This is a genomic window from Brevundimonas sp. TSRC1-1, from assembly GCF_049898245.1.
Lineage (GTDB): Bacteria > Pseudomonadota > Alphaproteobacteria > Caulobacterales > Caulobacteraceae > Brevundimonas > Brevundimonas mediterranea_A.
In genome coordinates this window covers 1-223,157 of sequence record NZ_JAFCXI010000002.1, presented here as the reverse complement: position 1 = coordinate 223,157, position 223,157 = coordinate 1, and the positions used below count along the sequence as shown (strand labels likewise).

General features: G+C 67.9%; 216 protein-coding genes, 1 tRNA gene and 1 riboswitch (1 of these 218 running past the window's edge). Of the genes, 137 read left to right on the top strand and 80 right to left on the bottom strand.

The features are described from left to right. From ACP7CK_RS07135 to ACP7CK_RS07120, 4 genes are all read right to left on the bottom strand, one after another. Nucleotides 1-1,032, bottom strand: partial view of a 3-hydroxyacyl-CoA dehydrogenase NAD-binding domain-containing protein gene (locus ACP7CK_RS07135; RefSeq protein ID WP_426025899.1) — the 5' end (the start) only. The gene continues 1,161 nt to the left of window position 1, outside the view; 1,032 of the gene's 2,193 nt are visible here — the first part of the coding sequence; it begins with the start codon at nt 1,030-1,032; its stop codon lies beyond the left edge, outside the window. 16 nt (nt 1,033-1,048) lie between these two features. Next, the gene (locus ACP7CK_RS07130) at nt 1,049-2,254 is read right to left on the bottom strand and encodes an acetyl-CoA C-acetyltransferase (RefSeq protein ID WP_426025562.1); all 1,206 of its coding nucleotides are present in this window, start codon (nt 2,252-2,254) and stop codon (nt 1,049-1,051) included. Nucleotides 2,255-2,514: 260 nt separating this feature from the next. After that, nucleotides 2,515-2,736: a hypothetical protein gene (locus ACP7CK_RS07125; protein ID WP_292149417.1), complete on the bottom strand. Its 222-nt coding sequence runs from the start codon at nt 2,734-2,736 to the stop codon at nt 2,515-2,517. Between the two features lie 56 nt (nt 2,737-2,792). Next, on the bottom strand, nt 2,793-4,028 hold the full coding sequence (locus ACP7CK_RS07120; protein WP_426025561.1) for a PQQ-dependent sugar dehydrogenase: 1,236 nt from the start codon (nt 4,026-4,028) through the stop codon (nt 2,793-2,795). 221 nt (nt 4,029-4,249) lie between these two features. Here ACP7CK_RS07120 and ACP7CK_RS07115 point away from each other — a divergent pair. Then, nucleotides 4,250-4,326: transfer RNA gene (locus ACP7CK_RS07115), tRNA-Met, on the top strand. 174 nt (nt 4,327-4,500) lie between these two features. Here the strand turns inward: ACP7CK_RS07115 and ACP7CK_RS07110 are convergent. Then, nucleotides 4,501-4,686, bottom strand: a complete 186-nt coding sequence (locus tag ACP7CK_RS07110) for a hypothetical protein (RefSeq protein WP_426025560.1) — start codon at nt 4,684-4,686, stop codon at nt 4,501-4,503. A 312-nt stretch (nt 4,687-4,998) separates the two neighbouring features. On the opposite strand from ACP7CK_RS07110, the gene ACP7CK_RS07105 reads away from it, so the two are divergent. Then, nucleotides 4,999-5,262: a hypothetical protein gene (locus ACP7CK_RS07105; protein WP_426025559.1), complete on the top strand. Its 264-nt coding sequence runs from the start codon at nt 4,999-5,001 to the stop codon at nt 5,260-5,262. Between the two features lie 4 nt (nt 5,263-5,266). Here ACP7CK_RS07105 and ACP7CK_RS07100 read toward each other — a convergent pair whose 3' ends face one another. Continuing rightward, nucleotides 5,267-5,932: a TlpA family protein disulfide reductase gene (locus ACP7CK_RS07100; protein ID WP_426025558.1), complete on the bottom strand. Its 666-nt coding sequence runs from the start codon at nt 5,930-5,932 to the stop codon at nt 5,267-5,269. Between ACP7CK_RS07100 and argH the strand changes: the two genes are divergently transcribed. The 5 genes from argH to ACP7CK_RS07075 all read left to right on the top strand — a co-directional run bounded on the left by argH (nt 5,931) and on the right by ACP7CK_RS07075 (nt 10,643). Beyond that, nucleotides 5,931-7,367: an argininosuccinate lyase gene (gene argH, locus ACP7CK_RS07095; protein ID WP_426025557.1), complete on the top strand. Its 1,437-nt coding sequence runs from the start codon at nt 5,931-5,933 to the stop codon at nt 7,365-7,367. The genes ACP7CK_RS07100 and argH overlap by 2 nt on opposite strands. Then, a complete protein-coding gene (locus ACP7CK_RS07090) occupies nt 7,364-7,594 on the top strand; it encodes a hypothetical protein (protein WP_008262007.1) in 231 nt (76 codons plus the stop codon). Before argH ends, ACP7CK_RS07090 begins: the two co-directional genes overlap by 4 nt. A 6-nt stretch (nt 7,595-7,600) precedes the next feature. Continuing rightward, complete coding sequence (lysA, locus tag ACP7CK_RS07085; protein ID WP_426025556.1) at nt 7,601-8,875, top strand: diaminopimelate decarboxylase; 1,275 nt, start codon at nt 7,601-7,603, stop codon at nt 8,873-8,875. A 49-nt stretch (nt 8,876-8,924) separates the two neighbouring features. Further along, nucleotides 8,925-9,581 (top strand): hypothetical protein, encoded by a 657-nt coding sequence (locus ACP7CK_RS07080; RefSeq protein ID WP_008262528.1) that lies wholly within the window; start codon nt 8,925-8,927, stop codon nt 9,579-9,581. A gap of 78 nt (nt 9,582-9,659) precedes the next feature. Continuing rightward, entirely contained in the window at nt 9,660-10,643 is a 984-nt protein-coding gene (locus tag ACP7CK_RS07075) for a cation diffusion facilitator family transporter (RefSeq protein WP_426025555.1), read from the top strand. A gap of 137 nt (nt 10,644-10,780) precedes the next feature. Here the strand turns inward: ACP7CK_RS07075 and ACP7CK_RS07070 are convergent, their stop codons facing one another. Next, nucleotides 10,781-11,638, bottom strand: coding sequence for a glutamate racemase (locus ACP7CK_RS07070; RefSeq protein WP_008262261.1), 858 nt, complete (start codon nt 11,636-11,638; stop codon nt 10,781-10,783). A 128-nt stretch (nt 11,639-11,766) separates the two neighbouring features. On the opposite strand from ACP7CK_RS07070, the gene ACP7CK_RS07065 reads away from it, so the two are divergent. Together ACP7CK_RS07065 and ACP7CK_RS07060 are read left to right on the top strand one after the other, a co-directional pair. Then, nucleotides 11,767-13,950, top strand: coding sequence for a M3 family metallopeptidase (locus ACP7CK_RS07065; protein ID WP_426025554.1), 2,184 nt, complete (start codon nt 11,767-11,769; stop codon nt 13,948-13,950). Between the two features lie 130 nt (nt 13,951-14,080). After that, nucleotides 14,081-15,046: a magnesium and cobalt transport protein CorA gene (locus ACP7CK_RS07060; RefSeq protein WP_426025553.1), complete on the top strand. Its 966-nt coding sequence runs from the start codon at nt 14,081-14,083 to the stop codon at nt 15,044-15,046. A gap of 48 nt (nt 15,047-15,094) precedes the next feature. Here ACP7CK_RS07060 and ACP7CK_RS07055 read toward each other — a convergent pair whose 3' ends face one another. Continuing rightward, nucleotides 15,095-15,433 carry a UrcA family protein gene (locus tag ACP7CK_RS07055; RefSeq protein ID WP_426025552.1) on the bottom strand — a complete coding sequence of 113 codons (339 nt, stop codon included), beginning with the start codon at nt 15,431-15,433 and terminating at the stop codon, nt 15,095-15,097. 139 nt (nt 15,434-15,572) lie between these two features. Next, a complete protein-coding gene (ppc, locus tag ACP7CK_RS07050; RefSeq protein ID WP_426025551.1) occupies nt 15,573-18,272 on the bottom strand; it encodes a phosphoenolpyruvate carboxylase in 2,700 nt (899 codons plus the stop codon). Between the two features lie 171 nt (nt 18,273-18,443). Between ppc and ACP7CK_RS07045 the strand changes: the two genes are divergently transcribed. Together ACP7CK_RS07045 and ACP7CK_RS07040 are read left to right on the top strand one after the other, a co-directional pair. Further along, nucleotides 18,444-19,634: a divergent polysaccharide deacetylase family protein gene (locus ACP7CK_RS07045; protein WP_292149452.1), complete on the top strand. Its 1,191-nt coding sequence runs from the start codon at nt 18,444-18,446 to the stop codon at nt 19,632-19,634. Between the two features lie 107 nt (nt 19,635-19,741). Next, the gene (locus tag ACP7CK_RS07040; RefSeq protein ID WP_426025550.1) at nt 19,742-20,230 is read left to right on the top strand and encodes an RNA pyrophosphohydrolase; all 489 of its coding nucleotides are present in this window, start codon (nt 19,742-19,744) and stop codon (nt 20,228-20,230) included. A 52-nt stretch (nt 20,231-20,282) separates the two neighbouring features. Here ACP7CK_RS07040 and ACP7CK_RS07035 read toward each other — a convergent pair whose 3' ends face one another. Next, entirely contained in the window at nt 20,283-20,765 is a 483-nt protein-coding gene (locus ACP7CK_RS07035) for an Hsp20 family protein (RefSeq protein WP_426025549.1), read from the bottom strand. 257 nt (nt 20,766-21,022) lie between these two features. Here ACP7CK_RS07035 and ACP7CK_RS07030 point away from each other — a divergent pair, with 257 nt between their 5' ends. The 3 genes from ACP7CK_RS07030 (at nt 21,023) to ACP7CK_RS07020 (ending at nt 23,892) form a co-directional block, all read left to right on the top strand. Beyond that, nucleotides 21,023-21,841, top strand: a complete 819-nt coding sequence (locus tag ACP7CK_RS07030) for a class I SAM-dependent methyltransferase (RefSeq protein ID WP_426025548.1) — start codon at nt 21,023-21,025, stop codon at nt 21,839-21,841. Nucleotides 21,842-21,931: 90 nt separating this feature from the next. Then, on the top strand, nt 21,932-22,843 hold the full coding sequence (locus ACP7CK_RS07025; RefSeq protein WP_426025547.1) for a class I SAM-dependent methyltransferase: 912 nt from the start codon (nt 21,932-21,934) through the stop codon (nt 22,841-22,843). Beyond that, nucleotides 22,840-23,892: an alpha/beta fold hydrolase gene (locus ACP7CK_RS07020; RefSeq protein WP_426025546.1), complete on the top strand. Its 1,053-nt coding sequence runs from the start codon at nt 22,840-22,842 to the stop codon at nt 23,890-23,892. Before ACP7CK_RS07025 ends, ACP7CK_RS07020 begins: the two co-directional genes overlap by 4 nt. A gap of 220 nt (nt 23,893-24,112) precedes the next feature. Here the strand turns inward: ACP7CK_RS07020 and ACP7CK_RS07015 are convergent, their stop codons facing one another. The 3 genes from ACP7CK_RS07015 to ACP7CK_RS07005 all read right to left on the bottom strand — a co-directional run bounded on the left by ACP7CK_RS07015 (nt 24,113) and on the right by ACP7CK_RS07005 (nt 26,096). Beyond that, entirely contained in the window at nt 24,113-24,736 is a 624-nt protein-coding gene (locus ACP7CK_RS07015) for a hypothetical protein (protein WP_426025545.1), read from the bottom strand. A gap of 116 nt (nt 24,737-24,852) precedes the next feature. Continuing rightward, on the bottom strand, nt 24,853-25,638 hold the full coding sequence (hisN, locus tag ACP7CK_RS07010; RefSeq protein ID WP_426025544.1) for a histidinol-phosphatase: 786 nt from the start codon (nt 25,636-25,638) through the stop codon (nt 24,853-24,855). A gap of 65 nt (nt 25,639-25,703) precedes the next feature. Further along, a complete protein-coding gene (locus ACP7CK_RS07005; protein ID WP_035309925.1) occupies nt 25,704-26,096 on the bottom strand; it encodes a helix-turn-helix transcriptional regulator in 393 nt (130 codons plus the stop codon). A 191-nt stretch (nt 26,097-26,287) separates the two neighbouring features. On the opposite strand from ACP7CK_RS07005, the gene ACP7CK_RS07000 reads away from it, so the two are divergent. Further along, nucleotides 26,288-26,530 (top strand): GlsB/YeaQ/YmgE family stress response membrane protein, encoded by a 243-nt coding sequence (locus ACP7CK_RS07000; protein WP_008258823.1) that lies wholly within the window; start codon nt 26,288-26,290, stop codon nt 26,528-26,530. Between the two features lie 72 nt (nt 26,531-26,602). On the opposite strand, the gene ACP7CK_RS06995 is transcribed toward ACP7CK_RS07000, so the two are convergent. Both ACP7CK_RS06995 and ACP7CK_RS06990 read right to left on the bottom strand, forming a co-directional pair. Next, a complete protein-coding gene (locus ACP7CK_RS06995) occupies nt 26,603-26,986 on the bottom strand; it encodes a hypothetical protein (RefSeq protein WP_426025543.1) in 384 nt (127 codons plus the stop codon). 102 nt (nt 26,987-27,088) lie between these two features. Next, on the bottom strand, nt 27,089-27,634 hold the full coding sequence (locus ACP7CK_RS06990) for a hypothetical protein (RefSeq protein WP_426025542.1): 546 nt from the start codon (nt 27,632-27,634) through the stop codon (nt 27,089-27,091). A gap of 155 nt (nt 27,635-27,789) precedes the next feature. Between ACP7CK_RS06990 and ACP7CK_RS06985 the strand changes: the two genes are divergently transcribed. Together ACP7CK_RS06985 and ACP7CK_RS06980 are read left to right on the top strand one after the other, a co-directional pair. Next, entirely contained in the window at nt 27,790-29,448 is a 1,659-nt protein-coding gene (locus ACP7CK_RS06985) for a GNAT family N-acetyltransferase (protein WP_008260454.1), read from the top strand. A gap of 37 nt (nt 29,449-29,485) precedes the next feature. Further along, nucleotides 29,486-30,646, top strand: coding sequence for a class V aminotransferase (locus ACP7CK_RS06980; RefSeq protein WP_292150035.1), 1,161 nt, complete (start codon nt 29,486-29,488; stop codon nt 30,644-30,646). A gap of 14 nt (nt 30,647-30,660) precedes the next feature. Here ACP7CK_RS06980 and ACP7CK_RS06975 read toward each other — a convergent pair whose 3' ends face one another. The 3 genes from ACP7CK_RS06975 to ACP7CK_RS06965 form a co-directional block, all read right to left on the bottom strand. Continuing rightward, nucleotides 30,661-31,566 carry a hypothetical protein gene (locus tag ACP7CK_RS06975; protein ID WP_292150036.1) on the bottom strand — a complete coding sequence of 302 codons (906 nt, stop codon included), beginning with the start codon at nt 31,564-31,566 and terminating at the stop codon, nt 30,661-30,663. A 162-nt stretch (nt 31,567-31,728) separates the two neighbouring features. Further along, nucleotides 31,729-32,775: a GTPase ObgE gene (gene obgE, locus ACP7CK_RS06970; protein WP_426025541.1), complete on the bottom strand. Its 1,047-nt coding sequence runs from the start codon at nt 32,773-32,775 to the stop codon at nt 31,729-31,731. A gap of 50 nt (nt 32,776-32,825) precedes the next feature. Further along, nucleotides 32,826-33,137, bottom strand: coding sequence for an energy transducer TonB (locus tag ACP7CK_RS06965; protein WP_008260429.1), 312 nt, complete (start codon nt 33,135-33,137; stop codon nt 32,826-32,828). 114 nt (nt 33,138-33,251) lie between these two features. Between ACP7CK_RS06965 and ACP7CK_RS06960 the strand changes: the two genes are divergently transcribed. Beyond that, the gene (locus ACP7CK_RS06960; RefSeq protein ID WP_426025540.1) at nt 33,252-34,058 is read left to right on the top strand and encodes a hypothetical protein; all 807 of its coding nucleotides are present in this window, start codon (nt 33,252-33,254) and stop codon (nt 34,056-34,058) included. Between the two features lies 1 nt (nt 34,059). Here the strand turns inward: ACP7CK_RS06960 and ald are convergent, their stop codons facing one another. Beyond that, nucleotides 34,060-35,178 carry an alanine dehydrogenase gene (gene ald / locus ACP7CK_RS06955; protein WP_154726098.1) on the bottom strand — a complete coding sequence of 373 codons (1,119 nt, stop codon included), beginning with the start codon at nt 35,176-35,178 and terminating at the stop codon, nt 34,060-34,062. 148 nt (nt 35,179-35,326) lie between these two features. On the opposite strand from ald, the gene ACP7CK_RS06950 reads away from it, so the two are divergent. From ACP7CK_RS06950 to ACP7CK_RS06940, 3 genes are read left to right on the top strand one after another with little or no spacing between them, the layout of a single operon-like run. Continuing rightward, on the top strand, nt 35,327-35,803 hold the full coding sequence (locus ACP7CK_RS06950) for an Lrp/AsnC family transcriptional regulator (RefSeq protein WP_008258826.1): 477 nt from the start codon (nt 35,327-35,329) through the stop codon (nt 35,801-35,803). Between the two features lie 45 nt (nt 35,804-35,848). Then, on the top strand, nt 35,849-36,343 hold the full coding sequence (locus ACP7CK_RS06945; RefSeq protein ID WP_426025539.1) for a hypothetical protein: 495 nt from the start codon (nt 35,849-35,851) through the stop codon (nt 36,341-36,343). Between the two features lie 36 nt (nt 36,344-36,379). After that, the gene (locus ACP7CK_RS06940) at nt 36,380-36,787 is read left to right on the top strand and encodes a hypothetical protein (protein ID WP_154726096.1); all 408 of its coding nucleotides are present in this window, start codon (nt 36,380-36,382) and stop codon (nt 36,785-36,787) included. Between the two features lie 3 nt (nt 36,788-36,790). Here ACP7CK_RS06940 and ACP7CK_RS06935 read toward each other — a convergent pair whose 3' ends face one another. From ACP7CK_RS06935 to ACP7CK_RS06915, 5 genes are all read right to left on the bottom strand, one after another. Further along, nucleotides 36,791-38,245, bottom strand: a complete 1,455-nt coding sequence (locus tag ACP7CK_RS06935; RefSeq protein ID WP_426025538.1) for an NAD-dependent succinate-semialdehyde dehydrogenase — start codon at nt 38,243-38,245, stop codon at nt 36,791-36,793. Nucleotides 38,246-38,337: 92 nt separating this feature from the next. After that, nucleotides 38,338-38,475: an entericidin A/B family lipoprotein gene (locus tag ACP7CK_RS06930; RefSeq protein WP_008264300.1), complete on the bottom strand. Its 138-nt coding sequence runs from the start codon at nt 38,473-38,475 to the stop codon at nt 38,338-38,340. A gap of 48 nt (nt 38,476-38,523) precedes the next feature. Beyond that, entirely contained in the window at nt 38,524-40,227 is a 1,704-nt protein-coding gene (locus ACP7CK_RS06925) for a sensor histidine kinase (protein ID WP_292150045.1), read from the bottom strand. Nucleotides 40,228-40,338: 111 nt separating this feature from the next. Next, nucleotides 40,339-40,950: a sigma-70 family RNA polymerase sigma factor gene (locus tag ACP7CK_RS06920; protein WP_008259301.1), complete on the bottom strand. Its 612-nt coding sequence runs from the start codon at nt 40,948-40,950 to the stop codon at nt 40,339-40,341. Next, nucleotides 40,947-41,150, bottom strand: a complete 204-nt coding sequence (locus ACP7CK_RS06915) for a NepR family anti-sigma factor (RefSeq protein ID WP_292150044.1) — start codon at nt 41,148-41,150, stop codon at nt 40,947-40,949. Before ACP7CK_RS06915 ends, ACP7CK_RS06920 begins: the two co-directional genes overlap by 4 nt. A 204-nt stretch (nt 41,151-41,354) precedes the next feature. Here ACP7CK_RS06915 and ACP7CK_RS06910 point away from each other — a divergent pair, with 204 nt between their 5' ends. Then, nucleotides 41,355-42,149, top strand: a complete 795-nt coding sequence (locus ACP7CK_RS06910) for a response regulator (RefSeq protein ID WP_008262700.1) — start codon at nt 41,355-41,357, stop codon at nt 42,147-42,149. 66 nt (nt 42,150-42,215) lie between these two features. On the opposite strand, the gene ACP7CK_RS06905 is transcribed toward ACP7CK_RS06910, so the two are convergent. Beyond that, on the bottom strand, nt 42,216-42,566 hold the full coding sequence (locus tag ACP7CK_RS06905) for a hypothetical protein (protein ID WP_372705385.1): 351 nt from the start codon (nt 42,564-42,566) through the stop codon (nt 42,216-42,218). Nucleotides 42,567-42,905: 339 nt separating this feature from the next. Here ACP7CK_RS06905 and ACP7CK_RS06900 point away from each other — a divergent pair, with 339 nt between their 5' ends. Both ACP7CK_RS06900 and ACP7CK_RS06895 read left to right on the top strand, forming a co-directional pair. Then, a complete protein-coding gene (locus ACP7CK_RS06900) occupies nt 42,906-43,934 on the top strand; it encodes an NADP-dependent oxidoreductase (protein ID WP_008263474.1) in 1,029 nt (342 codons plus the stop codon). Nucleotides 43,935-43,942: 8 nt separating this feature from the next. Continuing rightward, on the top strand, nt 43,943-44,350 hold the full coding sequence (locus tag ACP7CK_RS06895) for an acyl dehydratase (protein ID WP_008264307.1): 408 nt from the start codon (nt 43,943-43,945) through the stop codon (nt 44,348-44,350). 60 nt (nt 44,351-44,410) lie between these two features. Here ACP7CK_RS06895 and ACP7CK_RS06890 read toward each other — a convergent pair whose 3' ends face one another. Continuing rightward, complete coding sequence (locus ACP7CK_RS06890; RefSeq protein ID WP_008259888.1) at nt 44,411-45,187, bottom strand: SapC family protein; 777 nt, start codon at nt 45,185-45,187, stop codon at nt 44,411-44,413. A 130-nt stretch (nt 45,188-45,317) separates the two neighbouring features. Between ACP7CK_RS06890 and ACP7CK_RS06885 the strand changes: the two genes are divergently transcribed. The 11 genes from ACP7CK_RS06885 (at nt 45,318) to rimM (ending at nt 54,623) form a co-directional block, all read left to right on the top strand. After that, complete coding sequence (locus ACP7CK_RS06885; RefSeq protein WP_008262920.1) at nt 45,318-45,812, top strand: Fur family transcriptional regulator; 495 nt, start codon at nt 45,318-45,320, stop codon at nt 45,810-45,812. 2 nt (nt 45,813-45,814) lie between these two features. After that, nucleotides 45,815-46,705, top strand: coding sequence for an alpha/beta fold hydrolase (locus ACP7CK_RS06880; protein WP_426025537.1), 891 nt, complete (start codon nt 45,815-45,817; stop codon nt 46,703-46,705). 137 nt (nt 46,706-46,842) lie between these two features. Further along, nucleotides 46,843-47,451 (top strand): nicotinate-nucleotide adenylyltransferase, encoded by a 609-nt coding sequence (locus ACP7CK_RS06875; RefSeq protein WP_231492532.1) that lies wholly within the window; start codon nt 46,843-46,845, stop codon nt 47,449-47,451. Nucleotides 47,452-47,584: 133 nt separating this feature from the next. After that, a complete protein-coding gene (rsfS, locus tag ACP7CK_RS06870) occupies nt 47,585-48,019 on the top strand; it encodes a ribosome silencing factor (RefSeq protein ID WP_008264216.1) in 435 nt (144 codons plus the stop codon). A 4-nt stretch (nt 48,020-48,023) separates the two neighbouring features. After that, nucleotides 48,024-48,488: a 23S rRNA (pseudouridine(1915)-N(3))-methyltransferase RlmH gene (gene rlmH, locus ACP7CK_RS06865; RefSeq protein WP_426025536.1), complete on the top strand. Its 465-nt coding sequence runs from the start codon at nt 48,024-48,026 to the stop codon at nt 48,486-48,488. A 1-nt stretch (nt 48,489) separates the two neighbouring features. Then, the gene (locus ACP7CK_RS06860; protein WP_426025535.1) at nt 48,490-49,569 is read left to right on the top strand and encodes a murein hydrolase activator EnvC family protein; all 1,080 of its coding nucleotides are present in this window, start codon (nt 48,490-48,492) and stop codon (nt 49,567-49,569) included. Nucleotides 49,570-49,773: 204 nt separating this feature from the next. Beyond that, a complete protein-coding gene (locus ACP7CK_RS06855; RefSeq protein ID WP_426025534.1) occupies nt 49,774-51,144 on the top strand; it encodes a S41 family peptidase in 1,371 nt (456 codons plus the stop codon). A 69-nt stretch (nt 51,145-51,213) separates the two neighbouring features. Further along, entirely contained in the window at nt 51,214-51,585 is a 372-nt protein-coding gene (locus tag ACP7CK_RS06850) for a hypothetical protein (RefSeq protein WP_035309158.1), read from the top strand. Nucleotides 51,586-51,896: 311 nt separating this feature from the next. Further along, on the top strand, nt 51,897-53,459 hold the full coding sequence (gene ffh / locus ACP7CK_RS06845; RefSeq protein WP_154726092.1) for a signal recognition particle protein: 1,563 nt from the start codon (nt 51,897-51,899) through the stop codon (nt 53,457-53,459). Between the two features lie 24 nt (nt 53,460-53,483). After that, on the top strand, nt 53,484-54,026 hold the full coding sequence (rpsP, locus tag ACP7CK_RS06840; RefSeq protein WP_008263068.1) for a 30S ribosomal protein S16: 543 nt from the start codon (nt 53,484-53,486) through the stop codon (nt 54,024-54,026). A 69-nt stretch (nt 54,027-54,095) separates the two neighbouring features. Further along, the gene (gene rimM, locus ACP7CK_RS06835; RefSeq protein ID WP_426025533.1) at nt 54,096-54,623 is read left to right on the top strand and encodes a ribosome maturation factor RimM; all 528 of its coding nucleotides are present in this window, start codon (nt 54,096-54,098) and stop codon (nt 54,621-54,623) included. On the opposite strand, the gene ACP7CK_RS06830 is transcribed toward rimM, so the two are convergent. After that, the gene (locus tag ACP7CK_RS06830; RefSeq protein WP_008260025.1) at nt 54,620-54,796 is read right to left on the bottom strand and encodes a YegP family protein; all 177 of its coding nucleotides are present in this window, start codon (nt 54,794-54,796) and stop codon (nt 54,620-54,622) included. The two genes, rimM and ACP7CK_RS06830, sit on opposite strands and share 4 nt — an antisense overlap. Before the next feature lie 163 nt (nt 54,797-54,959). On the opposite strand from ACP7CK_RS06830, the gene ACP7CK_RS06825 reads away from it, so the two are divergent. Continuing rightward, nucleotides 54,960-55,688 carry a glutathione S-transferase N-terminal domain-containing protein gene (locus ACP7CK_RS06825; protein WP_426025898.1) on the top strand — a complete coding sequence of 243 codons (729 nt, stop codon included), beginning with the start codon at nt 54,960-54,962 and terminating at the stop codon, nt 55,686-55,688. A gap of 51 nt (nt 55,689-55,739) precedes the next feature. Beyond that, nucleotides 55,740-56,135, top strand: a complete 396-nt coding sequence (locus ACP7CK_RS06820) for a DUF3597 domain-containing protein (RefSeq protein ID WP_426025532.1) — start codon at nt 55,740-55,742, stop codon at nt 56,133-56,135. 28 nt (nt 56,136-56,163) lie between these two features. Here the strand turns inward: ACP7CK_RS06820 and ACP7CK_RS06815 are convergent, their stop codons facing one another. The 8 genes from ACP7CK_RS06815 to ACP7CK_RS06780 form a co-directional block, all read right to left on the bottom strand. Further along, nucleotides 56,164-57,318 carry a benzoate/H(+) symporter BenE family transporter gene (locus ACP7CK_RS06815; RefSeq protein ID WP_426025897.1) on the bottom strand — a complete coding sequence of 385 codons (1,155 nt, stop codon included), beginning with the start codon at nt 57,316-57,318 and terminating at the stop codon, nt 56,164-56,166. Nucleotides 57,319-57,357: 39 nt separating this feature from the next. Continuing rightward, a complete protein-coding gene (locus tag ACP7CK_RS06810; protein ID WP_372705426.1) occupies nt 57,358-58,152 on the bottom strand; it encodes an enoyl-ACP reductase FabI in 795 nt (264 codons plus the stop codon). Nucleotides 58,153-58,410: 258 nt separating this feature from the next. Further along, complete coding sequence (gene galU / locus ACP7CK_RS06805; protein WP_008259420.1) at nt 58,411-59,289, bottom strand: UTP--glucose-1-phosphate uridylyltransferase GalU; 879 nt, start codon at nt 59,287-59,289, stop codon at nt 58,411-58,413. An 82-nt stretch (nt 59,290-59,371) separates the two neighbouring features. Beyond that, nucleotides 59,372-60,439: a substrate-binding domain-containing protein gene (locus tag ACP7CK_RS06800; protein WP_426025531.1), complete on the bottom strand. Its 1,068-nt coding sequence runs from the start codon at nt 60,437-60,439 to the stop codon at nt 59,372-59,374. 97 nt (nt 60,440-60,536) lie between these two features. Then, nucleotides 60,537-61,427 (bottom strand): phosphonate ABC transporter, permease protein PhnE, encoded by an 891-nt coding sequence (gene phnE / locus ACP7CK_RS06795; protein WP_008258633.1) that lies wholly within the window; start codon nt 61,425-61,427, stop codon nt 60,537-60,539. Further along, nucleotides 61,424-62,452, bottom strand: coding sequence for a phosphate/phosphite/phosphonate ABC transporter substrate-binding protein (gene phnD, locus ACP7CK_RS06790; protein WP_292148744.1), 1,029 nt, complete (start codon nt 62,450-62,452; stop codon nt 61,424-61,426). The genes phnE and phnD overlap by 4 nt, the downstream gene beginning before the upstream one ends. Then, complete coding sequence (gene phnC / locus ACP7CK_RS06785) at nt 62,449-63,258, bottom strand: phosphonate ABC transporter ATP-binding protein (RefSeq protein WP_426025530.1); 810 nt, start codon at nt 63,256-63,258, stop codon at nt 62,449-62,451. Before phnC ends, phnD begins: the two co-directional genes overlap by 4 nt. Before the next feature lie 106 nt (nt 63,259-63,364). Next, complete coding sequence (locus tag ACP7CK_RS06780; RefSeq protein WP_008260503.1) at nt 63,365-64,594, bottom strand: DUF2254 domain-containing protein; 1,230 nt, start codon at nt 64,592-64,594, stop codon at nt 63,365-63,367. A gap of 232 nt (nt 64,595-64,826) precedes the next feature. Here ACP7CK_RS06780 and ACP7CK_RS06775 point away from each other — a divergent pair, with 232 nt between their 5' ends. Genes ACP7CK_RS06775 through ACP7CK_RS06765 form a run of 3 tightly spaced genes read left to right on the top strand, consistent with a single transcriptional unit; the run spans nt 64,827 to nt 67,588 of the window. Continuing rightward, nucleotides 64,827-66,092, top strand: a complete 1,266-nt coding sequence (locus tag ACP7CK_RS06775; protein ID WP_292148748.1) for a type III PLP-dependent enzyme — start codon at nt 64,827-64,829, stop codon at nt 66,090-66,092. A 36-nt stretch (nt 66,093-66,128) separates the two neighbouring features. Beyond that, nucleotides 66,129-66,503 carry a four helix bundle protein gene (locus ACP7CK_RS06770; protein ID WP_426025529.1) on the top strand — a complete coding sequence of 125 codons (375 nt, stop codon included), beginning with the start codon at nt 66,129-66,131 and terminating at the stop codon, nt 66,501-66,503. A 41-nt stretch (nt 66,504-66,544) separates the two neighbouring features. Further along, the gene (locus ACP7CK_RS06765; RefSeq protein WP_008259915.1) at nt 66,545-67,588 is read left to right on the top strand and encodes a 1,9-bis(guanidino)-5-aza-nonane synthase; all 1,044 of its coding nucleotides are present in this window, start codon (nt 66,545-66,547) and stop codon (nt 67,586-67,588) included. Nucleotides 67,589-67,799: 211 nt separating this feature from the next. Here ACP7CK_RS06765 and ACP7CK_RS06760 read toward each other — a convergent pair whose 3' ends face one another. The 6 genes from ACP7CK_RS06760 to ACP7CK_RS06735 all read right to left on the bottom strand — a co-directional run bounded on the left by ACP7CK_RS06760 (nt 67,800) and on the right by ACP7CK_RS06735 (nt 73,689). Then, on the bottom strand, nt 67,800-68,945 hold the full coding sequence (locus tag ACP7CK_RS06760; RefSeq protein ID WP_426025528.1) for a CobW family GTP-binding protein: 1,146 nt from the start codon (nt 68,943-68,945) through the stop codon (nt 67,800-67,802). 42 nt (nt 68,946-68,987) lie between these two features. Then, nucleotides 68,988-69,212, bottom strand: a complete 225-nt coding sequence (locus ACP7CK_RS06755) for an alkylphosphonate utilization protein (RefSeq protein WP_008263608.1) — start codon at nt 69,210-69,212, stop codon at nt 68,988-68,990. 163 nt (nt 69,213-69,375) lie between these two features. Further along, complete coding sequence (locus ACP7CK_RS06750) at nt 69,376-71,421, bottom strand: NAD(+) synthase (RefSeq protein ID WP_426025527.1); 2,046 nt, start codon at nt 71,419-71,421, stop codon at nt 69,376-69,378. Between the two features lie 103 nt (nt 71,422-71,524). Then, the gene (locus tag ACP7CK_RS06745) at nt 71,525-72,577 is read right to left on the bottom strand and encodes a sensor histidine kinase (RefSeq protein ID WP_426025526.1); all 1,053 of its coding nucleotides are present in this window, start codon (nt 72,575-72,577) and stop codon (nt 71,525-71,527) included. 132 nt (nt 72,578-72,709) lie between these two features. Beyond that, nucleotides 72,710-73,480 (bottom strand): type I methionyl aminopeptidase, encoded by a 771-nt coding sequence (gene map, locus ACP7CK_RS06740; protein WP_426025525.1) that lies wholly within the window; start codon nt 73,478-73,480, stop codon nt 72,710-72,712. Continuing rightward, on the bottom strand, nt 73,477-73,689 hold the full coding sequence (locus ACP7CK_RS06735) for a ParD-like family protein (protein WP_426025524.1): 213 nt from the start codon (nt 73,687-73,689) through the stop codon (nt 73,477-73,479). Before ACP7CK_RS06735 ends, map begins: the two co-directional genes overlap by 4 nt. Before the next feature lie 375 nt (nt 73,690-74,064). On the opposite strand from ACP7CK_RS06735, the gene ftsY reads away from it, so the two are divergent. The 4 genes from ftsY (at nt 74,065) to ACP7CK_RS06715 (ending at nt 76,743) form a co-directional block, all read left to right on the top strand. Beyond that, nucleotides 74,065-75,000, top strand: coding sequence for a signal recognition particle-docking protein FtsY (gene ftsY, locus ACP7CK_RS06730; RefSeq protein WP_008262203.1), 936 nt, complete (start codon nt 74,065-74,067; stop codon nt 74,998-75,000). A gap of 1 nt (nt 75,001) precedes the next feature. After that, nucleotides 75,002-75,658, top strand: coding sequence for an inner membrane-spanning protein YciB (locus ACP7CK_RS06725; protein ID WP_008264172.1), 657 nt, complete (start codon nt 75,002-75,004; stop codon nt 75,656-75,658). Between the two features lie 127 nt (nt 75,659-75,785). Continuing rightward, complete coding sequence (locus tag ACP7CK_RS06720; RefSeq protein WP_426025523.1) at nt 75,786-76,400, top strand: MarR family winged helix-turn-helix transcriptional regulator; 615 nt, start codon at nt 75,786-75,788, stop codon at nt 76,398-76,400. Between the two features lie 67 nt (nt 76,401-76,467). Then, nucleotides 76,468-76,743: a YdeI/OmpD-associated family protein gene (locus ACP7CK_RS06715; protein WP_008263047.1), complete on the top strand. Its 276-nt coding sequence runs from the start codon at nt 76,468-76,470 to the stop codon at nt 76,741-76,743. Nucleotides 76,744-76,873: 130 nt separating this feature from the next. Here ACP7CK_RS06715 and ACP7CK_RS06710 read toward each other — a convergent pair whose 3' ends face one another. After that, nucleotides 76,874-77,257, bottom strand: coding sequence for a hypothetical protein (locus ACP7CK_RS06710; RefSeq protein ID WP_426025522.1), 384 nt, complete (start codon nt 77,255-77,257; stop codon nt 76,874-76,876). 243 nt (nt 77,258-77,500) lie between these two features. Between ACP7CK_RS06710 and ACP7CK_RS06705 the strand changes: the two genes are divergently transcribed. The 5 genes from ACP7CK_RS06705 (at nt 77,501) to ACP7CK_RS06685 (ending at nt 81,671) form a co-directional block, all read left to right on the top strand. Beyond that, complete coding sequence (locus tag ACP7CK_RS06705) at nt 77,501-77,827, top strand: hypothetical protein (protein ID WP_008259736.1); 327 nt, start codon at nt 77,501-77,503, stop codon at nt 77,825-77,827. Between the two features lie 2 nt (nt 77,828-77,829). Beyond that, nucleotides 77,830-78,510, top strand: coding sequence for a response regulator transcription factor (locus ACP7CK_RS06700; protein WP_008263586.1), 681 nt, complete (start codon nt 77,830-77,832; stop codon nt 78,508-78,510). A 10-nt stretch (nt 78,511-78,520) separates the two neighbouring features. Further along, complete coding sequence (locus ACP7CK_RS06695) at nt 78,521-79,966, top strand: sensor histidine kinase (protein ID WP_426025521.1); 1,446 nt, start codon at nt 78,521-78,523, stop codon at nt 79,964-79,966. Nucleotides 79,967-80,023: 57 nt separating this feature from the next. Continuing rightward, entirely contained in the window at nt 80,024-80,932 is a 909-nt protein-coding gene (locus tag ACP7CK_RS06690) for a DUF1206 domain-containing protein (RefSeq protein ID WP_426025520.1), read from the top strand. A 67-nt stretch (nt 80,933-80,999) separates the two neighbouring features. Next, on the top strand, nt 81,000-81,671 hold the full coding sequence (locus tag ACP7CK_RS06685; protein WP_426025519.1) for a DsbA family oxidoreductase: 672 nt from the start codon (nt 81,000-81,002) through the stop codon (nt 81,669-81,671). 155 nt (nt 81,672-81,826) lie between these two features. On the opposite strand, the gene ACP7CK_RS06680 is transcribed toward ACP7CK_RS06685, so the two are convergent. The 3 genes from ACP7CK_RS06680 to ACP7CK_RS06670 form a co-directional block, all read right to left on the bottom strand. After that, entirely contained in the window at nt 81,827-82,687 is an 861-nt protein-coding gene (locus ACP7CK_RS06680) for a hypothetical protein (protein WP_426025518.1), read from the bottom strand. Nucleotides 82,688-83,086: 399 nt separating this feature from the next. Continuing rightward, nucleotides 83,087-83,266 (bottom strand): hypothetical protein, encoded by a 180-nt coding sequence (locus ACP7CK_RS06675; RefSeq protein ID WP_154727094.1) that lies wholly within the window; start codon nt 83,264-83,266, stop codon nt 83,087-83,089. Next, entirely contained in the window at nt 83,263-83,769 is a 507-nt protein-coding gene (locus ACP7CK_RS06670) for an AAA family ATPase (protein WP_426025517.1), read from the bottom strand. Before ACP7CK_RS06670 ends, ACP7CK_RS06675 begins: the two co-directional genes overlap by 4 nt. A gap of 347 nt (nt 83,770-84,116) precedes the next feature. Here ACP7CK_RS06670 and ACP7CK_RS06665 point away from each other — a divergent pair, with 347 nt between their 5' ends. Beyond that, nucleotides 84,117-86,237 carry a hypothetical protein gene (locus ACP7CK_RS06665; RefSeq protein WP_426025516.1) on the top strand — a complete coding sequence of 707 codons (2,121 nt, stop codon included), beginning with the start codon at nt 84,117-84,119 and terminating at the stop codon, nt 86,235-86,237. Here the strand turns inward: ACP7CK_RS06665 and thiC are convergent. Beyond that, a complete protein-coding gene (thiC, locus tag ACP7CK_RS06660) occupies nt 86,189-88,051 on the bottom strand; it encodes a phosphomethylpyrimidine synthase ThiC (protein WP_426025896.1) in 1,863 nt (620 codons plus the stop codon). The genes ACP7CK_RS06665 and thiC overlap by 49 nt on opposite strands. 138 nt (nt 88,052-88,189) lie before the next feature. Beyond that, nucleotides 88,190-88,299, bottom strand: a riboswitch (TPP riboswitch). 128 nt (nt 88,300-88,427) lie between these two features. Between thiC and ACP7CK_RS06655 the strand changes: the two genes are divergently transcribed. Both ACP7CK_RS06655 and ACP7CK_RS06650 read left to right on the top strand, forming a co-directional pair. Continuing rightward, complete coding sequence (locus ACP7CK_RS06655) at nt 88,428-89,363, top strand: nucleoside hydrolase (protein ID WP_426025515.1); 936 nt, start codon at nt 88,428-88,430, stop codon at nt 89,361-89,363. Next, nucleotides 89,360-90,211 (top strand): ribokinase, encoded by an 852-nt coding sequence (locus tag ACP7CK_RS06650; RefSeq protein ID WP_426025514.1) that lies wholly within the window; start codon nt 89,360-89,362, stop codon nt 90,209-90,211. The genes ACP7CK_RS06655 and ACP7CK_RS06650 overlap by 4 nt, the downstream gene beginning before the upstream one ends. 30 nt (nt 90,212-90,241) lie before the next feature. Here the strand turns inward: ACP7CK_RS06650 and ACP7CK_RS06645 are convergent, their stop codons facing one another. Continuing rightward, nucleotides 90,242-91,027 carry a hypothetical protein gene (locus ACP7CK_RS06645; RefSeq protein ID WP_426025513.1) on the bottom strand — a complete coding sequence of 262 codons (786 nt, stop codon included), beginning with the start codon at nt 91,025-91,027 and terminating at the stop codon, nt 90,242-90,244. Nucleotides 91,028-91,207: 180 nt separating this feature from the next. Here ACP7CK_RS06645 and ACP7CK_RS06640 point away from each other — a divergent pair, with 180 nt between their 5' ends. The 3 genes from ACP7CK_RS06640 to ACP7CK_RS06630 all read left to right on the top strand — a co-directional run bounded on the left by ACP7CK_RS06640 (nt 91,208) and on the right by ACP7CK_RS06630 (nt 98,629). Next, a complete protein-coding gene (locus ACP7CK_RS06640; protein WP_426025512.1) occupies nt 91,208-92,443 on the top strand; it encodes a hypothetical protein in 1,236 nt (411 codons plus the stop codon). Nucleotides 92,444-92,616: 173 nt separating this feature from the next. Beyond that, the gene (locus ACP7CK_RS06635; protein ID WP_426025511.1) at nt 92,617-95,988 is read left to right on the top strand and encodes an autotransporter domain-containing protein; all 3,372 of its coding nucleotides are present in this window, start codon (nt 92,617-92,619) and stop codon (nt 95,986-95,988) included. A 166-nt stretch (nt 95,989-96,154) separates the two neighbouring features. After that, a complete protein-coding gene (locus tag ACP7CK_RS06630; protein ID WP_426025510.1) occupies nt 96,155-98,629 on the top strand; it encodes a prolyl oligopeptidase family serine peptidase in 2,475 nt (824 codons plus the stop codon). A gap of 15 nt (nt 98,630-98,644) precedes the next feature. Here the strand turns inward: ACP7CK_RS06630 and ACP7CK_RS06625 are convergent, their stop codons facing one another. After that, entirely contained in the window at nt 98,645-99,787 is a 1,143-nt protein-coding gene (locus tag ACP7CK_RS06625; protein WP_426025509.1) for a zinc-dependent alcohol dehydrogenase family protein, read from the bottom strand. 158 nt (nt 99,788-99,945) lie between these two features. Between ACP7CK_RS06625 and ACP7CK_RS06620 the strand changes: the two genes are divergently transcribed. The 4 genes from ACP7CK_RS06620 (at nt 99,946) to ACP7CK_RS06605 (ending at nt 104,052) form a co-directional block, all read left to right on the top strand. Then, on the top strand, nt 99,946-100,380 hold the full coding sequence (locus tag ACP7CK_RS06620; protein ID WP_008258890.1) for an acyl-CoA thioesterase: 435 nt from the start codon (nt 99,946-99,948) through the stop codon (nt 100,378-100,380). Nucleotides 100,381-100,532: 152 nt separating this feature from the next. Next, nucleotides 100,533-101,087: a hypothetical protein gene (locus tag ACP7CK_RS06615; RefSeq protein WP_426025508.1), complete on the top strand. Its 555-nt coding sequence runs from the start codon at nt 100,533-100,535 to the stop codon at nt 101,085-101,087. A 123-nt stretch (nt 101,088-101,210) separates the two neighbouring features. Next, entirely contained in the window at nt 101,211-102,944 is a 1,734-nt protein-coding gene (locus tag ACP7CK_RS06610; RefSeq protein WP_426025507.1) for a cellulase family glycosylhydrolase, read from the top strand. A 100-nt stretch (nt 102,945-103,044) separates the two neighbouring features. After that, nucleotides 103,045-104,052 carry a sulfite exporter TauE/SafE family protein gene (locus ACP7CK_RS06605; protein WP_426025506.1) on the top strand — a complete coding sequence of 336 codons (1,008 nt, stop codon included), beginning with the start codon at nt 103,045-103,047 and terminating at the stop codon, nt 104,050-104,052. Nucleotides 104,053-104,120: 68 nt separating this feature from the next. On the opposite strand, the gene ACP7CK_RS06600 is transcribed toward ACP7CK_RS06605, so the two are convergent. Beyond that, the gene (locus tag ACP7CK_RS06600; protein WP_008260485.1) at nt 104,121-104,318 is read right to left on the bottom strand and encodes a hypothetical protein; all 198 of its coding nucleotides are present in this window, start codon (nt 104,316-104,318) and stop codon (nt 104,121-104,123) included. Between the two features lie 148 nt (nt 104,319-104,466). Between ACP7CK_RS06600 and ACP7CK_RS06595 the strand changes: the two genes are divergently transcribed. The 15 genes from ACP7CK_RS06595 (at nt 104,467) to ACP7CK_RS06525 (ending at nt 115,521) form a co-directional block, all read left to right on the top strand. Beyond that, complete coding sequence (locus tag ACP7CK_RS06595; RefSeq protein ID WP_008262780.1) at nt 104,467-105,240, top strand: YebC/PmpR family DNA-binding transcriptional regulator; 774 nt, start codon at nt 104,467-104,469, stop codon at nt 105,238-105,240. A gap of 154 nt (nt 105,241-105,394) precedes the next feature. After that, nucleotides 105,395-106,729 carry a hypothetical protein gene (locus ACP7CK_RS06590; RefSeq protein WP_426025505.1) on the top strand — a complete coding sequence of 445 codons (1,335 nt, stop codon included), beginning with the start codon at nt 105,395-105,397 and terminating at the stop codon, nt 106,727-106,729. Nucleotides 106,730-106,769: 40 nt separating this feature from the next. Then, a complete protein-coding gene (locus tag ACP7CK_RS06585; RefSeq protein ID WP_008259017.1) occupies nt 106,770-107,465 on the top strand; it encodes an MgtC/SapB family protein in 696 nt (231 codons plus the stop codon). Nucleotides 107,466-107,511: 46 nt separating this feature from the next. Then, nucleotides 107,512-108,030 carry a crossover junction endodeoxyribonuclease RuvC gene (gene ruvC, locus ACP7CK_RS06580; RefSeq protein WP_426025504.1) on the top strand — a complete coding sequence of 173 codons (519 nt, stop codon included), beginning with the start codon at nt 107,512-107,514 and terminating at the stop codon, nt 108,028-108,030. 145 nt (nt 108,031-108,175) lie between these two features. After that, a complete protein-coding gene (gene ruvA, locus ACP7CK_RS06575; protein ID WP_426025503.1) occupies nt 108,176-108,793 on the top strand; it encodes a Holliday junction branch migration protein RuvA in 618 nt (205 codons plus the stop codon). Nucleotides 108,794-108,940: 147 nt separating this feature from the next. Then, nucleotides 108,941-109,972 carry a Holliday junction branch migration DNA helicase RuvB gene (ruvB, locus tag ACP7CK_RS06570; RefSeq protein ID WP_426025502.1) on the top strand — a complete coding sequence of 344 codons (1,032 nt, stop codon included), beginning with the start codon at nt 108,941-108,943 and terminating at the stop codon, nt 109,970-109,972. Further along, the gene (locus tag ACP7CK_RS06565) at nt 109,969-110,244 is read left to right on the top strand and encodes a BrnT family toxin (RefSeq protein WP_035311033.1); all 276 of its coding nucleotides are present in this window, start codon (nt 109,969-109,971) and stop codon (nt 110,242-110,244) included. The genes ruvB and ACP7CK_RS06565 overlap by 4 nt, the downstream gene beginning before the upstream one ends. Further along, nucleotides 110,222-110,473, top strand: coding sequence for a BrnA antitoxin family protein (locus tag ACP7CK_RS06560; RefSeq protein WP_426025501.1), 252 nt, complete (start codon nt 110,222-110,224; stop codon nt 110,471-110,473). The genes ACP7CK_RS06565 and ACP7CK_RS06560 overlap by 23 nt, the downstream gene beginning before the upstream one ends. Before the next feature lie 87 nt (nt 110,474-110,560). Continuing rightward, complete coding sequence (locus ACP7CK_RS06555) at nt 110,561-112,027, top strand: alpha/beta hydrolase (protein WP_426025500.1); 1,467 nt, start codon at nt 110,561-110,563, stop codon at nt 112,025-112,027. Beyond that, nucleotides 112,024-112,395 (top strand): hypothetical protein, encoded by a 372-nt coding sequence (locus tag ACP7CK_RS06550; RefSeq protein ID WP_426025499.1) that lies wholly within the window; start codon nt 112,024-112,026, stop codon nt 112,393-112,395. Before ACP7CK_RS06555 ends, ACP7CK_RS06550 begins: the two co-directional genes overlap by 4 nt. Nucleotides 112,396-112,404: 9 nt before the next feature. Next, complete coding sequence (gene ybgC, locus ACP7CK_RS06545) at nt 112,405-112,863, top strand: tol-pal system-associated acyl-CoA thioesterase (protein WP_292149837.1); 459 nt, start codon at nt 112,405-112,407, stop codon at nt 112,861-112,863. A 26-nt stretch (nt 112,864-112,889) separates the two neighbouring features. Beyond that, the gene (locus tag ACP7CK_RS06540; RefSeq protein WP_372705775.1) at nt 112,890-113,315 is read left to right on the top strand and encodes a hypothetical protein; all 426 of its coding nucleotides are present in this window, start codon (nt 112,890-112,892) and stop codon (nt 113,313-113,315) included. A 141-nt stretch (nt 113,316-113,456) separates the two neighbouring features. Continuing rightward, nucleotides 113,457-114,209 carry a protein TolQ gene (tolQ, locus tag ACP7CK_RS06535; RefSeq protein WP_426025498.1) on the top strand — a complete coding sequence of 251 codons (753 nt, stop codon included), beginning with the start codon at nt 113,457-113,459 and terminating at the stop codon, nt 114,207-114,209. A 3-nt stretch (nt 114,210-114,212) separates the two neighbouring features. After that, entirely contained in the window at nt 114,213-114,665 is a 453-nt protein-coding gene (gene tolR / locus ACP7CK_RS06530) for a protein TolR (RefSeq protein ID WP_008260741.1), read from the top strand. 4 nt (nt 114,666-114,669) lie between these two features. Then, nucleotides 114,670-115,521, top strand: a complete 852-nt coding sequence (locus ACP7CK_RS06525) for a hypothetical protein (protein WP_426025497.1) — start codon at nt 114,670-114,672, stop codon at nt 115,519-115,521. Nucleotides 115,522-115,524: 3 nt separating this feature from the next. Here the strand turns inward: ACP7CK_RS06525 and ACP7CK_RS06520 are convergent, their stop codons facing one another. Together ACP7CK_RS06520 and ACP7CK_RS06515 are read right to left on the bottom strand one after the other, a co-directional pair. Further along, a complete protein-coding gene (locus tag ACP7CK_RS06520) occupies nt 115,525-115,962 on the bottom strand; it encodes a TA system VapC family ribonuclease toxin (RefSeq protein ID WP_154726422.1) in 438 nt (145 codons plus the stop codon). After that, nucleotides 115,959-116,186 carry a CopG family transcriptional regulator gene (locus ACP7CK_RS06515; RefSeq protein WP_154726421.1) on the bottom strand — a complete coding sequence of 76 codons (228 nt, stop codon included), beginning with the start codon at nt 116,184-116,186 and terminating at the stop codon, nt 115,959-115,961. Before ACP7CK_RS06515 ends, ACP7CK_RS06520 begins: the two co-directional genes overlap by 4 nt. Before the next feature lie 142 nt (nt 116,187-116,328). On the opposite strand from ACP7CK_RS06515, the gene tolB reads away from it, so the two are divergent. The 10 genes from tolB to ACP7CK_RS06465 all read left to right on the top strand — a co-directional run bounded on the left by tolB (nt 116,329) and on the right by ACP7CK_RS06465 (nt 126,336). Next, nucleotides 116,329-117,702 carry a Tol-Pal system beta propeller repeat protein TolB gene (gene tolB, locus ACP7CK_RS06510; protein WP_426025496.1) on the top strand — a complete coding sequence of 458 codons (1,374 nt, stop codon included), beginning with the start codon at nt 116,329-116,331 and terminating at the stop codon, nt 117,700-117,702. A 116-nt stretch (nt 117,703-117,818) separates the two neighbouring features. Continuing rightward, nucleotides 117,819-118,373 carry a peptidoglycan-associated lipoprotein Pal gene (gene pal / locus ACP7CK_RS06505; RefSeq protein WP_426025495.1) on the top strand — a complete coding sequence of 185 codons (555 nt, stop codon included), beginning with the start codon at nt 117,819-117,821 and terminating at the stop codon, nt 118,371-118,373. Between the two features lie 109 nt (nt 118,374-118,482). After that, on the top strand, nt 118,483-119,619 hold the full coding sequence (locus ACP7CK_RS06500; RefSeq protein ID WP_426025494.1) for a DUF3667 domain-containing protein: 1,137 nt from the start codon (nt 118,483-118,485) through the stop codon (nt 119,617-119,619). A 43-nt stretch (nt 119,620-119,662) separates the two neighbouring features. Beyond that, nucleotides 119,663-120,511 (top strand): tol-pal system protein, encoded by an 849-nt coding sequence (locus ACP7CK_RS06495; RefSeq protein ID WP_154726418.1) that lies wholly within the window; start codon nt 119,663-119,665, stop codon nt 120,509-120,511. Beyond that, nucleotides 120,502-121,851 carry a tRNA lysidine(34) synthetase TilS gene (gene tilS, locus ACP7CK_RS06490; RefSeq protein WP_426025493.1) on the top strand — a complete coding sequence of 450 codons (1,350 nt, stop codon included), beginning with the start codon at nt 120,502-120,504 and terminating at the stop codon, nt 121,849-121,851. The genes ACP7CK_RS06495 and tilS overlap by 10 nt, the downstream gene beginning before the upstream one ends. Next, nucleotides 121,848-123,812: an ATP-dependent zinc metalloprotease FtsH gene (gene ftsH / locus ACP7CK_RS06485; protein ID WP_035310714.1), complete on the top strand. Its 1,965-nt coding sequence runs from the start codon at nt 121,848-121,850 to the stop codon at nt 123,810-123,812. Before tilS ends, ftsH begins: the two co-directional genes overlap by 4 nt. A gap of 293 nt (nt 123,813-124,105) precedes the next feature. Next, nucleotides 124,106-124,528 (top strand): acyltransferase family protein, encoded by a 423-nt coding sequence (locus tag ACP7CK_RS06480; protein WP_426025492.1) that lies wholly within the window; start codon nt 124,106-124,108, stop codon nt 124,526-124,528. Beyond that, a complete protein-coding gene (locus ACP7CK_RS06475) occupies nt 124,525-125,319 on the top strand; it encodes an acyltransferase family protein (RefSeq protein ID WP_426025491.1) in 795 nt (264 codons plus the stop codon). The genes ACP7CK_RS06480 and ACP7CK_RS06475 overlap by 4 nt, the downstream gene beginning before the upstream one ends. 60 nt (nt 125,320-125,379) lie before the next feature. Continuing rightward, entirely contained in the window at nt 125,380-126,033 is a 654-nt protein-coding gene (locus ACP7CK_RS06470) for a hypothetical protein (protein ID WP_426025490.1), read from the top strand. A gap of 3 nt (nt 126,034-126,036) precedes the next feature. Further along, complete coding sequence (locus ACP7CK_RS06465) at nt 126,037-126,336, top strand: winged helix-turn-helix domain-containing protein (RefSeq protein WP_426025489.1); 300 nt, start codon at nt 126,037-126,039, stop codon at nt 126,334-126,336. Here ACP7CK_RS06465 and ACP7CK_RS06460 read toward each other — a convergent pair. Further along, nucleotides 126,333-126,644, bottom strand: coding sequence for a hypothetical protein (locus tag ACP7CK_RS06460; RefSeq protein WP_426025488.1), 312 nt, complete (start codon nt 126,642-126,644; stop codon nt 126,333-126,335). The genes ACP7CK_RS06465 and ACP7CK_RS06460 overlap by 4 nt on opposite strands. Here ACP7CK_RS06460 and folP point away from each other — a divergent pair. The 5 genes from folP to ACP7CK_RS06435 all read left to right on the top strand — a co-directional run bounded on the left by folP (nt 126,643) and on the right by ACP7CK_RS06435 (nt 129,687). Continuing rightward, entirely contained in the window at nt 126,643-127,431 is a 789-nt protein-coding gene (folP, locus tag ACP7CK_RS06455; protein ID WP_426025895.1) for a dihydropteroate synthase, read from the top strand. The genes ACP7CK_RS06460 and folP overlap by 2 nt on opposite strands. A gap of 65 nt (nt 127,432-127,496) precedes the next feature. Continuing rightward, nucleotides 127,497-127,853, top strand: a complete 357-nt coding sequence (locus ACP7CK_RS06450) for a DMT family protein (RefSeq protein ID WP_008260636.1) — start codon at nt 127,497-127,499, stop codon at nt 127,851-127,853. A 43-nt stretch (nt 127,854-127,896) separates the two neighbouring features. Next, nucleotides 127,897-128,241 (top strand): DMT family transporter, encoded by a 345-nt coding sequence (locus ACP7CK_RS06445; protein WP_154726412.1) that lies wholly within the window; start codon nt 127,897-127,899, stop codon nt 128,239-128,241. Then, entirely contained in the window at nt 128,238-129,038 is an 801-nt protein-coding gene (gene thiD, locus ACP7CK_RS06440; protein WP_426025487.1) for a bifunctional hydroxymethylpyrimidine kinase/phosphomethylpyrimidine kinase, read from the top strand. Before ACP7CK_RS06445 ends, thiD begins: the two co-directional genes overlap by 4 nt. A gap of 67 nt (nt 129,039-129,105) precedes the next feature. Continuing rightward, complete coding sequence (locus ACP7CK_RS06435; protein ID WP_426025486.1) at nt 129,106-129,687, top strand: nucleotidyltransferase family protein; 582 nt, start codon at nt 129,106-129,108, stop codon at nt 129,685-129,687. Nucleotides 129,688-129,690: 3 nt separating this feature from the next. Here the strand turns inward: ACP7CK_RS06435 and ACP7CK_RS06430 are convergent, their stop codons facing one another. Both ACP7CK_RS06430 and ACP7CK_RS06425 read right to left on the bottom strand, forming a co-directional pair. Next, complete coding sequence (locus ACP7CK_RS06430) at nt 129,691-129,993, bottom strand: HigA family addiction module antitoxin (RefSeq protein ID WP_426025485.1); 303 nt, start codon at nt 129,991-129,993, stop codon at nt 129,691-129,693. Nucleotides 129,994-130,126: 133 nt separating this feature from the next. Further along, nucleotides 130,127-130,426, bottom strand: a complete 300-nt coding sequence (locus ACP7CK_RS06425) for a type II toxin-antitoxin system RelE/ParE family toxin (RefSeq protein ID WP_426025484.1) — start codon at nt 130,424-130,426, stop codon at nt 130,127-130,129. A gap of 139 nt (nt 130,427-130,565) precedes the next feature. Here ACP7CK_RS06425 and ACP7CK_RS06420 point away from each other — a divergent pair, with 139 nt between their 5' ends. Further along, nucleotides 130,566-131,378 carry a DUF1295 domain-containing protein gene (locus tag ACP7CK_RS06420; RefSeq protein WP_426025483.1) on the top strand — a complete coding sequence of 271 codons (813 nt, stop codon included), beginning with the start codon at nt 130,566-130,568 and terminating at the stop codon, nt 131,376-131,378. Nucleotides 131,379-131,506: 128 nt separating this feature from the next. On the opposite strand, the gene ACP7CK_RS06415 is transcribed toward ACP7CK_RS06420, so the two are convergent. The 13 genes from ACP7CK_RS06415 to ACP7CK_RS06355 form a co-directional block, all read right to left on the bottom strand. Next, nucleotides 131,507-131,812, bottom strand: a complete 306-nt coding sequence (locus ACP7CK_RS06415; protein ID WP_426025482.1) for a hypothetical protein — start codon at nt 131,810-131,812, stop codon at nt 131,507-131,509. A gap of 81 nt (nt 131,813-131,893) precedes the next feature. Further along, entirely contained in the window at nt 131,894-132,865 is a 972-nt protein-coding gene (gene glk, locus ACP7CK_RS06410; protein ID WP_426025481.1) for a glucokinase, read from the bottom strand. 30 nt (nt 132,866-132,895) lie between these two features. Beyond that, nucleotides 132,896-134,785, bottom strand: a complete 1,890-nt coding sequence (gene edd, locus ACP7CK_RS06405) for a phosphogluconate dehydratase (RefSeq protein WP_426025480.1) — start codon at nt 134,783-134,785, stop codon at nt 132,896-132,898. Nucleotide 134,786: 1 nt separating this feature from the next. Beyond that, on the bottom strand, nt 134,787-135,503 hold the full coding sequence (pgl, locus tag ACP7CK_RS06400) for a 6-phosphogluconolactonase (protein WP_426025479.1): 717 nt from the start codon (nt 135,501-135,503) through the stop codon (nt 134,787-134,789). Further along, nucleotides 135,496-136,953, bottom strand: a complete 1,458-nt coding sequence (gene zwf, locus ACP7CK_RS06395) for a glucose-6-phosphate dehydrogenase (RefSeq protein ID WP_035310040.1) — start codon at nt 136,951-136,953, stop codon at nt 135,496-135,498. Before zwf ends, pgl begins: the two co-directional genes overlap by 8 nt. Before the next feature lie 69 nt (nt 136,954-137,022). Further along, nucleotides 137,023-137,646 (bottom strand): bifunctional phosphoribosyl-AMP cyclohydrolase/phosphoribosyl-ATP diphosphatase HisIE, encoded by a 624-nt coding sequence (hisIE, locus tag ACP7CK_RS06390; RefSeq protein WP_008261513.1) that lies wholly within the window; start codon nt 137,644-137,646, stop codon nt 137,023-137,025. Between the two features lie 184 nt (nt 137,647-137,830). Then, nucleotides 137,831-138,598 carry an imidazole glycerol phosphate synthase subunit HisF gene (gene hisF / locus ACP7CK_RS06385; protein WP_426025478.1) on the bottom strand — a complete coding sequence of 256 codons (768 nt, stop codon included), beginning with the start codon at nt 138,596-138,598 and terminating at the stop codon, nt 137,831-137,833. Nucleotides 138,599-138,629: 31 nt separating this feature from the next. After that, nucleotides 138,630-139,361, bottom strand: a complete 732-nt coding sequence (gene hisA / locus ACP7CK_RS06380) for a 1-(5-phosphoribosyl)-5-[(5-phosphoribosylamino)methylideneamino]imidazole-4-carboxamide isomerase (RefSeq protein ID WP_008261983.1) — start codon at nt 139,359-139,361, stop codon at nt 138,630-138,632. Further along, the gene (hisH, locus tag ACP7CK_RS06375) at nt 139,355-139,969 is read right to left on the bottom strand and encodes an imidazole glycerol phosphate synthase subunit HisH (protein WP_426025477.1); all 615 of its coding nucleotides are present in this window, start codon (nt 139,967-139,969) and stop codon (nt 139,355-139,357) included. The genes hisA and hisH overlap by 7 nt, the downstream gene beginning before the upstream one ends. 148 nt (nt 139,970-140,117) lie before the next feature. After that, entirely contained in the window at nt 140,118-141,542 is a 1,425-nt protein-coding gene (gene hisB / locus ACP7CK_RS06370) for an imidazoleglycerol-phosphate dehydratase HisB (RefSeq protein WP_426025476.1), read from the bottom strand. Between the two features lie 184 nt (nt 141,543-141,726). Next, nucleotides 141,727-143,034 carry a histidinol dehydrogenase gene (gene hisD, locus ACP7CK_RS06365; RefSeq protein ID WP_426025475.1) on the bottom strand — a complete coding sequence of 436 codons (1,308 nt, stop codon included), beginning with the start codon at nt 143,032-143,034 and terminating at the stop codon, nt 141,727-141,729. Further along, nucleotides 143,034-143,915 carry an ATP phosphoribosyltransferase gene (hisG, locus tag ACP7CK_RS06360; protein WP_426025474.1) on the bottom strand — a complete coding sequence of 294 codons (882 nt, stop codon included), beginning with the start codon at nt 143,913-143,915 and terminating at the stop codon, nt 143,034-143,036. Before hisG ends, hisD begins: the two co-directional genes overlap by 1 nt. Before the next feature lie 10 nt (nt 143,916-143,925). Continuing rightward, entirely contained in the window at nt 143,926-144,216 is a 291-nt protein-coding gene (locus ACP7CK_RS06355) for a YerC/YecD family TrpR-related protein (RefSeq protein ID WP_008264321.1), read from the bottom strand. 152 nt (nt 144,217-144,368) lie between these two features. On the opposite strand from ACP7CK_RS06355, the gene ACP7CK_RS06350 reads away from it, so the two are divergent. From ACP7CK_RS06350 to ACP7CK_RS06285, 14 genes are all read left to right on the top strand, one after another. Then, nucleotides 144,369-145,574 (top strand): NAD(P)/FAD-dependent oxidoreductase, encoded by a 1,206-nt coding sequence (locus ACP7CK_RS06350; protein WP_426025473.1) that lies wholly within the window; start codon nt 144,369-144,371, stop codon nt 145,572-145,574. A gap of 267 nt (nt 145,575-145,841) precedes the next feature. Beyond that, complete coding sequence (locus ACP7CK_RS06345) at nt 145,842-147,263, top strand: circularly permuted type 2 ATP-grasp protein (RefSeq protein ID WP_426025472.1); 1,422 nt, start codon at nt 145,842-145,844, stop codon at nt 147,261-147,263. Between the two features lie 136 nt (nt 147,264-147,399). Then, nucleotides 147,400-148,338 (top strand): alpha-E domain-containing protein, encoded by a 939-nt coding sequence (locus ACP7CK_RS06340; RefSeq protein WP_008258825.1) that lies wholly within the window; start codon nt 147,400-147,402, stop codon nt 148,336-148,338. Nucleotides 148,339-148,340: 2 nt separating this feature from the next. Then, nucleotides 148,341-149,180, top strand: coding sequence for a transglutaminase family protein (locus ACP7CK_RS06335; RefSeq protein WP_292150143.1), 840 nt, complete (start codon nt 148,341-148,343; stop codon nt 149,178-149,180). Nucleotides 149,181-149,244: 64 nt separating this feature from the next. Continuing rightward, nucleotides 149,245-150,030, top strand: coding sequence for a peptidase (locus ACP7CK_RS06330; RefSeq protein ID WP_154725632.1), 786 nt, complete (start codon nt 149,245-149,247; stop codon nt 150,028-150,030). Nucleotides 150,031-150,211: 181 nt separating this feature from the next. Further along, on the top strand, nt 150,212-152,512 hold the full coding sequence (locus tag ACP7CK_RS06325; protein ID WP_426025471.1) for a TonB-dependent receptor: 2,301 nt from the start codon (nt 150,212-150,214) through the stop codon (nt 152,510-152,512). Between the two features lie 79 nt (nt 152,513-152,591). Further along, nucleotides 152,592-153,278 carry a Fe2+-dependent dioxygenase gene (locus ACP7CK_RS06320; protein WP_035307772.1) on the top strand — a complete coding sequence of 229 codons (687 nt, stop codon included), beginning with the start codon at nt 152,592-152,594 and terminating at the stop codon, nt 153,276-153,278. A 91-nt stretch (nt 153,279-153,369) separates the two neighbouring features. After that, on the top strand, nt 153,370-155,427 hold the full coding sequence (locus tag ACP7CK_RS06315) for a TonB-dependent receptor (RefSeq protein WP_426025470.1): 2,058 nt from the start codon (nt 153,370-153,372) through the stop codon (nt 155,425-155,427). A gap of 70 nt (nt 155,428-155,497) precedes the next feature. After that, the gene (locus tag ACP7CK_RS06310) at nt 155,498-156,178 is read left to right on the top strand and encodes a PepSY-associated TM helix domain-containing protein (RefSeq protein ID WP_292150137.1); all 681 of its coding nucleotides are present in this window, start codon (nt 155,498-155,500) and stop codon (nt 156,176-156,178) included. 26 nt (nt 156,179-156,204) lie between these two features. After that, on the top strand, nt 156,205-156,714 hold the full coding sequence (locus ACP7CK_RS06305) for a DUF2271 domain-containing protein (RefSeq protein ID WP_008262166.1): 510 nt from the start codon (nt 156,205-156,207) through the stop codon (nt 156,712-156,714). Nucleotides 156,715-156,725: 11 nt separating this feature from the next. Then, nucleotides 156,726-157,526 carry a DUF4198 domain-containing protein gene (locus ACP7CK_RS06300; protein WP_426025469.1) on the top strand — a complete coding sequence of 267 codons (801 nt, stop codon included), beginning with the start codon at nt 156,726-156,728 and terminating at the stop codon, nt 157,524-157,526. Between the two features lie 9 nt (nt 157,527-157,535). Next, a complete protein-coding gene (locus tag ACP7CK_RS06295; RefSeq protein WP_426025468.1) occupies nt 157,536-158,645 on the top strand; it encodes an FAD:protein FMN transferase in 1,110 nt (369 codons plus the stop codon). After that, on the top strand, nt 158,642-160,003 hold the full coding sequence (locus ACP7CK_RS06290; RefSeq protein WP_426025467.1) for a sulfite reductase subunit alpha: 1,362 nt from the start codon (nt 158,642-158,644) through the stop codon (nt 160,001-160,003). The genes ACP7CK_RS06295 and ACP7CK_RS06290 overlap by 4 nt, the downstream gene beginning before the upstream one ends. Before the next feature lie 56 nt (nt 160,004-160,059). Beyond that, on the top strand, nt 160,060-160,866 hold the full coding sequence (locus ACP7CK_RS06285; protein ID WP_426025466.1) for a glycoside hydrolase family 16 protein: 807 nt from the start codon (nt 160,060-160,062) through the stop codon (nt 160,864-160,866). Here ACP7CK_RS06285 and ACP7CK_RS06280 read toward each other — a convergent pair. After that, nucleotides 160,851-162,257 carry a UDP-N-acetylmuramate--L-alanine ligase gene (locus ACP7CK_RS06280; protein WP_426025465.1) on the bottom strand — a complete coding sequence of 469 codons (1,407 nt, stop codon included), beginning with the start codon at nt 162,255-162,257 and terminating at the stop codon, nt 160,851-160,853. The genes ACP7CK_RS06285 and ACP7CK_RS06280 overlap by 16 nt on opposite strands. A gap of 70 nt (nt 162,258-162,327) precedes the next feature. On the opposite strand from ACP7CK_RS06280, the gene ACP7CK_RS06275 reads away from it, so the two are divergent. The 8 genes from ACP7CK_RS06275 to ACP7CK_RS06240 all read left to right on the top strand — a co-directional run bounded on the left by ACP7CK_RS06275 (nt 162,328) and on the right by ACP7CK_RS06240 (nt 169,866). Next, nucleotides 162,328-163,164: an LD-carboxypeptidase gene (locus tag ACP7CK_RS06275; protein WP_426025464.1), complete on the top strand. Its 837-nt coding sequence runs from the start codon at nt 162,328-162,330 to the stop codon at nt 163,162-163,164. A gap of 281 nt (nt 163,165-163,445) precedes the next feature. Then, complete coding sequence (gene dnaG, locus ACP7CK_RS06270) at nt 163,446-165,308, top strand: DNA primase (protein ID WP_426025463.1); 1,863 nt, start codon at nt 163,446-163,448, stop codon at nt 165,306-165,308. A gap of 45 nt (nt 165,309-165,353) precedes the next feature. Further along, nucleotides 165,354-165,599 carry a hypothetical protein gene (locus tag ACP7CK_RS06265; RefSeq protein ID WP_426025462.1) on the top strand — a complete coding sequence of 82 codons (246 nt, stop codon included), beginning with the start codon at nt 165,354-165,356 and terminating at the stop codon, nt 165,597-165,599. Nucleotides 165,600-165,607: 8 nt separating this feature from the next. Further along, a complete protein-coding gene (locus tag ACP7CK_RS06260; protein WP_426025461.1) occupies nt 165,608-166,003 on the top strand; it encodes a type II toxin-antitoxin system VapC family toxin in 396 nt (131 codons plus the stop codon). A gap of 398 nt (nt 166,004-166,401) precedes the next feature. After that, complete coding sequence (gene rpoD, locus ACP7CK_RS06255; protein WP_008262412.1) at nt 166,402-168,348, top strand: RNA polymerase sigma factor RpoD; 1,947 nt, start codon at nt 166,402-166,404, stop codon at nt 168,346-168,348. Next, nucleotides 168,330-168,581: a DUF2256 domain-containing protein gene (locus ACP7CK_RS06250; protein WP_426025894.1), complete on the top strand. Its 252-nt coding sequence runs from the start codon at nt 168,330-168,332 to the stop codon at nt 168,579-168,581. Before rpoD ends, ACP7CK_RS06250 begins: the two co-directional genes overlap by 19 nt. A 55-nt stretch (nt 168,582-168,636) precedes the next feature. Further along, nucleotides 168,637-169,377: an extensin family protein gene (locus ACP7CK_RS06245; protein ID WP_426025460.1), complete on the top strand. Its 741-nt coding sequence runs from the start codon at nt 168,637-168,639 to the stop codon at nt 169,375-169,377. Between the two features lie 42 nt (nt 169,378-169,419). Next, entirely contained in the window at nt 169,420-169,866 is a 447-nt protein-coding gene (locus ACP7CK_RS06240) for a hypothetical protein (RefSeq protein WP_426025459.1), read from the top strand. On the opposite strand, the gene ACP7CK_RS06235 is transcribed toward ACP7CK_RS06240, so the two are convergent. The 4 genes from ACP7CK_RS06235 to ACP7CK_RS06220 form a co-directional block, all read right to left on the bottom strand. After that, the gene (locus ACP7CK_RS06235) at nt 169,867-171,810 is read right to left on the bottom strand and encodes an ATP-binding protein (protein ID WP_426025458.1); all 1,944 of its coding nucleotides are present in this window, start codon (nt 171,808-171,810) and stop codon (nt 169,867-169,869) included. It lies immediately after the preceding gene. Nucleotides 171,811-171,892: 82 nt separating this feature from the next. Further along, on the bottom strand, nt 171,893-172,240 hold the full coding sequence (locus tag ACP7CK_RS06230) for a DUF1428 domain-containing protein (protein ID WP_035307799.1): 348 nt from the start codon (nt 172,238-172,240) through the stop codon (nt 171,893-171,895). A gap of 11 nt (nt 172,241-172,251) precedes the next feature. Continuing rightward, nucleotides 172,252-172,710: an SRPBCC family protein gene (locus ACP7CK_RS06225; RefSeq protein ID WP_426025457.1), complete on the bottom strand. Its 459-nt coding sequence runs from the start codon at nt 172,708-172,710 to the stop codon at nt 172,252-172,254. Nucleotides 172,711-172,723: 13 nt separating this feature from the next. Beyond that, nucleotides 172,724-173,167 carry a VOC family protein gene (locus ACP7CK_RS06220; protein ID WP_426025456.1) on the bottom strand — a complete coding sequence of 148 codons (444 nt, stop codon included), beginning with the start codon at nt 173,165-173,167 and terminating at the stop codon, nt 172,724-172,726. A gap of 58 nt (nt 173,168-173,225) precedes the next feature. Between ACP7CK_RS06220 and ACP7CK_RS06215 the strand changes: the two genes are divergently transcribed. Both ACP7CK_RS06215 and ACP7CK_RS06210 read left to right on the top strand, forming a co-directional pair. Then, nucleotides 173,226-173,933 (top strand): winged helix-turn-helix transcriptional regulator, encoded by a 708-nt coding sequence (locus ACP7CK_RS06215; RefSeq protein ID WP_035307803.1) that lies wholly within the window; start codon nt 173,226-173,228, stop codon nt 173,931-173,933. Between the two features lie 72 nt (nt 173,934-174,005). After that, entirely contained in the window at nt 174,006-175,886 is a 1,881-nt protein-coding gene (locus tag ACP7CK_RS06210) for a methyl-accepting chemotaxis protein (RefSeq protein WP_426025893.1), read from the top strand. A 25-nt stretch (nt 175,887-175,911) separates the two neighbouring features. On the opposite strand, the gene ACP7CK_RS06205 is transcribed toward ACP7CK_RS06210, so the two are convergent. Further along, entirely contained in the window at nt 175,912-176,121 is a 210-nt protein-coding gene (locus ACP7CK_RS06205; protein WP_035306812.1) for a flagellar basal body rod C-terminal domain-containing protein, read from the bottom strand. A 148-nt stretch (nt 176,122-176,269) separates the two neighbouring features. Between ACP7CK_RS06205 and ACP7CK_RS06200 the strand changes: the two genes are divergently transcribed. The 4 genes from ACP7CK_RS06200 (at nt 176,270) to ACP7CK_RS06185 (ending at nt 180,440) form a co-directional block, all read left to right on the top strand. Beyond that, nucleotides 176,270-177,031, top strand: a complete 762-nt coding sequence (locus ACP7CK_RS06200) for an SDR family NAD(P)-dependent oxidoreductase (RefSeq protein WP_372705849.1) — start codon at nt 176,270-176,272, stop codon at nt 177,029-177,031. 162 nt (nt 177,032-177,193) lie between these two features. Beyond that, a complete protein-coding gene (locus tag ACP7CK_RS06195; RefSeq protein WP_426025455.1) occupies nt 177,194-179,098 on the top strand; it encodes a DEAD/DEAH box helicase in 1,905 nt (634 codons plus the stop codon). 38 nt (nt 179,099-179,136) lie between these two features. Then, a complete protein-coding gene (locus tag ACP7CK_RS06190; protein WP_008260771.1) occupies nt 179,137-179,460 on the top strand; it encodes an Mpo1-like protein in 324 nt (107 codons plus the stop codon). Between the two features lie 89 nt (nt 179,461-179,549). Continuing rightward, nucleotides 179,550-180,440, top strand: coding sequence for a hypothetical protein (locus tag ACP7CK_RS06185; RefSeq protein ID WP_426025454.1), 891 nt, complete (start codon nt 179,550-179,552; stop codon nt 180,438-180,440). A 74-nt stretch (nt 180,441-180,514) separates the two neighbouring features. Here ACP7CK_RS06185 and ACP7CK_RS06180 read toward each other — a convergent pair whose 3' ends face one another. From ACP7CK_RS06180 to ACP7CK_RS06170, 3 genes are all read right to left on the bottom strand, one after another. Further along, nucleotides 180,515-181,084, bottom strand: coding sequence for a 3D domain-containing protein (locus ACP7CK_RS06180; protein WP_426025453.1), 570 nt, complete (start codon nt 181,082-181,084; stop codon nt 180,515-180,517). A gap of 155 nt (nt 181,085-181,239) precedes the next feature. Beyond that, entirely contained in the window at nt 181,240-182,256 is a 1,017-nt protein-coding gene (gene dusA, locus ACP7CK_RS06175) for a tRNA dihydrouridine(20/20a) synthase DusA (protein ID WP_426025452.1), read from the bottom strand. 262 nt (nt 182,257-182,518) lie between these two features. Further along, nucleotides 182,519-183,622, bottom strand: a complete 1,104-nt coding sequence (locus ACP7CK_RS06170; protein WP_008263268.1) for a glycoside hydrolase family 5 protein — start codon at nt 183,620-183,622, stop codon at nt 182,519-182,521. A 260-nt stretch (nt 183,623-183,882) separates the two neighbouring features. Here ACP7CK_RS06170 and ACP7CK_RS06165 point away from each other — a divergent pair, with 260 nt between their 5' ends. Both ACP7CK_RS06165 and ACP7CK_RS06160 read left to right on the top strand, forming a co-directional pair. Beyond that, nucleotides 183,883-184,941, top strand: coding sequence for a LacI family DNA-binding transcriptional regulator (locus tag ACP7CK_RS06165; RefSeq protein WP_008259295.1), 1,059 nt, complete (start codon nt 183,883-183,885; stop codon nt 184,939-184,941). Between the two features lie 250 nt (nt 184,942-185,191). Then, nucleotides 185,192-187,699, top strand: coding sequence for a glycoside hydrolase family 3 protein (locus ACP7CK_RS06160; protein WP_426025451.1), 2,508 nt, complete (start codon nt 185,192-185,194; stop codon nt 187,697-187,699). Nucleotide 187,700: 1 nt separating this feature from the next. On the opposite strand, the gene ACP7CK_RS06155 is transcribed toward ACP7CK_RS06160, so the two are convergent. After that, entirely contained in the window at nt 187,701-189,227 is a 1,527-nt protein-coding gene (locus tag ACP7CK_RS06155; protein WP_426025450.1) for a tryptophan halogenase family protein, read from the bottom strand. Between the two features lie 130 nt (nt 189,228-189,357). Between ACP7CK_RS06155 and ACP7CK_RS06150 the strand changes: the two genes are divergently transcribed. Next, complete coding sequence (locus ACP7CK_RS06150) at nt 189,358-192,423, top strand: TonB-dependent receptor (protein WP_426025449.1); 3,066 nt, start codon at nt 189,358-189,360, stop codon at nt 192,421-192,423. A 67-nt stretch (nt 192,424-192,490) separates the two neighbouring features. Here ACP7CK_RS06150 and ACP7CK_RS06145 read toward each other — a convergent pair whose 3' ends face one another. After that, nucleotides 192,491-194,347 (bottom strand): glycoside hydrolase family 9 protein, encoded by a 1,857-nt coding sequence (locus ACP7CK_RS06145; protein WP_426025448.1) that lies wholly within the window; start codon nt 194,345-194,347, stop codon nt 192,491-192,493. A 159-nt stretch (nt 194,348-194,506) separates the two neighbouring features. Here ACP7CK_RS06145 and ACP7CK_RS06140 point away from each other — a divergent pair, with 159 nt between their 5' ends. The 4 genes from ACP7CK_RS06140 (at nt 194,507) to ACP7CK_RS06125 (ending at nt 201,331) form a co-directional block, all read left to right on the top strand. Next, nucleotides 194,507-196,033 carry a tryptophan halogenase family protein gene (locus ACP7CK_RS06140; protein ID WP_426025447.1) on the top strand — a complete coding sequence of 509 codons (1,527 nt, stop codon included), beginning with the start codon at nt 194,507-194,509 and terminating at the stop codon, nt 196,031-196,033. A gap of 163 nt (nt 196,034-196,196) precedes the next feature. Then, on the top strand, nt 196,197-199,427 hold the full coding sequence (locus ACP7CK_RS06135; protein ID WP_426025446.1) for a TonB-dependent receptor domain-containing protein: 3,231 nt from the start codon (nt 196,197-196,199) through the stop codon (nt 199,425-199,427). Between the two features lie 126 nt (nt 199,428-199,553). After that, on the top strand, nt 199,554-200,228 hold the full coding sequence (locus ACP7CK_RS06130; RefSeq protein ID WP_426025445.1) for a response regulator transcription factor: 675 nt from the start codon (nt 199,554-199,556) through the stop codon (nt 200,226-200,228). 86 nt (nt 200,229-200,314) lie between these two features. Then, nucleotides 200,315-201,331, top strand: coding sequence for an AAA family ATPase (locus tag ACP7CK_RS06125; protein ID WP_035306791.1), 1,017 nt, complete (start codon nt 200,315-200,317; stop codon nt 201,329-201,331). An 89-nt stretch (nt 201,332-201,420) separates the two neighbouring features. Here ACP7CK_RS06125 and ACP7CK_RS06120 read toward each other — a convergent pair whose 3' ends face one another. Further along, entirely contained in the window at nt 201,421-204,171 is a 2,751-nt protein-coding gene (locus ACP7CK_RS06120) for a M16 family metallopeptidase (protein ID WP_426025444.1), read from the bottom strand. Between the two features lie 187 nt (nt 204,172-204,358). On the opposite strand from ACP7CK_RS06120, the gene ACP7CK_RS06115 reads away from it, so the two are divergent. The 12 genes from ACP7CK_RS06115 (at nt 204,359) to arsH (ending at nt 222,297) form a co-directional block, all read left to right on the top strand. After that, nucleotides 204,359-205,825 (top strand): hypothetical protein, encoded by a 1,467-nt coding sequence (locus tag ACP7CK_RS06115; RefSeq protein WP_426025443.1) that lies wholly within the window; start codon nt 204,359-204,361, stop codon nt 205,823-205,825. Continuing rightward, a complete protein-coding gene (locus ACP7CK_RS06110) occupies nt 205,822-206,787 on the top strand; it encodes a DUF58 domain-containing protein (protein WP_426025442.1) in 966 nt (321 codons plus the stop codon). Before ACP7CK_RS06115 ends, ACP7CK_RS06110 begins: the two co-directional genes overlap by 4 nt. Then, nucleotides 206,784-208,493 carry a hypothetical protein gene (locus ACP7CK_RS06105; RefSeq protein ID WP_426025441.1) on the top strand — a complete coding sequence of 570 codons (1,710 nt, stop codon included), beginning with the start codon at nt 206,784-206,786 and terminating at the stop codon, nt 208,491-208,493. The genes ACP7CK_RS06110 and ACP7CK_RS06105 overlap by 4 nt, the downstream gene beginning before the upstream one ends. 10 nt (nt 208,494-208,503) lie before the next feature. Next, a complete protein-coding gene (locus ACP7CK_RS06100; protein ID WP_426025440.1) occupies nt 208,504-210,978 on the top strand; it encodes a VWA domain-containing protein in 2,475 nt (824 codons plus the stop codon). 10 nt (nt 210,979-210,988) lie between these two features. Next, nucleotides 210,989-216,505 carry a hypothetical protein gene (locus tag ACP7CK_RS06095; protein ID WP_426025439.1) on the top strand — a complete coding sequence of 1,839 codons (5,517 nt, stop codon included), beginning with the start codon at nt 210,989-210,991 and terminating at the stop codon, nt 216,503-216,505. 123 nt (nt 216,506-216,628) lie between these two features. After that, nucleotides 216,629-218,017 carry a sensor histidine kinase gene (locus tag ACP7CK_RS06090; RefSeq protein ID WP_035310254.1) on the top strand — a complete coding sequence of 463 codons (1,389 nt, stop codon included), beginning with the start codon at nt 216,629-216,631 and terminating at the stop codon, nt 218,015-218,017. Between the two features lie 108 nt (nt 218,018-218,125). Then, nucleotides 218,126-219,058, top strand: coding sequence for an aspartyl protease family protein (locus ACP7CK_RS06085; protein WP_426025438.1), 933 nt, complete (start codon nt 218,126-218,128; stop codon nt 219,056-219,058). Nucleotides 219,059-219,273: 215 nt separating this feature from the next. Then, the gene (locus ACP7CK_RS06080) at nt 219,274-219,609 is read left to right on the top strand and encodes an ArsR/SmtB family transcription factor (protein WP_426025437.1); all 336 of its coding nucleotides are present in this window, start codon (nt 219,274-219,276) and stop codon (nt 219,607-219,609) included. Between the two features lie 7 nt (nt 219,610-219,616). Then, complete coding sequence (gene arsC, locus ACP7CK_RS06075; RefSeq protein WP_426025436.1) at nt 219,617-220,039, top strand: arsenate reductase (glutaredoxin); 423 nt, start codon at nt 219,617-219,619, stop codon at nt 220,037-220,039. Further along, the gene (gene arsB, locus ACP7CK_RS06070; protein WP_426025435.1) at nt 220,039-221,151 is read left to right on the top strand and encodes an ACR3 family arsenite efflux transporter; all 1,113 of its coding nucleotides are present in this window, start codon (nt 220,039-220,041) and stop codon (nt 221,149-221,151) included. Before arsC ends, arsB begins: the two co-directional genes overlap by 1 nt. Then, nucleotides 221,129-221,548: an arsenic resistance N-acetyltransferase ArsN2 gene (gene arsN2, locus ACP7CK_RS06065; RefSeq protein WP_426025434.1), complete on the top strand. Its 420-nt coding sequence runs from the start codon at nt 221,129-221,131 to the stop codon at nt 221,546-221,548. Before arsB ends, arsN2 begins: the two co-directional genes overlap by 23 nt. Next, nucleotides 221,545-222,297, top strand: coding sequence for an arsenical resistance protein ArsH (arsH, locus tag ACP7CK_RS06060; protein ID WP_426025433.1), 753 nt, complete (start codon nt 221,545-221,547; stop codon nt 222,295-222,297). The genes arsN2 and arsH overlap by 4 nt, the downstream gene beginning before the upstream one ends. A gap of 166 nt (nt 222,298-222,463) precedes the next feature. Here the strand turns inward: arsH and ACP7CK_RS06055 are convergent, their stop codons facing one another. Next, complete coding sequence (locus tag ACP7CK_RS06055) at nt 222,464-222,871, bottom strand: response regulator (protein WP_292150677.1); 408 nt, start codon at nt 222,869-222,871, stop codon at nt 222,464-222,466. Between the last annotated feature and the right edge of the window lie 286 nt (nt 222,872-223,157).

The window sequence follows — 223,157 nt, the reverse complement described above, 5'->3', positions numbered from 1 at the left end:
CACCGTCTCGATCCCGGCCATGACCTGCACATAGGCGATGCCCGCGCCCATCATGCCGGCGCCGAGGACCGAGACCTTTTTCGGATCGGACTTGGGCACGTCGGCCGGACGCACGGCGCCCTTGTCCAGTTCCTGCTTGGACAGGAACAGGCTGCGGATCATGGCCTGGGCCTGGGGCGTCATCAGGGTCTTGATGAAATAGCGGGTCTCGATGCGCAGGGCCGCATCCATCGGAACCTGGGTCCCCTCGTAGACGGCCTTCATCAGGTTCACCACGGCGGGATAGTTGCCGTAGGACTGTTTGCGCAGCATGGCGTTGCCGACCATGAAGTTCTGGATGCCGGCCGGGTGATAGGGGCCGCCGCCGGGCAGTTTGAACGACTTGTCGTCCCACGGCTGGATGGCCTTGCCGCCGTTCTTGATCCAGGTCTTGGCGGCCTCGACCGACTGGCCCTTCTCGACCACCTCATGGACGATGCCGGCGCCCTTGGCGTCATTGGGGCGGAAGGACTTGCCTTCGCTCATGGCCATCATGGCGTTCTGAACGCCGACCAGGCGGGTCAGGCGCTGGGTGCCGCCGCCGCCGGGGAAGAGGCCGACCTTGATCTCGGGCAGGCCCAGCTGGATCTTGTTGTCGTTCTCGACCACGCGATAGTGGCAGGCGAGGGTGAACTCCAGCCCGCCGCCCAGGGCCAGGCCGTTGATCGCCGCCGCCACCGGCTTGCCGCAGGTCTCCAGCGCGCGGAAGGCGCCGTTCAGCTTCCAGCCGGCGTCGAACGCCTTCTGCAGGTCGCCGCCGCCCGACAGCACGCCGCCGGCCATGTCGCCCAGGTCCGCGCCGGCGCAGAAGCCCGAGGCCTTGCCCGAGGTGATGACGGCGCCCTTGATGGCCTCGTCGGTCTTGATCCGTTCGACCAGTTCCGGGATCTCGGCCATGACCGCGCTGGTCAGGGTGTTCATCGAACGGCCGGGGACGTCGAAGGCGATGACGGCGATGCCGTCGGCGTCGATGTCGATCTTGAAGTTTTCCATAGTCATTCGCTCCGGATCAGACGCGTTCGATGACGGTGGCGGTGCCCATGCCGCCGCCGATGCACAGGGTGATCAGGGCCGTCGACTTGTTCGAGCGTTCCAGCTCGTCCAGGGCGGCGCCGGTGATCATGGCGCCGGTGGCGCCCAGGGGGTGCCCCATGGCGATGGCGCCCCCGTTCACATTCATTTTCGCGTGGTCGATGTTCAGGGCCTGCATGTAGCGAAGCACGACGGCGGCGAAGGCCTCGTTCAGCTCCCACACGTCGATATCGTCGGGCGTCATGCCCAGCTTGCCCAGCAGTTTGCGGGTCACATATTCCGGGCCGGTCAACATGATCGACGGCTCGGAACCGATCGAGGCGCCGCCCAGGATCTTGGCGCGCGGCTTCAGGCCCAGGGCCTGGCCGGCTTCCAGCGAACCGATCAGCACGCCGGCCGAACCGTCGACGATGCCGGATGAGTTGCCGGGGGTGTGGACGTGGTTGACGCGCTCGACCTCGGGGTAGCGCTGGTTGATCACGCTGTCGAACGCCATTTCCCCCATCATGGTGAAGGAGGGGTTCAGGCCGCCCAGGGTCTGCATGTCCGTGTTCGGACGAATGGTCTCGTCACGATCCAGGATGGTCAGACCCAGCTGGTCCTTGACCGCGAGAACTGACTTCTTGAACCGGCCCTCGGCCCAGGCCTGGGCGGCGCGCTTGTGGCTCTCGACCGAATAGGCGTCCACGTCGTCGCGGCTGAAGCCGTATTTGGTCGCGATCATGTCGGCCGACACGCCCTGCGGCACGAAATAGGTGGGGAAGGCCGACGACGGGTCGGTGGGCCAGGCGCCCATGTCCGAACCCATGGGCACGCGGCTCATGGCCTCGACGCCGCCGCCGACGGCGAAGTCGGCCTCGCCGGACTTCACCTTGGCGGTGGCCATGTTCACGGCTTCCAGGCCCGAGGCGCAGAAGCGGTTGACCTGAACCCCGGCGGTATATTGCGACCAGCCGGCCGAAAGAACCGCCGTGCGGGCGATATCGGCGCCCAGTTCGCCCACGGGGGTGACGCAGCCCAGGATGACGTCATCGACCTTGGAGGTGTCCAGGTCGTTACGGTCGCGCAGGGCCTCCAGAACCTGGGTGGCCAGGCTGAGGCCGGTGATCTCGTGCAGCGAGCCGTCCTTCTTGCCCTTGCCGCGCGGGGTGCGGACGGCGTCGTAGATATAGGCGTCAGCCATGGGCGTGAGTCTCCATTTTTGGCCCCTGCGCGCGGCGCCCGATGAAGATTGGGCGTCGCGCGACGGTCGGGGAAAGGACGGGTCTAAGCTCGAACGCCAAGAACCCTACGTTTACGTCAACGTCAAGTAATAAGCCGCGTGAACGGCCGCGACCGCCATGTCGCCTGGTGCATGTGGGGCGATGACGAGAAGGACGCCAGAGGCAGAAAACGGTGCGTCTGATCCGGAGCGGCCTGAAGACGGGCCGCTCCGGGCGTCGCTCAGTTCGACGGAATACGGCTCGCGACGCCCGTGATCCGACAGGCGTAGTCGGTCTCCGGCCGGCCGCTCTGCAGGCCGGTGGGCGTCAGTATGCCCTGACGTGCGGTGCAGGCCGCCTCAAGGGCGTCCATGTCGGCCTGGTAGCTGTTGACGCCCTTGGTCGTGCCGCAGGCCGCCAGCAGGGGCAGGGCGATCAGGCTCGACAGAATGAGAGTACGCATGGGGAATCTCCATAATGGAACGCCGAGGCGTTCGGACGACCCCGATCGGATGCAGGCTAGCGCGCGACCGCCAGCCTGACCAGCTTGCCGTCGGCTTCATCGGTGATGGCCCAGACCGCGCCGTCCGGCCCCACAGCCACGTCGCGGACGCGTTCGCCCAGGTCGGTGAGCAGCCGCTCCTCGCCGACGACGCGGTCATTTTCGATCACCAGCCGGGCGATGTGCTTCTCCTTCAGACCGGCGACCAGCAGATCTCCGTCCCAGCCGGGGAACATGGCGCCCTGATAGAAGGCCGCCCCGCCCGGCGCGATGACCGGGTCCCAGTAATAGACTGGCTGCTCCGTGCCCGGCGCCTGCGTTTTGCCGCCCGTGATCTGTCCGCCCGCGTATTCCACGCCATAGGCCGCGTCAGGCCAGCCGTAGTTCAGGCCCGATTTGTCCAGGTTGACCTCGTCGCCGCCGCGCGTGCCGTGCTCAATGGTCCAGACTGCGCCCGTGCCGGGCTGGACGGCGATCCCCTGGACGTTGCGATGGCCCAGGCTCCAGATCTCGGGCAGGGCGCCCTCACGGCCGACGAAGGGATTGTCCTGGGGTACGGAGCCGTCGGCGTTGATCCGGATGGTCTTGCCCATGTGCGAGCCCAGATCCTGGGCCTGCGCCCGCATCGGCCTGTCGGAGCGTTCGCCCAGGGTGATGAACAGCGTGCCGTCCGATGCGAACGCCAGGGACGAGCCGAAATGCTTGTCGCCGTCATAGACGGGCAGGGCGCGGAAGATGACCTGGACGTCCTCCACCCGCGCCCCGTCGTCGGACAGGCGACCCCGGGCGACCGAGGTGGCGTTGCCGCCCTCACGAGGCTCCGCATAGCTCCAGTAGATCAGCCGGTCCTGGCCGAATCCGGGGCTTGTGATGACGTCCAGCAGGCCGCCCTGGCCGCGTGCATCGACGCGGGGCAGGCCCTGAACCGGTTCGCCGACCTGGCCCTGGGCCGTGATGATGCGCAGCCGGCCGGGCTTTTCCGTCACCAGCCAGCGCCCGTCGGGCATCAGGGCCAGGCCCCACGGATGCGTCAGGCCCGAGGCGACGACGCTGTGGCTCAAGGCGACGTCGGTCTTCACCCCCGGCGCCCGGGTCTGACCGGGGAAGGCGGGCTGCTGGTCGGGGTTGTTGGCCGGCCGGGTCTCCAGCGCCGCGCCCGCCTGGCTTGAGGCCGGAGCGCTCTCGCCGTTGGCGCCGCAGGCGGCGGCGAGGACGAGCAGGGAGGTCGAGGCGGCGAGGACGATCAGGCGCATGGCGGGGGAAGCTCCGGCGAGGTCTTGAGGGGATCTGGGACGGACTGGGGGCTGACATCGGCAACGACCCCTTCAGCGTTACCGTTCCCGCCGAGGCCTGTCCTGCGCCGCATCGCCGCACGATCTGCGTCGAGACGACTTGAACCGCGCGCCCGACGGCGATATAGGCACGCCTCTTTCGCGCTGGCCCCAGGTCGCGCGGACGCCCGGAGACGGGATGCGACTGGGTAGCTCAGATGGTTAGAGCGGTGGATTCATAACCCACAGGTCGGCGGTTCGATCCCGCCTCCAGTCACCACTTTTCTTGGGTAGAAGGCTGCCTAGTTTTTCGGAGCTTCAAGTGGCGCGGGCGCGTGTTATGGAAGCCTCCTATCCAAAGGCGACGGCCATCGGCTAATGCCGCCGTAGACGAAAGCCCGCCACCATAAAGGTGGCGGGCTCGGCGCTAGTATTCGAATGAGCTAACAGGGCGCTATTTGAACTTCGCGGGATAATTCGGAAGTTCGGCGCAAGCCCCGTAGCCAAACATCCACATGACTGCGCACCCCAATTCATAGCCGGCTTCACCTCGGTTAGAATAGCGCGAGTTTGCCTGCGCGGCGCCCGCTATCGACGCGAGCATGAGGGCCGCACACGTTCCGGCGATCAGCTTCTTCATAGTAATCTCCCTCAGTTACTTACCCATCGTGGGCTGAGCGACGCTACACTGAAAACTCTCGCTGTAGTTGTGACGTTTTGACGCGGTCTTTAGGAGGGCGAGATTGGGTTGTTCACAATCTTATAGACCGGCGGCTCAGCTTGAGTGGGGCATATGCGGCGACAGCGCGTTAACAGCGCGCAGCGCCCGGAACTATTAACGGAATGCCAACTGCAACCTGTCGTCGCCTCTCGCGTTGAGCGGCCAGCACAACCTTGACTGAGAGACGCCATGACAATTCGAACCAGGAGCCTGGCTGCTGTGATTGCGGTGATGGCTCTTGCCGCCGCCTGCACCGAGGCCGAGCAGGAAGACACCGAAGCTCATGCCGGGGCGGCCGCCGACAATACGGCCGAGGCTGCGGCCCGGGCGGGCGAAGTCATCGAATCCGGCGCCATGAAGGCCGCGCGTGCGGTCGAGACCGGCGCCGGCAATGTCGCGGACCAGCTGGAGGAAAACCAGGCCGAGGCCGCCGCCGAGGGCAAACCCGGCGCCGTCAATCCGACCACCGACCAGCGCGTACCGGCCGACAACTGACGCCTCAGGCGCCCGGCGTCGCCCCGACCGGGGGCGCGCCCTCCGCCAGCAGGGCGTCGATCAGGGCGTGAGCCTCGGGGCTGTTCCAGTCGGCTTCGCCCGAGAAGGTCGCGCGGATGCGGCCTTCGCGATCCAGGAAGATGGTCTGGGGCATCTTGCCCTTGCCCGGAAACTCGAACGGCAGCTGGAATTTGAGGTCGCTGTACAGCGGCAGGGGCTCGTGAACGTCGATGAAGCTCTTGGCGTCGGCCAGGGCGTCGGGCGAGGCGTCGACATTGATCGGCAGGACGATCAGATCCTCGTTGCGCTGATAGGACCGGGCCAGCTGGGCCAGGGTCGGCATTTCGGTGCGGCACGGGGCGCACCACATGGCCCACAGATTGACCACCACCACCTTGCCCTCGAAGGTCGAGAACCGCACCGCCGTGTCGTTGCGGTCGCGGAACATGTATTCGGGCGCGGTCTTCAACTCGGACGGCGTCTCCAGCGACGCCAGCGGTCCGACGGCGAACCGGGCCAGATCGCTTTTCGCGACGGGCGTCGTCTGGGGTTGCGCCTTCTGCCGATGATTGGCGTATAGCGACATCGCCAAGCCGCCGGCGCCGGCGAGCGTGCTGAACAGCACGAGCGCGCCGACGACCGCCCAGATCGCCTTTCTCGAGCCACTCATGACAGACGCCGCCTCCGATACCGCCCAAGCCAGTGCTTCTAAGGCCCCGGCCAAGCCCGCAGGTCAAGACATGTGGGGCGGTCGCTTTTCGTCGCGCCCCGCCGAGATCATGCAGGCGATCAACGTCTCTATCGGCGTGGACCAGCGGCTGTGGCGTCAGGATCTGGCCGGATCGCGCGCCCATTGCCGGATGCTGGCCAAACAGGGCGTGATCCAGCCGGCCGACGCCGACGCCATTCTGGGCGGGCTGGACGCCGTCGAGGCCGAGATCCTCGGCGGGACCTTCCCCTTCCGCGACCAGTTCGAGGACATCCACATGAATGTGGAGGCCCGGCTGTCGGAACTGATCGGCGAACCCTCGGGCCGACTGCACACCGCGCGCAGCCGCAACGATCAGGTGGCCGTCGATTTCCGCCTGTGGGTCCGCGACGCCGCCGACCGCACCATCACCCAGCTCAAGGCCTTGCAGGCCGCCCTGCTGGACCGGGCCGAACAGCACGCCGGCGATCTGATGCCCGGCTTCACCCATCTGCAGACCGCCCAACCGGTGACCCTGGGTCACCATCTGATGGCCTATGTCGAGATGTTCGGCCGCGACGCCGGCCGGTTCTCCGACGCCCGGACGCGGATGAACGAAAGCCCGCTGGGCGCAGCGGCGCTCGCCGGTTCGCCCTTCCCGATCGACCGCCACATGACGGCGGCCGAACTGGGCTTCGACCGGCCGATGGCCAATTCGCTGGACGCGGTGTCCGACCGCGATTTCGCGCTGGAAAGCCTGGCCGCGGCCTCGATCACGGCGGGACACCTGTCGCGCCTGGCCGAGGAGATCGTGGTCTGGATGACGCCGATGTTCGGTTTCGCCAGCCTGCCGGACGACCTGACGACCGGGTCGTCGATCATGCCGCAGAAGCGCAATCCAGACGCCGCCGAACTGGTCCGGGCCAAGACCGGCCGGATCCTGGGCTCGCTGGTCGCCCTGTCCACCGTGATGAAGGGTCTGCCGCTCGCCTATTCCAAGGACATGCAGGAAGACAAGCCGCCGGTGTTCGAGGCGTTCGACGCCCTGGACCTGGCCCTGGTCGCCATGACGGCCATGGTCTCGGCCCTGCGGCCCAATACCGAACGGATGGCGGCGGCCGCCGGCGCCGGCTTCTCGACCGCGACTGACCTGGCCGACTGGCTGGTGCGCGAACTGAACCTGCCGTTCCGCAAGGCGCACCATGTGACGGGCGCGGCGGTGAAACAGGCCGAGGCGATGGGCGTGGACCTGTCGCAACTGCCGCTGACGGAAATGCAGAAACTGGAGCCCGGGATCACGGAAGCGGTTTACAAGGTGCTGACCGCCGAGGCTTCGTGCCAAAGCCGTCAGAGCTATGGCGGCACCGCGCCGGAACAGGTCCGCGCGCGCATCGCCGACTGGAGAGCCCGCCTATGAAAAAGACCCTGATCCTCGCGGGCCTGCTCGCCCTGTCGGCCGCCGGCTGCGGCCGCATGGCCGACCTGGAATCGCCGGCGCGCGAGACCGAGCGCGCGCCGCGCAGCAGCCGCGCCCCCGGCCTGCCCGAACCGGCGACCCTGAACCGCCCGTCCAGCAGCGTGCCGATCGACGGCGGTCCCTCCAATCCGATCGGCGCCGGCGCCGCCCAGAACGATCCCCGCTAGGCCGCCTTGCATCATTTCGACCTGAAGGACGGCGCCCTGTACGCCGAAGGCGTCCCGCTCGAGATCATCGCCGACGAGGTGGGGACGCCCGTCTATGTCTATTCCACCGCGACGCTGAAGCGGCACTACGGCCTGTTGCGCGCCGCCGCCGACGCCCATCGCGAGGCCCTGGGCGAGGCCCTGATCGCCTTTGCGGTCAAGGCCAACTCCAACCTGTCGGTGCTGGCGACCCTGGCCAGGCTGGGCTCGGGCGCCGATACGGTGTCCGAGGGCGAGATTCGTCGCGCCCTGGCGGCGGGAATTCCGGCTGACCGGATCATCTTCTCCGGCGTCGGCAAGACCGATGTCGAGATGGTCTTCGCCATCGGCGTCGGCGTGCGCCAGATCAATATCGAATCCGGCGCCGAGCTGGATCGGCTGATCGCGGTCGCCGCCCTGATGCAGGCGTCGCCCGCCGTGGCCGTGCGGGTCAATCCGAATGTGGGGGCGGGCGGCCACGCCAAGATCACCACGGGCGGCAAGGGCGATAAGTTCGGCGTGCCGGTCGAGGAGGCGATGGCCCTCTACGCCCGCGCCTCGGCCTCGCCCTATGTCACGCCCGTCGGCCTGGCCTGTCACATCGGCAGCCAGATCACCGACCTGGCCCCGCTGGAGGCCGCCTTCACCGTGCTGGCCCAGATGACGCGCGACCTGCGGGCCCAGGGGCATGCGGTGACGCGGCTGGACCTGGGCGGCGGCCTGGGCGTGCCCTATTCGGGCGGGGTCGAACCGCCGTCCCCGGCCGACTATGTGGCCATGGCCGCGCGGGTCCTGTCCGGGCTGGACGTCGAGGCGGCGTTCGAGCCCGGCCGGCTGCTGGCCGCAAACGCCGGGGTGCTGCTCAGCCAGGTGATCCAGGTCAACGAACGCTCGGACGGGCGGCGCTTCCTGGTGCTGGACGCGGCGATGAACGACCTGATGCGGCCGGCCCTGTACGACGCCTTCCACGACATCAAGCCGGTCAATCCCCGTCCCGGCGCCGCCCTGTCTCATGACGTGGTGGGGCCGGTCTGCGAGACGGGCGACACCTTTGCGCGCGACCGCAGCCTGCCGCCGCTGGAGGCCGAGGATCTGGTGGTCTTCACCGGGGCCGGCGCCTATGGGGCCGTCATGGCCAGCGAATACAACAGCCGCCCCCTGGTCCCTGAGGTTCTGGTCGACGGCGACCAGTGGGCCGTCATTCGGCCGCGCCCCACCTATGAAGACATGCTGGACCGGGAACCCTTCGCCGACTGGCTGTAAGGTGGAATTGGTCTCGACCGTTATAAAGTAACGGAGTATAGGCCCGCCCATGTCGCCTGTCTCCGAACCGTCCGTGTTGCTGTCCCTGCTCGGGGGCGGCTTCGTCGCGGCCTTCCTGCACGCCGCCCTGCCGACCCACTGGCTGCCCTTCACCCTGGTGGGTCGGGCGCAGGGCTGGCGAGCGTCGCGCGTGCTGCTGGCCGTAACGGCGGCGGGCCTGGCCCATATCGCCTCGACGGCGGTGGTCGGCGGCCTGATCGTGGCGGCGGGCCTGGCGCTGGATCAGTGGGTCGAGGGGCTCCTGCCTCATCTGGCGGCGGTGCTGCTGTTCCTGTTCGGCGCCTTCTATCTGGCGCGCGCCACGGTGTTGCGGCCCGCAACGGCCGGCGGCCCGACGATGGAGGCCGCGCCGCCGGCCGTGTCCGACAAGGCCGCCTTCCTGGGCCTGGTCGCCATGATGGCGGTGTCGCCGGGCGAGGTGCTGCTGCCCATCTATCTGTCTTCGGCCTCCCAGGGCCTGGCGGCCCTGGCTCTGCTGACCCTGGTCTTCGCCGTCGGCACCATCGCCGGCATGGCGGTGTTCACGGGCCTGGCCAGCGCGGGCGCGTCGATCCTGCGGATGGAGCGGTGGGCGCGCTATGAGGGGGCGGTGCTGGGCGTGGCCCTGATCGCCCTGGGGCTGGTGATCGTTCTCCAACCGCATTGATGGATATTACATGATAACATTCAATGCGTTATCAAGTACCAGCTTGGCCGTTGGCGCAAAAGGCGTATAGGCGGAGCCATGAACGTCTCGCTCGAACACGACCATTCCGATCATGGGCACGATCATGATGATCACGGCCATGACTCTTCGCATGGCCATCACCACCATCATCATGGGCATGGGCACGCCCATGGACCGGTGGACACCGGCGACTGGCGCTACGCCGTCGGCCTGGTGGTCAATCTGGCCTTCGTGTTCTGCGAGTTCGGCGCGGGGCTGATCGCGGATTCGACCGCCTTGCTGGCCGACGCCGGGCATAATCTGTCGGATGTCCTGGGCCTGGCCATGGCGGGCGGCGCGGCCTGGCTGGCGCGGCGCGGGGCGCACGGGGCGGCGGGCGGCCGGCGGACCTATGGTTTCGGCAAGGCGACGGTGCTGGCGGCCCTGGGCAACGCCCTGCTGCTGATCTTCGCTTGTGGGGCCATCGCCTTCGAGGCCGTGCGGCGTTTTGCAGAACCCGCGCCGGTCGGCTCGGGCGTGATCATGACGGTGGCGGCCATCGGCTTCTTCATCAATCTGGGCACCGCCCTGCTGTTCATGAAGTCCCAGCACGACCTGAACGCGCGGGGCGCCTATCTGCACATGATGGCCGACGCCGGCGTGTCGCTGGGGGTGGTGGCGGCCGGCGGGCTGATCATGCTGACCGGCTGGTCCCTGGTCGATCCGATCGTCAGCCTGGTCATCGTCGCCGTGATCCTGTGGTCGACCTGGGGCTTGCTGAAGGACTCGGTCAATCTGGCCATGGACGGGGCGCCCGCCGACGTGGACGTGGCCAAGCTGGAAAAGGCGCTGATGGGGCTGCCGGGCGTGCGCGCGGTCCACGACCTGCACGTCTGGGGCCTGTCCACGACCGAGACCGCCCTGACGGCCCATCTGGTCCACGACCGCGAGGACGGCGTCGTCCTGCTGATGGAGGCCCAGGCGCTGGCGAAACGCCATTCCATCCGCCACACGACGCTTCAGCTGGAAAGCGAGGCCCTGCCGGACTGTCCGGGGTGTTGATCCCTAGCCTCCGTCACCCTCGGGCTTGACCCGAGGGCCGGGCGCCGCCCCCGCTCTGCGCTGGACTTCGAGGCACAGCCCGATCCGCGTCCGGTCCTCGGGGCAAGCCCGAGGATGACGGGGAGGGGGCGCTGCCCCTACGCCTGGGCGAACGCCAGCGGCGCGCCCCAGAACTGCGACACCATCTCCGACTGCGGACCGGCCTGGCCGGTGGTCAGGAAGTCGCGGCGGCCGCTGTCGCCCAGTTCGAATTCGGGGTGCCGCGCGAAATACCGCTCCAGCGCATCGGCCACGGCGGTCGGCTGGTTGATCAGCACCGTGCCCGCCGGCAGGGCCGAGGCGAACAGTTCGGCGATGATCTCGTAATGGGTGCAGCCCAGGATGGCCTTGTCCGGGTGGCGGCCGATGCGGCGGCGCAGGGCGTCGACGTGGTCGTCCACCACCACCTTCAGCTCCTCGCGCGGGGCGCCCAGCTCGATCAGGCCGGCCAGGCCGGGGCAGGGTTCGGAGAAGACGGCGATGTCCTCGCGCCGCTTGTCGATCTCGATCTCGAAGACGCGGCTGATGGCGGTGGCGGCGGTGCAGAAGACGCCGGTGACAGCGATCGCCTCGACCTTATCCCCTTCTGCGGCGCGCTCCGCCTCGAAGCTCCAGGGCTTGCCGGTCGCGGCCTCGATGGTCGGCACGATGATGCCCAGCACATTGACCGGCCGGCCCAGCCGTTCGCGCAGGCCGGGGATCCAGGTCTGTTGCAGGCGGCGCAGGGCGATGGCGCTGGCGGTGTTGCAGGCCAGGACCACGACCGAGGCGCCGGCCTCGAACAGCCGCTCGCACCCCGCCCTGGTCAGTTCGACGATGTCCTCGCCGCCCCGCCCGCCATAGGGCGCGTGGGCCTGGTCGGCCAGATAGACGAAATCCCGCTGGGGAAAGCGTCGGGTCAGTTCACGGTGGACGGTCAGGCCGCCCACGCCGGAGTCGAATACGCCAATAGCCATGACCGCGCTTTAGAACAGTGCGACGATCGATCCAACAAGATTACGGGCCTTTAACGGGCGGGGCAGGTGACGATCCGGTCCGGTGCGCCTAAGTGTGACCCCGACATGATTTTTCCACGGAGCATTCCATGCACAGACGCCAGCTTCTCATCGCGGGCGGCAGCCTGATGGCCCTCTCGGCCTGCGCCTCCACCGGATCCGGCGCTACGCCCGCCGCCGGCGCGCCGACCGCCATGGACCTGGCTGAAGAAGGCCGCATCGCCCGCGCCGTCCTGCCGGCCGCGACGCCCAAGGCCGAACTGCTGCAGCCGTGGACCGGTTCGTATGACGGCCTGCCGCCGTTCGACAAGGTGACCCCGGCCAAGCTGCGCGAGGCCATGCTGGAAGGCATCGAACTGCAACGCGCCGACATCGCCGCCATCGCGAACAACCCGGAGGCCCCGACCTTCGCCAACACCATGGCGGCGCTGGAGCTGGCCGGCGAGCCGCTGGACCGGGCGTCCAACCTCTATGGCGTCATGACCTCCAACATCGGCGGCGAGGCCTATGACGCGGTCGACACCGAACTGTCGCCCATCCTGTCGGCGGCCTCGGACGAGATCACCTTCAACGCGGCCCTGTTCCAGCGCGTCAAGACCGTCGCCGACAACGCCGACGCCATGGGCCTGAGCGCCCAGCAGAAGCGTCTGGCCGAGCGTCGTCGCGACGCCTTCATCCGTTCGGGCGCCAATCTGGACGCGGCCGGCAAGGCCGAGCTGGGCCGGATCAACACCGCCCTGTCCAACGCCTTCACCCGTTTCGGCCAGAAGGTCGTCGCCGACGAAAACGCCTGGACCCTGATCCCGAACGAAGCCGGTCTGGCGGGCCTGCCCGCCTCGAACAAGGCCGCCGCCGCCTCGGCCGCACGCAGCCGCAATCTGCAGGGCTGGGCCATTCTGAACACCCGTTCGGCCGTCGATCCCTTCCTGACCTTCGCCGACGACCGGGCCCTGCGCGAGCAGGTCTGGAAGAAGTTCGTCAATCGCGGCGACAACGGCGACGCCAATGACACCAATGCGACCATCGCCGAGATCGTGAAACTGCGCGACCAGCGGGCCAAGCTGCTGGGCTATCGCAACCATGCCGAACTGCGCATGCAGGACACCATGGCCAAGACCCCAGCCAATGCGCAGAGCCTGATGGACCGCGTCTGGGCGCCGGCCAAGGCGCGCGTCGCCGAAGAGGTCGCCGACATGAAGGCGATCGCCGGCTTCGACATCGAGCCCTGGGACTACCTCTATTTCGCCGAGAAGGTCCGCAAGGCCAAGTACGACCTGGATCAGAACCAGCTGAAGCCGTACTTCGAACTGAACGCGGTTCGCGCCGGCTCCTTCGCCATGGCCGAGCGTCTGTACGGCTTCAAGTTCACCAAACTGCCCAAGGGTTCGGTCCCGACCTTCGAGCCGGACGTCGAGGTCTATGAACTGCACGACAAGGCCACCGGCAAGCTGATCGGCCTGTATTACACCGACGACTACGCCCGTCCGGGCAAGCGTTCGGGCGCCTGGATGACCACCTACCGGTCCTTCTCGACCCTGGACGGATCGAAGGTGATCCTGGGCTCGAACAACAACAACTTCACCAAGCCCGAGCCCGGCGAGCCGGTGCTGATCTCGCTGGACGACGCCGAGACCCTGTTCCACGAGTTCGGCCACACCCTGCATTACTTCTCGTCGAACGTGACCTATCCGTCGTTTGGCAATACGCCGCGCGACTTCGTCGAATATCCGTCGCAGGTCCACGAGCACTGGGTGCTGAGCCGGCCGATCCTGGACGGCTATCTGAAACACTATCAGACGGGCGAGGCCATGCCCCAGGCCCTGGTCGACAAGATCCAGGCCTCGTCCACCTTCAACCAGGGCTATGCGACCGTCAGCTACCTGTCCTCGGCCATCGTCGACATGGACCTGCACACCCAGGCCACGCCGCCGACCGACATCGACGCCTTCGAGAAGGCCAGCCTGACGCGGATCGGCATGCCCAAGGAGATCGTGATGCGGCACCGCCTGCCGCAGTTCAATCACCTGTTCACGTCCGACGCCTATTCGGCCGGCTACTACAGCTACCTGTGGTCCGAGACGATGGACGCTGACACCTGGGCCTATTTCGAGGAGTCGGGCGACGTCTTCAATCCGGACATCGCCGGCCGCTTCAAGTCGATCATGCTGGCGCCCGGCAACACCACCGATCGCGCCGAGGCCTACCGCGCCTTCCGCGGTCGCGACCCGGACGTGGCGGCCCTGCTGAAGGTCCGCGGCTTCCCGGTGTCCTGATCCTGGCCTGTCGGCCTTCGGCCGAGTTGGACTGAATGAGCGAACGGCCGGCGGAGCGATCCGCCGGCCGTTTCGTTTGGGCGCGACCTGGCCTAGATCAGGATCAGAATCCGCCGAGAGAAGAGCCCGCATGTCCGTCGTCGCCTCCTACGTCTATCGTGACGGCAAGCGCGTGCGGGCGGCGCCGCTGACGGAAAAAGGCCTGACGATGAAACCCGGCGAATTCGTCTGGATCGGCCTGCACGAGCCGACCGACGCCGAGTTCGACGTTCTGGTGAAACGGTTCCACCTGCACCCCCTGGCGGTCGAGGACGCCCTGTCGGCCCACCAGATGCCCAAGGTCGAAGTCTATGGCCACGAACTGTTCGTCGTCGCCCGCACCGCCGAAAAGGTGGACGACGTCATCCGCTATGGCGAGACCCACGTCTTCGTCGGCACGGACCACGTCATCAGCATTCGCCACGGCTCGGCCCGGTCGCACACGGCCCTGCGCGCCCAGCTGGAGGCCTCCCCCGAACAGCTTCGCGCCGGTCCCGACTTCGTCCTGCACGGGGTGCTGGACTTCATCGCCGACGCCTATGTGCCGATCGTCGACGGAGCCGAGGACAGCGTGCTGGAGCTGGAGCAGCGCGCGCTGGAGGCCTTCCTGTCGCGGCGCGAGATCCGTCGCCTGTTCACCCTGCGCCGCGAACTGCTGAAGTTCCGGCGCATCCTGGGGCCGATGGAGGAGGTGGCGGGTCGGCTGCAGTCGCTGGACCTGCCCTGTATCGACCCGGACATCCGACCCTATTTCCGCGACATCGCCGACCATGTGCGTCGGGTGAACAGCCGGTTGAACGGGCTGACGGACATCCTGGCCTCGGTGTTCGAGGTCGCCAATCTGCTGGAACAGCAGCGGCAGGGGGTGATCACCCGCAAGCTGGCCTCATGGGCGGCGCTTCTGGCCGTGCCCACCGCGATCGCCGGCATCTATGGGATGAATTTCGAATTCATGCCGGAACTGCACTGGCGTTACGGCTATGCGGTCGTGATGGGTCTGATCGTCGCGGTCTGCGTCGGCCTGTACATCACCTTCAAACGCACGAAGTGGCTGTAGGCCGGCCGATGCGGCGAAGGGCGTCGTGCGCCCTTCGCCGGTCTTGGATCAGCTGTTGGCGAACAGGCCGACGACCTGGGCGACCTGACGGGCGTCGCGCGGGGCGCGGGCGTAGTCGACCTGGCGCGAACGCGGCAGTTGGCGCATCGCCTCGGCGCGAACGGCCGAGCGGCAGGCGTGGCTGCGAACGATCCGGCTGCCCGGAACGGTGAAGTTGCGGCACAGGTCTGCGGCGGCCTGGTCGATGCGGCCGTCGAAGGCGGCGGCGCCGGCGGCCGAGGACAGGTCCAGATCGCGGAAGGCGATCCGCGCGTCATCGCTTTGGGCCAGGGCGGGGGACACGGACAGGACGGCGACGGCGAAGAGAACGGGGGAGAGAACCTTCATCGCTTTGCTCCTAAAGAGAAAGATAATCGCTCGAAACGGCGACGAAGGCGCAATACGCGTGTTGTGTAACAGCTCAATGAGGGTTCAGCCGCCGATCCAAGACAGGCGGATTAAATCGTCGTCATGGTTGCGGCTGTAATCAGCCGCTGTTGCGCAGCCCCGCCGCCACGCCGTTGATCGCCAGCAGAATCCCCTCGCGAACACGGGGGTCTTCATCCCCGGCGCGGCGGCGGCGGATCAGTTCGATCTGCACATGGTTCAGCGGCTCGACATAGGGCATCCGCAGCCGGATCAGCCGATCCAGTTCCGGTTGGCCGCCCAGCAGCCTGTCATGGCCGGTGATGGCCAGGACGGCGTCGTGGGTTCTCTGCCACTCGTCGCGGATCTCGCCATAGATGCGCGCCGCCAGCGCCGGATCGGGCACCAGGGTGGCGTAACGGCGGGCGACCGTCATGTCCGACTTGGCCATGACCATTTCCATGTTCTGGACCAGGGTGCGGAAGAAGGGCCAGACCTCGGCCATGGCCTTCAGTTCGGCCATGTCCTGGCCCTGGACGGCCGAACCGAAACCGAACCAGCCGGGCAGCATGACCCGGCTCTGCGACCAGCTGAACACCCAGGGAATGGCGCGCAGATCCTCGATCCGGGTCGAGGCGGTGCGCGATGACGGGCGCGAGCCGATCTTCAAATCGGCGATCTCGGCGATGGGGGTGGCGGCGCGGTAATAGTCGACGAAGCCGTCGGTTTCATAGACCAGCTTGCGATAGGCGGCCATCGACCGGGCGGACAGGTCCGACAGGGTGGCGCCGTGGTCGGCGGTGAAGACGTGATCCTTGCCCTGGTCCAGCGAGGCCAGGACGGCGCCGCAGGTCAGGGCGTCGAGGTTGCGCAGGGCGATCTCGGGCTCGCCGTACTTGTTGGCGATGACCTCGCCCTGTTCGGTGGTGCGGATGCGGCCCTGGACCGTGCCTTCCGGCTGGGCCAGCACCCCGGCGAAGGACGAACCCCCGCCGCGCCCGACCGTGCCGCCGCGCCCGTGGAACAGCTGCAGCTTCAGGCCGGCGGCCTTGGTCACCTCGACCAGGGCGCGCGAGGCCTCGTGCAACTCCCAGCCGGATGTCAGATACGAGCCGTCCTTGTTGGAGTCCGAATAGCCGATCATCACTTCTTGAACGCCGCGCGCCTTGGCGACGGCCAGGGCGGACGGCTCCTTCAGCAGGCGCTCCAGCGTCGGACGCGAGGCGCGCAGGTCTTCGATGGTCTCGAACAGGGGGGCGGCCTGGATCGGGCAGGCGGCGGGATCCTCGGGGCGATAGAGGCCGACCTCCTTGAGCAGCAGATAGACCTCCAGCAGGTCCGAGGCCGCGTCGGTCTTGGAGACGATATGGGTGCGGATCGCCTGGGGGCCGAAGGCGGCCAGGGCCTCGGCGGCGGCCTGAAGAATGCCGCGCTCCTTCAGGGTTTCGGCCGCATACTCGGCATAGGGGCTGAACAACAGGCGCGGCGAGGCCAGTTCCGCGGCGAGCACCGAAAGCCGCCCCTCTTCGTCCAGGCCGGAATAGTCGGCGCAGACCCCGGCCGTCTTCAGCAGGTCGGCGACGACCCGTTCGTGGACGTCCGAGTTCTGGCGCAGGTCCAGGGTCGCCATGTGAAAGCCGAAGATCTCGACGGCGGTGATCAGGTCGCTGAGCCGGTCGTCGGCGAAGACCTCGCCATTATACGCCACCAGGCTGTCGCGCATGATCTTCAGATCGGCCTCGAAGGCGTCGGGGCCGGGGTAGGGCTCGGCGGCGACAACGGCGCGGCGGGGCGGCGGGGTTCCGCCCCGCGCCTCATAGGTGGCGGCCAGGCGGCCGTAGACGCCGGTCAGGGCGCGTCGATAGGGTTCGTCGGCGCGATGGGGGGACGGGTCGTGGGCGGCGTCCGCCAGGACGGCCAGTTCCGGCGAGACCTGGGCCAGTTCGGCCGCCAGACTGAGCTCGGCGCCCAGGGCGTGAACCTCTTCCAGGTAATAGCCCAGGACGGCGCGGGACTGGGTGCGGAAGGCGGCGGCCAGCACGGCGCCGTCAACGTTCGGATTGCCGTCCCGATCGCCGCCGACCCAGGTGCCGACCCGCATGAAGGGCTGAAGGTCCGGGGCGTCCAGCAGACGCCGCCAGGCCGACAACTGCTTCGGCGCCACGCGCAGGAAGATGCGGTCCAGGAAGGAGACGACGGTGTCGATCTCGTCCTGCACCACCAGTCCCTGGGTGCGGACCAGACGCGTGGCCCACAGGATGACGATCTGGCGGCGCAGGGGTTGGTTGATCTGGGCGGCGGAACAGGCGTCGCCGGCCTTGTCGCAGGCGTCCAACATGTCGCTGACGGCGGCGATCCGGTCGATGACGCTCTTGCGCCGCACCTCGGACGGGTGGGCGGTCAGGACCGGCGAGATCAGGGCCTCGTCCAGCAGGGCGCGCACCGCCGCCTTGTCCACCTTCTGTTCGGCCAGCCGTTGCAGGGCGCCTTCGGGCGTATCGGGACGGGCGCCGGCCACGACCTGGTCCTGGGCGCGACGGCGGGTGGCGCGATCCTCGGCGATATTGGCCAGCAGGGAGAACAGGGCGAAGCCGTGGGCCAGGCCGGCGGCCTGATCCACCGTCATGGCGGTCAACAGCTTCTCCAGCCGCTTGGCCGGATGCGAGGCCGGGTCGCGGTGATAGGCGACCGAGGCCTGGCGCACCGCCTCGACATGATCGAACAGATCCTGGCCGCCTTCCTGACGAATGACCTCGCCCAGAATGCCGCCCAGCAGTCGGACTTCTTCACGCAGGGCGTCGTCGGCGGCGGGGGTCATCATCGGCATGTCCTAGTCGGCAGCGGGGAGACCGGCATGTGAAAGAGCCGAAACGCCCCCGTCAACGCACGTTCCATGACAGGTCGCGATAGGAAAGGTCATGGTGAACCCGCCGTTAGGGTTTCTTAACCGGCGCGATGCAAGACTGGGCGTGAAGGATTCCGCCCCGTGTCCATGTTCGCCAAACGCCAGTCCGCCCTCGCCGCCGCCGCCGGTTCTCCGCCCGCGGCGCGTGGAAAGCCGAGCCTGAAACCTGTCGTCGCCGCGCTGAAGAAGCCGCCGGTGATCGCGGGGCTTTCCGGCCTCTTCCTGCTGTCCGCGACGGCCCTGTTTCTGACCGTCCTCGGCGACCCGCGCGCCGGCACGCCTTCAGCCCGGATCGCCCTGCATCGTGAAGAGGCCGCGCCCGCCCCGGCCCCGACCGGGTTCGAGGCCTTCTCCATGGGGGCCATGGGCCTGTATCAGGACCTGACCGGAACCGGGGACCCCAGCGGCGCCGCAGGCGGCGAGGCGGTGATCACCCTGCCGGACGGGGCCACCGTCGCGGGCGGGGCCAGCTATAGCGCCCCCGTCCAGGCGGCGTCTCCGCTGGCCAAGGCGCCGATCGCCGGCCTGTCGCAACCCGGTCCCAGCGGCCCCCTGCCGATGATCGCGCCCGACGGCCGCGTTCCGGCCCAGGCCTATGCCCGTCCGTTCCGCTCGAACGGCAAGCCGCGCGTGGCCCTGATCGTCGGCGGCCTGGGGCTGAACGCCGTCACCACCCGCGCGGCCATCGAACGCCTGCCCCCCGAGGTGACGCTCAGCTTCGTGCCCTATGCCGACAATCTCCAGTCCTGGATCGACCAGGCCCGCGCCCAGGGCCACGAAGTCATGCTGGAAATGCCGATGGAGCCCACCGGCTATCCCGACAACGACCCCGGCCCCTACACCTTGCTGGCCAGCGGAACCCCGGACGACGTCCAGGCCAAGATGGACTGGCTGCTGGGCCGCGCTGTCGGCTATTTCGGCGTGACCAACTATCTGGGCGACCGGTTCGCCACCTCGGACACGGGGATGAGCGCCTTCCTCTCGACCCTGCGCCAGCGCGGGATCGCCTTCCTCGACGACGGTTCGTTCCAGCGCCGTCCCGGCGCCTGGGCCCGCGCCAGCGCCGACAAGGTCATCGATCAGACCCAGTCCCCCGCCGCCATCATCGCCGCCCTGAACAGTCTGGAAGCCCAGGCCAAGCTGCGCGGCTCGGCCCTGGGGACCGGCTTCTCCTATCCGGTGACGGTCGAGGCCGCCGCTCGCTGGACCGCCGGTCTGGAACAGCGCGGTCTGCAACTGGCGCCCGCCTCGGCCATGACCCTGCGGCCGGGGCGCTGAGAAGTGGCGAGTGGCGCGTGGCGAGTGGCGAGTGAGGACTCTCGCCGGCTAAGCGCGTCGATGTGGCCGCGCGGCCTCGCCACTCGCCACGCGCCACTCGCCACTCGATGACCGACCTCAGTCTGTACCGCCCCAATGTCGGGGTCGTGCTGTTCAACGCCGACGGCCAGGTCTGGTACGGCCGCCGCCATGCGACGCCCGGTCCGCATAACTGGCAGTTCCCGCAAGGGGGCGTGGACGAGGGCGAGGATCTGCTGGCCGCCGCCCTGCGCGAACTGCGCGAGGAGACGGGGGTGACCTCGGTCGAATATCTGGCGCGGACCGACGACTGGATCCTGTACGATTTCCCGCCCGAGGCGATGAACAATCCCAAGGCCTGGCGTGGTTTCGTGGGTCAACGCCAGCAGTGGTTCGCCTTCCGCTTCACCGGACAGGACAGCGAGATCGACCTGCAAGCCGACGACGAGATCGAGTTCGACGCCTGGCGCTGGGGCGCCCTGTCCGAGGCCTGCGACCTGATCGTGCCGTTCAAACGCCCGGCCTATGAACAGGTGGTCGCCGCCTTCGCGCATCTGGCGACCCAAAAGTCGGCATAGAAAAAGGGCGGCGCGAACGCCGCCCTTCCATAGTCTCGGGTCCGAAGGCGGATCAGGCCGCCTTGTCTTCCACCTTGGTCTGGGCCTTGCCCTCGATCAGGGGCTGGCCGGCGCCGATCTCGATGCGGCGGGGCTTCAACGCCTCGGGCAGTTCGCGCTTCAGCGAAATCGACAGCAGGCCGTTAACCAGATTGGCCTCGCTCACGACCACATAGTCGGCCAGTTGGAAGCGGCGCTCGAAATCGCGCTCGGCCAGGCCGCGGTGCAGATAGGTCTTATGCGCCTCGGCGTCGTCGTTGGCGGTCTTGCGGCCGGTCACGGTCAGCAGGTTTTCCTTCACCTCGATATTCAGCTCGTCGGGAGAGAATCCGGCGACGGCGATCTCGATGCGATAGGCGTTCTCGCCCGTGGTCTCGATATTATAGGGCGGATAGCCGCCGTCCTGGCTGGTCCGCGCGGCGGTTTCCAGCAGATTGGCCAGACGGTCGAAACCGACGGCCGAACGGTACAGCGGGGTGAAATCATAGGTACGCATCGGCATCCTCCTGAGGATCAGCAAGGTTGAGCCGCCCGGCGGTTTGCCCGGACGGTTGGGGTTCAGCCCGGCGACCCGAAATCGGCGCCGTCGGTCTGGAGAGCCCGGAACCGGCGCTCTCGGACACTGAAATGGGATGCGGCGAACCGGCGTCAAGGGGGTGGAATACGCGGCAAATCGTCGGCGTCTCGGGATCGTCATTTGCGCCGGCCGCGATGCTCCGTAAGGAGAGGCGAACCGGATCAAGGAACACGCCCATGCGTCTCGCCGCCCTCGGCCTCTCCGCCCTGCTGTCGACCGTCGCCCCGACGATGGCCGCCGCCCAATCTCCGGCCCCACCGCCCGCCCAGACCGAAGGCGCCTGGACGCCGCCGCGCTCGGCCCTGTCCAGCGCCATGCCGACCTTCGAGGAGGATACGGCCCTGAAGGCCGCCGTCGCCGCCCAGACCCGTCCCGCCGCCGACCGGGCTCGCGACGCCGCCCGTCACCCCTATGAGGCCCTGACCTTCTGGGGCCTGACGCCGGGCATGACGGTGGTCGAGATCGAGCCGGGCGGCGCCAGCTGGTGGCGGCATATCCTGGAGCCCTATGCCGCGGCGACCGGCGGTCGCTATGTCGGGGTCGGTCGCCCGCTCGAGGGCATGGGGGTCGAGGCCGGCTCGGTCGACTTCATTCTGGTGGCCCGCGCCTTCCACAACTGGTCGCGCGACGGCCGCACCCAGCCCTATCTGAAGGCCTTCTACGCCGCCCTGAAGCCCGGCGGGATCCTGGCCGTAGAACAGCACCGCAGCGCCGAGGGCCTGAACGTCGCCGACGTCGCCTCCACCGGCTATGTGCCCGAAAGCTATGTGATCCACGAAGCCCAGGACGCCGGCTTCGTCCTGGAGGCCCGCAGCGAGCTGAACGCCAATCCCAGGGACGACCACGACCACCCGTTCGGCGTCTGGACCCTGCCGCCGGTGCGCCAGTCCCAGGCCCGCGACGGCTCGGCCGCCCTGACCCCCGATCAGCGCGCGACCTTCGATGCGGTCGGCGAAAGCGACCGCATGACCCTGCGTTTCCGCAAACCGGAATAGTCGGGTTTTGACCCGCGCCACGAACCTGCTTATGCCCGTTCGACCAAGGTTTGCCGGACACGGGGCCCGGCGTTCCGAGGGGGTGTTTTGATGGCTGCTCTTTCTGCGATTTCCAGCGACCCGTCGCGCCGGTTCCTGTTGTCCGGCGCCGCGGCTCTGGCCCTGATCGCCGCGGCCGGCTGCGGCCCCAAGAAGGAGGAGGCCCCCGAGGCGCCGCCCGCCCCCGCCGGTCCGCCCGAAGGATCGCTGGAATGGGCCGTCGCCGGTCCGTGGCGCGCCCAGGACCGGCCCCGCGACGCCTTCCGCCATCCGATGGAGACCCTGCGCTTCTTCGGGCTGCAACCGCGCATGACGGTGGTCGAATTCTGGCCCGGCAGCGGCTGGTACACTGAAATCCTGGCCCCCTATCTGACGCGGGGCCAGGGGACCTATATCGCCGCCCTGTTCCCGGAGGGGCCGACCGCCGATCCGGCCCAGGCCGCCCTGAACGCCGCCTTCCAGACCCGGTTCAGCGCCGACAAGAAACTGTATGGCGAGCCCCAGTTCACCACCTTCGGCGCCGCCTCCGGCCCGGTGGCTCCGGCGGGCACGGCCGACCTGTGCCTGTTCATGCGCACCCTGCACGGCTGGATGGCGGCCGGGATCGCCGAAAAGGCCTTCTCCGACGCCTTCGCCGCCCTGAAGCCTGGCGGCGTCCTGGGCGTCGAACAGCACCGTCTGGCCCCGGAAGAGGACCAGGATCCGGTGGCGGCCAACGGCTATGTCCAGGAGGCCTTCGTCCGACAGCTGGCTGCAGAGGCGGGCTTCGTCTTCGTCGCCGCCTCCGAGGTCAACGCCAACGAGAAGGACACCAAGGATCATCCGTTCGGCGTCGACACCCTGCCGCCGACCCGTCTGACCGCCCCCCGCGGCGACCCCGCCGACCCCGCCTTCGACCGATCCAAATACGAGGAGATCGGCGAGAGCGACCGCATGACCTTGAAATTCAGGAAACCCGAGTGAACCGCGCCCAAGCCTTCGCCGCCAACGCCCCCCTGATGGGGGTTCCAGGCGCGTCTTCGCCGCCGGGCGGCAAGGGCGACTGGTACCGTGGGGCCGGCGGCATGCGGCTGCGCGCCGCCCTGTGGACGCCGTCGCACCTGACCGCCGAAAAGCCGCGCGGCACGGTGGTGCTCAGCCCCGGCCGCACCGAACCGATCGAGAAATATTTCGAGGTCATCGGCAATTTCCTGGCGCGCGGCTGGTGCGTCCTGGCCCACGACTGGCGCGGCCAGGGCTTGTCGGCCCGGCTCCTGCCCGACCGCCTGAAGGGCCACGCCCGCGCGGTGGAAGAGTTTCTGGACGACTACGGCCGGCTGCTGGACGCCTTCGAGGACCAGTGCCCCAAGCCCTGGGTCATGGTCGGCCATTCGATGGGCGCCTGCCTGAACCTGTTGTCGCTGGAAGCCGGCGAGAGCCGGTTCTCGGGGGCGGTCCTGTCCAGCCCGATGCTGCGCATCAAGACCGGCAAACGGTCTATGTGGTCGGTCAAGCTGGCGGTCCGCTGGAACATCCGCCACGGCCATGCGGGCGACTATATCCTGGGCGACCCGGATGATCCGTTCGACCATACCTTCGCCGAGGACGCCCTGACTTCGGACGAGGCGCGCTACGAGATGTGGCGCCAGCAGCTGTACGCCTGCCCCCACCTGGCCATCGGCGGCCCCACCTACGGCTGGCTGGCCTTCGCCCTGGACGCCGGCGAGCGGGCGCTGAAGCCCAAGGCCCTGAAGATGGTCAAGATTCCGGTCGCCGTCGTCCAGGCCGACAATGACGACGTGGTGTGGAAACAGACCAACCGCTGGGCCGCCAAACGCCTGGGCCGCGGCCGCTATGTCGAGGTCCCCGGCGCCCTGCACGAAGTCATCATGGAAGCCGACGACAAGCGCGCCGTCTTCCTGGACGAGTTCGACGCCATGGCCGACTACGTCTCGCCGATCCAGGACCTGCCCCCCGTCGATCCGTCAGCCAGGATCGAGGACGTGACGGAAGAGACGCCGTCGGTGGCGTGAGGGGGCTTACGCCCAACCCGTCATCCTCGGGCTTGACCCGAGGATCGAGGGCACCGCCGCTTGTGCGAAGGGCCTGACGCAGAATCCGATCAGCGCCCGGTCCTCGGGTCAAGCCCGAGGATGACGGTGGGGGTGCGGCCGAGACTGTTCCTGCCGCTGAAGTGAGGCAAGGTCAGATTTCGGTGCCGACGCGCATTTCGCAAACCGACCCGTAGCTGACCTAAGGCGTTGCTCTTTGGCTGAGGTCTCGATTAAGCGCTTGGAAGCTGCGGTAGTTGTCCTGCTCCCAAGCGTCCAGTGCGGCGACGTGCGTTGGTGGTATGGTCACCATTGCCCGACAGCCAGGTCTCTGGCTCGTAAGCCTGAACGTCAGGACCCGCCCGCGCGGCTGCGGTGGCAGAAGGAAGGTAGCTTGGGTTGCTAGTTCCGGGTTCGGGTCCAGCCCCGGCGGGCCGCTGCCATTTCTGACGGAATACGGCTTATAGCTGATGTCTCCATCAACAGATTCGAGCGCAATGTGTTTTCGATCGCGGCAATCGAACAATTCGACATCTAACGCGAAGCCGTCGTCTTGCTTCGGCGGATCTGCATCGCAGCGAGCTGTCCAGATCGAGGCTTCGACACGGTTTCCGGTCTCCCCCACTGATACGACGGTCGGGGCGGTGGCGCTTATGCCACAGTTTACATCGCCTCGCTCTACGTTGAGCGGCACTCCCAAATAGGTGTCGCCATCAGAACCGCTTTGGGCCGCCTCCAGGGTGGGTTTGTTGTGCGGCTCGCTGCACGAAGCTAACAGTAGCCAGCCCGCAAAGACGGCTGAATACGCGAGTTTGGACCATTCCATAGTGGGCCAGCTTGTCGGAAATTCGAACCTTGGTCCAGCGGGCGCGCGCGGGCGTGATTGTCCGCTTCCCACCCTCTGCCGACAATCCCAAAGTCTGCTCCCGACCCCTCCGCCCGCTACCCCGCCGCGCGCTTCAGCGTCACCAGGGCCTGGTCGATCAGCCGCTCATCCCCGACCGCCAATATCTGCCCGCTGCCGTCCGGCGCATCGCCGCGCCAGTTGACGACCCGGCCGCCGGCGGCCTCGATCACGGGGACCAGGGCGGACCAGTCCCAGGATTTCAGGCTGGCTTCGGCGACCAGGTCCATCTGGCCCGCCGCCACCATGGCGTAGGCATAGGCGTCGCAGCCCAGGCGGGCCAGGCGGGCGGCGGCGCGGACCTGGGTCCAGGCGCCCCGTTCGGCGCCGTTGAAGATGTCGGGGTCGGTGGTCGAGATGACGGCTTCGGTCAGGTGTTCGCAGGCCCGCACGGCCAGGGGCCGCTCGGTCGCGCCGCGCAACAGGCGGGCGCCGGACGGGCCGCCGATGAAGATCTCGTCCAGATAGGGCTGGGCGATCAAGCCCACAGTCGGCTTTTCGGCGACGCGCAGGGCGATCAGGGTGGTCCACAGCGGCAGGCCCGAGATGAAGGCCCGCGTCCCGTCGATGGGATCCAGAACCCAGACGTGCTCGGCGTCCGGCCGGTCCTCGCCGTATTCCTCGCCGATCACGCCGTGGTCGGGATAGCGGGCGGCGATCAGGCGGCGGATCGCGGCCTCGGCCTGTTTGTCCCCCTCGGTGACGGGGTCGAAGCCCGCCGCCCCGCCCTTGTCCTCATGCCCGATGCCCGAGCGGAAGAAGGGCAGGGTGACGCGCGCGGCCTCGTGCGCCAGTTCAACGGCGAAGGATTCGAATTCGATCATGGGCGCTCTTAGCGCGGATCGCCCCGTGCAGAGAACCCCGGCCGCAACGCCTGCGCCCTATTCGTTCAGGCGACCGCGTCGTTGACGTCGTGAAGGGACTTGGCCAGATCCAGCAGGCGTCGGCGCGGGCGTTCGCCCAGCTGGTAGTAGGCCTGGATCAGGTCCAGCGTCTCCTTGCGTGAGAACATCTCGCCCCCTCCGGCGGACGTTCCCGGCGCCGCGTCCTTGCGCTCCAGCGCCTCGGTCACGCCGTCGTAGAAATAGCTGACCGGCGTCTCCAGCGCCTCGGCCAGTTGCCACAGACGGGCGGCCGAGATGCGGTTGGCGCCGCATTCGTATTTCTGGATCTGCTGGAAGCGGATGCCGACCTGAACGGCCAACTGCTGCTGGGTCAGGCCCAGCAGGCGGCGGCGGCGACGCAGGCGGCGGCCCAGGTGGAGATCGATGTCGGTGGCCATGACCCTCAATGCCTTATCTGAAGACCTGTCCCGACACGGGACGGTTCGCCCGCCACGCCGCAATCCGCGTGCCGCAGGTCGCGTCAGGGGCGAGTTTCGCGGCTCATCGAACTCTGCATGTCGTGATCGCAACCCAATCCGGCCGCGTGCATTTACTCCCCAGCTTGGCTTCACAGGAAGGAACCTACACCATGGGCATTATCGCCTGGATCATCATCGGCATCGTCGCGGGCTGGCTCGCGGAACAGATCATGGGCCGCAACCACGGCCTGATCACCAATCTGATCGTCGGCGTCATCGGCGCCCTGATCGGCGGCTTCGTCGCCAATGCGCTGGGCTTCGCCTGGGGCGGCTGGATCGGTTCGACCATCGTCGCCACCATCGGCGCCATCATCCTTCTGTTCCTTCTGGGTCTGGTCAAGCGTCGCGCTTGATCGTCCCTCTGGACTGAGAATGAACGAAAGGGCGGCTCGCGAGAGCCGCCCTTTTTGTATGTTTCGACCGGCTTATTGCGCCGCGGGGGCGGGACGGAAGTCGCCCTGCGCGGCGATCAGGACGCCGCCCTGCACCGTGGCGGCGTCGGCGGGCAGCAGGCGGGTCGATCCGTCGGGCAGACGGATCAGATAGCCGTCGATACGGCCGCCCGACCCCCGACTGACGCCCACGACCTGGCCCAGCGCCTCTCCGCTCGATCCCCGCGCCGTTGCGCCGACGGCGACCTCGGCGGGGGCGTATTCCGAGCGGGCAGGGGCTTCGGCAGGCGTATCGACATGGCGCGAGGGCGGCGCTTTGTCCTGACCGTCAACCTGAGTCGACGCGGTTTGGGCCCACGCGGTTTGGGCCAGGACGGCCGTGGCCGCCAGGGCCGCGAGGGTTGCGAAACGCATCATGGAACGGTCCTTCCTGTCAGGTGACAACGGAAAAGGCGGCCGGGATGTCCCGGCCGCCTTCTCGACGTCTGTGGCTCAGGCTCGAGCCCAGGCGGTCATGGATCAGCGCTGGGGCTGGTCGCCGGTCGGCGGGGCCATCGGGTCGCTGCTGCCCGACGGATCGGCAGGCTCGGTCGTGGTGGGTTCCGTGGGGATCGGCCCAGTCGGGGCCGGTTCGGCCGTCATCGGCGCGGCAGGCTCGGCGGGCATGACCGAAGGATCGGCGGCGGGGGCGGGCGTCGTTGCGGCGGACGGAGGCGGCGGCGCGCCAGCGATCGGGGCGGCGGCGTCGTACTCGGTCTTGGTATAGGCCACCACCACATTGGCGCCGTCCTGGCGGATGCCGTTCAGCGGCACGGCGCGAAGCTGGCCGTCGGCGCCGCGAACTGTCAGTTCCTGGGCGCCCGAGGCGTTGTTCTGAACGCCTTCAAGCTTGCCCAGTTCGCCATCGGGACCGTGCACCGAAGTGCCGGGCGTCAACGACAGGCTGGGCTGAGCGGGGGCGTCTTGGGTTGCGGGGGCCGCGGGAGCGATTTCCTGCGCCAGGGCGGGCGAGGCGATCAGGAAGGCGGCGGCGGCGCTGCTCAGAATGGCGGTCTTGAAGTTCATGGGAGAACATCCGGTTGCACGGGCCCGGCGCCCGCAATCACCAAACCCACCATGTTACGGATTGTTTCGTCGGCCCCAAAATGACCCTGAACCTGCCCCGGTTGGACGATTCCTGGTCTAAGGTGCGGCATTGCGTCGAATCGGCAGGAGGCCGCGTGAATCGCCGGAACGCCTATGTCCCCGGCCTGCTGCGCAGGCTGTTGGGGCTCGCCTATGAGCTGACCCCTCAGGTTTTCGCCGTGGTGGCCTTCTGCGCCGGGGCGCTGATGCTCATTTCGGCGGTGACGCCAGAGTTCGACGACCGGTTGCGGCAACTCACCGGCGTCGTGTCGCCGATCCTGATCGACCTGTCCCATTTTGTGGCCAGCATCGCCGGATTCATGCTGATCCTGCTGTCGGCCGGTCTGTGGCGACGGCGCCGCGGCGCCTATTGGGCGGCCCTGGCGGTGCTGGCCGTCGGGGCCGTCTTCTCGGTTCTGAAGGGGCTGGACTGGGAAGAGTCCGTCGATCTGGCGCTCGTCGCCGCCCTGCTGGCGCCGTGTCGCACGGCCTTCAACCGCCGCTCGCGTCTCAGCGAGCCCCTGCGGCCCGGCTGGTTGCTGCTGCTGATCGCGGTGGTGGGGTCGATGCTGTGGCTGGGCTTCTTCGCCTATCGCGACGTGGCCTATTCGGACGAGCTGTGGTGGCGGTTCCTGGTGGATCGCCAGGCCTCGGGCTTCCTGCGGGCGGGTCTGGTCCTGTCCCTGCTGACCCTGCTGGTCGCAGGACGCTCCCTGCTCAGTTCGCCGGGCGCCGACAGTCACGGTCCGGCCTCGAAGGACCAGATCGAACGCGCCCGCATCGCCCTGGAGGCGGCGGAAGAGGCCACGCCCGAGGCCTGGCTGGCCATGCTGGGCGACAAGGCCCTGTTGTTCAGCCCCTCGGGCCGCAGCTTCCTGGCCTATCGGGTGCGGGGCCGGCGCTGGATCGCCATGGGCGAACCGGCAGGGGCGCTGGCGGAACGCCAGGAGCTGTTGTGGGCCTTCACCGAACTGGCCGACAGCTACGGCGGTGCGGCGGTCTTCTACTCGGTCGGGGACGATATCCTCAGCGAACTGGCGACCATGGGCCTGGCCATGCGCAAGGTCGGCGAGACGGCGGTGATCCGCACCGAGGCCTTCGCCCTGGAGGGCAAGAGCAAGCAGAACCTGCGCACGGCCGTGAACCGGGCCGAACGCGAGGGGGCCAGTTTCGACATCCTGCCCGCCGGCGCCGCCAGGGCGCTGGAGCCTGAGCTGAAGGCGATTTCGGACGCCTGGATGGGCCTGCACAACGGGGCGGAGAAGTCCTTCTCCCTGGGCCGGTTCGACATCGACTATCTGAACCTGACGCCGTTGGCGGTGGTGCGCGAGGGCGAGCGGATCGTGGCCTTCGCCAATCTGCTGGTCACGCCGGGCGAGGCGGCGGTGGACCTGATGCGCTATACGCCCGAAGCGCCGCATGGGGTGATGGACTATCTGTTCATCCGCTGCGTCCAGTGGGCCAAGGCCGAGGGGATCGCCACCTTCGACCTGGGCATGGCGCCCCTGGCCGGGCTGGAGGATCGTCGCGTCGCCCCCGTCTTCGCCCGCGTCGGCGCCCTGGTGTTCGAGGAGGGCGGCGCCCTGTACGGCTTCCAGGGTCTGCGCAGCTACAAGGCCAAGTTCGCGCCGGACTGGAAGGCCCGGTTCATCGCTGCGCCCGTATCCACCCCCCTGCCCCTGGCCCTGCTGGACGTGGCCCTGCTGACCAGCGGCGGGTGGCTGGGCATGTTGGGCCTGCGCAAGGGCCGCTGATATCGACGGGCGGCGCCGAAGCGGTCATGGTGCGCCCATGTCGTTCAAGCCCCTCTTTTCCCGCGCCCTGGCCCTTGCGCCGGAGCGCCTGCATTTCGCCGCCCACAGCCATCACCTGTGGCCCGACGTCAGTTTCGAGGCCCAGCAACAGGCCTGGCTTGACGCCAATCGGCACGCCGACCGCAAATGGGACCTGATCTTCGACGAGATCGTCCCCCAGGCCCAGGCCGAGGTGGCGCGCGAACTGAGCCTGGCCTCGCCGGACAGCGTGGTGTTTTCGCCCAACACCCATGACCTGCTGCTGCGGGTCTTTTCGGCCTTCGAGACCCAGCCGGTGCGGATACTGTCCACGGACGGCGAGTTCCACTCGTTCCGGCGTCAGGCCGAGCGCTGGGAGGAGGCGGGTCAGGCCGTGGTCACCCGCGTGCCCCTGGCGCCCTTCGACACCTTCGCGGAGCGGTTCGTCGCGGCGGCCGCAGCGGGCGGTCACGACTGGATCCTGGTCAGCCAGATCTTCTTCCGCACCGGAGGCCTGTTCGACGGGATCGAGGCCCTGGCCGCCCTGGCCCGGCCCGAGGGCCCGTGGGTCCTGATCGACGGCTATCACGGCTTCATGGCGACCCCGACGGATCTGTCGGCCGTGGCGGACCGGGTCTTCTATGTCGGCGGCGGCTATAAATACGCCATGGCGGGCGAGGGGGCCTGTTTCCTGCACGCCCCCGACGGCTTTGCGCCCCGGCCGGTGGTCACCGGCTGGTTCGCCGAGTTCGGGGATCTGTCCGGCCCGCCGGGCGCGGTCCAGTATCGCTCGGACGGCGGCCGGTTCTGGGGCGCGACCTTCGACAGTTCGGCCCTGTACCGGTTCAACGCCGTGCGCCGGATGTTGAGAGAAGCCGGGCTGACCACGGCGGACGTGGCGGACCACAGTCGGGCGCTGGCGATGCAATTCCAGGCGGCGCTTCAGGCCGGAGAGGCCGGAGCGGTCGGCGCAGCCGAGATGCTGAACCCGGTCCAGGGCGACGACGCCCGCGCCCGTTTCCTGGCCCTGCGCCACGACGACGCTCCGGCCTGGCGGGCGGACCTGCTGGCGGCCGGCGTGGTGACGGACGTGCGCGACGACGTGATCCGGTTCGGCTTCGGCCTGTATCAGGACGCCGCTGACGTGGATCGGCTGATCGCGGCCTGCCGCGCCCTGTAGGGTTTCAGCCTCCCCTAGAAGAAGGTGGTGTCGTCCTGCTTCTTGGCCTGGGGCGCGGCGCGGGGCGTCGTCGCCGGCGGGGTTTGGCGCGGCGTCCCGGCGTTCGGCGGCGTGTTCGGCGATTGGCCGTTTGGCGTCTGCCCGTTCGCAGGCGGGATCGCCGGCAGGGCCGGATAGGGCATGGCCGGGGTCTGGCCCGCTTCGGCCGGGCTTCCGTCGCCCGGATAGGCTTCCGCCGCCGGGAGCTCGTCGACCGGCGTCGCCTGACCCACGCGGTCGGGCGCGTTCAGATCGTCACGGATGAAGGCCCAGGACCGACTGTCGGCGCAACCGCAGGCCTTCAGGAAGCCGTCGCGGTCACGCCACAGGATCAACGGATAGGTGATGTGCACCCCGGCGTCGCTGAGCAGGGCGGTCAGGCGTTCGTCGAACTGGCGGCTGGCGTCCACCACGGCCGAGCGGGCCAGATTGCCGTCCGCCTGGGGGATGCCGGCGGCGGTCCAGTTCCGCGCGGGCGTCGCCGTCCAGCGTTGGTACAGGGACCAGTCGCGGGTCAGCCACAGTTCCGCGATCGTGGCCCGTTCGGCGGCGGTGGACTGGGCCAGGCCCTCGCGGTCGGCGCGGGCGAACAGGATGACGCGCGGCTCGACCCCTGCGGCCTGAAGCTTGGCGACCTCCTCCTGCTCATAGCGCTGGGCCGACGCGCTGTCGCGATAGCCGACGATATAGAGGGGTTCGCCCCCGCCGCCGCCCGACACCCAGGAGGCCTCGTCGAGCAGTTGCTGGATCTGGGCCTGGTTGCGGCTGATCGTGACCGGCTGGAACCGCGAATAGAAGTTCCAGTAGGCCCAGTAGCCGAGCCCCGCCAGGATCAGGCCGATCAGGGCGGCCAGGGCGGACCAAATGAGGAATCGACGCATGGGGGAGGAGTGCTCCAGCTTCACCGTTGGCACGGGTTAACGCATAGCACCGAAATCCGTTGTCCGCTCATTCGCCGTGCCGTTTTCCCCGGCGAAATCCGCAGGTGACGTTCGCACGCCACACCCGCCCATCCCGATCCGCGCCGGGATGGGCGGGGGATTTCAAGGCTGCCAGCCCGAGGTCTGGTCGACGTCGCTTTCGCCCGCCAGGGCCCCGCGGGTCTTCTTCACCTCGGCCCAGGCGGCGCGCAGCAGGGCCGCCACGCCTTCGCCCGACACGCCCGAGACCAGCATGGGCCGACGACCGGCGACGGCCTCCAGCTCGGCCGCCTTCTCCTCGCGCGCCTCGGGCGTCAGGGCGTCGATCTTGTTCAGGGCCAGGATCTCGGCCTTTTCGGCCAGACCTTCGCCATAGGCTTCCAGCTCGCCCCGGATGATCCGGTAAGCCCCGGCCACATCGTCCTGGGTGCCGTCGATCAGGTGGATCAGGCTGGCCGAGCGCTCGACATGGCCCAGGAAGCGCGTGCCCAGGCCCGCGCCCTCGCTGGCGCCCTCGATCAGACCGGGAATGTCGGCGATGACGAACCGCTCGGACGGCGACAGGTCCACCATCCCCAGGTTCGGCGCCAGGGTGGTGAAGGGATAGTCGGCGATCTTGGGCTTGGCGGCGCTGGCCGCTGACAGGAAGGTGGACTTGCCCGCGTTCGGCAAACCGGCCAGGCCGATGTCGGCGATCAGCTTCAGCCGCAGCCAGATCCACCGCTCCTGACCGTCCTGGCCGGGGTTGGCGTAGGTCGGCGCCTGGTTGGTCGGCCCCTTGAAACGCACATTGCCCCAACCGCCGTTGCCGCCCTTCAGCAACAGCTCGATCTTGCCGGGCGTGTCCATGTCCAGGAGCACGGTCTCCTTGTCCTCGTCCAGCACCTGGGTGCCGACCGGCACCTTCAGATGCACGTCGTCGCCCTTGCCGCCGTGCATCTGGCGGCCCTGGCCGTGGTGGCCGGTCTGGGCCTTGAAATGCTGCTGGTAGCGATAGTCGATCAGGGTGTTCAGCCCGTCGACCGCCTCGATCCAGACGTCGCCGCCCTTGCCGCCGTCGCCGCCGTCGGGGCCGCCGTTGGGAATGAATTTCTCGCGTCGAAACGACACGGAGCCCGCGCCGCCGTTGCCGGAGCGGATATAGATCTTGGCCTGGTCGAGGAACTTCATCGCGGGCTTATGCCGCAAGACGACGGCGAATTACAGGCGTGACCTTCGGTTCAGCGTGTCTCGAACGTCAGGGTGATTTCGCGCATCCCTGCCTGACCGGATTGAGCCCTGCCAGTCCTGACCCCGCGCAGGGCTTCGCGGCCGAAACCCTGGCCGACCGGCGTCTCGGACACGATCAGGCAATTCGTGGGGATGCCGTTGGCCGTGAAGTCGCACCGGAGAACCACGACGCCGGATTTCACGCCCGTCTCCAGCGCCTTGGCGGGCATTTCAATGCGGGGCGGAGTTTCCCAAACCACGGGCGGCGCTGAAGCCGTGGCCTGGGCGGTCGTCAGGGCGGCCAGAAGAGCGAACAGGGTCATGTTTCAGAGCTAGATGACCACGCCTGTCGTCGCAACCCCCGGTTTTACTGTCTGCTTCCTAGCCGAGCTGTGCCGTTCATGGAGCGTTAAGCGGTGCAGACGAGATTCTCTGTCATGAACCTGTCCAGCGCGACATCCATGACCAGCGTCCTGGCCGAGGGCCGGGTCCAGCGCGAAAAACAGGCGCAGGAGCGCGCCGAGGCCAGGCTGCGCGATGCGCGCTCCGCCGTCGAAACGTTGAAGCAGCGCAACACCGCCGCCGCTAAGGACGCCCAGGAACAGCGCAAGGCGGCCGCCAAGCAGAAGATCGAACAGATCAAGGCCCGCATCCGCATGTTGCAGATGAGCGGCTCGGCCGATCCCAAACTGCTGGCCCAGTTGGCGAAGGAACTGAAGTCCGCAGTCAAAATGTACGGCGGATCGGGCGGCGCGTCGGTGGAGATCGGCGGCGCCGACGCCGGTTCTTCGGCGGCCTCCAATGCGGCGCCGGCGGCGGACCCCAGCGTCGGTGCGACCGAGACCGCGTCCACGGAGACGCCCATCGCGGCGGAGCCTCCCGCCCCGCCCGCGAATGAGGATGCTGCGGCGCCCAAGGGCGAGGGCGAGGGCGAGAAAAATCCCGAAACCACCCAGTCTGAAGACAATCCGTATCGGCGCATGGCGGCGGAAGCCCAGGCGCGCGTCGCTGAGCAGTCACGACGCGGGGCGGCGCAGCAGGAAGATCGCGACTTCCTGTCCGACGCCCGCAATCTGGCGAGCCAGATCAAGAGCATGGCGAAGCGGGCGCAGCACCAGGCCGAGACCGACCCCGCCCTGCGCCAGCACGCCGACCAGGCGGCGCAGGCTGCAGCCGAGGCCGTGCGGGCGATCGAGAGCGCCGGCCGCGATCTGGGCGCGGCCGGGGTCTCCCTGACGGTCTAGATCAGCCGCGCGCCCAGACGCCGAACGGATCGCTCCATTCCAGGCCAAGGGCCTGGGCCACCGCCGGATAGGTGATCTCGCCCTTCAGCACGTTCAGGCCACGCGCCAGGTGGGGATCGGCCTTCAGGGCGTCCAGACCCTTGTCGGCCAGGGCCAGGCCGAAGGGCAGGGTGGCGTTGTTCAGGGCTTCGGAACTGGTGCGGGGCGCGGCGCCCGGCATGTTGGCGACGCAATAGTGGACCACGCCGTCGATGACATAGGTCGGGTCTTCGTGGGTCGTCGCGTGCGAGGTCTCGAAACAGCCGCCCTGGTCGATGGCCACGTCGATCAGCACCGATCCCGGCTTCATCGTCTTCAGATGGTCGCGCTTGACCAGTTTCGGGGCCGAGGCGCCGGGCACCAGGACGGCGCCGATCACCACATCGGCCTTGATCAGTTCTTCCTCGATCGCGCCGATCGAGGAATAGCGGGTGATGACCCGGCCGCCGGTGATCTCGTCGATATAGGCCATGCGCGGAATCGAGCGTTCCAGCACCACTACCTCGGCGCCCAGGCCCATGGCCATGCGGGCCGCGTTCAGCCCGACCACGCCGCCGCCCAGCACCAGCACCCGCGCCGGGGCCACGCCCGGCACGCCGCAGAACAGCAGGCCCATGCCGCCGTTATGCTTCAGCAGGGTCTCGGCGGCCGAGAAGACGGCGATCCGACCCGCGACTTCCGACATGGGCGCCAGCAGCGGCAGGCCGCCGCGCGCGTCGGTCACGGTCTCGTAGGCGATGGCGGCGCATTTCGACGCCAGCAGGCCCTTGGTCTGTTCCGGGTCGGGGGCCAGGTGCAGATAGGTGTAGAGGATCTGGTCCTCGCGCAGCATCTCCCACTCGACCTTCTGCGGCTCCTTGACCTTCACGATCATGTCGTTGTTGGCGAAGATGGTCGCCGCGTCGGCGACCAGGGTCGCGCCCGCCTTTTCGTAGTCGGCGTCGGTGAAACCGGCGCCCAGGCCGGCGCCGGTCTGGACCGAGACCGCATGGCCATGGGCCACATATTCGCGCACCGCCGTCGGCGTCAGGCCGACCCGGTGTTCATTCTTCTTGATTTCGCTGGGAACGCCGACGCGCATGGGGGAACCTCTCCGGAAATAATGGGAGCGTCCGTCTCTGCGGGCGGATCGCCGTTGCGCCACATATAGCGCCGAGCGGGTCGCAGAATCCTGTTCATTTGACGACCTGATCGCCGTACATGCGCAGTCTCTGCGATGGATTGACCAAATGAAGACTGTTTCCGCCGTCGAACTGGACGGAACTGACAGGAAGATGCTCCGCCTGCTGCAGCAGGACGGACGGATGACCAATGCCGACCTGGCGCGCCAGGTGGCCCTGTCCGAAAGCGCCTGCCTTCGTCGTTTGCGAGCGCTGGAGGCGGCGGGGGTGGTCGATCACTATGCGGCGGTGATCAGCGAACGGGCCGTGGGCCTCCCGATCAGCGTCTTCGTCACCGTCACCCTGTCGTCCCAGTCCGAGGCGGTCCTGACCGCCTTCGAACAGGCCGTGGCCGCCGCCCCCGAGGTGATGGAATGCTATCTGATGACCGGGGGCGCCGACTATCTGCTGCGGCTGGTGGTGCGCGACGTCGACGATCTGGAACGGGTCCACGCCAAGACCCTGACGCGCCTGCCCGGCGTCCACCGCGTTTCCTCCAGCGTGGCCATGCGGTCGGTGGTCAAGCGCGGGGCCTTGCCGGTGTGATCGGCGGTTCCCAGATCGAATGAGGACATCTGGTCTGGGGGATATGTGGATCGCGACGGTTTGATCTGGTTCGGCCTGGCGATCACCGCCGCCTTGGTCGCCATGCCGGGGGTGCTGGCGGGCGGACTGCCGCTTCTCCCGCTGTTTATCGTCTGCGTCGGCCTGGCCTGTACTCTCCATTCGGGCAGTCGCCGTCTGGTCGTGAGCACCACCCTGCGCCTGTTGTCGCGCGGCGCCTTCAGGACCGCGATCATCGTGCTGGGCGCCGTGATGCTGATTCAGCTTCTGCCGCTGGAAATGGCGTTGTTCATGGCCGGCGACGTCCTGGCCTATGTCGAGGTGCTGGCGGCTGTCGGACTGATCGCGGCGAACGCTCGCGTCCAGGTCATTCGAGGGATGATCGAAGCGAAGACGGATCAGTGGCGGGCCGCGGTCCGGCGTCGGATCGCCAATCGCACGCCCCGGGTCGGGCGGCCTTCGGCCCGTCGTCGCCCGCCGTCACCGGACGACGACCCGGCGGCCGGTTGGGCCTTCGCGTGATTTGACTCGTGCGGTTCAGTGTGGATCATACGACCTATGGGTGTTGAAGAGAGCATCGTCGTCTGGACGGATCGCGAGCCCACGCTCGATGAGGAACTGCGCGCTCTGGGCGAGGAGGACGTCGTCGAGATGGCTAATCTCCCGCCTGACTGGACCGGCGTGCTGGCGACCATTTTCATTTCGACCGCATTGGGCGGCCATGGTCCGAGGATCAAACTGTACCTCAAGACGGGTAGACACCAGCCCAGCGCCTCAATCTCGATAGGTCCAAATCCTCGCGTCCTGGCGAGCAGTCTGGAGGAGCGCGATCTTAATCGGATCGCGCCCAAGGCTCTGGAGTGGGTCGCCCTGAACCATGAAGCCCTGACGCGTTTCTGGTTCGAAGGTCAGGACTTGATGATCCAGGACGTGGCCGATTTCAGCCGGTCCCTAAAAAGGGTGTGACCCTCACCGCAACGCCAGGGTCACCGTCTTCACCTCCACATATTCGTCGATGCCGTGGATCGAGCCTTCGCGGCCGTAGCCGGACTGTTTGACCCCGCCGAACGGGGCCACGGCGGTGGAGATCAGGCCGGTGTTGACCCCGCACATCCCCGCCTCGATGCGGCGGCTGAAGCGCATGGCCCGGTCCAGGTCGCGGGTGAACAGATACGACGCCAGGCCGTAGTCGCTGGCGTTGGCCTTCTCCAGCACCTCCTCCTCGCTGTCGAAGGCGAAGACCGGGATCATCGGGCCGAAGGTCTCCTCCTCGCGGAACAGTGCGTCGTTTCCGCCCAGGGTCACCGTCGGCTGGAAGAAGCGACCGCCCAGTTCATGGCGTGATCCGCCGGTCAGCACCCGCCCGCCGTCGGCCTGCACCGCCGCAACGTGTTTCTCGACCTTGTCGACGGCCTTGTCCTCGATCAGCGGGCCGACCTTGACCCCGTCGTCGAAGGCGTTCCCGACCTTGATCTTCGCCACTTCGGCCGCGAGCTTCTCGGCATAGGCCTCTGACACCGACCGTTCGACATAGACGCGGTTGGGACAGACGCAGGTCTGGCCCGAGTTGCGGAACTTGCCCTTGATGGTCTCGGCGACGGCCAGGTCCAGATCGGCGTCGGCGAAGACGATCAGCGGGGCGGCGCCGCCCAGCTCCATCGACACCCGTTTCAGGGTCGGGGCGCATTGCTCGGCCAGTTTCCGACCCACGCCGGTCGATCCGGTGAAGGACAGTTTTCGGATCAGGGGACTGTCGGTCAGGGCCTTGCCGATCACCGCCGCCTCGCCGGTCACGATCGACAGGGCGCCGACAGGCAGGCCCGCCTGATAGGCCAGTTCGGCCAGGGCGATGGCCGTGAAAGGGGTCTGGCTGGCCGGCTTGACCACGGCGGTGCAGCCGGCGGCGAAGGCCGGGCCCAGTTTGCGGGTCAGCATGGCGGCCGGGAAGTTCCACGGGGTGATCAGGGCGCACGGCCCCACCGCTTCGCGATAGGTCAGCAGGAGATGGCCCAGCGGGCTGTCCTGGGTCTCGCCGATCAGTCGTTCGGCCTCGCCGGCGAACCATTTGATGAAGCCGTTGGCGTAGACCACCTCGCCCTTGGCCTCTTCGAACGGCTTGCCGTTCTCCAGCGCCATCAGGGCGCCCAGCCCTTCGACGTTCTCGTCGATCAACTCGGCCCATTTGCGCAGAAAGGCGGCGCGCTTGTGCGGGTCGGTGCGGGACCAGGCGGGAACGGCGTCGGCGGCGGCCTGAATGGCGGTCTCGGTCTCGGCGGCGCCCAGATCGGGAACATGGCCGATAATCTCTCCGGTCGCCGGATCATCGACCGCGATTCCCCCGCCGTTGGCCGGCACGGGCTCTCCGGCGATCAAGGCGTGCTGGCGAAGCAGGGCGAGGCCGGCGTTCCGGGCGGTCTGGTTCACGGAAATTCTCCTGGTGCAGTCCTGAAACGAACAAGGCCCCGACGAAGCGGGGCCTTGCAAGCATCTTCAATACGACATTCGCCGCAGAAAGATCAGTTCTTGGCGTCTTGGGCGGCGCCCGAAACGGCCGAACCGGCGGCCTGGGTGTCACGACCCACGCCTTCGACCGTGTTGCAGGCGGCGGTGGTCAGGGCGGCGGCGGCGGCGACCAGTACGAAAATCTTGCGCATGAGAAAGCTCCGGTTGAGCCGACATGGGAGTCTGTCGGTCTTGGCCTATCAACGCGACCGCACAGTCCCGGTTCCGTCCTGGCCGTCCGACTTGTCCGCGGGGTCGGTCGGCGACAGGGCTTCCGGCGTGGCGAAGGTCATGCGGGCGATCGCTCCGCCGCCGGGCGACTCGATGAACTCGGCCTCGCCGCGCAGTTGTTTGGCGAAGGCGCCCATCAGGGTGCGTCCGACCCCGACCTCCGCCCCGGCCGAGGCGCCGGGGCCGTCGTCCTCGACTTCCAGCGTCGAGGTGTCGCCAAGGACTCGGAACCGGACCTTCAGCACGCCGCCCCGCCCGGCGAAGGCGTGTTTCTGGGCGTTGGTCACCGCCTCCACCAGCCACAGCGCCAGGGGCGCCAGCTTGTCCGGATCGACCAGCAGCGAATCCGCCTCCACCGAACTGACGACGACCGGGCCGCGCCCCGCCTCGCTGGCGACCAACTGGCCGACCAGTTCCGTCAGGAAGTCGCGCGCGTCGGCATGACGGATGTCGTCGCTCTGATACAGGGTGCGATAGATCAGGGCCAAGGCCGATATCCGCTGGCGCGTATCGCCCAGAGCGGCCTTGGCCGGGGCGTCGGTCAGGGCCCGCTGCTGCATCGACAGCAGGGACGAGATGATCTGAAGATTGTTCTTCACCCGGTGATGGATCTCGCGCATCAGCGCGTCCTTCTCGGCGATCGAATTCATCAGCTCGCGGTCGCGCACCGTGATGGCCTCGGCCATCTCGTCCAGGGTGCGGGCCATGGTGCGGATCTCGGCCGGGGCGTTCATCGCCTGCAGCGGCCGCACCGAGAACCGGCCCTTGGCGTAGAGGGCGGCGATCCGCTCCAGATAGTCCAGCCAGCGAATGAAGATGCGTTCCGACAGCAGCATGACCGCCGCAAAGGCCGTCAGCCAGGCGCCCAGCGGCAGCAGCAGACTGCCGATCGGATTGAGCCGCGCCCAGGATAGCAGGCCGGGAGCCGGGGCCGACAGCAGGGCGTACAGGTCGCCGCCGGCCAGCACGGCTCCGGCGTAGTCGCGACGCTGGTTGCGGCTGTCCTTGGCCGCGAACACCGCCGTCCCCTCGTCGCGCGCCCGGGCGACCCAGCCCGAAACGTCGCCGCCGTCCGCCAGGCGGAAGGCGGCGGGATCGCTGGCGACCAGGATCCGGCCGGCGCCGTCGGTCAATGCGGCTTCGGAGGCCGAGGGCAGGGCGGGGTCCTCGATGTCCGGCTGAAGCGCGGACAGGGGGATTACGGCGGCCATGGCGCCGTCGAACCGGCCCATGGGACGTTCTGAACGGACGGCGACGATCAGGGCCGCCGGATAGCCGGCGTTGGCCGGCGCGCGAACCACGACCAGATCCTCGCCACGCCGCAGTCTTTGGAACCAGTCGGCGCCGGCGGCGGGGGCGAGGCCGGCTCGAACCCCGTCAGGCCGTCCCGACGCGCAGACCGCCTCGCCGGTGGGGCTCAGGCGGTACAGGCCCTCATAGCCCTCCAGCCGATCAACCAGCGCCGTCAGACGCGGCGCGCAATAGGGACCGAGCGCGTCGGGGCTCAGCGCGCGCAGCAGGACCTGCGCGCCGTCCAGCCGCGCCTTGGCGCTGCCGGCGCTGCGCTCGGCGGCCAGCTGCAGATCGACCTTGCGATCTTCGGCCTGCTGGCTGAAGTCGGCCTGGGTCTGGATCAGGATCAGGATGAAGATCGGCAGCAGGGCCAGGGCCATGGCCACGCCGAGGCGAAAGCGGATGCCCTGGAACCGGGCGGTGTTCAATTTCCGACCGAGGCGCGGCTGCGCGTCCGCGTCCCCCGCTCTGGTCTCTTCCGCCACCGGGGATCAGGACCGGGCGCCGGCCAGCCTGTCGGCCTCGCCGAGAATCGACCGCATCGCGTCGCCCGCCGCCTTGCCGTCGCGGCCGTAGCCGCCTTTTTCCAGCGTGGCCGCCAGGGCGCGGCGCGCCCGGCTGACGCGGCTCTTCACCGTACCCACCGCGCAGCCGCAGATTTCTGCCGCCTCTTCGTAGGCGAAGCCGCCGGCGCCCACCAGGATCAGCGCCTCGCGCTGCTCTTCAGGCAGGGTCTTCAGCGCCTGGCGCAGTTCGTCCAGGGCGACCGGCGCCTCGGGGTCGTCGACCGCCACCAGGGTCCGTTCGGCCGCTTCCTGATCCAGTTGGGACTGGCGCCAGGACCGGCGCTTCTCGGAATAGAATTGGTTGCGCAGGATCATGAAGGTCCAGGCCTTCATGTTGGTGCCCATTTGATAGCTGGCCCGCGCGTCCCACGCCTTCATCATGGCGTCCTGCGCCAGGTCGTCGGCGGCGGTCGGATCACCCGTCAGGGTCCGTGCGAAGGCGCGCAGATGAGGGATCAGCTGAACCAGTTCCCGCTTGAAGCCGTCGTCGTCGGCCGAAGCGGGTTTCGGGGCGGCTCCCAGGCGAGACGTGCTCATGCGCCACCGCCCGACGCCTTGGCGTCGGCGCGCTTCAGAATTTCCAGGAATTCGTCAGGCACTGGCTCGTTGACCACCTCGTCGAACATGTGGCGCAGCTTGACGCCGATGGCCTGTTGGCGAAGTCGAGCTTCCTCGAGCCCCGCCTCCCCCGCATTTTCGACGTCCTTACGCCGCGAGGAATCGGAAGAATTGATCATAGACAGAACACCGCCCACCCAACTGCAGTGCAGAAATGCGGACTGGATAACGTCGCCCCTGCCGCCGGGTTCCTCCCATTTTGGGAATAAATGCTCAAGCTTGCGGCTTGGTGCGGAACCGTGGTGGATTTGATACGTTTCAACCCGCTGTAGCGCTGCGCCCTGGTCGGGCGAGACAGCGATTTTTGTCGGGGACTATCTAGCATGAGCCTTCTGGCCAGACTTGCGCCGCATCTGCCCTATGTCCGCCGGTATGCACGGGCGCTGACCGGAGACCAGGCGACGGGCGACAACTATGTGCGTGTCGCGCTCGAGGCCCTGGCGGCCGGCGAGCAACAGCTTTCGACGGACATGACGCCGCGCGTCGCCCTCTATCACGTCTTCCACGCCATCTGGTCCTCGACCGGGGCGCAGTTGGAAGACGTTAGCGGCGTCGATGGCCGCACCGACGCCTCGAGCCGTCTGCTGCGGATTGCGCCGCGCTCGCGTCAGGCCTTCCTGCTGACCGCGCTGGAGGGCTTCACGCCGTCGGAAGCGGCGCAGATCCTGTCGGCCGACGCCCGCGACGTCGAACGCCTAATCGCCGAAGCCCAGTCCGACATTGACGCGGAACTGGCGACCGATGTTCTGGTGATCGAGGACGAGGCCATCATCTCGGCCGACATCCAGAGCCTGGTGAAGGAACTGGGGCACCGCGTCACCGGCGCGGCCACCACCCATGACGAGGCCATTGAGGCCGTGGCTCGCCACAAGCCGGGTCTGGTCCTGGCCGACATCCAGCTGGCCGACGGGTCTTCGGGCATCGATGCGGTCAAGGAAATCCTCAAGGACATGGACGTGCCGGTGATCTTCATCACCGCCTTCCCGGAGCGCCTGCTGACCGGCGAACGGCCGGAACCCACCTTCCTGATCACCAAGCCCTTCCAGCCGGAAACGGTGAAGGCGGCGATCAGCCAGGCCCTGTTCTTCCACCCTTCGCGTCACAAGCAAGCGGCCTGACCGCCCTTTCGAACTGAACGCCGTCAGGGCCCCGGTCGCTTGCGCGCCGGGGCCTTTTTCTGTCCGCTAGTTCGACGGCGCGGTCGGGGCGTTGACGTTCGGCGTCTCGCCTGTCGGGGCGGGCTGAGCCTCGCCCGCGGGGCCGGTGGGGGCGTCGGCGGCCGGCGGGGTCTGGGCGTCGCCCTGGAAGGCGCGGGCGTCCACCGCCTGGTCGCCGTCGTTGGCGTTGGTGGTCGACATGCCGCCCTGGCTGAAGGCCCAGATGGACAGCAGAAGCACCGCCGCCGCCCCGCCGGAGAGGATCAGCAGCCACAGAATGCGCACGCCGGACCGGCCCTGGCGGGTGGACTGGGCGTCGACCGGCCGGTTGGATCGATCCGCGTCCGTTATCTTCGTCTGGGGGTCTTGGTGGCTCATGCTCGGCCTCCCTTGTTCTGTTTTCTGGTCGCGCCTCAACGCCCTGCCGGTGGCGACGTTCCGATCGGCGCGCGGCTCCGGCGAACCTTGTTCGTGGGGAGACGAAAAATTGCACGCAACCTCTGGAACCACTCTCTCGGCCTGCCGTTATCGGCTTGCGGAGGCGGCGACGCCCCCCCGACTTGAGATTGGCGAAAGCCAATCTGTCGCCTCCGCGCCTCATTCTCGATGATGCCACTTGAAGGCGGCCCGCAGGGGTCGCCTTTTTCTTTTCGCTCTCGACCGCCGGGGGCGGCAGGGTCAGGATGGCCTCAAAAGACAATCCTAGGAGATAGACGCATGGCTTTGAACGGCAAGACGAACCGCCAGTGGGTGTTGCGCCAGCGGCCCAAGGGTCTGATTCAACCGGGCGACCTGGAACTGGTCGAAAGCCCGATCCCGGATCTCAAGGAGACCGAGGTTCTGGTCCGCACCGTCTATCTGTCGCTGGATCCGACCAACCGCACCTGGATGAACGATTCCGAGGGTTATCTGCCGCCGGTGGGTCTGGGCGAGGTCATGCGCGGCCTGACCCTGGGCGTGGTCGAACACAGCCGATCCGACCGGTTCAAGGTCGGGGACGTGGTCATGCCCGCCTCGGCCGGCTGGGCCGATTACGCCGTCGTGCCCGAGGGCGGGCTGCGTCCGGTCCACCGTGCGCCAGGCCTGCCGTTGACGGCCAATATGTCGGTCCTGGGCATGACCGGCCTGACCGCCTATTTCGGCGTCACCGACGTGCTGAAGGCCAAGGCCGGCGAGACGATCGTGATCTCGGCCGCCGCCGGCGCCGTGGGCTCCATCGCCGGCCAGATCGCCAAACAGCGCGGTTGCCGCGTCATCGGCATCGCCGGCGGACCCGAGAAATGCGCCTGGCTGACCGACGAACTCGGCTTCGACGCCGCCGTCGATTACAAGAACGAGGATGTCGGCGCGGCCCTGGATCGGCTGGCGCCGGACGGGATCGATCTGAATTTCGAGAATGTGGGCGGCGACATCATGATCGCCGTCTTCAACCGGCTGAAGGTGCACGGCCGGATGGCGGTGTGCGGCCTGGTGTCGTCCTACAACGCCACCAAGGCGCCGCCGTCGCCGAACTTCGCCCGCATCATCACCCACCGTCTGACCGTCCAGGGCTTCCTGGTGCTCGACTACGCCCCGCGCGCCCGCGAAATGGTCGCCGAGATGGGCCCCTGGCTGGCCGAGGGCAAGGTGAAGTGGAAGGTCCACGTCGATGACGGGCTGGAAGGGGCGGTGGAATCGCTGAATCGCTTGTTCACCGGCGATCACGACGGCAAGCTGCTGGTTCGCGTCTCCGAAGAACCTGCCTGAGGATATCCATGAGCGACCCCCTGCTCGTCCATTACGAGGATCTGGAGACGGGACAGGTCGTGCCCCTGGGCGCCTGCGCGGTCGATCCGGCCGCGCTGGACGTCTTCGTCGAGCGGTTCTCGCCCGGCTGGGACGCCGCCTATGGCGCGCCGGACGCCATGGTCTACGCCCTGTGGAGCCGGCTGGCGGCCGAGAAGGCCGGCGGCTGGGCCCAGACCAAGGTCCTGGCCGTGGACGGTCTGCGCTATCTGCGCAATCCCCCGCCGGGCGAACTGCTGCGCGGGCGTATGACGGTGATGGGCAAGGATCCGGTCGGGGACGAGAAGGGCATCGTCATCGCCTCTCACGACCTGCTGGATGAAGGCGGTCGGCTGGTCTTCTCCTGCCTGACCCGCGCCGTCTTTTCGCGCCGCTGAAACGCAGAACGCCCCGCCGGCGAACCGGCGGGGCGTTCCATTTCGATCGGACGGCGGGTCTTAGTTGACCGTGCCCGGGGCCTGGCGAAGGAAGGCCAGGGCGATCAGGCGGTCCCAGCCCAGCAGCGACACCAGGTGGGCGTAGATCTGGCCCAGGGCGCCGTTGTCGCGCAGTTCGGCCAGCTTCTCGGCCGGCAGGGCGCGGAGCTTGTCTTCCGACACGGCGAAATACTCGGCCAGCTTCTGCGGCGCGCCCGGCGTGCCGTCCGGATTGCGCGGCGTGAAGACGGCTTCGCGTACGTCCAGCAGATCCAGGTCGGTGATCAGCTTGACGAAGGCCTCGGTGCGCTGACGCTCCTGCTCGAAGTTGTTGCAGAACTCCATCGCCATGGTGGTGTAGTCGCTGGCCTGGCCGTTGACGAACAGCGGGTTCTGGCCGCCCTCGGCGACGATCTCCGCGCCGCGGTCGATGCACAGGATCAGGCGCTGGTTCTGCTTGTCGTCGGCGAAGACGAACGGATAGCGGCGCACATAGGCCGGGATGTAGGCGTCGGGACGGAACTCGCCGTCGGCCGCCACGAACAGGTTCTCGCCCTGGCGCAGGCCCATGACCACGACCGGCTGGCGGTTCTCGCCGGTGAAGATCACCGGATAGGACAGGGCGGCGGCGGCGAACTCGGTCACCGTCAGCGGCACGACATTGGTCTGGCCGACGAAGGCGTAGGGCTTGTCGGCCGGATTGACGCCCAGCGCGCCGTGCAGGCCCGGATCCAGCGGCTCGGGGTTCTTGTAGAAGAGGACATTGCCCTCGAGCGGCGAGTTGGTCGTGTCGGTCATGAGAAGCCAGGCGCTCTGGAATGGAAACGAGGCGGGCCTTCTAGCCCAAGCGCGTCCCAGCGGCAAACGGAGGCGACGCCCGGCGGCGTCTCATGTTGCGGCCAGGCCGCTCAGCCATTAGCTGTGGCGCATGACCTCCACCTGCGACCACGATCACGATCATGCGGGCCTGCACGGCGCGGCCCTGATCCGCGCGCTGGAGGGGGCGGAAGCGCGCATGACGGCGGCGGGCGAGCGGATGACGCCGCCGCGTCGACGGGTGCTGTCCCTTCTGCTCGAGACCGGCGAGCCGGTGAAGGCCTATGACCTGATCGCCCGCTTCGGCGAGGACGGCCAGGCCGCCAAGCCGCCGACCGTCTATCGCGCCCTGGAGTTTCTGGAACGCCAGGGCATGGCCCACCGCATCGCCTCCATCAGCGCCTATGTCGCCTGCGCCGGACATGAAGAAAACACCGCGCCCCATGCGGCGGCCTTCCTGATCTGCGACTGCTGCGGGGCGACGCGCGAGATCAACGGGCCGGACCAGGGCGCCATGGACGCCGCCGCCGCCGCCGCCGGCTACGCCATCGCCCGCACCACCATAGAGGCGCACGGACTCTGCGCCGCCTGTCGTCAGGCCGCGTGATCATGGACGCTGCGCTGATGTCCCCGCCCCGTCGACTCAGCGTGCCGATCAACAACCACTGGGGCGCGGGCCGGATGTCCGTGATGGACTTCGGCGACCCGAAGCGGCCCGTGGACCTGATCTTCTCCCACGCCAACGGCTTCAACGCCGCCACCTACCGCAGCCTGCTGTCGCCCCTGTCGGCCAGTCTGCGGATATGGGCTCCGGATCTGCGCGGCCACGGCGGGTCGGACCTGCCGGTGTTCGCCCGGCCCAAGTCCAGCTGGCTGGATCACCGCGACGACATCCTGGCCCTGATCGAGGCCATCGACGGGCCGCCGATGGTCCTGGCCGGCCATTCGATGGGCGGAACCGCCTCGCTGCTGGCGGCGGCCGAACGGCCGGATCGGGTGTCGAGCCTGGTCCTGTTCGATCCGGTGATCTGGCGGCGCGCGGCGGTCTTCGCCTTCAACCTGCCCTTCGCCCACCGGCTGATGAAGGACATCCCCATCGCCAGGGCCACACGCCGCCGTCGCCCGGTGTTCGACAGCCGCGAACAGGCCATGGCCGCCTATCGCGGACGCGGCGCCTTCAAGGGCTGGCCCGACCGGGTGCTGGCCGACTATCTGTCCGAGGGGCTGGTCGAGACGCCGGACGGTCTGACGCTGACCGCCACCCCGGTCTGGGAGGCCGCCAACTACGCCGCCCAGGCGCATGATCCCTGGCGGGCCCTGCGCCGCTATCCGGGGCCGATCCATATTCTGAAAGCCGAGCACGGCGCCCTGACCCATGTGCCGGTCGCGCCGCGCGGCCTGCCGAACGTGACGGTCGAGGTGGTCGCCGGCGGCGGCCATCTGTTCCCCATGACCCATGCCGACGTCGCCCGCGACGCCCTGTTCGAGGCGGCGGTCTGAGGGCGGACGATTAATCGGGGGACAGGCGCCGAGCCCCATGATAAGGGCGCCGCTGAGCATAACTCCCCGAGACGTCCCGCTTGTCCTTCTTTCACGCCGGTCCCGCGCCCAAAGGCGCCGGCCCCCGATCCGGGGGGTTGCGGGACGGTTTGATCCTGACGCCGGGAATGAAGGTCGGCCTGTTCGGCGGCTCCTTCAATCCGGCCCACGACGGTCACGCCCATGTGGCCGAGACGGCCATGCGCCGCCTGGGCCTGGACCGGGTCGTCTGGCTGGTCTCGCCGCAGAACCCGCTGAAGGACGCCCGCCACAGCGCGCCCCTCTCCGAACGCATGGCTTCGGCGCGCGAACATGCCCGCGGCCCGTCGATGATCATTTCGGATTTCGAGACCCGCACCGGCGTGGCCTGGACCGTCGACACCCTGCGCCTGCTGGTCGCGCGGCATCCCGGCGTGCATTTCGTCTGGCTGATGGGGTCGGACAATCTGGCCAGCTTCCATCGCTGGCGCGGCTGGACCGACATCATGCGGCTGATGCCGGTGGCGGTGATCGCCCGGCCGGGCTCCCTGCTGGACAGCCGCACCGCCCCGGCGGCCGCGCGGTTCGCGACCTTCCGCGTTCCGGCCGAGCAGGCGGGTCTGTTGCCGACCTTGTCGGCGCCCGCCTGGACCTATCTGACGGCGCCGCTGAACCCCCTGTCCTCGACCGCGATCCGGACCGGGACCGGACGACGCGCGGCCTCGTGATCGGGGCGCCGGTTCACGGACCGGCCTATCCGTGCTAGAGGGCTTCTTTAGTCAATGCTCCTGGAGCCCTCCGCTGACCCCCTCGCCCGCGTATGATACGCAAGACGCCGCCGTTTCGAACACGGCGCACGAGATGGATGCCATAGAACCTCTGCATTCCGAAGACGGCTTTGAATCCGACGGCGCGCCCAGCGCCTTCGGCGATTCCGCACCGCGCCCGATCGGCTCGACCCCGCTTGAAGAAGCCATTCTGAGCCGCCTCGACGAGGACAAGGCCCAGGAGATGGTTCTGATCGATCTCAAGGGCAAAAGCGCCATGGCCGACACCATGATCGTGGCGTCGGGCCGGTCGCACCGCCATGTCGGCGCCATCGCCGACCACCTGCTGCGCACGCTGAAGGAACAGGGCCTGGGCAAGGCCAAGGTCGAGGGCCTGCCGCATTGCGACTGGGTCCTGATCGACGCCGGCGACGTCATCGTCCACCTGTTCCGCCCGGAAGTGCGCACCTTCTACAATATCGAGAAGATCTGGGCCGTCGATTCCGCCCACCGCATGGTCCGCGACTGAGACCATGAGGCTGGGGATCGTCGCCATCGGCCGACCGGGCCGAGGGCCAGAGGCGACCCTCGCCGATGACTACGCCCAGCGCGCCACCCTGTCCGGACGCGCGCTTGGCCTCGGCCCCCTTGAACTGATCGACCTGGAAGCCAAGAAGCCGGGCAAGGGGCCGGAGGCCGAACTGATCCTCGCGGCCGCGGAAGGGTCTCATCTGATCGCCTGCGACGAGCGTGGAAAGACCTATTCCTCGCGCGCCTTCGCCGACCATGTCGCCAAACTGCGCGATCAGGGGGAACGCCGTCTGGTCTTCGCCATCGGCGGGGCGGACGGGCTGGACGACAGCGTGCGCGCGGCCGCTTCCTCGACCCTGGCCTTCGGTCCCCAGACCTGGCCCCACGCCCTGGCTCGCGCCATGCTGGCCGAACAGCTCTATCGGGCCGTGACCATCCTGGCCGGATCACCCTATCATCGCGACTGACATGGGTCGCGCCGCCACACTCTCTCTCGCCCTGCTGTCGGGCCTCGTGCTCGCCGCGCCCGCCGTGGGCCGGCAGGCGCCTGAAAGCGAGCTGGCCCGAACCCAGGCCGAATACCGCGACGAGGCCGTGCGGGCGCGCCGCCTGCGCGCCGACGCCGATGCGGCCAAGTCCGAACTGGCCCAGTTGGAGCGTCGCCTGGCGGCTCTGCGGGCCGACGAACGGACCGACGACCGCCAGATCGACGACCAGCGCGCCCGCCTGCGCCAGCTCAGCGAACGCGAGGCCGAGCTGGTCACGAACCTGGCCCGGGAGCGCGGGGCCCAGGGCCGGCTGCTCAGCGCCCTGCAGATGATGAGCCGTCGCCCCCCGCCGCCCCTGCTGATTCCGGCGGACAAGGCGGTGGATACGGTGCGCGCCTCCATCCTGCTGCGGGCCATGACGCCCGACCTGGAAAGGCGCGCCCAGGCCCTGGCCGCGCGTCAGGCCGAGATCATGCGCATCCGCCGCCTGGCGGTCCTGTCGTCCGAACGGCTGCTGACCACGGAAAGCGCCCAGGGCGACCGCCGCGCCGAGATCGAGGGGCTGACGGCGCGCAAGACCGCCCTGACCGCCGTCCTGAACGCCGAGGCCCGCACCGCCGAACGCGCGGCCCGCGTGCTGGAGAACCGTATCCGCGAACTGGGCGGCGACGTCCCCGCGGCCGAGACGGCCGAGGCGGCGCCCACGCGCCTGCCCGCCGGCCGCACCCGCCTCAGTTCGCCCGTCCAGGGCGCGCCCAGCCAGACCTGGGGGGCAGGGACCTCGGGGTGGCGCTGGCGGGCCGACCGCGCGGCCGTGACCGCCCCCGCCGACGCCAAGGTCGCCTACGCCGGCCCCCTGACCGGCTGGGGCCAGGTGGTGATTCTGGATCTCGGCCCCGGCTGGCGGGCGGTCATCGCCGGGCTGGAAAGCGTGGACGTGGCGCACGACGCCCGCGTCTCGGACGGCCAGACCCTGGGACGCAGCGGCCCCGACGGCGACGTCTATTTCGAACTGCGGCGCGAGGAACGGCCCATCGATCCCGGTCCCTGGCTGAAATAGCGCCGACAGGCGTCATTTGCGGCCTCTTGCCTCTGACGGCGAGTTGGGAGGCGGCGAAATGGCCGAGATGCGATAAGGCCTTGCTTTCCAACCTGACGCTGATTTTATCGGCGTGACGCTGCGCCGCCACGATTTCGTCGTGTCTGCGGGGCCTTACCCTTGCAACGGGCGCCTTTCATGATCGGCCCGACCGAAAGAGACCGAATGCGTAAACTGCTCCTCGTCGGCTGCGCCGCCCTGGTTCTCGGCGGCTCGGCTGCCGTCGCCACCAGCCAGACGCCCCGCAACGAAACCTTCCGGATGCTGGAGCTGTTCGGCGACGTGGTCGGCATCGTCGAGCAGGCCTATGTCGTCCCGGTCGACAACAAGAAGCTGATCGAAGCCGCCCTGGCCGGCATGATGACGGCGCTGGACCCCCATTCCAACTATCTGCCGCCGTCCAACTATGACGAGCTGCGCGAACGGACCGAGGGGCAGTATTCGGGCGTGGGCCTGACCATCACCTCCGAGGGCGGCCTGGTGAAGGTCATCTCGCCGATGGACGAAAGCCCCGCCGCCAAGGCCGGGGTTCAGGCCGGCGACGTCATCTCATCCATCGAGGGCCAGAACGCTTCCGGCCTGACCGTCAGCCAGGTGTCCGAGAAACTGCGCGGATCCGTCGGCACCAGCGTGCGCGTCACCTTCCTGCGCGACGGCGAGGACCCGCTCGAGGTCGTCCTGACCCGCGAGATCATCAAGGTTCAGTCGGTCACCGGTCGGGTCGAAGGCGATTTCGGCTATCTGCGCGTCTCGACCTTCAACGAGAACACCGGCCGCGAACTGACCGAGGCCATCGCCAAGATCAAGGCCGAGAAGCCCGGGGTGAAGGGCTTTGTCCTGGACCTGCGCAACAACGGCGGCGGCCTGCTGAACGCCGCCATCGACGTGTCGGACGCCTTCCTGGAGCGCGGCGAGATCGTCAGCCAGCGCGGCCGCAAGCCCGAGCAGATCCAGCGCTATTCCGCCAAGCCCGGCGACCTGACCGGCGGCCTGCCGGTGGTGGTCCTGGTCAACTACGGCTCGGCCTCGGCCTCGGAAATCGTCGCCGGCGCCCTGAAGGATCATGAGCGGGCGACCATTGTCGGCCTGACCAGCTTCGGCAAGGGGTCGGTCCAGACGGTGATCCCGCTGCGCCAGGGCCAGGACGGCGCCCTGTCGATCACCACGGCCCGCTACTACACCCCGTCCGGCGCCTCGATCCAGAAGATCGGCATCGAGCCGGACCTGGAGGTCGCCCGGTCCGAGGCCGAGGCCCGCATCGTCTCGCGCTCCAGCTTCATCTATTCCGAAGCCGCCTACGCCACCGCCCTGGACTCCTCCATCGGCGCGGAACGCAAGGGGCCGCACACGCCGCGCGAGGCCCCGGGCAAGGACTTCGACAAGGAGAAGGACTACCAGCTGCAACGCGCCCTGGATGTCCTGCGCGCTGGCGGCGACCTGTCCAAACTGTCCGCCCCGCCCGAGACGATCGTCGTCACCGAGCCGGGCTCCGAACCGAAGAAGGACGAGACGCCGGCCGAGACGCCTGAGGACTGATTTCGGCACGCGGGTTGCAAGCCTTTCCGCAACAGTCGCGTCGTCGACTATTTCGGAAAGGAGAATGTCTTGTCGATTTCGTCGGTTAGCAGCTTCCTTGGCAGTGTGGGCTCGGTCGGCCAGAGCGCATCCGCCGGGCAAAATAAGCCCACTTCGGTCCTTCAGAACGATCTTGACCAGATTCGTGAGAAGGGGCTCAGCGCCTGGGCGCATGAGCAGCAGATGGAGAAGCTCAAGGCGCGGCTCCGCGAGCAGGTCCTGTCGGACAAGAATATGAGCGAGCGCGACGTCGCCGCCCTGCCGAAGGAAGCCCGCGCCACGATCGAGGACGAGATCGCCAAGCTGGTCGCACAGAAGCTGCAGGAGGCGCTGGAGGCCAAGGTCAAGGACGCGGCCGCCCAGGGCAAGACGCAGGCCGTGCTGCTGAACATCTCCGTTTGAACTGCGATGGGGTCGTCGGCGGACGGACGGCGAGAGAATCTGTGGTGTTGGGATTCGACATTCCCCTTGTTTTCCTTCATAAGCCGCCGCTTCCGACGCAAGTGAACCTCGCGTCTCCACCCACACGACAGCTCTTTTGTCGTGCTACCGCGCTCCGCGCTGCTTGAGCACAGCCCATTCGGGCTCAAGCAGGCCGCAAGGCCGATAGCCCAAAAAAGAGAACGAGGTGGGCGAGAACCCTCTGCCGACGTGATCGTCGCCAGAGGCCGTTGTCGTATGGAGCCGCTTCACCCGTCGCCACGAGGTAGTGAATGTTCGAGGCTCTGAACGAGCGGCTGACAGGCGTCTTCGACCGGATCACCGGCCGCGGCGCCCTGTCCGAAAAGGATGTCGCCGAGGCGATGCGCGAAGTGCGCGTGGCCCTGCTCGAGGCCGACGTCGCCCTGCCGGTCGTCAAGGAATTCATCGCCTTCGCCACCGAGCGCGCCACGGGCGAAGAGGTCATCCGTTCGGTCAAGCCGGCCGACCAGGTGGTCAAGATCGTCTATGACGGCCTGATCGAGATGCTGGGCGGCGAAGAGCCGGTCCCGCTCAACACCAACGCCACTCCGCCCGCCGTGGTGCTGATGGCCGGCCTTCAGGGCTCGGGCAAGACCACGACCTCCGCCAAGCTGGCGCTGCGCCTGACCAAGTTCGATCGCAAGAAGGTCATGATGGCCTCGCTGGACACGCGTCGTCCGGCCGCGATGGAACAGCTGGCGCAGTTGGGCAAACAGATCGACGTCGCCGTCCTGCCCATCGTGGCGGGCGAAAGCGCCGTCCAGATCACGCGTCGGGCGCTGCAATCCGCCAAGCTCCAGGGCTTCGACGTCCTGATCCTCGACACCGCCGGCCGCATCACCCTGGACGAAGGGCTGATGAACGAGGTGGCCGAGGTCGCCGAGATCGCCAAGCCGGTCGAGACCCTGCTGGTCGCCGACAGCCTGACCGGCCAGGACGCGGTCCGCACCGCCGCCGCCTTCCACGCCCGCCTGCCCCTGACCGGCCTGGTCCTGACCCGCGCCGACGGCGACGGTCGCGGCGGCGCCATGCTGTCGATGCGGGCGGTCACCGGCCTGCCGATCAAATATCTGGGCGCCGGCGAAAAGGTCGATGCGCTGGACGTGTTCGACGCCCGCCGCGTCGCCGGCCGCATCCTGGGTCAGGGCGATATCGTCGCCCTGGTCGAAAAGGCCAGCCAGGACCTGGACCAGGCCAAGGCCGAGAAGATGGCCCGCAAACTGGCCAAGGGCCAGTTCGACCTGGACGACCTGGCCGGCCAGCTGCAGCAGATGAAGCGGATGGGCGGGCTTCAGGGCATCATGGGCATGCTGCCCGGCGTGGCCAAGATGAAGGGTCAGATGGCCGAGAGCGGCATCGACGACCGCATGATCCTGCGCCAGGAAGCCATCATCTCCTCGATGACCAAGGTCGAGCGCAAGAAGCCCGACCTGCTGAACGCCAGCCGCAAGAAGCGGATCGCCGCCGGCGCCGGCGTCGATGTCCAGGACGTGAACCGGGTTCTGAAACAGCACCGCCAGATGGCCGACGTGGTCAAGCAGATGGCGCGCGGCGGACCCAAGAAGATGCAGCAGATGGCCGCCATGCTGGGCGGCCTCGGCGGCGGGGGCGGCATCCCCGGCATGCCGGGCATGGGCGGCGGCCCCGATCTGAACCGATTGAAGGCCCTGGGCGGCGGCAAGACGCCGGAACCCAGCGCCGACGACCTGAAAGCCATCCAGGACCGCCTCGCGGGACTTGGAAACCCCCTCGGGGGCGGCGGACAACTTCCGGGAGGCCTTCCGGGCCTGCCGGGCTTCCCTCCCAAGAAATAACGACTTCCTAGAAAGAGACTGAAAATGCTGAAGATTCGTCTGGCCCGCGGCGGCGCCAAGAAGCGCCCCTACTACCACATCGTCATCGCCGACTCGCACTCGCCCCGCGACGGCAAGTTCATCGAGAAGGTCGGCAGCTACAACCCGATGCTGCCCAAGGACGGCGCCACTCCGCGCGTCGCCCTGAAGGTCGAGCGTATCGCCGAATGGCTCGGCAAGGGCGCCCAGCCGACCGACCGCGTCGCCCGCTTCCTGTCGCAGGACGAGACCCTGGGCGCCAAGGTGAAGTGGACCCAGTCCAACAACCCGAACAAGGCCCAGCCCGGCAAGAAGGCGCAAGAGCGCGCCGCCGAACGCGCCCAGCGCGAAGCCGACCGCCTGGAAGCCGAAGCCGCCGCCAAGGTCGAGGCCGCTGAAGCCGCCGCCCGCGCCAAGGAAGAAGCCGCCGCTGCTGCTGCCGCTCCGGCTGTCGAAGAAGCCCCGGCCGAAGAAGCGCCCGCCGCTGAAGCCGCCGCCGAAGAAGCTCCGGCTGCTGAAGAAGCAACCGAAGAAAAGACCGAAGCCTAAGGCTTTCGGTCTCGACACGATCAAGGCGGCGTCCTTCGACGCCGCCTTTTTCATGCGCTAGGGACGACCATGACCCAGGACAGCAGATTGATCCTCGTCGGCCAGATCGGCGGCGGTTTCGGGGTGCGGGGCGAGGTGCGGGTGACCGCCTTCACCGCCGATCCCCTGGCCCTGACCGCCTATGGCCCGCTGCTGCGCGCCGACGGCACGGTCGCCCTGACCCTGTCCGCGACCCGCCCGGACAAGAACGGCGTGGTCGGCCGGGCCAAGGAGATCGCCACCAAGGAACAGGCCGACGCCCTGCGCGGCCTGAAACTCTATGTTCCCCGCGACCGCTTCCCCGAACCGGACGAGGACGAATTCTATCTCGCCGACCTGCTGGGCGTCGAGGTCCGCGACACGGCCGGCGCCGTCATGGGCACGGTCAAGTCGGTCCAGAATTTCGGCGCCGACGACATGCTGGAGATCGCCCCCGCGACCGGCGGCCCGACCTGGTATCTGCCCTTCACCAAGGAGGCGACGCCCGAGCTGCACCTGGCCGACGGCTGGCTTCTGGCCGTCCCGCCGACCGAGGTGGGCGAGCGCGAGCCGGACTAGCTGTTGTCTTCGACCTCGGCGTCCGGGCCGTTCTTCTTGATGGAGTCGATGGCGTTCTGGGCCGAGGCCTTGGAGCTGTAGCCTTCGGTCGAGAACAGGGTCTCGGAATTGTATTTGAACCGGACCCGGAACTCGCCGGCCTTGTCCTTGTAGATCTCGAACTTGTGCGCCATCGGGCGTCTCCCTTCCTGCGACCTGTGATCGGTCACGGCCAAGCTGGCGCCGTCCTCGGTGCGTTTCCAGACACAAGCCCGCGACCAAATCGTGCCGATGACAGTTGCGAACCTCGCGCAGGGCGCCGACATGGTTGTTCATCACCACGCCGAGGCCGAACCCATGACCGACCTGTCCGCCTATCCGATCACCGGCCGCTGGCCGGCCCGGCGTCCCGACCGATTGCAGCTCTATTCCCTGCCCACGCCCAATGGCGTGAAGGTGTCGATCATGCTGGAAGAGGTCGGCCTGGCCTATGAGCCGCACTTCATCGACATCATGGCCAACGAGACCTGGGGGCCGGAATTCCTCTCGCTGAACCCCAACGGCAAGATCCCCGCCATTCTCGACCCGGACGGCCCCGGCGGACAGCCGCTGGCCCTGTTCGAGTCCGGCGCCATCCTGATCTATCTGGCGGAAAAGACCGGCAAACTGCTCTCGACCGATCCGGCGACCCGCTATGAGACGATCCAGTGGCTGATGTTCCAGATGGGCGCGGTCGGCCCGATGTTCGGCCAACTGGGCTTCTTCCACAAGTTCGCCGGCAAGGACTATGAGGACAAGCGTCCGCGCGACCGTTACGTCGCCGAGAGCCGTCGTCTGCTGGGCGTGCTGGAAACACGGCTGGCCAATGATGGCGGCGCCCCCCGCGACTGGATCGTGGGCGAGGGCCGGGGCGACTATTCCATCGCCGACGTCGCTACGCTGGGCTGGGTCCGCAACCTGATCGGCTTCTACGAGGCGGGCGAGATCGTCGGCTTCAACGACTTCCCGCACGTCGCCGCCTGGCTGGAGCGCGGCCTGGCCCGTCCGGCGGTGCAGCGCGGGCTGGCGATTCCGGCGCGGGGCTGAACCCTCGCCCATTGGCCGCGTTGTCTCGCCACACCAACAGGAGCGCGACCGATGGGCATCTTCTCTTCGATCTGGAACAAGATCACCGGCCACAAACCGAAGACGGCCCCCGCGCCGTCGCCGACCGTCGGCGGCGCGCCCCCCACGCCGGGCGCTGCGCCCATTGCGACGGCGGCGCCGGTCCTGCCCCCGGTCGACGTCGAGGCGGTGCTCAGCGATCTGGCCGAATCCAGGGGCGGCGGCGGCAACTGGCGCACCTCGATCGTCGATCTGCTGAAGCTGCTGGATCTGGATTCCAGCCTGGCCGCCCGCAAGGAGCTGGCCGAGGAGCTTGACGTTCACGCCGGTGAACACGGCTCGGCCGAGCAGAACATCGCCCTGTCCAGGGCGGTCTGGAAGAAGCTGGCGGAAAACGGCGGCCAGGTCCCGGCGTCGCTGCGGGACTGAGGCGATCCGGCGCGTCTGGGCGGCTGGATCAGGCTTTCGGTCTGATCCAGCGCAGCGCGCCCAGGGCTGCGAAACCGACGACCAGGCCCCAGAAGGCCGAACCTATGCCGAACAGGGCGATCCCCGATCCGGTGGCGGCGAAGGTCAGGACGGCGGCTTCGCGCTCGTCCGACTTGGCCAGCATGGCGACCAGAGCGCCCGTCAGGGCGGCGATCAAGGCCAGGCCCGTGATGATGGCCAGCACCGCCGGCGGCATGGCGATGAACAGTCCCGCCAGAGGCGCCGCGAACAGCGCCACCAGGATATAGAAACCGCCATAGATCACCCCGACGATCCAGCGTCGCGCCGGATCCGGGTGGGCGTCCGGTCCGGTGCAGAGGGCGGCGGTTATGGCGGCCAGATTGACTCCGTGCGCCCCGAACGGCGCGGCGATCACGCTGGTCAGGCCCGTCGCCAGGATCAGGAGGTTCGCCGGGGGCGCATATCCGGCGGCCCGCAACACCACCAGGCCCGGCAGGTTCTGCGACGCCAGCGTCACCAGGAACAACGGCAGGCCCAGACTGGCGGCGACCTTCCAGTCAAAGGCGGGCATGACGGGCGACAGGGTCCCGAACAGGCCGGTCCCCGGCGGCAGGCCGATCTGGTTCCTGAGCATCAGCACGACGAAAGCCGCGCCCAGGACGGCGGGCAGGGCCCAGGCGGGCCACAGGCGGCGCACGACGATGAAGACGGCCAGCAGGCCGGCCGCCAAGGTCAGCTCGTCGGGCGCGACCTTGAACAGTCTCAGCACGAAGGGCGACAGCACGCCCGCCAGCATGGCCGAGGCGACCGAGGCCGGGATTTTCTGGGCCAGCCGTCCCAGGACGGGCAACAGGCCGGTCAGCAGCATCAACACGCCCGCCACCACGAAGGCGCCGACGGCGTTGGCCCAGCCCAGCCCCAGAGTGGAGGCCGCGAGCAGGGCCGCGCCGGGCGTCGACCAGGCCAGGACGACCGGCATCCGCAGTCGCCAGCTCAGCACCATGCCCGGCACGCCTATGCCCAGGCACAGGGCTGTGACCATCGACACGATCTGGGCGGGGTGGGCGCCGAGCGCCTGACCCGCCTGCACCACCAGGGCCACCGTGCCGCCGAAGCCGACGACGGTCGCCACCGCCGCCGCCGAAACGGCGGACGGCGTCAGCAGGGGGACGGACGGTTCGGAAATGGACAGGGGACGCCCCTATTCCTCGTCGCCGGCCAGACCCATCATGTGGAAGCCGGCGTCGACGTGGACGACTTCGCCCGTGGTCGACAGGCCCAGGTCCGAGCACAGCCACAGGGCCGCCCCGGCGACGCCTTCCATCGAGGTGTCTTCCTTCATGGCCGACATGGCGCGGCCCTGGCTGATCATGCCGCGGCCGCCCGAGATGCCGGCCAGCGACAGGGTGCGCATGGCGCCGGCCGAGATGGCGTTGACGCGGATGCCCTTGGGCCCCAGGTCGCGGGCGATATAGCGGGTCGCCGCCTCCAGCGCCGCCTTGGCCACGCCCATGGTGTTGTAGTTGGGGATGGCCCGTTCCGACCCGAGGTAGGTCATGGTGATCATCGACCCGCCGTTCGGCATCAGTTTCGACGCGCGCTTGGCCACGTCCACGAAGCTGAAGGCCGAGATGTTCATGGCCAGCAGGAAGCTGTCGCGGCTGGTGTTCTCGACGAACGACCCCTTCAGCTCGTCCTTGTTGGCGAAGGCGACCGAGTGGACGACGAAGTCGATCGTGCCGAACTCTTTTTCCAGCTCGGCGAAGGCGGCGTCCATCGAGGCGTCGTCGGTGACGTCGGCCTGGATCAGCAGCTTGGCGCCCACGCTCTCGGCCAGCGGCCGCACCCGACGCTCAAGCCCCTCGCCCAGATAGGTGAATGCCAGTTCCGCCCCCTGGGCCGCCAGTTGCGAGGCGATGCCCCAGGCGATGGAATTGGCGTTCGCCACCCCCATGATCAGGCCCTTCTTGCCCTTCATGAGTTCGCCGGTCGGCATGTTCCAGCCTTCGGAAGCGGCCATGATACGTCTCCTGATGATTTGCGCGGAGGGTTAGCAGGCGCAGGCCACGGGCTCAACGTCTTCTCCCTCCCCCTGCGGGGGAGGGGGGGCGAAGGCGGAGCCGAAGCCGGGTGGGAAGGGCCGCGCGACCCGTCCCGACATTAGAAGATCCGAGCGGCGTCGCCTTGCCGCCCCCGCCCCGTCGCTGACGCGACGCCCCTCCCCCGCAGGGGGAGGGAGATCGTCGGTCTGTGCTTAGAGCAGGGCCGCAATCGCCGCCCGCGCCGCCTCGCCCAGATCGGGGCGTTTCAGGGCCAGGGCCACATTGGCGCGCAGCAGGCCGATCTTGTCGCCGCAGTCGTGGGTGACGCCCGCGTACTCGACGGCGGTGAAGGCCTGGCGCTCCATCAGGCGGGCCATGGCGTCGGTCAGCTGGATCTCGCCCCCGGCGCCCTTCTCCTGGGTCGCCAGCAGGTCGAAGATCTCCGGCTGAAGGATGTAGCGGCCCGAGATCGACAGATTGGACGGCGCCGTGCCGGGGGCGGGCTTCTCGACCATCCCCTTCATCTCGATCCGGTTGCCCTGACGGCCGACCGGATCGACGATGCCGTATTTGTGGGCCTGTTCGACGTCGACGGATTCCACGCCGATGATGTTGCCGCCGGTCTCGGCATAGACCTCGGCCAGCTGTTTCAGGGCGCCGGGCTGAGAATCGACGATGACGTCGGGCAGGATGACGGCGAAGGGTTCGTCGCCGATGATGTCGCGGGCGCACCAGACGGCGTGGCCCAGCCCCTTGGGCTGCATCTGGCGGGTGAAGCTCATCTCGCCGGCCGAGGCCAGCTCGGCGTTCATCATCTCGAGGATCTCGATCTTGCCCTTGGCCAGCAGTTGGGCCTCAAGCTCGATCTGGTGGTCGAAATAGTCCTCGATGGCGCCCTTGGAGCGGCCGGTGACGAAGACGATGTGTTCGATCCCGGCTTCGCGGGCTTCTTCCACGATATAGGACAGAATCGGCCGATCGACGACGTTCAGCAGTTCCTTGGGCGTGGTCTTGGTGCCGGGAAGAACGCGGGTGCCGAGGCCCGCGACGGGCAGAACGGCCTTGCGCAGACGCGCGGGCTTGGTGGTCATCAATGAATCCTGACAGCTATCCCGCCCCTCTTAGCCGGTGCGGACCGGCGAAAGAAGGGGCAGGACGGCCGTCGGTTCCGCCCTACTTGGCGGGCCGCTGCATCGGGGTCATGGCCGATGCGGTCGCGCGCTGGGCGACCAGTTGGGTTTCGGGCAGCGGGATCAGGCCGCGGTCGGCCAGATAGCCGCCCTTGCCTGCGGCGCCTTCCGACAGGAATTCCTGAATATACTGCTGCAGGCCGGGGATCACGCCGATATGGGCCTTCTTCACATAGATGAAGAGGCTGCGCGACAGCGGGTATTCGCCGCTGGCGATGGTGTCGGCGTTGGGGGTGACGCCGTCGATGGTCTCGGCCTTCACCGTGTCCAGGTTCTGTTCCAGGAAGGAATAGCCGAACACGCCCAGCGAGCCGGGGGTGCGGGTCAGGGTCTGGACGATGGCGTTGTCGTTCTCGCCCGAGTCGATCCAGGCGCCGTCTTCGCGCAGGGTGTGGGCCAGGGCCTCGAACCGGTCTTTGTCGGATTTCTCCACGGCGGCGGTGGCGGGCACCAGCTTGGCGCCCGGCGTCATGCCCAGCTCCAGGAAGGCGTCGCGTGTGCCCGAGGTGGGCGGCGGGCCATAGACCTGGATCCGCTGGTTCGGCAGGCCCTTGTTGACCTCGTTCCAGGTCTTGGCCGGGTTGGCGACGAACTGGCCGTCGGGGCCGGGCACTTCCTTGGCCAGGCCTTCGTACAGGTCGTTCAGTTCGAAGTTGAAGCCGTTGCCGTTGCGGGCCGTGGCGACGACGATGCCGTCAAAGCCGATCTTGATCTCGACGATGTCGGTGACGCCGTTCTTCTGGCACAGGTCGAATTCCGACGCCTTCATGGGACGCGAGGCGTTGGCGATGTCCGGGGTGTTCGGGCCGACGCCCTGGCAGAAGGCCTGGATGCCGCCGCCGGTGCCCAGGGATTCGACGCGGGGCGCGGCGCCGCCGGCGGTGCGGGCGAAATTCTCGGCCACGCGGGTGGCGAAGGGGAAGACGGTCGACGAACCGGCCGACCAGATGCCCGAACGGGCGCTGGAGCCGCCGCCGGAACCGCCGTCGCCGCAGGCCGCCAGGGCCAGAAGGGCGGCGGCCGCCGTCGCCAGTTTCAGTGTGCGGATCATTTGAAGATCTCCCTGAGCATCGATTTCACGACGGTTAGACCAGACGAGTGTGACTGTTTTTCCTGCGTCCCGGATAGGGCGCCCGCGTCGCCGGCCGTTACAGCAGGCGTTTGCGCATGACCTGGGACAGGGTGTCGATCAGGGTCACGGCGACCACGATGACGATGGCGATGGCGGCGACCCGGCTGTAGTCGAAGGCCTGGATGCTCTCGAACAGGGTCTGGCCGATGCCGCCCGCGCCGATCAGGCCCAGCACCGTAGCGGCGCGGCTGTTGGATTCGAACCGATACAGGGCGAACGAGGTCCACAGGGGCGCCACCTGGGGGAAGACGCCCCAGACGATCTCGTGCAGCTTGCCGGCGCCGGTGGCGCGCACGCCTTCGACCGGCCCCTTGTCGATCGACTCGACCGCCTCGGAGAACAGCTTGGCCAGGACCCCGCCGGTGTTCAGGGCCAGGGCCAGCACGCCGGCCAACGGGCCCAGGCCCACGGCGACGATGAACAGGGTGGCGATGACCAGGTCGGGGATCGACCGCAGCAGGTCCATGAACCGGCGCACGATGAAGACCATCCAGCCGGGCGCGATGTTGCGCGACGCCATCAGGCTGAGGGGCAGGGCGATGAAGACGGCCAGGAAGGTGCCCCACAGGGCGATCTGCACCGTCAGCCACATCTGGCCCGCCAGACTGGTCGTCGGCTGGGTGAAGACATGGGTGAACGACGTCCAGAAGTCTCCCGGCGGGAAGATGGCGCCCCAGTCGGGCCGCAGCAGGTCGGCGCCATAGGTGGAGATGTTCGACGAGCCCGAGAACAGCCGGCCGAAATTCTGCATGTCCACCTTGCCGAAGCTGGCGATCAGGATGATCGCCAGACCGCCCCATAGCATCAGGTCGAACAGGGTCGCCGACAGCGACTTGGTCGGCGCCGAGGGGATGGCGGTCGGGGCGACGCCGCCCTTGGCCGCCATGTCGAGGCTGGCTTCGGTCAAGGCTGGACCTCACGCTTGGCGCGCAGGGCGGCCAGGTCGCGTTCGGCGGCGGCGACGCCGGCCTGGTCGTTCTTGGCCCTGGCCTCGCTCAGCTTCTGGTCGGCGACCATCTCACGCACCGGGTCCAGGTAGGAATCGTCGGCGGCGCGGAACATCGAATAGTTCAGGCCGGCCAGCACCTGACGCTGGCGCTCGGCCTCGGGGCCCTGGCCCTGGCCGTAGGTCAGGAAGAAGCTGCGCAGCTTCTCCTTCAGCGCCGGATCCAGATCCTCGCGGATGACGATGCCGGATTCCGGGATCGGCGGCGACACCCAGATGTCCTCGATCTGCGACGCCAGCTGCGGGTTCTCGCGGCGCATGAAGACGGTGTTGACCGAGTTGGAGGTGGCGACGTCCACCACGCCGGTGGCGACGGCGAAGGCGTTGGCCTGGTGGCTGGCCGAGCGCACGGTCTTGAAGCATTGGGCCGGCACGATGCCGCGCGGATTGAACAGGAAGGTCAGGGGCGCCAGCGTGCCCGAGGTGGACTGGGCGTCGCCGATGCCGAAATCATACTGCTTGCCGCAGGCCAGCACCTTGTCCAGCGTGACGCCCGAGCCTTTGCGCACGATCAGGGTCGAGGTGTAGCTGTCGCGACCCTCGGGATCGACGATGCGGGCGATGACCTCGCCCTGGGCGCGGTCGACGGCTTCCAGGGCCGGCTTGGCCGAGAACCAGGCCACCTGGGTCTGGTTGAACCGCATGGCCTCGATCAGGACATTGTAGTTGCCCGCGAAGAAGGGCTTCACCGGCACGCCGACGGCCTTGGACATGTCGTCCAGCAGCGGCTGCCACAGCGGGCCCGAAGAGGCCTGGCCCTCGGCCGAGAGGATGGAGAAGGTCAGTTCCGACGGCATGGCCCCGGCCGCCGGCTTCTCGTCGCCCCCGCCGCACGAGGCGAGGCCCAGGATCATCGCGGCGCCCAGGGCGGCGACGCCGGCCTTCGCTACGAAGCGACGCGCCAAAGAAGCTTGAAACGGGCTCATGCCTTGGTCTCCCAGAACGCGTCCTCGAATTCAGGACCATAGATATCGATCAGGCGCTGTTGATCCAGGCCCGTGGCGGGACCGTCATAGACGATCTTGCCGCCCTGCAGCGCGATGACGCGGTCGCAGTAGCGGATGGCGTAGTCGACCTGGTGCAGGGTGACGATCACCCCCATGCCGTCGCGGCGGTTCAACTCGACCAGCAACTCCATCACCTTGCGGGCGGACACCGGGTCCAGCGAGGCGACGGGTTCGTCGGCCAGGATGGCCTTGGCCCCCTGCACGATGGCCCGGGCGATGGCGCCCCGCTGCTGCTGGCCGCCCGACAGGGTGTTGGCGCGCTGCCCGGCGTAGTCGCTGACCCCGACCCGGTGCAGGGCCGCCATGGCGCGATCCTTGTCGGCCTGGGGCCACAGGCCCAGCAGGCCCTGCCAGGCCGGCAGACGCCCCAGGGCGCCCAGCATGACGTTGGAGAACAGGCTAAGCCGCCCGACCAGATTGAACTGCTGGAAGATCATGCCCAGCTTGCCGCGCACCTGGCGCACGGCGCCGGTGACGCGCCCGTCCTTCTGGACGGTTTCACCAAAGACGCTGATCGTCCCCTTGCCGGGATCGATCGACTGCAGGCCGGTGATAGAGCGCAGCAGGGTGGACTTGCCCGATCCCGACGGGCCGATCAGGGCGACCATCTCGCCCGAGGCCACGGAGATCGAGACGCCGTCCAGCGCCTTTCGCGATCCGAAGGTCTTCGACACGTCACGCGCCAGGACAAGCCCGGGGGCGACGGCGGCTGCGGATGAGGTCATGAACTCGCTGGGAGGCTGTGGCGAACGGGCGCCGCATGACGCGACAAAGGCTTCTGGGCAAGTCTTAATCGCACGGCAGGCGCAATCTCGTCCAGACCCGACCCGTTCAACCGGCCTCGGCCGCCGCCTCGACCCGTGCCACATCGGCGGCGATCGGCAGGGCGACGCGCGATCTGTCCAGCGCCTCGCGGGCCAGAACCTCCACCGCCCCGGCCAGGGCCGGCGTCGTCGCCAGAGTCTTCAGGCCCTTCTGAAGCCGCACGGCGACGGCGACGTCTCCGGCCCCGTAACGGGCCACCGGTCCGAAAACATCGTCAAGCAGGTCCGCGTCGGCGATTCCCGGCACGAACAGCCGGTCGCGATGCGGGGGCTGTTTTTCCGGACTGGCGTCGGCCGTCCAGACGTCCAGCAGGCGGACGCCCGCGCCGATGATCTGGATCGCCGTTCCGGGATCGTTGACGCCGGGAGACAGGGCCTTGGCGGCGATCTCCCCCAGCACGATCAGGCCGAAACGCGGATCCTGATCATAGGACCGGGAATCGCCCAGGGCGAAGGCCGAGCAGAAGTCGGCCTGCGCCGTGTCGTCGCAGGCGGTCAGGCTGATGCGCGCCAGCACCCCGCCGCGCCGCACGAAGGCGCCCGGCGCAGCCACGACCTCGACCTGACAGTCGCGCGCCTCGGCCAGGGTCTGAAGCCGGTCGGGATCGACGTTCTGGACATAGCCGGTGGCGGGGGCGACGACGACGGCGCCGTTTTCCAGGCCGCCCGCCCGACCGCCCAGTCGCGGCAGGTCACGGCGCTGTTCAAGCGCATCCCGCGCATAGGACTCGACCAGCTCGATCATGTGCCCGACCCGCGCCAGGCTGGACAGGCGGTTGATCCAGGCCAGCAGGCGAAACGCCACCAGCCCGACCATGGCCAGGCTGAACAGGAACAGGATCGCCCGGCCGTTCTGGCCGTAGTAATGGGCGTTGATCGCCGTCACCGACACGATGGCGTACAGGAAGGCGCCGACGAAGGTCGCCAGCGACTTCTGGGTTTCCTCGTCGCTGGTCACCAGGGCCGCGACCCTGGGGCTGGCGGCGGACGACACCGACGTATAGGCCGTCACCATGGCCCCGACCGAGAAGGTCGCGACGCCCAGCAGGCTGGACGCCAGTATGGTCAGGATGGATTCGACCGATTCTCCGCCCAGGCGCTCGGCCATGTCCCGGGGCACCCAGGGCGACAGGGCCGCCGCCAGCAGCGAGGCCGCCAGGCCGAAGACGGCGTAGGCGGTCGCCCGCACCCACAGTTGGCGCCGCGTCTTGCGCCACAGGAACAGCCATCGATTCATTCACGCCTCCCGTTCATCAACGGCGTGAAAAGGCCAAGGTTGCGCCCCTGGGGGGCTGTGACACTGTCGCGGGGGATTTGTGACAGTCCAAACCCAGGCCCCGCCACGAAAAAACCCCTTTACATGACAGTCCGATGCCCCCATATCGCGGCTTCCGGCGGACCCCGTGGTCTAACCGTTAAGCGCTGCTAACGCCGGTCTGGGTTTCACAATTAGCAGGGGGTTACGTGAATTGCGCACGTATCAGCTTCCCCTGGACCTGGTCCGTGAGCGGTCCCCTGAACGTCCCGTCGCCCTCGTGCGACCGCGTTCGGTATCCGTAGCGGCGCTTTGGTTCCAGGATAATCTAAAAGCCGACGTCTTCTATGCCGTGAAGGCGAATCCGTCGCGTTGGGTCATCGAGACCCTGATCGAGGCCGGGGTTCGCGGCTTCGACGTGGCGTCCATCGCCGAGATCGAACTGGTGCGTTCGGTCAGCCATGACGTTCGCCTGGCCTTCATGCATCCGGTCAAGAGCCGGTCTGCGATCACCAAGGCCTATTTCGAACACGGCGTTCGCACCTTCTCGCTCGACTGCGTGGATGAGCTGAACAAGATCCTCGACGCCACCGGCGGCGCGGACGACCTGAACCTGATCGTGCGCATGGCGGTTTCGGCCGACGGCGCCGCCTATACCCTGTCGGGCAAGTTCGGCGTCCCCGCCGACCAGGCCCCGGCCCTGCTGCTGGCCACGCGCCAGGCGGTCAAGGACGGGCTGATGGGCGTCAGCTTCCATGTCGGCAGCCAGTGCATGCGCCCGACCGCCTATCAGGCGGCCATGGCCCAGGTCGGCCGTTCGATCAGCCGTGCGGGCGTCATCGTGGACATCGTCGATGTCGGCGGCGGCTTCCCCTCGGTCTATCCCGGCATGGTTCCGCCGGACATGAGCGAATACGCCGACGCCATCCATCGCGGCTTCAACGAGATGCCGGTGTCGGAAACGACCGAGCTGTGGTGCGAACCCGGCCGGGCCATCGTCGCCGAATCCTCGTCGATCCTGGCCCGTGTGGACCTGCGCAAGGGCGACGCCCTGTATCTGAACGACGGCTCCTACGGCTCGCTGTTCGATGCGACCCACTCGCGCTGGCCCTTCCCGACCAAGCTGGTCCGGGACGGCGAGGCTGCGTCCGAGCTGAAGGCGTTCCAGTTCTATGGTCCGACCTGCGACTCGATCGACCACATGCCGGGTCCGTTCTGGCTTCCGGCCGACATCCGCGAAGGCGATTTCATCGAAATCGGCATGCTCGGCGCCTATGGCGTCGCCATGTCGACCGGCTTCAACGGCTATGGCGAACACGACATCGCCGTCGTCGAAGACGCCCCGATGGCCTCGCTCTACGGCCTGGCGCCGCGTTCCATCCCCACCGTGCGCACCACGGCCGAGGAGAACGCCCGCAAGGTCGTGCGTCTGTCACGTCCGAAAGGTAAGGCCGGTCAGAGGAAGAAGTCGCGACGCTGATCGTGAGAGGTGAATCGTGAGTCGTGATTGTCAGCCATGACCGACTTGCGAACTCACCGCGATCCAGACGTCTGGAAGCTCTCGGTTGATTGGGTTGAAGCCGTTTATCGTTGCTCGGTCTCCTGGCCGTCTGACGAGCGGTTTGGCCTGATCCGTCAAGTTCGTCGTTCAGCCGTCAGCGTGGCCGCCAATATCGCGGAGGGCGCAGGCCGAAACGGAACGGGTGAGTTCGTCCACTTCCTCGGCGTCGCGCGCGGGTCGCTCGCGGAGGTCGAAACCCATCTCCTCATCGCCGCGCGTCTCGGCTATCTAACGACTGACAATCTCCAGCCTTTGCTTGCCGACATGGAGCGGATCGGGCGTATGCTCTCCGCCCTTTCGACGCGACTGAAGCAACGGCGGCACGACTGACCGCACTTCACCATTCACGCCTCACGATTCACGAGTCACCCATGACTGCCAACACCAAGGCCCAGCTGCTGCAGAACGTCGTCGAGCATGTCGACATCACCAGCTTCGACGCGCGCCCGATCATCGACTCGATGCGCAAGATGTCGTTCTCGAGCCGCGACACCGCCCGCGCCGCCGACATCTTCTCCATGGCCATCGAGGACAAGGACTGCTCGCCGTGGCTGATCCTGGCCGGCTCGACCTCGGCCGGCGGCTGCATGCACGTGTACCGCGACATGGTGAAGTTCGGCATGGTGGACGCGGTCGTCGCCACGGGCGCCTCGATCGTGGACATGGATTTCTTCGAGGCCCTGGGCTTCAAACACTATCAGGCCGCCGGCGAGGTGGACGACAACGTCCTGCGCGAGAACTACGTCGATCGGATCTACGACACCTATATCGACGAGGAAGAGCTCCAGGCCTGCGACCACACCATCCTGGAGATCGCCAACCGGCTGGAGCCGCGCGGCTATTCCAGCCGCGAGTTCATCTGGGAAATGGGCAAGTGGCTGAGCGAGGGCAACGCCAAGAAGCCCGGCTCGCTGATCCAGACCGCCTATGAAGAAGGCGTGCCGATCTTCTGCCCGGCCTTCGTCGACTCATCGGCCGGCTTCGGCCTGGTCAAGCACCAGAAGGAACGCGCCGCGGCCGGTCTGCCCTATCTGATGCTGGACGCCATCGCCGACTTCCGCGAACTGACAGACATCAAGATCGCCGCCGGCGTCACCGGCCTGTTCATGGTCGGCGGCGGCGTGCCCAAGAATTTCGCCCAGGACACCGTCGTCTGCGCCGAAATCCTCGGCGTCGAGGCCGAGATGCACCGTTATGCGGTCCAGATCACCGTCGCCGACGTCCGCGACGGCGCCTGTTCCTCCTCGACGCTGAAAGAGGCCGCCTCCTGGGGCAAGGTCCAGACCACCCACGAGCAGATGGTCTTCGCCGAAGCCACCACCGTCGTCCCCCTGATCGGCTCCGACGCCTACCACCGCGGCGCCTGGAAGGCCCGCGACAAGCGCCGTTGGAACAAGCTGTTCGAGAAGGGCTGAGCCGAACCGGCTGCCTGATAGAAAGGCCGGCGGAGCGATCCGCCGGCCTTTTTCTTACCCTCTCCCGCTTGCGGGAGAGGTGGCCCGTCGTTCGCGCAGCGAACCAGGGTCGGAGAGGGAAGTCTTCGTTCAGAAGAGACTTCCCCCATCGTCAGGCGTGTCGCTACGCGCCACGACCTGACACTTCCCCCGCAAGCGGGGGAAGGTCGTTCTAGGCCGTGCAACCCTCGAACCCGGCCCGCAGCGCGGCCTCGTCCAGTTCGCGGCCGATGAAGACGGCGCGGCTCCAGCGGCGTTCGCTCTCGCCCCATTCGCGTTGCAGATCGCCCTCCAGGATCATGTGGACGGCCTGGAAGACCAGGCGGCGGTTCTCGCCCTGGACGTCGATGATGCCCTTGGCGCGCAGGATGTTCTGACCCTGCTCGCCCAGCAGCCGATCCAGCCAGGCGGTGAATTTCGCCCCGTCCAGCGGTCGGTCCAGCGACAGGGAGATCCCCTTGATGTCGTCCTGGTGGGCGTGACCCCTCGCGCTATGGGAATGGGCGTCATGGGAATGGTCGCCGTGCGAATGATCATGCCCGTGGTCGTGGTCATGATGATGGTGGTCGTGGCCGCAATGCTCGTCGTGCACATGGCCGTCCGCGCCGTGCGGCGGGTTGGCGAAGTCCGGCTGGACCTCCAGAATCCGCTCCAGATCGAAGGCGCCCAGGCCCAGCACCTGGTCCAGCGGCACGTTCGACCGTTCGGCGCGCACGATGGGCGCCAGGGGGTTCAGCGCCCGCAGCCGGGCCTCGACCGCGTCCAGCTCTTCCGGGGTCGCCAGATCGACCTTGTTCAGGATGATCCGGTCGGCGAAGGCCACCTGTTCGCGGGCCTCCTTGGAGTCGTCCAGCCGCGCCATCACGTGCTTGGCGTCGACCAGGGTGGTGACGCTGTCCAGCTGGGTCTTGGCCTTGACGTCCTCGTCGACGAAGAAGGTCTGGGCCACCGGGCCGGGATCGGCCAGGCCCGTGGTCTCGACGATGATGGCGTCGAAGGCGGGCTTGCCGGGACGCTGGCGCTTCATCAGGCCGGCGACCACGCGGATCAGGTCGCCCCGCACCGTGCAGCAGACGCAGCCGTTGTTCATCTCGAACACGTCCTCGTCGGCGCCGACCACCAGGTCGTTGTCGATGCCGATCTCGCCGAACTCGTTGACGATGACGGCGTAACGCTTGCCGTGATCCTCGGTCAGGATCCGGTTCAGCAGGGTGGTCTTGCCCGCGCCGAGATAGCCGGTCAGGACGGTGACGGGGATCTTGCCGCCAGAATTCTGGGGTGCGGCGGTCGAAACGGGGGCGGCGAGGGTGTCGGTCATAGGCCGCTAGATGGCGGCTGCATCGCCCGATGAAAAGGGGGCTTAGGCCTTCTTCACGAACTCGACGCGCAGGACCAGGCCGCGCACCTTGTCGACATTGGCCTCGATCTCGTCGGTGTCGCCGGTCAGACGGATGTTCTTGACCAGGGTGCCGCGCTTCAGCGTCACCCCGCCCGAGCCCTTGACCTTCAGATCCTTGATCAGGGTCACGCTGTCGCCGTCGGCCAGGATGTTGCCGTTCGAGTCTTTGGTCACGTCTTCGGTCATGGCGAAGCTTCTAGCGGCGTGGACCCCATGCGTCACGCAATATCCGCGTTTCGAATGTGGATATGAGCGATTTCGCGGGCTCAAGTAGCGCGAAGCGCGATAGCCCGATTTCGCGGGCTCAAGTAGCGCGAAGCGCGATAGCCCGAACAAGGAACCGACGCCGTCAGGCGTCCGGCACGTTGGCGTCCAGTTCGTCCAGCCACACCCGCGCATTGCCGTCCGACGGGGCGCGCCAGTCGCCGCGTGGCGACAGCGAGCCGCCGGTCACCACCTTGGGCCCGTTCGGCAGGGCCGAGCGTTTGAACTGGGCGGTCTGGAAGAAGCGGATCAGGAACTTCCTCAGCCAGGCCTTGATGGTCGCCAGGTCGTATTCGACCTTTTCGTCGTCAGGGGTATTGGCGGGCCAATGTCCGGCGCCGGCGTCGCACCAGGCCTGGTGCGCCAGGAAGGCGACCTTGGACGGCTTCAGGCCGAAGCGGCTGATGTAGAACAGGAAGAAGTCGTTCAGGGCATAGGGGCCGACCGTCCCCTCGGTGGACTGGATCACGCCGTCCTTGGCCGGCACCAGTTCGGGCGAAATCTCGGTGTTCAGGATGGCGTGCAGGGTCGGGCTCGCCTCGGCCCCGACCAGTTCGCGGTCGGCCACCCAGCGGATCAGGTGGCGGATCAGGGTCTTCGCCACCCCGCCGTTGACGTTGTAGTGGCTCATATGGTCGCCGACGCCATAGGTGGCCCAGCCCAGGGCCAGTTCCGACAGGTCGCCGGTGCCCAGGACGAAGGCCCGGTTCTGGTTGGCCAGGCGGAACAGATAATCGGTCCGCAGCCCCGCCTGGACGTTCTCGAAGGTGATGTCGTGGACCGGTTCGCCCGCCGCATAGGGGTGGCCGATGTCCTTGAACATCTGTTCGGCGGCGGGGCGGATGTCGATCTCGGCCCCGGTCACGCCCAGAGCCTTCATCAGGGCCCAGGCGTTGGACTTGGTCCCGTCCGAGGTCGCAAAGCCGGGCATGGTGAAGCCCAGGATATTGGTCCGGGGCAGGTTCAGCCGGTCGAAGGCGCGGCAGGCGACCAGCAGGGCCTGGGTCGAATCCAGCCCGCCCGACACCCCGATGACCAGCCGCTCGCCATTGGTCGCCGCCATCCGGCGCATCAGCCCCTGGACCTGGATGTTGAAGGCCTCGTAGCAGTCCTGATCCAGCCGTCCGGCTTCGTCCGGCACGAAGGGGAAACGGTCCAGCGGCCGGATCAGCTCGCTCTCGACCGCGTCCTCGCGCGCCATGAAGGGCACGACCGTCGCCGCCTCGCCCTCGACCCGCGCGCATTCGGAAAAGGTGCCGTTTCTCAGGCGATCCAGCCCGATCCGGTCCACGTCCACGTCGGCGAGGGTCAGGTGGTTCTCCAGGGCGAACCGCTCGCCCTCGGCCAGTTTCGACCCCAGTTCGTGGATGGTCGCCTGACCGTCCCAGGCCAGGTCGGTGGTGCTCTCGCCCCAGCCCGAGGCGGTGAAGACATAGGCCGACAGGGTGCGGGCCGAATGGCTGGCGCTCAGCATGGCGCGCTCGTCGGCCTTGCCGATGACGATGTTCGACGCCGACAGGTTCAGCAGGATCCGCGCGCCCGCCAGGGCCGCCCGGGTCGAGGGGGGCAGGGGCGCCCAATAGTCCTCGCAGATCTCGACCGCGAAGACGAAGCCCGGCCGGTTGACCGCCTCGAACACCAGGCCGGGCGCGAAGTCCACCGTCTCGCCGTTCAGCCGGATCACGTCCTCGGCGCGGGCCGTCGCCGGGGCGAACCAGCGTTTCTCGTAATATTCCCGGTAGTTGGGCAGATAGGTCTTGGGCACGACGCCCAGCACCTCGCCCGCGCCCATCACCACGGCGCAGTTGTACAGGGCGTCGCCGTTGCGGATCGGCGCCCCGACCACGGCGACCAAATCATGCTCGCCCGTCGCCTGGGCGATGACCGCGATCTGGCGCTCCACCTCGTCCAGCAGGGCCGCCTGCATATGCAGGTCGTCGATGGCGTAGGCCGACAGCGACAGCTCCGGAAACACCATCAGGTCCACGCCCTGATCGGCCGCCTGACGGATCAGGGCCAGGTGTTCCTCGGCGTTCGCCTTCGGGTCGCCCACATGGCTGACGGGCGTGGCCGCAGCCACCCGCACGAAGCCGTGGATCTTGGGGGAATGGAAGGGCAGGGGCTCGGCCATGGGGTCGTCCGTTCATCCCGGCGCGCGCCGGTCGTCAGCCTTCATATAGGCCGGAATGACGACGGGAGAGAATCCCCCCGTCCGACGTCGCCTGCCGATGCGCCTAGACCGCCGGCGCGGCCGCCGTCTCTTCGTCGGTCTTGCGATGCAGCACCGAGACCTCCGTGCCGGGGTCCAGGTCCTTGACGGTGATCGTGGCGTCGAGCTGGCTGGCCAGGGCCTTGACGATGGCGGTTCCCAGGCCGGCTTCTGAATCGTCGGGGTTCTTCGGCATGCCGACGCCGTCGTCGGAAATCGTCAGATCCCAATCCTTGGACCGCGACTGGAAATCCACGCGGACCACGCCCCTCCGCCCGTTGGGGAAGGCGTGTTTCAGGGCGTTGATCACCAGTTCGGTGACGACCAGGCCAAGACTGACCGAGACCTCGGCGTCCAGGGCGCTGGCGTCGCCGCTGACCTCGATCCGCACCAGATCATGGTCGGCGATCATCGAGGCGCCGATACTGCCGCACAACTGCGCCAGATAGGGTTTCAGCGCGACCTCGCCGACCTTGTTCAGGGACAGCTGGCGCTGGACCTCGGCGACCGACATGACGCGGTTGTGCGCCTCGGTCAGATGGGCGCGGCTTTCGATCGATTCCGTCTTCCGCGCGGTCTGCAGCAGCACGCTGGCGATGATCTGCAGACTGTTGGCGACGCGGTGCTGAACCTCCTGGAGCAGAACCTCCTTCTGCCGCACCAGGTCGTCCATCTTCTTCTGGGCCGCCTTGTCCGCCGTGACGTCCACGATGGTCAGCAAAAGGCGCACGGGCTGGACGTCGGAAAAGGCCAGGCGCTTGGCGTTCAGTTTCAGGCTGCGGGTCGCGGCGGTCCGGAACGGCATGTCCAGCTGATAGTCGGGCACGTCCGCCCCGCCGGAACCGACCGCGCCCAGCAGGGAGCGCAGCCGGGGCAGGTTCCATTCCCCGCCGCCCAGGTCGAAGATCGACCGCCCGACCACCGCATCGCCGTCCAGCCCGAATTCCATCAGGAAGGATTGGCTGGCGGCGACGATGTCGAACGCCTCGTCCATCAGCAGCAGCGGTGCGCTGGACACCGAAATGACCGCCAGGGCCAGGGCGGAGCCCAGATCTTCATCTTGAGATACGGGAGCCATGAGCCTCCCTTTCCGATCCCGTCGCGACGCTCAGTGTGAGCATCAAGCCTCGGGTTCAGACGCGTCTGAGCGTCTTTCACCCCACTCTAGCATGCGGGGGCGCAACTGAGCATCGAAAGTGACGACTTCGCTCTAGGCCGCCGCCCGCTTCTCCTCGGGCCGCAATGTCAGCACCCGCACCCCGTCCCCTGTCACGGCCATCGTATGCTCGAACTGGGCCGACAGCATCCCGTCCGCCGTCACCACGGTCCAGCCGTCGTCCTCGGTCCGCACCGTTCGGCGGCCCTGGTTCAGCATGGGTTCGATGGTGAAGACCATGCCCTCGCGCAGGGTCACGCCCGTGCCCGCCCTGCCGAAATGCAGCACCTGGGGATCTTCGTGCATTTCGCGGCCGATGCCGTGGCCGCAGTATTCGCGCACGACCGAATAGCCGGCCTTCTTGGCGTGCCGCTCGATGGCGAAGCCGATGTCGCCCAGCTTCGCCCCCGGTCGCACGGCCTGAATACCCTTCCACATCGCCTCATAGGTGGTGCGGACCAGCCGTCGCGCCTGGGGCCCCACGGTCCCGATCAGATAGGTCTTGCTGGAATCGGCGATGAAGCCGTCCTTCTCGAGGGTGATGTCCAGATTGACGATGTCGCCGCTTTTCAGCACCTCGTCCGCCGACGGCACGCCATGGCAGACGACCTGATTGCGCGAACTGTTCAGCACGAACCCATAGCCGTACTGGCCCTTGCTGGCGGGCCGGGCCTGAAGGTCATCGACGATGAAGGCCTCGACGCGGTCATTGATCTCCATCGTGGTCATGCCGGCCAGCGCCAGCCCGTCCAGATGGGTGAAGACCGAGGCCAGCCGGCGCCCGGCCTCGGCCATCAACTCGACCTCGGCGGGGGTCTTGGTCATGCAGCCGCGCCGGTCAGGGCCGTCGCGTCCACGCCCGCCGCCTTCAGCTCACGCGCCACCAGGTCCTGAAAGGTCAGGCCCGGATTGGTCTCGCACAACAGGCCGATCCTTATCCAGAAGGCCGCCTGGGCGTTGATGGACCGATAGGAGGCCTTGCTGGCGCGCCGCAGCTGTTCGTGCAGCGCGTCCTCGATATTGACGATGCCCAAGGCCTGACTCCGGACTATATGATTCGTATATGTAATGTATATTCGTCGTTCTGGCGCCGCAAGCGGCCGTTTCCGCCGTGTCGGCGCCGCGCCCCATCCGCCAACTGTCACAATGACGCTGGTGCTTCATCAGGGATTTCAAGATCTTGCCGAATCTTCGGGGTCTTTTCCCAGCCTGGGCTCCCGTCGGCCTCATAGTCTGCGGTTCAGAGGACGGACACGGGGGAGAGGGCGGATTTCAGACGATTCATACTATCTAGACTCTGTTTTTTCCCGCGAGAGTCTGAAATCCCCGCCCCGGCGCCCGATGACGCAGGCCGCCGTCTGCATGCGAATGCGGATGACGTCGGCCTCCGCCGCCGCTAAAGCCATCCGATGACCGATACGCCGAAAAAGGGCTGGTTCCAGCGCCTGTCCGCGGGGCTCTCGCGCTCCTCCAAACAGATGACCGATCAGGTCGTCGCCAGCTTCGTCAAGGAACCCCTGTCCGAGGCGGCGCTGGAGCGGCTGGAGGAGCATCTGCTGGAAAGCGATCTCGGCCCCGCCGCCTCGGCCCGGATCGTCGAACGCTTCCGCGCGCTGAAGTTCGGCAAGGACGCCCAGGAACATGAGGTCAAGGAGGCCCTGGCCGAGGCCGTCGCCGCCGAGCTGTCGCCGCGCCAGGCGGCCTTCGACCCGCTGAGCGGGCCCAAACCCTATGTCGTCCTATTCGTCGGGGTGAACGGCTCGGGAAAGACCACGACCCTGGGCAAGATCGCCGCCGACCTGACGGCCAAGGGCGCCAAGGTCATGATCGTCGCCGGCGACACCTTCCGCGCCGCCGCCCGCGAACAGCTGAAGGTCTGGGCCGACCGGGCGGGCGCCGAGTTCGAGAGCCGGCGCGACGGGGCCGACGCCGCCGGCCTGGTCTTCGACGCCTACGCCAAGGCGCGGGCCGAGGGATTCGACGTGGTGCTGGTCGATACGGCCGGCCGACTGCAGAACAAGTCCGCCCTGATGGACGAACTGCTCAAGATCGTGCGCGTGCTGAAGAAGATCGATCCGGCGGCCCCCCACGACACCCTGCTGGTGCTGGACGCCACGGTCGGCCGCAACGCCCTGGCCCAGGAACAGATCTTCGGCCGCACCGCCTTCGTCACCGGCATCGTCATGACCAAGCTGGACGGCACCGCGCGCGGCGGGGTTCTGGTGCCCGTGGCCCAGGCCTCCGACGCCCCGCTTATGCTGATCGGCGTGGGCGAGGGGATCGACGACCTGCAACCCTTCGACGCCCGCGCCTTCTCCCGCTCGCTGGTGGGACTGGAAGACTGACATGACCGACACCACCGCTTCTCCCGAACCGAAGAAGAACCGCCAGTGGATCCGCCAGCTCGTCGATTTCGGCGCCCTGGCCGCCTTCATGATCAGCTATTTCGTCAGCCGGGACATGATCCTGGCGACCTGGGTCCTGGTCGGCGCCTCGGGCCTGGCCCTGATCATCGGCTATGCGGTGGAGCGGCGCTTCGCCCCCCTGCCGCTGATCACCGGCCTGTTCGCCCTGGTGTTCGGCCTGCTGACCGTCCTCACCCATGACGACCTCTATGTGAAGCTGAAGCTGACGGTGCAGAACGGCCTGCTGGCGGTGATCCTGCTGGGTTCGATCCCGCTGAAGAAATATCCGTTCAAGGCCCTGCTGGGCTCGGCCATCAAGGTCAATGACGCCGCCTGGCGCACCCTGACCCTGCGCTACGGCCTGTATTTCCTGGCGGTGGCGATCCTGAACGAGATTTTCCGCAGCCCCGCCGCCGTGACCGCCCTCTGGCACGCCCTGGGCCGCGACACCCCAAATCCGAACGACGTCTGGACCAGTTTCCGCGGCGTCCTGTGGATCGCCGCCTCGATCTTCGGCCTGTCCCAGGTGCCGCTGATCATGAAGAACATGACCAAGGACGAGGAGCCCGGTCCCATTTCTCCCGACACGGGAATGTAGCGCGCGCACCTGACGGAACCACGGGAGCCTACAGACAGAATGTCGCGGAAGTGACATACGTGTCGCGTCAAATCGTAAAGCGCGGCTGGTACGCATGCGGACGAAAGACACTCGGGGGACGGTCGATATGGTCAAGTCTGGCAAGTCGTTACGCAAGGTCGGGCCTCTGGCCACCTCGCCCAGTCACCTGATGCACCGGGCCCTGCAACTGGCCCTGGACATCTATTCCGAGGAAATGGGCGCCGACGGCCTGACCCAGCGTCAGTTCGCCGTGCTTGAGGCCGCCTCGCTGAAGGCGGGTCTGACCCAGACCGAACTGGTGCGGATGACCGGCATCGACCGCTCGACCCTGGCCGACCTGGTCACCCGCATGACCGCCAAGGGCCTGCTGGAGCGCGAACGCTCGACCCTGGACGCCCGCGCCAAGGCGGTCCGTCTGTCCACGGAGGGCGCCGCCCGGCTTGAGGCCGCCCGCCCGCTGGTCGAGGCCGCCGACAAGCGGATCATGGCCCTGCTGCCCAAGGGCCAGCGCGAGACCTTCCTGGCCCAGCTGGCTGAACTGGCCGCCGCCGCCGACGCCGCCCCCGACGCCGCCAAGGCCGAGGCCAAGGCCGCCAAGAAGGCGCTGAAGATGGCCGAGAAGGAAGCCAAGAAGGCCGAAAAGGCCGCCAAGAAGGCGGTCCGCCCGGCCAAGGCCTCCAAGCTCAAGAAGCCCAAGCTGAAGGTGGTCGAGGTCGCCTGACTTCCCCGTCCCATGGCGTGGGCAGGACACGGCTTGCGGCGCAAATCCGGGGCTGCGAAAATGGCGCATGGCTGAGGATGCAGACCTGCCCGGCGGCGTCGTCCACCCCCTGCCCGCCGATCTGCGGGCGGCGCTGAGCCGCGACGCCGCAGCCCTGGCGACCTGGACGGCGATCACCCCCCTGGCCCGCAACGAGTGGATCTGCTGGGTCGAGTCGGCGAAGAAGGCCGAGACCCGGCTCAAGCGGATCGACTGGGGTCGCGAGAACCTGAGCGACGGCAAACGCCGCCCCTGCTGCTGGCCGGGATGCCCGCATCGCGACAAGGGGACCGGAGCAGCTTAGGCGGTCCTCGTGTCAGGGTCCCGTTTCAAACCGCAAGATCGGGCAAGCGCGTAGGCGCCGATTCAGCCCCGTCCCAAACAGAAAACGCGGCCCTTTCGGACCGCGCTCCTGCTGGTCAAGGCCGGGAGGATCAGCCGCGACGGTGGTCCCAATCGTGGCGTTCGTTGCGGATCTGGGCCGAGAGACGGTCGAAGCGACGGTCCAGGTCGGTGCGTTCCCAGGTGGTCAGGCCGCCGCGACGATAGTGGGCCTCAAGCCGCAGCAGGCCGTTGAACTCGCCCCGCAGACGGGTCGCCTCGCGGCGGCTGAGCTGGCCGGAACGGACGCCCTGGTCGATGCGGCGGTCCAGACTGGCCTGGCGGGCGTTGATCGACGACCAGTGTCCGTAGCCCGCATGATGGACAGGCGGTCGGGCGTGATGGGACGGGCCATAGGACTGGGCGGCGGCGGGCAGGGCGGCCGAGGCGGCGGCGGCGAGGATGAGGGCGGGCAGGAAGACTTTCTTGTTCAGCATCGGATCGTTCCTTCTGGTGCGGGGCGCCCCGGCGGGGGCTGCGATGTCCCCAGAAAGCCATCTCCCGCCTGAGCCCGATCTGAACGCCGCGTTTCAGCCGCCGTTCATCTTTTCGGCGCAGGAAGACCCGTTCGCGCGATCTCTGTTATAGATGCGACGGACGTGCGGCTTTTCGGCCGTATCGCCCGTTTCCAAACACCCCGTTCAGCGGCTGTTCAGAGCCGGCCCCGTAGAAGCGACTTCATGAACCGCACCCGCGCCCTCCTGATCGCCGCCCTGATGGCCCTGGTCCCCGCGACCCAGGCCCTGGCGCAGTCGCGCGACCAGGACCGAGAGCGTCCGCAGCAGGACCAGCGCCGCGACGCCCCCTCGCGCGACCGACCCTCGGCCGACGGGCCGCGCGCCGATCTGGGCGCCGTGGTGCGCCGGGTCGGGGCCGGACGCGACGGACGCATGCTGGGCGTCAGCCCGCGCGGCGACACGGTGGTGGTGCGCTGGGAATATCCCGGCGGGCGGGTCGCTGATATTCGCGTGGACGCCCGCTCGGGCCGCGTGGTGGGAGAAGACTGACGATGCGTGTCCTGCTGGTTGAAGATGACGCCGACCTGTCGCGTCAGCTGAAGGGCGCCCTGGCCGACGCCGGCTATGCGGTGGATCACGCCGCCGACGGCGAAGAGGCCTGGTTCCTGGGCGACACCGAACCCTATGACGTGATCGTGCTGGACCTGGGCCTGCCCAAGATCGACGGGGTCTCGGTGCTGGAGCGCTGGCGGCGCGAGGGCAAGGCGACGCCGGTCCTGATCCTGACCGCGCGCGGCGCCTGGTCGGACAAGGTGTCGGGCTTCGACGCCGGGGCCGACGACTATCTGACCAAACCCTTCCATACCGAAGAACTGCTGGCGCGGTTGCGGGCCCTGCTGCGGCGTTCGGCCGGAATCGCTTCGGCCACCCTGTCGTGCGGCGGCCTGCGTCTGGACCCGCGCGCGGCGCGCGCCAATGTCAACGGCGAGCCCCTGCGCCTGACCTCGCTGGAGTACCGGCTGCTGCACTATATGATGATGCACCAGGGCCGGGTCATCAGCCGCACGGAGCTGGTCGAACATCTGTACGATCAGGACTTCGATCGGGATTCCAACACCATCGAGGTCTTCATCGGCCGGCTGCGCAAGAAGATCGGATCCGACCGGATCGAGACCGTGCGCGGCCTGGGCTATCGCCTGGCGCCCCTGACGGGCGAGTCCGAGGCGGCGTGATCACGCCGCAATGACCGAAACGGGGGCTGGGGCGCGTCGGACGCCGCCCGGCGGCTGGGGCCGCTGGTTCGGGCGGCCGGGCAGGTCGCTGACGCGGCGGCTGATCTGGCTGGCCGCCGGCTGGATTCTGCTGGCCCTGGTGGCGACCGGGTTCGTCCTGACCAACCAGTTCCAGGAATCGGCCCTGCGCCGCCTAGGAAACGTGCTGAGCGAGACCACCGACGAACTGGTGGTGCGCACGGTGACGGCGAGCGGCAAGGTGCTGACGCCCCAGATCATGGACGCCCCCACTCTGCGGGTGTTTTCCGGCAAGTACTGGATGACGGCCGAGCCGACCCTGGCCGGGGGCCTGCGGATCATCACCCGCTCGGACTCGCTGTACGGCGAGGACCTGACGGTGCCGGCGGACCTGCCGGGGCGGCTGGACGACGCCTATGGCCAGACCATCACCTATAACGCCACAGGCCCGGCGGGCGAGCCGCTGCGGGTGGCGGCCAGCATGAAGTCCCTGCCGGGACGGACGACGCCGGTGGTCTTCTTCGCGGCCATCGACCGGTCCAACGTCGACGTGGACACCCGCCAGTTCGCCACCCTGACCTGGGTCGCCCTGCTGATCCTGGGCTTCATCCTGGTGTCGGCGGTCTTCATTCAGGTTCAGGTCGGCTTGCGGCCCCTGTATGACCTGCGCAACGAGATCGCGGCCGTGCGCCACGGCCAGGCGGCGCGGATCGAACGGTCCTATCCGCTGGAGATCCAGCCCCTGGCCGAACAGGTCAACCGGCTGCTGGACCATAACCAGGAGGTGGTCGAGCGCCAGCGGACCCATGTCGGCAATCTGGCCCATGCGCTGAAGACCCCGATCTCGGTCATGCTGGCCGAGGCGGGGACCGCCGAAGGCCCGCTGCCCGAACTGGTGCGGCGCCAGACCCGGGTCATGCAGGGCCAGGTCGACCACCATCTGCGCCGCGCCCGCGCCGCCGCCCGCGCCGCCCACGGCCTGGGCGAGACCACGCCGGTGCCCGAGGTGCTGGACGAGCTGGCGGTCATGATCGAACAGGTCTTCCGCGACAAGGGCGCCGAGATCGACTGGCGCGCGCCCGACGACCTGGCCTTCCTGGGCGAGCGTCAGGACCTGCAGGAGATCCTGGGCAATCTGATCGAGAACGCGGCCAAGTTCAGCACCCGCCGCGTCCGCGTCTCGGCCGGGGAGAACGGCCTGGGCCAGATGGTGGTGGTGGTCGAGGACGACGGCGCCGGCCTGCCCGCCGACCAGCGCGAGACGGTGATGAAGCGCGGCGCCCGGCTGGACGAGAGCGCGCCCGGCTCGGGCCTGGGCCTGTCGATCGTCGAGGACCTGACGCGCGCCTACGGCGGGCGGCTGACCCTGGGCGACAGCGACATGGGCGGGCTGAAGGTCGTGCTAGAGCTGCCGGCGGCTCACGCCGCGCGCGCCTGAGCCCGGGAGCCATCGGCGGGCGGGGGCGTTGAACCGCTCCGCCGCGCTGGAGCCGCCATGTTCGCCCGTCTTCGTCACGCCGCCGCCGCCCTGGGCGAGGCCGTCCGCAGCCGCGTCCCCGCCGCGCGCCGCGCGCCCCGGCTGTCGCGCCTGATCGAGGGCGCGGCGCGGGTCGGCTATGGGGCGCGGGGCTTCGTCTATCTGTCGGCGGGGGCCCTGACCCTGCTGGCGGCGACCGACAGGATCGGCGACGCGGTGGGCGCGGGCGGGGCGGCGGGCTGGCTGGCGGAGCAGCCGTTCGGGCGGGTCTGGCTGGTGCTGCTGGGGCTTGGGCTGTGGGCCTTCGTCGGCTGGCGCGTGCTGCAGGCCCTGTTCGACGCCGACCATGAGGGAACCGACCTGAAGGGCTGGGCCACGCGGGCGGGGCAGGCGGCCAGCGGCCTGTTCTACGGCCTGCTGGCGGCGGGGGTGTTCGAGTATCTGGACGAGGCGGGGGAGGCGACCAGCCAGGCGGCGGAACGGGCCGAGAGCATCGCCGAGAACCAGGAGAAGGCGGCCTGGATCCTGGACCTGCCGTTCGGCGGCCTGCTGCTGATCGCGGCGGGGCTGGTGGTGCTGGCGGTCGGCGTCGGCAACATCGTCAGGGCCTTCCGGGACGACTTCGACGCGGCCCTGGCCTGTCCGGCGGCGGTGCGCCGGCCGGCGGCGGCCCTGGCGCGGGCGGGCTATGGCGCGCGGGGCTTCGCCTATCTGCCGTTGGGGACCTTCGTGGTCCTGGCGGGGCTGCACGCGCGGTCGGGCGAGGTGACGACGACGGCGGCGGCGCTGGACGCGCTGGAGGCCCAGCCCGGCGGGTCGTGGGTGCTGGGGCTGACGGCGGCGGGGCTGATGGCCTTCGGCGCCTTCGCCTTCGTGGAGGCGCGCTGGCGGCGGATCCGGCCGCCCCGGGACCTGACGCTGGGCTGAGGCCTTGGCGTCGCGCGGGGCCTTCCCATATGCTCCGCAACACATCCTGTTCCAGAAGGCCCTCGCCATGACCCAAGCCGTGCCGATGAAGACCCTGAAGATCGACTTCGTTTCCGACGTGGTCTGCCCCTGGTGCGCGGTCGGCCTGGGCGGGCTGGAGACGGCGCTGGACGCCCTCAAGGGCGAGGGGATCGGCGCCGATATTGCGTTTCAGCCCTTCGAACTGAACCCCCAGATCGCGCCCGAGGGCGAGAACATCGTCGAACACATCGGCCGCAAATACGGCGCCAGCCCGGAACAGTCGGCCGCCAACCGCGCCATGATCCGCGACCGCGCCGCCGAGGTCGGCTTCGACATGCGCATGACCGACGACAGCCGCATCTGGAACACCTTCGACGCCCACCGCCTGCTGCACTGGGCGCACGAGACGGCGCCGGAGAAGCAGAAGGCGCTGAAACAGGCCCTGTTCACGGCCCATTTCACCGAGAACCGCAACCTGACCGACGCCGGCGTCCTGACCACCGCCGCCGAGGCCGCCGGGCTGGACCGGGCCGAGGCGGGCGAGGTCCTGGCCTCGGGCCGCTACGCCCAGGCCGTGCGGGCGGCCGAGGACCTGTGGCGGTCGCGGGGGATCACCTCGGTCCCGGCGGTGGTGGTCGAGGGCAAATATCTGATCAGCGGCGGCCAGCCGGCCCAGGTGTTCGAAGAGGCCCTGAGGAAGATCGCGTCGGAGGTGTGAGGGGAGGGTGACTGGCGAGTCGTGATTGGTGATTGGTGAGCGCAGATCTTGCGCCGGTGCATCGCCCCGCTCGCCCCTTGCTCGCTACTCACCCCTCGCCAGTCACGATTCACCCCTCACGCCTTCGCTCACGCGCACGCCTCACCCCGCCCTGGTCACGGCGGCCCGGTTTCAGACTCTCCCTGCGAAAAAACACCGTCTGAATCGTCTAATTCGTCTGAAATCCCGGCCGGGTCCAGGTCGTCCAGCGCGTCGATCCGGGCCATCAGGGCGTCGCGGCCGGCGTAGTCGCCGGGCTTCAGGGCGGCGGCTTCCTGGGCGATGACGCAGATCTGCTGGGCGAGGGCCTCGGCGCGCGCGGCGAGGTCGGGTTCCTTCGGGGCGGGCGGCGGCGCTTCCGGCGGCGCTTCCGGCGTGGGGGGCGCAGGCGGCGGGGCCGGCGACACGTCCCGGGCCAGGGCCGTCAGACCCAGGTGCAGGCGCATCCAGCGCGCCGCCTCGACGGCGCGGCCGGCCTCCAGCGCGCGGTTCAGCCGCATCCGGGCCAGGTCCGCCATCCGGCCATAGTCGGCCGGGCCGTCCGCCGCCGCCTCGTCCGGGTCCAGCGGATCATAGGGGGGATCGACCTGGTCCATGCGCCGCCACCCCTTGTCCCGGGCGCGCAGGCGGAAGGTGCTGACCCCCATGCCGTAGCGGGCGCTGACCGTCTCGGCCGTGTCGCCGGCCAGATAGTCGTCGCGCGCCGCCGCCCACGCCTGGTCCGAGGCCCGGCGATAGCCGCCGCCCCGGTCATAGGGATCGCGCACGGGCCGCCCGTCATACAGCGGCCGGGTCTCGTGCGACGCCTCATCCAGCGACGCCCCGTCCCAGGACGCCTCATCCCAGGACGGCTGGCGCGGCGGATCGACGAAGTCCTCGTTGGTCAGACGTCGGTCGAAATAGCCGCCCCCGCCGTCGCTCTCGCCATAGCCCCCGCCCTCGTCCCCATAGGGCCGGCGTCCCTCGATCCCATCCATACGCCCCTCCCGGGCCGATCCGCCCCGGAACGGGACCGGGGGATTATACGGCGGCGGGAAACCGTGCTGGGTTGATTGGCGCGCGAGCCGGAAAAGCTGAATATAGTCAACGGGTGGAGCGACGGAATTAGGAGCGCAAAGGGGTGATCCCGCTTTTGCCGCCCCCGGCCGCCTCCCTTCCTTTCGTCATCCTCCGGGCCGCGCAGCGGAACCGGGGGACCCTTCGTCATCCTCTGGCCAAGCGAAGCTTGGACCAGGGGAGGCGCCGAAGGCGAAATGCGTCCGCCGCGCGGATCTCGACCGCCGAGTCCGCGACAGGTTCGCGCTCACGCGCGCCGCTGGGTCCCCCGGTCTGCGCCGCGAAGACGCGGCTTGCCGGAGGATGACGAAAGGGGAGGGTTAGGCCCGCTTCTTCCGGGGCGCGGCCGGAACGTCGGCGGCGGTGACCAGATGCCCCTTCCAGCCGGGCGGCGGCAGGAACTTGCCGGACTGCTCCTCGCGCGTGCCGTGCTTGGCGACCCAGGCGGCGCGTTTGCCCGCCTTCAGGATGGTTTCGTGATCGAAAAGCGGCTTGTTCATCGCGGTCCCCAATCTAGCAGTTCGAGCACCTCGCCGCCACTGGCGTAGATTCTCCAGTCGTCGGCCAGCGGCTTGTAGGTCGTCTCCAGGTACTGGAGGCTGAGCGGATAGCGGCGCCGCAGCGTCTCCTCCGGTATGCCGTGGCCGCCGCGCTCGACCCGATGCGCCACGCGGGCGATGGAGGCCTCGACCGAGGGCAGGCGCAGATAGATCAGTTCGAACCTGTATCCGGCGACCTTCCAGTCGCGGATGCGCCGCGCGTGGGTGCGCGTGGCCAGGGTGGTTTCCAGCACCACGTCGGCGCGGGCGGCGATCAGGTCCTCCAGCCGTTCCAGCACCATCCGCCCGGCGGCCAGATCGCGACCCGAACCGGGAGCCAGGGGCCGCGCCACCTCGTCGGGATTGACGAACTGGAACGCCTCGGCCCGTTCCCGCAGGAACTGGTTGATGAAGGTGGTCTTGCCGGCGCCGTTAGGTCCGGCGAGGAGGACGAGGGTGGGCATAGGGACAAGCTACGCCGTTCGGAGGCGGGCGGCGAGGGCTTGCTGCGCTGGGGTGATCAGAGCGCGCGGCCTCCCCTTCCTTTCGTCATCCTCCGGGCCGCGCAGCGGAACCGGGGGACCCAGCGGCGCCGAAGGCGAAATCCATCCGCCGCACGGATCTCTAACGCCGAGTCCGCGACAGGGTCCTGCTCGCGCAGGCCGCTGGGTCCCCCGGTCTGCGCCGCTAAGACGCGGCTTGCCGGAGGATGACGGAAGGGGCTGTCCCCGTAGGGATTGACCAAATGTAACGCTTCGGTTGTTGCATTGCTTCATGCTAGCCTCAGCGGCAAAACGACAACCGGGCACTCATGGCTTTGCAATTCACACCGAAGCAGCTGGACAGCTTTCATAAAGCAGCCGTCTCTCTCAAGCTTTTCAGTCGTTCAGAGTTGAATGACGAGAAAAATCGATCTCTGATCGAGAAACTGTATGTGGACCCATTGCCCAACGAGCAAGTTTTTAAAACGCTGTTGGCAAGCAACACTACTGTTATCGTGGGCCGAAAGGGGACTGGTAAATCTACCGTATTTCAAAGAGTCCAACATGAAATACGTAAAGGAAAGTCAAACGCGATTTCGGCCTACATGGATATTCGAAATGTCTATGAGGCGTCTCAGATCGACCCTATCACTTCAGGACGCCTCGGAGAGCTCGCAACGGCTCTTAGTCCAGAACAGGTGCAAAAATTTCTTCTTTACAAGAGATTTCTTAAGTCTCTCATAGTTGATATTCGAGACGAGCTAAAGGGTCAGGTCGAACAAAGTTTCCTAACTCGGCTCCGGGAGCAGATGATCGGATCTTCGGCTGAAGTGTTTTCTGGGCTCGACAAAGTTATTGAAAGGCTAGATGAGCCTGATTACGAAAACATAGAAGGTTTTGTAACTGTCTCCCGCAAGGCTACAGAGGCCCTCAAAACCACCAAAAGCAGAAAAAGTTTTGCTAAAGTGTCAGTATCGCCGGATTCAATCGGTGCTGAGGGTGGGTATGAAGCATCTAAGGAAAAATCCACCGAAATAGGTGGTGAGGACGTTTATACCCAATTGCTGATGAGGGTTATTGGGGTTAACGATGTCATTCATGAGCTCCAGAATCTTCTTGCTGCCATTGGAATACGAAATCTCTACATATTTTTAGATGATTTCTCTGAGCTCCCAAGAGATGCAATGCGATTGTTGGTGGATGCGCTCATCTCACCTCTCTCGAGGTGGTCTGATTTCATCAAATTCAAAATTGCCGCATATCCGGGTCGAATTTATCTAGGTGACTTGGATAACACCAAGGTCGAGGAAGTAAATCTCGACATTTACGGACTTTATGGTTCGGCGGGTGTCACCAAGATGGAAGAGAAGGCCATCGATTTTACGAAACGTGTTGTCGAGAAGCGGCTGGCACATTTTGCAAAGACCACGCCGGATATATACTTCGGGTCCAGGGGTGGGGACTTCTGGCGAAATTTATTTTACGCTTCGATGGCAAACCCGAGGACTCTTGGTCACATCCTGCTTTACGCTCACGAAAGTAACCTGATTTACAACCAAGTTGTAGGCGTCGCGTCAATACAAGATGCTGCACAAAGATATTATGAAGAAAAGGTATCACCATTTTTTGCTAATGGCCGTTATAGAGTCGCATTCGAAGAGAGATCATCAGTCTACTCATTGAAGGAACTTCTAGAGTCCGTTGTTTCCAAGGCGCGATCGATCAGGCAGGAGGGCTCGCGAGATCATTCTGGTAGTAGTCGCTCGCGGCCATACGCTAGTCATTTTTACGTCTCAAGCGACCTTGAAGACATATTTCAATCTTTGGAATTATCGTTCTTCTTAACGAAGTATTTTGAACAATCAGATCGTGGCGGAAAGCGGGTGTCCGTCTTTGCCCTGAACTATGGACTTTGTACAAAGTATCAGATTGCGTTTGGCCGGCCTAGCGAACGGCGGGAAGATCGTCTCTATTTTGTTGATCGCAGATTTGACTATAACGTTGTCGTCAGTTCGTACTTGCGCCAAAATCAGGAAATTAAGTGCAATAGCTGCGGAGCCGAGTTCGATCTCAGCATGTTGCCTGCTTTGCAGCGATTTCGGATGCGTTGCCCCGACTGCCAAGAGGGGCAATGCTCAGTTGTCAATCTCTCGAAGAAGTATGGCGATTCTATAGATGCTGTTCGTCCTGAGTTGCTGTTGCCCGACGCCGAAATAGGCATACTGCAAACGCTTCACAGTGAAGACCGTACCATGGTGGCTGCCGAAATCGCGGGAGAGCTTGATTGTTCCGGCCAGTTGGTTGGTCGACGGGCAAAACATCTGGCAGAAAGGGAGTTGGTTACTAGGGTCAATGCTGGGAACGTTTATCGATACGAACTGACTGATGCGGCAAAAACGGCCTACTTTAGCGATCCCTCGGCAGCCGATTTGGACGTGGAGGGCGCATAAACCACCCCGCCCCCGGCGCGGAACTTCGCGCTCATCTCCGCCATCCCGGCCTCGGCATCCACTAAACTCGCCCCCGCATCATTCTGCGCCATCGCATCGCGGCGGATGTCCTGGCTGATCTTCATGCTGCAGAATTTCGGGCCGCACATGGAGCAGAAGTGGGCGGTCTTGTGGGCTTCCTTCGGCAGGGTGGCGTCGTGGTATTTGCGGGCGGTTTCGGGGTCGAGGCCGAGGTTGAACTGGTCCTCCCAGCGGAACTCGAACCGGGCGCGTGACAGGGCGTCGTCGTGCAGGCGGGCGGCGGGGTGGCCCTTGGCCAGGTCGGCGGCGTGGGCGGCGATCTTGTAGGTGATGACGCCGTCCTTGACGTCCTGACGGTCGGGCAGGCCCAGATGCTCCTTCGGCGTGACGTAGCAGAGCATGGCCGTGCCGAACCAGCCGATCATGGCCGCCCCGATGGCGCTGGTGATGTGGTCATAGCCGGGGGCGATGTCGGTGGTCAGCGGGCCAAGCGTATAGAAGGGCGCCTCGTGGCAGTGTTTCAGCTGCTCATCCATGTTCGCCTTGATCTTGTGCATCGGCACGTGGCCGGGGCCTTCGATCATGACCTGGCAGCCCTTGGCCCAGGCGATCTTGGTCAGTTCGCCGAGGGTGCGCAGCTCGGCGAACTGGGCCTCGTCATTGGCGTCGGCGATCGAGCCGGGGCGCAGGCCGTCGCCCAGGCTGAAGCTGACGTCATAGGCCCGCATGATGTCGCAGATGTCCTCGAAATGCTCGTAGAGGAAGCTCTCGCGGTGATGGCTGAGGCACCATTTGGCCATGATGGAGCCGCCGCGTGAGACGATGCCGGTGACGCGTTTCGCCGTCATCGGCACGAAGGGCAGGCGCACCCCGGCGTGGATGGTGAAATAGTCGACGCCCTGTTCCGCCTGTTCGATCAGGGTGTCGCGGAACACCTCCCAGGTCAGGTCCTCGGCGATGCCGTTCACCTTCTCCAACGCCTGATAGATGGGCACGGTGCCGATGGGGACGGACGAGTTGCGGATGATCCAGTCGCGGATGTTGTGGATGTTGCGGCCGGTCGACAGGTCCATGACGTTGTCGGCGCCCCAGCGGGTGGCCCAGACCAGTTTGTCGACCTCGTCGTCGACGCTGGAGAGGACGGCCGAGTTGCCGATGTTGGCGTTGATCTTCACCAGGAAGTTGCGGCCGATGATCATCGGCTCGACTTCGGGGTGGTTGATGTTGTGCGGGATGATGGCGCGGCCGCGGGCGATCTCCTGGCGGACGAACTCGGGCGTGACGAAGTCGGGGATGGCGGCGCCGAAGTCCTCGCCGTCGCGAACGCAGGGGCTGTTCTGCTCGCGCCGCAGGTTCTCGCGGATGGCGACATATTCCATCTCGGGCGTGATGATGCCGGCCTGGGCGTATTCGTACTGCGTCACCGGGCGGCCCTCGACGCCCTTGAAGACGCGGTGGTGCGAGGTGTCGAACCGGGGGGCCAGGTTCTTGCCGGACGCGTGTCCGTTGTCCTCGGGCTTGACCTCGCGCGGGTTCAGCACCGGGGCGATGTCGCCGCGATCCAGCTGCCACGACGACTTCACCGGCGGCAGGCCGCGCTTGATGTCGATGGTGACGGTCGGGTCGGTGTAGGGGCCGGAGCTGTCATAGATGGTCACCGGCGGCTCATTGGCCGACGGATGGACGGCGACCTCGCGGAAGGGGACGCGGATGTCGGGGTACAGCTCGCCGGCGACATAGACCTTGCGCGACCCGGCGCGTTCGCCGGTCGGGATGGCGCCGGTCTCCTTCATCACCTGCTCGCGCGCGTCTTTCAGCGCCAGATCCACATTGGGTTCTTCGGGAAGCGCGGGCGGGGTGACTTGGATGTTCATGGCGGCCTCAAATGGTTTGAGGTCCGCCGACGTCGGGCGCGAGGGTCCTGTAACGGGGACCGGAAAGCGTACTCATCCCTTCGCCGGCATGACCCGGATCAGGTTCGACGGGTCAGAGGAGAAACCTCTATCTCAGCCGCTCGATTGCGACCCCCCGGAGAACGAGGCTCAGGGTGACGCCGGGGGAGGCGGACGTCAAGCGGGCGCAAGCGTGGCTGGAAAAGGCGTCGGATTCGCGTGGGATAAGCGGTGAAACGGACTTGCCCGCCGGCGTCCGGAGCGTCAAACGAGGGATGTGTCTATCCAATCCCTGATCATCGATTGCGACCCCGGCGTGGATGACGCCGTGGCGCTGTTCCTGGCCTTTGCGGCGGCCGAGCCGACGCTGCTGGCCGTCACCACCGTGGGCGGCAACGTCCCCGCCCACCTGACCCAGCGCAACGCCCGGATGATGCGCCAGATCGCCGGCCGTGAAGACGTGCCCGTGTTCGGCGGCGCCGAGCGCCCGCTGAAACGGCCCCCCGCCGGGGCGGGCGACTTCCACGGGCCCGAGGGGCTGGGCGACCTGGAGCCCTTCGCGCCGACCGGCATCATCGGCGACGGACCCGCCGCCAACGCCATCGTCGACCTGGTGATGAAACGCCCGGCCGGATCGGTCGCCGTCGCCGTCCTGGGGCCGATGACCAATCTGGCCCTGGCGATGAAGCGCGAACGGCGCCTGGCCGAGCATCTGGGGCCGGTCGTGGTCATGGGCGGTGCGCGGTCGGAGGGCGGCAACATCACCGCCTCGGCCGAGTTCAACATCTGGGCCGACCCGGACGCGGCGGCGGTGGTGTTCGGTTCGGGCTGCGAGGTGATCGCCTTCGGCCTGGACGCGACCCATCAGGTGCGGGCCACCGAGGCGCGGATCCGCGCCGTCGAGACGATCCGCACCGACCCGGCGCGCACCGTCGCCGCCCTGCTGCGCTTCTCGCAGCGGACCGAACGGCAGGTCGTGGGATCGGAGGCCCCGCCCCTGCACGACCCCTGTCCCATCGCCTGGCTGATGAAGCCGGACCTGTTCACCCTGAAACCCTGCCGGATCGAGGTCGAGACGGGCTCGGACCTGACGCGCGGCCATACGGCGGTGGAGTTCCGCGTCGATCCTGCCACGGCGCGGCACCGCTGGGCGGTGGCGGCGGACGGACAGGGGGTGTTCGACCTGCTGACCGAGACCCTGAAGGCCAGATGATGCGGATCACCGTCGTCGGCTCGATCAACCTGGACCTGGTCGCGACGTCGCCCCGGCTGCCGGCGCCGGGCGAGACGGTGACGGGGGCCAGCCTGGCCCGCTATCCGGGCGGCAAGGGCGCCAACCAGGCCTACGCCGCCGAGAAACTGGGCGCCGAGGTCAGCCTGATCGGCCGGGTCGGAAACGACTCCCTGGCCGGCGAGGCCCTGTCCCTGATGTCGGACCTGGGCGTCGATCTGGCCGGGGTCGAGACGGATGTGGCGGCCCCGACGGGCGTCGCCCTGATCGCCGTCGATCCGACGGGCGAGAACCAGATCGTGGTCGCGGCCGGCGCCAATCATATGGTCACGCCGGAGCAGTTGCCCCAGCGGATCGAGGGCGCCCTGATCGTCCAACTGGAGCTGCCGGTCGAGACGGTCGAGGCGGCGGTGGGCCGGGCCACAGGCTTCGTCTGCGCCAATCTGGCGCCCGCCCAGCCGGTGTCGGAAATGCTGCTGCGCCGCGCCGACCTGATCGTCGTCAACGAGACCGAGGCCGCTTTCTACGGCGACGGCCTGCACCGGGGCGGCGGCCGGGTGGTGGTGACCAAGGGCGCCAGGGGCGCGGCGATGTATCAGCGCGGCGTCGAAATGGCCTGGGCGACCCCGCCGACCGTCGAGGCGGTCGACGCCACCGGCGCCGGCGACGCCTTCGTCGCAGCCATCACCGTGGCCCTGCTGGAAGGCATGGAGCCGACGCAGGCCCTGCGCTTCGCCTGCGCGGCCGGGGCGGTCGCCGCCACCCGCGCGGGGGCCCAGCCGTCGGCGCCGGAGCGGGCCGAGGTCGAGGCGGCCAGGGCTGGGGTCTGAACGCAGCGACGACGGTCGAGGAGCGTCGGCTCAAGCCGTCGGAGGCGGCGGGCCCGGCGGCGCGGGGAAGTCGAGAGGCGCGACGGCCGCGCCGGGGGAGCCGGCCGTGACCATTTCGTACAGGCGCGTGCCGACGGGCGACCAGGTGACGGCCTCGATCGCCACGATCATCGCGACCTGGACCCCCAGACCCCAGAACCAGGCCGGGTGAATCCGGCGGGCTTTCCGCAGGTCGACGATCATGCCGATGACCGGAAACAGAAGGGTGACGACCGTCGTCGCCTCCCACGCCCAGGGGACCAGCAGCGGCATGGGCAGCAGCCGACCGACGGCCGCCCCCAGCAGGATGGCCATGGCGGAATAGTGCAGGCGGCGATGCCAGTCGGTCGACCGCCGAAGAACGACCGCCGCAATCGTCAGGCCGACGAAGGTGATCAGCGACAGGGGGTCGAAGATGAGCAACTGCAGAGGCCGGAAGAAGAAGGGGACCTCGCCCCGACGCACCATGGCCTCGGTCACCAGCCAGCCCAGGATCAGCATGGGCGCCAGCCAGACGGTCGCCAGCCATCCCAGCGGGCGGTGCCAACGGACCTGACCCGTGGCGATCAGCAGATTCTGCGCCAGAAAGATCGCCAGCCAGCCCATGAAGACGATGGCGTGGGCGTGGACCAGCAGCGGGACGTCGAAGCTGGAACGCCCCGTCGCCAGCTGGAGCGAAAAGCCGGCGACAACGACCAGCACCATGACGATGGCCAGTCCCGGAAAGACCCGTTCAACCGCCGGCGCCCGCCCAGGCGCCTTGTCTGTAACCGTCATGACCACCCCCCGATGTGCGGGCGCGACTGTATCGCCCGGCATGGAGATTTCAATCTCGAATATCGACGAAATGTGAAGCCCGGGACCGGTCGAGGGGCCGGCTGGGGCGAGGCGTTGCCGACGGGTTGACAGGGCCGCCTGAACGTCGTCGGTTCTCGCTCTCGGGTTGTGGGGGCGCTTATGCTGACGAGGCGGTTTCTGGGTCTGTCGCTGATGGCGACGGCGGTCATGGCGGGACGGCGCGCCGAGGGGCAGGAGCGACTGACGGCGAGCGATCAGTATCAGGCCGAGGGCCGCTATCTGCCCCTCTATCTGGAACTGAAGGCCCAGGTCGAAGCCGGCGATGAGAATGCGCGCTTCTATCTGCCCTGGTTCGCCGCCTTCGTCGGAGACGAGGCGATTGCGGTCGGGTTTGACGAGCGGACGCGGTCCCCCGACCGGCCGATGCCCGATCTGGCCGACGCCGAGGCCGAAGACGCTCTGGAGGCTATCGTTCGGGCGGCGGCGGGCAGGCAGATCGTCATCCTGAACGAGGCGCACAACGTCTCGGGCCATCGCGGCTTTGCGGCGCGGGTGATGCGCGCCTTGCGTCCGCTGGGCTTCGACACCTTCGCGGCCGAGACCTTCGGCAGGATCGACTCCTATCGGACCGGCGCGCCCTTTCATCAGGGGCTGGGCTATTACATCGCCGACCCCGTCTATGCCGAGACGGTGCGGGAAGCGGCGGCCCTGGGCTATGTGTTCGCCGACTATGAGCAGCGGCCGGACCAGCAGCCGCCCGCCGAGGCCGACATGGACGCGCGCACGACCGCGCGGGAGGTCGCCCAGGCCAGGAATCTGATCGAAAATGTGCTGAAGCCGCGCCCCGACGCGCGGATCTTCGTCCTGTGCGGCTACAGTCACGCCATGGAGGTCGAGGGGCTGGGCGGGCTGTGGTTCGCCGGCCAGCTGAAGGCGGCGACGGGGATCGACCCCCTGACCATCGAACAGTCGGGCCAATGGCCCGCGACCCGTCCCGAGGCGGATACGGCGGAGGTCGCCGCCGTACTGGAGCGGTTCGCACCGAAGCGACCGATCGCGGTGTCACGCGCCGGACGGGCCTTCTCCGACAGGATTTTTGACGGCAAGGTCGATCTGAGCGTCTTTCATCCGCGCCTGCCCAAGGTCGCCGGGCGTCCGGGCTGGCTGGCGGCGGATCCGGCGCGCAAGGCCGTCGAAGTTTCGGTTCCGGCGTTCGAGGGACCGGCCCTGGTGCAGGCCCTGCATAGGGGCGAAGGGGCGGTGATCCCGGCCGATCATCTTTTGCTGGAGCCGGGACAGGCGCGGGCGACGCTGCTGCTTCGGCCGGGCGTCTATTTCCTGCGGCTGGAGACGACGCGGGGGATCGAGCCGGCGTTCGGGATGGTGACGGTCTGAGAGGGGCGTGTCGCGCGAGGGCCCGGTGAAGCCCGGAGCGTCGTCGCGCCCAAGCTGTGCTGTACCGGGTGTAACGTTTTTGACACAAATTGGTCCAGGCCGGTCGTAAGCCTATTGCAGTCGGGAAATAATACGGCACGGTGGCTCCCAGGATTTTGAGGGGAGTGCACGGCATGATTGAACGTAACGGGACGGGTCGTCGTCGCTGGCTGGCGACGGCGTCGGTGATCGGGCTGATCGCGGCGGCGGGAACGGCGGCGGCGGAGGTGCCCAATGACAACTTCAGCCCGAACGCGCCGCCGGTCCTGGCCGACCCTGATGCGATCAACGGCATCGGCAACATCATCGTCGACACCGGCGGCGGCTCGGTGGGGGTCTGCACCGGCAGCCTGATCAATCCGCGCACCGTGCTGTTCGCCGCCCACTGCGTCAACGACCTCCCCGACGTCGCCTACGGATCCCAGGGCCAGGGCAGACCGATCAGCATCGGGTTCAAGGGCGACGCCTTCGACGGCATCCTGAACTGGATCACCAGCGGCGACTACGCCACCAGCTATATCGACCAGCACTACAACATGAGCCGGGTCTTCTATGACCCCCGCTCGCTGGAAGACGCCCAGGGCGGCGGCTTCTATGAGGGCGATGTCGCCATCGGCGTGCTGGATTCGCCGGCCAAGGGCGTGCCGACCTGGGCCATGCTGTTCTCGCCGCTGACCGGCGACGAGGACCGGCATGTGATCACCGGCGGCTATGGCGCCAGCGGTACGGGATCGTTGGGGGCGGTTCAGGGAATCGACTTCCGCCGCCGCGCCGCCGAGAACATGATCGGCGCCCTGACGTCGCTGGATGACATCAATCTGTTCCTGTTCGGCGACGGCGCCCAGGGCGGGCTGAGCCAGAACCTCTATATGGTCGATTTCGACGATCCGGCCGGGACCGCGACCTTCGACTTCAACATCTTCGGCGACGACGTCGCGCTGGAGAACGAAGGCATGACGGCGGGGGGCGACTCGGGCGGTCCCCTGATCCTGGATCGGGCCTTCGACACGCCGGTGGTCGTGGGCGTCCTGTCGCTGGGATCGCGCTATTTCAACGGCCAGGGATCGGCCAGCTACGGCACGACGGCGGGCTATCAGCCCCTGTATCTGTTCACCGACTGGATCGTCGCCAACAACCCCTACAAATACGTCACCACGACCGGCGGGAACGGCGACTGGTTCGATCCGGCCCACTGGGTCCAGATGATGGATCCGAACTACAAGATCATCGACGCCAACGGCAATCTGGTCACGGGCCTGCCCGCCACGCCGGCCGAGGGCGTGGATTCGCGCGGCGGCGAATGGGGCAGCATCTGCTTCTTCGGCGATTGCGCCGATGCGGGACAACTGGCCGACTACAACCATGACCGCGAGGACGGCTTGAGCGGCGGCGCTCAGCCGGTCAAGGCCGAGGTGACCGGCGGCCGCACGATCGTCGATATGAGCGGGATCGTCGCGGGCGGGGCGGGCGGGGCGGGCGGGGCCGGCGGGGCGGCCGGCAGTTCGCGCGGTCAGACCGCCTCCGGACCGGCGGTGCGGCACGAAGCCTCGGCGGTGGGCACGGCGCCGGGCGCGACCCTGCCGTTCGAGATCGTTCCGGGCGGACCGGGTTCGACGAATTTCGTGCCGTTCAACGTCCAGGGCGATGTGCTGGCCGGCGAGAAGCCGCTGTTCTACGACGTCAACCTGATGTCGGCGGGAACGACGACGCTGAACGCCCCCGCCGTCATCGACCGGTTGACCATCGGGACCAGCGGCGCGGTGCTGAACATCGGCGCGGACGGCCTGTTGTTCGCCCAGAACGACGTCGGCGTCTGGGCCGGTCAGTTGAACGTGGACGGCGCGCTGCTGACCTTTGAAATGCTGCTGGCGGGCGGGGTTCTGAGCGGTTCGGGCGTAGTCGACTCCACGGTGCTGACCTCGGCCATGGGCTCGATCGCCCCGGGCGGGCAGGGCGAGATCGGCGAGCTGACCCTGTTGAGCGATCTGGTGCTGGCGTCGGGCTCGCGCCTGTTCATCGACATCGGTGGTGATCAATCCGACCGTCTGACGGTTCTGGCCGACAGTTTCGAGGGCACGGCCGGCATTGCCTCGCTGGGCGGGCTGCTGGGGCTCAACTTCATCAGCGCGCCGAAGTTCGGCCAGACCTATACGGTGCTGACGGCCCAGGGCGGCATCGACGGCGAATTCGACGCCGTCACCGACATCTCGGGCGTGCTGTACCCGGTGCTGGACTACACCATGACCAGCGTGGAGGTGGAGATCGAGGCCGCGTCCTATCTGGACTTCATCAATCCGAATTCGCGCGCCCAACGCACCGTCGGCGGCATGCTGGATGCGGCGCGGGCCACGGATTATGCGGCCCTGGGCGACATCTACGCCCAGACAGACCTGCTGGAAGGCGAGGCCCTGGAGGTCGGGCTGGAGAGCCTGTCGCCCTTCGCCGCCCACTCCGGCGTGACCCTGCTGTCGGCCCAGACCGAGGCTCTGCGCGGCGTGGTGGACGGACGGATCGCCCGGGATCGCTCGGGCGGGGCGAGCGAAGGCCTGACCCTGATCGGGTCGGGCGTGGAGGTCGCGTCGCTGGATCCGGCGGCGACGGCCGCAGCGGCCGGCATGGCGACCCGCCAGGCCCAGGAACGGGCGCGCTGGGGCGGATGGAAACAGGGGGTTTCGGCCTATTTCGGCGCCGGCGCCGTCGAGGGCGAGGCGGGCCAGTTGCGCGGAACCCTGGCGGACAGCCGCAGCGACGACCAGAGCGCCTGGTATGTCGTCGGCGGCCTGGAACGGACCATCGACGCCCTGACCGTGGGGGCCAGCCTGGCCTATGCCGAGGGCGAGTCCGACTTCGCCGAGGGGATCAGCACGGCCGACAGCCGTCAGGTTCAGGCGACCCTCTATGGGGCGGTGGACCTGGCTTACGGCGCCTATCTGGGGGCCAAGGTCGGTTATGGCGCGGCGGATCTGGACACCGAACGGGCCTTCGCCATCGGCGGCGCCAGCTTCCGCGCCGACGGAGAGACGGACGGCAAGGTGGTCAGCGGCGGGGCCGAACTGGGCTTCAACCTGACGCGCGGCGGGCTGAAGCTGCAGCCGAACATCGGGCTGAACGCCTATTCGGTCGATCTGGACGCCTATCAGGAGACGGGCGGGGTCGCGGCCCTGAGCGTCGCCGACCAGTCGTTCGATTCGCTGCAGCACCATATCGGGCTGCGGGTCGGCGGCGAGACAAGTCGCGGCCGCTGGAGCATCAAGCCGGCGCTGGACGTGCGCTGGGTGCATGAGCTGGCGGGCGACAACCGCAATGTCGAGGCCGCCTTCGTCGCGGCCGACGGCTTCGGCGGGGTCTTCGCCGGCGCCAGCAATGACAGCGAATGGGCCGAGATCGGCGGTTCGGTCGCCATCGAGGGCGACCGGTTCGGCGTGACGCTGAAGGCCGCCTCGATGGTCGATCGCGAGGATCTGGACTACCAGACCTACAACGCCACGGTGACGATGAAGTTCTGATCCACCGGGTCGGGACGTGGAGACGGCGGCCCCGACGGGGCCGCCGTTTTCGTTGAGCGGTCCATCGGGCCAGTAGAGCGACTGTGACAGTGTAACGTCAAAACGGCTTGGCGCCGCGCGTCGGGTGTCGTTAGGTCTCACGCTTGTAACTCGTGGGGGATTTCGGATGATGATGCGTGTTCGTGGGGCCGGTCTTGCGCTGGCGGCGGTGTTGATGGCCTCGACGGCGAGCGGGGCGTTCGCCCAGGGCGCCGGTCAGAACGGGGCCGCTCCGGCGGTTTCGGTCTATCAGCAGCCGCCGTCGCCGATCGCCGACATCCTGGACGCCAAGCCGACGCCGGCGCCGATGCTGAGCCCGGATCGCAAGACCCTGGTGCTGCTGGACCGGTCCAACCTGCCCAGCATCAAGGCGCTGGCCGAGCCGATGCTGCGGCTGGCGGGGACGCGGATCAATCCGCGCAACAACGGCATGGCCGAGAGCCGGGTGTCCTGGCTGACCGGGCTGAGCCTGCAGGCGGTGGACGGGGGACCGGCGCGGGTCGTGGCCCTGCCGACCGAGGCGCGGTTCACGGCGCCGCGCTTCTCGCCCGATGCGAAATCCCTGGCCTTCGTGCTGGACCGGCCGACGGGGCTGGAGCTGTGGGTCGTGGACGTGGCGACGGCGCGGGCGCGGAAACTGACCGATCCGGTCGTCAATATGACGGGCGGGACGGGCTATGAATGGCTGCCCGACAGTTCGGGCCTGCTGGTCGAGGCGGTTCCGGCCGGGCGGGGGCCGGCGCCCGATGTGACGACGGCGCCGACGGGGCCGAACATCGAGGAGACGGCCGGGCGTGTGGCGCCGGTGCGGACCTATCAGGACCTGCTGTCGAATCCCGGCGACGAGGCCCTGTTCGATCACTATTTCACCTCGCAGCTGACCCTGGTTCCGTTGAACGGCCGTGCACGGACGATTGGGGCGCCGGCGGTCTATCTGGACAGCGCGGCATCACCGGACGGGAAATACATCCTGCACGAGATCGCCAAGCGGCCTTACTCCTATGCGGTGCCGGACAACCTGTTCCCCACCGAGATCGTGGTGACGGACCTGAACGGGCGGGTGGTGCGCACCGTCGCCGATCTGCCGTTGCGGGACGATGTGCCCACCGCGTTTGACGCCGTGGCGCCGGGGCCGCGATCGGTGGGCTGGCGGGCCGATGCGCCGGCGACCCTGACCTGGGTCGAGGCCCTGGACGGCGGCGACCTCAAGCGCGAGGTGGAGTTCCGCGACCGGGTCTTCATGCAGGCCGCGCCCTTCACGGCCGAGCCGGTCAAGCTGATCGACCTGAAGGAACGCTACGCCGGGATCGTCTGGGGCAAGGACGACCTGGCCGTGGTCAACAGCCGCTGGTTCAACACCCGGCACGAGACGCGGCTCGTGGTCGATCCGTCGAACCCCGGCGAGGGTCGGGTGCTGCTGGAGCGGAACTATCAGGCGCGCTACGACGATCCGGGCCAGCCGGTGACCCAGCCCAATGCGGCGGGCCGGTCGGTGATCCGCTTCGATCCCCAGGGACGCATCCTGATGTCGGGGGCCGGGGCGACGCCGCGGGGCGCCTTCCCCTTCCTGGCGGCCATGGACCCGGCGACGGGGCGCAGCGAGCGGCTGTGGACCTCGGCCGACACGGATTACGAGGCGGTGGTCGGCTTCCTGGACGCGGACGGCAAGCGGGTGGTGACGCAGCGCGAGACGCGGCTGGACCCGCCGAACCTGCAGATCCGCGACCTGACGACGGGCCAGACCACGCAACTGACCCAGTTCCCTGATCCGGCGCCGCAGCTGGCCGGGGCGACGCGCCAGCTGGTGACCTATGAGCGGGCCGACGGGGTCAAGCTGTCGGGGACCCTGTATCTGCCCGCCGGTTACGACAAGGATCGCGACGGGCCCCTGCCCATGCTGATGTGGGCCTATCCGGCCGAGTTCACCGATGCGGCGGTGGCGGGCCAGACGGTGGACGTGCAGAACCGGTTCGTGCGGCCGGGCGGGTCCAGCCACCTGTTCCTGCTGACCCAGGGCTATGCGATCTTCGACAACCCCTCCATGCCCATCATCGGCAAGGACGGGGCCGAGCCGAACGACACCTATGTCGAACAGCTGGTCGCCGACGCCCAGGCGGCGGTGGATGCGGTGGTCGGCATGGGGGTGGCGGATCGGGACCGGATCGCGGTCGGGGGCCACAGCTACGGCGCCTTCATGACCGCCAACCTGCTGGCGCACAGCGACCTGTTCAGGACCGGGATCGCGCGGTCGGGCGCCTATAACCGCACCCTGACGCCGTTCGGCTTCCAGTCCGAGCAGCGCAACTATTGGGAGGCGACCGAGATCTATACCGAGATGTCGCCCTTCACCTATGCGAACAGGCTGAACGAGCCGATCCTGCTGATCCATGGCGAGGCGGACGATAACTCGGGCACCTTCCCGGTCCAGAGCGAGCGCTTCTATGCGGCGCTGAAGGGGCTGGGGGCGACGGCGCGTTACGTCACCCTGCCGCTCGAGGCCCACGGATACCGCGCGCGGGAATCGGTGGGCCACACGCTTTGGGAGATGACCCGCTGGATGGACCAGTATGTGAAGAACGCCCCGCCGCGGGCGGCGGAGTGACTTCAGGGCTGGTGGTCAGGGCCTGACCACCAGCCGCACCACCTCGCCGGCGTGCAGGCGGTCGAAGCCGGCGTTGATATCGTCGAGCGGGATGACGCCGCCCATCAGCCGGTCCACGGGCAGGCGGCCCTGGCGGTAGAGGGCGACGTAGCGGGGGATGTCGCGGCTGGGGACACAGGTTCCGATATAGGAGCCCTTCAGGGTGCGCTCCTCGCCCACCAGGGAGACGATGTTGACGGCCAGGGCCGCCTCGGGCGGGGGCAGGCCGGCGGTGACGGTGGTCCCGCCGCGCCGGGTCATCTTCCAGGCGGCGTCGAGGGCGCGGGCCGAGCCGGCCATTTCGAAGGCGAAGTCGGCGCCGCCCTTGGTCAGGGCGCGGACCTGATCGACGGCGTCCGGAGCGGCGCCGTTGACGGTCTGGACCAAGCCTGAAGTGGCGCCGAGGGTGCGGGCCAGGGCCAGCTTGTCCTCCGACAGATCGACGGCGACGACCGGCGAGGCGCCGGAGGCGAGGGCGCCGAGGACGCTGGACAGGCCGACGCCGCCCAGGCCGATGACCACGACGCTCTGGCCCGCCTTGACCCCTGCGGTGTTCACCACGGCGCCGACGCCGGTCAGGACGGCGCAACCGAACAGGGCCGCCTCCTCGAACGACAGGTCGGGGTCGATCTTGACCAGGGACCGGCGCGAGACGACGGCGCGTTCGGCGAAGGCGGAGCAGCCGAGGTGGTGGTTGACCGGCTCGCCCTCGCGGAAGAGGCGGCGGGCGCCGGACAGAAGCTCGCCCTTGCCGTTGGCGGCGGCGCCCGGCTCGCACAGGGCGGGACGGCCGCCGGCGCACGGGTCGCAATGGCCGCAGGACGGCATGAAGACCATGACGACGTGGTCGCCGATGCTGAGGTCCGTGACGCCGTCGCCCAGGGCCTCGACCACGCCTGCGGCCTCATGCCCCAGGGCCATGGGCAGGGGGCGGGGACGGTCGCCGTTGATGACGCTGAGGTCCGAGTGGCACAGGCCGGCGGCCCTGATCGCGACCAGGACCTCGCCGGGGCCGGGCGGGTCCAATGTGACCGTCTCGACGGAGAGGGGCCTGCTGTCGCGGTAGGGGTGCGCGGCGCCCATGGCGGACAGGACGGCGGCGCGGGTGGTGATGCTCATGGTCACGCTCTTTCTTGCGCTACCGCCGCCGACGCGGTCGTCGGCTGCTTGAGCGCCTTGTGATCTGTCCCCTATCGATAGGCGCTTGACGCAACGGCGTCCAAGCCCGAGCCTCGCATCGAGAGCGACGCCGAATGTCGCCCAGGAGGAAGACCACAATGCCGAAGACGGAACTGGGCCCCTTGGCCGAACGCGCGACCTACAAGGCGTTTCACATGGTCTCGACGCGCTGGGCCGACAACGACCAGTACGGCCATATCAACAACGCCAAATTCTACGAGTTCGTGGACTCGGCGGTGAACGCCCATCTGATGATCGCCAATGCGCTGGACGAGTCCATCGGCCTGGTGGTGGACAGCGGCTGCCAATACACCTCGGCGCTGAAGTTCCCCGATGTGATCGAGGTCGGGATCAAGGTGGACCGGATCGGCACCTCCAGCGTCAGCTATGGCTTCGCCGTGTTCAAGCGCAGCGCCGACGTGCCCGCCGCCGTCGGCCATTTCGTCCACGTCTATGTCGACGCCGAGACGCGCCGGCCCAAGCCCCTGCCGGCCAAGCTGAGGGCGGTGGTGGAGAATCTGAAGGCGGGGTGAGGGAAGGGCGGCGTCCTGGGGCGGGCGCGGCTTTCGGCGCAAGTGTCGATGACCGCCTTCGACCCATTGCGGGCTTTCAGTGTGCTCGATAGTCGCCACTGGCGTATGTATCGACTATGGACGAAATGCCGCCGTCCACTAAGGTAACCCACATGTTCGGTCTGCTCTTATCTCGCTCCTGCGTAGTGGCGGTGGCTCTCACGGTCGCGGGCGCAGCTGTCGCACAGGACATCCAGAATTCGACGGTAAACGCTTCCAACGGCGTTTTGGTCAGCATCAAAACCATAGCACACGCCAATCGCCGGGAGATTTACTCTCCAATGGTGGAGGGCGACAGCACCGACATCTACGCGGGACGGATCGACATTGGCGGGGCTGCAGGCGCTCTGTTTCTCCAAGGCTCCGCCTATTATCGGGGACGGGCTCACCTGTACGACCGAGCCGAGTTCTTGGACGGAGATTTGGCGGTCTTCAAGCGTGGACCAGTAATGGTTCGGGAGTGCATTCCCAAGCCTGACGCGCCCCAACCCGACTGCTTGTGGAGCGAAGATTTCACGGTCACTGTCACCCCGGATGAGGTCGCCCATCATTCAAATGATGGAATGCTCGAGGTCGAACTCTCGGGTGGCCCCACCCTAGAGAAAACCAAGCTTTCGATTCCGGTCGACCATATTTACGCGGTCGTTGAGGTCGCTAACGCGCACTAGTCGCCAGGTCCGCTTCCCACCCCTCTCAGACATTTCCGGCGTCTCCTCAAGGCGGCATCGCTCACCCTAGCCATTCCGCGCATCTCGTGAGAACGTTCTCAAAACGGAGCGTGGAGGAACGCCATGAAGACGGGATGGATCGCGGCCCTGGCCGTGACGGCGGCGCTGTGCGCGCCCTGTGGGGCCGAGGCGCAGACGGGCGGTTTCCTGCGGGCCGAAGGGACGCGGATCGTCGATGAGACGGGCGAGCCGGTCATTCTGCGCGGCATGGGGCTGGGCGGCTGGGTGCTGCAGGAAGGCTATATGCTGCAGCTGGGCGCCCTGGGTCCGCAGCATGTGATCCGGGCGCGGATCGCCGATCTGATCGGCGAGGAGAAGACGGAAGCCTTCTACGCCGCCTGGCGCGCCAACCACACGACCAAGGCCGATATCGACGCCATGGGGCGGTGGGGCTTCAACTCGGTGCGGCTGCCCATGCACTACGACCGGCTGACCCTGCCTGTGGATCAGGAGCCGGTCGCGGGGCGCGACACCTGGAAGGAAGAGGGGTTCGCCGAGATCGACGCCCTGCTGGCCTGGGTCAAGGCCAATGGGATGTATCTGATCCTGGACCTGCACGCCGCGCCGGGCGGGCAGGGGAGCGACCTGGCCATCTCGGATCGCGACCCGTCGAAACCGTCGCTGTGGGACAGCGCGGAGAACCGCCGCAAGACCGTGGCCCTGTGGCGGCGGCTGGCCGAACGCTACGCCGACGAGCCGGCCATCGGCGCCTATGACCTGATCAACGAACCCAACTGGGACTTCGAGACGCCCGGCGGCGGCCATGGCTGCGAGGAGACGACCAACGCCCCGCTGCGGTCGCTGATGGTCGAGATCACGGCGGCGATCCGCGAGGTCGATCCGCGGCACATGATCGTCATCGAGGGCAATTGTTGGGGCAACAACTATCGCGGCGTCACGCCCCTGTGGGACGACAATACCGCGATCAGCTTCCACAAATACTGGAACGCGACGGACCGGGCCTCGATCGCCGACATCCTGCGGCTGAGGGACGAGACCAACGCGCCGGTGTGGCTGGGCGAATCCGGCGAGAACTCCAACACCTGGTTCACAGAGACCATCGCCCTGGTCGAGGACGAAGGCATCGGCTGGGCCTTCTGGCCGCTGAAGAAGATCGGCTTCAACCAGCCGCTGGAGATCGCGCCCAACCCCGGCTGGCCCCGTCTGGTCGCCTATCTGACGGGCAAGGGGCCGCGGCCGTCGGCGCAGGAGGCGCAAGAGACGCTGATGCGGCTGGCGACCCACGACATCCGGTTCGAGAACAATGTCGAACACCGCGACGTGGTCGACGCCATGCTGCGTCAGCCCCGTTCGGACACGGCGGTTCCGTATACGGCGCATCGGATCGGCACGGCGGGCGCGACGCTCCGGGCGGCCGACTATGACCTGGGCCGGTCGGGCGTGGCGTGGAAGGACGTCTATGACGCCGACACCGACGGGCCGGGCGAGCGGATCCCCTGGTGGAACACCGGACGGACCTGGCGCAACGACGGCGTGGACGTCGGTCTGGACGGCGGCGAGCCCGTGGTGGTCGAGTTCGAGACGGGCGAGTGGCTGCGCTATACGGTGACGGCGCAAGCGGCGGGCGACCGGCGGGTGACGGTGGTCGGCGCGGGCGGCCGGGTGTCGGTTTCGCTGAACGGCGGGGCGGCGGCGGCGGTCGATCTGCCCACGGACGACGGATGGCGCGAGGGGCGGTCGGTGGAATTGCCCTTCATGGCGGGGACCAACACCCTGATCCTGAAAGCCGAGGACTGCGGCGCCTGTCGCGTGAAGGAAATCCAGGTCGGGGGCTGAGCCCGGCGCCCAGGGCGTCGAAGATGGGCTTGGCTCCAACATCCGAATTGCGCAGAAGCGGCGGTATGGTAGCGTTCACAAGGTGAAGAGGCGGGGGTCCATGTTCTTCGATAGCCGCATCTTCCGGCGATGGTATGTCGGCATGATGGTGGTGTGGGTCGCCCTGTTCGCGACGTTCAACAGCATCCCGTTCCTGGTCGAGCACTGGTATTACCCGGCCATCATGGTGCTGGGCGCCTTTGTGGCGGGCCTGACGCCTGAGGGCGGCGGCGCCGTGGCCTTCCCCGTGCTCAGCGTGTTTCTCGACATCGATCGGGGGATGGCGCGCGACTTCAGCCTGATGATCCAGAGCGTGGGCATGACCAGCGCGAGCATCTGGATCCTGTCCCGCAAACAGAACCGTCTCGCCTCCTACGCCCCGGTTCTCTGGTTCGTCCCGGTCGCCTTCCTGGGCTTCGTGTTCGGGATGAACGTGATGCAGGGCATTCCGGTCTATATCATCCAGGCCCTGTTTCTCAGCCTGATCATGACCTTCGCCCTGGCCTATATCGCCAGCAAACACCGGGGGCACCGGGACAGGCTGCCGAACACGGGCCGCCTCGACAAACTGATGCTGGCCGCGATTCTCTTTGCGGGCGGCGTCTGCGCCAGCCTGTTCGGCACGGGCGCCGACATCGTCCTGTACACCCTCCTGGTCACCCGTTTCCGGATGGATGAGAAGATCGCCACGCACCAGAGCATCATGGTGATGGCGGCCATCAGCGTCCTGGGCTTCGGCTATCGCGCGTTCTGGGATCAGGGGATCACGGATTATCAGGTTCGGACGTGGCTGTGCGCCTATCCGGTCGTTCTCCTCATGGCCCCGCTTGGAAGCTATGTGCTCAGCAAGCTCAAGATCGACTGGATGCTGCGCGGGATTGTGGCCCTCAACATCTTCCAGATGGTCTATTTCAACCTCAAGGCTCCGACGCCCGAAAAAATCGCCTGCTCGCTCGGCTTTTCCGCCGTCCTGTTCGCCGTGTTCTGGCTCACGCTCGCCCACATGGCCCGCTCGAGACAGCAGGGCTTTGGCGAGGCGGCGACAACGCCGGTGGAGCCGGCGGAATGAGCGAGGGGCGGATGCGACCCGCCCCAGTCCGCCTCCGCCCCTCGCCAGGGCGGAGGTGTTGACGGCCCTCAGTCGTCCAGCCGACCGGTCAGGAACAGCACGCCGACGGCGGTCAGGGCGCCCAGGGTGAAGGCGGTGATGATGGATCCGGCGGCCACGGCGGTGGAGACGGTGACGGGGCGGGTCTCGTACCATTCGACGATGTCGGCCTCGTGCAGATCGTCGTCGGCGCGGCCCTCGGCCTCATAGATGTCGGCGGTGTTCATCGGGGGCTCCATAGCAGCGTCAGGGATCAATACGCCCAAACGGCCGCGGTTCCACCCCCCGACGCTCATCACGCCCGTACATCGTGACAGCCCGCCGCGCATCGGCTAGGAGGCGCGGCTCAGGTTTCAGACTCTCGAAGACGATCCCATGGCCGGCCACTCGAAATTCAAGAACATCATGCACCGCAAGGGGCGCGCCGACGCGGTGCGTTCCAAGCTGTTCTCCAAACTGTCGCGCGACATCACGGTGGCGGCCAAGTCGGGTCTGCCCGATCCGGCGGCCAATCCGCGCCTGCGTCTGGCCGTCAACAACGCCAAGGCCGAAAGCCTGCCCAAGGACGTGATCCAGCGGGCCATCAACAAGGCCTCGGGCGGCGACGTCGATACGATGGAAGAGGTCCGCTACGAGGGCCGGGGCCCCGGCGGCGTCGGCATCATCGTCGAGGCCCTGACCGACAATCGCAACCGCGCCGCGTCCAACATCGGCGCGGCCTTCAAGAAGAACGGCGGCGCGTTGAGCGAGATGAACTCGGTCGCCTTCATGTGGGATAAGGTCGGCCAGATCATCTACAAGGCCGAGGCCGGGACCGAGGACGAGGTCATGGAAGCCGCCATCGAGGCCGGCGCCCAGGACGTCGAGAGCGATCTGGTCAAGCCCGACATCTACGAGGACGCGCCGGGCCACACCATCTGGACCGCCTTCGAGGACCTGAACGAAGTGGCCGAGGCCATGTCCAAGGTGCTGGGCGACCCCAAGTCGACCGCCATCGTCTGGAAGCCCCAGTCGGAAGTGACCGTGACGGGCGAGGCCGTCGGCACCCTGTTCAAGCTGCTGGACGCGCTGGACGCCGAGGACGATGTGCAGAACGTCTATTCGAACGAGGACATCTCGGACGAGGATGCGGCCAAGTACGCCGGATAATACGTACACGCGCTGATCTACGAACGGAGGTCTCGACACGTTCGTAACCCGCGATTAACCTCTGGTCATAGGACGGTGAGCGGTTCGATTCGCCTCTGGAGGCAGGGATCGAGGTCGCCCACCGCGATGCGGGCATACGACGCGGGGCGCGACCATGAGACTGACCAGAATCGATCGCGTGCTGTCACGCGGCAAGCCTGAACAGGCCAAGGACGAAGCGGCCGCGTCCGAGCAGGACGTCGCAGGTCTGATCGGCGAGCGGTTCGAGACCATCCAGGACAGTCTGGACCAGCTGTCGGAGATGGCGCAGCGGTTCGGCACCTTCGAGACCCTGCTGGGACAACTGCGGGACCCGCTGGAAGCCGAGTTCCGCTCGCGCCGCGACAACCACGTCGAACTGGTCAATCTGCGCAACGCCAACAGCGCGGCGACGAAACAGGTCGGCCTGCTGACCGCCGAGGTCCGCAAGCTGTCCGACGCCCTGGCCGAGTCCGAGGCCAAGGCCGACGACCTGGCGGCGCGCGGCGGCGAGACCACGGTCAATCTGCAGGAGGCCCGGGTCGAACTGGGCCGGCTGCGCAACGAACTGGCCCAGGCGGCGACGCGGCTGGAAGGTCTTGAGACGGTCGAGCGCGCCTCGGCCCAACGGATCCGCGAGCTGGAGCAGGATCAGGAATCGCTGCGCAACCAGTTGAAACAGGCCGAGGTCGCCCGGTCGGAGTCCGACACCACGCGCGGTCAGGTCCAGCGCGATCTGGCCCTGGTGCTGGAAGAGAACACCGCCCTGCGCCGTCGCGTGGACGAGGTCGGGACCGAGGTGGCGGGTCTGGCCCGCGCCGCAGCCGCCGGCGAAGGCCAGCTGGCCACCGAACGCGCCCGCGCCGCCTCCGAACAGGCCGAGGCCGCCCGTTCGATCCGCTCGCTGGAAAGCCAGGTCGAATCGGCCCGCGCCGAGATCGCCACCCTGACCGCCCGACTGGACACCGCCACGGCGCGCGCCAACGGGCTGGAGGTGCTGAACAGCGAACAGGCCTCGCGCCTGAACGAACTGCAGACCGGCGGCCACGCCGTCGAACGGCGCGCCGACACGCTGCAGGTCGCCCTGGACCGGGCGGTCGAGCGGGTGCGCGCGCTGGAAACCGAAACCGAGGACGCGCGTCAGCGTCAGGCGGCCATGGAGGTCGCCCGCGTCGCCGCCGTCGACCGCGCCGAGGCCCTGACCAAGGCGGCCATGGCCCACGACAAGGCCATCGCCCGCGCCGAGGAGCGGATGGTGAAGCTGCAGTCCAAGCTGGCCGCCGCCCAGGACGAGCACGAGGCCCGGGTCCAGACCCTGAGCCAGCAGATCAGCGCCCTGCGCGAAGACCTGGAAAGCGCGCGCGCCGAGGGGGCCATGTCGGCCGCCGCCCTGGACGCCGCCCGTCGCGGCCGTGGCGGCCGGGCGACCATCGCGGACGCCGCCGCCCAGCTGCAGGCCATCGTCGGCTGACGACGGGGAACATTCGCCCGACCCCGGCGGTTGATCGGGCATGGTCGCGGATGTTCTCATCGATGCCGTTCCGCCCGTCCTGGGCGCCGTCGTCGCCGGCGGGGTCATCGGACTGGAGCGCGAATGGCGCGGCCGGGCGGCCGGATTCAGAACCCATATCCTGGTCAGCCTGGCCTCGGCCCTGCTGATGCTGGCCGCCCTGTCCCAGGCGGACTGGGCGTTTCGCGCCCTGCCGAACGAGACCATCACCACCGACCCGACCCGGATGGCGCACGGGGTGCTGACGGGGATCGGCTTCCTGTGCGCCGGCGTGATCTTCCGCACCGGGTTTTCCGTTCACGGCCTGACCACGGCGGCGTCGCTGTGGATCACCTCGGCCATCGGCCTGTTGTTCGGCGTGGGCCTGTACGGACTGGGGGCGCTGGGCACGGTGGTGACGGCGGCGATCCTGGGCGGGCTGAGGTTGATCGACCAGCGCCTGCCGGGGCGGACCGTGATCGACGCCGTCGTCTGCTGGGAGCGGCGCGAGCCCTCGCCCGAGGCCGCGGTCCAGGCGGCCTTGCGGACGACGGACGCCGACGTGCGCCCCGGGCGGTTCGAAATGACGGAGGACGGACGGGCGCGACGCACCTGGCGGCTGAAGGCGGCGAGCGAGACGGACCTGCAACGTCTGGCGGAGCAGCTGGGCGCCGTACCGGGCGTGACCGGCTATCGCCTGGATCCGCGCGACGATTGAAACCGTTCATTGCCCGATAACCCTCTTTGCGGCATGAGGGGAACGGATGGCGAACGAACCTGTCAGAATCATCGGGCTGGATCCCGGTCTGCGACGCACCGGCTGGGGGGTGATCGTCTCGGACGGCGCGCGTCTGCGGTGGGTGGCGCACGGGGTGGTGGCCCCGCCCGAGGCTGCGCCCTTTTCCGAACGCCTGTTGTTCCTGTTCGAGGCCCTGGGGACCATCTGCGCCGACCACGGCTGTGAAGAGGCGGCGGTGGAAGAGGTGTTCGTCAATGTGAACCCGTCCTCGACCCTGAAGCTGGGCCATGCGCGGGCGGCGGTGATGCTGGCCCCGGCCAAGCTGGGCCTGGCGGTGGCGGAATATTCGCCCAATCTGATCAAGAAGGCCGTGGTCGGGGCGGGCCATGCGGACAAGAGCCAGATCGCCTTCATGATCAAGCGGCTGTTGCCGACGGCGGGGGACGTGAAGGCCGACGCCGCCGACGCCCTGGCCGTGGCGGTCACCCATGCGCAACTGAGGAAACGGTCCTTGCTGGAAGCCCTGCACCGGGGGGCGGCGTGACGGCGGCTGCTGAAATCCTCCCCCGTTGGGGGAGGGGGACCGCGTCTTCGCGGTGGAGGGGGCCTGCCCCAGACACCCCGTTTGTGTTTGGCCCCCTCCACCACCCTTCGGGCGGTCCCCCTCCCCCAACGGGGGAGGATTGGTCGTGATCGGGCGATTGAGAGGCGTGCTGGCCGAGGTCGGGGAGGCGGACTGCCTGATCGACTGCGCCGGGGTGGGCTATGTCGTGTCGTGCGGGGCGCGGACCCTGGGGCGGCTGCCGGCGCCGGGCGACGAGGCCACGGTCCATGTCCATTCGCAGTGGAGCGAGGACGCGGGGCCGCGCCTGTACGGATTTCTGACGCGGGACGAGCGGCGGGCCTTCACCACCCTGCTGGCCATCCAGGGCGTGGGGCCGAAGGCGGCGCTGGCGGTGCTGGACGTGCTGCCGCCTGGCGAACTGGCGGGGGCCGTGGCGCGCGAGGACAAGGCGGCGGTGGCGCGGGCCAATGGGGTGGGCCCCAAGCTGGCGCTGCGGATCGTCACCGAGCTGAAGGGCAAGCCGCTGGGGGATGTCAGTTTTGCGCCCACGGCGCCGGGCGTTCATGTCGAGATCGCGCCGGCCCCGCCGTCCCTGACCGGAGAGGCGGTCTCGGCCCTGCTGGGCCTGGGCGTGGCCGAGGTCAATGCGCGGCGGGCGGTGGATCAGGCCCTGATCCGGCTGGGCGACGAGGCCGAACTGCCGGCGGTGATCCGGGCGGCCCTGCAGGAGTTGGGGCGGTGAGATTTTCTGTTCCGCTCATCCCGGCGAAAGCCGGGACCCAGGTCTTTGGGCGCTCCGGTGTCGATCCGAGAGCTCGGGTCTGCACCCGGCGCAGAGTGATGCGAAAACACTGGGTCCCGGCTTTCGCCGGGATGAGCGGAAGTTGATATGACCCGCATCATCTCTCCAGAAGCCGAAACGGGCGAAGCCTTCGACCGCGCCCTGCGGCCGCAGACCCTGTCCGAGTTCGTCGGCCAGTCTCAGGCCAAGGGCAATCTGAAGGTCTTCATCGACGCCGCGCGCGGCCGGTCAGAAGCGCTGGACCATGTGCTGCTGTTCGGGCCGCCGGGACTGGGCAAGACGACTTTGGCGCAGATCGTGGCGCGCGAGCTGGGGGTGGGGTTCCGGGCCACATCCGGCCCGATCCTGGCCAAGGCGGGGGATCTGGCGGCGATCCTGACCAACCTGGAGCCGCGCGATGTGTTGTTCATCGACGAGATCCACCGGCTGAGCCCGAACGTCGAGGAGATCCTGTATCCGGCCATGGAGGATCATGTGCTGGACCTGATCATCGGCGAGGGGCCGTCGGCGCGGTCGGTGCGGATCGACCTGGCGCCCTTCACCCTGGTGGGGGCCACGACCCGGGCGGGCCTGTTGGCCACGCCGCTGCGGGACCGGTTCGGCATCCCTCTGCGGCTGGAGTTCTACACGCCCGACGAACTGACGGCCGTGGTGCGGGGCACGGCGCGCAAGATGGGCGCGGCCATCGACGAGGCCGGTGCGCGCGAGATCGCCTCGCGGGCGCGGGGCACGCCCCGGATCGCCGGGCGGCTGCTGCGCCGGGTGCGCGACTTCGCTTCAGCGGACGGCGCCGAGACCATCTCGAAACTGGTCGCGGCGAAAGCCCTGGCCCGGCTGGAGGTGGACGAGGCCGGGCTGGACAGTCTGGACCGGCGGTTCCTGAAGGCCCTGATCGAAAACTACGGCGGCGGGCCGGTGGGCATGGACACCCTGGCCGCCGCCATCGCCGAGGCGCGCGACGCGGTCGAGGACGTGATCGAACCCTATCTGCTGCAACAGGGCTTCATCATGCGCACCCCGCGCGGCCGCATGGCCTGCGCCAAGGCCTACGCCCACCTGGGGCTGAGCGCCCCGCCGCCGCCCGCCGCCGGTCCCGTGCCGGGCGACCTGTTTGAATGAAGTTCGCGTTCGATCCGGGCAAGGATGCGAGCAATCAGGAGAAGCATGGGCTGTCTCTGGCCGCCGTCGAGCAGGGAGACTGGACCGCCGCCTTCATCGCCCTGGACGACCGTTGGGACTACGGCGAGTTTCGGTGGTATGCTTATCTGCCGATCAAGGGTCGGGTTCACGTCGCCGTCTATACCGAACGAGACGATGTGATCTGGATGATCAGTCTCAGGCGGGCCAATCCCCGCGAGGTCAGAAAGTATGACGAACTCCGCACCGTTTGATCCTGTCGATGACGACAACCCCGAGCTGACCGACGCCGACATCGCGCGTATGCGTCCGGCGCGTGAGGTGTTGTCTCCGGAAACCTATGCCCGCCTGACCGGGCTGAGTGAGGTGGGGTTGAGGCTGCCCGCCGCAACCATTCAGGCTTTCGCCGAAGAGGGCGAGGATTGGCGCGAGCGGATGGCCGATGCGCTGACGGAAGCGGCGCGCAAGAAGCACGCCGCCTGATCGGGGCCTGATCGGGGCCTGACCTCCAATAGGCGGTTGCCAAGCGGGGCGGGCGGAGGTTTGCTGTCGCCGAACCGGAGCCGTCACATGATCCTGCGCACCCTGGCCGTCCTTGCGGTCGTCTCCGGCCTGACGGCCCTGGCCCCGCCTGTGAAGGCCGCAGCGCCCGTATTCATGGATACGGCCTGTCCGGCGGACTGGCCGACGGACGTGCGCGAGATGCGGTGCGGAACCCTGACGGTGGACGAGGCGCGCGACGGCTCGACCGACCGGCGTATCGGGGTGGCGGTGGTGATCCTCAAGGCCAGCACGCCCTACAAGGACGCCTCGGGCCAGGCCCTGCCGCCCATGGTGATGTTCCACGGCGGACCCGGCGGGGCGCTGACATCGGGTGCGGGAAACATCCTGCGCGCCCTGTCGCGGCGTCCGGACCTGATGGCGGTCGATCAGGACGTGATCCTGTTCGACCAGCGCGGGGGCGGCGAGAGCGATCCGTCGATGGACTGTCCCGGCGTCGAACTGACCGACGCGGGGCCGCCGTCCGATGCGGATCGCGACGGGCTGATCGCCTGTCTGAAATCCTATCAGGCCAAGGGGGTCGATCTGCGCTGGTACAACGCCGCCGCCATCGCCGACGACGTGCGCGACATGACCCAGGCGCTGGGGCTGACGAAGATCGACCTGTGGGGCGGCTCCTATGGGCCGCGCATCGAGGCCGCCGTCATCACCCACCAGCCCCAGATCGTGCGCGCTGCGGTGATGGACAGTCCCTGGCCGCCCGAAGGCAACTGGGCCGTGGGGACGCCGGAACAGGTTTCGACGGCGGTGCGACTGGTCCTGGCCAAGTGCGCCGCCCAGGCCGACTGCGCCGTGCGGCATCCGGACCTTCAGGCGCGGTTCGAGGCCGAGGCGCGGCGTTGGCTGGCGGGACCGGTGACGGGCGAGGACGGCCAGACCTTTACGGTTGACGACCTGTCGGCCTTCCTGATGGACACGACCTACAGCGGCCGGGGCGTGCGGCGTCTGCCCGCCGATCTGGAGAAGATCATCGCCGGCGACCTGACGCCGGTGGCCGAGATCGCCGAAGACCGCACCTATTATTTCGAAGGCCAGCACATGGCGCACCTGTGCAAGGAGGAACTGCCGTTCGAATCCAGGGCGCGGCTGGCGGCCGGCGCCGCAGGCGATCCGGTGGCGGAGGTGCTGGTCCCGTCGCTGTCGCGCCTGTTCGACGTCTGCGCGGCCGTGGACGTGGGGGCGGCCGATCCGGTGGAGAACCTGCCCGTCAAGACCGACATCCCGACCCTGTTCGTCGCCGCAGAGATCGATCCGGGCTGCCCGCCGGCCCTGACCCAGGCGGCGGCCCAGGGCTATGCGAACAGCCAGGTGGTGATCGTCACCAATGCGACCCATGGCGTGATCAACGCCAGCGCCTGCACCCGCCGCATGGCGCGCGACTTCCTGCGCGATCCGTCCGCGCCGGTGGATCGCACCTGCCTGCCGGCGGCGAATACGCCGCTGGATTTCATTGAGGACGACGCCCCGGCCGGATGATGCGACGCCGAATCCAGAACCACGAGACCTGGTTTGTTGTTGCCGCGGCGGTCGCCCTGATCGCCGCCGCCGTGGGCGTGTGGGCCATGACGCACGGGACGCGGGTCGCGCCGCCGGAATCGCCGATCCACCGGGCTGAACGCCAGATCCGCCAGCAGCTGGGGGCGGGGGCCGAACTGCGCTATTCCGAGATCGGCCAGAGGCGGGCGGTGTGCGGCTATGTGGGGCGGACGCGGGGCGGGCAGGCGGTGGGCTTCGTGTCCCTGACCAGCCGCATCCTGTTCAGCGACGATCCGCTGCCGACCGAGTTCCGCGACATGCGCGATCGCTACTGTCCCGGCTTCCTGACCCGGCCGCCGACGCGCTAGACTGGGCGCATGACCGATCTTCCCACCGCCGGCCGTTTCGAAGGGCGCGCCCACCTGCTGCCGGTGCGCGTCTATTACGAGGACACGGATTTCACCGGCCTGGTCTATCACGCCAACTATGTCCGCTATTTCGAGCGGGGGCGGTCGGATTTTCTGCGGGCCGTCGGCGTGGGCCATTCGGTCCTTCTGGAGGAGGCCGAGCCGCTGGCCTTCGTCGTGTCCGAGCTGAACATCAAATACCTGAAGCCGGCGCGGATCGACGACGCCCTGGTGGTGCGGACCCTGTACGAGGCGGTGAAGGGCGCGCGGCTGATCATTCGCCAGACGGTGGAGCGGGCGGGCGAGGTGCTGTGCCGGGCCGAGGTCACGGTGGTCTGCATCCATCTGGACGGACGCCCGCGCCGGCCCACCAGGGCGCTGGTCGAAAAGGTCACGCCCTGGCTGGCAAGCGCCGGCGACGGCGACTAGAAACAGGCGAACCGGGAGGGTCGAACATGCAGAACCAGGGAATCACCGCCAGCGCCGTGATCGTGTCCTTTCTGCTGCTGGTCCTGGTGGTCGGCGGGGGACTGGTCGGCTGTCCCTATTACAAGGTCTGGGAGCGCAAGATGGCGGGCCAGGCCGAGCTTCAGTACCAGCAGGGCGCGCGCCAGGCCCTGATCGCCCAGGCGGCGGCCGAGGACGAGGCCGCCATCAAGCGGGCCGAGGCGGCGACGCGCCGGGTGCTGGGCTGGACCGATGCGGCCAAGCGCGGCTGCGAGGCCCTGGGCCGCCCCGGCGACCGGGCCTGCGAGGAACAGCTGGTGCGCGACGCCGCCACCTATTCCATCGCCAAGGAAGGCCATGAGGGCGTGATCATCAGCGTCGGGACGCCCGTCTCGGTGGCGGTTGATCCGACGCGCAGGACGACGACCGAGTAGGCTCTTATGACGCGCCTGTCAGATGACGCGCGTGCTCGGGAAGGCTAGAAGCCGCCCTCGCCACACAATGGTCACGCCCGCTCGGTCGAAGAGGGTGTCGCCAATCTCCAATCCGCAGCCGACCCCGCCCGGAGCGCCTGAATGACTACGCCCGTCGACGCCTCGATGATGAATCCCGTCGAACTGTTCCTGACCGCCGACTGGGTGGTGAAGACGGTGATGATCGGCCTGGCGGCGGCGTCGCTGTGGTCGTGGACCATCATCATCGACAAGGCCTTCCGTTTCACCGCCCTGAACAAACAGGCGGACGAGTTCGAAAAGGCGGTTCAGTCGGGGCGTTCGCTGGAAGACGTGGCGACCCAGGCCGGGCCGGCGCCGGAACACGCCCTGCCGCGCATGCTGGTGATCGCCCTGTCCGACTGGCGCGAGGCGCGTCAGCGCGGGGCGCTGAACGACCATCAGGGCGACCTGCTGATGACCCGCATCGACCGGGCGCTGAACAGCCTGATCTCGCGCGAGAGCCAGCGGATCGAGAACGGCCTGGGCGTGCTGTCGGTCGTGGCGACGGCCTCGCCCTTCATCGGCCTGTTCGGCACGGTCTGGGGCATCATGAACGCCTTCGGGCGGATCGCGGCGGCGGGCAACACCAATCTGACGACGGTGGCGCCGGCCATCGCCGAGGCCCTGTTCGCCACGGCCATCGGCCTGGCGGCGGCCATCCCGGCCTATATCGCCTACAACAAGTTCTCGATCGACGCGGGCAAGTTCGCGGGACGGCTGGACGCCTTCGCCGACGACCTGCAGGCGGCGGTCGCGCGGCGTCTGGGCAGTTCAGCGACGCCGCCGGCCCCGACCGCGCCGTCGTCGGGCGTCAATCTGAACCGGAGCGTCTGAGCCATGGCCCTGGGCGGCGGTGCGAGCGGCGGCGGGCGTCGGGGACGGCGGGGGCGCAGAGGCCCCCTGACCGAAATCAACGTCACGCCCCTGGTGGACGTGATGCTGGTGCTGCTGATCATCTTCATGATCTCGGCGCCGCTTCTGACCGTGGGCGTCCCTGTGGAGCTGCCCAAGACCGAGGCCAGCGCGGTCGAGACGGACAACGAGCCCCTGTCGGTCAGCATCGACCAGCAGGGCGCCATCTTCATCGCCGACAGCGAGACGTCGTTCGACGATCTCGCCGTGCGTCTGCTGACCGAGGCGGGCGGATCGGACAAGGCGTCGGAGCGGCCGGTGTTCGTGCGCGCCGACGGGCGGGCGCCCTATCAGGCGGTGGCGCGGGTGATGGCGCGACTGTCGGCGTCGGGCTTCACCAAGCTGAACCTGATCACCGACACGGCGCCGGAGGCCTGATCGCTTGCGTCGGCCCAGCCCCGCCATTCTGGGATCCATCGCCCTGCACGCGGGTGTGGTCGCGCTCGCCTTCGTTTCGTTTTCGCACAGGGCGGACGAGCCCAAGCCGCTGGTGAACTCGGTGCCGGTGACCATCGTGTCGGAGACGGTGATCGCGGCGGCGCCGGCCGACAACCCGCAGCCGGAACCCTCGCCCGACGATGCGGCGACCGCCCCGGTCAGCGCGCCGGAAGAGCCGACGCCGCCCGCTCCGCAACCGACGCCGCCCGCTCCGCAACCGACGCCCCCGCCGCCGACACCGACGCCTGCGCCGCCGCGTCCGACGCCGCGCCCGACCCCGACCCCGCCGCGGCCCACGCCGCCCCGTCCGTCGCCGCCGACGCCCGAGAAGGCGCGACCGACCCCGCCGCGACCGACCCCGCCGACGCCGGCCCGGCCCGCGCCGAAACGCAATGAGCCCAGTCTGGACCTGGACGCCCTGGCGGGACCGACGCGGCCGAACAATAATCGCGGCCGTCCGGCGACGGGTCAGCAGGGCGCAGGGACGGCGTCCCAGGCGACCGGGCCGCAGGTGACGGCCATCTTCAATCAGGTCTATCCGAACTGGGTCCTGCCTTGCGACATCCCCGGCGCCGACCAACTGCGGATCCAGGTGGAGCTGACCCTGTCGGCCGACGGGCGGATCACGCGCGGGCCGTCGCTGATCAATCCGCAGTCGTCTTCGGTCTATCGCGCCGCCGCCGACGGCGCCCTGCGCGCCCTGCGCCAGACGGCTCCGTTCGACGTGCCCCAGGGCTTCCCCGGCGGGGCCTATCGCCCGACGTTCAACACCGAGCGGGCGTGCCGCAACCGGTGAAGGTCAGGCGTCGGTGACCAGGTGAAGGGCCGCTCGCCCGTCCCTGACCGCATCCGGTGACAGGCGGCGATCCAGCGTCGCCAGCCGACCGCCGTTCGAGACGGCCAAAGCCAGCAGATAGGCGTCGGTGATCTGTTCGGGCGTCGTCAGGGCCGATGGATCGAACAACCGGTCGTCAGCCAGGCTGATGGCGTCCGGCCAGAAGACGTGACCCGCCATGTCCCGCAACAGTTCGAGAATCCGAACGACCTCGGACGGAGGCCCGACCGGATTGCGATAGCGACTGTTGCCGACAATCCGGACCAGGCCGTTCTCGGTTATCGGACAGGTGGCCCATGACCCGGCGGCCTCGCGATTAAACCAACCATTCGCCGTATCGTGAAAGACGTGACGCGGATCGACGAGGGCGATCAGCACATTGACGTCCAGCAGATAGGTCAAGGCAGTTCGTCGCGGAGCGCGTTGACGTCCTCTAGGGTGACCATTGGTCCTGGTCGATCAGGCAGAAGGGGAACGCCGTTGCGAAAGCGGACGGTCGTCTCCCGCTTTTGCAGCGCCTGTCGCGCGAGCTCGGACACGACTTCGCCAATCGTGCGGTCTTGATGGACCGCGATCGCTCGTGCGGCGTTCAGCACGTCGTCGTCAATGGCGAGGGTGGTGCGCATGGGTGGAAGATAGTGCATCACGCATCACGCATCAATGTGATTGGGCCGTCCTGAAAGTCGCCCCATTCGGCTTGAAGCTGGCGAATGTCACACGACCCGGCGATAAGGGGCGGCGATCCTTCGAGACTTACGGGAGCATTCCATGCGTCTGAACCTTCTTCTGGCCTCGGCCGCCGTCGTGGCCATGAGCGTGTCCTCGGCCCAGGCCCAGGGCCAGACCGCTCCGGCGCAGGCGGGCCAGCCGGTCGAGGTCGAGATCGATCAAGGCGTGCTGAAACCCCTGCAGATCGCCATCGTGCCCTTCATCGGGGATCACGGGGCGGACATTTCCAATGTGGTCAGCGGCAATCTGCGGCGGTCGGGCTTCTTCGAGCCGCTGAACCCCGCCGGTTTCATCGAGACCGGCCTGACCCTGGCCAATGCGCCCAACTTCCCGCAGTGGACCCAGATCGGGGCGCAGGCGGTCCTGTACGGCGGGGTGACGCCGCGCGGCGACGGCCGGCTGGACGTCGGCTTCCGCCTGTACGACCCCTACCGCCAGTGCCAGCTGGTCAGCTATCAGTTCACCGCCACCCAGGAACAGTGGCGCCGGATCGCGCACAAGATTTCGGACGTCATCTATCAGCGGATGACCGGCGAGACCGGCTTCTTCGATTCCCGGGTCGTCTTCGTCTCGGAAGAGGGGACGCAGTTGAACCGGATCAACCGCCTGACCATCGCCGACCAGGACGGGTTCAATCCCACCTATCTGACCCAGGGCGACGAGATCATCATGTCGCCGCGCTTCTCGACCTCGCAGCCGGACGAGATCACCTATGTGGCGCTGGGCAAGGACTATAGCCGGATCTATCTGCGGAACCTGACCACGGGCCGCACCGAAAGCCTGGGCGAGTTCGACGGCCAGGTGCTGGCGCCCCGCTTCTCGAACGACGGCAACAAGATCGCCTTCTCGATCATCCGGGGCGGCAATACCGACATCTATGTGATGGACCTGCGCAGCCGGCAGCTGTCGCGCCTGACGTCGGATCCCGGCATCGACACCTCGCCGTCGTTCAGCCCGGACGGCAGCCAGATCGTGTTCAACTCGGACCGGTCGGGCCAGGCGCGGCTGTATGTCATGCGGGCCGACGGCTCGGGCCAGCGGCCGATCTCGCGCGGCGGCGGAACCTATACGGCGCCGGCCTGGAGCCCGACGGGCAATCTGATCGCCTTCACCAAGAGCGGCGGCGGCCGGTTCTCGACCGGGGTGATGAACGCCGACGGGTCGGGCGAACGCATCCTGTCGTCCAGCTATTTCGAGGAAGGCCCGAACTGGGCCCCCAACGGCCGCTATGTGATGTTCGCGCGCCAGACGCGGGGCGGGGACACGCGGCTGTGGACCGTGGACCTGTCGGGGCGGGTTGTGGCCCAGGCGGGCTATAACGGCCGCGGCACCGACCCGGCGTGGTCGCCCCTGCTGGACACGCCCCCGTCGAACCTGGGCTATGGCCAGGGGGCCGACAGCTGCCCGAGCTGAGCCCGTTCGGCTCAACAGTGTGTTATTCCGTCTGGCGCTCGAAATCGGGCCCGGGCAAACTGTATGGCCAAGCTTTAGGCCTCCGTCCTAATTTCAAAGTGTCAGGAGACGACCCCATGAAGACTTCCCGCATCATCACCCTGGCCATGGTCGGCTGCGCCGTCGCCGCCATGGCCGCCTGCGCCCGCAAGCCGGTCGAAGGCGTCGTGCCGACCGCTCCGGAAACCGCGCCGACCGGCCCGGCCTATCCGACCGCCCCGACCGGTCCGGTGACGGGCGGCAACATGGGCGCCGCCGCCCCCGGCACGGAACAGGACTTCGTCGTCAACGTCGGCGACCGCATCTATTTCGACCTGGATTCCTATGACGTCCGTTCGGAAGCCATGCCGCGCCTGGACGCCCAGGCCCAGTGGCTGCAGCGCTATCCGCAGGTGACCGTCCGCATCGAAGGCAACGCCGACGAACGCGGCACCCGCGAATACAACCTGGCCCTGGGCGCCCGCCGCGCCGAGGCCGTGCGCACCTATCTGATCAATCGCGGCGTGCCGGCCGGCCGCATCGACACCATCAGCTACGGCAAGGAGCGTCCGATCGCCGAGGGGTCCAGCGAGGACAGCTGGGCGCGCAACCGCAACGCCCACACCGCCATCGTCTCGGGCGCCCCGCGCTGAGACGACTGGCCGGACGAGACGGATGGAGGCGTCGGCCAAGGCCGGCGCCTCTTTCTTTTTGCCTGCCGGGTGATCAAGGTGGCGGCGGATTCGATCGGGGGATTGGCGTTTGGATATCGAAGGGGCCGGTGGCGCGATCACCGGAGGATTGATCGCGGGGGCGGTCGAGAAGCCGACAGGGCATGCGGGCGAGGCGGGGCATGGCGTCTGTTCCGACTGCGGCGCGGCGACCAGCGGGAATTTCTGCGCCAACTGCGGCCAGGCGACCCATGTGCACCGCACCCTGCTGCACCTGGGCGAGGAGCTGTTGCACGGGGTCATGCATTTCGACGCCCGCGTCTGGCGGACCCTGCCGCTGCTGGCCTTCAATCCCGGCCGGCTGACGCGGGAATGGGTGGAGGGCCGGCGGACCCGCTATGTGTCGCCGCTGGCGATCTTCCTGTTCACCCTGTTCGTCATGTTCTTCGCGCTGAGCTTCATGCCCCAGCCGTCGGCGCCCGTGGTGCTGGCCGGCGACATTCAGGAGCAGCGTCAGGAGCTGCTCGAGGCGGAGCGCGGTCTGGCCGAGGCCCGCGCCGATGCCGCCAGCGACCCCTCCGGCATGGCCGACATGGGGATCAAGGCCGGCGAGGCCCTGGTGGCGCAGAAGCGCGCGGCGCTGGCGCGGCTGGAAACCGAGCAGAGCCAGGGGCGGGCCGACGGGCTCAAGCCGGGCAGCTGGCAGGCCAGCATCAAGGACATCGCCTCGGGCGACGATGTGTCGGGCGGCACGACCAAGCTGAAGGTCATGGGCCACGAGGCCGACAAGGATGACCACGGGTTCGGGGCTACAGTCTTGAAAAAGCTACAGAACCCGGACCTGGCCCTCTACAAGCTGCAGCAGACGATGTACAAGTTCGCCTTCCTGCTGGTGCCGTTCTCGATCCCGTTCCTGGCCTTGCTGTTCCTGTGGCGACGCGGCTTCACCCTGTATGATCATGGGGTGTTCGTGCTGTATTCGCTGACCTTCATGGCCCTGCTGTTGATGGTCATCGTCCTGGCCAGAACGATAAACGGCCCGCTGGGGGGACTGGTCACCGCGATCGGCGTGGCCGCCATCCCCGCCCATGTGTTCGCCCAGCTGAAGGGGGCGTACAGTCTGTCGATCTTTTCGGCCCTGTGGCGGACGGTCGTGCTGCTGTTCTTCTGCAACATCGTGATCGGCCTGTTCGTCATGGCCATCGTCTATCTGGGGCTGGGGCACTGACCCTGCCTTGCGGCGGCCCCAAATCGGTGGAACCTAGCGACCCATGACCTTCAAGCTCTCCTTCATGCGCAGCCGCGCCTTCGCCGCCACGGCCGTCGGCCTGGTCCTGATCGCCGGGGGCGCCGTCGCCCAGCAGGCGGCGCCGAACATCATGCAGCCGATCGAATGGGACAAACGCCGGCTGGATCAGCTGGACCGCAATGTCCGTCGGCTGGAGCGCGCCCTGACCCAGCGCAACGCCGCCGGCGAGCCGGTGCTGGTCGAGCCCGACCCGGAAGTCGTCACCCTGCAGGGCCAGTTCGGCCTGATGAACCAGCGTCTCGAGGACCTGGAAGCCACGGTGCGCCGCATCAACGGCGACAACGAGCGGCTGACCTTCCAGCTGGACGAGGCCCAGCGCGACACCGCCGCCCTGCGCGCCCGGCTGCTGGACGCCGAGGCCCGGATCGAGAAGCTGGAGACGGCGGCCGAGCTGAACGCCCCCATCGAAGCCCATTCCCCGACCGGCGACGCAGCCCAGGATCTGGCGGCGGCGGTGCAGCTGATGAGCAGCGACCGGGCGCGCGGCGCGCGGGCGCTTGAAACCGTGGTCGCCGCCTGGCCCGACACGCCCCAGGCGCGCGAGGCCAATTCCCGTCTGGGCGACATCCGCGCCTCGTCGAACGACAAGGCCGGCGCCGTGCCCTTCTACGCCGCCGCCCTGAAGGACTGGCCGCGCATCGGCTGGGCCGCCGACACGACGCTGAAACTGGCCGACGCCCTGTTCGCCACCAACCGCAAGACCCAGGGCTGCGCGGCCCTGGGCGAGTTCACGCGCCGCTATGCGCCCGCCGCCTCGGACACGCTGAAGGCCCGCGCGACCCAGATGAAGACCGCCAACGGGTGCAGCTGAGGCCCGGGATCGACGGAACCGATACGGGCCTTGTCGCTCGGATCTTTGCGCGGCTGGATCGGCGGCTGAGTTCTGACGCCCCCCAGCCGGTCGCCCTGGCCCTGTCGGGCGGGGGGGATTCCATCGCCCTGTTGAGACTGGCCGCCGCCTGGGCCAGGGCGCGAGGGCGGCCGCTGACGGCCTTGAGCGTTGATCACCGACTGAACCCGGCCAGCGCCGACTGGACCCGGTTCGCGGGCGAGGCGGCGCGGGCGGCGGGCGCGCACTGGCGCGGACTGGTCTGGGACGGGGACAAGCCCGCGACCGGACTGACGGCGGCGGCGCGGGCGGCGCGTCATCGGCTGATCGCCGAGGCGGCGCGGGCGGCCGGGGCGCGGGTCGTGCTGTTCGCCCATACGGCCGACGACATCGCCGAGGCGGATCTGATGCGGGCCGAGGGCTCGACCCTGGGGCGGGTGCGCGAATGGTCGCCGTCGCCGGTCTGGCCCGAGGGGCGGGGCCTGATGCTGTTGCGGCCCTTGCTGGATGAACGCCGCGAGACCTTGCGGGCCTGGCTGGCCGGGCAGGGGGCGGACTGGATCGAGGATCCGGCCAACGCCGACCCCCGCTTCGGTCGCAGCCGGGCGCGGCGGGCGCTGGCGGGGACGGTTCCGGACGGGGCGGCGGCGGGGCGGGACCGCTCGTCGTCCGAAGGGATCACGGCGAACCGCGACGGGACGGTGCGGATCGCGCGCGACGTGCGGGCCAGGGGGCTGGCGGCGGCCCTGGTCTGTGTCGGCGGCGGGGCGACGCCGCCGCGCGGGGATCGGCTGGACCGGCTGATGCAACGGCTGCAGGCGGGCGAGGATTTCGCCGCCGCCCTGTGCGGGGCGCGGGTCGAGGCGGACGGCGAAACGGTTCTGCTGATGCGCGAGGCCGGGGAACTGGCGCGCCGCGCGCCGCCGCCGCTGTTGCTGCATCCCGGCGTCGAGGCGGTGTGGGACGGCCGGTTCGCCTTTCGGGCGTCGGAGGCCGGCTGGTCGGTCGCCCCGGCGCGGGGGCGGCTGTCGGCCCTGTCGGCGGCGGATCGAGCGGCGGTGAACCGGGCGCCGGCGGCGGCGCGGGGGGCGGTTCCCGTCCTGATCCGGGACGGCCAGGCCGGGCCGGTTCTTGCAGACGCGGGGGTCGAACGGCGCGAGCTTGTCGCGGAACGGCTCAGGCTGGCGCTGGACGAAACGACGCATGAAGACGATCTGATTGCGCCGCCATGGCGTAACGCAGCCGAAGCGCCTATTTTCGGTGACAGACAATCCAGACCGTGGGCTCAATCCGGGCCGGCGGACGACCGAGGACCTCAATGAACCTGCGAAATCTGGCGATCACGGGCGTTATCATCCTGGCCCTGCTCGCGGCCTACGCCGCCGTGTCGCAAGGCGGAGCCGTGACCGGCATGGGCGCCCAGGGCGCTCAGGGCGCCGGCCGCCCCGAACAAATCACCTATTCCCAGCTGGTGCAGCGGGTCGAGGCCGGCGACGTCAAGGAAGCCACCATTCGCGGCGACCAGGTGAACGGCGTCTACAAGAACAACGGCCGCTTCACCGCCACCACCCCCTATCCGAACGAGCAGCTGGTCAATTCCATGCTGGCCGCCAACGTCAATGTCGACGCCAAGACCACGCGCCAGTCGATCTGGATGAGCCTGCTGATGGGGATCCTGCCGATCGCGCTGCTGGTCGGGGTGTGGATCTTCTTCATGCGCCAGATGCAGGGCGGGGCGCGCGGCGCCATGGGCTTCGGCAAGTCCAAGGCCAAGCTGCTGACCGAGCACAAGGGCCGCAAGACCTTCGACGACGTCGCCGGCGTGGACGAGGCCAAGGAGGAACTGCAGGAGGTCGTCGACTTCCTGAAGGACCCGGGCAAGTTCCAGCGCCTGGGCGGCAAGATCCCCAAGGGCGCCCTGCTGGTGGGCCCTCCCGGCACCGGCAAGACCCTGCTGGCCCGCGCCGTGGCGGGTGAAGCCGGCGTGCCCTTCTTCTCGATCTCGGGCTCGGACTTCGTCGAGATGTTCGTCGGCGTCGGCGCGTCGCGGGTTCGCGACATGTTCGAACAGGCCAAGAAGAACGCGCCCTGCATCATCTTCATCGATGAGATCGACGCCGTCGGCCGCCATCGCGGCGCCGGCCTGGGCGGCGGCAATGACGAGCGCGAACAGACGCTGAACCAGCTGCTGGTCGAGATGGACGGGTTCGAGGCCAATGAAGGCATCATCCTGATCGCCGCCACCAACCGTCCCGACGTGCTGGACCCGGCCCTGCTGCGTCCCGGCCGTTTCGACCGCCAGGTGGTGGTGCCCAACCCCGACGTCTCGGGCCGCGAGCGCATCCTGCGCGTCCACATGAAGGACGTGCCCCTGGCCGCCGACGTCAACGTCAAGACAATCGCGCGCGGCACGCCCGGCTTCTCGGGCGCCGACCTGGCCAATCTGGTCAATGAGGCGGCCCTGACGGCGGCCCGCAAGGACCGTCGCATGGTCACGCATCGCGACTTCGAGGACGCCAAGGACAAGGTGATGATGGGCTCGGAACGTCGCTCGATGGCGATGAACGAGGAAGAGAAGCGCCTGACCGCCTATCACGAGGCCGGGCACGCGATCGTCGCCATGAACGTCAAGATGGCCGACCCGGTGCACAAGGCGACCATCGTCCCGCGCGGCCGCGCCCTGGGCATGGTGATGCAGCTGCCGGAAGGCGACCGCTATTCGATGAAATACCAGCAGATGATCGACCGGATCGCGATCATGGCCGGCGGTCGGGTGGCCGAGGAGCTGATCTTCGGCAAGGAGAACATCACCTCGGGCGCCTCGTCGGACATCGAACAGGCGACCAAGCTGGCCCGGGCCATGGTCACGCGCTGGGGCTTCTCCGAGAAGCTGGGCACGGTGGCTTACGGCGACAATCAGGAAGAGGTCTTCCTGGGCCACTCCGTCGCGCGCAGCCAGAACGTCTCGGAAGAGACGGCCCGCACCATCGACGAGGAGGTCCGCCGTCTGGTCGCCTCGGGCTGGGACGAGGCCCGCAAGATCCTGACGACCAAGGCCGATCATCACGAGAAGCTGTCGCAGGCCCTGCTGGAGTACGAAACCCTGTCGGGCGAGGAGATCAAGGATCTGCTGGAGAAGGGCGTCGCCCCGAACCGTGACGAGAACAACTTCCCCAACGCCGGGCCCTCGGTCTCGGTGCCGGTGACGCCGGTGTCGGACGGGACCACGGTCGAGATCCCGGTCGCCGCCCCGGCCGCGACCAGCGTGCCGACCGTGCACTGAGGCGGGATGTCTCCGTTCTCTCCGTCATCCTCGGGCCTGACCCGAGGATCGGCGCGGGATCAGGCTGTGCGTCGCCTTTGACGCAACGCGGTTGAACATCCGGTCCTCGGGTCGAGCCCGAGGATGACGATGTTGAATGAACCCGCCGGGAGCGATCTCCCGGCGGGTTTTTCTTTGCCTGCGTCGCCACACCCATCGCCCCAGTCCGACAAGCAGCGCTAGGAATGCTGCGAACTAGTTTGCATTACAGACTAGTCTATGACATACAGCGTTATCCAGAACGGGAGAGCGTCATGTCGATGTCAGAGACGGGTTCATCCGAGCGCCTGCACGGGCTTGACGCGCTGAGAGGCGCGGCCTTGCTCTTGGGCGTGGTGCTCCACGGCTCGATGTCCTTCTTTCCGACGCAGATCTGGATCGTCGGCGACGCCCAGCGGTCGGTGTGGGCCAGCGGGCTGTTCTTCGTCATCCACCTGTTCCGGATGACGACCTTCTTCCTGATCGCCGGTCTGTTCGCGCACATGATGCTGGGGCGAGCGGGCGTGTGGGGGTTCGTGAAGAACCGCCTGGTCCGGATCGCTGCGCCGCTTGCCGTCTTCTGGGGGCCGGTGCTGACAGCCATCGTCGTGGTGCTGATCTGGAACGCGGGCCTGCAGGGCATCACGGCCGCCGATGCGCCGCCGACGCCTGAATATGACTGGACCAACATCCGTTGACCCATCTGTGGTTCCTGTGGGCGCTGCTGATCTTCTATGTCGCCCATCTGGTTCTAAGGGCGCCGTTTGTCCTTCTGGACCGGACCGGCGCCTGGGGGCGGGTGATCGATCGCATGACCGCCGGACTGATCGGGCCGTGGGGGCCGTTCGTTCTGGGTGCGCCGCTCGCGCTGGCCCTGTGGTTCCAGCCGAACTGGATCGCCTTCTTCGGCGTGCCGACGCCGGACGCGGGACTGATCCCCAATACCCCGGCCCTGGTCGGGTTCGGGCTGGCCTTCGGCTTCGGCGCTTTGCTGGATCGTCGGCGTGATCTGCTGGGCCGAATCCAGGCCTGGTGGCCGGCCTATCTGGGACTGGCGATCGGCGCCGGCGCCACGGCCCTGATGCTGGCGGGCGGGCCGGACCCACGTCTGGTCCCCCTGACCGATCCGACGACCAAGGCGATGGCGGCGGCGGCGTTCGGGGTGGCGACCTACGCCTCGGCCTTTGCGGCCATGGCTCTGGCGTTGAGGGTCTTCGGGGGGCGCAGCGCGGCGAGGCGGTACGTCGCCGACGCCTCCTACTGGATCTACATCGTCCATCTGCCGCTGGTGATGGCGGCCCAGGTGCTGGTGCAGGACTGGGCCATGCCGTGGCCGGTCAAGCTGACCGCCGTGGTCGGGGGCGTGCTGGCGGCGGCCTTCGCCAGCTACGAACTTCTGATCCGTCACAGCTTCATGGGCCGCTGGCTGAACGGCCGGCGCGTGCCGTGGCGTAAGCCCGTTCCGAACGCCTTCTCTCCCGCCGAATAGCTTGCCAACCCCGGCCGCCGCGTCCATCCGAGGGACGCGCCCGCCGCAGAGGAATCATCGATGATCGACACGTCCCGCAGCACGCCCGAGGCCGATCTGGCCTTCCTCCGTTCGATCGTCCAGGGCGGGGGCGATCCGCGCGCGACCCTGACCATGGGGGTCATGTATCTGGCCGGCGGCCTGTTGTACGGCCTCCAGTGCCTGGTCCACATCGGCCAGTCGCTAGGCGTGGTCCGCTGGCCGGGCCCGGTCAGCCTGGCCTTTGTCGCCGGGATCACCGTCGCCTTTCTGGTGGTGATGGTCTGGGCCATCCGCGAGGATCGCAAGCGACCCAAGGCCAGCCCCATCGTGACCCGGACCCTGAACGCGGCCTTCAGCGGGGCGGGCATGGCCAATCTGGCCATCATTATCGTCTTCGGCTTCGGCGCGGCGCGGGACGGGGATTTCGCCGTCTGGCTCTATTACCCGGCCATGATCTTCGCCCTTCAGTCGGCCGCTTGGTATGTGGCCTGGACCCTGAAGAAGAAGGGCTGGATGCTGGCGGCGTCGCTGGGAGGATGGGCGACGGCAGTGGCCTTGGGCCTGCTGGTGCGCCAGCCGCTGATCTATCTCTATGTCGCGACGGCGGCGCTGTTCCTGCTGTTCGCGGGGCCGGGCTGGATCATCACCCGCGAGTCGCTGAGGAAGCGCGATCTCGATGCGGACGCCGGCTGATCCATGGGGCTGAACGACCTGGGGCGGATCGACGAGGTCATCCACGGCCGCATGCGGCTGGGGATCATGGTCTATCTGGCCGACGCCGAGGCCGCCGACTTCACCGAGCTGAAGACCGTGCTGGAGGCGACCCAGGGCAATCTGTCGGTCCATATCAAGAAGCTGGAGGAGGCCGGCTATGTCGCCGTGGCCAAGAGTTTCGTGAACAACAAGCCCCTGACCCGGGTGTCGATCACGCCTGAGGGGCGCAAGGCCTTCGCGGCCTATCTGGACGCGCTGGGCGGGCTGATCGGTAAGCGCTAAAAGCTGTCGCTGCCCGCTGGCCAGCTTCCCTTATCGTACAAGTAGAGGGTTACTTCGTCAGGAAACTGCTGCGCCCAGATTACCGCTTCAGCGACTGAAATCCCTGATCGGTATGCCATGGTTTCGTTTGATGCATCGCGCTTGTCGAAGTCGGCATTGTCGTGATGCTGCGTTCCTACGGGGGCGTTGTCGTGCCATGTCGCCTCCGCTACGGCATCCACTGATCGCCATAGGTGCACATGAGTGCGTCGGTCGAGGATGTTTGTAATCATGAATGGGAAGATGTCGCCTTTGACTCCGAAAGTCATGGGCATCGTCAACGTCACGCCCGACAGCTTCTCCGACGGGGGGCGGTGGGCCTCGACGCAGGCGGCGGTAGACCAGGCAATGCGGCTGGTCGAGCAGGGAGCGGACGTGCTCGACATCGGGGGCGAGAGCACCCGGCCGGGGGCGGAGCCGGTGGGCGAGGCCGAGGAGATCGAGCGGGTCGCGCCGGTGATCGCTGCGGTTCGCGCCCGCTGGGGCGGGCCGATCAGCGTCGATACGATGAAGCCCGCCGTGGCCCGCGCCGCCGTGGCGGCCGGGGCGACGATGTGGAACGATGTGACGGCCCTGAGCCAGGCGCCCGACAGTCTGGCGGTCGCGGCCGAGCTGGGCTGCGCGGTGGTGCTGATGCACATGCGCGGGGAGCCGCGCACCATGCAGGCCGACCCCCGCTATGGCGACGTCGTGGCGGAAGTGCGGGACTATCTGCGCGACCGTGCCGGGGCGGCGATGGCGGCGGGGGTGGCGCGGGAGAATATCTGGCTGGACCCGGGCATCGGGTTCGGCAAGACGCTGGAGCACAATATGGCGCTGACGGCGCGGCTGGGCGAACTGGCGGCGCTGGGGTTCCCGGTGCTGTACGCGGCCAGCCGCAAGCGGACGATCCAGGCGGTCGATCCCACGGCGGTCGAGGCGACCGACCGGCTGGGCGGCTCGCTGGCCCTGGCGCTGGAGGGGGCGCGGCGCGGGGCGCGGATGGTGCGGGTCCATGACGTGCGCGAGACGGTCCAGGCGCTGAAGCTGCAGGCCGCTGTGGCGGCGGCGGGCTGAAGACCCGCGACGCGAGGTCGCGGCCGGTGTAGGGGCGAAGCGAACCGTCGTCCTGATCAAAGCCCATGCCTCTGAGCCCCTATATCGCCCCCATCGTCATGCTGGCCCTGTCGAACGTCTTCATGACCTTCGCCTGGTACGGACATCTGAAGTTCGACCACAAGCCGCTGTGGCTGCTGGTCATGGCCAGCTGGGGGATCGCCTTCTTCGAATACTGGCTGGCGGTGCCGGCCAACCGGATCGGTCATCAGGTCTATTCGGCGGCGGAGCTGAAGACGATGCAGGAGGTGATCACCCTGCTGGTCTTCGCCGGATTCTCGGTGCTGTACCTGGGCGAGAAGCTGACGGTGAACCATCTGGTCGGGTTCGGCTTCATCGGCCTGGGGGCCTTCTTCATCTTCAAGGGGCCGCTGGGCGGGTAAGCCGACGCTTGCCCCGGCGGACCGGCTGGGCCATCTGGGCGGCATGTCCTGGGTCATGTCGATCAATCCGTGGGTGACGCTGGTCGTCGCCGGTCTGCTGGAAGTGCTGTGGGCGTCCGGCCTGAAGAACGTCAGCCTGCAAAGGCCGCTGACGTCGCTGGGCGTGCTGGTCGCGCTGGCGGCCAGCATGATCCTGTTGTGGGTGGCGACGCAGAAGCTGCCGATCGGCACGGCCTATGCGATCTGGACCGGGATCGGCGCCGTGGGCGCGGCCCTGGTGGGGATCGTGGTCTATGGCGAGCCGGCGACGGCGGTGCGGGCGGTGTGCATCCTGCTGATCGTGGCGGGGATCGTCGGGCTGAAGCTGTTCTCGGGGGCGCACGCATGAGCGGGCTTCATCGGGGCCGGGTCCTGATCCTGGCCGGGTCGGACAGCGGCGGGGGCGCCGGGATTCAGGCCGACATCAAGGCGGTGACGATGATGGGCGGGTTCGCCGCCACGGCGATCACGGCGATCACGGTGCAGAACACCCTGGGGGTTCACGGCGTCCATCCGCTGCCGCTGGAACTGATCGCGGCCCAGGCGCGGGCGGTGCTGGAGGATATCGGCGCCGACGCGGTCAAGACCGGCATGCTCGGCTCGGTCGAGGTGGTCGAGACGGTCGCGGCCCTGCTGGACGAGGCGGACGCCCCGGCTGTGGTTGATCCGGTCATGGTGGCCAAGGGCGGGCATCCGCTGCTGCCGGACGCGGCGGTGGAGGCGGTGAAGCGGCTGATGATCCCGCGCGCGGCGCTTCTGACCCCCAATGCGCCCGAGGCCGAGGCCCTGACCGGGTTGGCGGTGCGCGACATCGACGGCCAGCGGCGGGCGGGCGAGGCCCTGCTGGCCATGGGGGCGCGGGCGGTGCTGATGAAGGGCGGTCATGTGGACGGGCCGACGGTGATCGACCTCTTGATGACGACCGACGGGGAGACGGTGCTGGAGGCCGAGCGGATCGACACCCGCCACACCCACGGCACCGGCTGCACCCTGGCCAGCGCCTGCGCGGCGGGCCTGGCCCTGGGGCGGCCGCTGGAGGTCGCGGTGGCGGAGGCCTGGGCCTATGTCGGTGAGGCGATCCGCCGGGCGCCCGGCCTGGGCGGCGGACACGGGCCGCTGGATCATGGTTGGCCGGTACGGGGATAGGGCGGCATCTGGGGATGAAGGCGCGCGACGTCTCCCGCTGAACGGACCGGGAGGCTAAGGGATGGGGATGAGCGACGCCCTGACCTCAAAGCTGATCGAAATCGTCCGCGCCGATCCCGGCCTGATGCACGTCTTGCGGACGGTGAGGGGGCTGGGCCTGCCCGACTGGCGGCTGGTGTCGGGCGCAGTCTATCAGGCGGTGTGGAACGCCAAGACGGGGCGGCCGTCAGGATACGGGATCAAGGACTATGACCTGGCCTATTTCGACGGGTCGGACCTGTCGTACGAGGCGGAGGACGTCGTGATCAAACAGGTCGCCGCCGCCTTTGACGAGCCCTTCCGCAGCCAGGTCGAGGTGCGGAATCAGGCGCGGGTGCATCTGTGGTTCCAGAACCGGTTCGGCGAAACCTATGAGCCGTTGCACGCGACCGACGAAGCCCTGGGCCGGTTCGTGGCCCCGACCTTCGCCGTCGGGGTGCGGCTGGAGGCGGACGACGCGATCACCGTGGCGGCGCCGTTCGGGCTGGAGGATGTCTTCGCCATGGTCGTCCGGCCGAACCCGAACCGGCCGCTGGCCAAGGGGTGGGCCAAATCCATCGAGAATGCGCGGGGGCGGTGGCCGGAGCTGACGGTCGTCGAGCCGGACTGAGTCTCAGGCCGCGATGGGCTGAAGTTTTTTGATGCCTGCGACGATCTCCCGTTTACGGGCGCGGGCTTCGGCGAGATCGTATTCGTTTTGAGCCTTGGTCAGCATTTCAGCAGACACACCGGTCAGGGCTTCGATCTTGAGCGCCATTTCGTGCGTCAGCGCCCGCTTGCCGTTCAACATCGTGTTGAAGCCAGGACGCGCGACGCCCAGAGCCTCGGCCGCGCTCACGATCGTCAGGCCGAAGGCGGGAAGAATATGGTCCCGAATGATCTCCCCCGGGTGTGTGGGAGCGGTCATCTTGGTCATGGGGCCTCCATGTTGCGACGCGGGCCTCGTCACCAGACATGTGACGTTTGTATCGTTAAGCGATACATCTCAGGGGCGGCCCCGTCAAGATGAGGATGCTCAAGTCTGAGGGCGGATCGGTCGTCCGACCCCGCTAATGATAGTCCTCAAGATCCACGTCGGAGATCGCATTGGTGTCGGCGTCCAACCAAAAGGTCAGGCGGTAGTTTCCCGTCACCCACATCGACCACTTTCCCGACGACTTGGGTTTGAGCTCGTGAACCTTCCACATGCCCATCGAAACGATCTGATGAATGTTTGAGGCGGATTGAAGCAGGGTCAGCTGAGCCTGGAGCTTCTTGGTCAAGTCGGCTGGAACGCCTTTGACGGTCGCTCCCTTTTCAGCCTTGTACAGGGCCTTCAGGCCCTTGCTCTTGAAACTCTTGATCTCCACGCGACGTCTCCACCCGGGCTTCAAGCAGACTTCAAGGTACAGCAAATGCAGCTCGTGCCTATCAAGGCGAGTGTAAGAGGGTATTCAGAGGTGTTTTGGCCGGCGCGATCCACATCCGCCCCGCCGCCGTATCAGACCCATGACCCTGACCGACATCCTCCTCCTGCTGGGATTGAACCTGGCCCTGATCGTGGCCGTGATGCTCGGCCTGTTGCTGGTCGCGCTGAAGCTGAAGGACGTCAGCTTCATCGATGCGGTCTGGCCGCTGGGGATGTTGCTACTGGCGGTGGCGACCCTGCCGCGCGCAGACGGCGATCCGGCGCGCAAGGGGCTGCTGGTGGGGCTGTGCGCGGTCTGGGCGCTGCGGCTGGGCCTGCACCTGTTCCGGCGCTGGCGGGCGAGCGGGGCGGATGGGCGGTATGTGCAGATCGTGGAGGATCAGGAACGCAACAAGGGCTGGTCGTTCGCCAAGACGGCCTTGTTGTTCGTGTTTCTGCCCCAGGCCGTGCTGGCCTGGCTGACGTCGTTGCCGGTGCAGATGGGTCAGGTGGAGGCTCAGCCGGGTTTGGGCGTTATAGCCGGAGTCGGGGCGGTGCTGGCGGTGGTCGGGATCGTGTTCGAGAGCGTCGGCGACGCCCAGCTGGCCGCGTTCAAGCGCGATCCGGCCAACAAGGGCAAGGTGCTGGACAGCGGCCTGTGGCGCTACACGCGGCATCCGAACTATTTCGGCGACGCCTGCGTCTGGTGGGGGCTGTGGCTGATCGCGGCGGAGACGGGCGTCGGCCTGTGGTCGATCGCGGGGCCGATCTTCCTGACCTTCACCCTGACGCGCTGGTCGGGGATCGGGATTACGGAGAAGGCGATCAACAAGTCGCGGCCGGGATATGCGGGCTATGTGAAGCGGACGAGTGCGTTTGTGCCGTGGCCGCCCTCCCGTCATCCTCGGGCCTGACCCGAGGATCGGATGATCCGCCGCTGGTGCGAACACGCGAAGCACAGACCGCCCCGCGCCCGGTCCTCGGGTCAAGCCCGAGGATGACGGACGGCGGGGCGGGAAGATGGATCGCCTAGGCGCCGACCCTAGTTGGTGGTCGGGGTGTTGTTGGTGGTCATGCCGCGGTCGGCGTCGCCGCCCTGTTGTTCGATCTGGTCGGCGCGACGGTCGGCGTTTTCCTCGACCTGATCGGCTTGGCGGTTCAGGGCGTCTTCCTGGGCGTCGGTCGGGGCGGCGTCGGCCTGGGCTTCCAGCTGGTCGGCGCGGGCTTCGCCTTGGGCCTCGACGGCGTCGGCGCGGCTTTCGGCGGCGCGGTCGGCGGCGCTTTCACCGCAGGCGGCGACGCCCGAGAGGACGAACAGCGAGGCGGCGGCGATGGCGAACTTCTTCATGGCGTTTCCTTCCGTTTTGGGAGCGGGGGAAACGTCACGGCGGCGGATGGGTTCACGCCGCCGTGATATTTTCGTGAGGCCTCAGCCCTCGGCCTCGGCGAAGGCGACGCGGGCGGCGCCCAGCAGGGCCGCATGTTTGTGCATGATCACCTTGGTCGGGATGTCCTGCATATATTCCTTGAACCGGCCCTTGCGCTCGAACCGCTGGCGGAAGGGGCTGGCCTTGATGAAGGGCAGGATGCGCGGGACGATGCCGCCGGCGATATAGACGCCGCCGCGCGCGCCGGTGGTCAGGGCGATGTCGCCGGCGACCGCGCCCAGGATGGCGCAGAAACGGGCCAGGGTCTCGCCGCACGGGCTGTTGGGGTCCTTCATCGCCGTCTCGGTGATCTGGGCCGGATCCTCGATATGGGTCTCGCGGCCGTCGATCTCGGCCAGGGCGCGGTGCATGTTCAGCAGGCCGGGGCCGCAGATCAGGCGTTCGATGGAGACGCGGTCATAGCGGCGGCGCAGGATGCGCAGGATCTCGTCCTCGACCGGATCGCCGGGGGGGAAACAGGCGTGGCCGCCTTCCGACGGCATGGCCATCTCCTTGCCATGGGCGTCGCGCACCAGGGCGGAGACGCCGAAGCCGGTGCCGGGGCCGAGCACCGCGACGGTGCAGTGGGGGTCGCCGTCGACGGGACCGCCCAGGCTTTCCAGCTGGTCCTCGGGCACCACGGGGGCGCCCCAGGCCAGGGCTTCAAAGTCGTTGATCAGCTTGACCGGCTTCAGGCCCAGGGTCTGAAGCTCGCTCTCGGACACCTGCCAGGGCGAGTTGGTCAGGTCGATGGCGCCGTCGGTGACGGGGCCGGCCACGGCGATGACGCCGCCGGTCGGCTTGATCTCGCAGCCGTCGATGAAGGCGGCGACGCCTTTCAGGAAGGTGGGATAGCGCTCGGCCGGGAAGCTCTCGTGGTGGTCCAGCACGGGCTTGCCGTCCACCATCCGGGCCAGGGCGAAACGGGCGTTGGTGCCGCCGACGTCGCCGACGAGGAGGGTCTTGTCATTCATGGGGTCGTTTCCTGCGGTCGGTTCGGTGGATCAGGCGTCCACGGTCCGGTCGACGAAGTTGGGATCGGGCGGCGTGTCCGTATGCGATTGGGCGCCGCTGGGGAAGGCGAAGCAGACGGTGGCGCCTTCTTCTGCCGTGGTGACGACGTGGCGGAAGGCCGCGAACAACTCGCGGCCATAGCCCCAGGCCGTGCCCGCCGCGTTGGCGGCGGCGCGGGCGGCGGCGGGACGGGCCGACAGATCGCCGACGCCCACCGTGGTCAGAACCCCGGCCTCGGCGTCCAGACGGATGACATCCCCGTCCTTCACATGGGCCAGGGGGCCGCCGGCCAGGGCCTCGGGCGAGACATGGATGGCGGCGGGGGTCTTGCCGCTGGCGCCCGACATGCGGCCGTCGGTGACGAAGGCGACCTTGAACCCCTTGTCCTGGATGACGGACAGAGCCGGCGACAGGCTGTGCAGTTCGGGCATGCCGTTGGCCTTGGGCCCCTGGAAGCGCAGGACCACGACGACGTCGCGGAACAGCTTGCCGTCCTTGAAGGCCTGGAGCGCGTCTTCCTGGGTTTCGAAGACGGCGGCGGGGGCCTCGACGATGCGGTTCTCGGGCTTGACCGCCGAGACCTTGATGACCGCGCGGCCCAGGTCGCCCTTGACCAGGCGCAGACCACCCTCCTTGTCGAAGGGGTTGGAGGCGGGGCGCAGGATGTCGAGATCCAGGCTTTCCTTGACCCCGTCGCGCCAGACCAACTGGCCGTCGACCATCGACGGCTCCTGGAAATAGGGCTCGATCCCCTTGCCCATGATGGTGGTCACGTCCGAATGGATATGGCCGGCCTGGGCCAGTTCGCGGGCGACGAAGGCGACGCCGCCGGCGGCCTGGAAGGCGTTCACATCGGCCGAGCCGTTGGGATAGACCCGCGCCAGCAGGGGGGTGACGGACGACAGCTCGTCCATGTCGGTCCAGTCGATCAGCACGCCCGCCGCCCGGGCCATGGCGACCAGGTGGATGGCGTGGTTGGTCGAGCCGCCGGTGGCCAGAAGGGCGACGATGGCGTTGACGATGGACTTCTCGTCGATGACGTCGGCCATGCGGCTCTCGCCGCTGCGGGCCAGTTCGACGGCGCGCTGGGCGGCGGCGGCGGTCAGGGCGTCGCGCAGGCCGGTGTCCGGATGGACAAAGGCGGTCGAGGGCATGTGCAGCCCCGCCAGCTCCATCATCATCTGGTTGGAGTTGGCCGTGCCGTAGAAGGTGCAGGTGCCGGGCGAGTGATAGGAGCCGATCTCGCTTTCCAGCAGGGTCTGGCGATCGACCTTGTTCTGGGCGTACTCGGCGCGGACGCGGGCCTTCTCGGCGTTCGGAATGCCCGAGGGCATCGGGCCGGCGGGGGCGAAGACGACGGGCAGGTGGCCGAAGGCCAGGGCCCCCATGAACAGGCCGGGCACGATCTTGTCGCAGACGCCCAGCATCAGGGCGGCGTCGAAGGCGTCATGCGTCAGGGCCACGCCGGTGGACATGGCGATGACGTCGCGGCTGAACAGCGACAGCTCCATGCCCGGGCGGCCCTGGGTGACGCCATCGCACATGGCGGGGGTGCCGCCGGCGACCTGGGCCGTGGCGCCGACCTGACGCACCGCTTCGCGGACTACGCCGGGGAAGCGTTCGAACGGCTGGTGGGCCGACAGCATGTCGTTGTAGGCGGTGACGATGCCCAGGTTGGGCTTGGACCCGTCCATGGCCGTCAGCTTGTCTGCGATGGTCTGGCCGGCGAAGGCGTGGGCCCAGTTGGCGCAGGACAGTTTGGCGCGGCCGGTCCCGCTGTCGCGGGCGGCGTCCATGCGACGGATGTAGTCGGCGCGGGTCGCGCGGCTTTTCTCGACGATCCGGGCGGTGACCGCGGCCACCGTGGGGTGCAGGGTCATGTCAGCTGGCTTCCGTGTACAGAACTTCAAGGGGAACGCCGGCGGCGATCAGGGCGGCGATGGGCTGGATCCTGGGATCGCCCTGGGCCTCCTGCTCGAAGACGCGGCGCTTGGCCTCGCCCTTCAGGCCCAGGATCACCCGGCCGGCGGACATCAGATAGGGCAGGTTGATCGACAGGCGCTCGATCGTCGGCGCCGCGCCGTCGCGGCCGTGGGGCACGCCCAGGACGGTCGGTTTCAGCGTCGGGGTCAGCAGGGTCTTCAGGGTGGGGCTGTTGGGGAACATGGAGCAGATATGGCCATCCTCCCCCATGCCGAGAAGGACCGCGTCGAAACGCCCGCCCGCATCGGCCAGGGCGTGGGCGGCGACGATGGCGGCGCGGTCCACCGTGACCTCGGGCGTATAGAGGGGGATGAAGCGGCCGGCTGCGGCCTTGTCTTGCAGCAGGACGTCGCGGATCAGCCGGGCGTTGGACTCAGGCGAGGTCTCGGGGACGTAGCGTTCGTCCACCAGGGTGACGGCGATCCTGGCCCAGTCCAGATCGGTCGCGGCGAGGCGGCGATAGACGGGGGCGGGGGTCGTGCCGCCGGGGCCGGCGAAGACAGCGGCGCCGTTGTCGCGGACGGCGGCGGCCAGGGTCTCGGACAGGCGGGCGGCGATGGCCTCGGCCCAGGCGTCGACGGTGGGGAAGGTTTCGATCACGGGCGTCTCAGACATCGGTGGTGTTCCAGTCGCGGCCGGTGCGCATCATCAGCATGTCGGCGCTGTCGGGGCCCCAGGTTCCGGCGACATATTCGTCGGGCTTCTGGCCGGACTCGGCCCAGGCCTCGGCGACCTCGTCGACCCATTTCCAGGCCTGTTCCGCCTCGTCGCGGCGGACGAACAGGGTGGAGTCGCCGGCCATGGCGTCGAGCAGCAGACGTTCATAGGCGATGCGGCGGCGCGGCGGGGCGGCCGACTTGCCGTCAACGCCCCACGACAGGCTCATGGTGATGGGCTGGAGCTGCATCCGCTTGTCCAGACCGGGGCGTTTGTTCATCACCGTCAGCGAGATGTCTTCCTCGGGCTGCAGCTCGATGATCATGCGGTTGGCCGGCGCCTCGCCTTCTTCATTGTCGAAGATCGAGTGGGGAACGGGCTTGAACTGGATGACGATCTCGGTGCGCTTCTCGGGCAGACGCTTGCCGGTCCGCATGAAGAAGGGCACGCCGGCCCAGCGCCAGTTGTCGATGTCGGCGCGGATGGCGACGAAGGTCTCGGTGTCGGAATCCGCGCCGCGCTCCTCGTCATAGCCCTTGACCGGCTTGCCCTCGGACACGCCCGCCACATACTGGCCACGCACGCTGACGCGTTCGGCTTCTTCGGGGGTGATGGGCCGCAAGGACCGCAGCACCTTGACCTTTTCGTTGCGCAGCGATTCCGGATCCAGGTCCGACGGCGGCTCCATGGCCACCAGGCACAGCAGCTGGAGCATGTGGTTCTGGAGCATGTCGCGCAATGCTCCGTACTCGTCGTAATAGGGCCAGCGGTCGCCGACGCCCACCGTCTCGCCGATGGTGATCTGGACGTGGTCGATCGTCAGATTGTTCCACAGCGGCTCGAAGATGGTGTTGCCGAAGCGCAGCGCCGTCAGGTTCTGGACCGTCTCCTTGCCCAGATAGTGGTCGATGCGGAACACCTGGTCCTCGCTGAAGGCGTGGGACACGGCGTCGTCGATCTCGCGGAAGGACTTGAGGTCGCGGCCGACAGGCTTCTCCAGCACGATGCGGCAGTTGCGTTCGGCCAGGCCCGCCGTCTTCATCGCGGTGACGATGCGGCCGTACAGCGAGGGCGAGACGGCCAGGAAGGAGGTGACCTCGCCGTCGCCGACGCGGTCCTTCAGGCCCTTCAGACTGGCGGGATCGGTGGCGTCCACGGCCAGATAGTCGAGCCGGGCCTTCATCTTGGCCCAGGAGTGGTCGTCCCAGGCCCTGTCCGCCTCGGCCTTGGCCTTCACGGCGTCATGGACCTTGGCCACATATTCGTCGGGGGTCTCCTCGGAGCGGGCCGCGCCGATGATCTTCAGATCCTCGGGCAGGAGGCCGTCATGCTCCAGGAAATAGAGCGAAGGCAGCAGCATGCGCATCGCCAGATCGCCGCCGCCGCCGAACAGAATGAGAGCCGCCATCGCAATTTCCTCGATCATCCCCGGGGCGGGAATGCACGTCCTTAGGGTTCGGCCTCGTCTTGGTGGGCCTTAGCCGGGGGCTTTGCCCGCTTCCGCACGCGAGGCCAACACGTCCAGCACGTCCTGAAACACCATGTTACGGGCGTGGAGAAGCACCAAGAGGTGATAGATCAAATCCGCAGCCTCGCTGGCGAGTTCCTCGTCCGGGCCGGCGACGCCGGCCAAGGCGGTCTCCACGCCCTCCTCGCCGACCTTCTGGGCGATGCGTTTGACGCCCTGGGTCATCAGTTTGGCGGTCCAGCTTTCGGACGGATCTGCGGCGGCGCGTTCGGCGATGGTCTGTTCCAGCCGGGCGATGCGGCCCAGGCCCGGCGCGTCGGCCGCGCCGAAACAGCTGGTGCGGTGCAGGTGGCAGGCGTCGCCGACCGGGTTGACCGACAGGACCAGGGCGTCGCTGTCGCAGTCGGCCGTGATGCCGACGACGTGCAGCCGGTCGCCCGAGGTCTCGCCCTTGCGCCAGCGTCCGCCGCGCGAACGCGAGAAGAAGGTGGCCTCGCCGGACTGGATCGTCTCGTCCAGGGCGGCGCGGTCCATATAGGCCAGGGTCAGGACCTGAAGCGTGGCGGCGTCCTGCACCACGACGGGGACCAGGCCGTTCCCTTTTTCGAAATCGATGGCAGCGGGGTCGATCATGGGATCCTCTCCTCAAAAATCCTCCCCCTCTGGGGGAGGGGGACCGCCCGAAGGGTGGTGGAGGGGGTAAGGGCGTGCGGGGTGTGGAACATCGGGCGGCGGCGCGCGGGCGGGCCCCCTCCACCACCGCGCAAGAGGCGCGGCGGTCCCCCTCCCCCAAGGGGGGAGGATTGCGGGTCAGGAATCATATCCGCATCTCCAAGCCTTCGCCCGCCAGATAGGCCTTGAGGTCCGGGATGGCTATCGCGCCGGTGTGGAAGACGCTGGCGGCCAGGGCGCCGGAGACGTCGGCCTGATTGAACACATCCTTGAAATGCTCGGGCGCGCCGGCGCCGCCCGAGGCGATCAGGGGGATGGTCAGGCGCGCGCGGGCGGCGGACAGCTGTTCGATGTCGTAGCCGCGTCGAACCCCGTCCTGGTCGATGCAGTTCAGCACGATCTCGCCGGCGCCCAGGCTCTGCGCCTCGTCCAGCCAGTCCAGGGTGCGCTTGCCGGCGCGGCGGCGCGCGTCGGGATCGCCGGTGTATTTGTGGACCACCCATTCGCCGTCTTCCAGACGACTGTCGATGCCGACGACGACGCACTGGCTGCCCAGCCGCGCGGCCATTTCGGCGATCAGTTCGGGGCGTTCCAGGGCGGGGGAGTTGATCGAGACCTTGTCCGCGCCGTGGTCCAGGCAGCGGGCCGCCTGATCGACGCTGCGGATGCCGCCGGCGACGCAGAAGGGGATGTCCAGCAGCCGGGCGATGTCCCGGATCCAGCCATAGTCCAGGGTCCGGCCCTCGGGGCTGGCGGTGATGTCGTAGAAGACCAGTTCGTCGGCGCCCGCGTCGCGGTATCGGGCGGCCAGCTCCGCCGCGTCGCCCATGTCGGCGTGGCCGACGAACTTCACGCCCTTGACCACCCGGCCGTCCTTGACATCCAGGCAGGGGATGATGCGCCGGGCGGTCATTGGACCGCCCTCCTGGCTGAAGACTGGGCCGTCATGCCGCCGTCGCTATGGCGTCGGGCAGGGTGAAGCGGTTCTCGTAAAGGGCGCGGCCAACGATGGCGCCGTTGCAGCCCAGCGACTTGACCGCCGCGATGTCGTCCAGCGACGAGACCCCGCCCGAGGCCTGCAGCACCAGGTCCGGCCGCCGCCGCCGGATTTCCGCCAGAAGCTCCAGATTAGGGCCGGTCATGGCGCCGTCACGGCCCACGTCGGTGACCAGCAGGTGTTTGAAGAGTCCCTTGGGATAGCGGTCGAGGGCGGTCCACAGATCGACGCCCGATGACTGGGTCCAGCCCTTCAGGGCGGGCACGGGCACGCCGTCCTCGATCTTGACGTCGAAGGCCAGGGTGATGTGCTCGGCGCCGAACCCCTTCAGCCAGGCGGCGACATCATTCGGCTGGGTCACCGCCAGCGAACCGACGACGACGCGCGAGACGCCCGTGTCCAGCAGTTTGGCGACGTCGTTGGCGCTGCGCACCCCGCCGCCGGACTGGATCTTGACGTCGATGGCCTTTGTCAGTTCGCCGATCAGGGCGTGCTGCACGGCTTCGCCGGCCTCGGCGCCGTCCAGATCGACGACGTGGATCCATTCCGCCCCCTCTGCGGCGAAGGCGCTCAGACGGGTGGCCGGCTGTTCGTCATAGCGGGTCACCTGGTCGAACTTGCCGTGCATCAGGCGCACGCAGACGCCGTCCTTCAAGTCGATGGCGGGATAGATCAGCATGATGGATCCTCGGGCAGGCCCAGGAAGTTCCTGAGGATGGTCGCGCCGGCCTCGGCCGAGCGTTCGGGGTGGAACTGGCAGCCCCAGCGGTTGGCGGCGCGGACCACGGCGGGGACAGGGCCGCCATAGTCGGCGCGGGCCAGGGTGGCGGGGCCGTCGGGACAGACATAGCCGTGGACGAAATAGGCGTAGGCGCCGTCGGCGACCCCCTCCAGCAGCGGGTCGTCGCGGTCGCGCGTCAGCCGGCTCCAGCCCATATGCGGCACGGGCAGGGCGCCCGCCGGCTCCAGTCGGGACACGGCGCCGGGGATGAAGCCCAGCAGATCGACGGCCTCGCCCTCCTGGCTGGTTTCGAACAGCAGTTGCTGGCCCAGGCAGACGCCCAGCAGGGGGCGGGGGAAGGCGCGGATCGGCTCGACCAGACCCAGTTCGGACAGGCGCGCCATGGCGTAACCGGCCGCGCCGACGCCGGGCAGGATGACCCGTTCGGCCTCGGCGATGACGGCCGGGTCGTCGGTCAGGCGCACGGTGGCGCCCAGACGCTCGAGCGCGAACTGGACCGAGGCGATATTGCCGGCGCCATAGGCGATGACGGCGACTTCGGTCATGCGATCCTCCCCCCTTGGGGGAGGGGGACCGCCCGAAGGGTGGTGGAGGGGGCGAGGGCGCACGAGGTGCGGAGCGTCGGGCGTCGGCGCGCGGGCCGGCCCCCTCCACCGCTTCGCGGTCCCCCTCCCCCGACGGGGGAGGATTTCATCACAACACCCCCTTGGTGGAGGGCACCGCATCGCCCTCGACCCGGATGGCTTGGCGCAGGGCGCGGCCGAAGGCCTTGTAGACGGCTTCGGTCTTGTGGTGGTCGTCCTGGCCCGTGACCTTGATGTGGACGGCGGCGCCCATCGCTTCCGCCAATGAGCGGAAGACGTGGGCGGTCAGGTCGGTGCGGTAGTCGCCGATGAACGGGGTGTCGAAGGTCCCTTCGAACAGCGGATAGGGACGACCGGACAGGTCGATGGAGACGGTGGCGTTGGCCTCGTCCATCGGCAGGACGAAGCCGTAGCGGGCGATGCCCTTGCGCTCGCCCAGCGCCTGTTTCAGCGCCTGGCCCAGGGCGATGGCGCTGTCCTCGATCGTGTGGTGCGGGTCGGTGTGCAGGTCGCCCTCGCACTGGAGCCGCAGGGAGAAGCCGCCGTGGGCCGCGATCTGCTCCAGCATATGGTCGAAGAAGCCGACGCCGGTCTCGATCTTGATGGGGCCGGTGGCGTCCAGGTCGACGGCGCAGACGATACGGGTCTCCTTCGTATCGCGCACGGCCTGGCCGACGCGGGCCGGGCGGCGTTTGGCGGGCGTCAGGCCGAAGGCGGCCAGCAGCCGGTCGTTGACCTCGGGCTTGATCGAGACGGGCAGGCGCAGGCGCTCGCCGGACAGATCGGCCGCGACGCCATAGGTCGTCAGGGCGGCCAGGGCGGCGGCGGGGTCTTCCGGCCGGGCCATGACGATGGGGCCGACGCCGGGCTCGACCGGCATCTGGCGGCCCAGTTCGCGGGCGATCCGCTCGCGCTCGCGGCGGACCGAGGCGATGCGCTCGGCGGTCTCGATCATCCGCGACGGGTCCAGCGCCTGTTGCGCCAGCCGCACCAGGGGTTCGGGCAGGGCGTAGGGCTCCAGCACCGAGGCGAGGCGGGCCAGGGTCGGGGCCTGGGCGATGGCGGCGCCGACGCGGGCGCCGGCCAGGCCATAGGCCAGGGACAGGCTGCGCAGCACGACCAGGTTGGGCTGGTCGGCGACGACGGTGGCGGCCGAGACGCTGTCGGAGAACTCGATCAGGCCCTCGTCCACCACCAGCAGGGCGGGGGCGACGCGGGCGGCCATTTCGGCGACGGCCTCGGGCGAACCGAGGGCGCGGATGACGACGACTGCGGGTTCGCCCTTGGCCGGATAGATGGCGGCCAGACTGTCATAGGGTTCGGCCTTGGGCGCCTCGACCGAGCCGCCGTCGCGGGCGGCGAGGCGATAGGCCAGCTCCAGCCCGTGGGTCAGGCCGCGCACCGGCAGGACCTGGTCGGCGGGCACGGCGTAGATCGCGGCCATGCGGGCGGCGAGGGCGGCAGGCTCGCCGGGATAGCGGTCCAGGCCTTCGCCGCCGGAGACCAGCGGGGAATAGGGGGCGGGCAGGGTCATCGGGCGGCTCCGCTTAGACCTTCCGCCGCTTGCGGGGGAAGCGTCAGGTCGTGGCGCGCAGCGACACGCCCGACGATGGGGGGAGTTTTGCGACTTGGCGAAACTCCCCTCTCCGACCCTGGTTCGCTGCGCGAACGCCGGGCCACCTCTCCCGCAAGCGGGAGAGGGTTCTTGAGGACGACGCTCATCCTTCAGCCCTCAGGTCGGCGGCGCGGGCGTGGGCTTCGAGGCCCTCCATCCGGGCCAGGCGGGCGGCGATGGGGGCCAGGGCGCGGGCGCCGGCCTCGCTGACCAGCTGGACCGACATGGTGGTCATGAAGCTGGCGGTGGTGACGCCGCCCAGGGTGCGGGCGCCGCCGTCGGTCGGCAGGACGTGGCTGGGGCCGGCCGCGTAGTCGCCCAGGGTCTCGGCGGCGAACCGGCCGACGAAGACGGCGCCGGCGGCCTTGATGAAATCAACCAGGGGCTCGGGATCGTCGATCTGGATCGCCAGGTGTTCGGGGCCATACAGGTTGGCGACCTCTGCGGCGGCGTCGAGGTCGCGGACCAGGATGGCGCGGGCCTCGTTCAGCGAGGCGCGGGCGATGGCTTCGCGCGGCAGCGCAGCGACCTGAACCTCAACCTCCGACAGGATGGAGTCGATGGTGGCGCGGCTGGTGGAGACCAGGATGACCTGGGCGTCGGCGTCGTGTTCGGCCTGGCTCAGCAGGTCGGCGGCGGCGATCTCGGGCGCGGCGTCGCGGTCGACGATGACCATCAATTCGGACGGGCCGGCGGGCATGTCGACGGCGGGGCCGCCCGGAAGAGCAGACGCCTGTTTCTTGGCCTCGGCGACATAGGCGTTGCCGGGGCCGAACAGCTTGTCACAGGCGGGGATGATCCCGTCCTCCAGCGCGACGCCGAAGGTCAGGGCGGCGATAGCCTGGGCCCCGCCCATCAGCCAGATGGCGTCCAGTTCGGCCTCGGCGGCGGCCAGGATCATGGCGGGGTGGATGCCGCCATTTTTGTCCGGCGGGGTGACGGCGACGCGTTCGCCAACGCCCGCGACGCCAGCCGGGATGGCCAGCATCAGCAGGGACGAGAACAGGGGGGCGGTGCCGCCGGGGATATAGAGACCGGCCGAGGCGATCGGACGCCAGGCCAGTTTGGAGCGCACGCCGGGGGTGGTCTCGATGAAGGGGGTGTCCTCCGGCTTGGTCGCCTGGTGGAAGACGCGCACATTCTCGGCCGCCATGCGCAGGGCGCGGACGTCGCCGGGCGGCAGGGCGTTGCGCGCCTCGGCCACGGCCTCGGGCGTGATGGCGATGCGGCGGGGCGGGGCCTTGTCCAGTTTCAGGCACCAGTCGGTGACGGCCGCGCCGCCACGTGCGCGCACGTCGTCCAGGATAGTGCGGACCACGTCCGTAACGTCGCCGGCGGTGCGCTGGGCCGGGCGGGCCAGGGCCGCCCTTTTCCCGGCGGCGTCGAGGGAGGACCAGTCGATCAGCTTCATCACATCATCTTCTCGATAGGCAGGACCAGGATGGCCGAGGCGCCGGCGGCCTTCAGCTTCTCCAGCGTCTCCCAGAAGACGGCCTCCTGGCAGACGGCGTGGACGGCGACCGCGTCGTCGCGACCCGACAGGGGCATGACGGTCGGCGAACCGGCGCCGGGCAGGATGGCGGTGATCTCATCCAGCGCCGAACGCGGGGCGTTCAGCATGACGTATTTGGCGCCCTGCGAGGACACGACGCCGGACATCCGCTCGATGACGCTGTCCAGCAGGTGCTGCAGGCCGGGCTCGGGGGCGACGGGGGACTGGATCAGGACGGCCTGGCTTTCCAGCACCGTCTCCTTGGCGCCCAGGCCGTTGGCCTCCAGCGTCGCGCCGGTCGAGACCAGGTCGCAGATGGCGGCGGCCAGTTTCAGCCGGGGCGCGACCTCGACGGCGCCGCGCATGACGACGATCTCGGCCTTGACCCCACGCTCATCCAGGAAGCGGCGCAGGATCTTGGGATAGGAGGTGGCGATGCGCAGCCCGTCCAGCGAGGCCGGGCCGTCATAGGCCAGGGTCGGGGGCGTGGCGATCTTCAGGGTGCAGCGGCCGAAGCCCAGCGGCATGACGACCGAGGCGTCAGGTCCGCCGTTGCGGCCTTCCTCCAGCACATTCTCGCCGACGATGCCCAGGTCGCAGACGCCGTCGGCCACGAAGGTGGGGATGTCGTCGTCGCGGACGCGCAGCAGGTCGATCGGATAGTTCTCGACCCGATAGAGCAGGTCGTTGTGGCCCTTGACCCATTTCAGACCCGCGTCACGGATCAGGTCGAGGCTGCGGTCGGCCAGACGGCCGGATTTCTGGACGGCGATGCGAAGCCGGCCCTGGGCGGTGCTCATGTTCGGATACTCAGTTCGTGTTCTTCAGGCGGTCCAGGGCGAGGCGGTAGCCCTGGTGCGGCATGTCTTTGAGATAGCGGGCGACGCGGACGACGGTGGTGGGGCTGGCGTGGGCCTCGGCCGCGATCTCGCGATAGGATTTGCCGCCGGCGTCGAGCAGGCGCGCCACCTGCCAGCGCTCGGCGAAGGCGCGCAGTTCCGCCGGGGTGCAGAGGTCGGCCAGAAAGGCGTCCATCTCGGCGCGCGTCTGCATCGACAGCAGGGCGTCATGGAGGGCGTCGCGGGCGGGCGGGGTCGTCATGCGCGTTCCACTATGCTGTAACAGTGGAACGGTCAAGGGGTGGCGTGAGCCGTGACTGGTGACTCGTGATTGGGCGCGCGGGCTCCAGTCACGACTGACGATTCACCAATCACGACTTACGCCCGCCCGCGCGCCGCTCTATCTGTCCGCCCATGACCAAGATTCTGATCATCGGCGCCGGGCACGCCGGCGGCTCCGTCGCGGCCTTTCTGCGGCAATACGGCCATGAGGGGCCGATCGTGCTGGTGGGCGAGGAGGATGCGCCGCCCTATCAGCGGCCGCCCCTGTCCAAGGCCTGGCTGAAGGGCGAGGCGGATCTGGAGGCGCTGCTGCTGCGGCCGCTGAGCTTCTATGAAGAACAGGGGATCGAGTTCCGGCCGTCGACGGTCGCCGTGTCGGTGGATCCGGAGGCGAAGACGGTCGCCTTCCACGACGGGTCGAGCGAGCCCTATGACGTCCTGGTGCTGGCGACGGGATCGACGGCGCGCAAACTGCCTGTGCCGGGCGGGGATCATCCTGATCTGCTGGAGCTGCGGACGCTGAAGGACGCGGAACGGCTGAAGGCCGTGCTGGGGCCGGGCAAGCGGTTGGCGGTGGTCGGCGGCGGCTATGTCGGCTTGGAGGCGGCGGCCTCGGCCCGGGCCCTGGGCGCCGAGGCGGTGGTGATCGAACGGGCGCCGCGCGTGCTGGCGCGGGTGGCGTCGGAGACCCTGTCGGCCTTCTTCACCGCCCAGCATCGGGCGCATGGGGTCGAGATTGTGACCGGGGCCGAGGTGGTCGCCGTGGCCCATGACGGCGTGACCCTGGCGGACGGATCGGTGGTGCAGGCGGATGCGGTTCTGGTCGGGGTCGGCGCCCTGGCGTGCGAAAGCCTGGCGCGGTCGGCGGGCCTGCGCTGCGACGACGGGGTGGTGGTGGACGATCAGGCGCGGACCAGCGACCCGGCCATCTTCGCCGTCGGCGACATGACGCGGCGGCCGATTCCCGTGCACGGCGGCGTCTCGCACCGGCTGGAGAGCGTGCCCAATGCGCTGGAGCAGGCGAAGCAGGCGGCGGCGGCCATCGTCGGACGGCCGGGGCCGTCGCCGGAGGTCCCGTGGTTCTGGTCCGATCAGTACGACTTCAAGCTTCAGATCGCCGGCCTGCCGTTCGATGCGGACCGTCAGGTGGTGCGGGGCGATCCGTCGGCGGGGGGATTTGCGGTGTTTCACCTGAACGGCGACCGGGTGGTCTGCGTCGAGGCGGTCAATGCCCCGCCGGAGTTCATGGCCGGCAAACAGCTGATCGGGAAGGCGACGCCGGTGGATGTGGCGAAGCTGGCGGATCAGGCGGTGTCGATGAAGGCGGTGGGGGTCTGACACAGGCCTTATCCCTCCCCCTGCGGGGGAGGGCGGTCGAGGAGCGACCGGGTGGGGGCGGCCAAGCAAGGTCGCACTGGTTCTGCTTCGCGAGATATGTCCTGTGTCGCCCTGCCGCCCCCACCCGGCTTCGCCTTCGGCTCAGCCCCCTCCCCCGCAGGGGGAGGGAGAGGCGCCCCGCCGCTTCGTCGTCGCCGCAGTGCAACAAAACTGTTGCGCTTTTCGTTGGGTAGCGATCAAGCTGCGAACTCAACGCGGCGGGGGCGAATGACGAGAGCTTTCGACGAAATGAACGGCGGCGGATCGGGGACGATCCGCGACAGCTACAAGACCCTGGCGGCCTGGCTGGAAAACGCCCCGCCGGATCTGCTGCAGGCGCGCTCGCGCCAGGCCGAGCTGTTCTTCCGCCGGATGGGCGTGACCTTCGCCGTCTATGGCGACGAGGAATCCAACGAGCGGCTGATCCCGTTCGATGTCGTCCCGCGCATCATCGGCGCCGACGAATGGGGCGGGCTGGAGAAGGGGCTGAAGCAGCGGGTCACCGCCATCAACGCCTTCCTGAAGGACATCTACGGGCCGCAGGACTGTATCCGCGCCGGGATCGTGCCCGCCGACCTGATCCTGACCAATCCACACTATCGGCCCGAGATGCAGGGCCGCCGGCCGCCGGGCGACGTCTGGTGCCATATCGCCGGGGTCGATCTGGTTCGCACGGGCGAGGACGGCTTCTATGTGCTGGAGGACAATGTCCGTACGCCGTCCGGGGTCTCTTATATGCTGGAGAACCGCGAGATGATGATGCGGCTGTTCCCCGACCTGTTCGCCGAACATGCGGTGCGGCCGGTCGAGATCTATACCGACATGCTGCTGCGCTCGTTGCAGGCCTCGGCGCCGTCGGGGGCGGGCGAGGATCCGACCATTGTGGTGCTGACGCCCGGGCCGTTCAACTCGGCCTATTACGAGCACAGCTTCCTGGCCGACAAACTGGGGGTCGAACTGGTCGAGGGTGGGGATCTCTTCGTCAATGACGACACCGTCTATATGCGCACGACCGAGGGGCCCAAGCGGGTCGACGTCATCTATCGCCGCATCGACGACGACTTCATCGACCCCCTGACCTTCATGCCGGATTCGGCGGTCGGGGTGCCGGGGCTGATGTCGGCCTATTTCGCCGGGCGGGTGACCCTGGCCAATGCGGTCGGGACGGGGGTGGCCGACGACAAGGCCGTCTATACCTATATGCCCGAGATCATCCGCTTCTTCACCGGCGAGGACGCCATCCTGAAGAATGTGCCGACCTGGCGCTGCCGCGAGGCGGACGCGCTGAAAGAGGTGCTGGGCAGGCTGGACGAACTGGTGGTCAAGGAGGTCGGCGGATCTGGCGGTTACGGCATGCTGGTGGGGCCGACCTCGACCAAGGCCGAGATCGAGGCCTTCCGGGCCAAGCTGATCGCCGATCCCGACGACTTCATCGCCCAGCCGACGCTGAGCCTGTCGACCGCCCCGACCCTGAACGGCGGCGCCCTGTCGCCGCGGCACGTCGATCTGCGGCCGTTCGTCCTGTCCAGTCCGGCGGGGGTGCGGGTCGCGCCCGGCGGGCTGACGCGGGTGGCGCTGAAGGAGGGGTCGCTGGTGGTCAACTCCAGCCAGGGCGGCGGAACCAAGGACACCTGGGTGCTGGATGTTTAAGCGGACGAAAATCCTCCCCCGTCGGGGGAGGGGGACCGCGAAGCGGTGGAGGGGGCTCGCCCCGGACACCCTGTTTGCGTTTGGCCCCCTCCACCACCCTTCGGGCGGTCCCCCTCCCCCAACGGGGGAGGAATAGATGCTCTCTCGCACCGCAGACAGCCTGTACTGGACCGGCCGCTATATGGAGCGGGCGGACTTTCTCGCGCGCATCCTGGAGGCGGCGATCCGCCTGGCCGCCCTGCCGGCCAAGGACCAGGCCACGGTCACGGCCTGGGCCGGCGCCATCGCCTCGTCGGGGGTCAAGAGCGGCTTCGACGCCTCGGGCCGGACCATCTCGGAGAAGTCGGTCCGGGAATATCTGGCCTTCGGCTACGACAACTCGACCTCGATCAAGGCCTGTATCACCAAGGCGCGGACCAATGCGCGCTCGGTGCGGACCGCCCTCACCATCGAGCTGTGGGAGGCGATCAACGGCGCCTGGAACGGGCTGAACGAACTGGGCGAGCCGACCAAGCGGGATGATTTCACCAACTTCCTCGACTTCGTGAAGTCCACGTCCTTGGCGGTCGAGGGCGCCTCGTCGCGGACCATGTTGCGCAATGACGCCTACTGGTTCCTGCGGCTGGGCATGGCGATCGAGCGGGCCGACAACACCGCCCGCCTGCTGGACGTGAAGTATCACCTGCTGCTGCCGCCCGGCGAACGGGTGGGCGGACAGCTGGACTATTTCCAGTGGACCACCCTGCTGCGCGAGGTCTCGGCCCTGACCGCCTATCGCTGGGTTTACCGCGAGAGCGTGCGGCCCTGGCTGGTGGCGGACCTGCTGGTGCTGAACCGGCAGATGCCGCGCTCGCTGGCCAGCTGCCAGGGAATGATCGTCAGCTATCTGGAGAAGCTGGCCACCGATTACGGCCGGCGTGGACCGGCGCAGCGGCTGGCGTCCAACCGTCTGACCCAGTTCAACGAGGCCAAGATCGAGGATATCTTCCAGTCGGGCCTGCACGAATACATCCAGGGTTTCCTGAACCAGAACAACGCCCTGGCCGCCGCCATCCAAGAACAGTATCTGGTCTGACCATGCGGATACGGATCGACCACTCCACCCGCTACGCCTACGCCCGGCCGGCGCGGTTCATCGTGCAGATGCTGCGGCTGACGCCCCGCTCCTGCGAGAGCCAGCAGGTGCGCGAATGGCGCATCGAGACCGACGTGGATGCGCGGCTGCGACGCAGTGAGGACGCCTTCGGCAATATCGTTCACAGCCTCTATACCGAGCGCCCGACCGACGCCCTGACCATCCGGGTGACGGGCGAGGTTTCGACCATGGACACCGGCGGGGTGATCCGGGGCCAGAACGAGCGGCTGCAGCCCGGCGTCTATCTGCGCGACACCCGCCTGACCGAGGCGGACGCGGCCCTGGTCGATTTCGCCCGGGAGATCGGCGAGGGCGCGCCGCTGGAGCGGATGCACCGGCTGATGGGGGCGATCCACGGCGGGGTGGCCTTCGAGGTCGGCGCCACGTCCGCGACCCATACGGCGGCCGAGGCCTTCGCCATCCGGCGCGGCGTCTGCCAGGACCACGCGCAGATCTTCATCGCCTGCGCCCGGACGCTGGGCGTGCCGGCCCGCTATGTCTCGGGCCATCTGAACCGCTCGGACGGACAGCATGACCAGGACGCCGCCCACGCCTGGGCCGAGGCCTGGATCGAGGGGCTGGGCTGGGTCGGGTTCGATGCGGCCAACGGAATCTGTCCGACCGACAACTATGTCCGCATCGCCACGGGCCTGGACGCCCTGGGCGCGACGCCGATCCGGGGCACCAGCTACGGCGGCGGGATCGGGACGCTGACGGTCGCCCTGCATGTGCGGCCTGTGCAACAGAGTCAGCAGCAACATCAATCCAGGGGATGGTCGTGATCGCCATGGCCGGGGAATCTGCTAGCGTCGAACGATTCGCGGAACCGGGAGCGGATAGAGCGAAGTGACCTATTGCGTGGGCATGCTGGTGGACGAGGGGTTGGCGATGATCGCCGACACCCGCACCAATGCGGGCGTGGACAACATCTCGTCCTATCGCAAGCTGCATATCTTCAAGACCACCGGCGAGCGGATCCTGGCGGTGGCGACGGCCGGGAATCTGTCGGTCACCCAGACGGCCCTGGCCATGGTGGCGGAGGGGGTGAAACTGCCCGACTCGACCGCGCTGGAGACGCTGGAGACCGCCCCGACCCTGTTCCGCGCCGCCCAGATCCTGGGCCATGCCCTGGCCATGGTGCGGGCCACCATCAACACGCCCGCCTCGCCGACCGCCGACGCCCTGAACGTCAACGCCTCCATGCTGCTGGGCGGCCAGATCGCCGGCGGAAAAATGGGTCTGTATCTGATCTACGGGCAGGGCAACTTCATCGAATGCGGGCCGGACACCCCCTATCTGCAGATCGGTGAGCTGAAGTACGGCAAGCCGATCCTGGATCGCGCGCTGCACAATTCCACTCCCCTGTCCGAGGCGGTCAAACTGGGGCTGATCTCGTTCGATTCGACGATTCGCTCGAACATCGCCGTGGGGCCGCCGCTGGACCTGATCGTCATTCCCCGCGACCACCTGACGGGGATGGAGCGCCGGATCGACGTGGACGATCCCTATTTCCGCGACCTGGGCCGGCGCTGGTCGGAAGCCCTGGCCTCGGCCCACAAGGCCATGCCCGATCCCACCTGGCTGGACCTGGACCTGTCGCCGCCGATGCGGAACATGAGCATCGTCATCTGAGCCAGGGGCGGCCCCGCCGCCGTCTCAGGCCGTCTCGCGGAGGGTGAGACGACCACCGCCAGAGCGCGCCCCCGTCAAGGCAACCGTGCGTCTGCGATTAAGTCGCAATTCCTCTTGTGCGAACTTGTTAAGCTGGCTATTGCGACCGCATCGCAAAATCAGGCCAAAAGGTCGCCTCAATATGTCCGAGTCCCGCGCCGCCGCGCTCCGATCGCTTCTGTTCGCCTCCAGCGCCGCCGGCATGCTGGTCGCCGCGCCGGCCCTGGCCGCCGATGTAACGTCCGAGGGCGGCGTGATCGTCACCGCCGATCAGCAACAGCAGCCGGCCAATCTCGGCACGATCGACGTCAACGGCCAACTGAAGAAGCGTCAGCCGGAAAGCCCCGAGTTCGTGGCGCCCCTGCTGGACACGCCCCGCTCGGTGACGATCATCCCGGAACAGGTCATCACCCAGACGGCGGCGACCTCGCTGGAAGACCTGCTGCGCAACTCCCCCGGCATCACCTTCGGCGCGGGCGAAGGCGGCCAGCCGCTGGCCGACCGGCCCTTCATCCGGGGCCAGTCGTCGGGCAACAACATCTTCGTCGACGGCGTGCGCGACGCGGGCGGCCAGCAGCGCGAGGTCTTCGACCTGGAGCAGGTCGAGGTCATCAAGGGCGCCGATTCCGTCTATTCGGGCCGGGGCTCGGGCGGCGGCAGCATCAATCTCAGCTCCAAGCAGCCGCGCCTGGCCGACGCCGTCAGCGCCAGCCTCGGCGCCGGCACGGACAGCTATTACCGCGCCACCGTGGACGGCAACTGGCGCCTGAACGACACCAGCGCCTTCCGTCTGAACCTGATGGCGACCGAGGGCGACGTCCCGGGCCGGGACGCGGTGGACTTCGAGAAGTACGGCCTGGCCATGGCCCTGGGCGTCGGCCTGGGAACCGACACTTCGGCCACGATCAACTACTACCACCTGACCGCCGACTCGATGCCGGACTACGGCATTCCGCTGGACCGAAAGCTGGACAACAACTGGGCGATCAAGACGACGGACAGCCGGATCCTGAACGTGCCCTACGACACCTTCTACGGCCTGAAGGCGCGCGACTACATGCGCAACGAGGTCGACAGCGTCACGGTCAAGCTGGAGCACAAGTTCAGCGACACCCTGACCCTGCGCAATCTGACCCGCTATTCCGAGACGCTGAACGACTATGTGCTGACCAATCCGGGCGACGGCGGCACGGCGGTTCTGGTCGGCGACACCTGGTGGATGAAGCGGGGTCTGAAGTCGCGCTGGAACCCGGCCGAGACCTTCGCCAATGTCACCGACCTGTACGGCAGTTTCACCACGGGCGGGCTGAAGCATGATTTCGACCTGGGCGTGGAATATTCGCGCGAGATCAACCGCAACGCCTCCTACAACATCACCACCGCCAGCGGCTCGGCCTGCCCGACCGGCCTGACCGGCTTCGACTGCACGCCGGTCTATGATCCCAATCCGAACGATCCGTGGACCGGCTCGATCGCGCGCGGAGCCGAAACCCACTCCAACACCACCAGCTGGGGCGTCTATGGCGCCGACTCCATCGCCTTTGGGCCGAAGTGGTTGCTGAACCTGGGCCTGCGCTACGACCGTTACGAGACCGAAGGCACGTCCATCGCCCGCGGCGCCGCCACGCCGACCTTCCACGAGGGCGAGTGGGATTTCGTCAACTATCAGGTCGGGCTGGTGTACAAGCCTACCTCCAACACCAGCGTCTATGCGTCCTACGCCACCTCCTCGACGCCGCCCACCGTGTCCGGCGGCGACCAGAACGGCGCGAGCGGCGGCGAGGGCAGCGGCAATCTGGCGGGCCAGCTCCTCGATCCGGAAGACACCGAGAACTATGAGGTCGGCGCCAAGGCCGAACTGTTCGGCCAGCGGCTGACCCTCAGCGGCGCCCTGTTCCAGACGACGCGCAAGAACGCGCAAGTGCTGGTCGACACCGACCAGTACGCTCAGGTCGGCGAGGTCAAGGTCGAAGGGCTGGAGCTCGGCTTCTCGGGCAGCGTCACGCCGGCCTGGACCGTGTTCGGCGGCTATACCTATATGGACTCCGAGCTGGTTCGGGGCGCCGTCACCATCGTGGACGGCGCGCCTGTTCCGAGCGCCTTCGAAGGCGATCCGCTGGCCAATACGCCCAAGAACAGCTTCAGCCTGTTCACCACCTATCGCGTCCTCCCCAAGCTGAGCCTGGGCGGCGGGGTCTATTATGTGGACGACCGGTTCGGCGGAAACCAGGGCGGGGCCGGCGGCGGTTCGGCCGCCGTCTATGCGCCCAGCTACACCCGCCTGGACCTGTTCGCCTCCTATGACGTGACCGATCGCGCCAGCCTGCAGCTGAACGTCAAGAACGCCACGGACGAGGAATACATCATGCGGACCAACGGGGTTCACCATGCCGACCCCGCTCCGGGCCGGCAGGCGATCCTGGCGCTGAACCTGCGCTTCTAAAGGCCACGATCCCCGGCCTATATCTGGCGGCCCCGTCCTTCCGGCGGGGCCGTCTTTTCTTTTCGAGCGAGACCCGACCGTGCTGCTCCAGATCCCCGAAGTCTTTTCCAAGGCCGAAGTGAAGGCCCTGCGCGAGCGGCTGGACGCAGGCCCCTGGGCCGACGGCAATATGACTTCGGGCCACCAGTCGGCGACGGCGAAGCGGAACCAGCAACTGCCGGAAGACTCGGACGTGGCGAAGGAGGTCTCGGCCCTGATCGTCCAGGCGCTGAACGCCAATCCGATGTTCGTGGCCGCCGCCCTGCCGCACACGATCTTTCCGCCTCTTTTCAACCGCTATGAGGGCGGGGGCGAGTTCGGGCTGCACGTGGACAACGCCATCCGCCAGCAGCGCGGCGGCGGTTCGATCCGGATCCGCAGCGACCTGTCGGCGACCCTCTTCCTGTCCGAACCCGAGGACTACGACGGCGGGGAGCTGATCATCGAGGAGATGTACGGGCCGCAGTCGGTCAAGCTGCCGGCCGGGGACCTTGTGCTGTATCCGTCCAAGAGCCTGCACAAGGTCATGCCGGTGACGCGCGGGGCGCGGGTCTCGTCCTTCATGTGGATGCAGAGCCTGATCCGCGACGACGGCGATCGGGAGATGCTGTTCCGCCTGGACGTGGCGACCCAGCGGGTGGCGACGGAGAAGGGGCCGAAGGATCAGGCGGTGATCGAACTGACCGGCGTCTATCACAACCTGCTGCGGCGCTGGTCCGAGGTTTGACGCCGGCCCGGTCCCTGTGACCTCGGGGCCGCAATCGGAGTTATAAGGTCGCAGCGGTGAACCAAGGCGGGGCTGGTCTATTGTGACCGGGATGTTCCAAGACACGCCCCCCGCACCGCCCGCCCAATTGTCTGAAATCACGGTGACGGCCGCCCGTCTGCCGCCCGCCGCCGCCGACGCCGCCTTTTCGGTGGTGCGGCTGGACCAGAGGGTGCTGGAGCGATCCGCCCGGCTGGACGAGGCGCTGCGGACCGTGCCGGCCGTGTCCCTGTTCCGCCGCACCTCCAGCCTGGCCGCCAATCCGACGACCCAGGGGATTTCGCTGCGGGCCATCGCGCCGTCCGGCGCGGGTCGGACCCTGGTGACGCTGGACGGGGTTCCGCTGAACGATCCGTTCGGAGGCTGGGTGATCTGGTCCCAGGTCGCGCCGGAATCGCTGGAACGGGTGGATGTGGTGCGCGGCGCGGGGGCGGGGCCCTATGGCGCCGGCGCCCTGACCGGGGTCATCGGCCTGACGGAGCGGGACAGCGGCGGGGTGCTGGACGCCTCGGTCGCCGAGCGCGGCGGGGCCAGGGTCGCGGGCTCCGGCTCGACCCAGATGGGCCTGTTCGGCGTGACCCTGTCGGGCCTGTACGAGACCAGCGACGGCTATACGCCGGTGCGCGGGCCGGCGGCGGGGGCGGCGGACAGGCCGCTGGACCTGGACAGCCGCAGCGCGGCCTTGCGGGTCGATGCGCCGCTGGACGGGCTGAACCTGGACGGGGCGAACCTGTCGCTGCGGGCTGCGACCTGGGAGGAGGATCGCGGGTCCGGCCTGCTGAACGCCCGGTCCAACGCCAGCGGCCACAGCCTGAGCGCCACGGCGGCCAAGGCGCCGCCCGCCGACGGATACGGCTGGCGGCTGCAGGCCTGGCGGATCGAGAGCAATTTCGCCAACAGTTCGGCCTCGGTGGCGGCGGACCGGTCGACCACGACGCCGGCCAATAGTCAGTACAAGACCCCCGCCACGGGCTGGGGGCTGAACGCGGCCCTGCGCCGCCGCACCGCCGACGTCGCCGGCGGGCGGCTGGAATGGGAGGTCGGCGCCGACGCCCGGTTCAACGAGGGCGCGACCAACGAATTCTTCAGCAATCCCACCGGCGCGGGCTTCGCCCGGGGACGGCGCGCGGGCGGCGAGACGTCGGTGGCCGGGGCCTATGTGGACGGGTCGTGGACCGGCGGGGACTGGTTGATCGCGGGCGGGCTGCGTTACGACCAGTGGAAGAACGAGGCGGGATTCCGCTACGAATACACCCTGGCGACCGGCGTCCCGATCCTGGACGAGACGGACGAGGACCGGTCGGGCGAGGTGTTCAGCGCGCGACTGGCGGCGCGACGCGATCTGAGCCGGCTGCTGGGCGCCGGCTACGCCTGGCGGGCGGCGGCCTATTCCGGCTTCCGGCCGGCGACGCTGAATGAACTGCACCGGCCGTTCCGGGTCGGCAACGACATCACCGAGGCCAATTCGGCGCTGGAGCCCGAGACCCTGCGCGGCATCGAGACGGGCCTGGCCTATGACCGGGACGGGATCGCTTGGGGGGCGACGGTCTTCTGGAACGAGATCGAGGACGCCATCGTCAATGTCACGATCGGCGAGGGGCCGGGGACCTTCCCCCGCGCGGGCTTCGTGCCCGCCGGCGGGGTGCTGCGCCAGCGCCAGAACGCCGGGACCATCAACGCCTGGGGCGTCGAGCTGAACGGGTCCATCCAGGCGACCGAGGCCCTGTCGCTGAACGCGGCCCTGTCCTGGACCGACGCCGAGGTGGACGGCGGGACGGCGGCGCCGCAGCTGACCGGCCTGCGTCCGGCCCAGGCGCCGGAATGGAGCGCGACGGCGGGCCTGGACTGGCGGGCGACAGACCGTCTGACCCTGGGCTTGGCGGCGCGGTATGAATCGGCGCGGTTCGACGATGACCTGAACAGCCGGACCCTGGACCCCGCCGTGACCCTGGACGCCCGGGCGGAGTGGGCGGCGCGCGAAGGCGTCATGGTCTGGGCCGCCCTGGACAACGCCTTTGATGAAGAGGTCGAGGTGTCGATGACCGGGACCGACGTCGCCGGCTACGCCCCGCCGCGCACGGTGCGGGCCGGGGTGAGATTCAGCTACTGACGCTCTCTGCGGCGAAATCGTCGCACGGACTGCTATTGAAAACGGTTCGCAACAGTGGCACAGCCACCTTGTGACCGAACGCGCCGCACACCCTCAGGCCGAGCTCCCCGCCAAGGACTCGAAGAAGCCGAAGGCGGCGCTGAACGGCGCGCGGTCCTTCTGGCTGAAACAACTGCATTCCTGGCACTGGATTTCGGCGGCGGTCAGTCTGGTCGGACTGATCCTGTTCGCGATCACCGGCGTCACCCTGAACCACGCGGCCTCGATCCCCGCCGATCCGGTGACGGTCGAACAGACGGCGGCCCTGCCGGCGCCCCTGGCGGCGCGTCTGGCCGACTTCCCCGAGGAGACGACCGATCCCGTCCCCGACGCCGTGGCGCGCTGGTCGGCGCAGACGCTGAAGGCCGAGATCGCCGGCAAGCCGACCGAAACCACGGCCGAGGAAATCTATGTGGCCCTGCCCACGCCCGGCGGCGACGGATGGGTGACCATCGACCGTTCAACGGGTGATGTGCTGCACGAGAAGACGACGCGGGGATGGATCGCCTACCTCAACGATCTGCACAAGGGGCGCAACGCCGGGGCGGTCTGGTTCTGGTTCATCGACGTCTTCGCCGTCGCCTGCCTGATCTTCGCCCTGACGGGGCTGGGGCTGATGTGGCTGCACGCCAAGGGGCGGCCCTCCACCTGGCCGCTGGCGGCCCTGGGGCTGCTCGTGCCCGTCGTCATCGCCCTGATCTTCATTCATTGAGCTGAACTTCGCTGAGAGTGTCCCGGATGCGCCTTCTCCCCATCGTCGTCACCACCGTCGGCCTGGCCGCCGCCGCGCCCGCCCTGGCTGCGGACCTGTCGGTCACGGTCGATGTGCCGCGGCTGAACACCGCCTCCTATCATCGGCCCTATGTGGCGGTGTGGATCGAGCGGCCGGATCAGACAGCGGTCCAGACCCTGGCGGTCTGGTACCAGCAGACCCGCAACAACGAGGGCGACGGCAAGGACTGGCTGAAGGATCTGCGCACCTGGTGGCGCAAGGGCGGCCGGGCCATGAGCCTGCCGGCCGACGGCGTCTCGGGCGCCACCCGCGCGCCGGGTCGCCAGACCATCACCGTGCCCGCCGCCCGCCTGCGCGGCCTGCAGCCGGGCCAGTACACCGTCGTTGTCGAGGCGGCCCGCGAACTGGGCGGCCGCGAGGTCGTGCGCGTGCCCTTCCGTTGGGGCGGCGCCAATACCGCCAATGCTTCCGGCTCCACCGAACTGGGCGCCGTGCGCGTCACCGTCTCTCGCTGAGGAACAGACCCATGAAAAAGACGATCACGCTTCTGGCCTTCGCCGCCGCCCTGGCGGCCCCGATGGCCGCCCAGGCCCACCGCGCCTGGATGGCGCCGACCTCGACCAGCCTGTCGGGCAATGACGCCTGGGTCGGATTCGACGCCGGCATGTCGAACGGGGTCTTCATCCCCGACCACGCCGCCATGCGGATGGGCGGTCTGGTGGTGACGGCGCCGGACGGTTCGGCCGTTCAGCCCGAACACCTGATGCAGGGCCAGTACCGCACCACCTTCGACGTCCATCTGACGCAGAACGGCACCTACAAGGTCGCCAATGTCATGGGCGGCGTCATGGCCAGCTACAAGCTGGACGGCGAGCAGAAGCGCTGGCGCGGTTCGGCGGCGGAATATCCGGCCGCTCTGCCCGCAGGCGCGACCGAGGTGCAGGCGACCCGCACCGCCAGCCGGATCGAAACCTTCGTCACCCTGAACAACCCGACCGAGACCGTGTTCAAGACGACGGGCGAGGGTCTGGAACTGGTGCCGGTGACCCATCCCAACGACCTGGCCGCCGGCGAGGCCGCGACCTTCAAACTGGTCAAGGACGGCCAGCCGGCCGCCGATCTGGACGTGACCATCGCGCGTGGCGGCCTGCGCTATCGCGACAATCCCGAGGAGATGACGGTCAAGACCGGCGCCGACGGCGCCTTCACCGTCACCTGGCCGGAAGCCGGCCTGTACTGGCTGAACGCCTCGGTCCGCGCGCCGGCCCAGGGCGAGGCGCTGGGCTCGAACGCCAGCTATGTGGCGGTGATGGAAGTCCTGCCCTAAGCCACGGGCATGTCCGACACTCCCTTCTCGCGCGGATCCCGCGCCGCCCCGCCCACGGTCACGCTCGGCGACCCGGTTCCGCTTGCGGATCGGGCCGACAACCGGGTGCTGATACCGCCGATGGACGGGGTTCCGCCCCGTCCGCCCGGCGACCGCATCCTGTCGCTGGGCGGCCCGACCATGGGAACGACCTGGAGCGCGCGGGTGATCGGCCCGCCGGGCCTGAGCGAGACGGCGGTCCAGGCGGCCGTGGAGGAAGAACTGGCGGCGGTGATCGCCGTCTTCAGCCCGTGGGAGCCGTCCAGCGAGATCAGCCGCTTCAACGCCGCGCCCGAAGGCGTGTGGGCGGTGTCCCAGCCCTTCTGGGACCTTCTGGACGCCGCCATGGACCTGGGCGACGAGACGAACGGCGCGGTCGATCCGACCCTGGGCGCCCTGGTCGACCTGTGGGGATTCGGCCCGCCCGGACCGCGTTCGCCCCTGCTGCCCGTGCCCTCGGACGAAGAGGTCGAGGCGGCGCTGAAATTGTCAGGTTGGCGAAAGCTGCGGCTGAACCGCGAGGCGCGCGCGGTCATGCAGCTGGGCGGCATGAGGCTGGACCTTTCCGGCATCGCCAAGGGGCATGCGGTGGACCGGGTCTCGGACCGGCTGACGGCCATGGGCGCGACCTCGCACCTGGTGGAGATCGGCGGCGAGTTGAAGGGGCGCGGCGTCAAGCCCGACGCCCAGCCCTGGTGGGTCGAGATCGAGCGGGTCGCAGGATCGCCGGCGCCGCGCACCGTGGCGGCCCTGTACGACATGGCCATGGCGACCAGCGGCGATTATCGCCGCGCCTTCGAACATAACGGCCGCCTGTATCCGCATACGCTTGACGGATCGACCGGGCGGCCGGTGAGCAACGCCCTGGCGTCGGTGACGGTGCTGCACGCCTCGGCCATGAAGGCCGACGCCTACGCCACGGCCCTGACGGTCATGGGGCCGTTCGAGGGGCCCGACTATGCCGAGGCGATCGGCCTGGCCGCCCATTTCGTCGAGCGGACCGAGCGTGGCCTGGTCGAACGGATGACGCCCGCCTTCGCCGCCATGATGGACGACCCCGCCCTGGAGGGGCCGGGGTGACGCACGAGCCGGCGCGTTGGCTGTGGGCCGCCGGAGCGACGGCCCTGTGGTTGGTCCTGACCGGCTTCATCGTCTGGCGCGAACGCCGGGCGAAGGCGGCGGCGCGCGCCCAATCGGACGCCATGGCCGGAGACGGCGAGAGCGTGCTGGTCGCCTTCGCCAGCCAGACGGGATTCGCCGAACAACTGGCGTGGATGACGGCCAGGGCCCTGCAGGACGGCGGTGTGGGGGCGCGGGTTTTGTCCTTCACCGATCTGGACAGCGCGACGCTGAAGGCCGCAGGCCGGGCCTTGCTGATCGTGTCCACGACGGGCGAGGGCGATCCGCCCGACGCGGCGGCGCGGTTTGTGCGCAAGACCATGGGGCAGGGGGCGGATCTGGCGGGCCTGCGCTTCGGCCTGCTGGCCCTGGGCGACCGAAGCTACGACCATTTCTGCGGCTTCGGCCATGCGGTGGACGGCTGGCTGCGGCGGTCGGGCGCCGAACCCCTGTTCGACCTGGTCGAGGTCGACAACGGCGAGGCCGGCGCCATCCGCCGCTGGCAGCACCAGTTGAACCAGATCACCGGCCGTCTCGCGGCGCCCGACTGGGCGCCGGCGGCCTTCTATCCGTGGCGGCTGGTCGAACGGACCCTGGTCAATCCGGGCAGTCCGGGCGGGCCGGCCTATCACCTCGCGTTCGAACCGGTCGGGTCTGCGCCGGACTGGGCGGCGGGCGATATCGCCGAGGTCGGCCTGCCGGAACGCGACGGGGCGACGCCTGGCGCGCGCGAATATTCCATCGCCTCCCTGCCGTCTGACGGGCGGGTCGAGTGCCTGATCCGCCTGATACTCCGCCCCGACGGGACGCCGGGCCTGGCGTCGGGCTGGCTGACGCAGGATCTGGCGGTCGGCGATGAGATCGGCATACGGCTGAGGACCAACCGCAGCTTTCACGGGCCGGCGGACGAGACGCCGATGATCCTGATCGGCAACGGCACGGGAATCGCGGGATTGCGGGCGCATCTGAAGGCGCGGAGCCCGGCCGGGGGCGGGGCCTGGCTGTTGTTCGGCGAGCGGACGCGGGCGCACGACGCCTTCTTCGACGCTGAGCTTCAACGGTGGCTGGAGTCGGGCGTGCTGCGCCGGCTGGACCGCGCCTTCTCTCGCGATGCGGGCGACGGCCGCTATGTGCAGGATCTGGTCGCCGGCGCGGCGGACGAACTGCGCGACTGGATCGGTCGCGGCGCCACCATCCATGTCTGCGGCAGTCTGGAGGGCATGGCCGCAGGCGTTCATGCGGCGCTGGAGACCGCCTTGGGCGCCGAGGCTCTGCTGGACCTGCTCGAAACCGGTCGTTACCGCCGCGACGTCTATTAGGGCTGCCGCCCGCCGGGCCTTCCTGCCATCAATAGAGCAACGAAAGGGAGGAACCGATGATTTCCATGCTGCTGGCGGCAGCGATTTCGACCCTGCCGCAAACGTCCGCCGCTCCGTCTGGATACGCCTTGACCTGGTCCGACGAATTCTCTGGCGACGGCCTGCCCGACGCCTCGAAGTGGCGATACGACACCCAGGCCAACAAGACCGGCTGGTATAACGAGGAACTGCAGTACTATTCCGCCGCGCGGCCCGAGAACGCCCGGATCGAGGACGGCGTCCTGATCATCGAGGCGCGGCGAGAGACCCTCAACCCGCCCCCGGCCGACTGGGGCGGACAGGCCTACACCTCGGCGCGGATGATCTCGACCACCGCCTGGTCACGCGGTTTCATCGAGACGCGCGCCAAGATCCCTTGCGGACGCGGCAGTTGGCCGGCCATCTGGATGTTGCCCGAAAAGGCGGTCGGCTGGCCCATCGGCGGCGAAATCGACATCATGGAGCACGTCGGCCATCGCCCCGGCGCGGTGCACGGCTCGATCCACACCGAGGCCTACAACCATGTGAAGGGCACCCAGAGCACGGCGACGCGCCAGGTCGCGGACGCCTGCGACGCCTTTCACCGCTATCAGGTGCGCTGGACGCCGGACGAGATCGTCTTCCTGATCGACGACCAGCCCTTCCACCGCTTCGCCAACGATCAGACGGGCGATGTGGAGACCTGGCCGTTCGACAAGCCGTTCCATCTGATCCTGAACGTCGCCGTGGGCGGAACCTGGGGCGGCGAGGAGGGCGTCGACGACGCCGTCTTCCCGCAGCGGATGGAGGTCGACTACGTCCGGGTCTATCAGCCGGCCGACTGATCCAGTCGGCCCAGCAGGTCGACCGCGAAGCTGGACAGGGTGTCGTCGCGGGCGCCCATGACGATGATCCGGTCGCCCGGCTGCGCGATCTCGATGATCCGGTCGCCGCAGTCGGCGCGGGTGGGCAGGGCCTCCGCCTGACGGCCGGCGGCGCGGACGCCCGAGGCGATGTCCTCCGAGCCCACGCTGCGGTCTGTGGTGCCGCCGTAATAGACCGGCTCGGGCATCAGCAGGACGTCGGTCTCGCGCATCAGGCCGGCGAAACCGTCGATGAACTCGGACTTCATCAGCTTCAGCGGGCCGAAGCCGTGGGGCTGGAACAGGATCAGCAAGCGGCCGTCGAAGGCGTGCAGGGTCTTGAGCGTGGCGGCGATCTTGTCCGGGTTATGGGCGAAGTCGTCGATGACGGTGATGTCGTTGACGGTCCCGACCACCTCCATCCGGCGACGGATGCCGGCGAAGGTCTCCAGCGCCTTGACCGCCTGGCCCGTCGGCACGTCCAGCGCCTTGACCGCACCCAGGGCCGCAAGCGCATTGGCGACATTGTGGGCGCCGGGGACGTTCAGGACGACGTCGTATTCGCTCCAGCCCTCCATCAGGCGGAACTTCATGCCCGTTGGCGTCGGCTGAAGGTCGTAGGCGGACAGGTCGGCCTTTTCCTCGCCCAGGGCGAAGGTGATCGCTTTCCCGGCCGGAAGCGTCTGGACCAGGGCGGCGGTCTCGGGATTGTCGAGGTTCAGCACCGCCGTGGCCGCGCGGCCGGTGAAGCCGCCGAACAGGTCGCGCAGCTCCTCCATCGACTTGTGATCCAGCGAGATGTTGGAGACGACGGCGACGGTGGGGTCATAGCCGGCGATGGAGCCGTCGGACTCGTCCACCTCGGCGACGAACAGGTCGGAGGCGCCGACCAGGGCGCTGGCGAACGGATGGTCGGCGTCGGCGAAATTCTTCATCACCGCCCCGTTGACGACGGTGGGGTTGCGTTCGGCCTGGCTCAGAATCCAGGCGATCATGCCGGTGATGGTGGACTTGCCGCTGGTGCCCGCCACGCCGACCGAGGTCGGGGCGGCGTTGAACAGCTGGCTGAGCAGCTGGGGCCGGGTCTTGATGACGGCGCCGACGCGGCGGGCGGCGCCGATGTCGGGCACGGTGTCTTCAATCGCGCCGGTGGCCACCACGGTCTGGGCTGAACGGGTCACGCCGGAACCGTCCTGGGGATGCAGGGTCACGCCATGGGCGCGCAGCCAGTCGAACTTCTCGGGCGTGCGGCCCTGGTCCAGCGCGCGGTCGGAACCTTCGATACGGTGGCCCTGGGCCTGGACGATCAGGGCCAGGGGCAGCATGCCCGACCCGCCGATGCCGCAGAAGAAATAGGAGGCGTCTTGGTTCATGCCCCCTTAGAACAGGGGATCGGGCCGGTCCGCCAGTGCAGGATCGCAATATTCGACGAAGAAGACGGACGTGACGAGCAACACCTTCAAGATCGGCGTCGTCTGCGCCAGTTCGCGTTTCTCCAAGGAGCGGGCCGATGCGGTCGAGGCGTGGATGGCGCAGCACCATCCGGATCGCGACGTGGCGGTGGTGTTTCACCCCGCCTGTTTCCTGAAACACGGCCATTTCGCCGGGGACGACCGGGCGCGGGCCGACGCCTTCGTCGAGTTCGCCAATGACCCGCGCATTGATGCGATCTGGTTCGCGCGGGGCGGCTATGGATCCTGCCGCATCGCCGAGTCGGTCATTCCGCGCCTGAACGCCGTGGCCCGAAAGAAGCGCTATATGGGCTATTCCGACGCCGGCAGCCTGTTGGCCGGAATGTACAGGGCCGGGTTCGAACATCTGGCCCACGGCCCGATGGCCTCGGATGCGGTGCGCCGCGACGAGGCGGCGCGGGGCGCCCTGGCCTGGCTGACGACCGGACGCACCGACTGGATCGAACCCTCGCTGGCGATCGATCCGCGACCCGCCGTCGCCTTCAACCTGACCATCCTGGACCAGCTGGTCGGCACGGCGCTGGAGCCCGATCTGTCGGGCCACGTCCTGATGCTGGAGGAGGTGTCGGAGGCCGCCTATCGGATCGACCGGATGATGTTTCACTTGACGGGGCAGGAGTCGATCCGACGTGTTGCCGGAATTCGCCTAGGACGTGTTTCCGATGTCACGCCAAACGATCCCGATTTCGGACAGACTCCGGAGGAGATTGTTCGATACTGGTGCCTGAGATCCGGCATAGAATTCCTGGGACCGGCCGATATCGGGCACGACGACGCCAACAAGGTAGCGCCCTTCGGTCGCGGCTGAGGCGAACCGCCCGAGACGCAAAAGACACAGTCTCGCCTTGATCTGCCGGCCCGCGCCTGACGCCCTCTCGACACATCCTGCGTCTGCACGTCAGATGCAGGTCCGCGAGGCGTTAGGACTTCGTTAAGCCAAGGCGTTGGGGGACGCTGCGGTTACGCCTTCTGCGATGCGGCGGTTCGTTCGGACTTCGGGGGATGCCCGGACGAACCGCCTGATCGTTCTCCGATCATCGACGTGCCCGATCATCGACGTGAAGCGCCGCAAGGCTTATGGATCGCCCGGTGCGTTTCGACGAAAGATTCATCGATGAACTGAAGGCCCGCCTTCGCCCGTCCGACGTGATCGGGCGGACGGTGAAGCTCAAGCGGCAGGGGCGGGAATATGTCGGCCTGTCGCCCTTCTCGAAGGAGAAGTCGCCGTCTTTCTTCGTCAATGACGACAAGGGCTTCTTCCACGACTTCTCGTCCGGCAAACACGGCGACATCATCTCCTTCCTGCAGGAGACCGAGCGACTCAGCTTCGTCGAGGCGGTGCAGCGGCTGGCCGGCGAGGCGGGCATGCAACTGCCGGCCGAGGACCCCAAGGAGGCCGAGCGCGAACAGAAGCGCCTGGGCCTGTCCGAGTGGATGGACCTGGCCCAGAAATGGTTCGCCGCCAATCTGCGACGCACGCCCGGCAAGGCGGCGCGGGAATATCTGGAGAAACGCGGCCTGCCCGAGGATCAGTGGGAGCGGTTCGGCCTGGGCTATGCGCCCAATGACCGCGAAGGGCTGAAACAGGCCCTGGTCCAGCGCGGGGCGCGACCGGCCGAGCTGGTCGAGGCCGGGTTGCTGATCTCGCCGGAAAGCGGGGGGCAGCCCTATGACCGGTTCCGCGACCGGCTGATGTTCCCCATTCTGGACGCGCGCGGCCGGATCGTCAGCTTCGGCGGCCGGGCCATGAACCCCGACGACCGGGCCAAATATCTGAACGGTCCCGAAAGCCCGCTGTTTCACAAGGGGGCGACGCTCTACGGCCTGCCCGAGGCGCGGCGTATCCTGGGGGCGGAGAGCCGGAACGACCAGGCCATCATCGTGGTCGAAGGCTATATGGACGTCATCGCCTGCCAGCGCGCGGGCCTGCCGGCCGTGGCGCCGATGGGCACGGCCCTGACCGAAGAACAGATGGAGCGGCTGTGGCGGGTCAGCCATGAGCCGGTGCTGTGTTTCGACGGCGATGCGGCGGGACTGCGGGCCGCCTATCGCGCCATCGAACGGTCGCTGCCGCTGCTGAAGCCGGGCCGGTCGTTCCGGTTCTCTCTGCTCAGCGGCGGTCAGGACCCCGACGACATTCTGCGCGACAAGGGGGCGCCCGCCCTGCGCCAGGCCCTGGCCGACACCCACGGCTTCGCCGAGGTGTTGTTCCGCCGCGAGCAGGACGTCGAGCCGCTGGATACGCCGGAGCGCAAGGCCGGCTTCAAGGCGCGGCTGCGGACCGCCGCCTCGGCCATTCAGGACAAGGACCTGGCGGAACAGTATCGCCGCGATCTGTTCGACCGGTTCGACGCCCTGTTTCCGCGCGCCCCCCAGCGTGCGCCCTGGACGCCGGGGCAGGGGCGGGGCCGGTTCGGGCCGCCGCCGAAACTGGGTCAGACGGTCGAGGGGGCACAGGCGATGCAGTCCCTGTTCCGCGCCGTCAGCCCGGTGGCCGCCGCCCTGGCCTATGCCGCCATCGACGATATCGAGCGGCTGGACGACCATCTGGAAGAGGTCAGCGTCCAGGGCTTCGGCGACGCCGCGCTGGAGGGGCTGGCCCAGGAACTGGTGCGACTGCGGCTGTCGGGACAGCCGTCGGACGCGGCCGTGGTGCGGCGTCGACTGCGCGATTCCGGCTTTGATCCCCTGCTGAAGGAGATCGAGAAGGCGGCGTCCAAGTCGGGCGCCTCCTTCCTGTCGTCGGATCTGACCGTGGCGGAATCGCGGGCTCACTGGCTGAAGGTGTTCGGCCTGATGACCCATCTGGCCGCCCTGTCCCGCGCCATCGAAACCGCCAAACAGGACATGGGCCAGGGCACGGGCATCGACGCCCTGGTGCGGCTGAAGGCCGAACGCGACGCCATCACCCGTTCGTTCGCGGCGCCGGACTTCTGGACCACCCTGATCTGATCCGCGCCGATTGGCGGGCTTCACGATCTGGAGTAGTCTCGCGCCATGGATGGTTCCCAGCCTGTCAGGATCACGCGCGAGGGCGATCATCAGGTCGTCCACCTGCCGAGCGGCGTCGCCGTTCCGGCGGACGCCGTGGTGCGTCAGGAGGGTGAGCGGCTGATCATCGAACGGGCGGGGCCGCGGATGGGGTCTGTCGAAAAACTGCTGGCTGTTCTGGCGACCATGGAGCCTATCGGCGAACGGCTCGCCCCCTTCGATGACCCGCCTCCAGAGCCGGTCGATCTTTGAGCGGCTATATGCTGGACACCAATGCGGTGTCGGATCTGATGTACGATCCGCTCGGCCCGGTCGGACAGCGGATGGCGATGGTCGCTACGGGCGATGTCTGTATCAGTCTGATCGTCGTTGCGGAGTTGCGGTTTGGCGTCGCCAAGTCCGGTTCTCTCCGTATCGCCGCGCAACTCGAAACCGTGCTTTCGGGTCTGTCCATCAAGGCGTGGGAAGCGCCCGCCGACTACATCTACGGCGACATCCGCGCCGACCTGCAGAGGCGAGGCCAACTCATAGGCGCCAACGATCTGCTGATCGCCGCCCACGCCCTGGCGCTGGACTGTATCCTCGTCACCGACAATGAACGTGAATTCTCGCGTGTGTCCGGACTGCGGGTTGAGAACTGGCTGCGTCCTGGTTAGGCGGCCTTGACTCTGCGGGCGCGCGACGCCATCTGGCGCAATCGGATCATGATGCCTTAGTGCGCGAGGTCGAGAAGGCGGCGGCAAAGCCCGACGCGCCATTCCTGGCCGCAAATGCGCCCCTCGCCGAGGCAAGGGTCCGATGGTCGCAGGCGTTCGACGTTCCAACCTCCTGGTTTGGATGGGTTGGCGGGCGCCTCAGCCCAGGCGCGTGATGCGCCCCGGGCGAGGATGGAGCGTTTCGTCGGCGGAAGGCCGCGCGGAACATGCTTCGCCGTGCGATCAAAGCCGGAACGACTTGGGAAGACAGAGTGGGCGCGTAACCTTACGCCTCGCCAGGCATTGTATTTTTCGCCGGGGTGGATTGATCACCCCCTCCGGCCGGAGACGAACTGACTATGAACGCACAGACCGAGACGCAGGACGCCGAGGTTACGACCGACGGCCCCCTGCTCGATCTGACTGACGCCGGCGTCAAGAAATTCATCAAACAGGCCAAGGCGCGCGGCTATGTGACGATGGAGGAGCTGAACAAGGTCCTGCCGTCCGAGGAAGTCACGCCGGACGCCATTGAAGACACCCTGGCCATGCTGTCCGAAATGGGCGTCAACGTCGTCGAGGCCGAGGAGGACGCGCAGGAGCAGCAGTCCACCGACGTCGCCGCCGCCGCCGGAACCGCCGTCGCCGAGGCGCCCGCCAAGGCCGCCTATGACCGCACCGACGACCCGGTGCGGATGTATCTGCGCGAAATGGGCTCGGTCGAACTGCTGAGCCGCGAGGGCGAAATCGCCATCGCCAAGCGGATCGAGGCCGGTCGCGACGCCATGATCTCGGGTCTGTGCGAAAGCGCCCTGACCTTTGAGGCCATCATGGTGTGGCGTGACGAGCTGGAGAACAACCGCATCCTGCTGCGCGAGGTCATCGACCTTGACGCCACCTACGGCGTGCTGAACCCCTCGTCCCTGCCCGGCGCCGTCCAGCCCGAGGCGGAAGAGGAAGAAGAGGCCGAAGAAAAGCCGGCCGCTGAAGAAAAGCCCGAGTCAGACGACGACGATGACGATGATTTCGACGACGGCGGCGGCATGTCCGTGTCGGCGCTGGAAGCCGAGCTGCGCGATGGGGTGATGGAGGTGCTGAACCTCATCGCCGCCGACTTCAGCGAGTTCCGGGGCCTGCAGGACAAGCTGGTCCAGACCCGCCTGAAGGGCGAGGTGCTGAGCGCCAAGGACTCCAAGGCCTATCAGACGCTGACGAAATCCATCTCGGATCGTCTGAAGACGATGAAGCTGAACAACAACCGTATCGAGGCCCTGGTCGAGCAGCTTTATGCGATCAACAAACGCCTGATCGGTCTGGAAGGCCGTCTGCTGCGCCTGGCCGACAGCTACGGCATTTCGCGGCCTGAGTTCCTGAAGGCCTATTTCGGCGCCGAACTGGACCCGACCTGGACCGAGCGGATCAAGGAACAGGGCGTGCGCTGGACCAAGTTCAGCGACAACGAAGCCAGCCAGATCGCCACCATCCGCGCCGACGTCGCCGCCGTGGCCCTGGAAGCCGGCCTGCCGATCGACGACTATCGCCGCATCGTCCAGACGGTGCAGAAGGGCGAGCGCGAGGCCCGTCAGGCCAAGAAGGAAATGGTCGAGGCTAACCTGCGCCTCGTGATCTCCATCGCCAAGAAATACACCAACCGCGGCCTGCAGTTCCTGGACCTGATCCAGGAGGGCAACATCGGTCTGATGAAGGCGGTCGACAAGTTCGAGTACCGCCGCGGCTACAAGTTCTCGACCTACGCCACCTGGTGGATCCGTCAGGCGATCACCCGCTCGATCGCCGACCAGGCGCGGACCATCCGCATCCCCGTGCACATGATCGAGACGATCAACAAGATCGTCCGCACCAGCCGCCAGATGCTGCACGAGATCGGCCGCGAGCCGACCCCGGAAGAACTGGCCGAGAAGCTGGCCATGCCGCTGGAGAAGGTGCGCAAGGTCCTGAAGATCGCCAAGGAGCCGATCTCGCTGGAAACCCCGATCGGGGACGAGGAAGACAGCCACCTGGGCGACTTCATCGAGGACAAGAACGCCGTCCTTCCCATCGACGCCGCCATCCAGTCGAACCTGCGCGAGACCACCACCCGCGTGCTGGCGTCGCTGACGCCGCGCGAGGAACGGGTGCTGCGGATGCGCTTCGGCATCGGCATGAACACCGACCACACGCTGGAGGAAGTCGGCCAGCAGTTCTCGGTGACGCGCGAGCGGATCCGTCAGATCGAGGCCAAGGCGCTGCGCAAGCTGAAACACCCGTCGCGGTCGCGCAAACTGCGATCCTTTCTGGACAGCTGAAGACGATCAGGGGCGGCTCCGACGGGGCCGCCCTTTTTCGTGGCGAAACGGCATGGGTCGAAAACACGTCAATCTGGGCTGCGCGCCCGACAAGGCCGACCTGCCGCAAAAAGCGCTGCGTCGCCTGCGGCCTGTCGTTCGCGTGGCGCAGGAAGTGGGCGCGGGACTGGGATCAGGTGCGGTTCTGTTCGGATCGGTGTCGCGCGGCCGGCGCATCGCCGGAACGGCGATAGGCGGCTCTCCGCCTCGTGACCGACGCGCCATCGGGAATCGGATAGGATTCGAGCGATGGCTTCCAATGTCCTGATGATGCGTGTGTCGGTCGGTCTGGCGGTCCTGCTGATCCTGAGCGGCTGCGTGCGGCGCGCGCCCGAGCCGCTGCGGCCGTCGCCCTATCCGGGACGGACGCCTGCGCCCCTGGTCGGGGGGCTGATCGACCGGCCCGTCGATGGGGGAACCCAGGGGGCGGTGGTGCGCGTGGGCGCGGACCTGGGGCGATGCCTGGCCGAACTGAGCGCCGCGCGCGTGACGTTCAGCCCCGCCCCGGATCGAACCAACAGCGCCAGTTGCGGCCTGAGACAGGGCGGGGTGCTGGGCGCCGACATGGGCACGGTGGCGCGGATGGCGCCGGGGGATGTGCAGATGACCTGCCAGACGGCCCTGGCCCTGAGCATCTGGCGGCGGCAGTCGCTGGAGCCGGCGGCGCGCCAGATTCTGGGGTCGGACGTGGTCCAGATCGACCATATGGGGGCCTACGCCTGTCGCAATGTGAACAATGGCGCGGGGTCCAGCCGGATCAGCGCCCACGCCCAGGCGGCCGCGCTGGATTTCGCCGGGGTGCGGCTGCGCGACGGGCGGCGCATCACGGTCACGAACGACTGGAACGGCGACGCGCCCGAGGCCCGTTTCCTGCGCCGCATCCGCGACGACGCCTGCCGCATCTTCGGCACGACCCTGAGCCCCGACTATAATGCGGTGCATTTCGACCATCTGCATCTGGAAGCCACCGACACGCGTTTCTGCCGTTAGGCGGCGAGCCATTCCGGCGTCCGCCCGGTCAGGGACAGACGCATGGCGCCGAGGTTGAAGGTCTTTACCTGGTCGGACGGATTTCACGCCTTCACCGTCGCCGCCAGCTCGCGCCCCAAGGCGCTGGAGGCCTGGGGGTCGAAGCAGGACCTGTTCGCCACGGGCCTGGCCAGCCAACTGAGCGGCGGCCCCGACCATGACGCCGCCCTGGCGGCGCCCGGCGAGGTGATCGAGCGCGGCCTGGCGATCGATGTCGGCAAGATCGGAAAGGCGGCCAGGCCGAAGGCTTCAGGACCGTCGAAAGCCCGGCGTGCGAAGTTCGAAAGACTGCAAGCCGAGCTGGACCGGCTGGACGCCGACCATCAGGCCGCTTCGTCGTCCCTCGACGATCAGCTTGAAGCACTGAAGGCGAAGCGGGCGGACCTGGAACAGGCCTATGGCGCGCGCCGCAAGACGCTGACCCGGAACCTCAAGGCGGCCCGGGGCTGATCAGGCGGTGGCGCGGCCGCTTTCCGTCAGATGCGCGCCCTTTTGGCCCACCGTTTCCAGGGCCGAGATCAGGGCGCGGACGTCGATGGGTTTGGCGACGACGGCGTCCATGCCATGGGCCAGGCACTCGTCGCGCTGATGCGGCATGGCGTTGGCGGTCAGGGCGATGATCGGAGTACGGGGCAGACCCTGGGCGGCCTCGCGTTCGCGGATGGCGCGGGCGGCGCCGAAACCGTCCAGGACCGGCATCTGCACGTCCATGAGGACCATGTCCCAATCGCCGCCCAGCCAGGCCTCGACCGCCTGGGCGCCGTTTTCGACGATCGTCGGCTCGATGCCGAATTGACCCAGCAGGGTTTGCAGGACCAGGCGGTTGATGGCGTTGTCCTCGGCGGCCAGAACCCGCAGACCGGCGTCGCCCTGTCTGACGTCGGAGGCGGACGGGGCGGGCGTTCCGACCGCTGGGCCGAGCCAGGGCAGGGGAAGGACGACGGTGAAACGGGACCCCTCGCCCGGCCGGCTGTCGACGTCGATCCGGCCCTGCATCAGCCGGGTCAATTCGTGCACGATCGACAGGCCCAGTCCCGTGCCGCCGAACTGGCGCGTGGTCGAGGCGTCGGCCTGGGCGAACGGATTGAAGATGCGCGCGATGACCTCGGTCGTCATGCCCACGCCTGTGTCGGCGACGGTCAGGACCAGGGTCTGGCCGTCGCGGCGCGCAGCGATGTCGATGCGGCCCTGAGCCGTGAACTTGAGGCTGTTGGAGATCAGGTTCGACAGGATCTGCCGCAGGCGGGTCGGATCCCCGCGATAGAGGCCGGAGGCGTCGCCGAGATCCAGCGCCAGGATCAGGCCCTGATCGTCGGCGGTGGACGCGTAAGTCGAGCGGAGATTGCCCAGCAGTATCCCCAGATCGAAGGCCACGCTTTCCAGCTCCATCTTGCCGGCCTCGACCTTGGACAGGTCAAGGATGTCGTTGAGGATGGTCAGCAAGGCGGCGCCGGACTCGGCGACAATGTCCAGACGTTCGCGTTGCAGGGCCGGCAGGGGATCGGCCTGCATGGCCTGGGTCATGCCGAGTATGCCGTTCATGGGCGTCCGGATTTCGTGGCTCATCACCGCGAGGAACTGGGACTTGGCGCGACTGGCCGCCTCGGCCCGTTCGGCGAGCCGCCGCATTTCCGTGACGTCCCAGTTGGCGCCGACCAGCCTGTCCGGCGCGCCGTCGACGCCACGTTCCAGGCTGCCGAATCCCTTGATGTGCCGGATCTCTCCGTCCGTCCGGCGTATGCGGAACTCGGTGTCCAGCAGAAGGCCGTTCAGGGCGGCGGCGGTGTCTCTTTGGAGCGTTTCGCGATCATCCTCCAGAACGAAACTGATAAAGAATGCCAGATCCAGGACGTCCGGCGCCGGGGTGAGGAAGAGGTCGAACATCTCCGGCGACCACGACAGGGCGTTGGTGTTCAGGTCCAGTTCCCAGATTCCGATATGGGCGGCGCGAGCGGCCAGGGTGGCCCGGTCGGCCAGCTTGAGCCGCTCGGCTTCCGCCGCCTTGCGGCCGGCGATGTCCTGAACGTGAGAGATATAGAACAGGGGCTCGCCCGCCGCGCTGCGAACCAGGGAGACGGTGCGAGCCGCCCAGGCGACGCCGCCGTCCTTGCGGATATAGCGTTTCTCGATCTCGTAGGACGGGATGCGGCCGGAGGTCAGTTGTTCGAACAGGACGAGATCGGCGTCCAGATCGTCGGGATGGGTCACGTCCCGGAAATTGACCGTCCTGAGTTCGTCGCTGCTGTACCCCAGGAAGCGACGCAGGGCGGCGTTGCCGTTCAGCCAGACGCCGTCCAGCCCGAATACGGCCGTGCCGATGGGCGAATGTTCGACCGCCTGACAGAACTGCGCTACATCGAATGTGGCGATGTCCGTCGTCTGACCGCTCAGCATGGGCAGCTTCCCCGTGGAAGACCAAGTCTGCCGCGAAGATATTGCAACGGGGTGAACGGACGGTCGCGGAGGGCGACCGACCTCAGGCTTCGAAGATCGTCTCGAAGCCGCCGACGACCATCCGCCTGCCGTCGAAGGGCATCTCCATCTCGTGGAAGCGCGGGTCCTCCATCATCTTCTTCTCGGCGGCGTCGCCGGTCGCCTTGTCCGGCCAGATGATCCAGGACAGGACCACGGTTTCGTCGGGCTCAAGCTTCACCGCCATCTTGAAGTCGGTGTGCTTGCCGTCGCGAATATCGACGCCCCAGTTCTCGACGACAGCCAGGGCGCCGAACTCCTTGAAGATGGGCGCGGCGGCCTGGGCGCACCTCAGATAGGCGTCCTTGTCCGCCGTCTTCACCGGGGTCACGAAGCCGGTCACATAGGTCATGGTCGTCCTCCTCAGCTGTTGTTTTCGGCCAGTTCGGCCAGTTGGTCGGCGACGGCGCCCCAGCCCTGTTCGAAGCCCATGGCGCGGTGGGCCTGCATCGCCTTTTCATCCCAGTGCCGGGCGACGGCGGCATAGCGTGTGCCTTCGCCCTCGGGTTCGAAGGTGTCGATCCGGACGAAGTTCATCTCGCCCGCCTGCGGAAGCCAGCCCTCGGTCAGCGCGCCGGTCGAGACCAGCCGACGGCCGGGGACCACCTCCAGGAAGACGCCGGAATAGGCGTGGCGCTCGCCCGCGGGCGACCGCATCTCCACATTGGCGCGGCCGCCGGGGCGAAGGTCCCAATCGACGACGGGCGTGGTCCAGGGCCGGGGGCAGAACCATTCGCCTGTCCGCTCGACATAGGTCTTCCACACGGCTTCGGGCGAGGCCTGGATCAGGCGGGTGACGCCGAGTTCGAAGTGGTCGGACATATCGGCCTTCCTGTCAGACGGGCGTCAGTTCATGGGCGGCGAAGGCTTCGGGGCCGGCGGCGGCGGCGGGATCCATCCACATGGTCTCCCAGATGTGGCCGTCCGGGTCCGCATAGCTGCGGCCATACATGAAGCCGTAGTCCTGAGGTTTGTTGGGGTCCGCCGTTCCGCCGGCCGCCCCGGCCTGGGCCACCACCGCATCCACCGCCTCGCGGCTGTCGCGCGACAGGCACAGCAGCATCTGGGCCGAGGCGCGGGCGTCGGGGATCGCCCGATCGGTGAAGGTGCGCCATTTGTCGTGGGTCAGCAGCATGACGTGGATCACGTCCGACAGGACCATGCAGGCTGCGGTATCGTCGCTGAACATCGGGTTCTTCGTGGCGCCGACCGCTTCATAGAAGGCGATGGACCGGTTCAGGTCGGCGACGGGCAGATTGATGAAAATCAGCTGGGTCATACGTCTCTCCTCTCCCTATGTTTGCTAACCGTGCCGCGTGAGATTAGAACAGTCAACCATGAAGTTAGAAAAAGTAACTACCAAGTTGGGTCGGCGGTATCACGACGCGTGCGGCGCCGCGCACGGGCTGGATCTGGTGGGCGAGCGTTGGGCGCTTCTGGTGGTGCGTGAACTGATGATGGGGCCGCGTCGGTTCGGTGATCTGAGAAAGGATCTCTGCGGCCTGTCGGCCAATGTGCTGACGCAGCGGCTGGAGGGACTGGAGGCGGCGGGCGTGGTGCGTCGCCGCAAGCTGCCGCCGCCGGCCTCGGTGCAGGTCTATGAGCTGACGGACTGGGGGTATGAGATCGAACCGGTCTTTTTGGTTCTGGGCCGCTGGGCCGCACGGTCGCCGGCGCATGATCCGACGCTGCCGATCAGCGCCGTCTCGATCATGCTGTCGTTCAAGACGATGTTCGACGCCGGCCGGGCCGGGAAGGCCGCCATGGCGCTCGGCTTCATCTTCGACGACGAGAGCTTCCAGGTGACGGTGTCCGAAGGTCGTCTTCAGGCGCAGCGCGGCCAGATCGCGGGCGCGGACGTGACGGTGACGACCCGGCCGCCGCTGCTCGCCGCCGCCGTCTACGGCAAGGCTCCGCTCTCGACCCTGGCGGCGGACATGACGATTGACGGAGACCAGGGGGTGTTCGAGCGGTTCATCGACTTCTTCCACCTCCCGGAAAAAGCGACGGAAAGCGTGGCCTTAGCAAGGTTTGGTAACACCTGAGCCTTAGCACAGCCTTCTCAGGTTGCTTTGGAGGCGGACGTGCTCAAGTCCTTGTCTATTTCCATCAAACTCATGATCGCCCTGGGCGCCATGATGAGCGCCTGCGGTGTGGCCACCCTGGTGGTCCTGTTCAGCCTGGTCTCCCTGCAGCGATCTGACGACGCCGAACGATCGGCCACCCAGATCAGCCGGGCCGCCGACCGGACCCTGGCCGCCGCCGTGGAACAGCAGAACGCCATGCGCTCCTATGTGGCGACGGGCGAGGCGGAATCCCTGACGAAATACGCTGAATCGAAGACGGCCTTCGGTCAGGCTGTCCAGTCTCTGAAGACAAGCGACGGCGTCGACGCCGGTCGGTTCAATGCGATGACGGCGGCGGCCGCCGCCTTCAACCAGCAGTCCCAGGCCCTGATGGACCTGGCCCGCGATCCGGCCCAGCGGCCGCAGGCGGTGTCGCAACTGACCACAACAGCCCGCCTGACCGATGTCCGCGCCGCCGTGAAGTCGATCGACGATCAGACGCAGGGCGTGCTGACCCGCAAGAACGCCGAGAAGCGCACGGCCTTCAACAGCGGCTACGCCGCCCTGGTGATCGGCGGGGTGCTGGCCCTGCTGGTGGCGGGGGCCATGACCCTGTGGCTCGTGCGGGCGCTCAGCCAGCCCATCGTGGCCATGACACGCGCCATGGATCAACTGGCCGCCGGCGACCTGAAGGTCGTCATTCCCGCCCAGGGGCGTGGCGACGAGATCGGCCGCATGGCCGCCTCGGTCGGCACCTTCCGCGACAATGCGGCCGAGAAGATCCGGCTGGAGGCCGAGACCCAGTCTCAGCGTTCCATCAACGAGGCCGAACATCGCGCCAACGAAGCCGAGAAGGCGCGCATCGCCGAAGAGGATCGTGTCGCCCTGACGGCTCTGGGCCAGGGGCTTGCGGCCATGTCCAACGGCGACCTGACCCACCGGTTCACCGCAGAGGTCGCCCCGCGCGCCGAACAGCTGAAGTCGGATTTCAACGCCGCCATCGCCCAGTTGCAGCAGGCCGTGTCGGTCGTGGTCGGCAATGTGGCCAGCATCCGCTCGGGCGCCGGCGAGATTTCGCAGGCCGCCGACGACCTGTCGCGTCGCACCGAACAACAGGCCGCCAGCCTGGAGGAAACGGCCGCCGCCCTGGACGAGATCACCGCCACGGTGAAGAAGACGGCTTCGGGCGCCCGCCAGGCCTCGGACGTGGTTCAGGCCGCCAAGGGCGATGCGGAAACCTCGGGCATTATCGTTCGCGACGCCGTCTCGGCCATGCAGGCGATCGAAGGCTCCTCCGAGCAGATCAGCCAGATCATCGGCGTCATCGACGAGATCGCCTTCCAGACCAATCTGCTGGCCCTGAACGCCGGGGTCGAGGCGGCGCGCGCAGGCGAAGCCGGTCGCGGCTTCGCCGTCGTGGCCTCCGAAGTGCGGGCCCTGGCCCAGCGTTCGGCCGACGCAGCCAAGGAGATCAAGACCCTGATCTCGACCTCGACCCACCAGGTCGGCTCGGGCGTCAGACTGGTCGGTCAGACCGGCGAGGCCCTGCAACGGATCGTGGATCGGGTGGCCGAAATCGACGCCCTGGTCACGGAAATCTCGGCCTCGGCCCAGGAGCAGGCCCTGGGTCTGGCCGAGGTCAACACGGCCGTGAACCAGATGGACCAGGTCACCCAGCAGAACGCGGCGATGGTCGAGCAATCGACCGCCGCCAGCCAGTCTCTGGCTCAGGACGCCGAGGCGCTGCAGGCGTCGGTGGCGCAATTCCAGGTCGGCGCCCCGGCGGCGCGCGCATCGACGCCGCCTCAGGCTCAGGCCTCAGCGCCAGCGCGGGCGCCCCATATGGCGGCGGCGTTGAAGACCCTTGGGCGCGGCGGCGCGGCGCCCAAGGCGCAGGCGGCGCCGTCGGCGGACGGCTGGGAAGAATTCTAGACCGGGGGACCGCCGCCGGCGACCGTCAGGCCAGCATGTCCAGCAGGGTTCCGCTCATGTCGTCGGCGGTGCGGATCACGGCGGCGTTGGCGGTAAAGGCGGTCTTGGCCTGAATACGCTCGACCGCCTCGACGGCGAGGTTGTCGAGAGGCGCGGTCGCGGTGCGACGCGCACTGGCTACGAAGCGGGACTGGGCGTTCATCATTCCGCCGGCGGCGATGGGCATAACCTGCATCACGGTCTCCTTCAGCCCTGCAGTCTGAAGGCTCTCCGTCAACGCCCGGGAAACAAACAGGGTGAACGACGAAATCTCGCGGATCGGGTTTCATCCCGGCCCGGCGCCTCCATATCCGGTGTCCTGTCTATTGAAGGAGACCCTCGCCATGGAACTGAAGGATCAAGCCCTGATCGTCACGGGCGGAGCCAGCGGCATCGGGCGAGCGGCCTGTCTGGCCCTGGCCGAGAAGGGGGCGAACCTGATCGTCGCCGACTTCAACCTGGACGGCGCCGAGGCCGTGGCGAAAGAGGTCGGGGCCCTGACACAGGACCGCGGCGGCAAGGCCTTCGCCTACAAGGTCGATGTCTCCAAGGCGGAGGAGGTCGAAGCCCTGGTCGAGTTCGCGGTCGAGAAACTGGGCACGCTGAACGGCATGTTCAACAATGCGGGCATTGGCCTGGTGAAGCCCTTCCTGGAGATGGACCCCGCCTCTTATCTGAAGGTGATCGAGGTCGATCAGCACAGCGTCTATTACGGCCTGTACTACGGGGCCAAGAAGATGGTCGCGCTGGGCGCCAAGGGCGCCTTCGTGAACACGGCCTCGATCTATGGCTCCATCGCCGCGCGCGGCAGCTTCAACTATAACGCCGCCAAGGCCGCCGTGGTGTCGATGAGCCGATCAGGCGCGCTGGAACTGGCCGAATACGGCATCCGGGTCGTCGGCGTGGCGCCGGGCTTCATCGACACCCCGATCCTGGGCGACGACCCGGCGGCCAAGGCCCCCCTGGCCGCCCAGCATATGCATAATCGACTGATTCAGCCCGAAAAGGTCGCCAGCGTGGTGGCCTTCCTGTTCAGCGACGCGGCCTCGGCCATCAATGGCTCGACGGTGGCTGTGGACGACGGTTTCCTGTCGTTCAAGGTCTGATCCGGGGTCGTTCTTGAGCGGGGCGTCGTGGTGAACGGCGTTTTTCGCCCCGCTCGCGCCTTTATCCGTGTATAGAGCGGCATTACTCGCCCGGCCTGAGGACTGTCCTCGGCCGGGCGCGGTCGTTTCGATGACCGCCTTGTCCGTTGTCCCAGGTAGCCGATGCCCTTTCCCGCCGTCCATCCCGCGCTCGACCGCGCTCTCGTCAACAAGGGCTATGCCGAGCCGACCCCGGTTCAGGCCGCTGTCCTGGAAGGCGAATACGCCGAACGCGACCTGCTGGTCTCGGCCCAGACCGGTTCGGGCAAGACGGTCGCCTTTGGTCTGGCCGCGGCCCCGACCCTGCTGGGCGACAAGCCGATCTTCGGTCCGGGCGGCGCCCCCCTGTGCCTGGCCATCGCCCCGACGCGGGAACTGGCCATGCAGGTCGCGGCCGAGCTGCAATGGCTGTACGCCGACTCCGGCGCCAAGATCGCCACCTGCGTCGGCGGCATGGACGCGCGTCGTGAAGCGCGCGCCCTGGGCTTCGGCGTCCATATCGTCGTCGGCACGCCCGGCCGCCTGAAGGACCACATCGACCGGGGCAACCTGGACCTGTCCGAGCTGAAGGTCGCCGTCCTGGACGAGGCCGACGAGATGCTGGACATGGGCTTCCGCGAGGACCTGGAGTTCATCCTCGACCATGCGCCGGCCGAACGCCGCACCCTGCTGTTCTCGGCCACCATCGCGCGCGAGATCGTCACCCTGGCCAAGCGCTACCAGAAGGACGCGGTGCGCATCGACGCGACGGACAAGTCGCGTCAGCACGCCGACATCGAATACCGCGCCTATCGCATCGCCCCCAACGAGATCGAACACGCAGTGGTCAACACCCTGCGCTGGTACGAGGCGCCGCGCGCCATGGTGTTCTGCTCGACGCGGGATTCCGTGCGCCACCTCCAGGCCTCGCTGCTGGAGCGCGGCTTCTCCACCGTCAGCCTGTCGGGCGAGATGGGCCAGCGCGAACGCACCGACGCGCTTCAGGCGCTGCGTGACGGGCGGGCTCGTGTCTGCGTCGCCACCGACGTGGCCGCGCGCGGTCTGGACCTGCCCGACCTGGGCCTGGTCATCCACGCCGAGTTGCCGATGAACCGCGCCGGCCTGCTGCACCGTTCGGGCCGGACGGGCCGGGCGGGCAAGAAGGGCGTGTCCGTGATGCTGGTGCCGCACTCGCGCCGCCGCAAGGCCGAGCGTCTGATGGACGAGGCCGGCATCGACGCCGTCTGGTCCGGCGCCCCGACCTTCGACGAAATCAGGAAGGCCGATGAAGGCCGTCTGCTGTCGCCCGAGTTCTTCGAGGCCGACGTGTCCGACGAGGACATGATCGTCGCCAAGCGGATGATCGCCGAACGCACGCCCGACGAGATCGCCGCCGCCCTGGTGCGTCTGCTGCGCAAGGAGCAGCCTGCGCCGGAAGAACTGTCTGATCCGGGCTCGGATCGCAGCCCCGTCAAGCGCGAGCGCACCGTGCGCAACGAAGACGGCACGGCCGCCCAGCCCTGGCCGGGCGACCGCCTGGGCGCGGACGATGTGGTCTGGTTCCGCCTGGACGTGGGCCGCAACAAGAACGCCGACCCCAAATGGCTGATCCCGCTGATCTGCCGCATCGGCGGCATCTCCAAGCCCCAGATCGGCGCCATCCGCACCTTCCCGGAAGAGACCCGGTTCGAGATCGCCAAGACCCATGAAAAGGCCTTCCGCGAGGCCGTCGCCGCCTCGAACGACGAGGTCAAGATCACGGCGTCGGAAGCCCCGACCCCCGGCTCGATGAAGGCGGGCAAGTTCGCCGGCGCCGGCAAGCCGCGTCGTGAAGACGGCGACCGCCCGTTCAAGAAGACGCCGTACAAGCGCGCCGACAGCGGCGAGGGCGACGCCCGCCCGCCGTTCAAGAAGAAACCCTGGGCGCCCAAGGCCGACGCCGGCGGCGAGAACCCGCGCTCGAACGCGGCCGGCGACAAGCCGTTCGCCAAGAAGCCGTTCAAGGCCAAGCCGGGCTTCAAGAAGGCCGGATTCAAGCCCAAGGCCTAGGGCTTGCCTGATCATGGGCGGAGGCGCACCCTCCGCCCATGAACGCGCCGCCCGAACCCCAGGGTCGATACGCCTCGTTCGAGGCCTTCTATCCCTATTACATCCACGAACATTCCAACCGGACCTGCCGGCGGATCCATGTGGTCGGCACCGGTCTGGTGATTCTGGCCTTCGTCGGCTTCCTGCTGACGCTGAATCCCTGGTGGCTGCTGGCCATGCCGCTGATCGGCTACGGCTTCGCCTGGGTCGGGCATTTCTTCTTCGAGAAGAACCGCCCCGCGACCTTCCAGTATCCGCTGTGGAGCCTGATGGGCGACTTCCGCCTGTTCTTCGAGACCGTCACGGGCAGGCGTCGTTTTTAGCGATCCCTGAGATTTGAAGCTGTGCCGTGGCCGGGAAGCGGATATGTTCGCTCCGCGGCGGGAGGCCGCAGGGCAGGGACATCGACCCCATGAAGATCATCGCCATCGTCGCTGGCGCCGCGCTCGCGTTCGCGCCCGGCGTCAGCCTCGCACAGAAGAGCGGCGCCAAGCCGGACTTCACCCTCGATCCGAACTATGGCGAGGTCACGCTGGAGACCGGCTTCACGCCGGATCCCTGGACCAAGTCCATTCTGGCCGGCGGCTCCGTGCCCGCCTCGGCCGCCCAGTCGGGATGCGAGGGGTCGGTCAGCGCCGCGCCGGATCTGCAGCTGAACTTCGAGGCCGGCGATCTGGATCTGACCGTCCGCGCGGTCGCGTCCGAGGACACGACGCTTCTGGTCAATACGCCCAGCGGACAGTGGCTGTGCGACGACGACAGCGGCGGCGACCTGAATCCGAAGGTGCTGATCTCGAACCCGCAAAGCGGGCGGTACGACATCTGGCTGGGCACCTATAACGACGGGATGGTCCAGTCGACGCTGGAGATCAGCGAACTGGGCGGGTCGGAGACGAGCGCCGCAGGGGCGCCGGATGCGGACCTGGAGCCCAATTTCGGCTCGGTGAGGCTGCGTTCGGGCTTCACGCCCGATCCCCATGAGAAGGCGATCCTGGCGGGCGGGTCGATCCCGGCCTCTGCGGCCAAGTCGGGGTGCGAGGGCAAGGTCAGCGCGGCGGCGGACTATCAGGTCTTCTTCGAGCCCGGCGATCTGGACCTGACCTTCCTGGTCGAGGCGTCCGAGGACACCACGCTTCTGATCAATACGCCGAACGGACGCTGGTATTGCGATGACGACAGCGGCGGCGGCGTGAACCCCAAGGTCCTGATCACTAATCCCCAGGCCGGACGCTATGACGTCTGGGTCGGGACCTATGGCGACGACATGGTGCAGTCGACGCTGAAGGTCAGCGAACTGGAATAGGGTCAGCCCGAACCGCAGACACGAAGACGCCGGCGGCCGCGAGGCGCGCCGGCGTTTTTCGTCGCGGCTGCGATTTAGTTGGAGGCGTTTTCCCAGGCCGGGGGGCAGCCGTCGAAACGGCCCGCGTCGGCGATGGTCAGGGTCTGCATGTTCAGGCGACGGGCCTGGGCCATCGAGCTCCGGCCATGACCGGTGTAGAGATCGATCTTCTGGCCCTTGATCGCGCCGCCGGTGTCGGAGGCGTACCAGTAGCCGTCGTGGATCGAACCGTCGGCCAGGCGCAGGCCGACCGTCTCGCGGATGAACAGTTTGGTGCGGCGGGGAATGACGCGCGGATCGACCGCGACGGTGCGCATGGCGATGGGGCGGCAACCCAGGGAATCATTGCCCGTCGCCCCGCCGCCGCCTGCGTGATAGAGGCGGGCCGAAGCGCGCCAGTCCGGATCGCCGGCCATCAGCTCGGCCTGGGCGGCGTCCAGATCGGAGGCGATTTCGGGCGAGGCGTCGGTGGAACCGATCTCGGGCGCCGGGGTTTCAACCCTGGCTGCATCCGCCGCGACAGCGACATTGTAGGGGACCGGTCCGCTCGAAAGCGAGGACATGGCGGCCCACATCATGGCGAAGGCAGCGGAAGCGCCGATCATCCGGTTTGCTCATTGAAGCGCCGGCTCCCAACGCCGCCGGCGCCCGGTTTGTCGCGTTAACTTGTGGCTAGAAAGGGGCGCGGCGCTCCATGGGGTCGCCCCAGCGCGCCGCCGAGTTTCCAACTACAGGAAAACACGACGCCTTTTATCGACCTTCAGGCGGCCTCTTCGCGACGCGCCTCGGCCTCGCGCACCGCCTCTGCGGCCCTGTCCAGCACCTCAAGCCCCGCGTCCGCCCGGATCGACTCGACCGTCAGGATGCGGCGGAAGGCCCGCGCGCCGGGACGGCCGTGCATAAGGCCCAGCATATGCCGGGTGATGGCGGGCAGGCGCACCCCCTCCTCAAGCCGGGCGGCGATATAGGGCCGGTAGCGGTCGAGGGCCGCGAAGGCGTCCACGTCCGCCGTGTCGGCGTCATACAGTCGGCGGTCGGCCTGACCCAGGATGGCCGGCTCGTGATAAGCCGCGCGGCCCAGCATGACGCCGTCCAGGCGCACCCCGTCCGTCTCGGCCAGATGGGCCTCGGCCTCGTCCAGATTGGCGATCCCGCCGTTGATGGAGATGTTCAGATGCGGCCGTTCGCGCTTGAGCCGGCGCACCAGATCATAATCCAGCGGCGGCACGTCCCGGTTTTCCTTGGGCGACAGACCCTGCAGCCAGGCCTTGCGCGCATGGACGATGAAGACCTCGATCCCCACGGCGGCGCAGGCGTCCACCGTGGCGAACAGGCTGACCTCCGGCTCCTGATCATCGACGCCGATCCGGCATTTGACCGTGGCCGGGATCGACACCGCCGATCGGATCGCCGCCATACAGTCGGCCACCAGCTCCGGCTCGCGCATCAGGCAGGCGCCGAACTTGCCGGACTGGACCCGATCCGACGGACAGCCGACGTTCAGATTGATCTCGTCATACTCATAGGCCTCGCCCACCTTGGCCGCCTCGGCCAGTTCCATCGGGTTTGAACCGCCCAGTTGCAGGGCGACCGGATGCTCGACCGCATCGAAGCCCAGCAGATAATCCCGATCGCCATGCAGGACGGCCGGCGCAGTGACCATCTCCGTATAGAGCAGGGCGCGCGCCGTCAGGACGCGATGGAAGGCCCGGCAATGACGGTCGGTCCAGTCCATCATCGGGGCTACGGACAGTCGACGTGATTGATTTATCGACATTTTGTGTGGTTTCAGGTGGTCTGAGATGTTGGTCGCCGACGCTTCTACGCGTTTTTTCGACGGTTTGGCCTCTTAACGACCTCTCACTGCACTCTCTTTGCACCCGAAAAATGGCTTCGATCCGCACATAGAAGTCCCTTCGGCGGCGCGTTCACGTCGGTGCAAAGGTGAGTTCATCGCCCTTCACATCGACGATGAATCCGTTGGGAAGGCGCGCGCCGCTCAACGGTCGCGCCGCTGGGGACGCTCTAGGCGCCTAGGATCATGCGCAATCCGCGTTGAAACGGTCGGATCCCGTCCAGCGACACTGGCCGTCGATGCAGTCGATGAGATTGCTGCTGAAGGCCTCCTTCTCATGGTCGTAGAGCTGGAACCAGCCTCCATCGTCCCACACCGCGGTAGGCATGCCGAGCGGGGCCGCGTGGTGCGCGTTGAACCGGGCGTACCACAGCCGGATGTTGTTGCAGTCCATGGCGGCCAATCGGCTGTGCCAGCCGACGCCCCATTCGCCGATGAACACGGGCATGCCTTGTCCGGTCGAGCCTGCCCACTCTGCCATGACCTGCATCGGTCCGTGAATGTCGGCTTCGGTCCAGGGATCGGCGTAGTCGCCCTGATTGTCGCCGTTGAAGGTCCAGGGATTATAGTGATGGAAGGTCGCCATCAGGTAGGGGTCTCGCCCTCCGCCGACCTCCTCGAGATCGGGCCAAGTCTTGGCCATTTCGTCGGCGCCGAACCACTGATTTCCGCCGATGAGGATCACACGTTCGGGGTCGTTCGCCCGGATTCGCCTGTAGGCGCGCCCGGTCATTTCCCTCAGACGGTCCGCAGGCATCGCGTCGTGATTGCTGAAATGGGGCTCGTTGAGGATTTCGAAGACCAGCCTGTGGTCCCGGTCGCGGTACAGGCTGGCGATATCCGACCAGAGTCGCTCGAGGACGTCGGCGCGCATGCCGTCCTTCAGCCGGGTTTCGTGGTGAGCGTTGATCACGACGTAGAGGCCGGGTTTGGCGAGCGCGTAGTCGATGACCGCTGTCAGCGCCGCAAGTCGTTCGGCGTCCCGATCAATGGCGCCGGTGTCCGGGTCCGCCAGGGTCCCGCCGTCGACGACTTCCGTCCAGGTCACGGGGATCCGGACGACGCGGAAGCCGCGGTCATAGTAGGCGTCGATCTTGCCCCGGGCGGCCTCCAGCGTCGGCGGGTGTTGGCCGGCGTCGAACATCTGGCCCAGATTGAATCCCTTGCCCATCTCATCCGCCGCTCGGCGAGCGGTAGGCGCCTGCGACGATGCGGACGCGAGCGCCGGACCACTGATCGCAAGAATGACGAGGCAGCACGCCATCACGGCCGCGATGAAACAGATCACCTGTGAAGCAGGACTTGGGCGGGACATCGGTATCCATTCGCGAAAGATCGTCGATACGTATCAAACAGCTTTGACAGCGCTGTCGTCAACAATTTGGACTCCGCCCCCCTAAATCGTCGGCCACGGGAACGATCCGGCGATGCGATCGCGGCGGACGCCCGAGAGCGGTTGCGAAAGGGGCCGTCTCGGGATTAGGGATGCGGTGACGCCCGAGCGCAGTGATCTGTCTGGTCAGGGAGGCTCGCGCGATGGGGAGCGGCATGGCGAGAGCCACCATCTATGACGTGGCCGCCGCAGCGGGCGCCTCGATCAAGTCCGTGTCTCGGGTCCTGAACGGCGAGGCCAACGTCACCCCCGGTCTGCGCGATCGTGTGATGGCTGCGGTCGAGAGTCTGGGTTATCGGCGCAGTCTGTCGGCCCGCAGCCTCGCGGGCGCCTCCTCATCGATCATCGCGGCGCTGGTGGACGCCGAGCTGACGATCGAGCATTGGCGGAGCGGCCGGGGCAATGATTACCTCAGCCGGCTCGAAATGGGCGCCCTTATGGAGGTGCGACGCACAGACCATCACCTGATGATCGAACTGGTGGATTATGCGTCCGAAAGCCTCGGCAGGGATCTTTCGGCCCTGCTGACCTCCATCCGACCTCAAGGGGTCATCCTGACGCCGCCGAACTCGGATCACCCCGTTGTGCTGGATGTGCTCGACGAAGCCGGCGTCGCCTATGCGCGCATCGGACCCGAGCGTGACCTCCAGCGGGGGGTCTGCATCGCCATGGATGAGCGGCAGGCGGCCTACGACATGACGGCGCACCTTATCGCCTTGGGCCACCGTCGGATCGGTTTCGTCACCGGCCCCGTCGCCTATGTCGCCAGCCGGCGTCGTCTCGACGGCTTTCTGTCCGCGATGGCGGACAACGGCCTGTCCGTCGCGGACGGCGCAGTCGCGTACGGCGATTTCACCTTCCAGTCCGGCGTCTCGGCGATCAACGCCTTCCTGGGCGCCGGCCTCGGGCTGACCGCGATCTTCGCCAGCAACGACGACACCGCGCTCGGCGTGCTGCAGGGCGCTGCGGCGCGTGGCGTTCGGGCGCCTGAGGATATCTCCGTGGCCGGGTTCGACGATACGCCGGCCGCCATGTTCGGTACGACGGCGCTGACCACCATCCGCCAGCCCGTTTCCGAGATGGCCGCAATCGCGGCGCGGCATTTGATGCCGGTGATCTCGGGTGTCCAGGACGAGGCGCTGAAGCAGTCCCTGGAGGGATGCCTGATCGTTCCCTACGAACTTATCGTGCGGAGATCGACGGGCGCGGCCTAGGCTGGGGAGATTCCTGCGCGAGCGGAGCGCCACATATCCATCCTCGTCTTGACAGCGCTGTCAAATCCGTGGACCCTTTCTTCGAGACGGACGAGAGCGCCGGGGAGACCTCTGGATTCAGCCGACCTCCCTCAAGCGGTGGTGCGTATGATCCGCGCCGATCGATGTCTCAACCGAAAACCTTGAAGCCTGTTGCGCGGCAATCCTGTTGGGCTCGCGGCGGGCGCTCTCTTCCTCTGTGGGCCTCACCATGCGCAACGCCGCCTCCCTGATCACGCTTGTCCTTGCGGTTCCTATGCTCGCCTGCAGCCCACTGGCGGCCTTGGCTCAGGAAAAGAATGCAGTCGCCCTTGAGGCGCACGCCGATCCCGCGCTCTGGCCGCACGCGGCGTCGCCCGCCGCCATGACCGACGCGGCGACTGAGGCCTTTGTCGCCGATCTGCTGGGGCGGATGACGGTCGAGGAGAAGGTCGGTCAGATGATCCAGGCCGACATTGCTTCCATCAAGCCGGAGGACCTGCTGATCTATCCGCTGGGGTCGATCCTGGCGGGAGGGAACTCTTCCCCGGGGGGCGACGAGCGCGCCTCGGCCGGGAAATGGGTCGAACTGGCGCAGGCGTTCCGGGCGGCCAACGCCCAACGCAAGGGCACGGTCGTACCCTTGATTTACGGCATCGACGCCGTTCATGGGCATAACAATGTCGTCGGCGCCACCATCTTTCCGCACAATATCGGCCTGGGTGCGGCGCGGGATCCGGACCTGATCCGCCGGATCGGCCAGGCCACGGCGCTGGAAGTCGCCGTGACCGGCGCGGACTGGACCTTCGGGCCGACCCTGGCCGTGCCGCGCGATGATCGCTGGGGGCGGGCCTATGAGGGCTACGCGGAAAATCCGGAAGTTCAGCGCGCCTATGCGGCGCCGATGACGCTGGGTCTGCAGGGCGATCTTTCCGCAGACCGGCCCCTGGCTGCGGGCCATATCGCCGGGTCGGCCAAGCATTTCCTGGCCGACGGCGGCACCTTCGAGGGCAAGGACCAGGGCGATTTCCAGGGGCATGAGCGGGAGATGATCGACGTCCATCTCGGCGGCTATCCCCAGGCCATCGACGCCGGCGTCCTGTCGATCATGGCCAGCTTCTCCAGCTGGAACGGCGTCAAACACTCCGGCAACGAGACGATCCTGACCGACGTCCTGCGCGGGCCGCTGGGCTTTGACGGCTTCGTCGTGTCCGACTGGAACGCTCATGGGCAACTGCCCGGCTGTTCGAACGAGAGCTGCGCCCTGGCCGTCAACGCCGGCATCGACATGCTTATGGCGCCGGATAGCTGGAAGCCTCTGTATCAGAACACCCTGGCCCAGGTGCGGTCCGGCGAGATTCCGACGGCGCGTCTGGACGAGGCCGTGCGGCGCATTCTTCGGGTCAAGGTCAAGACCGGCCTGTTCAGCGACGAACGCCCTATGGAAGGCCGTTTGAACGAGCTCGGCTCCCCGGCCCACCGCGCCATCGCCCGCGAGGCGGTGCGCAAGTCGCTGGTGCTGCTGAAGAACGAAGGCGCCGTCCTGCCGATCCGCTCGGGTGCGCGGGTCCTGGTCGCCGGCCATGCCGACGACATCGGCCAGGCTTCGGGCGGCTGGACCCTGACCTGGCAGGGGACCGGGAACACCAACGCCGACTTCCCCAACGGTCAGTCGATCTGGGGCGGTATCCAGGAGGCGGTCGCCGCCGGCGGCGGTCAGGCGACGCTCAGCCCTGACGGCGCCTTCACCCAAAAGCCAGACGTGGCGATCGTCGTCTTCGGCGAGACCCCCTATGCCGAGTTCCAGGGCGACGTCGACACGCTGGACTTCCTGCCGATCGAACCGCTGGAGACGCTGAAGCGCCTGAAAGCAGCGGGGATTCCCACCGTCTCGGTCTTCCTGTCCGGGCGGCCGATGTGGACCAATCCGGAGATCAACGCCTCGGACGCCTTCGTGGCCGCCTGGCTGCCGGGGACGGAAGGCGGGGGCGTAGCCGACGTCCTGATCGGAGATGCCGCGGGCAAGCCGCGCACCGACTTCAACGGCAAGCTGTCGTTCAGCTGGCCCAAGGACGCGAGGGGCGAGCCCTTGAATGTCGGCCAGCCCGGCTATGATCCCCAGTTCGCCTATGGCTACGGCCTGACCTATGCGCAGGGCGGTCGGGTCGGCGTCTTGTCGGAAGAGAGCGGCGTCGTGGGCGAGATCGGCAGTGTCGACCGCTACTTCGTCGACGGCCGCTATGTCGCGCCCTGGGCCTTGATGCTTGCGGACGCCGGCGGCCAGAACAAGCCTGGTTCTGTACAGGCGGCGACCAGCCCGCGAGACGCCGTTTCGGTCCGCCCCGTCGATGACCTGGCGCAGGAGAGCGGCCAGCAGTTTGCCTTTTCCGGCGCCGGCGCGGGCAGCGCCAAGATTTGGGGCACGCCGATCGATGTCAGCCGTCAGGCCAACGGCGAGATGGCCCTGTCCTTCCGCTACCGGGTGGACGCCGCACCTGCTTCTTCGGTCGCGCTGTCTGTCGGCCAGGGGCGCGTGGACATGTCCGCAATCCTCGGCGCTGCGCCCCTGGGCGAATGGCGCAGCCTCAAGGTTCGCCTGAGTTGCTTCCGTGACGCCGGCGCGGATCTGACCGCCGTCGATACCCCGTTCCAGATCGAGACCGCCGGCGCCCTGACCCTGTCGGTGTCCGAAATCCGTCTGGCGGCCAATGAAGGCGACGCGATCTGCCCGGCCGGCTAGATCAGGCGGAGGGCTGACAACAGCGTGCGATGAAGGCCTCGTGGGTCGGCATCGCCTCGGCCGTCTTTCGGATAATGCCGCGCAGACCTGCGAGCTTGCGGGCCATGGCGGCGTAGGGAACGCCGTCGGCGAGCGGGTCGTGATCTTGCGGCAGGATATGCTGGCCGGTGAAGACCGCGACCCAGCTCGCCTCGCTGAAGAGTTCGTCGCCGTCGCGCATGAAGCGTCCGCCGGCCCTGAAAAGCGCGATGCGGCGCTCGAGGGACTCGGGCGCGTCCATGGCTGCGACATGCCGCCAGAAGTCCGTGTCGTCTCGCTGGGTCGCCTTGTAATGCAGGATGATGAAGTCCCGCACCTGCTCGAACTGGGTCTGGGACAGGCGGTTGAATTGGTCGATCAGGACGGGATCGAACCGCCGGGTCGGGAACAGGGCCATCAGCCTTGATATCCCGCTCTGGATCAGATGGATGCTGGTGGATTCCAGCGGCTCGAGAAAGCCCGATGACAGGCCCAGGGAGACGCAGTTCCTGACCCACTGGCGACGGCGGCGTCCTGTCGTGAAACGCAGGGGGCGCGGCTCTGCGAGCGGCTCGCCCTCTAGCCCGGCGAGCAGTGACGCCCGGGCGTCCTCGTCGGTCGTAAACGCGCTCGCGTAGACATGACCGTTGCCGGTGCGCTGCTGGAGCGGGATGCGCCAGCGCCAGCCGGCGCGATCCGCAGTGGCGCGGGTGAAGGGGGTAAGCGGGCCCGTATTGGCTGAAGGAACGGCCAGGGCGCGATCACAGGGCAGCCAATGGCTCCAGTCCTCGTATCCGGCGGCGAGCGCCTCCTCGATCAGGAGGCCCCGGAAGCCGCTGCAGTCGATGAACAGGTCCGCGTCCAGTCGCCGGCCGTCCGCAAGGCGGACCGACTCGATGAAGCCGTCGGAATCCCGAAGACTGACGCCGACGACCTTGCCTTCGACACGCTCCACGCCGCGCGCTTCGGAGAAGCGACGCAGGAAGCCAGCGTAAAGGGCCGCGTCGAAATGATAGGCGTGCCGCAGGCTGGCCAGCACCGTCCGGGGATCGCTGCTGGCGGGCGTGAAGCGTCCCAGGCGTGCGGCGACGGCCGAAAGGCAATAGTCCTCAATGGGGGTCGGGTCGCCGCCCTGCGCCTGTCGCAGCCAGTGTTGGTGGAACTTCAGCCCTTCCATATCCATCCCGACCTCGCCGAACGGATGCATGTAGCGATCGCCCTGTCGGCCCCAATCGACGAATTCGATGCCGAGCTTGAACGTGCCCTGGGTCGCCTTGATGAAGCTCGCTTCGTCGATGCCGAGCATGGCGTTGAAGGTGACAAGAGGAGGAATGGTGGCTTCCCCGACGCCGACCGATCCGATCTCCTCGGACTCGATCAGACGAACACGAATTCCGGCCGGCAGACGCGTCATTGCGGCTGCGGTCATCCATCCCGCCGTGCCGCCGCCGACGATCAGAACCTCACGTATTGCGTCCGGATGGAGCGGCGCGGAGGCGGGCAGTGTCATGGGCGTCTTTCGGTTTTGGGCAGGTCAGGACGTGTTGATTACATTGACGATACAGAGGGCTCATGCTAGTCGCTTTCATTGACAGCGCTGTCAGCGCGTCCAAAAAAACATGTCTCTTAGGGGGAGTTCAATGATCCAGACCACCACGGCGACGCCTGTCGTCCTGCATTCTCGTCGGCTGATGCATGGCGCCTCGGCGCTCGCTTTCGGCGCGCTGCTGCTGGCCGGGCCGGCCGTGGCCCAAACCGCCGCTCCCGCCGCTGACGCCAGCGCGGACCAGGACGTCACGGTGTCCGACGGAACGGCCCAGGAAATCGAAGAGGTCGTCGTCACGGGGATACGCGCCAGCTTGCGCAGCGCGCAGCGCATCAAGGAAAGCTCGGACGTCTTCGTCGACGCCGTGACGGCCGATGACATCGGCGCCCTTCCGGACCGCTCGGTGACCGAAGCTCTGCAACGGGTGCCCGGGGTTTCGATCAACCGTTTCGCGGGGGCGAACGACCCGGACCACTTCTCGGTCGAAGGATCGGGCGTGGTGATCCGCGGCCTCAACTTCGTGCGATCGGAACTGAACGGACGCGACACCTTCTCGGCCAACAACGGCCGGGACCTTTCGTTCGCCGACGTGCCCTCCGAGCTTCTGGGCAGCGTCGAGGTCTTCAAGAACACGTCCGCCGAGATGATTGAGGGCGGCATCGGCGGCACCGTCAATCTCAACACAAGAAAGCCCTTTGACGCGCCCGGCAGCATGGTGGCCTTCACCACCGAGGTCAGCTGGGGCGACATGCGCAACAATCTGGCGCCGACCGTTTCGCTGCTCGCCAGCGATCGCTGGGAAACGCCGATGGGCGAGTTCGGCCTGCTGCTGAGCGGGGTTCATTCGGAACTCGATTCCCGCGCCGAGGGCCTGCAATCCCTCAACTATCGTCTGTCGACCGTGGACGGCGAGGACCGCTGGACGCCGTCGGGCCTGGCGTTCCGCACCCAGGAGTTCGACCGCCGTCGCGACGGCATCGCCGCAGCCGGCCAATGGCGCTCCAATGATCGCAAGATGATCGCCACGCTCCAGTATCTGCGCTCGGATTCACAGCAGGCCTGGCTCGAGAGCGCCATCGAGTCCGTCGTTGACGATTCCGGCAACCGCCGGCCCTTCGCCGGAACCAACTGGACCTACAACGAGGATGGGATATTCACCGGCGGCGCGATCACTTCGATCGCCGACTGGCGTTCGGCCGATCCCTCCGTGCCGCTGAACGGGATTCAGCACCTGTTCGTGAAACGGGGCGTGGTCCAGGATTATGTGACGAGCGACTACGGCTTCAACTTCAAGTGGACGCCGACGGACCGCCTGCGCCTCAACTTCGACGCCCAGTATGTCGACTCGACCGTGGACGCGGTCGATTTCCAGCTGACGAACTCCTTCTTCGCCGTCGATGTTCTCGATCTGACGGGCGACCTTCCGTCGCTCAGCCTGCTGGCGCCCGATGGCAGCCCGATCGATCCTTACCTGGCGGATCCGGCCAACTATTTCTGGCGCAACGCCATGGATCACATCGAGCAAAGCGAAGGGGACGAATACGCCTTCAAGGCCGATGCCGAATATGATCTGGACGCGGGCTGGCTTGAATCGGTCAAGGTCGGCGGCCGGTTCGCCGAACGCGACCAGACCACCCGCAACTCCGCCTACAATTGGGGGGTGACGTCGGAGATCTGGAACGGCGCGACCGGTCCGGTCTGGCTCGATCAGGGCGATGTCGCGACGCCGCGCTTCACCGGCGGCCTCGACCATGCTTCGCCCTACAGCTTCGCCGGCATGGGCGTTCCCGTGACCGCCTTCGGCTATGCGGGCAACCCGGCCCGCTCCTATGCCGAGACCACTGCGTTCGTCCAGTCGATGAACGCCATCTGGGGCGGCAACGGCTGGGTTCCTCTGGCGGCCCGATCCAATGTCGTGCCCGGCACGCCGTTCACGCCCGGCGAGATCAACTCGACCAACGAGCAAACCGCCGCCGCCTATCTGATGGTCAAGTTCAACAACGGCGCCGAGCCGGTGTGGGGGCAGAGCATCGCGATCACCGGCAACCTGGGTGTCCGCTATGTGGAGACCAAGATTTCGGCGGAAGGCGCGCTGAGTTTCCCCACGGCGAACCAGGTCTTCAGCGGGACCTGCGCTGCGCCGGTCGGCGGCGGCGAACTGCCGGCCTTCTGCAAGCTGACGCCGGAACAGCAGGCCGCCGCCCTGGCCTTCGCCACCGGCGCCTCGATCCCCGAGACGGCGGAACACAGCTACGGCAACTGGCTTCCCAGCCTGAACGTCAAGTTCGGCCTGACGCCGGAGTTCCTGATGCGCTTCGGCTATTCGGAAGCGATCCGCCGGTCCGACCTGGGCTTGACCCGCGATCAGGTGCCGATCCTGCCGCGCGTCGTGGACAATGATTTCCTCGGCTTTGAAGCGCAGGCGGGCAATACCTTCCTTGACCCGATCAAGTCGCGCCAGTTCGACCTGTCGGGCGAATGGTATTTCGCGCCGACCGGATCCCTGACCCTGTCGCTGTTCCACAAGACCCTGGAAGACGTGATCACCAACGGCTTCTACGAGCGCTCGGTGACCAACAACGGTCAGACCTTCGACGTCTATGTCCGGGGACCGATGAACAGCTCGGACGAAGGGACCGTCCAGGGTCTGGAACTGGCCTACCAGCAGTTCTACGACTTCCTGCCTGGCTGGCTGTCGGGCTTCGGCATACAGGCCAACTACACCTATATCGACAGCTCGGGGGTCCCGCAGGAGAACCTTGACGCGGGTAAAGCCAATCCCGGCGGCAGCGAGACGGCGATCGACACCAGCCAACTCTCTCTGGAAGGCTTGTCGCAGCACAACGCCAACTTCACGGCCATCTACGAGAACGCCAAGATCTCGGCGCGCCTGGCCTACAGCTGGCGCTCGGAGTTCCTGCTGACGACGCGCGACGAGATCGTTCCCTTCTCGCCGATCATGTCCGATGCGACCGGCCAGCTGGACGGCTCGCTGTTCTATTCGATCAACGATCGGATCAAGGTCGGCGTCCAGGCCGTGAACCTGACGAACGAAACGACCAAGACCCTTCAGGTGCTGGACAACAGTCTGCAGGAGGCGCCGCGGTCGTGGTTCCGCAATGACCGTCGCTTCTCCTTCGTCGTCCGCGGGACTTTCTAAAGCCTCTCCCCGATCGCTTCCTGAGCGAACCTGGCGCGCCGTCTCCGGACGGCGCGCCTTTTTTTGCTCAGTGGTCGTCGAGGAAGGCTGCGGTCCAGACCAGAGGCGCGTTCCAGTTGATTGCGACTTCGTTCAGGGCGTAGGCGCGGATGTCGTCGACCCAGCAGGTCTGGGCCCGGCAACGTCCGATGAGGGTCTTGGCGACCTCGTCCGTCATGGACTGGTTATTGGGGCCGCCTGACAGGGCGCCCGCAGGCGGCGCCGGATAGGCGGGATCGGCTGCATGCGCCCAGAACCTGTGATGCGGGTTCTGCAGCGGCCGGGCTCCGTACCCGCTGACATAGGATTGATCGAGGGGGTTGCGGCCCAGGACATAGTCGAGCGCCTGGATGACGCCGTTGCGGTAGTTCCAGTCGCCGGTGAAGTCGAAGGCGAGGCCCAGGACGACGGCGCGGCTCAGGATGGCGCCGTTGGAACCCCAGGGATAATCGGCCCCGCCGAAAGGCACGCCATAGCCTGACTGCCAGCCTTCCTCGACATAGGCCCGCGCGCTCGCCGCCAGATTGGCTCGAACCCTGACGCGGTCCTCCTCGGGCAGGGGGGAGGGGACCAGGGCCAGGGTCATGGATCCCAGGCTGGCGACGGAAGACCAGCTGGGATCGCCCGTGGCGGTCGAGCCAGACCGGGGAGCGCCCAGGTAATAGGGCGAGGTCTTCAGGGCGGTGAGATAGGCGGCGGCGCCGGTCGAGGCGTAAAGTTCCGCCGTGGCCCAGTAGAACTCGTCCGATACATCCTCGTCGCCATAGCCGCCGCCGCCCAGGAAGCGATCCTGCGCGAAGATCGACCTGTTGCGCAGCGCGGCCCGATAGGCGCGCTGCGACGCGGTCGCGCAGCGTCGAGCGAACTCAAGATCGATCGAGCGCCAGATCCGGGCACACTGCGCGCTGACCGCCGCGAGATTGAGGGTGGCGGCCGTGCTGGGCGGATAGAGGAGGCGGCGTTCCCGGTCGTCGGCCGGCGCGGTCGGCAGCGCCGTCCAGGACGCGTCGTGGACCTTGTGATGGGCCATGCCCCCGGCGTCGATCTCGGTCAGCTGGAGCGGATGATCGCGCCGTTGCGGGCCGACAGGGACCATCGCCCTGGTTCCTTCCGGTATCTGCATCCTCAGCAGGAACTCTATCTCGTAACGCGCCTCGTCGAGCAGATCGTCGACGCCGTTGCCTGCTTCCGGAATATTCGCCCTTCCGTCCGCGAAGGCGACCGCGCCCTGGCCGCCCTTGACCTGCGCTCTTTCATAGGCGTTCAGCAGCATCCACACGGCTATGCCGCCGTTCACCACATATTTTCCGTGATCCCCGGCGTCGTACCAACCGCCTTTGACGTCGAGGCTGTAGTCGCACCCGGGCCACGCCGTGCCCAACTGGTCTGTTCCGGAAAAGCAGGTGGCGGTCTCCGTCTCATGTCCGGCCGGCCGAGCGAGATCGGGGCGGGCGACATGCTTGACGTCGATCGGGACGCCGGCGCGGTTCTGATAGAAATAGGAGAGGGCGTCGTATTGCAGCGACCGGTACGGATGATCGGAGATCGCGAACGGCCGGCTTTCGTGATCGCCTACGACAAGTCGGTAGGCGGATCCGGGCGTGCGGATGTCGGAAAAGAGGACGGTGTGGACGTGCTCGCCGGATGCGGCGTCCTCTCCGAAGACACTGGTCCGGCCTTCGGCGACCTGTCGGCCGGCTTCGTCCAGCACACGCCAGTCAAGCGGCTGGCGCGAAGGATTCGGCACGGTCGCCGTCTTGGGGCCGTGGGTTTCGAAGCCCGCCTGATTCAATCGAATGACGTTGAGGTTTTGAGCCGTCGCAGTCGCGGGGGGCAAGCAGGCAAGCGCGGCGGCCGCCGCCAACAGACGCGTTTTGGGTGTCATGGTTTCCTCCGAGGCGAGCGGCTCGATCCGCTCCGCATTAGAGCGGCGAGTCTATCACTTGACAGCGCTGTCACAACGGGGGTGTTGTCGCGGCCTTCCGGTCGGGCCATCGTGCCGGACCTCAAGATGCGGCGCGTTTGCGCCTGAAACGAGCGGGCGATGACGACTGCAATCCCATCCGCAACAGCCGTACGACGGGTCGTGATCGTTGGCGGCGGAACAGCCGGTTGGATGACGGCGGCGGCGCTCGCGCGGCTTGTGGCGCCTTCGGGCGTCCAGATCACCCTGGTGGAGTCCGAGGCGATCGGGACGGTCGGCGTCGGGGAGTCCACCTTGCCGCACATCCGCGCCTTTAACGAACGACTCGGCATCGACGAAGCGGCGTTCATGAAGGCCACGAGGGCGACGTTCAAACTGGGCATCCAATTCGAGAATTGGGGCCAGATAGGGGGCAGCTACATTCACCCCTTCGGCGACTACGGCGCGCCGGGCGGGGAGGCGCCTTTTCATCACTACTGGCTGCGGGGACGCGAGCTGGGGGACGTCGGACCGATCGACGACTATTCGCTGCCGGTCGTGGCGGCGCGGGAAGGTCGGTTCGCCCCGCCGTCCGATGATCCCCGCTCGCTGTTGTCGACGTACCGCTACGCCTATCAGTTCGACGCCACCCTGTACGCCCGTTTCCTGCGGGGCATGGCCGAGACGGAGGGCGTGCGCCGGATCGAGGGGCGCATCCAGAATGTGGCGCAGGACGGCGAGAGCGGGGCGATCACCAAGGTGACGCTGGATGATGGGCGTCAGATCGAGGGCGACCTGTTCGTCGACTGTTCCGGATTCCGGGCGCTGCTGATCGAACAGACATTGAAGGCCGGTTTTACTGACTGGTCGCACTGGCTGCCGTGCGATCGGGCGGTGGCCCTGCCGTGCGAGAGTGATCAGCCGACCGTCCCCTATACCCGCGCCACGGCGCTGGAAGCGGGCTGGCAGTTCCGCATTCCGCTGCAGCACCGGGTCGGCAACGGCTACGTCTATTCGAGCGCCTTCATCGACGATGCTGCGGCGCTGGATCGGCTGGTCGGACGCCTTGAGGGCAAGCCGCTCAAGGCGCCGAACGTCCTGAAGTTCACGGCGGGTCAGAGGACGCGGAACTGGGCGGCCAACTGCGTCTCCGTGGGACTATCCTCGGGCTTTATCGAACCGCTGGAATCGACCAGCATCTATCTGATCCAGATCGCCATCACCAAGCTGATCGAACTCTGGCCAACCGCCGTGATCGACCCGGCGACGGAGGCGGAGTTCAATCGCCAGATGGATCTCGAATACGTCCGGATCCGCGATTTCATCATCCTGCACTATTGCGCGACCGCCCGGAACGACACGCCCTTCTGGGACTATGTCCGCACCATGCCGCTGCCGGATACGCTCTCGGAGAAGATCGAGCTATTCCGCGCGCGCGGAGTCGTTCAAGACTATCGAGAAGGTCTGTTCCTGCATCCGAGCTGGGTCGCGGTCTATCTGGGGCAGGACATCCTGCCTCGACGCCATCACCCGCTCGTCGACGCAGTGAGCGCGACCCAACTGATGTCGAGCCTGGAGCGGCTGCGCAGGATGGTGCGCGAAGCGTCGTCCAGGCTTCCCTCTCAGGACGACTATATTGCCCGATATTGCGCGCACCTGCCCCTCTAGATCGGTCTCCCGTCCGCGGGGGGCGTCCCGGATGACTTGAGAGGCGGTCGTCCCCGCTGAAGACCCGTCCGGCCTCCAACGGACACAGCGCCTCCGTCGGAACGGGCGTAGGAAATCCGCCCGCCCGTGGTGTTCCCATTGCCCTGTCGGAAGGAAGGGATTGTTGGTATGGGCCGATCCTGTGCTCGATCATGCACGGGCTGTGTCTCCGTCGTCACTCCGGGCAATATTATTGCTTGCGGGTGTTGAAATCGGCGAATTCAGCAGAACGCCGTTGGTGCTGCCAGTTTGGTGCAAGCTTGGCGACGTAACCATGACGGTGTTGCAACGTGCTGCGGAATTTCTGCCGGTCACTGAACACCGCGTCATTCCTTTCACCGTGCAACGGAGGTGGAAATTGCGCCGGCATAGCCGGCAGGGGGAGAGACTTATGACAAGGACGATGAGCACTTCGATGTTGGCTTTGATGCTCTGTGCATCGGCTGGCGGCGCCTGGGCGCAATCGGCGGCGCCGCAAAAGACGGATGAGGAACGCGCGCGCGCCGAGCAGGCGGCCATCGACACCGCCGGCGAGGCCGCCGTCGTGGACTCGGTCGAGGTGACGGGCAGCCGACTGGGGAGCGGGGATCCGACCTCGCGCGTCATCGTCATCTCCAAGGAGGAGATTCAGGCGCGCGGCGTGACCAGCGTCGAGCAGTTGATCCGCACACTGCCGCAGAACGTCGCCACCATCGGCGCCGTCACCAACGAACGGGCGCGTGGCCCCCTCTCCAATCGGGGGCAGGTCGGTGTCTCGCAGATCGGCTCGCTCGGCGTGTCGGCGGCGAACCTGGGCGGCATGGGTGCGGGCAACACCCTGATCCTGATCAATGGTCGACGGGTCGCGGGCGCTGCCGGCATCGAGGACGGGTTCGCCAATCTGAACGGCATTCCGCTCAGCGCCGTCGAGCGCGTGGAAATCTCGTTCGGCGGGGCCTCGGCTGTCTACGGCGCTGACGCCATCGGCGGCGTCATCAACTTCATCCTGCGCAAGGACTTCGTCGGATCGACGCTGACGGTCCAGCACGAGGTGTCGAGCAATGACGCCGACAACAGCCGCATCAGCCTGTTCTCCGGCTATTCCTGGGGATCGGGAAACATCTCGGGAACGCTGGACTTCAGTCGCCGCAAACCGGTCAACAACCACAAGAGCGGATACGTCACCGAAAACTACTCCAGCTATTATGGCGGAGATACCGCCTTCGATACGCGGTCCTTCAGTCGGGGGCTGCAGCCCGGCGTGATCGATCGGAGCTTCTATCGCTTCGATCCGGTGACGTTCGAAAGCGGGTACGTTTCGCAAGGCCTGACCGTGCGACCTGGCTTCGTCGGCCGGCCCGGCTTGAACGACTTCATCACTGTCGGCGCGGAAGCCCTGCCCGACTACGTGCCCGAGTTCGCCGGACCGGAGTCGGAAAGCACCAGCGCTACGCTGAACTTCGAGCAGAAGATCACGGACAAGCTGACGTTCTTCGGGGATGCGCTATACACGCGCTCCAAGAGCGAGCAGGACATCCTCTATGCGGAGGGGCTTGAGGTTCAGTTGGCGCCGGGTCAGGCCTATAATCCATTCCCCGCCAATCCTTTCGACAGGTTCACGCCGGGGCCGATCGTCGCCTACAATCCTCAGGCGGAGGTCGAGGCTGGACAACTGCCGGCTGGACGGATTTCGAACACCGCGACCCAGTGGAACATCAATGCTGGCCTGAGCTACCAGTTCAACGCGGACACCAAGATCGAGCTCCTCTATTCGCGGTCCGAGGCCGACACCTCCGGTCAGAGCCCGAACCTGGGTTCGATCGTGGATTTCAAAGCGGATGCGACCTCGCCGAGCGGGGTGAAGTGCTACAATCGCGATCTGGCGGAAAATCGCGTCACCGGCGCCGACCGTGACTATCTTCAAGGTGTGTTTGATCGCCAGTGCCTGGCCTTGACCAGCAGCGATCCGACTCTCGCCTTCAATCCATGGAAGTCCACCGCCGACGGCGGCGGGTCCAACGTCGCTGACTTCTACTATATCCCCGTGACGGAAGCGCGCGCGTCTGGCACCCAGAACTGGGAAGCGCGTATGAACGGCGTCCTGTGGACGCTGCCGGCCGGCAAGCTGTTCTATGCGGTCGGCGCCGAGATGACGGTTGACGACACCGATAGTAAGGAAGTGCGGATTCGCACCATCAATCCTGTCACCCGAGATCGACATGCCTATTTCGCTGAGTTGAGGGTTCCGATCTTCGGCGAGAACTTCAACTACACTGGTGCGCGGTCGCTTCTGCTCAGCCTCGCCGCCCGTCGTGACAGCTATACGACAGAAGGGCCGATCGGGACGGTGAACAACGTGCCGTATTCGATGGGCGGCGAACTGCTCTACGATTCCAACACCTTCGCCAACACCACGCCGGCCGTCGGCCTGCGTTGGGAGCCTTTCGAGGGCCTGGCCCTGCGCGCGCGCTGGACGGAAGGTTTCCAGGCGCCGCCCTATACCCAACTGTTCAATCCGCTCGGCACGCAGCGCACGACGACGACCATCTCCGACGATCCGCTGTACAAGTGCACGACGGACTGTTCGCGGCCTGGGACCTATGTGGTGCCGAGGGTCGTTGCGCCGAACCCCGACCTTGAACCTCAGAAGTCCACCCAGGTGTCCTATGGCCTGACGTGGCGGCCGAAGGGGATGCTGGACGGATTGACGTTCGACGTTGCGTACAATTCGACCAAGATCGACAGCGAATATGCGAACCAGAACGATCTCCAGACCTTCCTGCGCCGGGATGAAATCCTTCGCCTGACGCAATTCTATCCGCGCGACGCGAACGGAAAGATCATCGAGGCGCGCCAGATGACCTTCAACATCGTCGGGTCGGAGTATGAGTCGATCAACTACGAACTGAGTTATCTGTGGAACACGAACTGGGGGACGTTCGAACCCAAGATCAATGTGCTCGACAACATCAAGGCCGAACGCCAGGCCTTCCCCGATCGCGAGCCGCTGTCCGCCTTGGGCCTTCTGCAGGGACCGGACGACTACAAGGTGGTCGGGTCGCTCGGCTGGTACTATCACGACTTCAACGCGTCTCTCTGGGCCTATTACACGCCTGAATACACCAACGACTACGAGATCTTCCGGTCGGCCGGCGTCAACATGTATGAAAACCGTCTGATCCCGGTCGATGACATGCTGATCATGGATCTGACGGCGGCCTGGCGGATCAACAACGACATTCGTCTGAACTTCGCCGGCCGGAATATTCTGGACGAAGCTCCGCCGTTCGTCGTGGTTCAGGGCCGTCCATACGATACGGCGCGCTACAATGCGGCGGGTCGAACCTTCTCCCTCGAACTTCAGTATTCGTTCTGAAGGAGTCGGGGCGCGTCACGACGCGACGCGCCCCGACGCTGGCGCCCAGGCCGTCAGGTTCGCTAAAGGAGAAGCGTGCGGCATTGCCGACGGGGTCGACGCCTTCGATCCAGCGAGGTGTTTCTGATGCGTCTGTTGTTGGTCGAAGACGATGCGGATGTCGCCGAGACCCTCGTCATCTATCTGGAACGCCAGGGGTTCGTCGTCGATGTCGCGCCGTCCCTGGCCATTGCGCGCAGCGCCGTGGACGCCAATGAATTCGATCTGGTCTTGCTGGATCGGGGACTGCCGGATGGCGACGGCGTCTCGCTGATCGCCTATTCCGCCCATCGCAACCGGCGTCAGCGCTACATCATCCTCACGGCCATGGCGACGCCGGACCATCGGGTCGAAGGCCTGGAGTCCGGCGCCGACGACTATATCGCCAAGCCGTTCGAGCCCCGCGAGCTTCTGGCGCGAATCCGCATCGCCCTGCGCCGCTCTCTCGAGGGTCGGCGCGAGACCCGTCAGTTCGGACCGCTGCTGTATGATCTCGAGAGCGGCGTCTTCTTCATCGACGAGGCTCCGCTGACGTTGCGCCGAACGGAGGCCCTGGTGCTCGAGGCGCTCATGGCCCGACCCGGCGCGGTGATCCAGCGCGAGACGCTGGAGGCGCGGGTCTACGGCTACGACAAGGTCGTCAACGCCAACTCGCTCGAGTCGCAGATTTCAAGGCTGCGCACCAATCTGGCGCGGCGCACCGACCGGGTGCGTATCCGCGCGGTGAGGGGGCTGGGCTATTGTCTGGCGGACGAAGGCTGACGCCGCGTCATTCGAAAGCCTGCCAGACTGGTGCAAGCCTTATGTGTCATACCCTGTCTGACTGAATCTAAGTGTGCGGATTTTCAATGGTTTCGACTGACGACGTAGAACTGGCCCGCCAGAGCGCGGCCGCGTTCAAGGAAACCTTCATCAAGATCCGCGCCGAGGTCGGGCGGATGATCGTGGGGCAGGCCGACGTCGTCGACGGCGTGCTGACGGCGCTGATGGCCGGCGGCCACGTCCTGCTCGAAGGCGTGCCGGGATTGGGCAAGACCATGCTGGTCTCCTCGATCAGTCGGGCCATCGACCTGCCGTTCTCGCGTATCCAGTTCACGCCCGACATGATGCCCGCCGACATCGTCGGCACCACCGTTCTGACCGAAGCCGAGGGCGGCGGCCATGAACTGACCTTCCAGCAGGGGCCGATCGTCTCGAACCTGGTCCTGGCCGACGAGATCAACCGCGCGACGCCCAAGACCCAGTCCGCGCTTCTGGAGGTGATGCAGGAACGACAGGTGACGGTGGGCCGCCGCACCATCAAGATGCCCGAACCGTTCTGCGTCATGGCGACCCAGAACCCGGTGGACCAGGAAGGCACCTATCCGCTGCCGGAGGCCCAGCTGGACCGTTTCCTGTTCAAGCTGGTGGTCGGCTATCCTTCAGAGGCCGATTATCACGCCATCATCGACCGCACGACGAGCGGCCACGACGTGGTGCTGAACGCCGTCACCAACGCCGAGACCCTGCAGCATATGCGCGCGGTCGTGCGGCAGGTCCCGGTGACCGAGGCGGCCAAGGCCTACGCCATTCGTCTGGTCATGGGGACCCAGCCGGGCAGCGACTATGCGCCGGACAGCATCAACCGCAGTGTGGCGCTGGGCGCCTCGCCGCGCGGCGTGCAAAGCCTGATGCTGGCCGCCAAGGTCCAGGCCCTGCTGGACGACCGTTTCGCGGTCTCGACCAATGATGTGGCGGCTGTGGTCATGCCGGTGCTGCGCCACCGCCTGGTGCTGAACTACCACGCCCAGGCCAACGCCCTTTCGGCCGACGATCTCCTGGGAGACGTTCTGGCCCATGTGAAGCGGCCCTACGCGACGGACTAGTCCCCAATCTGGGCCGTTTGCGAGGGTGCTTGAGGGCGCCGCGGGATCCTGCATGGCCCGCGGCGCCCTTTTCTGTTTCCGGCGCGCGCTTAGCGGACCTTGTGGCCGTAGATGTCCCAGACCTCGACAGGGCCGAAGTTCAGCGCGCGGACGAGGGCTTCGATCCTGGAGAGATCGCCCACCACCACCCAGGTCAGGCGCGTCGGATCGTAGGTCGTGCGCGACACGGCCTGAACCTGATCCAGCGACACCGCCGCCAACCGCGCGCCGGACGTGGCCGCGCGGTCATAGGGCTGGCCATAGGCGGCGGCGCCTGTGATCGCCGAGAGGAAGGCGGCGTTGCCGGCGAAGGCCGAGGGCAGGGCCCGCATGCGCGCGGTGCGGGCCCGCTCCAGCTCTTCGAGAGTCGCGGGCCGGTCGGCGACATAGTCGGCGATCTCTCTGCGGACCTCCCTCATGGCGTCGGCGGTGCGGTCAGTCTCGACCGTGCCTGACGCCGTGAAGGTGCGCGGGCCGACCGGCGTGTCCGCGACGCCGCCGGTGAAGCCATAGGTCCAGCCCTTCTCTTCTCGCAGATTCATGTTCAGGCGGCTGTTGAAGGCTGCGCCCAGGATTCCATCCGCAAGATCGCCGGCGGCCGCCTGGTCCGCGTCGAACGCGGTCGTGAGCTCGCCGACCGTCAGACTGGTCTGGGCCGCGCCGGGGGCGTCCACCAGAATGATGCGGCCCGGCGTCGCGGTCGCCGCCCCTCGCTCTTTCACAGGCGTCGGCGTGACGCGGCGCCAGTCGCCGAAGTGGGCCTGGGCCAGGGCCTTGGCCTGGTCGATCGTGATGTCGCCGACCAGATAGAGGGTCGCGTTGTTCGGCCCGATCTCGCGGTCGTGGAAGGCCTGGATCGCGTCGCGCGATATGGCGTTGGCGTCATCGCGCGCGCCGATCCGCCCCAGAGGATGGTCCTCGCCCCAGATCGCCCGCCCATAGACGGGGCCGGCCGACTGCAGGGGATTGCGTTCATAGGCGTCGAACTGCGGCCCGACCCGCTCCAGCGCCTTGTCGATCTCCGCCTGGGGATAGGTGGGATGGCGCACCACCTCCGAGGCGAAGCTGAAACCGTCGTCGAGGCGGCTGCTCAGCATGGTCCACATCACAGCGCTTTCACGCGCCTGGGCGGCGGCGGCGATGTTGACGCCGGCCCTCGTCGCCTGGCGCTTGAGCTGTTCGGCGTCGTAGCGGCGCGTGCCGCTGGTCAGCATGGCGAAGGCGCGGCTCGCCGTGCCTCTGCCATAGGCGTCCTCCGCCAGAGAGCCGGTCGAGAACTGCAGGCTGGCGCTGACGATGGGCAGATTGGGACGATGGGCGACGACGATCTTCAAGCCGTTGGCGAGAACCGCTTCCGAGACGCTGGGGAAGGCGATCGCCGCGTCCGCGGGGCTGGGATCGGGCATGCGGGTCGGGTCCGCCAGGCCCGTCGGCGCCGCGGCCGGAACGGGCGTGGGAAGCTGGACGAGTTCATAATAGGGGCGCGACAGGGCGGCCTGGATCAACTGCGTCACGGCCTTGGCGTCGACGTCGCCGATCCATTCCCGCTGCTTCAGGAAATAGACCGGGTCGTCGTGGGTGACAGCGCCGCTGGCCAGCCAGGCGCCGATCGCGGCGCTGCTTTCCATCGTCTGCAACAGCGAGATGTCGCTCGCCGTGACGATCTCTTCCAGGCGGTCCTTGTCAGGGCCGGTCTGGAAAAACTTCGCCAGTTCGCGATCGATGGCCGCATTGGCGGCCTCGGGCGTCACGCCCGGCTTCAGGGCGACCGAGAGATTGAAGGCGCTGGTCAGCTGGCTCTCGCTGACGCCGGCCGACACGCCGTCGGCGATCTTGAGATTCTCGACCAGCGCGTCATGGAGCGGCGTGCCTCTACCCCGCGCCATCGCCTTGGCGGCGAGTTGAAGCATCGTGTTGTCGCGTGGCGATCCGTTGTTCAACGGCCAGGTGCGGGAGATTACGGCGGCCGGCAGGTTCTCGTAGACGATGTCGCGTCGGATGTCCGCAAACGAGGGCGTCCAGCGGTCGGGGCGGCTGATCGGCTCGCCCTGGCGGACGCCGCCGAAATAGAAGGCCGTCTTCTCACGCGCCGTCTGGACATCGATGTCGCCGGACAGGACGAGCACCGCGTTCGATGCGCCGTAGTGGGCGTCGAACCAGGCCTTGACGTCCTCCAGGGTCGCGGCGTCGATGTCCTCCATGGAGCCGATGGTCGTGTGGCCATAGGGATGGCCGGCCGGATAATAGCCCTTCAGGAACTGGGCTTCCGCCGAACGGCCGGGGCCGAGTTCATTCTGGCGCTTCTCGTTCTTGACCACGGCCCGCTGTTCGTCGAGCAGGGCCTGGGTCATGCCGTCCGTCAGGTGGCCCATGCGATCGGCTTCCATCCAGAGCGCCCGGTCGAGGGCGTTGGCAGGCACCGTCTGGAAGTAGTTGGTGTAGTCGGCGGTGGTGCTGCCGTTGATGCCGGTAGCGCCGACGGCCTCCAGCGGGGGGAAGTATTCCGTCGGCCGATTGACCGTCGGCTGGAACATCAGGTGTTCGAACAGATGGGCGAAGCCCGTCTTGCCGCCAGGCTCGTCCTTGGACCCGACCTTGTACCAGACGCCGACGAAGATCGTGGGAACGGTGTGGTCGGTATAGACCAGAGTCGTCAGGCCGTTGGGCAGGGTGAAGGTTTCGTAGGGGATGCGGACCTGGCCCAATTCCGGCCTTGCCTGCGCCAAAGCGAGGTTCGAGGCGCCGCAGGACAGAAGGACAGCCAGAACGGCGCCGACGATAGGTTTTCCGAAGGTCGTCAAGGTCGGTCCTCACAAGCCGATGTCGCTTGTCGCCCACCAATCACATGAAGCTTGCCCCAGCCTGACGCGCTCAGCTTCTCTATTGGAACGCAAGGCGAAATAGCGGGGCAATGAAACGAGGACACTGTAAGGTTGGTGCAAGCCACCGGTCCTATGTGACAGTTCTGATGAGTTTGCGCGGGTCGAAATGGAACGGATGATCCAGGGCGTCGATGATGGGTTGCGTCGTCGCCTCGATCGCCTCGAGACGCGCGGACGGCATGCCCTTTTGACGACGACGCGCCGACGTACGGTGCGGCGGGCCCTGGCCTGGGCGGCTCCCGCCTCGGCGGCCGGTCCGCTCCTTCTCGCCCTGTCCGCGCCGTTCGTCGCCCCGACTGTTGCGGGCGTCCTCATCGCCGCAGTCGGCGCGCCCCTCGCGGCAGGGGTGTTCGGCTATATGCGGGCTCGCCAAGCGACCAGTCGCACCCGGACCGCCGCTCTTGCGCTGCTCGATCATCGGTTGCGCCTGAACGACCGGTTGCAGACGTCCGACGAGTTCGAACGACTGGATCGCCGAACGGCCTTCCACGACGCCGCCTTGCAGGAGGCTGCGCCCTGGGTGGCGCGGGCGCAGGACAGCGACGTGGGCGACGACGACGGCGCGTTGAGGTTGGGCCGCTCGCGGCTGTGGCTATGGCCGGCTGCGGGGATTCTGTGTCTGGCGGCGGCCTTCGCCGTTCCTCAGTTCTGGCCCGAAGCGGCCGCACCGGCGAATCCGGCGGCGGCTGAGATATCGCCGCGATCGGCGGCCGTCGCCGCGCCAGAGGCGCGTTCCGAAAACGCGACGCCGATCGCAGGCGCTGCGTCCCCGACCACGCCGGGTCGTGATGTCGAGGTGACGACGCGCCCGGGCCTGGACAAGCCCGGCGCCGGATTGGCCGCCGCCTTCCAAAGGTTGATGGCGCGCCTTTCGCCGTCGCGCAGCGCCGCGGCCTCCGCACAGGACGCCGCCGCCCGCGCGGGCGCGCCGTCCCAATCTGCTGCGGGCCAGGGAGAGGGCCGGGGGCGTGGCGGTCAGGGCGCGGCCGGAAACAGCGCCTCGTCCAGCGGGGCGGGTCCGGATCGCGACGCCAGACAGCCGCAGGATGACGAGCAGACGCCCGGCGAGGCGATGGCTCAGGACGAGACCGACGCCCCTGCGTCCCAGGCGCCCGGCGGTCAGTCCTCCGGCGCCCGGCAGAACGCCCCGTCCGCCGCCCGGCCCCAGCCTCAGGACTCCGGCTCCGGCCAATCCCAGAGCGGGGAGGGCCAGCAGCCGGGGCGCAGTCGTCGCGGAGACCAGAACCAGTCCGGCCGCGAGCAGGGCGGAGGCCAGGGCGAGAATGGCGGTCAGAGCGGCCCCGAGACGGGGCTGAAGAAGGGGCGCGGCGTGTCCAGCCTGATGCTGGCGACCCCGATGCAGGACCGTCTTGGCGGGATGGCCAGCCCGGGCCGCATCCGCACGACCACGCGGGACGGGGCGCCGCAGCCTCTGCCGGCGAACGGCGTCCGGGCGCAGGATCGTGGCATGGCGAGAGGCGAGGCGGCGCGGACGGCGCCCCTGGCCGCCAGCGCTCAGGAACAGCGTGCGACCCGCGACTATTTCAACGCGCGGAACGGGGGCGGCCGATGATGCTGTTTCGTCGCCGTCCGCGCGTCGCCGCCGCCCCTGCCGCCGTTTCCGGTCTGGCCGATCCGTTGACGTTCGAGGCCCTGTTCGATCCGACCTTCCTGGCGGCGCTGCGACCCTTTTCGCTGCGGATTTCACGCGCCCAAAAGGGCGGCCGCCTGGCCGAGCAAAGGACGAACGCGCGCGGCCAGGGCGCGGAGTTCGCCGATTTCAAACCCTATGTGGCGGGCGACGACCTGCGCGCCATCGACTGGAACGTCTATCGCCGTCTCGGCCGCCTGTTCGTGCGGGTGTTCGAGGAGAGCCAGGACATGCCGGTCTATTTCCTGGTCGACCGGTCGCGCAGCCTGTTCGTCGAACGGCCGCCCCGCATCCATGCCGCGCAGGAAGCGACCCTGGCCCTGGCGGCCGTGGCCTTGGACCAGCACGACTCCGTGGGTCTGTTTCCGTTTTCCGACACCCTTGAAATCGAGTTCCGCGCGGTCTCGGGCAAGGGCAATCTGGCGCGTGTGGCGCACAGCCTGGCGGGATATTCGGCGCTGCAGGGCACCGGGCTGGCGGCGGCTCTGGCTCACCTGGCCGGCCTTCGCCTGCGCCAGGGTCTGGTGATCGTGGTGTCGGACTTCTTCGACGAGGCCGGCATAGAAGCCGTGGTGCGAGGGCTGGAGCAACTGCCGCATCGGCTTCTGCTGGTGCAGATCGTCAAGGCCTACGACGCGGACCCCGAACGCCATCCCGATCTCAGCGGGGACATCCTGCTGGAAGACGGTGAACACGCCCAACCGACTTCGGTCACGATCACGCCCGACCTCATGGCGCGCTACAAGGCCGCCTACCGCCGCTTCACCGACGCCCTGGCGGAGTTCGCACGGACCCGCGGCGCGGGCCTCGTGCAGATCGACGCCGACAAGCCGGTGCGTGACCAATTGTCGGCGCTGTTCGGCGATGGCGCGGTCAAGCTGTGAGTTTCCTGTCGCTTCCGCTCTGGGCCGTCATCGCCGGCGCCGTTTGCCTCGCCGCCCTCCTGTTCGGGCTTCAGGTTCTGAAGGCGCGTCAGAAGCATGTGCGGATCGCCGCCGCGGGGCTCTGGGCGCAGGCCGCCAGGGTCACGCCCTTGCGCGTCTTCCGCCAGCGGTTCCAGCGCTGGTTGGCCTATCTGCTGATCCTGGCGATCGGCCTGCTGCTCTGGGCGGCCGGCGCGCGACCTGAGATCACGCCGGGCCGGGACGCCGTCGATCACATCTTCTATCTGGACGCCTCCGCCGGCCTGACGGGACGCGACGACCTGGCCCAGGCGCGCCGCGCCTTGATGGCCGATGTCCGAAACACCGATCCCGCCCGTCGCACCGTCTATCTGGACGGCCCCGTCGCCGCGCCTCTCCTGCAGCCGGGTGAAAACCCGGCCTTGCTGAGCCGGCGCCTGGACGGGGTTCGCGCCCGCCTTGCGCCCTCGAGCTTCGCCCACGCCGTCGCCAATCAAGAGCTGGCGGGCGTGTCGGCGTCGGGGCGGCCTACGGTCGTCCACTATTACGGCGCATGGTCGGGCGCCCGGGACGTCGCGTCCCCGGCCGGTCAGCGTCTTGTCTATGGGTACCTGGCCAAGCCGACGCTCGACAATAGCGGCGTGGTCGCCCTGGGCGCCTCGCCTGCGGCCTCGGGCGACGCCGGGCGTGCGGATATTCTCGTAGAGGCGATCGGCGCCGACGGCCGGCCCGTGCCGACCGACGCTCTGCGCTTCAGCCGAGACGGACGCGATGTCGTGGTTGATATCCTGGCCCGTCCCGACGGGAAACTGATCGTGCGGGACGCAGTCGCGGACGGCGGCTTGTTCGCCGTGCGGCTGGCGCGATCCGACGCCTTTCCCGCCGATGATCAGGCCAGCCTGCGACTGCCGGACCGGCGTCCTGTGCGCGTGGCCCTGTCGTCCGGCGCGCCGGCCGCCGTCGCCCGCGCCGTTCGGTTCAACCCCGCCTTCGCCGTCACCGCGCCGAAGGACGCCCAGGTCGTGGTTCGGCGGGCCGGCGAGCGGTTTGGCGAGGACCGGCCGGCCCTGGTCGTGACCCAGGCCGGCGAGCAGAGCGCCTTCGTGTTCACCTATGGCGCCGACGAGGCCGAGCCGGACCTGTCCGCAGCCCTGGCGTCCCTCGGGATATCGGCGGTGGAGACCCAGACCCTGGCCCGCACCACCCGGCGCGAGGTGTCTGCGGAAACCCGTCCGGGCCAGCAGCGCGGCGTGGCCGTCTGGTCGGCCCTGTTCGACGAGAGAGGCGGGTTCCCGGCGGCTTCGGAATTCCCCGTCTTTGTGTCGCGCACCCTGTCCTGGTTGGCGGATACGCCGCCCTGGATTCCGCATGCCCAGGCCGGGACCGATCTGACCGACCAGTCGGACCTCTATGGTCTGGCGGCCGACCGCCGGATCGCCGACCGCGCATTGAACGGCGACCTGTTCCTGGATCAGGCGGGCGAGGCCCGGATCGGCGACCTGCGTGTGGCCGTCTCCCTGACCGACCGCACCCTGACCCTGGACGCCGCCCGGGCCGTGCCGGCCGACGTCATCGTGACCCCGGTGCAAGGCCCGAGCGTCGATCTTCTTTTCATCCTGCTCGTCGTGATCGCCGGCCTGCTGTTGCTGCTCGAATGGCGGCTGCAGCAGCGCGGGGCGATGGCTTGAGGACCGCGTCGTGCACCTGACCTTTCTTCATCCCGAAGCCGGCTGGCTCCTGCTCCTGATCCCCGGCTTCCTGTGGTGGGCGCGCAAGGCCGCCAGGGTGCGGGTCGCGCTTCGCACCGCCGTCTTCCTGGCGCTCGTGGCGGCCCTGGCGCAACCCAGTCTGGTCATGCGTCGGGGCGACCCGACGTCGGTGATCATCGTGGATCAGGGCGATGCTCTGTCGCCTGTCTCGCGCGCCCAGGCCGCCTCGGCCGCAAAGGCGGTCCTGACGCGTGCGGAGCGGAACGGTCCCGTGGTGGTCATCCAGCGCGGCGGCGTCCCCCTGGCTCTGAAGGCGACGCGGCGAATCACCCTGCCGGACGCCGGTCAGGCCGCCGCCATGCCTCACGCCCTCGATCTGGCGCTGGCCGCCTTTCCATTGGGGGCGGAGGGGCGAGTCACCGTGATCGGAGACGGCCTGGGCGCTGACCGGGCCTGGGGCCGGGCGGTCGACGCCTTGGTGGCGCGCGGCGTCGTCATCGACGCCGTCCCGATCCGCGCCGGACGGAACGAGGCCTTCGTCGCCGACGTCTCGCTACCGACGGCCCGCGCCGGCGAGCATGTCTCGGCGCGAATAGGACTGGACGGGGTGGGACAGGATCTGTCGCTGGCGGTGTTCAGCGGTGATCGGCGCATCGGCGGCGCGGGTCCCCTCGATCTGGACGGCCCGGCCGCCGTGGCGGTCGAGATCCCTGTCGATCGTCCTGGCTATATGCCCATCCGTGTCGAACTGGCGCGAGGCGGCTCCGTCGTCAGCCGGTTCGACACGGCGGCGGCCGTGCAGGATCCGCTGGCCGTCCTCTATGTGCACGGGCGTCAGACCGGAGGTGCGGGTGTGCTTCAGCGGCTGGCGGGTCAAGGCCTGCGCATCGACGGCCGGGCGCCGGCGGACCTGGCCGGCGTCGATCTGTCGGCCTATCGCGCCGTCCTGCTGGACGACGTGCCGGCCTCGGCGCTGGCGGCCCCGACGCAGCGGCGATTGATGGAGGCGGTTCGTTCGAACGGATTGGGTCTGATGGTGTCCGGCGGAGAGAGCGCCTTTGCGGCCGGCGGCTACGCCGGATCGCCGCTCGCCGCCGCTCTGCCGGTGACCCTTCGTCAGGAAGAGCAGACCGAGGATCCCAGCGTGGCGCTCGCCATCGTCATCGACACCTCGGGCTCGATGCTGGGCGCGCCGCTTGATCTGGGCAAGCAGGTCGCGCGCCTGGCCGTGCGCAAGCTGACGCCGGCCGACAGCGTGGGCGTGGTCGAGTTCTACGGCGGGCGGCAATGGGTCACGCCGATGCAGCCGGCGCGGGACATTCCGGAGGTCGAGCGCGCCATCGGTCGCGTTCAGGCCCAGGGCGGTAGCGAACATCTCTTCGGCGCCCTGCAGGAGGCCTATTACGGGCTGCAGAACACCCAGGCCCGCTATCGCCATATCCTGGTGATCTCGGACGCCGGGGTGGAGGCGGATCGCTATCCTCAGCTGATCCGCCATATCGCCGACGACCAGGTGACGGTTTCCACGGTTCTGGTCGGCGGCAGCACCGAAGGCGAGGCCCGTATGGCGCAGTGGGCCCGGCTCGGTCGGGGGCGCTTCTATGTCGTCGGCGACGAGTTCAGCCTGGTGGAGATCAATCTCAAACAGCCCCAGCAGAAGCCCCAGCCCGGGATCAAGCGCGGCGGCTTCGCCCTGGCCCCGTCGGCGTCGTCCTTCGGATGGGGCGATCTGGCGGCGGCGCCGCCCCGACGGCTGGACGGTTATGCCCAGGCGGGCGTCAAGCCGCTCGCCGAGACCCTGATCCGCACCGCGACGGGCGAGCCGGTTCTGGCCTCCTGGCAATGGGGCGCCGGTCGGGTGACGGCGCTGATGACAGAGCCGGTCGGCGAGGGAACAGCCAACTGGCGCAACTGGGCCGGTTACGGGGATTGGATGCAGCGGCTGGTCGCCCGCACGGCCGATCCGCGCCCCGAGTGGGACGTGCGCCTCGGCCGCGTCGGCGGCCGGGTCAAGGTGGTGGCCCAGCGCATTCGCGGGGCCGCCGGCGGTCCGCCGCAAATCCGGGTGCTGAACGCCGCCGGCCAGGCCGGGCCCGCCCTGACGGCGGTCGAACGGGCGCCGGGTCTGTTCACGGCCGAAGGCGCGGCGTCGATGGACGCGCCGGTGCGGGTCGAGGTTCGCGACGGTCGCGGCGTGACCCGCGCGGCCCTGCCGGCGCTCGGGGGCGGACAAGCGGACCGTCCGGCCTCTCAGGCCGACGGACTCCCGCTGGATCAACTGGCCCGCCTGACGGGCGGGGTGGTGATCGAGACTCCCTCCCGCGCCGGCGCCGCCCCCCTTCCGCAGGGACGATCTCCGGCGACGGCTCTGGACCTGTGGGGCTGGCTCTGCTGGCTGGCCCTGGTCCTTTACGTCGCCGACATCGTCTATCGTCGCTGGCCGCCCCGGCGGCTCGCCGTTTGAGATCGAGATCATGACTTTGCGATCACGCTCCCTGTTTCTGGCGCTCGGCCTCAGCCTCGGCGTGTCGGTCGCTCCGTCCGTGACGGCGCAGGCGGCGTCGCCTGCCGGCGAGGTCTCGAACACGCCGACACGGACCGACGCCAGCGCACGCGCCTTGATCGACGCCGTCCTGTCCGGCGCGCGTCTCGACTTTGCTGCGGCGGATCGGCTGTACGCCCAGGCCGTGCTCGCCGACGACCTGAGCGGCGTCTATGGCCGGCTGGATCAACTGTCGGCCGGGGCCGATCCCGATCGCGCCTGTCGAGTCGCCGTTCTGAAAGCCGTGCTGGAATGGCGCGACGGCGATGTCGATGCGGCGACCGACACGGTTTCCGCCGCCCTCGACCGCTGCCGAACGACGGACGCCATGCTGCTGCGCGGGCGGCTGCTCGACATCCAGAATCAGGCCGGGGCGGCGTCCGTCTGGTACGAACGCGCGCGGGCGCAGTCGGACGATGCGCAAGAGCGCGCCCTGCTGGACCGTCGCCTGGCGATCATCGGCGTGACGGGTCGAAGGCCCGACGCCCTGTCTCAACTGGCCGGCTCGGGTGATGCGGCCGTGGCGAACCGGGCGGCGGCCGTGCTCGGTCTCCTGGGGAGGCCGGGTGACGCCGCCGCCCTGTATCGTCCTCGAAACGACGCCGCCGTGCGCTACAGCGACGCCGTGCGGCTGGCGGACTGGGCTATCGGCCAGGGTTCGCCGGACGCGGCTGCATCCTCCGCCTGGCGCGCGGTCGAGGCCGCCGCGACGACGGAAGATCGGCTCTACGCCCTCGCCCTGGTCGTGGAGTCCTATCGGACAGCCGATCAGCTGGCGGGCGCGGAGGCTTTCCTGGCGCATAAGCCGCGCGGGCCGGAGGTGGATCAGGCGCGGCTGGACGTCCTGCTGGAGTTGCGGCGTTACGACGACGCCGTGGCCATGGTTCAACAGGCCGGGGACGCCGCGCTGCGCGAGCGACTGCTGGGCGTGCTTCGCGCCGCCGGTCGAACGACGGAAGTCGAGGCCGAATATCGGCGCCTGATCCGCGCCCAGCCGGCCGATCCGCGCTGGGCCGATGGTCTGGCGGCCCTCTATCTCGAGCAGGGAAGGTCGGATGAGGCGGTGGCGGTCTATCGCAGCCTGGCCGTCGCCAACCGCGCCAGGCCGGACGTGCAGATCGAGACGGCGCGCAAGATGATCGCCATGGGGATGGGCGACCAGGCCTCCCGGATATTGGGCGATGCAGCCTCGACGCCCGCCGTCGCTGTCGCGATTCGGCGTTTCGAGGTCGAAACCGCCATCGACCAGGGCCGGGAGGCGGACGCAGAGGCGGGCCTGCGCGCTCTTTCGGCGGCGGCGCAGGGCGACACGGCGACCCTGGTCACCGTCGCCGAAAACTACGAACGTCTGGGCCGGCAGGATCTGGCCCTCGAAACCCTGCTGGGCGTCCAGGCGCGCGGCGGGGTCCTGGACGACGACCAGCAGGCCCATATCGCAGATCTCGCCTTCGCTGCGGGTCAGCCGGCGGAGGCGTTGACCCGCTGGCGCGCCCTTTGGGCGGGAACTCGGCTTCCGGCGCGCAAGGCCTTCCTGCAACGGCAGATCATTCGCGCTGCGCAACAGACGGGTCAGCTGGAGTCTATCGCCGCTGAACTGAAGGCGCGGATCGCTTCGGGCGCGGCCGATCAGGGCGAAGTCAGTCTTCTGGTCGAAATCCGTATCGCGCAGCAGGACGGCGCCGGCGCTGAACGCGCGGTGCGCCGCTATGCCGAGCGTTCACGTTCGGGCGAGGTGCGAACCTTGGAGCAACTGGCGGCCGTCCAGGCCCGGCTCAGGAACTACGCCGGTCTTAACGCGAGCCTGGCCCGGTTGGCCCAGGTCGACCCGGCCAACGCCGACGCCTATCTGCGCCGCCTGATCATCAATGTGCTTCGCTTCCCCGATCCGGCCGAAAGCGATGCGGATCGCAATCGCCGGGTCGACGCCCTGATGGCGCAGATGCGGGCGGCCGGAAAACTCGACGATGTCGAGGCCGCGCGTTTCGCGGCCTCCATCTATGCGTCCGGTTATCGAAACGCCGAAGCGCTTGTCCAACATCGCCGCGCTCTGGCCTTGGCCCCGACGGATGTCGATGCCTTGCTGGAATATGCCGGCGGGCTGAAAGCGGAAGGACGGGTCGCGGAGGCCGCCAGTCTGTTGCAGTTCAAGGCCGAGACGGCGCCGAGCGGCGCGGCCTTTGTCGCCGCCTTGAACGGGCTTCTGGACGTGCTGGCCGCCGGAGACGCCAACAGCGTGGGGGTTCCGGCCGATCTGTCCCAGGCGAGGCTGGGCTGGGCGAGGCGCGCCGCCCTGGAGCGTATTCTGCAGGACGGGGATGATGTGCGGCTGTCGTCCCTGGTCGGCGACATCGGCCAGGATCGCGGGGATCCGGAGCTGCAGCTGCGCGCGCTCCAGGCGTCGCTCGCGGTGGCGGGCGACCAGAAGCCGGCGGTTCTGCGCCAACTGATCAGCCTGACCTCCGCCAGCGAAACCGGCGCGGGCGATCCCGTCCGAAAGGCGATCTACGGCCGCCGGCTGGTGGCGATGCGCAAACCCTATCCGCCGGAAGTCTATGCGGATATCGCCCAGACCTTGCTGAAGGCGGGCGATGTCGCCGGCGCCGAGCGGGCCTTCGCGCTGATGGGCGACATCGGGGGACTGGTGAACGTCGACGCCTTGCGGGGCCAGGCCTACGCCGAGGCCGGGATGACGCGAGAGGCCTTGGCCCGTTACCGCGTGGCCCTGCTGCAGGATCAGGACGATCTCGATCTGATCGCGCACACGGCGGTTCTGATGGAACAGTCGGGGCAGGCGTCCGAGGCCGGCGCCCTCTATTGGAAGGGCCTCAACAGCCTTGTGCAGCGCCAGCCCACGCAACAGGCCAGCGACGCCCTGAAGGCGCTCGATGCGGCGCAGTACGCCCCCACCCTGATCGAGGGCGCCTTGTTGACCTGGCCCGAAGGCGAGACCCAGGCGCGGATCGCGCTCTGGCGTCAAACGGCGCTGTCCGCGGCGCAGCGGTCGCAGACCGTCGGGGCCGCCCCGGCGACCAGGCTGGCGGACTTTCCGCGCCTGGCCCTTGTGGTCGCCATCAATCAGCGGCTTGCGACCTTCCTGAACGACGATGAGCTGGAAACGACGCAAGACGCCCTTCTGGCGCCTTTCCGCGACGACCCCGAGGCCCGACGCGCTTTGGCCGACGTGCATGCGCCTGCCGCCGGCCTGACGACGGCGGCGGGCCAGGATTGGCCGATCGTGGATCTGGGCCGTCAAGCCGCGACAAACGCCGACTTCGATCTCGCGCTCGCCCTGGCCTTCGAGACCGGCGACCGCGCGCGTATTCGCGCCCTGGCCGACCAGGCCATTGCGGCGGATGCTCCGTGGCGGGCCGGACGCGAAAAGGGCGTGACCCAGAATCAACCGCCCATGCTGGTGTCCTTGTTGCTCAAGGCGGCGGACCTGGGGCGTCCCGAGGTCGTTCGTGAGGACATACTCGCGCCTCTGGCCGACACCTCGTTCGACGCCCTGGCGCTGTATGACGTCTATCGCGTCGATCCTGCACGGTTTGCGAAGCTGGAGGCCGCCGCCGGTCGTCGTCTGTTGTCCGATGACGTCCTGATCCCGCTGCTCGTCTCGCGCGGCAATGACCCGCTCCCGGTGGCGGGGGCGGCGGGGCGGGCGCGAGGCGGACCGACGCCGCTGCAGCTGCTGACCCAAAGGTTCGATCCCGATCGACTCGTGGACCTGTACGAAGCTCTGGTCGAGCGGATGGAGCGGACCGGATCGGCCTCGGGCCTGCAGGAGGCCATCGCCGCTCATCTGCTGGATTCACCTCTGAGCGACGCGCAACGTGATCGTCTCCAGGCCGTGCTGATCCGTGACATCGGGGCTGAACGTTCGCAGTCGGACAACAGCGGCGGCGTCTTCGCATCCCTGCTGTTACGGTTCGACGCACCTGCGGCGAACCGTGAAGTCCTGCTGGCCGCGTCACGGGTCCTGGCCGCTCGGTATGCAGACAGCGCACGAACGCCTGAGGTGCTGACGGCCTGGTTCGCCGACGACCGCGCAGGCGCCTTCGAGGCGCTGACCGCAATGACCGAAGCGATGGCGCAGCCGCCGTTGAGCCTCGGCACGCTGCTGGCTCAGCGCTTTGGGGCTGAGCGCGAGGCCGCGTTCGACGCGTTCCTGGCGACCTCCCGGCCGAACCGGGAGGAGACGGCCCGTTTCCAGAGACGCTTCCTGCGCGGCGAAGCGACCAAGGCGGCGGTCGATCCCAGGATCGTCGCGGCCTACGCCAAGCTTGTCTCCGTCGAACCCGACAACGTCGCCTATGTCGCGGCTCTGTTGCTGATCCAGGCCAGGGCGGGCGATTTTTCCGCCTTCGTCGCGACCGCCGCCCCGTTCGCGACGACCCGGGCTGACGATCAGGTGCTGGGGACCCTGCTCGGTCTGGCCTATCGACTGACGGGCGATCCGGACGCTGCGGCGCGGACGGCCGAAGCCGCGAGCGTGGATCTGGACGACCCCGAGTGGATCCGCCAGCTCACAAGCCGAGCGATGGCGACGCGGGCCGGCGAGGTCGACATGCCGAGCGCGTTCGCACCGATATGGTCCGCCTACCAAAAACGGTTTCCCCAGGCGCCGGCCGTGCTGGCTCTGGCTGTACAGGACCCGGAGTTTACGCCGGCGACGGTCGCGAGGCCCCTGGATCGCCTGGCCGCCGACGACACGCCGGGCGTCGCTCGAGGCGATATTCTCCGGGGGCTATGGCGTGCGACCGTTCCGCAAGGCCGTCAGGACGGGGACGCCAACAACCGTCAAATGCTGATCGACGGCCTCGCGGATCCGGCGGCGGCCGGTTACGGCGCGCCTGTCGTCGCAATCGTCACGCGCGACCCTGCCGTCATCAAGGAGCTTGAAGACGAGCTTTCGAGCCTCTCCGGGGCGATGCAGGGCCGACAGATGCGGCTCTATGACCGGGTCGCCGAGGCGCAGTGGAGCCAGGGGGGCGGACAAGCGCGCCTGGACGCCCTGTCCGCCGATCTTGGCGGTCCGCCCGTCAGGCTGCACGACCTGGCCCTCTTCCTCGCCCTGGAGCAGGGCGCGCCTATAGCGCTCGATGAACAGCGGTTGGCCGGTCTGACGCGGCAGCTTCGTTTCGTCATGTCGCCGTCAGCGGGGATGAGGCTGGCCGCCGCACGCGCCTATGGGAGGGCGGGCGAAAGCGCCACTGCCGGCGCCTTGCTTCAGGCCGCCCTGCTGCAAAGCCTTTATCCGACCCGCCGCGACTATGCCGATCCGGGGGATCCGGCTCCTGACGCCGCCGCGTTTCTGACCGTTTTGGCGGCCTTCCCGGATCAGGGGGCGGCGCGACGGATACGCGGCGATCTGGCGCGCCTGGCCCAACGGCAGGCCGCCAGCCCTGCCGTGATGGCTCCTTTCGCAGCATTGGCCCCCGCCGCCGACTGACCTCGCGGACCAAGGCCCGATCTGCGGCTTCGACGCGGCGCGCGCATCGGCTAGGGTGGGGCAGGGACGCCTTGGGGCGAGGAGGATGGATTGGGCCTGAAGCTAAGAAGCCTGCACCGGTCCATGTTCGCGCAACTGGCGATCATCACCATCCTGTTCGTCGGCTTCGGCGTCTATTTCTTCACCCTGCGTCCTTTGCTGTCGGTCGAGCCGACCGGCGTCGCTGATCCTCTGGAGGTCACCGCAGCCAGCGCATCCGAGGTCTTAAGCCGCTTCGCCTTCGCCGAACGCGAGCAGGCGGGAGCCGGCGGCGACCTGGACGCCGATCCGGTCTTGCGGGACATCAAGGCGCACAATCCCAAGTTCCGCTATTTTGTTCGGGTGCAGGGGCGGGAGTTTCGCTCCGGAGAGGGAACGCCCTTCTTCATCCGCCTGGCGTTCGACCGGCTGCAGAGCCAGAATCTGACGAAGGTCTATTCAGGCCTCTGCCTCACCAACACGAACAGCGATCCCGGCGGCCCAGGTCGCAGTTTCCTGGCCTATTCGGACTGCGGCGGACAGGCGAGCTATTATGAATACGCCGGGATCGAACACGCCACGACCAATGCCGCCGCAGGCTCGGCCCGGCTCTATGGCAAGTTCATATGGAGCTACGGCGGGATATTCCTGTTTACCGTAGGGGCGGCCTTCGTCGTCTTCACCATAATCCTGTTGGCGAACGTGTTGCGGATCCGGCGGGTGGCCGCCATGGCGCGCGATCTCGATCCCGACAATCTGAGCGAGCTGTTTCCGGAAAAGGGTCTGCCGCTGGAAGTGGCGCCGCTCGTGTCGGCGCTGAACCAGATGATCGTGCGCGTCGACGAGGCCCAGAAGCGTCAGCGCTTTTTCCTGTCCGCCGCGGCGCATGAAATGCGCACGCCTCTGACGGTGCTCAGAACGCGGCTGGAAATCATGGACGACGGGCAGTTGAAGGACAAGCTGATCTCCGACGTTCGGCGCCTGACGAATCTCGCCAATCAGCTGCTCAAACTGATGACCATCGGCGAGGCTCCGGAGCCGCTGAAGGAATCGGATCTCGTGACCTTGACCGGCAGGGCGGTGGGCGAGCGGGAGGTCGTCGCGGCTCGTCGCGGTCTCGATCTCGTCTTCGAGCGGGAGGTGACCCGCTATGGGCTCTGGGCCGATCCCAGCCTCGTCGAGACCGCGATCGGCAACGTCATCGACAACGCCCTGTCGTTTTCGGCGCAGGGCCAGCGTGTCGTCGTTCGATTGGACAAGGACGGCTGGGTTCGGGTTTGCGACCAGGGGCCGGGCATACCCAGTGAACAGATCAAGACGCTGTTTGAGCCCTTCACCCGGTTCTCCACCGGACGCAGCGGCTATGGGCTGGGTCTGGCCATCGTCAAGGCGGTGGTTGATCGCCACGAGGGCGCGGTGGTGATCGGCGAGGTCGCCGGCGGTGGGGCGGAGGTGGCGCTGCGTTTCGATCCGAACATTCCGGCCCGGCCCTGAGGCTCGGCCCTGGGGAAGGGTCACGCAACGCATCCGGTCCTGGGCAGACGGCGCCAGCTTCCGATCAGCTTGGTCCGGTACAGAGGTCGATCTGTCCTGGAGCCCTTCATGCACGCGTTGATCCTGATCGCCAGTCTGGCCCTGAGCACGCAGGCCGCCGCCGGGGAGCCGCAGCTGCCGCCCGCGCAGGCCGAAGCGGCGCCCGCCGGGGCGAGAATCGCGGTCCTGACCCGCGACACGCGCGGTCGGCCGACCCTAGACGCCGAGATCAACGGCAAGGGGCCGTTCCGCATGGTGGTCGACACCGCCGCCCAGACCAGTCTCGTCACCCTGCCCCTGGTCGACGAACTGAAACTGCCCGCCATAGGCGAGATGAATATCGGCGGCGTCGCAGGCCAGCAGCAAGCCGGCCTGTATGGTGTTGATCGCTTCAAGACCCCCCTGTTCGACGTCGAGAGCGTCGGGATGCTCGCCCTTCCGAACGCCGGCGTCACCGAGGCGCGCGGCATTATCGGCATGGAGAGGTTCACTGGAGATCGTCTTCTGTTTGATCACGCCGCCAACCGCCTGAGCCTCGAACGCTCCGGTGCGGCGGCCGACGGCTTCGTGGCCGTGGCGGGCCGTCTGGATGACAGCGGCCTCCTGACGGTGCCGGTCGAGATCGACGGGGTGACCTTCACCGCCCTCGTCGATACCGGCGCGGCCGTCTCCGTGGCGTCGGGCGGAGCCCTTCGTGCGCTGGGCTGGGCGGAAACCGATCCGCGGCTCACGCCGGCGGGTGAGATCCGGGGTGCGACGCAGCATGGGACGGTCGTCCTGAAAGGGGTCGTCGGCCGCATCAGATTGGGTCCGGTGAATTTCCGCGATGCGCCCTTGATATTCATCGCGGGCGAGGCGGACGACGCTGGGGCGGAAGGCGGTCCCAGCCTGATCCTCGGCGCCGATCTGCTGAACAACCTCGACGCCTACGCCCTCGACTTCCCACGCAGCGAACTGCAGATTCGTATCCCGCAGCAGCCAAACGGTCCTGATCCCCGCTGAGCCGGCCGCCCGGGAGCTAAATCCGTCTGCGGAGCTTTCAACGTCATCTGCTGCGCACGCATCCGCCTTTGTTCGCGGGCGGGCTGGAATCACCGCCGTCGGGTTCGGAGACTCGGCGTCAGCATGGCCGGAACGAGCAGGACGACCACGCCGATCGGCGACATCGCCAGGCCTCGGTCGCTTGTCCGCCCTAATATTTCCATTATAGTGGAATTATGGAATCAGAGATCGCCATTTTCGCCCTGGCCGCGCTCGCCCAGAACACGCGTCTGGAGACGTTCCGGCTTCTGGTGCGGCATGAGCCGGAGGGACTGGCCGCCGGCGACATCGCCAATCGGCTGGCGATCCCGGCCAACACCATGTCGACCCATCTGGGCGTGCTGTCGCGGGCCGGACTGATCACGGCCGAGCGGCGCAGCCGGTCCATCATCTATCGCGCCGATCTGAGCCGACTGCGCGACCTGACCGTCTTCCTGCTGGAGGACTGCTGCCAGGGTCGCGCCGATCTTTGCGAGCCCAGGCTCGCCGAACTCGCGCCCTGCCGCGACTGAGGACCCCATGGACGTCATCATCTATCACAACCCCGCCTGCGGGACGTCGCGCAACACCCTGGCGCTGATCCGGCACGTGGGAATCGAGCCGCATGTGATCGAATATCTGAAGACGCCGCCTAGCCGCGCCCTGATCCAGGACCTGGCCGCGCGGACGGGCGCGCCGCTGCGCGATCTCCTGCGCGAGAAGGGCACGCCCTTCGCCGAGCTGGGTCTGGGCGACCCGGCCGTCAGCGACGACCAGTTGCTGGACGCCATCGAGGCCCATCCGGTGCTGCTGAACCGTCCCATCGTGGTGACGCCGCGCGGCGTGCGCCTGTGCCGGCCGTCCGAGGCGGTGCTGGATCTGTTGCCCGAGGACGGGCTCAAACCGTTCGTCAAGGAAGACGGCGAAGTGGTGATCGACGCCGAGGGGCGGAGGGTTCGCTGATGGTCGATACGCCCGTCGCCCCAGCCTCTGCGGCCGCGCCCCGGCGGCTGTCCTTCCTCGACCGTTGGCTGACTCTGTGGATCTTCGTCGCCATGGGGCTGGGTGTGGCGCTGGGCGCCTTCGTTCCCGGCCTGCCGGCCTGGCTGGACGGGCTGTCGGTCGGCACGACCAATATCCCCATCGCCATTGGCCTGATCCTGATGATGTATCCGCCCCTGGCCAAGGTGCGCTACGAGGCCCTGCCGCAGGTGTTTGCGGACAGGCGGGTGCTGCTGCTGTCCCTGTTCCAGAACTGGGTGCTGGGGCCGGTGCTGATGTTCGCCCTGGCGGTGATCTTCCTGAGGGATCAGCCGGAATATATGACCGGGGTCATCCTGATCGGCCTGGCCCGCTGCATCGCCATGGTCCTGGTCTGGAACCAGCTGGCGCGCGGCGACAACCAGTATGTGGCCGGCCTGGTCGCCTTCAACTCCATCTTCCAGATCCTGTTCTTCAGCCTGTACGCCTGGTTCTTCCTGTCGGTCCTGCCGCCGCTGTTCGGGCTCGAGGGCAGCGTGATCGCGATCCGTTTCTGGACCATAGCCGGGGCGGTGCTGATCTATCTGGGCGTGCCGTTCCTGGCGGGTTTCCTGACCCGCCTGGTCCTGATCCGGCGCAAGGGCGAAACCTGGTACGAGACCCGGTTCCTGCCGCGCATCGGACCGATGACCCTGGTCGCCCTGCTGTTCACCATCGTCGCCATGTTCAGCCTGAAGGGCGGCGAGGTGGTGGCCCTGCCGCTGGATGCGCTGAAGATCGCCGTGCCGCTGACCATCTATTTCCTGGTGATGTTCGTCGTCAGCTTCCTGATGGGCAAGCTGATCGAGGCGGATTATCCGCGCACCACGGCCCTGGCCTTCACCGCCGCCTCGAACAATTTCGAACTGGCCATCGCCGTGGCCATCGCCGCCTTCGGCCTGACGTCGCCTGTCGCCTTCGCCGCCGTGATCGGCCCCCTGGTCGAGGTGCCGGTGCTGATCCTGCTGGTGTCGGTCGCCCTGTGGATGGGGCGGCGCTGGTTCGCCGACACGGCCCGCCGGCGGACGCCTGATGGTCGCCCTGCGTGTGGTTGACGCCAGCGATCGCGGCCTGATCGCAGCCCTGGCTGAGGCCGGCCTGCCCGAGCCTGGCGCCGGCCGCTATTTCGGCGCGACCCAATACGGCGCCCTGGTCGGCTACGCAGGGCTGGAAGGCAAGGGGCGGCATCTGCTGTTGCGGTCGCTGGTCGTTCTTCCCGATCATCGGGCGCGGGGCGCAGGCGCGCGCCTCCTGACCGCCGCAGAAGACGTGGCCAGGGATCTGGGGGCGGAGACCCTGCACCTGCTGACGACCACGGCGGAGGCCTTCTTCGCTCGACGAGGATTTGCGCGCGGCGCGCGTGAGGCGGCCCCCGAGGCCATCCTTCGGACGCGCGAGTTCGCGGCGCTCTGCCCGGCGTCCGCCGCCTATATGACCAAGGCCATTTCATGAGTTTCGACCGTCTGCGGCCCCTGCCGGACCCCGATCATCTGCCCGCCCTGGACCTGGCCTATCTGGCGCGCGATCCGGCGGCGGGGCTGGGGCCGAACGACCCGCCGCCCCGGATCCTGCTGCTCTACGGGTCGCTCCGGGACCGGTCCTATTCGCGCCTGTGCGTCGAGGAGGCGGCGCGGCTGTTGCAATGGATGGGGTGCGAAACCCGGATCTTCGATCCGCGCGATCTGCCGCTGACGGACCAGCATGTCGCGGACGACCATCCGGCGGTTCATGAACTGCGCGAACACGCCCTTTGGAGCGAGGGCATGGTCTGGTGCAGCCCGGAACGGCACGGTCAGGTCTCGGGGATCATGAAGCTGCAGATCGACCATCTGCCGCTCAGCCTGGGCGGGATGCGGCCGACCCAGGGCCGCACCCTGGCGGTGATGCAGGTCTCGGGCGGGTCGCAGAGCTTCAACGCCGTCAACACCCTGCGCCTGCTGGGGCGATGGATGCGGATGTTCACCATCCCCAACCAGTCCAGCGTGGCCATGGCCTTCAACGAGTTCGACGACGACGGCCGGATGAAGCCCTCCAGCTATTACGACCGGATCGTCGATGTGATGGAGGAACTGGTGCGCTTCACGATCCTGCTGCGCCCCCACGCGGCCCAGCTGGTCGACCGCTATTCCGAGCGCAAGGCTGCGGGCGTCCCTCTGGACCCACAGACCGATCTTTCCGCCATCGCCATTAAGCCACAGTGATTCCGCCCAGGGTCCGCACGGAGGGTGTCGCACGGACGCGCCGTTCAGGCGCACGGCCTTGATCCGGGCGGACAGGGCCGACCTCGGTCGGCGGGGCATGCAGGGACTATCGTCGCGAGAAGGCCAGAGCCGTCGCCGAGGCTGAATGCGCCAGAAGGCCGATCTGCTAGGCGGCGGCTGCGAGCGCCGTCCTCATCGCGACGACCAGAACGTCAAGGTCGAAGGGCTTCGGCAGGAAACCGGCGGCACCGCCCGCATAGGCGGTCTCGGGCTCGAGGTGGCCGGAGGACACGAGCACGGGAATCCTCGGCTGACCAAGTTGTGCGTAGGCCAGAAGCCCGAGGCCGTCGATCGACCCGGGCATGCGTACGTCCGTGAAGATCAGGTCGATACAAGCGCCCGACTTCAGAATCGCGACCGCCTCGTCGGCGTTGAAGGCCTCGATGACGACGAAACCCACATCACGAAGGTGGTCTGAGACCAGCATTCGGATCAGAAACTCGTCTTCAACGACGAGAACATGCGGCGCGTCGGCCGCAGCCTCAGGGGGCGCAGGCATGGAGTTCGACAGCATTGAGGCCCCGCTTCGGATCAAGAACGATCTGAAAGGAGTCCGGTTCCAGCGCCGCGCAGGCGGGCGCCCCTGCGGCAAGCGCGGCTGTTCGCCGATCGGGAGTTGGCGAGAATCTTCGCGGGAATGTCAGAATCCTGTTGCAGACGAAATGGCCCCTACGTATAGAGCCGCCTCGCTCGGAAACGGGCCGGCCCTGAGGGCTTCGGAGCTTTGGTTTCGGGGGTTTTGAGGGGAAGAAAGAGTTGAGAAACTTCTTGCTTTCCTGGGTTGGTTTCAATAGGTTCCG

What these genes read in the sequence shown, in the direction of transcription:
- ACP7CK_RS07130 (WP_426025562.1), bottom strand. Translation starts at nt 2,254, where the DNA reads ATGGCTGACGCCTATATCTACGACGCCGTCCGCACCCCGCGCGGCAAG.
- ACP7CK_RS07125 (WP_292149417.1), bottom strand. Translation starts at nt 2,736, where the DNA reads ATGCGTACTCTCATTCTGTCGAGCCTGATCGCCCTGCCCCTGCTGGCG.
- ACP7CK_RS07120 (WP_426025561.1), bottom strand. Translation starts at nt 4,028, where the DNA reads ATGCGCCTGATCGTCCTCGCCGCCTCGACCTCCCTGCTCGTCCTCGCC.
- ACP7CK_RS07110 (WP_426025560.1), bottom strand. Translation starts at nt 4,686, where the DNA reads ATGAAGAAGCTGATCGCCGGAACGTGTGCGGCCCTCATGCTCGCGTCG.
- ACP7CK_RS07105 (WP_426025559.1), top strand. Translation starts at nt 4,999, where the DNA reads ATGGCTCTTGCCGCCGCCTGCACCGAGGCCGAGCAGGAAGACACCGAA.
- argH (WP_426025557.1), top strand. Translation starts at nt 5,931, where the DNA reads ATGACAGACGCCGCCTCCGATACCGCCCAAGCCAGTGCTTCTAAGGCC.
- ACP7CK_RS07100 (WP_426025558.1), bottom strand. Translation starts at nt 5,932, where the DNA reads ATGAGTGGCTCGAGAAAGGCGATCTGGGCGGTCGTCGGCGCGCTCGTG.
- ACP7CK_RS07090 (WP_008262007.1), top strand. Translation starts at nt 7,364, where the DNA reads ATGAAAAAGACCCTGATCCTCGCGGGCCTGCTCGCCCTGTCGGCCGCC.
- ACP7CK_RS07080 (WP_008262528.1), top strand. Translation starts at nt 8,925, where the DNA reads ATGTCGCCTGTCTCCGAACCGTCCGTGTTGCTGTCCCTGCTCGGGGGC.
- ACP7CK_RS07075 (WP_426025555.1), top strand. Translation starts at nt 9,660, where the DNA reads ATGAACGTCTCGCTCGAACACGACCATTCCGATCATGGGCACGATCAT.
- ACP7CK_RS07070 (WP_008262261.1), bottom strand. Translation starts at nt 11,638, where the DNA reads ATGGCTATTGGCGTATTCGACTCCGGCGTGGGCGGCCTGACCGTCCAC.
- ACP7CK_RS07065 (WP_426025554.1), top strand. Translation starts at nt 11,767, where the DNA reads ATGCACAGACGCCAGCTTCTCATCGCGGGCGGCAGCCTGATGGCCCTC.
- ACP7CK_RS07060 (WP_426025553.1), top strand. Translation starts at nt 14,081, where the DNA reads ATGTCCGTCGTCGCCTCCTACGTCTATCGTGACGGCAAGCGCGTGCGG.
- ACP7CK_RS07055 (WP_426025552.1), bottom strand. Translation starts at nt 15,433, where the DNA reads ATGAAGGTTCTCTCCCCCGTTCTCTTCGCCGTCGCCGTCCTGTCCGTG.
- ppc (WP_426025551.1), bottom strand. Translation starts at nt 18,272, where the DNA reads ATGATGACCCCCGCCGCCGACGACGCCCTGCGTGAAGAAGTCCGACTG.
- ACP7CK_RS07045 (WP_292149452.1), top strand. Translation starts at nt 18,444, where the DNA reads ATGTTCGCCAAACGCCAGTCCGCCCTCGCCGCCGCCGCCGGTTCTCCG.
- ACP7CK_RS07040 (WP_426025550.1), top strand. Translation starts at nt 19,742, where the DNA reads ATGACCGACCTCAGTCTGTACCGCCCCAATGTCGGGGTCGTGCTGTTC.
- ACP7CK_RS07035 (WP_426025549.1), bottom strand. Translation starts at nt 20,765, where the DNA reads ATGCGTACCTATGATTTCACCCCGCTGTACCGTTCGGCCGTCGGTTTC.
- ACP7CK_RS07030 (WP_426025548.1), top strand. Translation starts at nt 21,023, where the DNA reads ATGCGTCTCGCCGCCCTCGGCCTCTCCGCCCTGCTGTCGACCGTCGCC.
- ACP7CK_RS07025 (WP_426025547.1), top strand. Translation starts at nt 21,932, where the DNA reads ATGGCTGCTCTTTCTGCGATTTCCAGCGACCCGTCGCGCCGGTTCCTG.
- ACP7CK_RS07015 (WP_426025545.1), bottom strand. Translation starts at nt 24,736, where the DNA reads ATGGAATGGTCCAAACTCGCGTATTCAGCCGTCTTTGCGGGCTGGCTA.
- hisN (WP_426025544.1), bottom strand. Translation starts at nt 25,638, where the DNA reads ATGATCGAATTCGAATCCTTCGCCGTTGAACTGGCGCACGAGGCCGCG.
- ACP7CK_RS07005 (WP_035309925.1), bottom strand. Translation starts at nt 26,096, where the DNA reads ATGGCCACCGACATCGATCTCCACCTGGGCCGCCGCCTGCGTCGCCGC.
- ACP7CK_RS07000 (WP_008258823.1), top strand. Translation starts at nt 26,288, where the DNA reads ATGGGCATTATCGCCTGGATCATCATCGGCATCGTCGCGGGCTGGCTC.
- ACP7CK_RS06995 (WP_426025543.1), bottom strand. Translation starts at nt 26,986, where the DNA reads ATGATGCGTTTCGCAACCCTCGCGGCCCTGGCGGCCACGGCCGTCCTG.
- ACP7CK_RS06990 (WP_426025542.1), bottom strand. Translation starts at nt 27,634, where the DNA reads ATGAACTTCAAGACCGCCATTCTGAGCAGCGCCGCCGCCGCCTTCCTG.
- ACP7CK_RS06980 (WP_292150035.1), top strand. Translation starts at nt 29,486, where the DNA reads ATGTCGTTCAAGCCCCTCTTTTCCCGCGCCCTGGCCCTTGCGCCGGAG.
- ACP7CK_RS06975 (WP_292150036.1), bottom strand. Translation starts at nt 31,566, where the DNA reads ATGCGTCGATTCCTCATTTGGTCCGCCCTGGCCGCCCTGATCGGCCTG.
- obgE (WP_426025541.1), bottom strand. Translation starts at nt 32,775, where the DNA reads ATGAAGTTCCTCGACCAGGCCAAGATCTATATCCGCTCCGGCAACGGC.
- ACP7CK_RS06965 (WP_008260429.1), bottom strand. Translation starts at nt 33,137, where the DNA reads ATGACCCTGTTCGCTCTTCTGGCCGCCCTGACGACCGCCCAGGCCACG.
- ACP7CK_RS06960 (WP_426025540.1), top strand. Translation starts at nt 33,252, where the DNA reads ATGAACCTGTCCAGCGCGACATCCATGACCAGCGTCCTGGCCGAGGGC.
- ald (WP_154726098.1), bottom strand. Translation starts at nt 35,178, where the DNA reads ATGCGCGTCGGCGTTCCCAGCGAAATCAAGAAGAATGAACACCGGGTC.
- ACP7CK_RS06950 (WP_008258826.1), top strand. Translation starts at nt 35,327, where the DNA reads ATGAAGACTGTTTCCGCCGTCGAACTGGACGGAACTGACAGGAAGATG.
- ACP7CK_RS06940 (WP_154726096.1), top strand. Translation starts at nt 36,380, where the DNA reads ATGGGTGTTGAAGAGAGCATCGTCGTCTGGACGGATCGCGAGCCCACG.
- ACP7CK_RS06930 (WP_008264300.1), bottom strand. Translation starts at nt 38,475, where the DNA reads ATGCGCAAGATTTTCGTACTGGTCGCCGCCGCCGCCGCCCTGACCACC.
- ACP7CK_RS06925 (WP_292150045.1), bottom strand. Translation starts at nt 40,227, where the DNA reads ATGGCCCTGGCCCTGCTGCCGATCTTCATCCTGATCCTGATCCAGACC.
- ACP7CK_RS06920 (WP_008259301.1), bottom strand. Translation starts at nt 40,950, where the DNA reads ATGAGCACGTCTCGCCTGGGAGCCGCCCCGAAACCCGCTTCGGCCGAC.
- ACP7CK_RS06915 (WP_292150044.1), bottom strand. Translation starts at nt 41,150, where the DNA reads ATGATCAATTCTTCCGATTCCTCGCGGCGTAAGGACGTCGAAAATGCG.
- ACP7CK_RS06910 (WP_008262700.1), top strand. Translation starts at nt 41,355, where the DNA reads ATGAGCCTTCTGGCCAGACTTGCGCCGCATCTGCCCTATGTCCGCCGG.
- ACP7CK_RS06905 (WP_372705385.1), bottom strand. Translation starts at nt 42,566, where the DNA reads ATGAGCCACCAAGACCCCCAGACGAAGATAACGGACGCGGATCGATCC.
- ACP7CK_RS06900 (WP_008263474.1), top strand. Translation starts at nt 42,906, where the DNA reads ATGGCTTTGAACGGCAAGACGAACCGCCAGTGGGTGTTGCGCCAGCGG.
- ACP7CK_RS06895 (WP_008264307.1), top strand. Translation starts at nt 43,943, where the DNA reads ATGAGCGACCCCCTGCTCGTCCATTACGAGGATCTGGAGACGGGACAG.
- ACP7CK_RS06890 (WP_008259888.1), bottom strand. Translation starts at nt 45,187, where the DNA reads ATGACCGACACGACCAACTCGCCGCTCGAGGGCAATGTCCTCTTCTAC.
- ACP7CK_RS06885 (WP_008262920.1), top strand. Translation starts at nt 45,318, where the DNA reads ATGACCTCCACCTGCGACCACGATCACGATCATGCGGGCCTGCACGGC.
- ACP7CK_RS06880 (WP_426025537.1), top strand. Translation starts at nt 45,815, where the DNA reads ATGGACGCTGCGCTGATGTCCCCGCCCCGTCGACTCAGCGTGCCGATC.
- rsfS (WP_008264216.1), top strand. Translation starts at nt 47,585, where the DNA reads ATGGATGCCATAGAACCTCTGCATTCCGAAGACGGCTTTGAATCCGAC.
- rlmH (WP_426025536.1), top strand. Translation starts at nt 48,024, where the DNA reads ATGAGGCTGGGGATCGTCGCCATCGGCCGACCGGGCCGAGGGCCAGAG.
- ACP7CK_RS06860 (WP_426025535.1), top strand. Translation starts at nt 48,490, where the DNA reads ATGGGTCGCGCCGCCACACTCTCTCTCGCCCTGCTGTCGGGCCTCGTG.
- ACP7CK_RS06855 (WP_426025534.1), top strand. Translation starts at nt 49,774, where the DNA reads ATGCGTAAACTGCTCCTCGTCGGCTGCGCCGCCCTGGTTCTCGGCGGC.
- ffh (WP_154726092.1), top strand. Translation starts at nt 51,897, where the DNA reads ATGTTCGAGGCTCTGAACGAGCGGCTGACAGGCGTCTTCGACCGGATC.
- rpsP (WP_008263068.1), top strand. Translation starts at nt 53,484, where the DNA reads ATGCTGAAGATTCGTCTGGCCCGCGGCGGCGCCAAGAAGCGCCCCTAC.
- rimM (WP_426025533.1), top strand. Translation starts at nt 54,096, where the DNA reads ATGACCCAGGACAGCAGATTGATCCTCGTCGGCCAGATCGGCGGCGGT.
- ACP7CK_RS06830 (WP_008260025.1), bottom strand. Translation starts at nt 54,796, where the DNA reads ATGGCGCACAAGTTCGAGATCTACAAGGACAAGGCCGGCGAGTTCCGG.
- ACP7CK_RS06825 (WP_426025898.1), top strand. Translation starts at nt 54,960, where the DNA reads ATGACCGACCTGTCCGCCTATCCGATCACCGGCCGCTGGCCGGCCCGG.
- ACP7CK_RS06820 (WP_426025532.1), top strand. Translation starts at nt 55,740, where the DNA reads ATGGGCATCTTCTCTTCGATCTGGAACAAGATCACCGGCCACAAACCG.
- ACP7CK_RS06810 (WP_372705426.1), bottom strand. Translation starts at nt 58,152, where the DNA reads ATGCCGACCGGCGAACTCATGAAGGGCAAGAAGGGCCTGATCATGGGG.
- galU (WP_008259420.1), bottom strand. Translation starts at nt 59,289, where the DNA reads ATGACCACCAAGCCCGCGCGTCTGCGCAAGGCCGTTCTGCCCGTCGCG.
- ACP7CK_RS06800 (WP_426025531.1), bottom strand. Translation starts at nt 60,439, where the DNA reads ATGATCCGCACACTGAAACTGGCGACGGCGGCCGCCGCCCTTCTGGCC.
- phnD (WP_292148744.1), bottom strand. Translation starts at nt 62,452, where the DNA reads ATGAGCCCGTTTCAAGCTTCTTTGGCGCGTCGCTTCGTAGCGAAGGCC.
- phnC (WP_426025530.1), bottom strand. Translation starts at nt 63,258, where the DNA reads ATGACCTCATCCGCAGCCGCCGTCGCCCCCGGGCTTGTCCTGGCGCGT.
- ACP7CK_RS06780 (WP_008260503.1), bottom strand. Translation starts at nt 64,594, where the DNA reads ATGAATCGATGGCTGTTCCTGTGGCGCAAGACGCGGCGCCAACTGTGG.
- ACP7CK_RS06770 (WP_426025529.1), top strand. Translation starts at nt 66,129, where the DNA reads ATGACCGACTTGCGAACTCACCGCGATCCAGACGTCTGGAAGCTCTCG.
- ACP7CK_RS06765 (WP_008259915.1), top strand. Translation starts at nt 66,545, where the DNA reads ATGACTGCCAACACCAAGGCCCAGCTGCTGCAGAACGTCGTCGAGCAT.
- ACP7CK_RS06760 (WP_426025528.1), bottom strand. Translation starts at nt 68,945, where the DNA reads ATGACCGACACCCTCGCCGCCCCCGTTTCGACCGCCGCACCCCAGAAT.
- ACP7CK_RS06755 (WP_008263608.1), bottom strand. Translation starts at nt 69,212, where the DNA reads ATGACCGAAGACGTGACCAAAGACTCGAACGGCAACATCCTGGCCGAC.
- ACP7CK_RS06750 (WP_426025527.1), bottom strand. Translation starts at nt 71,421, where the DNA reads ATGGCCGAGCCCCTGCCCTTCCATTCCCCCAAGATCCACGGCTTCGTG.
- ACP7CK_RS06745 (WP_426025526.1), bottom strand. Translation starts at nt 72,577, where the DNA reads ATGGCTCCCGTATCTCAAGATGAAGATCTGGGCTCCGCCCTGGCCCTG.
- map (WP_426025525.1), bottom strand. Translation starts at nt 73,480, where the DNA reads ATGACCAAGACCCCCGCCGAGGTCGAGTTGATGGCCGAGGCCGGGCGC.
- ftsY (WP_008262203.1), top strand. Translation starts at nt 74,065, where the DNA reads ATGACCGATACGCCGAAAAAGGGCTGGTTCCAGCGCCTGTCCGCGGGG.
- ACP7CK_RS06725 (WP_008264172.1), top strand. Translation starts at nt 75,002, where the DNA reads ATGACCGACACCACCGCTTCTCCCGAACCGAAGAAGAACCGCCAGTGG.
- ACP7CK_RS06720 (WP_426025523.1), top strand. Translation starts at nt 75,786, where the DNA reads ATGGTCAAGTCTGGCAAGTCGTTACGCAAGGTCGGGCCTCTGGCCACC.
- ACP7CK_RS06715 (WP_008263047.1), top strand. Translation starts at nt 76,468, where the DNA reads ATGGCTGAGGATGCAGACCTGCCCGGCGGCGTCGTCCACCCCCTGCCC.
- ACP7CK_RS06710 (WP_426025522.1), bottom strand. Translation starts at nt 77,257, where the DNA reads ATGCTGAACAAGAAAGTCTTCCTGCCCGCCCTCATCCTCGCCGCCGCC.
- ACP7CK_RS06705 (WP_008259736.1), top strand. Translation starts at nt 77,501, where the DNA reads ATGAACCGCACCCGCGCCCTCCTGATCGCCGCCCTGATGGCCCTGGTC.
- ACP7CK_RS06700 (WP_008263586.1), top strand. Translation starts at nt 77,830, where the DNA reads ATGCGTGTCCTGCTGGTTGAAGATGACGCCGACCTGTCGCGTCAGCTG.
- ACP7CK_RS06695 (WP_426025521.1), top strand. Translation starts at nt 78,521, where the DNA reads ATGACCGAAACGGGGGCTGGGGCGCGTCGGACGCCGCCCGGCGGCTGG.
- ACP7CK_RS06690 (WP_426025520.1), top strand. Translation starts at nt 80,024, where the DNA reads ATGTTCGCCCGTCTTCGTCACGCCGCCGCCGCCCTGGGCGAGGCCGTC.
- ACP7CK_RS06685 (WP_426025519.1), top strand. Translation starts at nt 81,000, where the DNA reads ATGACCCAAGCCGTGCCGATGAAGACCCTGAAGATCGACTTCGTTTCC.
- ACP7CK_RS06680 (WP_426025518.1), bottom strand. Translation starts at nt 82,687, where the DNA reads ATGGATGGGATCGAGGGACGCCGGCCCTATGGGGACGAGGGCGGGGGC.
- ACP7CK_RS06675 (WP_154727094.1), bottom strand. Translation starts at nt 83,266, where the DNA reads ATGAACAAGCCGCTTTTCGATCACGAAACCATCCTGAAGGCGGGCAAA.
- ACP7CK_RS06670 (WP_426025517.1), bottom strand. Translation starts at nt 83,769, where the DNA reads ATGCCCACCCTCGTCCTCCTCGCCGGACCTAACGGCGCCGGCAAGACC.
- ACP7CK_RS06665 (WP_426025516.1), top strand. Translation starts at nt 84,117, where the DNA reads ATGGCTTTGCAATTCACACCGAAGCAGCTGGACAGCTTTCATAAAGCA.
- thiC (WP_426025896.1), bottom strand. Translation starts at nt 88,051, where the DNA reads ATGAAGGAGACCGGCGCCATCCCGACCGGCGAACGCGCCGGGTCGCGC.
- ACP7CK_RS06650 (WP_426025514.1), top strand. Translation starts at nt 89,360, where the DNA reads ATGATGCGGATCACCGTCGTCGGCTCGATCAACCTGGACCTGGTCGCG.
- ACP7CK_RS06645 (WP_426025513.1), bottom strand. Translation starts at nt 91,027, where the DNA reads ATGACGGTTACAGACAAGGCGCCTGGGCGGGCGCCGGCGGTTGAACGG.
- ACP7CK_RS06640 (WP_426025512.1), top strand. Translation starts at nt 91,208, where the DNA reads ATGCTGACGAGGCGGTTTCTGGGTCTGTCGCTGATGGCGACGGCGGTC.
- ACP7CK_RS06635 (WP_426025511.1), top strand. Translation starts at nt 92,617, where the DNA reads ATGATTGAACGTAACGGGACGGGTCGTCGTCGCTGGCTGGCGACGGCG.
- ACP7CK_RS06630 (WP_426025510.1), top strand. Translation starts at nt 96,155, where the DNA reads ATGATGATGCGTGTTCGTGGGGCCGGTCTTGCGCTGGCGGCGGTGTTG.
- ACP7CK_RS06625 (WP_426025509.1), bottom strand. Translation starts at nt 99,787, where the DNA reads ATGAGCATCACCACCCGCGCCGCCGTCCTGTCCGCCATGGGCGCCGCG.
- ACP7CK_RS06620 (WP_008258890.1), top strand. Translation starts at nt 99,946, where the DNA reads ATGCCGAAGACGGAACTGGGCCCCTTGGCCGAACGCGCGACCTACAAG.
- ACP7CK_RS06615 (WP_426025508.1), top strand. Translation starts at nt 100,533, where the DNA reads ATGTTCGGTCTGCTCTTATCTCGCTCCTGCGTAGTGGCGGTGGCTCTC.
- ACP7CK_RS06610 (WP_426025507.1), top strand. Translation starts at nt 101,211, where the DNA reads ATGAAGACGGGATGGATCGCGGCCCTGGCCGTGACGGCGGCGCTGTGC.
- ACP7CK_RS06605 (WP_426025506.1), top strand. Translation starts at nt 103,045, where the DNA reads ATGTTCTTCGATAGCCGCATCTTCCGGCGATGGTATGTCGGCATGATG.
- ACP7CK_RS06600 (WP_008260485.1), bottom strand. Translation starts at nt 104,318, where the DNA reads ATGAACACCGCCGACATCTATGAGGCCGAGGGCCGCGCCGACGACGAT.
- ACP7CK_RS06595 (WP_008262780.1), top strand. Translation starts at nt 104,467, where the DNA reads ATGGCCGGCCACTCGAAATTCAAGAACATCATGCACCGCAAGGGGCGC.
- ACP7CK_RS06590 (WP_426025505.1), top strand. Translation starts at nt 105,395, where the DNA reads ATGAGACTGACCAGAATCGATCGCGTGCTGTCACGCGGCAAGCCTGAA.
- ACP7CK_RS06585 (WP_008259017.1), top strand. Translation starts at nt 106,770, where the DNA reads ATGGTCGCGGATGTTCTCATCGATGCCGTTCCGCCCGTCCTGGGCGCC.
- ruvC (WP_426025504.1), top strand. Translation starts at nt 107,512, where the DNA reads ATGGCGAACGAACCTGTCAGAATCATCGGGCTGGATCCCGGTCTGCGA.
- ruvB (WP_426025502.1), top strand. Translation starts at nt 108,941, where the DNA reads ATGACCCGCATCATCTCTCCAGAAGCCGAAACGGGCGAAGCCTTCGAC.
- ACP7CK_RS06565 (WP_035311033.1), top strand. Translation starts at nt 109,969, where the DNA reads ATGAAGTTCGCGTTCGATCCGGGCAAGGATGCGAGCAATCAGGAGAAG.
- ACP7CK_RS06560 (WP_426025501.1), top strand. Translation starts at nt 110,222, where the DNA reads ATGACGAACTCCGCACCGTTTGATCCTGTCGATGACGACAACCCCGAG.
- ACP7CK_RS06555 (WP_426025500.1), top strand. Translation starts at nt 110,561, where the DNA reads ATGATCCTGCGCACCCTGGCCGTCCTTGCGGTCGTCTCCGGCCTGACG.
- ACP7CK_RS06550 (WP_426025499.1), top strand. Translation starts at nt 112,024, where the DNA reads ATGATGCGACGCCGAATCCAGAACCACGAGACCTGGTTTGTTGTTGCC.
- ybgC (WP_292149837.1), top strand. Translation starts at nt 112,405, where the DNA reads ATGACCGATCTTCCCACCGCCGGCCGTTTCGAAGGGCGCGCCCACCTG.
- ACP7CK_RS06540 (WP_372705775.1), top strand. Translation starts at nt 112,890, where the DNA reads ATGCAGAACCAGGGAATCACCGCCAGCGCCGTGATCGTGTCCTTTCTG.
- tolQ (WP_426025498.1), top strand. Translation starts at nt 113,457, where the DNA reads ATGACTACGCCCGTCGACGCCTCGATGATGAATCCCGTCGAACTGTTC.
- tolR (WP_008260741.1), top strand. Translation starts at nt 114,213, where the DNA reads ATGGCCCTGGGCGGCGGTGCGAGCGGCGGCGGGCGTCGGGGACGGCGG.
- ACP7CK_RS06515 (WP_154726421.1), bottom strand. Translation starts at nt 116,186, where the DNA reads ATGCGCACCACCCTCGCCATTGACGACGACGTGCTGAACGCCGCACGA.
- tolB (WP_426025496.1), top strand. Translation starts at nt 116,329, where the DNA reads ATGCGTCTGAACCTTCTTCTGGCCTCGGCCGCCGTCGTGGCCATGAGC.
- pal (WP_426025495.1), top strand. Translation starts at nt 117,819, where the DNA reads ATGAAGACTTCCCGCATCATCACCCTGGCCATGGTCGGCTGCGCCGTC.
- ACP7CK_RS06495 (WP_154726418.1), top strand. Translation starts at nt 119,663, where the DNA reads ATGACCTTCAAGCTCTCCTTCATGCGCAGCCGCGCCTTCGCCGCCACG.
- ftsH (WP_035310714.1), top strand. Translation starts at nt 121,848, where the DNA reads ATGAACCTGCGAAATCTGGCGATCACGGGCGTTATCATCCTGGCCCTG.
- ACP7CK_RS06480 (WP_426025492.1), top strand. Translation starts at nt 124,106, where the DNA reads ATGTCGATGTCAGAGACGGGTTCATCCGAGCGCCTGCACGGGCTTGAC.
- ACP7CK_RS06470 (WP_426025490.1), top strand. Translation starts at nt 125,380, where the DNA reads ATGATCGACACGTCCCGCAGCACGCCCGAGGCCGATCTGGCCTTCCTC.
- ACP7CK_RS06465 (WP_426025489.1), top strand. Translation starts at nt 126,037, where the DNA reads ATGGGGCTGAACGACCTGGGGCGGATCGACGAGGTCATCCACGGCCGC.
- folP (WP_426025895.1), top strand. Translation starts at nt 126,643, where the DNA reads ATGGGCATCGTCAACGTCACGCCCGACAGCTTCTCCGACGGGGGGCGG.
- ACP7CK_RS06460 (WP_426025488.1), bottom strand. Translation starts at nt 126,644, where the DNA reads ATGACTTTCGGAGTCAAAGGCGACATCTTCCCATTCATGATTACAAAC.
- ACP7CK_RS06450 (WP_008260636.1), top strand. Translation starts at nt 127,497, where the DNA reads ATGCCTCTGAGCCCCTATATCGCCCCCATCGTCATGCTGGCCCTGTCG.
- ACP7CK_RS06445 (WP_154726412.1), top strand. Translation starts at nt 127,897, where the DNA reads ATGTCCTGGGTCATGTCGATCAATCCGTGGGTGACGCTGGTCGTCGCC.
- thiD (WP_426025487.1), top strand. Translation starts at nt 128,238, where the DNA reads ATGAGCGGGCTTCATCGGGGCCGGGTCCTGATCCTGGCCGGGTCGGAC.
- ACP7CK_RS06435 (WP_426025486.1), top strand. Translation starts at nt 129,106, where the DNA reads ATGAGCGACGCCCTGACCTCAAAGCTGATCGAAATCGTCCGCGCCGAT.
- ACP7CK_RS06430 (WP_426025485.1), bottom strand. Translation starts at nt 129,993, where the DNA reads ATGACCAAGATGACCGCTCCCACACACCCGGGGGAGATCATTCGGGAC.
- ACP7CK_RS06420 (WP_426025483.1), top strand. Translation starts at nt 130,566, where the DNA reads ATGACCCTGACCGACATCCTCCTCCTGCTGGGATTGAACCTGGCCCTG.
- ACP7CK_RS06415 (WP_426025482.1), bottom strand. Translation starts at nt 131,812, where the DNA reads ATGAAGAAGTTCGCCATCGCCGCCGCCTCGCTGTTCGTCCTCTCGGGC.
- glk (WP_426025481.1), bottom strand. Translation starts at nt 132,865, where the DNA reads ATGAATGACAAGACCCTCCTCGTCGGCGACGTCGGCGGCACCAACGCC.
- edd (WP_426025480.1), bottom strand. Translation starts at nt 134,785, where the DNA reads ATGACCCTGCACCCCACGGTGGCCGCGGTCACCGCCCGGATCGTCGAG.
- pgl (WP_426025479.1), bottom strand. Translation starts at nt 135,503, where the DNA reads ATGTCTGAGACGCCCGTGATCGAAACCTTCCCCACCGTCGACGCCTGG.
- zwf (WP_035310040.1), bottom strand. Translation starts at nt 136,953, where the DNA reads ATGGCGGCTCTCATTCTGTTCGGCGGCGGCGGCGATCTGGCGATGCGC.
- hisIE (WP_008261513.1), bottom strand. Translation starts at nt 137,646, where the DNA reads ATGATCGACCCCGCTGCCATCGATTTCGAAAAAGGGAACGGCCTGGTC.
- hisF (WP_426025478.1), bottom strand. Translation starts at nt 138,598, where the DNA reads ATGACCGCCCGGCGCATCATCCCCTGCCTGGATGTCAAGGACGGCCGG.
- hisA (WP_008261983.1), bottom strand. Translation starts at nt 139,361, where the DNA reads ATGCTGATCTATCCCGCCATCGACTTGAAGGACGGCGTCTGCGTGCGC.
- hisH (WP_426025477.1), bottom strand. Translation starts at nt 139,969, where the DNA reads ATGACCGAAGTCGCCGTCATCGCCTATGGCGCCGGCAATATCGCCTCG.
- hisB (WP_426025476.1), bottom strand. Translation starts at nt 141,542, where the DNA reads ATGACCCTGCCCGCCCCCTATTCCCCGCTGGTCTCCGGCGGCGAAGGC.
- hisD (WP_426025475.1), bottom strand. Translation starts at nt 143,034, where the DNA reads ATGAAGCTGATCGACTGGTCCTCCCTCGACGCCGCCGGGAAAAGGGCG.
- hisG (WP_426025474.1), bottom strand. Translation starts at nt 143,915, where the DNA reads ATGAGCACCGCCCAGGGCCGGCTTCGCATCGCCGTCCAGAAATCCGGC.
- ACP7CK_RS06355 (WP_008264321.1), bottom strand. Translation starts at nt 144,216, where the DNA reads ATGACGACCCCGCCCGCCCGCGACGCCCTCCATGACGCCCTGCTGTCG.
- ACP7CK_RS06350 (WP_426025473.1), top strand. Translation starts at nt 144,369, where the DNA reads ATGACCAAGATTCTGATCATCGGCGCCGGGCACGCCGGCGGCTCCGTC.
- ACP7CK_RS06345 (WP_426025472.1), top strand. Translation starts at nt 145,842, where the DNA reads ATGACGAGAGCTTTCGACGAAATGAACGGCGGCGGATCGGGGACGATC.
- ACP7CK_RS06340 (WP_008258825.1), top strand. Translation starts at nt 147,400, where the DNA reads ATGCTCTCTCGCACCGCAGACAGCCTGTACTGGACCGGCCGCTATATG.
- ACP7CK_RS06335 (WP_292150143.1), top strand. Translation starts at nt 148,341, where the DNA reads ATGCGGATACGGATCGACCACTCCACCCGCTACGCCTACGCCCGGCCG.
- ACP7CK_RS06325 (WP_426025471.1), top strand. Translation starts at nt 150,212, where the DNA reads ATGTCCGAGTCCCGCGCCGCCGCGCTCCGATCGCTTCTGTTCGCCTCC.
- ACP7CK_RS06315 (WP_426025470.1), top strand. Translation starts at nt 153,370, where the DNA reads ATGTTCCAAGACACGCCCCCCGCACCGCCCGCCCAATTGTCTGAAATC.
- ACP7CK_RS06305 (WP_008262166.1), top strand. Translation starts at nt 156,205, where the DNA reads ATGCGCCTTCTCCCCATCGTCGTCACCACCGTCGGCCTGGCCGCCGCC.
- ACP7CK_RS06300 (WP_426025469.1), top strand. Translation starts at nt 156,726, where the DNA reads ATGAAAAAGACGATCACGCTTCTGGCCTTCGCCGCCGCCCTGGCGGCC.
- ACP7CK_RS06295 (WP_426025468.1), top strand. Translation starts at nt 157,536, where the DNA reads ATGTCCGACACTCCCTTCTCGCGCGGATCCCGCGCCGCCCCGCCCACG.
- ACP7CK_RS06285 (WP_426025466.1), top strand. Translation starts at nt 160,060, where the DNA reads ATGATTTCCATGCTGCTGGCGGCAGCGATTTCGACCCTGCCGCAAACG.
- ACP7CK_RS06280 (WP_426025465.1), bottom strand. Translation starts at nt 162,257, where the DNA reads ATGAACCAAGACGCCTCCTATTTCTTCTGCGGCATCGGCGGGTCGGGC.
- ACP7CK_RS06265 (WP_426025462.1), top strand. Translation starts at nt 165,354, where the DNA reads ATGGATGGTTCCCAGCCTGTCAGGATCACGCGCGAGGGCGATCATCAG.
- ACP7CK_RS06260 (WP_426025461.1), top strand. Translation starts at nt 165,608, where the DNA reads ATGCTGGACACCAATGCGGTGTCGGATCTGATGTACGATCCGCTCGGC.
- rpoD (WP_008262412.1), top strand. Translation starts at nt 166,402, where the DNA reads ATGAACGCACAGACCGAGACGCAGGACGCCGAGGTTACGACCGACGGC.
- ACP7CK_RS06245 (WP_426025460.1), top strand. Translation starts at nt 168,637, where the DNA reads ATGGCTTCCAATGTCCTGATGATGCGTGTGTCGGTCGGTCTGGCGGTC.
- ACP7CK_RS06240 (WP_426025459.1), top strand. Translation starts at nt 169,420, where the DNA reads ATGGCGCCGAGGTTGAAGGTCTTTACCTGGTCGGACGGATTTCACGCC.
- ACP7CK_RS06235 (WP_426025458.1), bottom strand. Translation starts at nt 171,810, where the DNA reads ATGCTGAGCGGTCAGACGACGGACATCGCCACATTCGATGTAGCGCAG.
- ACP7CK_RS06230 (WP_035307799.1), bottom strand. Translation starts at nt 172,240, where the DNA reads ATGACCTATGTGACCGGCTTCGTGACCCCGGTGAAGACGGCGGACAAG.
- ACP7CK_RS06225 (WP_426025457.1), bottom strand. Translation starts at nt 172,710, where the DNA reads ATGTCCGACCACTTCGAACTCGGCGTCACCCGCCTGATCCAGGCCTCG.
- ACP7CK_RS06220 (WP_426025456.1), bottom strand. Translation starts at nt 173,167, where the DNA reads ATGACCCAGCTGATTTTCATCAATCTGCCCGTCGCCGACCTGAACCGG.
- ACP7CK_RS06215 (WP_035307803.1), top strand. Translation starts at nt 173,226, where the DNA reads ATGAAGTTAGAAAAAGTAACTACCAAGTTGGGTCGGCGGTATCACGAC.
- ACP7CK_RS06210 (WP_426025893.1), top strand. Translation starts at nt 174,006, where the DNA reads ATGATCGCCCTGGGCGCCATGATGAGCGCCTGCGGTGTGGCCACCCTG.
- ACP7CK_RS06205 (WP_035306812.1), bottom strand. Translation starts at nt 176,121, where the DNA reads ATGCAGGTTATGCCCATCGCCGCCGGCGGAATGATGAACGCCCAGTCC.
- ACP7CK_RS06200 (WP_372705849.1), top strand. Translation starts at nt 176,270, where the DNA reads ATGGAACTGAAGGATCAAGCCCTGATCGTCACGGGCGGAGCCAGCGGC.
- ACP7CK_RS06195 (WP_426025455.1), top strand. Translation starts at nt 177,194, where the DNA reads ATGCCCTTTCCCGCCGTCCATCCCGCGCTCGACCGCGCTCTCGTCAAC.
- ACP7CK_RS06190 (WP_008260771.1), top strand. Translation starts at nt 179,137, where the DNA reads ATGAACGCGCCGCCCGAACCCCAGGGTCGATACGCCTCGTTCGAGGCC.
- ACP7CK_RS06185 (WP_426025454.1), top strand. Translation starts at nt 179,550, where the DNA reads ATGAAGATCATCGCCATCGTCGCTGGCGCCGCGCTCGCGTTCGCGCCC.
- ACP7CK_RS06180 (WP_426025453.1), bottom strand. Translation starts at nt 181,084, where the DNA reads ATGATCGGCGCTTCCGCTGCCTTCGCCATGATGTGGGCCGCCATGTCC.
- dusA (WP_426025452.1), bottom strand. Translation starts at nt 182,256, where the DNA reads ATGTCGATAAATCAATCACGTCGACTGTCCGTAGCCCCGATGATGGAC.
- ACP7CK_RS06165 (WP_008259295.1), top strand. Translation starts at nt 183,883, where the DNA reads ATGGCGAGAGCCACCATCTATGACGTGGCCGCCGCAGCGGGCGCCTCG.
- ACP7CK_RS06160 (WP_426025451.1), top strand. Translation starts at nt 185,192, where the DNA reads ATGCGCAACGCCGCCTCCCTGATCACGCTTGTCCTTGCGGTTCCTATG.
- ACP7CK_RS06155 (WP_426025450.1), bottom strand. Translation starts at nt 189,227, where the DNA reads ATGACACTGCCCGCCTCCGCGCCGCTCCATCCGGACGCAATACGTGAG.
- ACP7CK_RS06150 (WP_426025449.1), top strand. Translation starts at nt 189,358, where the DNA reads ATGATCCAGACCACCACGGCGACGCCTGTCGTCCTGCATTCTCGTCGG.
- ACP7CK_RS06145 (WP_426025448.1), bottom strand. Translation starts at nt 194,347, where the DNA reads ATGACACCCAAAACGCGTCTGTTGGCGGCGGCCGCCGCGCTTGCCTGC.
- ACP7CK_RS06140 (WP_426025447.1), top strand. Translation starts at nt 194,507, where the DNA reads ATGACGACTGCAATCCCATCCGCAACAGCCGTACGACGGGTCGTGATC.
- ACP7CK_RS06130 (WP_426025445.1), top strand. Translation starts at nt 199,554, where the DNA reads ATGCGTCTGTTGTTGGTCGAAGACGATGCGGATGTCGCCGAGACCCTC.
- ACP7CK_RS06125 (WP_035306791.1), top strand. Translation starts at nt 200,315, where the DNA reads ATGGTTTCGACTGACGACGTAGAACTGGCCCGCCAGAGCGCGGCCGCG.
- ACP7CK_RS06115 (WP_426025443.1), top strand. Translation starts at nt 204,359, where the DNA reads ATGGAACGGATGATCCAGGGCGTCGATGATGGGTTGCGTCGTCGCCTC.
- ACP7CK_RS06110 (WP_426025442.1), top strand. Translation starts at nt 205,822, where the DNA reads ATGATGCTGTTTCGTCGCCGTCCGCGCGTCGCCGCCGCCCCTGCCGCC.
- ACP7CK_RS06095 (WP_426025439.1), top strand. Translation starts at nt 210,989, where the DNA reads ATGACTTTGCGATCACGCTCCCTGTTTCTGGCGCTCGGCCTCAGCCTC.
- ACP7CK_RS06090 (WP_035310254.1), top strand. Translation starts at nt 216,629, where the DNA reads ATGTTCGCGCAACTGGCGATCATCACCATCCTGTTCGTCGGCTTCGGC.
- ACP7CK_RS06085 (WP_426025438.1), top strand. Translation starts at nt 218,126, where the DNA reads ATGCACGCGTTGATCCTGATCGCCAGTCTGGCCCTGAGCACGCAGGCC.
- ACP7CK_RS06080 (WP_426025437.1), top strand. Translation starts at nt 219,274, where the DNA reads ATGGAATCAGAGATCGCCATTTTCGCCCTGGCCGCGCTCGCCCAGAAC.
- arsC (WP_426025436.1), top strand. Translation starts at nt 219,617, where the DNA reads ATGGACGTCATCATCTATCACAACCCCGCCTGCGGGACGTCGCGCAAC.
- arsB (WP_426025435.1), top strand. Translation starts at nt 220,039, where the DNA reads ATGGTCGATACGCCCGTCGCCCCAGCCTCTGCGGCCGCGCCCCGGCGG.
- arsN2 (WP_426025434.1), top strand. Translation starts at nt 221,129, where the DNA reads ATGGTCGCCCTGCGTGTGGTTGACGCCAGCGATCGCGGCCTGATCGCA.
- arsH (WP_426025433.1), top strand. Translation starts at nt 221,545, where the DNA reads ATGAGTTTCGACCGTCTGCGGCCCCTGCCGGACCCCGATCATCTGCCC.
- ACP7CK_RS06055 (WP_292150677.1), bottom strand. Translation starts at nt 222,871, where the DNA reads ATGCTGTCGAACTCCATGCCTGCGCCCCCTGAGGCTGCGGCCGACGCG.